Source organism: Gordonia sp. PP30 (assembly GCF_023100845.1).
Classification (GTDB): domain Bacteria; phylum Actinomycetota; class Actinomycetes; order Mycobacteriales; family Mycobacteriaceae; genus Gordonia.
In genome coordinates this window covers 4,114,972-4,343,329 of record NZ_CP095864.1, presented here as the reverse complement: position 1 = coordinate 4,343,329, position 228,358 = coordinate 4,114,972, and the positions used below count along the sequence as shown (strand labels likewise).

The window sequence follows — 228,358 nt, the reverse complement described above, 5'->3', positions numbered from 1 at the left end:
CACGAGATCGTCCTTCGCCATGGGTCCATTCTTCCTGTGGTCTTTGGCACAATGGCCGGTATGCGCTCGATCTGGAAGGGTGATCTGAGCTTTGGCCTGGTGAACGTGCCGGTCAAGGTCTACTCGGCGACCCAGAGCCATGACCGGTCGTCGCACCAGGTGGACGCGAAGGACGGCACCCGGATCCGCTATCGGCGTGTCCGCGAGGGTACCGACGTCGAGGTCGACTACAGCCAGATCGCGAACGCGTACGAGAGCGACGAGGGCCGGTCCGTCATCCTGACCAAGGACGATCTGGCCTCGCTGCCGGTCAATCGGAGCCCGGAGATCTCGATCCTGGAGTTCGTGCCGGCCGACCAGGTGGACCCCATCTACTTCGACAAGGCCTACTACCTGGAACCGGCGTCGAAGTCGCCGAAGGCCTACACGCTGCTGGCCCGCACGCTGGAGAGCACGGACCGGCTCGCCATCGCGATGTTCACCCTCCGCAGCCGCACCCGGCTGGCGGCGCTGCGGGTGATCGACGGGGTGATGACGCTGCAGACGCTGCTCTGGCCCGACGAGGTCCGCAAGCCCGACTTCGGTTTCCTCGACCAGGACGTGGAGATCCGCCCGCAGGAACTGGAGATGGCCTCGTCGCTCATCGACACCATGGCCACCGACTTCGACCCGAGCCGATTCGAGGATGTCTACGAGACCGAGCTCGCCAAGCTGATCGAGGCGAAAGCCGGTGGGGGAGAGGCATTCCCGGAGGAAGCCGAGGCACCGCCGCACGACGATGACGAGGTTGCCGATCTGTTGGCCGCGCTGCGCGCATCGGTGAAAGACCGGGCGGGCACCGCCGAAGCGGCCCCGGTCGCCGACAAGAAGCCCGCCGCGAAGAAGACGACGGCGCGCAAGTCCGCGAAGTCGGCGTGACCGCGGAACAGGCAGGAAAGGACACGATGACGCCCGACAACGCTGAGACCTACGACGTCCTGATCGTGGGAGCCGGGCTCTCCGGGATCGACGCCGCCTACCGGCTGCGGGAGCGGAACCCGGAACTGAAGTACCTCATCGTCGAGAACCGGGAACGGATCGGCGGCACCTGGGATCTGTTCCGCTATCCCGGGGTCCGCAGTGACTCCGACATCTTCACGCTCAGTTTCCCGTGGAACCCGTGGCGCGGCACCAAGACGATGGCGCGTGGCGACGAGATCCGCGAGTACCTGGAAACGACGGCGCGCGACTTCGGGATCTACCCGCACATCCGCTTCGCCACGCAGGTCACCGCGGCCGACTTCGCCACCGATACCGACCTGTGGACGGTCGACCTGCTGGCCGACGGCCAGGCGCGCACCGTCACCACCCGATTCCTCTACCTGTGCACCGGCTACTACCGGTACGACGCCGGGTACCGCCCCGATTTCGCCGGCGAGGACGACTTCACCGGGCAGATCGTGCACCCGCAGTTCTGGCCCGAGGATCTCGACTACACCGGCAAGCGGGTGGTCGTGATCGGCAGCGGTGCGACGGCGGTGACGCTGATCCCGGCGATGGCGCCCGAGGCCGCCCACGTCACCATGCTGCAGCGCTCGCCGACCTATCTGTTCCCGTATCCGTGGAGCGATCCGATGACGCGGCTCGCGCAGCGGTGCCTGCCGCGACAGTGGGCGCACGACGTGATCCGGTACCGGAACATGGTCGTCACCATGGGCCTGTTCCTGTTCTGCCGCCGCTTCCCGAACGCTTCCCGCCGGCTCATCCGGCGCCTCGCCCTGCACTATCTGCCGGACGGATACGACGTCGACACCCACTTCAAGCCCGCGTACGCGCCGTGGGATCAGCGCCTCTGCATCATCCCCGAGGGCGACTTCTACACCGAGATCGCGAACGGCGACGCGGAGGTGGTCACCGACACCATCGAGCGCTTCACGCCCACCGGTGTCGCGCTGACCTCGGGCCGGGTGCTCGACGCGGACATCGTCGTCACCGCGACCGGCCTCGATCTGATCGCGTTCGGCGGGATCGAGCTGTCGGTCGACGGCGAGGCAGTGGTCCCCGGTGAGCACTTCGGGTACCGGGCGTACATGCTGAACGACGTCCCCAACTTCGCCTGGTCGGTGGGCTACACCAATGCGTCGTGGACCCTGCGCGTCGACCTGACCAGCAAGGCGGTGGCCGACCTGATCGCGCACATGCGCGCGCAGGGCTACACCCGCGCGTACCCCGCGCTGAGCGGCCCCGAACCGGCGTCGCACGCGTTCTTCGAACTGAACTCGGGCTACATCGAACGGTCGGGCGGGCGGCTGCCGAAGGCCGGCGACCGGGCGCCGTGGCAGGTGCGGCACAACGCGATCATCGACGCCCTCGATGCCCGCCGGTACGACGTCACCGAGGAGATGGTCTTCTCGACCACCCCGGCCGACGCGGAAATGGAGAACGACCATGACATCCACGCGTGAGCGCGCCGTCGCCGAGTTCCGCAGGCGCGTCGCCGACGGCGGGGTCAGCGATCCGGCCGACCTCGACACGATCTGGGCGGCGCTGCCGACGGTGGCCGTCGACGAGATCCTCGGCGACTGGCGCGGCGGCGAGCTGCCCTCCGGCCATCCGATGGACGGGCAGCTGGAGAAGGTCCGCTGGCACGGCAAGTGGTTCCGTGGCCGGTACGACGTGGCGCCCATGGTCTGCCGCGACGATGACGGAAACCTGTTCTCGGACAGGGAGATCGGTAAGGGTGAGGCGAGCCTGTGGCCGGTGGAGTTCCGCGGTGAGGTGACCGCGTCGATGGTCTACGACGGCCAGCCGGTGATCGATCACTTCAAGCGCGTCGACGACGACACCCTGATGGGCATCATGAACGGCAAGGGCTCGCTGGTCCGCGACCGGCACTTCTACTTCTATCTGCAGCGCGACCCCGGGTCGCGGGACGGGGCGGTCGGCTAAGTGGTATCGGTCAACTTCGGGCGCGCCCGGCAGAACGAGGTCTACACCGCGGGCGTGCACGGCCGGACGCCCACGGTCCCCACGGACTTCGCCGAGCTGGAGCGTCGTGCGCGCGCCAAGATGTCCCGCCGGGGCTGGGCCTACATCGCCGGCGGCGCCGGTGAGGGGCGCACCATGGCGGCCAACCGGGCGGCGCTGGACCGGTGGGCGATCGTGCCGCGGGTGTTGCGGGATGTCAGCGAGCGCACCACCGAGATCGAGCTGTTCGGCCAGAAGCTTTCCGCCCCAGTGCTTTTCGCGCCGGTGGGCGCCGGAGCGCTGGCCCATCCGAACGCCGACGTACACATCGGGAAGGCGGCGGCCGAACTCGGCGTGCCGTACATCTTCTCCAATCAGGGCTGCGCCCCGATGGAGGAGGTCGCCGCCGCGATGGACGCCGTCGTACCGGGTGCGCCGCGCTGGTTCCAGCTCTACTGGTCCACCGATGACCGTCTCGTCGACAGCCTCATCGCCCGCGCCGAGAAGATGGGGGCGGCGGCGCTGGCCGTCACGCTCGACACCACCATGCTCGGCTGGCGGCCGCAGGATCTGAATCTCGGCTCGCTGCCCTTCGCGCGGGCCGAGGGCATCGACCAGTACACCTCCGATCCGTCGTTCTGGGAGATCGTCGCGGAGCGGCTGCGGGACGCGTCGGCGGGTGCGGTGGGCGGGCAGGAGATCTCGCTCGGCGCGATCAAGACGCTCTTCTCCATCGCCCGCAACGTGCCGGGTGATCTGCGCCGGAACCTCTCCGCGCCGGAACCGCGCGCCGCCGTCCAGACCTTCTTGGACATCTACTCGCGCCCATCGCTGAACTGGGACGACATCGCCACGCTGCGGGATAAGACCTCGCTGCCGATCGTGCTCAAGGGGATCCTCCATCCCGATGATGCCCGCCGTGCCGTCGACCTCGGCGTCGAGGGCATCATCGTGTCCAACCACGGCGGCCGGCAGGTCGACGGCTCCATCTCCTCCACCGATGCGCTGGTCGACGTCGCCGACGCGGTGGCCGGACAGGTCACCATCCTCGCCGACTCCGGCTTCTACACCGGGTCCGACGTCTTCAAGGCGCTCGCTCTCGGCGCCGATGCGGTCTGCATCGGCCGCCCGCACATGTACGGCCTGGCCCTGAACGGCGCCGCCGGGGCCCGCGATGCCGTCGCGAACATCATCGCCGAGCTCGACCTCACCCTGGGCCTGTCCGGGCATACGGACGTCGCCGGTCTGGACCGTTCGGCGCTCAAAGACCTGGGGTGAGAGGGTCTCGGAACTCCGGCGAGTTCACGGGCCGGCGTCTGATACCGGTGGAACTGGTCGTCGTGATCGGCGTCTGGGTCACCCTTGCGATGGCGGCGGCCCTGATCGGTCTGGTCTTGGGGATCGCCGCGAACGGCGTGCGATCCGGGGTGCTGATCCCGCTGTCCGTGCTCCTCCTGGGAGGTTTCGTCTGGCGCGCCCTGATCGCCGGATACCGTGCGGACCGGCGCCTCTCGGCGTGTCCGGCCCCGGCTCCGGACGAGACGGTGCTGGTCGCCGTGCGGCCGGTCGCCCGGGGTGTCGCCGCGAGCACCGGGGCCGTGGCCCTCGTGCTGCTGTGCAGCGCGCTCGTCCTCGTCCTCGTCGTCAGCGGCAGTGCCTGGCGTCTGGACGATTCGCCGCGCGGTCGGCCGGACACCGAACGTGCGACGGAGACCTACACCGTCACCCCCGAACAGGCCGACGCCATTCACCGCCGGCTGGAGTCGGGGATGCCGATCGACGACGTGTTGCCGGGATGGAGCCGGCTCGCCCGGTCGCCGCCCCGGCGTCGGCAAGCGACACCGAGGCGGCGGTGGGGACCGGGCTCGTCCTCCTCGGGCTGCTGCTCGGACTCGGTGCGTTGGCGGGGTTCTCTGCGGGCTGGCTGGTGGCCAATCGTGGCCGAGACCAGCTCTGGCTCTCGGAGGCCGGTCTCGGCTATCTCCCCGGTCGGGCCGACGACGACGGCTACCTCCCGTGGCCGGAGGTGACCGCGCTGGAGTACGTCTGCGTCCGATTCCGGGGAGTGGTGTGGCAGCACCGCTGGACGGTGCGTTCGACCACGCGACCGCCGACCACGGTCTCCATGCCGGCGGGCATCGAACCGCGGTCCGACATCGTCTTTCTCGCACTCGGCGAACTCGCGCCGCACGTCATGACGTCTGCTCCCGATTCCCCGTCCGGACCGATGCCCTCGCGGTGATCAGGCGGCGGACCCGGGTTACCGGCAAGCCTCCCGAAACGGATATTCGTTCCCGTGTGCGCCGCGCTCGGTGCTGCGTGCACCGTGTTGAGGCCGGGTCTGGCGATTATGCTGTGCGCATGACTGGTGGAACACCCCCGCAGGGCCCCTACGACAACCAGCCGGCCGGGAACCCGCCGCGGCACGGACAACCCGCCCCGGGTTCGCAGTACGGCGCGCCGGGGCAGCAGCCGTATGGCGCGCCCGCCCAGCCGCCGCGTCCGCAGCAGCCCTATGGTGCGCCGCAGCCCTACGGGAATCCGCCCCGGCCGTACGGTGTTCCGCCGCAGGCGCCGCCCGCCGGCCAGTACTCGCCCGGCCAGCAGGCGCCGCAGTATCCCGCTCCGCATCAGCCGGGACCGCCGCAGCCGGGCCCGCACCAGCAGGCTCCGCAGCCGCACTACGGTGCCGCACCGCAGCACGCTCCGGCGCCGCAGCCGGGTGGCGCGCTCGGCCCGCAGGGTCTGCTGCTGACCACCAAGTTCTTCCCGCTGGCGTGGATCCTCTACTTCATCAAGCCGAAGGTGGAGATCGACGGCCAGCAGATCCCGGCCGTCTGGGGTGACAACACCATTCCGCTGCCGCCCGGTCAGCATCACCTGCACGTGCACGTGCCGTACATCCTCCCGCCGAAGATCGGTCCCGCCGACGCCACCGTCAACGTCGCACCCGGGCAGACCGTGGGCATGGAGTACCGCGCCCCGGCGTGGACCTTCAGCAAGGGTTCGCTCGGCGAAGGCCCGCAGCAGTACAACGGCGTCGGCCTCATGATCGGGATGATGGTCGTGCCGATCGCGATCATCGTCATTCTGCTCATCATCTTGCCGCTGCTCACCATGTAGCAGTCCCGGCGCGCGTTGGGATCACCACGCGCGCAACGGTTCTGATCGATCCACCGCGGCCCCACGATGGTCGTCATGACTCGACAGATCCGTTTCAACGCGTTCGACATGAACTGCGTCGCCCACCAGTCGCCGGGGCTGTGGCGGCACCCCGACGACCAGTCGTGGGATTACAACACCCTCGACTACTGGGTGGGGCTGGCGCAGCTCCTCGAACGCGGGCGGTTCGACGGCCTGTTCATCGCCGACGTGCTCGGCACGTACGACGTCTTCGCCGGCAACGACGAGGCGGCGATCCGCCAGGGTGCCCAGATCCCGGTGAACGACCCGCTGCTGCTGGTGTCGGCGATGGCGCACGCCACCGAACACCTCGGCTTCGGCATCACCACCGGCACCGGCTTCGAGCATCCGTACCCGTTCGCGCGCCGGCTCTCCACCCTCGACCACCTGACGCGCGGCCGGATCGGCTGGAACGTGGTCACCGGATACCTGCCCGCGGCCGCGCGGAACATGGGCGACGACGCTCTGCTGGACCACGACAGCCGGTACGACCACGCCGACGAGTACCTGACCGTGCTGTACAAGCTGTGGGAGGGGTCGTGGGAGGATGACGCCGTCCGCCGTGACCGCGCCGCCGGAGTCTTCGCCGATCCGGCGAAGGTGCACCACATCGGGCATTCCGGTGAGCACTTCCGTGTCCCGGGCATCCACCTGGCCGAACCGTCACCGCAGCGCACGCCGGTGATCTATCAGGCCGGGGCGTCGCCGCGCGGGCGCCGCTTCGCCGCGGAGAACGCGGAGGCGGTCTTCGTCGCCGCGCCGACCAAGGCGATCCTGCGGGGCCTGGTCACCGCGATCCGGGAGGAACTCGTCGCCGCCGGCCGCGATCCGTACGACGCGAAGATCTACACGCTGGTCACCATCATCACCGACGACACCCCGGAGGCGGCCCGCGCGAAGGCCGAGGAGTATCGCCGCTACGCCTCCGACGAGGGCTCGCTGGTGTTCATGTCGGGGTGGATGGGCGTCGACCTGTCCGAGTATGAGCTGGACGATCCGATCGGCGACGTCGAGTCCAATGCCATCAGGTCCGCCGTCGCCGCGTTCTCGCAGGCCGACGAGAGCGGAAAGCTCTGGAGCGTCGGGGATCTCGCGAGTTGGGGCGGCATCGGCGGGATGGGGCCGGTGCTGGTCGGTTCGGGCGACGAGGTGGCGCAGACCCTCATCGACTGGGTGGAGGAGACGGACGTCGACGGCTTCAACATCGCCTACGCGGTCACGCCGGGGTCGTTCGAGGACGTCGTCGAGCATGTGGTGCCGCGGCTACAGGAACGCGGGGTGTATCCGGGCGAGTACACGCCGGGTACGTTGCGGCACAAGCTGTTCGGGCGCGGTGACCGGTTGCCCGAGGTTCATCGCGCGGCGGACGTGCGGGTCGGAGCACCCGGGTCGACGATCGACGACTCGATCCGCGATCGGGCGCTCACGGGGGCCCGCGGGTGAGCGCGGCTCGTCGTGCGCGGGCGGCCGGCGCCCGCTGAACCGGCTCAGACCAGGGGACGATCCGTCCGGCGGCGCCATTCCAGGTCGGCGAGCAGCAGGTTGAACGGGAATTCGCGTAGCGGCTTGGGCAGCACGGGGATCAATCGCCGCGCGACCGCGGCATGCGCGCGGAAGAACCGGCGCTGCGCCGGGGTGTGATCGACCCGCATCTTCTCGCGGAACTCCGGCGGCAGGAAGCCGATGGTCATGGTCTCGGAGAACCAGCGGGTCAGCATGCGGACGGGCCCCAGGGAGAAGCGCATCTCCATGATGCCGAGCAGGTACCCGCGGATGGTGTCGTCGATCTGGAGCCCGGCCACCTGCTGCTGCCAGTACTCCTCGAAGTCGGCGCGGGTGGCCGGCCACATCTCGCGCGGCATCTGCAGGGTGGTGCCCATGACCGCGCCCTGCTGGTAGGCCTCCTCGGTGATCGATGCGGGATCGCCGAAGATCCGCTGCACGTCTTCCCAGCCGCGGTACAGGCAGGCGGCCACCCACAGTTGCAGCGCCGGGTCGAAGGCGTTGTACTTCACCGGACTGTCGGCGTTCGACCGCACGTAGGCGTGGGACTTGTTCACCGCGTGGCGGTAGGCCTTGCGGATGTCGGGGGAGCCCATGGCGGCGACGGCGAGGTAGGTGAGCGTCGTCCGGGTCCGCTTGACCGGGTGCTTGAACAGGTTGCCCGACTCCACCGTGCTCTCGTACACGCCGTAGCCGACGGCCGGGAGCGACAGTTGCATGATCACGTTCGCCGGCCCGGCGAGGAGTGCGAGCCCGAGCATGGGCAGGTTGCTGACCTCGACGGCATCGAGTTCCTCGCGCCGCGAGCGCGGCATGGTCTCGGCGTCGCGGGCGAGGGCGTTCGCGCGTCCGTCGCTGACGATCTCGGCGGTCATGACGACTCCATATCTGATAACGTCCGTTGTCACTTAATATTATATGACCGAGTTAACTCCGGTCGGTGCCAGGTGTCAAGATGGACCGGTGACCTCTTCAGAATCGTCGCCGGACAAGCCCGGGACGCTGCGCGCCTATGGCGGGGAGGCCGGGGATGCGCGGGTGGCGCGGCGTCGTGCCGCGCTCATCGACGCGGCGCTGGACGTGTTCGGCGACCCCGAGGCCGCATCGATCACGGTCCGCGGAGTCTGTGCCCGGGCGGCGCTCACGCCGCGGTACTTCTACGAGAGTTTCACCGGCGTCGACCAGTTGATCGGTGCCGCCTACGACGAGGTGATCGCCCGGCTCGCAGGGGAGGCTCGGGAGGCCTTTCGGGCCGCCGAGACCCCTCGGGAACGAGTGGAAGAGGCGGTGCGCGCGCTGCTCCGGGTGATCGAGTCGGACCCGCGTGCGGGCCGGCTCCTCTTCGCGGACACGATCGGCGGTGCGGTGATCGCGGCCAAGCGGGCCGAGTCGATAACGTTCCTGGTTCAGCTGACGAGTGAATCGGCGCGGGAGGGATTCGGGATGCGGCCCGGGCCCGAGCTGACCGCCGCGGCGTATTTTCAGGTGGGCGGGCTCGGTCGGTTGCTGGGCGCGTGGTCGCAGGGCGACATCGAACTGGATCGGGAGCGGATGGTCGCCGTGTGCGTGCGGATGTTGCTGCCATGAGCACCTGGCGCGACTACGGCCCACCGGATCTGCCTGCACCGCTGGCCGCTGCTCTCGCGGCCTTTGCCGAGCACGGCTATCACGGCACGACGGTCCGGGAGATCGCCGGCCGCGCGGGTCTGTCGGTGCCCGGCCTCTACCACCATTACCCATCGAAACAGTCTCTGCTGCAAGGGCTTTCGGAACTCACGATGTCCGAGTTGCTGGATCGCAGTGAGGCCGCGCTCGCCGACGCAGGTGACGATCCGGTGGTCCGGTTCGACGCGCTGGTCGAATCGCTGTTGCGGTTCCACATGTACCGGCGGGAGCAGGCCTTCGTCGGTTCCACCGAGATCCGGAGCATGGACCCGGAGTATCGGCAGCGCTACGTCGCACATCGCGATCGGCAGCAGCGGATGCTCGACGATGCGGTGGCCGCCGGCGTCGCGGCCGGGCTGTTCACCACCGGGTATCCGGAGGATGCCGCGCGGGCGCTCGCGACGATGTGCGTCGGGGTGTCGAGCTGGTACCGGCCGTCCGGCGCGCTCGACCCGGATGAGCTCGTCGCGCGGAACCTGGTGCTCGCGCGGGATCTGGTCGGGTACGTGCCGACCGCTTGACGTCGTGCCGCGGGGATGACACGGTGGACCTACCGAGCGATCGTTCGGTAGAAGGAGGCTGAGTGGTGGCTGTCGAACTTTCCCTGGGCGATGAGGTCGCCGATCTTGTGGAGCGGACCCGGACGTTCATCGACGACGTCGTGCTCCCGATCGAGAATCGGTATGCCGGCGATGTGATGGCGGCCGGTGGCGACGATCTGCGCCGCGAGCTGAACGCTCAGGCCAAGGCGCTGGGGATCTTCGCGCCGCATGCCCCCGTCGAGTTCGGTGGTCTGGGCCTGAACATGTCGGAGCGCTCGCCGGTGTTCACCGCCGCGGGTCACTCGACGTTCGGTCCGGTCGCGCTCCATCTCGGCGCGCCCGACGAGGGCAACGTCCACATGCTCGCCCACATCGCGAGTCCGGAGCAGAAGGACCGCTACCTCGCGCCGCTCGCCCGGGGCGACATCCGCAGCGCCTTCGCCATGACCGAACCCTCGCCCGGGGCGGGCTCGGACCCGAATGCGTTGTGCACCACCGCCGTCCGCGTGCCGGGCGGATGGAAGATCAACGGCGTCAAGCGGTTCATCACCGGTGCCGACGGCGCCGGAATGTGGATCATCATGGCGCGCACCAGGGGCGAAGCCGGCGACCGCGGCGGCGCGACGATGTTTCTCGCACCCGGCGAGGCGGCGGGCATCAGCGTCGACCGATACGTCCACACCTACGACCGCGGCATGATCGGCGGTCACTGCGAGGTGACCTTCCGCGACGTCTTCGTGCCCGACGAGGACGTGCTCGGCGAGGTGGACGAGGGCTACCGATACGCGCAGGTCCGGCTCGGACCCGCGCGCATGACGCACGTGATGCGCTGGCTCGGCACCGCCGAACGCGCCCATGCGATCGCGTGCGACTACGTCGACACCCGCGAGGGCTTCGGCGGCCGGCTCGGCGACCTCGGCATGATCCAGCAGATGGTCGCCGACAACGAGATCGATCTCGCCGCCAGCCGGTCGCTGCTCACCCAGGCCTGCTGGGAACTGGACCGCGGCGAACACGCCTCGGACTCGACCTCGATCGCCAAGACCTTCGGTGCGGAGGCCTTCTCGCGAGTCCTCGACCGCAGCATTCAGATGTGCGGCGGACTCGGGGTCTCCGAGGACCTGCCGCTGGCCCGGCTGGCCAACGAGGTCCGCGCCTTCCGCATCTACGACGGGCCGTCCGAGGTGCATCGCTGGGCGCTCGCCAAGCGCGCCGTGGGACGGGCCCGCAAGCGCCGCGAGGCGGGTGGCACCGTTGCCTGACCATGCCGGACTGAAGGCTGCTGACCTGCGGAACCTGTTGTCGGCGAACGGCATCGACGTCGACGGTGAGCTGTCCATCGAGCTGATCAGCGGGGGCCGCTCCAACCTGACTTTCGCCGCCGCCGACCGCACCCGGCGCTGGGTGGTGCGCCGTCCGCCGCTGGCCGGACTGACCCCCTCCGCGCACGACATGGAGCGCGAATGGGCGGTCACCTCCGCGCTCGCCGGGACCGGCGTGCCGGTGGCCACCCCCGTCGCGATCGACCGCACCGGGGAGTTCATCGGGGCGCCGTGCACCGTCGTCGACTTCGTCGACGGCGACGTCATCCGCTCCACCGACGATCTCGCCAGGTGGTCCGACGCCGATGTCGAGGCGAACTTCGATGCGCTGGTCCGTACTCTCGCGGCCCTCCACGAGGTGGACTACGCGGAGGTCGGGCTCGCTGATTTCGGGCGTCCCGACGGCTTCGCCGCCCGCCAGGTGAGGTTGTGGACCCGGCAGTGGGGACTGGTCCAGACGCGTGAGCTGCCGGACGTCGAGCGGCTCGCTTCGCTTCTCGCCGAACGGATTCCGGACGCGGCACGGTCGACGATCGTGCACGGTGACTTCCGCGTCGACAACACCATTCTCGCGCCGGGCGACCCGTCGTCGGTGGCCGCCGTCGTCGACTGGGAACTGTCGGCGCTCGGCGATCCGCTGACCGACGTCGCGCTCATGTGCGTCTATCGCGAACCGGTGTTCTCGCGGGTCCTCGGGTTCGACGCCGCGTGGACCAGCGACCGGTACCCGTCGGCCGACGCGATGGCGCAGCGCTACGCCGAGGTGGCGGGCGTCGATCTGGGCGACTGGGGCTTCTACCTGGGGCTGGCCAACCTGAAGCTGGGCGTGATCGCCGAGGGCATCACCCATCGTGCGCTTCAGGGCGGGTCGTCGGGCGCGGCCGGTGCCGAACGCGCCGCCGAGGCCACCGCGTCGTTCATCGCGAACGGCCTTGCCGCGCTAGAGAACTGAGGGATCTGTCATGGGTGTGATCTATCTGGTCCGGCACGGTCAGGCGCCGCTGCACGCGTACTCGACGGAGCCGGCGCCGGGCAATGCTCCCGGGCTCACCGAACTCGGCTTCGAGCAGGCCCGGCGCACCGGCCTCGCCCTCGCGGGTCAGGTGCCGGCCTTCACCGCCGCCGTGAGCGGCGCGCTGCCGCGCCAGCGCGCCACCCTGGGCGCCGTGCTCGACGCCTTCGGGACCGTCCACGCGGGTGACGCGCCCGAACGCGTCGTCGATGCGGGCTGGGACGAGTACGTGATCCCGGCGCTGCCGGGCGGTCCCACACCGGATCTGTACGACAGCCCGGCGGCCTACCAGCAGTTGCTCGACGACGCGCTGCTCCGCTGGACCGAGGGCGCCGGGAGCGGAGCGAGCGGGCCGAATGGTGTCAGTGCTGCTCAATCCGACGAGACCTACGCCGAGTACCTGGCACGCACGAGCGCGGCGGCCGATCGCGCGGTGGCCCTGGCGGGTTCGGGCCAGACCGTGCTCGCCGTCTCGTCGGCCGGCACCATCACCGCGCTGATCGCCCGGCTCTGGGGCGTGCCCGCGCAGAGCTGGCCCGCCCTGGCGCGCGCGATGGTCAACGCGTCGTACAGCAAGCTCCTCGTGGGACGACGCGGCATCACGGTGGTCTCGGTCAACGAGCACGCCCACCTGTCCGCGTCCGACGTCGGCCTGGCCACCTTCCGCTGACCGGTCTGTCGCGGTTCTTGCCGGCCGTCGGGATCTGTCGCGGACACGCCGACGATTCCGGCAAGATCCGCGACGGATTTCGGCGGCGACAAGATCCGCGACGGATCGCCGGGGTGACGCGCGGGGGAGTGGAACCAGGAACGGGGTCGGCGCGTCTAAACAACATGGGACGACCGGATCTGGCGAAACTGCGGCGCCTCCTGGCGAAGCAGGACGGCGTCGTGACGCTCAAGCAGACTGCGGGGTGCGGGTTGCACCGGTCGGGGGTGGCCCGCCGGTGCGCCTCCGGGGAATGGGAGACCGTCGGGCCGGGAGTCTTTCACGCGGTGGACCACTACCTGACCCCGCACGCACGGATCCGCGCGGCGGTCTGGAGCTGCGGGAAGTGCGCCGCGCTCTGCGGCCCCGCGGCCGCGTTCTGGCGCGGCTACACCCGAAGTGCTCCGGCGACGATCCACGTCAACGTCCCGCGCGGCCGGAGCACTCGGAAGCCGCTCGCCAAGAGCCTCGGCGTGGTGCAGTTGTGGAACCGGACCCTGAAGGACGTCGACCTCTACGAGGTACGGAGCGTCGCCGTGACCTCACCGGCCATGACCGTTCTCGACTCGGCCGCCCTGCTGGGCATGGAGTTTCTCGACCGGGTGTTGCAGGCCGAGAAGGTGACCCTCGAAGACCTGGTCATCGCCGATGCGCGCTACCAGGGCCGGCGGGGCGCCGGCATCGTCGCCCCGATGCTCGACGCCGCCGCGGCCGGCGCGCGATCGCCCGCGGAACGTCGTGCCCTGGCGGTGCTGCTCGATGCGCACGACCTGCCGCCCTACGTACTGAACTATCCGGCCGCGGACCCCTACGAGGTGGACGTCGCCTTCGTCGAGCACAAGCTCGCCGTGGAGATCGACGGCTTCGCATATCACTCCGACGCGGAGGCGTTCCAGCACGACCGGACCCGCGGCAACGCGCTCACCGGAGCGGGCTGGACGGTGCTGCACTTCACCTGGGCCGACATCGTGGAACGCCCGGCGCAGACCCTCGCGATCATCCGGCACCACCTCGCCCTCGCCGAACGACGTACGGCCTGAGCGATCTGTCGCGGATCTTGCCGGCCGCCGATTTCCGTAGCGGAATGATCCGCGATTCCGGCAAGATCCGCGACGGATCTCGGCCGCGACAGAATTCGCGACGGATTCCGGCGGCGCGGACCGCGGCCGCCGACCTACCATCGAGGACATGAGCGAGACACCGGAACTGAGCCCCACCGACTGGGTGCGCGAGCAGACCGAGAAGATCATCGAGACCGGCACCACCGACTCGGTCGGGATCAACGGGATGAAGGTGGTGCTCTTCACCACGACGGGCGCGAAATCCGGGAAGAAGCGCTACGTGCCGCTGATGCGCGTCGAGGAGAACGGCAAGTACGCGATGGTCGCCTCCAAGGGCGGCGCACCGCAGCATCCGGCCTGGTATCACAACGTGAAGGCGAATCCGGCGGTGACCGTGCAGGACGGTGACGTGGTCACCGAGGGCACCGCCCGCGAACTGTCCGGCGACGAGCGTGAACACTGGTGGTCCCTCGCCGTCGCGGCCTACCCGCCGTACGCCGAATATCAGACCAAGACCGACCGGCAGATCCCGGTGTTCCTCATCGAATGAGGGGCCCGCTGCCGGGCCCCGATGTTGCCGGGACCGCCGGCTCTTGCTAGCTTGATCGACATGACCGTGCAGCCGTATGCGATCCCGGAGGTCACCTATGTGACCACCGCTCTGGGATGCCGCCTGCCGCTCGCCCGTGTCCTGTGTCGCCGTCGAATGCGCTGACCCCAGCTTCCATCCCGCTCTCGCGGGCATTCGATTCGCGCTGCGCGCACCCGTCCGGGTGTCTGCGCGCCCGGCACTCAAGGACACCTCATGACCTCCACCCTCGACCGACGCGTCACCATTCGACAGGCCCAGAATGCGACCCTCCGCCAGCGACCGCGCCCGGCGGCCCGGGTGAGCGCCCCGCACGCCGGTGTCGCCAGTCTCCAACTCTCCACCAAGGCCGCCGCGCTGGTACTGCGGACCGCCCGCGTCTCCGGACCGGTGTTCCGCGACGACACCGCCGCCCTCACCGGCCTCTCCATCTCGACCGTCAATCGCCAGGTGAGTGCGCTGCTCAAGGCCGGCCTGATCCGCGAACGCGCCGATCTGACGCCGCCCGGCGCCGTGGGCCGCCCGCGGGTGCCCTTCGAGATCAACACCGGCGACTTCCTGACCGTCGGCATCCACATCGGTTTCCGCACCACCTCGATCACCACCCACGACCTGCAGCACCGGGTGGTGGGTGCCATCAACATCCCCACCCCGCAGGCCGCGACACCCGAGCAGGTGGTCGCCGCGATCGGAGTGAGCGCACGACGCTTCGCCGACCGCTGGGTGGGTAAGCGCCTCCTCTGGGGCGGTGTCGCCATCGGTGGCCGCGTCGCCGGGAAGGGCGTCGTCGACCACCCGCGACTGGGCTGGAGCGGTGTCCGCGTGGGTGAACTGATCGCCCGGGAACTCGGTCTTCCGGTGTCGGTGGCCTCGCACGTGGAGGCCATGGCCGCCGCCGAGCTGGTGGTGAACCCGGCCGAGTCGAGCCAGAACTTCCTCTACTTCTACGCCCGCGAAATGGCCGGCATCGCGTTCAGCGTGGACGGCACCGTCCACACCCCGGCCGCCGGCCCGCCGACCATCGGGCACTTCCCGACCGGCGAGACCCGGCTGCTCGACCCGGAGAAGACCGGACGCCTGGAAGAGGCGATCGGTGACTCGGGCGTGCTGCGGGCCGCGGCGGCGGCCGGCCTGGACGTCGACTCGCTGGAGGCGTTGCGGCACGCCGCGCGCAGCGGAAACGCCGTCGCCCACGACATCCTCGCCGAGCGCGCCGAGATCCTCGGCCGCACGGTGGCGCTGATCTCGGACATCTTCAACCCGGATCACGTGATTCTCGGCGGCCAGGCGTTCACCGACTACCCCGAGGCCCTGCCGGTGGTGTCCAAGGCGCTGCGCGCCACGTCGGTGATCACCAATCGCGACGTCCGCGTGGCCCGCTCGGCGATCACCGTCCAGCAGAAGGCGGCCGGCGCCGTCGCCCTCGACGCGATCTACGCCGACCCGCTCGACGCCCTCAGCCACACCGCCTGACCGGCGGACCGGTCACAGGGTGAGGGCCTGGTCGACCGACGAGTAGGGCGCGCTCTGGCAGAAGCCGGAGACGCTCGTCTTGTTCAGCTGGATCGCGACCCCGCCGGTGTCGTCGCTGTCGCCGCCCTTGCTGCGCTTCTTCAGGAGCGCCCGGACCACGTCGTCCTGTCTGCTGCTGCTCATCTTGTTGTAGTCCTTGCAGCTGGTCTTGGTGAGGTCGTCGCTGGAGCAGCCGGTCAGCAGAAGAGCGCCGACGGCGAGCGCGGCGCAGGCGGAGACGATGCGGTGCATGCGGGGGGCCTTCGTTTCGGGAGAGAAGACGCCCCGACGGTATGCCGGAGACTGTGGTCAGCCCCGGCGATCGGGGCGGGAATCCTCCCTTCGGCCGACGGCCGTGGCCGACGACCGGCTAGAACAGCCGGGTGTCCGCGGGTTCTTCGAGGTCGAGGAGCCGGCGTTTGCGATCCAGGCCGCCGGCGTATCCGGTGAGCGAGCCGTCCGCGCCGATCACCCGGTGACACGGGATGAGGATGCCGATCGGATTGCGGCCGACGGTCTGGCCGACGCGCTGCGCTTGTCCGGGGTGGCCGAGCCGGGTGGCGATGGCGCCGTAGGTGGTCGTCGTCCCGTACGGGATCTGTCGGAGCAGGGCCCACACGCGCTCGGCGAAGTCGTCGCCGCGGGCACGCAGCGGCACGCCGAACGACTGCCGTGTGCCGTCGAAGTATTCGGCCAGTTCGGCGGCGGTGCGGGTGAACACCGGATCGGCGTGGACGTCGACGCGCGGACCGAACTCGTCGGCGGCCGGCAGCGGCCGTTGCCTGGGGAAGTACAGACCGGTCAGGTGGTCGTCCTCGGCGACGAGCGTCACCTCGCGCAGCGGTGTCTCGATCCGTGTGTACCGCAGGTCCGGCATGTCAGTCGGCGGTCCGGCGGCGGTAGGCGCGCAGGGCGAACGGAGCGAACACCAGGGTCAGGGCGACCGACCACAGCACCGTCGAGATGATCGGATGATGCAGCGGCAGGGCGCTGCCCGGACCGGCCGCCGGTCCGTTGCCCCACAGCACGCGGAGCGACTGGACCAGCGCGGAGATCGGATTCCATTCGGCGACGGCCCGCAGCCACGGCGCCATCGGCGCGGTCGGGACGAACGCGTTCGAGAGGAAGGTCAGCGGGAAGATGGTGGTGAACATGACGCCGTTCACCGACTCCACCGAACGCAGCGTGGATCCGATCAGCACGCCGAACCAGATCAGTGCGAATCCGAACAGGATCAGCAGCGCGAACCCGGCGATCGCCTCCCCGGCGGAGTTGTGGATCCGCCAGCCGATGGCCAGCCCGGTCAGCGCCATCACCACGATGCCGATCATCGAGTGCAGCACCGACGCGATCGAGCGGCCGAACAGGTACGACGTCCGCGAGATCGGCAGCGACCGGAAACGGTCGACGATGCCCTTGTCGACGTCCGCGGTGATGCCGGTCGCGACGACGAACGCGGTGAACGCGATCGTCTGGCCCATGATGCCGGGCAGCAGGTAGTCCTTGTAGCTGCCGCCACCCGGGACCGGCATCGCCGGACCGAAGACGAACGCGAACAGCACCACGAACATGATCGGCTGGACGGTGACGTCGGCCAGCATCTCCGGCATGCGCCGGGTGTGGATCAGGCTGCGCTTGACCATGATTGCGGTCTGCCGCCACAGGCTGGGCGGGGTGATGGTCACGGGTGCGGAGACGCTCACGGCTTCCTTTCGACGAGTTCGAGGGGCGGCAGATCAGGCATCGGAGGGCGACGCGTCGTCGCCGGGGTCGGTGCGATGACCGGTCAGGGTCAGGAAGACGTCGTCCAGGCTCGGCCGGGAGAGCCCGAGGTCGTCGATGGCGATCCCCGACTCGTCGAGCAGCTGGGCCACTCGCGTGAGGTCGGGCAGCCCGCCGGCCGGGATGGTCAGTGAGCGAGCCCCCTCGTCCACGAAGATCTCGATGTCGTCGGATCCGCGGAGGGCGGCCAGCGCCGGAACGAGCCGGCGGTGGGCCGAGGCGAGGTCGGCGGCGTCGGTGAGGGTGGCGACGACGCTCGCGGATCCGGCTTGATCCTTGAGCTGCAGCGGAGTGCCGTCGGCGATGATCCGGCCCTGATCGACCACGACGATCCGGTCGGCGAGCTGGTCGGCCTCCTCCAGGTACTGGGTGGTGAGGACGAGCGTGGTGCCCTGGGCGACGAGCTCGCGCAGCACGTCCCACAGTTCGTTACGACTGTGCGGGTCGAGGCCGGTGGTCGGCTCGTCGAGGAACAGGACGGGCGGTGCGCTGAGCAGGCTGACGGCGAGGTCGATGCGCCGCCGCATGCCGCCGGAGTAGTCGCGCACCACCTTGTCGCCGGCGTCGGTGAGGGAGAACTGCTCGAGGAGCTGATCGCTGCGGGCACGCAGTGCCTTGCGGCCGATGCCGTACAGGCCGCCGATCATCGCGAGATTCTCGCGGCCGGTGAGCAGCTCGTCGACGGTGGCGGCCTGGCCGGTGAGGCCCATGCTGCGCCGCACCTGGTCGGGTTGCTCGCGGACGTCGTAGCCGTTGATCCGGGCGGTGCCGGAGGTCGGGATCGACAGCGTGGTCATCATCCGGACGGTCGTGGTCTTGCCCGCGCCGTTGGGGCCGAGCATTCCGAGGACGGTCCCCGCGGGGACGGAGAAGCTGACGCCGTCGACGGCGGTGAAGTCGCCGAAGCGCTTCACCAGATCGATCGCCTCGACGGCCGCGTCGGTAGGAGTGCCGGTCATCGTGCCAGCGTAACGAGCACGTCCGACAGCGGGCCACGGGTTTATGGGGGACCGTCGCCCGGTGCCCCCACAAATGGTTGGTTTTCACTCCGACCAGGCCGGTTCGGAAGGTCGCCCAGCGTCGCCGGATCGTTGTTTCGGGAATCCCTTGACGCTGGAGGGTTTCCGTGCGACCGTAGTCGCAACCGTTTACAACCAAAAGGCTTAATTGGTTGCGTGATGAACTCATGGAAGGCCTGAACCCAGTATGAATCCTCTGAATACGGCGGTCTCGACGGACCTCGATCTGGTGCTCGACCGTGCCCGGGCGGCCGCGCGGCGGTTCCGGGACTTCGATCGCGCCCAGGTCGACCGCATCGTGCGGGCCGTCGCCGAGGCCGGCTTCCGCCACTCGCGGCAACTCGCCGAGAAGGCCGCCGCCGAGACCGGATTCGGCGTGGCCGAGGACAAGGTGATCAAGAACGAGGCGTTGTCGGCGGGGTTCGTGCGGGAGTACGGCGACCTCGATCTGGTCGGCCACCGCATCGACGCGGCGCGCAAGCTGCTGATGGTGCCCAGCCCCGCCGGGGTGGTTCTCGCGGTGACGCCGTCGACCAGTCCCGTCGCGAACCTCTACTTCAAGGTGCTGTCCTGCCTCCTGACCCGCAACGCCGTGGTCATCAGCCCGCACCCGGCCGCGGTCGCCACCAGCATCGAGGCCGCTGGACTGCTCAGCGACGCGGCCGTGGCCGCCGGCGCTCCCGACGGCGCGATCCAGATCCTGGCCGAGCCCTCGGTGCCACTGATCGAAGCGGCGATGGGCGATGCGCGCGTCGACCTGATCCTGGCCACCGGCGGCGGCGCGGTGGTCCGCGCGGCGTATCGATCGGGCACGCCGGCGATCGGCGTCGGTCCCGGCAACGCGCCGGTCGTCGTCGACGAGACCGCCGACCTGCCCGCGGCCGCCGCGGCGATCGTCGCCTCCAAGTCGTACGACAACTCCGTGCTGTGCACCGCGGAGTCGGTGCTGATCGTGGTCGAGGCGGTGGCCGACCGGCTGTTGACGGACCTGCAGAGTGACGGTGCGCATCTGTGCAGCGACGACGAGGTGCGCCGCCTGCGGAACCACCTGTACCTGGGCGGCAAGCTCAACACCTCGCTGGTCGGCCGTCCGGCGACCGTGATCGCACAGGGCGCCGGGATCTCCGTGCGGCCCGGCACCAAGGTCCTGCTGGCCCCGTTCACCGATCGCTCCGACGACGAGTCGTTCACCCACGAGAAGCTGTCGCCCGTCCTCGGGGTGCTGCGCGCCGCCGACTTCGCCGATGCGGTCGACGCCGCGCAGGCACTCGTGGAGAACGTGGGCACCGGCCACTCGGCGGTGATCCACAGCAACGACCCCCAGCGGGTGCTCGACTTCACCAGCCGGCTGCCGGTGCACCGGATCGTCGTGAACGCCGGCGGCAGCCTCGGCAACGCGGGCTTCGACACCGGCCTGGCGATGACCATGTCGATCGGCACGGGATTCCTCGGCGGCAGCTCGCTCGGCGAGAACCTGTCCCCGGAGCACCTCGTGCAGTGGAAGCGCACCGCCTACGAGACGGCGGCGCCCTTCCCGCGCTTCGACGGCCTGCGGGTCAGCCCGGCGCGGGCCGCCGGGCACGGCTCGCTCCCGGGCGACGACGCGCTGCGTGAGGAACTGCGCCGGCTGATCGCCGAGGAACTGCGTGACCTGTTCAGCGAGCGGCGCTGACACGCGGGTGCGCCCGCACAACGAACCAGAACTGACGAGAAGGAGTGGGAATCATGAGTGATGCGATCGGGATGATCGAGACGCGGGGTTTCGTGGCTGCGTTGGCGGCGGCGGATGCGATGGTGAAGGCGGCGAATGTGTCGTTGGTGGGTCGTCAGGAGGTGGGGGACGGCCTGGTGGCGGTGATCATCAATGGTGATGTGGGTGCGGTGAAGGCGGCGACCGAGGCGGGGTCGGAGGTGGCTGCGAGTGTGGGTGTGCTGGTGTCGGTGCATGTGATTCCGCGGCCGCATGGTGATCTGAACAAGCACTTCGCCGTCACCGGAACCAAGTGATGGCGACGACGCGCACCTCGTCCCCGGCCCGCAAGACGAGACCGGCCGCCGGGCAGACGGCCCCCGCCGAGGTGGCCGAGCCCGCCGCACCGGCCACCGAACTCCGCGTGTACCTGCGCATCGACGGTCTTCAGCGGCAGTTCGCCGCGACGATGGCGACCCCGACACGCGCCCGCGGCTATCCGCCGAAGGCCGGCGACCACTCGCTGATCGTCGAGGTGGCCCCGGCGCTGGCGATCCAGCGGGTCACCGACTCCGCGCTGAAGGCCACCCCCGAGGTGGAGCCCGGGCTGCTGTACGTGGAACGCCAGTACGGGATCCTCGAAGTGCACAGTCCGGACGCCGACGTCGTCGAGCGGGCGGGCGCCGCGATCCTGGCCGCGCTCGACGCGAGTCCCGAGGATCAGCTCAAGCCGAAGATCCTCTACAGCGACATCATCGAGGAGATCGGCGACCAGCACGCGGTGATCCTGAACCGGACGCGGGACGCCTCGATGCTGCTGCCCGGCTCGGCGCTCCTGGTGTACGAGATGGCGCCGGCGCTGTTCGCCGCCGTCGCGGCCAACAGCGCCGAGCGCGTGGCCCCCGACCTCACGCTGGTCGACGTGCAGATGATCGGCGCCGCCGGCCGGCTGTTCATCGCCGGTGACCTGGCGAGCGTGACGGTCGCCCGCGACGAGATCACCCGCGTTCTCCAGGAGGTCGTCGGCCGATGAGACTCCGCAGCTCCGCTGCCGTGCCGCGCGCGGCATCTCAGGGAAGGACCGCTTCATGACACCCGATCCGCACGTCGAGATCATCTCGCTGAACGCGCTCAGCGACGATCGTCTCGCCTCGCTCGATCCGGAGACCCGCGAACTGGTGGAACGCCGCCGCCGGGTGATGGGACCGGCCTATCGCCTGTTCTACGACGAGCCGCTCCGCCCGGTACGGGCCTTCGGTACCAAGATCATCGACGCCCGCGGCGACGAATACCTCGACGCCTACAACAACGTGGCCAGCGTGGGGCACAACCACCCGCACGTCGTGGCCGCGGTGCACCGGCAGTTGCAGACGATCAACACCAACACGCGTTATCTCCAACCGGACATCATCGACTACGCGGAGAACCTGGTCGCCACCCACGGCGCGGCGCTGGACAACGTGATGTTCACCTGCACCGGTTCGGAGGCGAACGACCTCGCGCTCCGGGTGGCCCGGGTGGTCAGCGGCGGGACCGGCGTGATCGTCACCGAGAACGCCTATCACGGCTGCACGCGCGACGTCGCCTCGTGGTCGCCGGCCTCGGGCACCGGCGCGATGCTCGGCCGCGACGTGCGGCTGGTCCCCGCGCCCGACACGTACCGATACGACGCCGCCCAGGTGCGCGAGCTGTTCCTGAACAGCGTGCAGACCCAGATCGACGATCTGGCGCGCCGCGGTGTCCGCCTCGCCGCGCTGGTCGTCGACAGCATCTTCTCGTCCGACGGCATCTACCCGGATCCGGGAGTGCTCGCCGCCGCCGCGGACCTGGTGCACCGGACCGGCGGCCTGATCATCAGCGACGAGGTGCAGCCGGGATTCGCGCGCACCGGTGCCGCCATGTGGGGCTACCAGCGCAGCGGCTTCACCCCGGATCTCGCGACGATGGGCAAACCGATGGGCAACGGTATGCCGGTCGCCGGAATGGTGGCGCAGAGCCGCCACCTCGATGCCTTCGCCGAAGACGTCGCCTACTTCAACACCTTCGGCGGCGAGAACGCCCCGATCGCCGCCGCCCAGGCGGTGCTCGAGGTGATCGAGGGCGAGGGCCTGATGGCCAACTCCCGGGACAAGGGCGATCAGCTGGTCGCGGGCTTCCGCACCATCCTCGACCGCGCCGGATTCGCCGCGGACGTCCGCGGTTCCGGCCTGTATGTCGGTGTCGAGCTGGTGCACGACCCGGTCGACAAGGACCCCGATGCCGCGCTGACCTCCGCCTTCGTCAACGGTCTGCGCGACCGCAAGGTGCTGACCAGCGCGGCGGGCACCTACGGCAACGTGATCAAGATCCGCCCGCCGCTGGTGTTCAGCCAGAGCGACACCGACCGACTGCTGACCGAGTTCGAGCATGTCGCCCGTGACCTGGCGGCCGGGCGTTCTTCCGGCCGGTCCGTCTCGGTCGCCGGCTGGCAGCCGCCGAACCGGGACGACCTCCGGCGGCTGATCGCCGAGGAACTCCGCGACATGATGGGAGGCAGCCGTGGCTGACCTGCGTTCGTTCATCTTCATCGACAAGCTGCAACCGCAGACGATGTGCTACCTGGGCACCTTCGTGCGCGGTTCCCTGCCGCGGGCGAACATGTCGGCCCAGATCATCGAGATCGCGCCGGGCCTGGACATCGAACCGCTCACCGACGTGGCGCTCAAGCACAGTCAGGTGCGCGCCGGCATGCTGGTGGTGGAGCGGCAGTTCGGGTACCTGGAGATCCACTCGCATTCGGCGGATTCCGTGCGGCTCGCCGCCGACGCGGTGCTCGACGAACTCGGTGCCAGCCCCTCCGACGCGCGTCCCCCGGAGGTCACCGCGTCGAAGATCATCTCCAATGTCGACGACGAGCACGCCTTCCTGGTGAACCGGAACAAGGCCGGTTCCATGCTGCTGCCGGGCGACTCGCTGTTCGTGATGGAGATGCAGCCCGCGTCGTACGCGATCCTGGCGACCAACGAAGCCGAGAAGGCCAGCCCGATCAAGGTGGTCGACTATCGGATGATGGGTGCGTCGGGCCGCGTGTACCTGGCCGGCAACGAGGACGCGGTCCGCACCGCCGCCGATGCCGCGCAGGCCGCGCTGGAGATGCGGCGATGAGCGTCGAGACGGCCGGCCTGCGCACGCTGGTACGCGAGGTGCTGCGCGAACTCCTGCCCGCCGCCGGCCTCGACCCCGTGCCGCGCGCGGTGCCGATCGCCGACGACGACCAGCTGAACGCGTTCGTGCGCGAGCTGCTGACGCTCGCCGACGACCCGGTCTCCGGTGCCCTGCTGCGGTCCGGCCGGATGCGGTTCACGCTCGCCGGCCGTGCCGCGGCCGCGCCGCGCTCACCAGGGGTGCCCGCCCAGCCGGCGGCCGCCGGGGTGGTCGAGGTCGACGACGGGGTGCTCTCCGAGCGCATCGTCCGGCAGGCGGTCACCGACGGCGCGAGCCTGGTGGTGGGGGCCGCGGTGGCCATCACGCCGCTGGCTCGGGAGGCGATCCGCCGCTCCGGCATCGAGATGGTGAGGCGGCCATGATCCGGGCGACGGTGGTCGGCCCGGTCTGGGCGACCAAACGCATCGACGGCTTTCCGGCCGGCGCGTTGCTGGAGGTGCGGCGCGACCACACCGACCAGCGGTACGTCGCGCTCGATCACTTGGGCTGCGGGCCCGGCGACCGGGTGCTGGTCGCGCTGGGCAGCGCCGTCGCGCGTTGTCTCCCCGGAGCGGTGCCCGCCGACGCGCTGGTGATCGGGATCCTGGACGACCAGGGCACCGGATGAACGACGACAACCAATCAATCAGAGACAGAACTGACGAGAAGGAGTGGGAATCATGAGTGATGCGATCGGGATGATCGAGACGCGGGGTTTCGTGGCTGCGTTGGCGGCGGCGGATGCGATGGTGAAGGCGGCGAATGTGTCGTTGGTGGGTCGTCAGGAGGTGGGGGACGGCCTGGTGGCGGTGATCATCAATGGTGATGTGGGTGCGGTGAAGGCGGCGACCGAGGCGGGTTCGGAGGTGGCTGCGAGTGTGGGTGTGCTGGTGTCGGTGCATGTGATTCCGCGTCCGCATGGTGATCTGAACAAGCACTTCGCGTTCACCGGAACCCACTGACGACGCGCATACGCCGGTGGCGTGCCGACGCCCGTCCCGACTCGTTCGGGGCGGGCGTTTCGTTGTCGCCGGGCCGGTGATTTCGGTACCGGACCCCCGGATGCGGGGTCTGAGACTTGGGCGACCAATTGCCTTAATGGTCGCGCTGCTTTGCTAGGCTGCGAATAAGGAGGATTACCGTGAGCGATGGGGGCAAGGGCACGGCGTCGACCCCGGCCGATAAGGCCGGTACCGGTACCGCTGACCTGGTGGAAGCGATTCGGGCGATCATCGCCGACCAGGGCCTGGTGCCGGGCGACAGGGTCGGTGCCGAGCGGGATCTCGCCGAGAACCTGAAGGTCAGCCGATGGGCGATCCGGCGCGCGCTGAGCGAGCTGGAAGGTCACGGCGAAGTGCTCCGGTCGCACGGCCGCAGCGGCGGGGTCTTCGTCGCCCCGGAGAAGCTGGTGCGCCGGACGCCGCTGGTCGGACTGCCGAAGTACCTGCAGCAGCAGGGCATCGAGTCGGGCACGGTGGTGTTGAGCACGCGGACGGCGCCGGCCGACGAGGACGTCGCCGCGCACCTGCGGCTGGAACCGGACTCCTGGGTGTTCTACATCGACCGGCTCCGGCTCGCGGACGGTATTCCGCTGGTGATCGAGGAAGCGGCGTTCCCCAGCGACATGTTCCCCGGGCTGCTGGACCGATCGTTGTCGGGTTCGCTCTACGAGCTGTTCGAGTCGGAGTACGACCTGCACCGGGGTGTCGCGGTCGAAGAGATCGCCGCCCGGTCGGCCAGCCGCGAGGTGGCCGGACTCCTGCAGGTGTCGGCCGGTGCGCCCCTCATCTCGATCACCCGCGTCACCGAACTCGACAACGGCAGGCCCTTCGAATACTCGAAGGAGCTGTACCGGTCCGACCGGACCACCATCACGGTGCGCAGCGGCCCCGACGGCTGCGAGACGGCCTACATCGTGTGAGGCCCGGGGCCGGTTTCCACGTCCCCTGAGGCCCTGGAGGATCGTGATTCCCGGGGTTCGGTGGTCGCCGCCGGCGGCGTGCGGCACTCCGGCCGCCGCCGCGCAGCGGAGCGCGTCCGGCGCGGCATCATCCGTTCCCGGAACGACACCGGGCGGTGTTCCGAAAGCGTCCTGCTCGCGCAGAGACTTTCGGGACACCGCCCAGTGCGCCGGGTGCTACGGGTTCGGAGCCGTCACGGGTGCGATCCGCTCCGCGGCCGGCCGGCCGAGCGGGCCCTTGGCGACCGCGAAGAACTCGTCCACGCGGGCGCGGTCCTCGTCGGTGCGTCCGGTGACGGCCGAGACGCCGAGGTACAGGACCAGGTTGACGACGAGGCCGACGATACCGCCGGTCAGCGAACTGAGCCACGGGATGTCGTCGGGGTAGATCCAGGTCAGCACCGCGGCGACGACGAAGCCGCCGACCATGCCGGCGTTGGCGCCGTACTTGTTGCCGCCCTTCCAGAAGATGCCGAGGAACAGCGGCACCGCCAGCTGCACGATGCCCTGGTAGCTGATCTGGGCGAGCAGTTGCATGCGCGGCATCCCGTGGGTCACGAAGGCCAGGAACGCGGCCAGGATCATCGCCACGACCATGCAGACCTTGGCGATGTGGGTGAGCCGGGCGTCGGTGAACTTGTACCGCACGCCGAGCAGGTCGTTGGCGACCTGCAGGCCGCTGACCTGGACCGCACCGTCGGTGTGTCCCATCGACGCGGCGAAGACGATGGTCACCGCGAGCCCGAGCAGCCAGGTGCCGCCGTACTCGTTGAGCAGGGTGAACCAGCCCGACTGCGGGTCGGCGGCGATCGCCTTGTGCCCGGCGGCGGCGATGCCCACCAGCATCAGGAGCGTGTAGAAGGTGCCGGACAGGAACACCGTCTGAACGGTGCCGGCCTTCACCGAGCGGACACCCGAAGCGGTGTAGATCCGCTGGAAGCTGGTCGGCCAGCACAGCGAACCCACCACGCCGGTGAGGATCAGGCTGAACATGTACCACGGGCCGTAGCTGCCGCCGTCGCCGGGAACGCGCAGGTACTGCTCGGAGACGTGGGTGATCTCCGAGAACGAGATCGGGCTGGAGCCGATGCCGGCGAGCATCAGGATGCAGATCAGGGCGGCGCCGCCGTAGGCGACCAGACCCTGGAAGACGTCCGTCATGATGAGGCCGCGCATACCCATCTTCACCGTCCAGAACTGACGGATCACGATGGTCAACAGGCCGATCACCAGGCAAGTCCGGACTCCCCAGTGGCCGTCGCTCGCGACCTGGAACAGGATGCCGAGGACCTGCATGCCGAGGATGATCCACGGGAACAGCGAGACCACGCCGATCGCGCTGGCGATCTGGCGGACGGACAGCGAGTCGAAGCGCTTGCCTAGCAGGTGCGGCTGCGTCTGCAGCCCGTACGCGGCGCCCCATCGCCACGCGCGGGTCGCCATGAAGTACATGAACGCGACACCCAGGGTCGAATAGGCGAGACCGTAGAAACCGAAGACGCCGTAGCCCGCGGCGAGGCCGAAGAACGCGATGAACGTCGCGCCCGGCCACCACGAGTTGATGTACGACATCGCGATGAACCACGGTCCGTAGCTGCGGTTGCCGACCGCGTACTCGCTGAAGGTCGGCTTCTCCTTCTGCTGCGTCGCGTAGAGGATGACGACGACGATCGCATAGAAGACCGCCAGCATGCCGAGCATGATGATCATCGGTTCAACTCCTCATCGAGCTCGCCCCGGGCATCCTCGTAGAAGTAGAGAACGGTCAGGGCGAAGGCCACGAGGAGGGCATCGACGATCCAGTACCAGATCGTCAGCGGCATGCCCAGGATGACGTACGAGCGCCCGCTGGAGGAGAGATACAGCGGCGGCAGGATCGCCATCGCGATGGCGATGGCGTAGATCGTGAGGAGTGTTGCTTTCACGGGCCGCGGTGGGAGTGCGGCGAGGGCCTTCTTCATGGGGTGTCACACCTTCTGTGGACGTGGATGGTCGACATCGCTGTCAGATCGACTGCGCGAGCCCGGTTCGGCAAATGGTTGGTCGATAACCGGTGAACGGTATGGTAGCGGCCGCTTCTTTGGTTGGGAAGAGTTTTCCGGATTGAAGTCGGTGTCGGGTGAGTAAAGAGCGTGTTACGCGACGAGAGTGCAGGTTGTGACCTGTTTTGGCGGCCCGGATCCGGTACGGAACGATGTTGGAAATTCCCCCTAGCGCCAGACCAAATCGGTGCTACCATTGCGACCATTAATTCCGGCGTGGCCGGACCGTAGTCGGAAGGATGAGGAAGCCGATGATCGATCTGAGCGGAAGAACGGCCGTGGTGACCGGTGGTTCCCGGGGAATAGGCCGGGCGACGGCGATGACGCTCGCCCGGGCCGGAGCGCGGGTGGTGATCGCCGATCGATCCGACTTCGCCGCCGACCCGGACACGGCCACCTGGTCGGCCATCGTCGCGGCCGGCGGCGCGGCGGAATCGCATGAACTGGACATCACCGACCCGGTCGCGGTGGATGCGCTGATCGCCGACGTCGACGGCCGGTACGGACTCGACATCCTGGTCAACAACGCGGGCGTGCTGCAGGCGGGCTCGGTGACCGAGACCTCCGATGAGGTCTGGCGCCGCCAGTTCCAGGTGAACGTCGACGGCACGTTCTACTGCATGCGCGCCGCGATCCGGGCCATGCTGGCCGCGGGCCGGAGCGGCAAGGTGGTCAACGTCGCGTCGATCAGCGGGCTCCGTGCGAACCCCGGCTTCGCCGCGTACTGCGCCGCGAAGGCCGCGATCGTGAACCTGACGCGCCAGGCGGCGATCGATTACTCGCCGATGGGCATCGGCGTGAACGCCGTCGCTCCGGGCTTCGTCGAGACCGACATGACCAGCATCTACGACGCCGACATCCGCCGGGCGCTGGAAGGACAGACCCCCAACGGCAAGTGGGCCACCGCGCAGCAGATCGCCGACACCGTCCTGTTCCTCTGCTCGGACCTGTCCGACCACATCGTCGGCGAGACCGTCGCCGTCGACGGCGGCTGGCTGATCGGCACTCCGGTGGTGATCGCATGAGCTTCACCGTGAACGCGAACACGTCGAGCGTGGACCTCCGCGCCGCCTACCGGGCCGGCGACACCACCCCCGTCGACGTGCTGGATCAGACCCTCGCCCGCGCGGACGCGGTGTCCGGGGAACTGAACTGCTTCGCCTACCTGAACACCGACGAGGCGATGCGCCAGGCGGAGGCTTCGGCGAAGCGGTGGGCGGCGGGTGCGCCGCTCAGCGATCTCGACGGCCTGCCCATCTCGATCAAGGACAGCGTCGCCTCGGTGGGCACCCCCTGGCGGCACGGCACCGCACCCAACGCGGCGCTGCCGATGTCGACCTTCGACGCGCCGCCGGCCGCACGGCTGAAGGAGGCCGGGGCGCTGATCTTCGCGAAGACGGCCATGCCCGACTTCGGCATGCTCGCCTCGGGCGTCAGTTCGCTGTACGGCATCGTGCGCAACCCCTGGAACACCTCGATGAACACCGGCGGATCGAGCGCGGGTGCGGGCGCGAGCCTGGCCGCGGGCATCGGTTCGATGTCGGTCGGCAGCGACATCGCCGGATCGGTCCGGTTGCCTGCCGCGCACTGCGGTCTGGTCGCGCTCAAGCCGACGCAGGGCCGGATTCCCCATCTGGCACCGAGCAACGTCCGCTCCGCCGGGCCGATGGCCCGCACCGTCCGTGAAGCGGCGGAGCTCTTCGCGGTCATCTCGCGCCCGGATTCCCGGGACTTCTCGAGTCTCGCTCCGGACGGCGAACCCCCGGCCGGGCCGCTCGACGACGCCGCCGTCGCTGGCCTCCGGGTCGGCGTGATGTGCGACATGGGGTACGGCTTCGCCGCGCACCCGCAGGTCGTCGCCACCGTGGAGGCCGCCGCCGAGCTGCTGGCCGCGGCCGGTGCGAAGGTCACCCGGCTGGGCCCGGTCTTCGACGACGACCCCTATCTCGCGCTCGACCGGCTGTTCGCGGTGCGCGCGCGGGCGGAATGGGCGGCCTTCGACGAGGAGGGACGCGCTCGCGTCCTGCCGGAAGTGGTCGAGTGGTGCGCGCAGGCGGATGGATTCGACGCGGTGCGGCACGAGGAGGACCAGAACTCCGTCACCCGGTCGGCCATGCGGTTCGCGGCGGCCCACGAACCGTTCGACATCGTGCTGTCGCCGGTACTGCCGGGGCTCGGGCACCGGGCGGAGATGGTCGGCCTCGACTCGCACGCGCCGCTGGGCCACTGCTCGTTCACGTGCTGGTACAACCAGTCCGGCCAGCCCGCGGCGGCGATCGGCTTCGGTATCGCGCAGGGCGTGCCCGTCGCCGTTCAGGTGGCCGGCCCCCGGTTCACCGACCAGCGGGTCCTCGCGGTGTCCGAATGGCTGGAGGCCCGGCGCAGTGCCGAGTTCGTCTGGCCGGAGCAGCCGCGCCGTGCCGCCGCGCTGTCCCCCGGCTTCTTCGCGCGGGGATACACCGAAGGAGACTACGCATGATCGCGCTCATCGACGACGATGCGCTGACGCCGCCGGCCGCGACGATGGCGAGCCCGCAGTGGTGGGGCGCCGATTCACTGCGCGCCCGCAAGCGGCTGGACGGATCGTCGACCACGGCGTTCGTCAAGACGATCACCGACGTGGCGCGCACCTACCTCGACATCGAGTCGTCGTTCGCGGTCAGCGCCGCGGTCGGTGCGCGGGGCATCGGTCCGGAGGTCTTCGACGCCGACGCGTCGTCCGGCCGGCTGGTGATGGCCGACCTGACCGAGGACTTCGCGACGGCCTCGCTGGAGGACTTCAATCACGCCGACCGGCGGGCCGCGCTGATCGCCCAGCGCCGCGCCGTCTGGGAACTGGACGTGCCGCGGGCCCGGAAAGCTACGGTGTTCGACGACGTCCGCGCCCTCCATGAGCGCAGCGTGGCCGCCGGCGCCCAGTTGCCGGCCGACCTGCCGTGGATGCTGCGGGCCCTGGCCGATGCGGAGCGGCGGATCGAGGCCACCGGGTACGACACGGTGCTGATCCACGGCGACGCGAACTGCTCCAACGTGGCGATCGACCGGGAGACCGGGCGGGTGCTCCTGCTCGACTTCGACTGGGCGGCCGTCGCCGACCCGGTACAGGACGTGGGCTCGCTGGTCCTCGAACTCGGCCTGGGCAACTGCGATGCCCGCGCGGTGTTCGAGGAGATCTGGGGCGGCTACGACGAGCGGCTGTACGCGCGGGCCAAGTGCTACGGCTTCGCCGAAGCCGTCCGCGGCGGCCTGATCGGCGCGTGGGCCGACCACTGCGACCCGGGCACGCTGGAGTATTCGAAGTTCTCGGACTGGATGTTCCTGTGGGCCCGCGTCGGACTGTCCGACCACGCGGTGGACGACTACTTGAGGAGCCTCTGATGGCGAACGGAACCAGCAATCCCGCACACGCTCAAGAGACACGCTGGCTCGGCACGGCCCGCAACGAGAGTGAGGCCGCCGTCGAGGAGTGCATCCGCGCGGTGACCGAATGGACCGGGCGCGAGGTGCGCTACTCGCCGCTGTTCGGCGGGCTGCAGAACAGCAATTGGCGAGTGGAGGTGGTCGGCGACGACGTCGTCTACTTCCTCAAGGTGCCCGGTGCCGGTACCGAGGAATACATCGACCGCGCCAACTCCCACGAGGCGGCCAAGCGGGCGGGCGAGCTCGGTATCAGCCCGAAGATCGTCCGGTTCGATCCGGCGACCGGGGTGGAGATCGTCGAGTTCCTCGAGGGATACCGCGCCTGCACCAACGCCGACATGAAGCGCTGGGACGTCGCCGAATCGGTGCTCGGCCTGCAGACCGAGTTCCACCGGATCGGTGAACTGCCGCTCACCAAGACGATCTTCGACCTCATCGACGAACACCTGGACCAGGTCGCCGAACTCGGCGTGCAACTGCCGCCGTACTCCATCCAGATGCTCCGCGAGTACGAGGCGGCGCGGGCGGCGTTCACGGCGTCCGGGCTCGACATCGTGCCGTGCCACAACGACCCGATGCCGGGCAACTTCCTGGTCGCCGACGGGAAGCCGATGAAGCTGGTCGACTTCGAGTTCGCGTCGAACAACGAGCGGGCCTACGACCTGGCGGTCACCTTCACCGAATACTTCTACGACGAGGACATGATCCTCCGCTGCGTCGAGGCGAAGTACGGGCACACCAGCCCGGAGGTGGTGGCCCGGGTCCAGGTCGCGGCCGCGCTGGCCGACCTGAAGTGGGGCATCTTCGGGTGCTTCTACCAGGAAGTGATCCGCAACTGGGACTACGACTTCTACAAGTACGGCGCGTGGAAGCTGGCGCGGGCCCGCGCCAAGATGGCGGATCCGAGGTGGGGCCGATGGCTGCAGACGCTGTGACGGCCCGGCCTGCCGCCGTGCTGTTCGACATGGACGGCACCCTGATCGAGACCGACCACCTGTACGCCGAGGTCGGCAGCCGCTTCGTGCTGGAGACCGGCGGGGAGTGGACCGACGCGCACCGGGAGGCATCGATCGGCACGTCGCTCGACGACTTCGCCGATCAGTTGCAGGCGGCGGGTGCGGTGCGGCCGAGGGAGGAACTCATCGAGCACGTCGTGTCCGGGGTCACCCAGGCGATGCGGCGCAGTCTGCCGTGGCGCGACGGTGCCCTGGAGCTGCTGACCTCGGTGGCCGCTACCGGGGTACGCATCGGCCTGGTCACGATGGCCTACCGGGAGTCGGCGCAGCTGGTGCTCGACGCGCCGGGCGCGCCCGAGTTCGACGTCGTCGTCACCGGCGACGACGTGACGAACGGGAAACCGCATCCCGAGCCGTACCTCACGGCGGCCCGCCTGCTCGGATTCGATCCGCGCGAGTGCGTGGTGCTCGAGGATTCGGAACTCGGTCTCACCGCCGCGGGTGGCGCCGGCATGGTGCGCATCGCCGTCCCGCAGGCCACCGACGTGGACGGCAGCCTGCACGAGGCGCGCTGGGCGACACTCGAGGGCCGGACCGCTGATGACGTCTTCGCCGAATGGCGGGCGCTCCGCGGATGACGCCGGCCGTGGCATCGCCGGTGTCGAGGGCGGCGACACCGGCGATGACCGCGGCCCACGCCGGGGGCGTGCCGCTCAGTCCGCGGCCTTAGCGGCCTTCCGTTCGGCGCGGGAGCGGGTCCGCGCCGCCTTCTTGGCAGCCTTCTGCTCCACCTTCTCGGCGGCGATGCGCGCCTTCTCGGCGGCCGCGGCTTCAGCGCGCGCGGCGGCCTCCGCGGCCTCTCGTTCCGCGGCGGCCAGCACGGAGGGGGCGTCCCGGTGCCGCTCCAGGACGTAGGCCTTCAGGCGGCGGTAGCCGCGCACCGAGAGCGAACTGATGTGGTGGAGGTAGAACTCGGGTTGATCGGCGAGCGCCGCCGCCAGGTTGCCGTCGACCAGCGTGGTGCCCTCGCGCGCCGCGCTCGCCAGCCGGGCGGCGATGTTGACCGGCTCGCCGAAGACGTCGCCCATCCGGGTCAGCGCCCGCCCCGATGCCAGGCCGATGCGCAGGGTGGGGAGTTCGCCGTCCGAGGTCAGGGCGTGCAGTTCGATGGCGATGTCTGCCGCCGCCGCGTGCGTGGGAGCGGTGAACATCACGGCGTCGCCGATCGACTTGATCACCTTGCCGTTGTGCGTCGTGATGATCAGGTGGGCGGCCGACTCGAAGCTCTCCAGGAGGGCTTCGAGGGCGGCCAGCCGCAGCCGCCGGGAGAGCGAGGTGTAGCCGACGATGTCGGCGAATCCGACGATCACCTCGTCGCCCTCGCCGGTGTGCGGGCCGCCGCCGCGGGCCAGGAAGCTGTCGAGGTGGCGTCGCCAGACCGCCTGCTGCAGGTGGGCGAGTGCATTGATCAGCTGGTCGGCGGTCAGGGTGACGCGCGGATCGGCGGCGAGCAGCCGGATCTGCTCGGCCTGCCATTCGGCGAGCCGCGCCGTCGCCTGCCCGATGGACCGCGCCGCGGCGACCTGCGCCGCCGGATCGATCTCCCGGTCGCTGCCGGCGAAGACGGCGAGCGCGGCGAGGTCGGCCTCGGAGAACACCGAGGCCGAGTCGGCGCGCTCGGTGTTCCGGGCGAATCCGAAGGCGCGCCACAGCCGGTCGGCGAAGTCGGAATCGACGCGCAGCTGCTCGATGATCTCCTCGCTGCTGTAGCGGTACGGCAGCTCTTCGTCTTCCATTCGACCAGTGTTTCATCCCGCACCCGCCGGTGTCAGGCCTGTAGAAGGCCTTTCACCAGGTAGGCCATCCGGGCGGCGAACTCCGGGCGCGGGGTGCTCCGGGGCATCCGCACGGCGTCGTTGACCACGGCGAGCGCCGCACGCACGGTGAGCGCGGCACACGGCCGCGACATCTCCGGGTGGACGGCCTGGAGCAGGTCGATCCAGCGGACCACGTAGCGGCGCTGCGCGGCCACGAGCTCCCCGGCGTGCGGGTTCTCCTGGAGGGCGTAACCGCTGATCAGCGCGACCAGCAGATCGGGTGTGCCGGTGATCGTCTGCACATAGGAGTCCACCAGGAGGCCGAGGAGTTCGGCCGGACGGTCGGTTCGCGCCGACGCGGCGAGGGCATCGGCCTGCAGGCGGAGGGAACTGCGCTGGCTGATCGCGACCAGGATCGCGTCTTTCGAGGCGAAATGCTTGTAGACGCTGGGACCGGTGATGCCGACGGCGGCGCCGATGTCGTCCATTCCGGTGCCCTCGTAGCCGCGGGCGGCGAACAATGCGGCGGCGGCGTCGAGGATCTCGTCGCGCCGCCCGCCCTCGCCGGGGAGGCCCGCCGGGTGCTCGGTGAGCGGCGGCGCCAGGGCCGGCCGCAACTCGAACAATCGCCAGATCAGCTGCCGCACGGCCGAATTGACCGCGGCCAGATCGGACTTCGAGGTGCGGCCGATCAGGCTGCCGGAGACCGACAGGACGGCGCCGGCGAGGTACATCGACTCCCGCTCGCTGAGTTCGGGTCGTGCCTGCGCGATGGCCGCGGCCCACCGCCGCAGCACCGAGCGGGTGCGCCGCACCACCTCGCGGTTCTGCTCGTCCGACAGGTGCTGGCCCGACCAGCGCCACAGCGCGGTCTGACCCGTGCCGGAGGTGCCGAGCGCGGTGGCCGCGGCGACGACGGCCTGCGCCGGGTCGCCGGCGGCCGCCAGCGCGGCCTCGGTCTGCGATTCGAAGGCGTCGACGGCGCACTGGGTGGCGGCGAAGAGCAGCGCCTGCTTGTCGGCGAAGTGGCGGTACACGGTGGGCGTGCTGACCCCGGCCCGCGCGGCGATGTCGGAGACCGAGACATTCGGGTAGCCGCGATCGGCGAAGAGACTGGCGGCCGCAGCGATGAGCTGGCGGCGGCGGTCCTCCGCGCGACTGCTGCGGGCGGTCTTGTCGGTCGGCATCGTGAACCGACCATAGCCGAAGCTGGAGCGAATTCCTACGGATTCACCTGTGGGTATAGCCAAGAGCGTTATTCCGCGTTAGCCTCACTGGGTAACCACCTAGGTTCGTGTGAAAGGAACACAAGTGCCTGACCAAGCATTCATCTACGACGCGGTGCGCACGCCTCGCGGCAAGCAGCGCGGAGGCGCTCTGCACAGCGTCAAGCCGATCGACCTGGTCTCCGGCCTGATCGACGCGCTCCTCGAGCGTCACCCCGATCTCGATCCGAAGGCCGTCGACGACGTGGTGCTCGGCGTGGTCTCCCCGGTCGGCGAGCAGGGCGCCGTGATCGCCCGCACCGCGGCGCTGGTCTCCGGTCTCGGTGAGACCGTTCCGGGTACCCAGGTCAACCGCTTCTGCGCGTCGGGCCTGGAGGCCGTGAACCTGGCTGCGTCCAAGGTCGCGTCCGGCTTCGACGACCTGGTGATCGCCGGTGGCGTCGAGTCGATGTCGCGCGTGCCGATGGGCAGCGACGGCGGTGCGCTCTTCATGGATCCCGCCACCGCGTACGACAACTACATCACCCCGCAGGGCATCGGTGCCGACACCATCGCCACCATCGAGGGCTTCAGCCGGGAAGACGTCGACGCCTTCGCCGCGGAGTCGCAGCGTCGTGCGGCGGCGGCCTGGGAGGCCGGCCGCTTCGACAACTCGGTGGTCCCGGTGAAGGACATCAACGGCGTCACCGTGCTGGAGAAGGACGAGCACATGCGTCCGGGCAGCACCGTCGAGAGCCTCGGCAAGCTCAAGCCCGCGTTCGAGGCGCTCGCCGCCATGGCCGGCTTCGATGACGTCATCATGCAGAAGTACCCGAGCGTGGAGAAGGTGAACCACGTCCACACCGGCGGCAACAGCTCCGGCATCGTCGACGGCGCCGGCGTCGTCCTGATCGGTTCGGAAGAGGCGGGCAAGCGCAACGGCCTCACCCCGCGCGGGCGCATCGTCGCCTTCGCCGAGGTCGGCAGCGAGCCGTCGATCATGCTCACCGGCCCGACCCCGGCCACCCAGAAGGCCCTGGACAAGGCCGGCCTGACCGTCGACGACATCGACGTCTACGAGCTGAACGAGGCCTTCGCCTCGGTCGTCATGAAGTGGGAGAAGGATCTCGGCATCCCCCACGAGAAGGTGAACGTCAACGGCGGCGCGATCGCCATGGGTCACCCGCTCGGCGCCACCGGCGCCATGATCCTGGGCACCTGCCTGGACGAGCTGGAGCGCACCGGCGGCCGCTACGGCCTGGTCACCCTCTGCATCGGCGGCGGCATGGGCGTCGCGACCATCATCGAGCGCGTCTGACGCCGCCGGACTAGAGAAGGAAAAGACTTAACCTCATGAGCGAGAACATGATCGCGTGGGAGAAGGACGCCGACGGCGTCGTCATCCTCACCATGGACGACCCGAACCAGGGCGCCAACACCATGAACCAGTTGTTCATGGATTCCATCGCTGCGACCGTCGACCGGCTCGAGGCCGAGAAGGACGATATCGCCGGCGTCGTGGTGACCTCGGCGAAGAAGACCTTCTTCGCCGGCGGCGACCTCAAGGACATGACCAGCGGGGCGCCGAAGGACAAGACTCCCGAGGAGATCGCCACCGACATCACCGCGCGCACCAACGGCATGAAGGCCGTGCTGCGCCGCCTGGAGACCCTGGGCAAGCCGGTCGTCGCCGCCATCAACGGAGCCGCGCTCGGCGGTGGCCTGGAGATCGCGCTGCACTGCCACTACCGCGTCGCCGCGGATGCCAAGGGCAGCAAGATCGGTCTTCCCGAGGTGACCCTCGGCCTGCTGCCGGGTGGCGGCGGCGTCGTGCGCACCGTGCGCCTCCTCGGCATGCAGAACGCTCTCATGGGCGTGCTGCTGCAGGGCACCCAGTTCAACCCCACCAAGGCCAAGGAGACCGGTCTGGTCGACGAGGTCGTGCCGACCGTCGACGACCTGCTCCCGGCCGCGAAGGCCTGGATCGCCGCCAACCCGGAGGCTCAGCAGCCGTTCGACGTCAAGGGCTACAAGATGCCCGGTGGCGCGCCGACCAACCCGAAGGTCGCCGCGAACCTGCCGGCCTTCCCGGCACTGCTGCGCAAGCAGATCAAGGGCACCAACATGCCGGCCCCGCGCGCCATCCTGGCCGCGGCCATCGAGGGCGCCTACGTCGACGTCGACACCGCCGACCTGGTGGAGACCCGCTACTTCGTCTCGCTGGTCACCGGCCAGGTGGCGCAGAACATGATCAAGGCGTTCTTCTTCGATCTGCAGCACATCAACGGCGGCGGCTCGCGCCCCAAGGGCTTCGACAAGTGGCAGGCCAAGAAGGTCGGCGTCATCGGCGCCGGCATGATGGGCGCGGCCATCGCGTACGTCTCGGCCAAGGCCGGCATCGAGGTCGTCCTCAAGGACATCGACATCGACGCCGCCAACCGCGGCAAGGACTACTCGGTCAAGCTCGAGGAGAAGGCCCTCTCGCGCGGCAAGACCACGCAGGAGAAGTCCGACGCGCTGCTGGCCCGCATCCACCCGACCGTCGACCCGCAGGACTTCGCGGGCGTCGATCTGGTGATTGAGGCCGCGTTCGAGTCGGTCGAGGTCAAGGAGAAGGTGTTCCAGGAGATCCAGGACATCGTCGAGCCGGACGCCGTGCTGGGTTCGAACACCTCGACCCTGCCGATCACGCTGCTGGCCGAGGGCGTCAACCGTCCCGAGGACTTCATCGGTATCCACTTCTTCTCGCCGGTCGACAAGATGCCGCTGGTCGAGATCATCTGCGGTGAGAAGACCAAGGACGAGGTGCTCGCCAAGGTCATCGACTACACCCTGCAGATCCGGAAGACCCCGATCGTCGTCAACGACAGCCGCGGCTTCTTCACCAGCCGGGTCATCGGCACCTTCATCAACGAGGCCATCGCGGCCGTCGGCGAGGGTGTGGAGCCGGCCTTCATCGAGCAGGCGGGCAGCCAGGCCGGTTACCCGGCCGCGCCGCTGCAGCTCTCGGACGAGCTGACGCTGACGCTGATGCAGAAGATCCGCAAGGCCACCAAGGAGGGCGTCGAGGCCGCCGGCGGCGAGTTCCCGGAGCACGGCTCGTACGCGGTGATCGACTGGATGGTCGAGAACGGCCGCACCGCCAAGAAGGACGGCGCCGGTTTCTACGACTACGCCGACGGCAAGCGCACCCTGCTGTGGCCGGGTCTGCGTGAGCACTTCAAGTCGGGCAGCGTCGAGATCCCGCTGATCGACATGGAAGAGCGCATGCTCTTCGCCGAGGCGCTGGAGACCGTGAAGTGCTTCGACGAGGGTGTGCTCACCTCCGTCGAGGACGCCAACATCGGCTCGATCTTCGGCATCGGTTTCCCGGCGTGGACCGGTGGCGTGATCCAGTACATCAACCAGTACGACGGCGGGGTCCCCGGCTTCGTCGCTCGCGCCAACGAGCTGGCCGAGTCGTACGGTGAGCACTTCCGCCCGCCGGCCTCGCTGGTCGCGAAGGCGGAGAACGGTGTCACCACGCTGACCAACGAGAACCTGCGCCCCGCGTAAGTCTCGCTCGGCTGAACACCCGCGGCCCCGACCGGATCCCTCCGGTCGGGGCCGCGTGTCGTTCCTGGGGACAACTCGACCGGCACTCGGACGGCCTGTGGATGGAGTGTTCGACGTCGCAGACCCGATCGGCGACCCTGAGGGTGACGGTAGGGGGGACAGATGTCAGAACACGAGAAGACGCCAGGCCGGGAGAGTGCGTGATGGCGGCGCAGGCATGGGTGGCGCTGGTCCTCGGTCTGCTGACGAGCGCCGGGGTGATCGGGACACTGTGGCAGCGTCAGCACTCGGAGCGTGTCGACCGGGAGCATCGGCTCGAGATCGAGTCCTGGGCGGAGTGGTGGCGGCGCTTTCAGTGGGCCGCCGAGCAGTCGATCTCATTGAATGGCGAAGGGCGTTTGCTCGGAATGACGATCGTGCAGAGCTTGACGACATCGCCGTTGTTGACCGGCAGTGAGCGTGGGATAGTGGAAAGTGTGCTGATGGCCAGGGGAAGGCGATGGTCACGATGACTTCACTCGAAGAGAGCGCCGCCGCCCGGGACGCGGCGGATTTCGACTTGCGCGGCCGCACCCCGGAAGAGCGGCGTATCAACGCCGAGACCTTCGTCATCAATCGGCGATTGTGGGGGAAAGAGATTCCCCAGTGGGTGATTGATGTGGCCGAGGGGCGGTTGCCCGCGTAGCTCGGCTCTGCGCCCGAAGAAGCGGCAGCGGGAGACGTGCGCGTCGGTCGCGGGTGCCGCGCGCGTATCCGGGTGACTCGTGCGCGCCCGGTGTCAGTGCGGGCCGGAGGTGAGGATCGCGTCGGGCACGAGTTTCCAGTAGCCGCCGGAATGGATCCACTCGACGTCGCGGATGGTGGTGGGAGCCGCGTCGCGCGGTGACTTCGCGGCGACGCTCGCCGTCGTCGTGTTCCCGCCCGTCATGGTCACCGGCGCCTTCACCGTGTACGAGTCCGGGGTGTAGCCGGCGAGCGAGGTGGCGGCCGCGTAGGCGCTCATCTTGGTGACGGCGGCCGGATCGTCGCCGGTGTAGACGTAACGGCCGAGTTCCCCGGCGGGGGTCTTCGGGTCGACGGCCTTCCGCAGGATCGTCTGCAACTGGGCGACGGTCGGCGTCTCGACGGCCGCCGAACCGGTCGCGGCGGAGGTGCTGGTCGACGGCGACGTGCTCGGACCGCTTTCGGTGACCGTGACCGGGGACGTTGCGGCGGGGCGGTCGTCGTGCGACCTGGTCAGGATGATCGCCAGCGCGATCGCGAGCCCGGCGATCACCAGGATGGCCGCGCCGACGAACAGCGGGGCGCGGCTGCGTCGTTTCCCGGTGGGAACGGGTTCCGCCACCGGAGTGGCCGGCGCGGACGGCTCCGGGACCGGCGGCGGCGATGCGGGCGCGGGAGCCGGGTATGGAGCGGTGAGCGGCGCGGTCGCGGCGGCGGGCGGTCGTGCGAGGGCGTGGCGCAGTTCGGCGGCGAAGGAACGGCAGTCGCGAAATCGGCCTGCCGGGTCCTTGGCGAGCGCGCGGGCGAAGACCGGGTCGAGCGCGGCCAGATCGGGGCGGCGGCTGCTTACCGGCGGCGCCGGATGATCGGCGTGGGCGCGGATCAGGGCGACCGGATTGTCACTGGTGAAGGGTGCGGCGCCGGTGAGCAACTCGTACAGCGTGCAGGCCAGGGAGTACTGGTCGGCGGCTGCCGTCGCGGGGGCGCCCTCGATCACCTCGGGGGCGCTGTAGCGCAGCGTGCCGATGAAATTCCCGGTCCCGGTCAGCGAGGTGGAGTCGGCGAGCCGGGCGATGCCGAAATCGAGGACGGTCACCGCGCCCACCCGGCCGTCGGGCCGACGGCTCATCAGGATGTTCGCCGGCTTGATGTCCCGATGTACCACGCCCTGTGCGTGGGCGTAGTCGAGGGCATCGGCCACCGCGCCGGCGACGTCGAGGACGTCGCCGGTCGACAACCGCTCCCCGGTCAGATCGGTGCCGTCGAGGTGGCGCATGGTGAACCACGGCCGCCCGCCCTCGACGCCGTACTGATACACGGTCACGATGCCGGGGTGATGCAGCGCGGCGGCGGTTCGCGCCTCCCGGGCGAAGCGTTCGGCGAAATCGCTGCTCGCGTCGCCCGCGGTGGAGATCAGCTTCAGGGCTTCGCGTCGTGCCAGACCGGGGTTCTCGACGAGGTAGACCTCGCCCATCCCGCCCCGCCCGATCGGCGCGATGACGCGGTAGCCGGCGAAGACGGCTCCGGGTTCGAGCGACACGGCGGGACTCCTCTGGTGCGGCGGGCGGACCTGTCTGACACTACCCGGCGGGGCGGCCGACTCACCGGGCCGTGATCGCCGGTGAGTGTCGTGCCAGTGCGTTACGCTGCGGATATGGCTGCCAACGAGTCCACCGGTAACGAGTCCGCCTCCACCGAGGCCGCCTCCGAGGAGGGACTGGTGGTCTCGGCGCTCGGGCTGTTCGCCCGGTCGCAGGAGCAGGCCGTCAAGGTCGCCACCGACACGCTCGGCAAGGTGCGCGCGATGGCCACCGCTGGTGTCACCTCACCGGACGTGCTGATGCAGCAGGTCGTGGAACTCAGCGGCGCGGTCACCGGGATGGCCAGCGGGGTGACCGGCCTGGCCGGAGCGGTGTCGCAGCCGATGCAGGAGTTCATCGTGCAGCAGCGCAAGCTCGCCGAGACGGTCGCCAAGTTCGCCGAGGTGCAAGCCGAACTGGCGGTGATCGTCGCCGAGTTCGCGCAGCGGCAGGCGGCCACCGTCGCGGCCGTCGAGCGGATCACCAACCCCGTCTTCGACATCGTCGGCGGCAAGCCGGACAACGCGTCCCGGAGCTGATCCGGCCGTCCGCGTGTGACGCGGCCGGTGCAACGCCCTGCAACTCTCGTGCCGGGGTCGCGCCCGGCTTACGGTCGGGCTGTTCCGGCGCCGCTCAGGGTGCCGGCCCCATCCTCCGGAGGTCCCCGCATGGCTGCCACTGATCCCACCCGCCCCCTCGGCGGCAAGGTCGCACTCGTCACCGGTGCCGCGCGCGGCATCGGCCGCGGCATCGCACTTCGCCTGGCCCGCGACGGTGCCGACGTCTGCCTGGTCGACCTCACGGCGGAGTCGGTCGCCGCGGTGCACGACGAGGTGGTCGCGCTCGGAAGCCGCGCCGCGGTCTTCGGGGCCGACGTCAGTGATCGAGACGCGGTCTTCGCGGCCGTCGACCATGCCGTCGCCGAACTCGGTGGGCTGGACATCATGGTCAACAACGCGGGTATCGCGATGGTCGAACCGCTCGCCGACGTGCGGCCCGACGAGGTCGACCGCCTGTGGCGGATCAACATCAACGGTGTGCTGTGGGGCATCCAGGCCGCTGCCGCGAAGTTCATCGAACAGGGCCGCCCCGGCAAGATCATCAACGCGTCGTCGATCGCCGGGCACGACGGGTTCCCGATGCTCGGCTGCTACAGCGCCAGCAAGTTCGCCGTGCGAGCCCTGACGCAGGCCGCCGCCCGCGAATACGGCGACAAGAAGATCACCGTCAACGCGTACTGCCCCGGCGTGGTCGGCACCGACATGTGGGTGGACATCGACCGCCGCTTCGCCGAACTGACCGGTGCCGAGATCGGCGAGACCTACGACAAGTTCGTGTCCGGCATCCTGCTCGGCCGCGCGGAGACGCCGGACGACGTCGCCGGCTACGTCAGCTACCTCGCGGGTCCGGATGCGGACTACATGACCGGTCAGGCGGGACTGATCGACGGCGGGATGCTCTTCCGCTGACCGGCATCACCGATCGGTGAACGGGCCCGACCGGCGACGCATCGTCGCCGGTCGGGCCCGCTGCCGTCTGCGGTGACGTCCTATTCCGTGGAGGCCGAGTCGGCGCGGACGGTATCGGGGTCGTTCACCGGGGTGAGAAGCGGCCGTTTGGGGGCGCGGCCGTCGCCCAGCGAACGGCCCCGGAGACGGCGGATCATCCACGGGGTCAGGTGCTGGACCGCCCAGCGGGTGTCGCGGGCATGCCGGAGCAGGCGGTGCGGATCCGGCCGCGTGTCGAGCGGTCGTCCCCAGTCCGGCGAACTCCCGGGCAGTCCCAGCGCGTGCGCGGCGCCCGCGGCGAAACGCTCGTGGCCCAGCGGTGAGGCGTGCAGCCGGTCCGGCGCCCAGGAGCGCAGATCGGTGAGCACCGGCGCCGAGTACAGGTCGACCAGCACGAACCCGTAGCGGCCGGCGAAGTCACGCATCATCTGATTGAGCGTCAGCAGCTTGTCTTCGAAGCGCCGGCCGAGCGGGATGGTGGCGGTGACGTCGGGATAGGTCGAGATCAGGACCGTCGCACCGGTGGCGGCGAGGACCCGGTAGACGGCGTCGAGGTCGTCGTGCACCTGCGCCATGTCCGAACTGCCGATCACGTCGTTCATGCCGAGCGGTGCGGTGATGAGGTCGGGCTCCAGCGCCAGGGCCGGGGCCAGCTGTTCCTCGCGGGCCTGGCGGGTGGTCTTGCCGCGCACCGCCAGATTCGCGTATCGCAGCCCGGGATTCTGCACGGCCAGCAGGGTCGCGAGCCGGTCGGCCCAGCCCCGGTATTCGTACCTCGGATCGGGGTCGCCCATCCCCTCCGTCTGGCTGTCGCCGAGGGCGACGAATCGGGAGAAATGCACGCCTCCGATGGTAGTCGTCGTGCGCGTTGGAGCAGGTCAGGACCACGTGGTGTACAAATATCAATAAATGTATAGACACAAGACGATGGATGGCATAACGTAAAGTTCGCACGTTTCACCTGGAGGAGTCGACATGACACAACAGACCACTGATCACTCGGAGGTACCCGCCCTGGAGTGGCGCGACAAGAAGCGCTATCTCTGGCTGCTCGGCCTCATCCCGCCCACCGCGGTCTTCCTCGCCGCCGGCTTCATCGCCCTGATGAACTGGGCCGGGCACCAACTCGGCTGGGGATGGCTCACCACCATCTCGCCGGTGTGGTGGTGGATCGGCCCGATCCTGCTCTACGTGCTGCTGCCGGTGCTCGACGTCTTCTTCGGTCCGGACGGGCAGAACCCGCCGGACGAGCTGATGGAGCAGCTGGAGAACGACCGCTACTACCGGTACTGCACCTACGTCTACATCCCGTTCCAGATCGCCAGCCTGATCTTCGCGGCGTACCTCTGGACGGCGAAACCGGGCGGGCGCTTCGGCGATCTGAGCTGGCTCGGCATCGACAGCGGTTCGCTGGGGCTGGTCTCCAAGATCGGTCTCGCCCTCTCCATCGGCGTGATGGGCGGCATCGGCATCAACACCGCGCACGAGCTGGGCCACAAGAAGGTCTCGCTGGAGCGCTGGCTCTCCAAGATCACCCTCGCGCAGACCTTCTACGGACACTTCTACATCGAGCACAACCGCGGCCATCACGTCCGCGTCGCCACCCCGGAGGATCCGGCTAGCTCGCGCTTCGGCGAGAACTTCTGGACCTTCCTGCCGCGCAGCGTGTTCGGCAGCCTCAAGTCGGGCTGGGAGCTGGAAGCGAACCGGATGAAGCGACTGGAGCGCCCGGTCTTCCATCCGAGCAACGACGTGCTGAACGCCTGGATCATGTCGATCGCCCTCTGGGGCGTCCTCACCGCCGTCTTCGGCTGGCAGATCCTGCCGTTCATGGTGCTGCAGGCGATCTACGGATTCTCGCTGCTGGAGACCGTCAACTACCTCGAGCACTACGGCCTGCTGCGGCAGAAGAACGCCCGCGGCCGTTACGAGCGCTGCACCCCGCAGCACAGCTGGAACTCCGACCACATCGCGACCAACATCTTCCTGTACCACCTGCAGCGGCACAGCGACCACCACGCCAACCCGACCCGGCGTTACCAGGTCCTGCGCAGCTTCGACGAGGCGCCGAACCTGCCGAGCGGCTACGCCAGCATGATCACCCTCGCCTACGTGCCGCCGGTCTGGCGCAAGGTGATGGACAAGCGCGTGATCGCCCACTACGGCGGTGACCTCACCCGGGCCAGCCTGCAGCCCGGCAAGGAGGACAAGCTCCTGGCCAAGTACGCGAGCGAGTGCGCGGCGCTGTCCGCGACGACGGCCGCGGGTCTGCGGCAGAGCAGTGCGAAGGACGAGGGCGCGGTCGCCGTGCTCGAATCGGCCGCCGCCACGGCCGAGACGCTCCACGCCTGCCCGAACTGCGGCTACACCTACCGCGCCGCCGCCGGTGCCCCGCGCGAGGGCTTCGCGCCCGGCACCGCCTGGGCCGCCATCCCCGACAACTGGCCCTGCCCGGACTGCGGGGTCCGCGAAAAGATCGACTTCATCCGGATCGGAGAATGACATGACCGCCGTGAACGACTACAAGCTCTTCCGCTGCCTGCAGTGCGGCTTCGAGTACGACGAAGCCGAGGGCTGGCCCGAGGACGGCATCGAGCCCGGCACCCGCTGGGACGACATCCCGGACGACTGGAGCTGCCCGGACTGCGGTGCCGCCAAGGCCGATTTCGAGATGGTCGAGGTCGCCCGCTCATGACCGGCACCGACGCCGGCGTGGTGATCGTCGGATCCGGAGTCGCCGGAGCGACCGCGGCGCAGACGCTGCGCGCGGACGGGTACGACGGGCCCGTGACGGTCGTCGGCGCCGAGCCCGGTCTGCCCTTCCGGCGCACCGCGCTCAGTAAGGACCTCCTCGCCGCCGATCTCAGCCCCGAGCGGATCGCCCTGCAGAAGCCCGCGTTCTGGGCCGAGAAGGACATCGAGATCCGCGGTGGCACCACGGTGGTCGACGTCGATCCGGCCGCCCGGTCGGTGCGGCTGTCCGACGGAACCGCGCTCGGCTACCGGGCCCTGATCCTGGCGACCGGCGGGCAGCCGATCCGCCCGGACTGGCTCGCCGACGACGTCCCGGCCCTCCGGACCGTGGCCGACGCCGAACGTATCCGGGGCGCGATCGTCGAGTCCGGTTCGCTGGTGGTGATCGGCGGCGGCCTGATCGGGCTGGAACTCGCGGCCTCCGCGGCCGCGGCCGGGCACCGCGTGACGGTGCTCGAGGCGGGTGACCGCCCGATGAGCCGGGTGGTGCCGCCGGTGCTCTCCGGCTTCCTGGCCGACCTGCACGCCGCCCACGGGGTGGACCTGCGTCTGCGCAGCGCGGTGGTGCGGGCCACCGCCGGGGAAGTGGAGCTCGCCGACGGGACCGTCGTGCATGGCACCGTCATCGCCGCCCTCGGCATGACGCCGGACGTCGCGCTCGCCGCGGCGGCCGGTGCCGAAGCCGGGCGCGGTGGCGTCGTCGTCGACCCGTCGCTGCGGACCGGAGTCGCGGGCGTCTACGCGGCGGGTGATCTGGCCGCCGTGCCGGATCCGCGGTCCGGCGAGCCGATGCGGTGTGAGCACTGGTTCGGGGCGCTCGACCAGGGTGCCGCCGTCGCCCGGACCGTGCTGGCGGATCTGGCCGGCACGCCCGCGCCGGTGTTCGCCGAGGTGCCGCGTGCCTGGACCGTGCAGTACGGCGTCAACGTGCAGCTGGTCGGCCGGCCCGCGGGCGAGGGTGAGGTCGCCGTCGACGGCGATCTGGCCCCTGCCGCGGACGGACGGCCGTCCGCGACGGTCCGGGTCTCCGGTCCGGAGGGCCTGCGCGGCGCGGTGACCGTCGGCCGGGCGGCAGCGGCTCGGGAACTGCGCGCGGAGATCGCCGCCGTCGCCGCGGGTGCCGCGGTATGAGTGCGCCCGTCGCCGTACCCGCCCCGGCTACGCTGGGGCGGGTGAGCGACCCGACGACGTATGCCCAGGCGAGCAAGCGGCTCCTGCGGAACTCGCTGCTCGACGGCGTGCACGACCTGCTGACCCAGCGGGACTGGTCCAAGGTGACCATGACCGACGTGGCGCGCCAGACGGGGGTCAGCAGGCAGACCGTCTACAACGAGTTCGGCTCCCGGCACGGTCTGGCGCAGTCGTACGCGCTGCGCCTGGTCGACGAGTTCACCGAGGTGATCGGTGCGGCGATCGACGAGGTCCCCGGCGACCTGGACGCGGCTCTGACCAGCGGATTCGAGCGATTCTTCGCCGCCGCCGCGCTGGACCCGATGATCGCCTCCCTGCTCTCCGGGGAACCCAACCCGGATCTGCACAAGCTGATCACCACCGAGGCGGCGCCGCTGATCGCGGCGGCCAAGGCGAATCTCGCGCGGATCATCACCCGGTCGTGGATCGGGCTGCCCGACGTCGCCGCCGATCCGCTCGCCGGTGCGCTGGCCCGCATGGCACTGAGCTACGTGGCGATGCCGCCGGAGGTGCCGGCCCCCCGGGTCGCGGAGAACCTGGCGGCGCTGTTCGCGCCGGCGATCCGCGAGGCGGCCACCACGGGGTCCGGCCTGACGTAGGGTGATCTCCGGTTTCTCCCGGTGCCGGGAGCGGAGCGAGCGGGCCGAGTCGACCCGGTTCCACACCGGCGAAACGGCCGGTGTGGAAGGAGTGCGCCTCATGTCGGACGGTGTCGTTGCGGCCGGAACTCTGCCGGCGCTGACCCGCGGCCCGTGGCAGCGCCGGATGGACGTGATCGTGGTGGTCGCGACCTTCGGTGGTCTGCTCTTCGGTTACGACACCGGAGTCCTCAACGGCGCGCTCGAGCCGATGAAGTTCGAGTTCGGGCTCTCCTCGACTACCGAGGGCCTGGTGGTGAGCAGCCTGCTCATCGGCGCCGCGCTCGGGGCGCTCAGCGGAGGCCGGCTGGCCGACGCCTTCGGGCGGCGCCGGACACTGGTCTGGCTGGCCGTCGTCTTCTTCGCCGGGACCGCGGCCAGCGTGTTCGCGCCGGGACTCGCGGTGATGCTGCCGGCGCGCTTCATCCTCGGTCTCGCGGTCGGCGGCGCCTCCGTCGTCGTGCCGATCTATCTGTCCGAGCTGGCGCCGACGGAACGGCGCGGGGCGCTCGGTGGCCGCAACGAGCTCGCGATCGTCGCCGGTCAGCTCGCCGCGTTCGCGGTCAACGCGGTGATCGCGTCGATCTGGCCGCCGGCCACCGCCGCCGACCCCGGCGGCCACTCCGGAATCTGGCGCGTGATGCTGGCGATCTGTGCGATCCCGGCGGTCTGCCTGTTCGTCGGCATGCTGCGGATGCCCGAGTCGCCGCGCTGGTACGTGCGGCAGGGCCGGTACGACGACGCTCTGGCCGTGCTCCGCCAGGTGCGCAGCGAGGAGCGGGCCCGCGCGGAGATGGCCGAGGTGGAGCGGCTCGCCGCGGACGAAGAACTCGAGCATCTCGGCGGCTGGCGCGACCTCGCGGTGCCCTGGGTGCGGCGGCTGCTGCTGGCCGCGGTGATCGTCGCGATCGGCCAGCAGGTGACCGGGGTGAACTCGGTGATGATCTACGGCACCAAACTGCTCGAGGTCGGCGGCGTCAGCGGATCGGCGGCCCCGATCGCGAACGTCTTCGTCGGTGCGGCCGGCGTGATCGGCAGCATCTTCTGTCTCTACTACCTGATCGACCGCGTCCCGCGGAAGACGCTGCTGCTGACCGGCATGTGCCTGGTGATGGTCTGCCACGCGGCGATCATCGCGGTGACCCTGCTGATGCCCGGCTCGGGCCGCGCCGAGGCGTGGACCATCCTGGTGCTGCTCGGCCTGTTCGTCCTCTGCCAGCAGACGACGATGAACGTCACCACCTGGGTGTGCCTGTCCGAGCTGTTCCCGCTCCGGCTCCGCGGCTTCGGCATGGGCGCCGCGGCGCTGGTGCTGTGGCTGGCCAACGCGGCCGTCGGCCAGGCGGTGCCCGCGCTGGTCGAGGCCGGCGGCCTGGCCACCACCTACGGCACCTTCCTGGTGTGCACCGCGGTGTTCGCGTTCCTCATGTACCGCTTCCTGCCGAACACCAGCGGCCGTTCCCTGGAGGAACTGGAGGAACGATTCGCGGCGGGCGACTTCCGTTCCTGACCCCGGTGGTCTGACTAGAACGGTGGTGGGCCGTAGAGTTCGTCGGCGTGTGCGCGTTCGCGGCGGAGGCGGGCGCGTTCGGCGCGCCGCCAGGCGTGCTTGTGTGCGGTGGCGGCTCGAAGGCCTCCACTGGGGGTGCACGCGCCCGCGCGTGGTGGGGCTGGTTCGCCGGCCGGAGCTGTCTCGGGTGGTGCTTGGGCCTGGTGGGCGCATGTCGCCGCGGTCAGATCGGGGAACAGCCACTGATTCTCCGCGCGGGTCTCGAGCGTGATGCCGTGGACGGTGATCGCGGTCCACACGGTGCCGTCGTGGTCGATCCACTGTTCGTCGATCCAGCCGTCTGCGGGGTTGGTGGCGCCGAGGTGAGTTTTCAGCAAGTGATGCCGTTTGCATTTGGGGTTGAGATTGCACAGGCAGGTGGGGCCGCCGGAAGCGGGGCAGACCTGGTTGAACTCCTGGCAATGATCCAACTCGCAGTGCCAGGCGGGCTGATCGCAGCCGGGGACGGTACAGGTGCCGAACAGTGCGCGGATGAGGACGTCCAGGGCGGCGGTGGGTCGGTAGGGATCCCCGGGCTGGGCGGTGTCGGTGAGGAACGTTGGCGGCACAGGACCCCCGCTGGTCTCGGTCGCGGCGCCCCCGTCCTGGTCCCCGGTATCGGCGCTGCCTGTCTCGGCGTCCTCGTCGTCTCCGGTAGGTGGCCGGTACTCGGCTTTCGGTGCCGCCCGGGCGCCGTCACTGTCACCGCTGTGGGCGCCGCCGTTGTCGGGGGTCGTGGTCTCGGCTGTGGTCGCCAGGGTCCGGTGGGGTGTGAGGAGTTTACCCAGGTCGAGGTCTCGGACCAGGGCATCGGGGCCGCGCGCCAGATCACGGACGTGGTCGGCGCCGATCGGACCATGCCCATCCAGGAATCCGGGCTCGTCGTCGCCGCCGGCCAGGGTGGTCTTGCGGCACACTGCGTGCACGATGATTCGCGCCTGCCGCTCGGAGATCTCCTCGGTCGACAGGGTTGCGGTGCAGGTCTCTTTGCCGGTGCAGGCACAGGTGAACGGAAGACCGCGCAGCCGGGCGATCGCCGCCGCCGACCGTAACGCCCCCTTGCTGCGGGGATCGTTGGGACAGACTCCGGCGATCATCGCCTCGACCGCCTCGTACGCCAGACGGGTCTCTTCGGCGTCGGCGGTGATGGTGATCCCACCGAGCCCGTCGGTGTAGTCCCGCCGGGTCACGTTCTTACGTCGTTGGGCTTTGTCGCGGCGTTTGCGGGAGGCCTCGCGATCGTGTTTGTCGACGATGCGGTCGGCGATCCGTTCGGCGGCCTTTTCGGAGATGTGCCCGGCCTTCGCCAACGCGTTCGCCACGTCCTGGTCGACGGTGGCGACGATCGCGGGCTCGTCGACGATGTCGGTGCGGTCGACGACCTTGGCGAACATCGCCGGGCTGATCACCGTCTGCCGCAGCAGGTCGGCGGTCCTCGGCAGGCGTTCGGCCACGGCGATCGCCATCGCGACCAGAGCGCGGGAATCCCGCCGGTTCCCGGCGAACATGGCCCCGAAGAACTCCACCGCCACCGCGTAAGGATCGAACAGGTCTTTCTGCTCGGCCCCCGCGCATACCTGGTCGTCGAGGCCGGCCAGCGCGATGTCGAGGAACTGGCCGACCGCGTATAGCTGCTGCCAATACAGGAACGCCTGCCCCCGCCATGCCGACTCGGCGTACACGCCCCAGTCATGGCACTGGGTCTGCTCATCATCGGTGTCATCGGGGGCGACCATCCCCGCCGGAGCGAAGTCGACCCCGGCCCAGCGGGTGGCGAACTCGCCGGATGCCTCGCCGATCTCCATGGTTGTCACCTCCCTCTGATCACTCATGATGTTCGAAGTATCTATGATTTATAATACATTCATATTGTGGTGTGCGCTACCGATGATATCTGTGCCGTTGTGAGACTGTATCCCCTGGTTGTGGCACCTATTTGCGATCTCTGGGAGAGCTGACTCCTACGGCGGCAATCATGGCTCCGGTCGGTGTTGGGCATCGGACTGCGAACACGCGATGTTCGACTTCGGTACGACACCAGGAGTGGTCCTTCGACTGCAGATCCGCCGACGTCGACTTCAGCGGCGACCGCATCCCGCCCGTCTCGGGTCCACTCGCCTCATATGCCGAGGACCGCAAAGCAACTCGGGAGAACTGACTAGAGTTCAAGGCAGGGATGCCACGCCGACGAGCAGGGAGGTCCGGCCGCCATGACGCTTTCGTCGCCGGACGCCGCACCCTTCGACCTGCTCACCATCGGGCGGCTCGGCGTCGACCTGTATCCGCGGGAGTCGGGTGTCGGGCTCGACGAGGTGGAGACCTTCGGCAAATCGCTGGGCGGCAGCGCCGCGAACGTCGCCGTCGCGGCGGCCCGGCACGGCCTGCGCACGGCGCTGATCTCGGCCACCGGCGACGACCCCTTCGGCCGCTATCTCCACCGGGAGCTGACCCGGCTCGGCGTGGACGACCGGTACGTCGGCACCGCCGACGGGCTGAACACCCCGATCACCTTCTGCGAGATCTTCCCGCCGGACCGCTTCCCGCTGTACTTCTATCGCGAGCCGATCGCGCCGGACCTCACGCTGACCGCCGACGGCCTCGACCGTCCGGCGATCACGGACGCGCGCATCTACTGGTCGACGGTGACCGGACTGTCCCGCGAACCGAGCCGGTCGGCGCACCACGCCGCCTGGGAGGCCCGCGGGCGCGTCCCGATGACGGTGCTCGATCTCGACTACCGGCCGATGTTCTGGCCTTCGCGCGCGGCGGCGACCGCGCAGATCGAGGCGGCCCTGGGCCTGGTGACCATCGCGATCGGCAACGAGGACGAGTGCTTCACGGCCGTCGGCGAGCGCGACCCGGACCGTGCCGCCGACGCGCTGCTGGAACGAGGACTGGACCTGGCCGTGGTGAAGCGGGGCGCCGGCGGTGTGCTGGCCAAGACCCGGTCCGAGCGAGTCGAGGCGCCGCCGTGCCGGATCGAGGTGGTGAACGGCCTCGGCGCCGGCGACGGCTTCGGCGGCGCCTTCTGCCACGGGCTACTCCAGGGCTGGGACCTGGGGCGGGTCGCGGCTTTCGCGAACGCCGCCGGTGCGCTGGTCGCGGGCCGCCGGGAATGCTCGACGGCGATGCCGACCACCGCCGAGGTGACGGCGCTGCTGGCCGGGCATCCGGGCCGACGGGTGGGCGCGCGATGACCGCGATGCGCCCGCTGGCGACGCCCGGCCCGATCACCGAGGGTGCGTTCGCTCAGCTCCGGTTGACCCGGCTGGCCGACCCCGAGGCGGTGGGCCGCGCGTTCGCCGTGCGCCGGCGCCGCCCGGTGGTGCGCGGAGACGGCCGTCTGCTGATCGTCGCCGCCGACCATCCGGCTCGCGGCGCGCTCGGTATCCGGAAGGATCCGATGGCGATGGCCGACCGGTACGACCTGCTGCAGCGCGTCGCCACCGCGCTGGCCTGCCCCGGCGTCGACGGGGTCCTCGGCACCCCGGAACTGATCGACGACCTGGCCCTGCTCGGGTTGCTCGACGACAAGATCGTCGTCGGTTCGATGAACCGCGGCGGGCTCCGGGGCGCGGCCTTCGAGATGGACGACCGCTACACCGCCTACGACATCCCGGCGATCACCCGCGACCGCCTCGACTTCGCCAAGGCCCTCGTGCGCTTCGACCTGGACGATCCGGCGACCGTCACCACCATGGAGGCCACCGCCCGCGCCGTCGACGACGCGGCCGCCGCGCAGGTCCCGATCATGCTGGAGCCGTTCCTCAGCCGCCGCGTAGACGGCGCGATCGTGAACGACCTGTCCACCGACGCGGTGATCAACTCGATCGTGATGGCGGCCGGCCTCGGCGGCAGCTCCGCCTACACCTGGCTCAAACTTCCGGTGGTCGACGACATGGCCGACGTGATGGCGTCGACCACCCTGCCGACCCTGCTCCTCGGCGGCGACCCGGCGATCGGCCCGGATGCGGTCGCGTCGTCCTGGGAGTCGGCGCTCGCCCTGCCCGGCGTGGTCGGGCTGACCGTCGGCCGCGCCCTGCTCTATCCGCACGACGGCGACGTGGCCGGGGCCGTCGCGGCGGCCGCCGAACTGGTGCACGCGGCGGTGGAGCGGTGAGGGCGGCCGTGCCGAACGCCTGGTTCCGGCCGCGCGGAACCCTCGCCCGCGACGGCTGCGCGGTCGTGGTCGACGACGCGATCGACGGCTGGACCCACACCGGCCTGCGCGTCGCGGACGTCGCCGCCGGTGCCGCCGTCGATCTGCCTGCCGGTGACGTGGAGCGCCTGGTGGTTCCGCTGGCCGGGTCGTTCGACATCGACCACGACGGTGCCGCGACATCGCTGGCCGGCCGCGCGAACGTCTTCGCCGGACCCACGGACGTCCTCTTCCTCGGTGCCGGAACCGCCGCCACGCTGCGCGGATCCGGGCGGGTGGCGATCGCGCAGGCGCGGACCACCCAGGCCAGACCCGCCGTCCACCTGGGCGCGGGCGACATCCCGGTCGAGATCCGCGGCACCGGGCGCGACACCCGGCAGGTGCACGACCTCGGCACCCCGGACGTGCTCGACGCGGCGGCGCTGATCGTCTGCGAGGTGATCACCCCGGGCGGCAACTGGTCGTCGCATCCGGCCCATAAACACGACGAATACGTGCCCGGCCACGAGTCGCAGCTGGAGGAGATCTACTACTTCGAGGCGGCGCCTGCGCGCGACCTGGGCGCGCCCGCGGACGCCGACGCCTTCGGGATGTTCGTGACGTCGTCGTCGCCCGCGGGCGAGATCGACACGCACGCCACGGTCCGCACCGGCGACGTCGCGCTGGTGCCCTACGGCTATCACGGTCCGGCGACGGCCGCGCCCGAGTACGACCTGTACTACCTCAACGTGATGGCCGGGCCCGGACCGGAACGGGTCTGGCTGATCAGCGACGACCCCGGTCAGGCCTGGGTGCGCGACACCTGGCCGGGCCAGGAGGCCGATCCGCGACTGCCCTTCACCGCGGAACGGGCGGACCGGTGATGACCACCCGCAGACTCACCGTCGCCCAGGCGCTCGTCACCTTTCTCGGCCACCAGTGGACGGTCGACGGCGACATCCGCGAGCGGACCGTCGCCGGCGTGCTCGGCATCTTCGGGCACGGCAACCTCTCGGGGATCGGGCAGGCGCTGCTGGAAGGGGAGACGATCGATCCGGGGCGGATGCCGTATCACCAGGCGCGCAACGAACAGGCCATGGTGCACCAGGCCGTCGGCTACGCCCGCATGCATCGGCGGCGCGCCACCCTCGCCGCCACCGCCTCGGTCGGCCCGGGGGCGGCGAACATGCTCACCGGGGCGGCACTGGCCACCGCGAATCGGCTCCCCGCGCTGCTGCTGGTGGCCGACACCTTCGCCACCCGCGTCGCCGACCCGGTCCTTCAACAGCTGGAACACCCGCACGACCCGGGGCTTCAGGTGGCCGATGCGTTCCGTCCGCTGTCTCGCTTCTTCGGCCGGATCGACCGGCCGCAACAGCTCTACTCGGTGGCGCTCGCCGCGCTGCGCGTGCTGACCGATCCCGCCGAGACCGGCGCGGTGACCCTGGTGCTGCCGGAGGACACCGCCACCGAGGCGCTCGATGTGCCCGTGGAATTCCTCGCCGACCGCGATTGGCACCTGCGCCGTCCACCGCCGGAACGCGGCGCGATCGCCCGGGCTGCCGCGACCCTCCGCGCGGCGCGGCGGCCGATGATCGTCGCCGGGGGCGGGGTGATCTACTCCGGCGCCACCGACGCGCTGCGGGCGTTCGCCGAGGCGACCGGCATCCCGGTGGCCACCACCCAGGCCGGCGGCGGGTCGTTGCCCGCCGGGCACCCGCTCCACCTGGGCGGCCTGGGGGCCACCGGCAGCGCGGCGGCCAACGCGATCGCCGCGACGGCCGACGTCGTCGTCGGCATCGGCACCCGCTACAGCGACTTCACCACCGCCAGCCGGTCCGCGTTCGGCGACCCCGGCGTCGTCTTCGTCAACCTCAACGTCGCCCCGTTCGACGCCGCCAAACACGGGTCGCCGCTGCCGCTGGTCGCCGACGCCCGCGAGGGCCTCGCCGCGCTCCACGAGGCCGTCGCGGACCTGCACGTTCCGGCCGGGCACACCGCGGCGATCACCGCCGCGATCGACGACTGGGCGCGGGTCGTGGACCGGGCACTGGTGCCGCGGGGTGCCGAACTGCCCGGTCAGCCGGAGATCATCGGCGCCGTGCTGGCGGCGGTCGAACCCGCCGACGTCGTCGTGGCCGCGGCCGGTTCACTGCCCGGTGACCTGCAGAAACTGTGGCGCCCGCGGGATCCGCTCGGCTATCACGTCGAGTACGGCTTCTCGTGCATGGGCTACGAGATCGCCGGTGGGCTCGGGGCTAAGCGCGGCCTGCTTGACGCCGGTGACGACCGCGACGTGATCGTGCTGGTCGGCGACGGGTCGTACCTGATGCTCAGCTCCGAGCTGGCGACCGCGGCGGCCGAGGGCATCCGGCTGATCGTCGTGCTGATCCAGAACGACGGGTTCGCTTCCATCGGCGCCCTCTCCGAATCGATCGGTTCCGGCCGGTACGGCACGCGCTATCCGGGCGTCGACCTCGTCGCCCACGCGCGCGGCTACGGGTGCGCGGTGGTCGATGTGCCACCCGGCCCCGACGTGTGCGACGAGGTGCGCGCGGCCGTCGTCGCCGCCAAGCGTCGAGAGGGGCCGACCGTCGTGCACGTCCGCAGCGATCCGCTGATCCCGGCGCCCGACGGGCACGGCTGGTGGGACGTCCCGGTCGCGGAGGTCTCGGCGCTCCCCGATACCCGGGCGGCGCGGGCCGTCTACGACGAGCAGCGCCGGCGGCAGCGGCCGCTTCTGGGCGGCACGGAAGGAGACGCCACGGAAGGAGACGCAGATGGATGACGACCCCGCCCGGGCGACGGGCCTGCGCGTCGGGACCGCGCCCGACTCGTGGGGAGTGTGGTTCGCCGACCATCCCGGCCAGATCGGCTGGGAGCGCTTCCTCGACGAGGTGGCCGCCGCGGGCTATCACTATCTCGAACTCGGGCCGTACGGCTATCTGCCGACGGACCCGTCCCGGCTGGCCGACGAACTGGGCAGTCGCGGCCTCGCGCTGTCCGGCGGCACCGTGTTCACCGCCTTCCACCGCGGCGCCGGTGAATGGCCGGACACCTGGGCGCGGGTGTCGCGGGTGGCGGCGCTCGTGCGCGCGTTGGGCGGCGGGCATCTCGTCGTGATCCCGGAACTCTGGCGCAGCGACGTGACCGGCGCGCAGCGCGAGCCGCGCACACTGGACGACGGCCAGTGGCGCGCCCTCGCCGCCGGGCACGACCGGCTCGGCCGGGCGCTCGCCGCCGAGTTCGGCATCCGGCAGCAGTTCCACTCGCACGCCGACACCCACGTCGGGACCGCCGTCGAGGTGGAACGACTGCTCGCCGAGACCGATCCGGGTGCGGTCAGCCTGTGCCTGGACACCGGCCATTTCGCCTACTACGGCGGCGACTGCCTCGACCTGCTCGCACGCCATCCCGAGCGGATCGGCTACCTGCACCTCAAACAGGTCGATCCGGTGCTGATCGAGCGGATCCGGCGCGACGACGTGCCGTTCGCCGACTGCGCCGTCGAGGTGATGGTGGAGCCGCCGAGCGGGATCCCCGACTTCGCGCCGGTGATCGACGCCGCGGCCGCGATCGACCCGGACATGTTCGCCATCGTGGAGCAGGACATGCCGGGCTGCGACCTCGACCGCCCGGCACCGATCGCCACCCGGACCCGGCGGCACATCCTCGGCTGTCACCCGCTGACCAGGACCCGCTGATCACGACCCGAAGGGGCGTCACCGACATGACCTTCACCGAACTGCGCGTCGGCGTCGTCGGCGCCGGAGCGATGGGCCGCGACCACCTGCGGCGGCTGCACCGCGTCGTCGCCGGTGCTCGCGTCACCGCGGTGATCGAACCGGACACGGCGCGGCGCGCGGCGGCCCTGGACTCCACGCCCGGCGCGGCCGGATACCCGGACCTGGCCGCGGCCCTCGCGGCCGGCGGGCTGGACGCGGTGCTGCTCGCCTCACCCGGGCCCTGGCACGAGGACGACCTGCTCCGGTGTCTGGCCGCGGGCCTCCCGGTGCTGTGCGAGAAACCGCTCTGCCCGGACGCGGCGGCGGCCCGCCGGGTGGTCGGCGCCGAACTGGCGGGTGGCCGGCGGCTGATCCAGGTCGGTTTCATGCGCCGGTTCGATCCCGAGTACGCGGCCCTGCGGGAGCTGATCGCCCGCGGCGGTGCCGGGGAACTGCTGATGCTGCACGCGGTCCACCGCAACCCCTCGGTGCCGGCCGGCTACCGGCAGTCGATGCTGATCACCGACTCGGTGGTGCACGAGTTCGACGTGCTGCCCTGGCTCGCCGGGGCCCCGGTCACCTCGATCGAGGTCCGGTACGGGCGGCGCAACCCGCACGCCCCGGAGCACCTGCGCGAGCCGATCCTGGTGCTGATCGAGCTCGCCGGCGGCGTGCTCGCGGACGTCGAGATGAGCGTGTCCGCGGGATTCGGCTACCAGGTGACCACCGAGGCGGTGCTGTCCCGCGGGGTCGCCCGGATCGGAGCCCCTGCGGGTCTGCGGGTCTGGGCCGAGGGGGCGTCGTCGATCGCCGAGCATCGCGACTACACGACCCGGTTCGCCGCCGCCTACGACCGCGAGGTGCAGGACTGGATCACCGCTGTCCGCGCGGGTGGCGCCACCGGACCGTCGGCCTGGGACGGTTACCGCGCGGCGCTGTGCTGCGAGGCGGGTGTCAGCGCCCTGGAAAGCCCCGGCCCGGTGCCCGTCGACATCCCGCCCACCCCGGACCTCTACCGCTGAGCAGAACGCAATGACCCCGGAGCAGTCGTCTGCTCCGGGGTCGATGTTTCAGGGTTTCAGGCGTCCGCGTCGCCCTTCTGCCAGGTGGACCACGGCACCGTCCAGTCGCCGTAGGTGTCCCAGACCGGAAGGGTGGGGCCCTGGGAGTGGGTGATCTCGACAACGTCGCCGAGTCCGAAGTGGTTGTAGAACCAGATCGCGTTGTCGGTGCTCAGATTGACGCAGCCGTGCGACACGTTCGACGAGCCCTGCTGGCCGACCGACCACGGTGCGGCGTGCACGTACTCGCCGTCACTGGAGATGCGTTCGTCCCACAGCACGGTCTCGTTGTAATAGCCCGGCTGGCCCGCGCAGACGCCGTAGGTGCACGAGTCCATGGTCACGGTCTGCGACTTCTCGCTGATCACGTGCGGGCCGTTGTGCGACGGCGTGTCCGGGCTGCCCAGGCTCATCGGCATCTGATTCACCTGCTGGCCGTTGTGGAAGATGGTCAGCAGCTCGGTGGCGCCGTCGGCCTTGGCGATCCAGGAGTCGTGCACGGTGTAGTCGACCGAGTAGTCCTCGGCCCCGTAGACGCCGTTGCCGAGATCGACGCCGTAGACCTCGGCATCCAGGTGGATCTTGGTGCCGGGCTTCCAGTAGTCCGGTCCCCGGTAATGGACGTTCTGGTCGTCGATCCAGTACCAGGCGCCCGGCTGATTCGGGGTGGTGGTGACCTTCAGATGCTTCTGCACCTCGGCCTTGTTGGTGACCGGCGCGGTGAACTGCACGGAGATCGGCTGACCCACGCCGATCCCGGTCTGCGCCACCATGTCCGGATCCGGGACCACGTTGGCGTACGCGGTGGAGTCCGGGGCGATCGTGTTGACCGTGAAGGTCTGGTGGACCGGCTTCTGATCGGCGTTCACCGCCGTCGCGTCGACGGTGTAGGTGGCGCCGTAGCCGAGATCCTCGGTGGTGCTCCAGCGGCGCCCGCCCGGATCGAGCTTGCCGGTCACCTGCTTGCCCGATTCGGCGGCGTTGGTGACGGTCACCTGGGTCAGGGTGCCGCCGGTCGCGTCCACGACGATCGGCGTCGTCGGGTTCAGTTTCGCGTCGTGCGGGGCCAGGGCGATGGCCGCGGGCGGCGCATCGACGTGCTTGGGGGTGCTGTTGGTGCAGGCCACGATCAGGGTCGACGCGGCCGTCAGTGCGACAGCGGACAGGGAGAGGCGGAGAAGTCTATCGCGCATCCCTCTAGTGTGGCAGCGCCGTCTGTGTCCTTGCTCAGCCGCAATCGACGGGTGGAATTCAGCCGTTTGCGGTGACTGCGGCGGTTATTCCGGTTGCCGCGGCCGTGACGGCGAAGACCGAGGGCCAGGCCCCGATCTTCTTGGCCAGGGGATGGGAGACACCGAACGCTCCCAGGTAGGTGGCGGTGAGCCCGGCGGTGACGGCGGGCCCCCGCTGCAGCCAGCTGCGACCGGCGACGGCGCCCGCCGCCGCCAGGACCACTCCGCCCAGCTCGCGGCGCCCCGAGTAGCGGGCGACGGCGTAGCCGCCGATCAGGCCGGCGGCGACAGCGGGAACGGAGGGATCGATACGCATAGGGCTCACCTTAGACGAGCGATTCCCGCCCGCCGGTTGAGCCGGCGAGGCGCCGGCCGAGTCGTGTCCTTTCGCCGGTTGAGCCGGCGAGGCGCCGGCCGAGTCGTGTCCTTTCGCCGGCTGAGCCGGCGAGGCGATAGCCGAGCCGAGTCGAAGCCACCACCTCTCGGTCGCCGGGGCATGGGAGGCGTCAGACCGTGAGCAGCACCTTGGTGGCCCGGCGCTGGTCCATCGCCCGATAGCCGTCGGCGGCCTCCTCGAGGGGGAGGGTGAGGTCGAAGACGGCGCCGGGATCGATCTCACCGGCCATGATCAGGTCGATCAGCTCGGGGAGGAAGCGGCGGACCGGAGCCGGACCGCCGGCCAGGTGCACGGTGGCCCAGAACAGAGCGCGGCCCTCGATCTCGACGCCGTGCGAGACGCCGACGAAGCCGATGTGGCCGCCGGGCCGGGTGACGCCGATGGCCTGGTCCATCGATTCCTGGGTGCCGACCGCCTCGACCGTGCTGTGCGCGCCGAGGCCGTCGGTGAGCTCCTTGATCTTCGCGATCCCGGCCGCGCCGCGCTCGGCGACGATGTCGGTCGCGCCGAATCGGCGCGCGAGCGCCTGCCGGTCCGCGTGCCGCGACATCGCGATGATGCGGTCCGCCCCCAGGCGCTTCGCGGCCAGCACGGCGAGCAGGCCGACGGCGCCGTCGCCGACCACCGCGACGGTCTTGCCGGGGCCGGCCTCCGCGGACACCGCGCCGAACCAGCCGGTGCCGAGGACGTCGGACGCGGCGAGCAGACCGGTGACCTGCTCGGGCGTCGGCGTGCCGGGCACCTTCACCAGGGTGCCGTCGGCCAGCGGCACGCGGGCGCGTTCGGCCTGCGTACCGATCGACCCCATCCCGACCATGTGGACGCAGCGCGACTGGTATCCGGCACGACAGATGTCGCAGGTGTTGTCGGAGGCGATGAACGAGCCGACGACGTAGTCGCCGACCGCCAGGGAGGTCACGTCGTCGCCGATCTGCTCGACGACGCCGACGTACTCGTGGCCCATCCGCCGGGGTTCGTTCACCGCGTCGATGCCGCGGTAGGGCCACAGATCGGAACCGCAGATGCAGGTGGCGGTCACCCGGATCACCGCATCGGTGGGTTCGACGATCCGCGGGTCGGGAACCTCCTCGGTCCGGATGTCTCCGGGGCCGTGGATGACGACTGCGCGCATGGGCGGATCTCCTTTCGCGATGGGGGTCGTGCCATTTCGACTCTAGTGTCGCGTGGCGTTAATTAGTTTCCTGTTCCGGGGTTGAGAGAATGGGTTATGGCGAATTCTCCGGCCCCGGCACTGGAATTGCGTGAGGGCGATGATGTTGAGCTTGATCGGTTGCTGCGATCGACCTCGACGCCGGCTGGCGTGGTGAGGCGGGCGCGGATCGTGGCGCTGGCCGCTGAGGGGTGGGCGAACTCGCATATCAGCGACGTCGTCGGGGTGTCGATCCCGACGGTCCGCAAGTGGCGGTACCGGTACCTGCACGACGGGATGGCCGGCTTGCTCGATGCTGATCGGCCCGGCCGGCCCCGGCGTATCGATCACGCCGACATCGTGTCGGCCACGTTGATGCCGCCTCCGAAGAAGTACGGGGTCACGCACTGGTCCTCACGGTTGCTCGCCGCCCATCTCGGGGTCGGGAACGCCACGATCGCACGCGCGTGGCGCGAGTACGGTGTGCAGCCGTGGCGGTCGGGAACCTTCAAGTTCTCCACCGACCCGGAGCTGGCCGGGAAGGTCACCGACGTCGTCGGCCTGTATCTGGAACCGCCGGAGAACGCGATCGTGCTGTGCGTCGAGGGCGTGTCAGATGGTCTGTGTAAGTCGGGAGGGTGAGTCCTGAAAGGAACTCTCACTGTGACCATCGATGATGTGACTGTGGATCAGTCACGAGAAGAGCGGCGTCGCCGCCAGAACGAGGCCACCGATGCGCTCATCGCCTCGGGTGCGCTCGATGATGTCCTTGCCAAGATCGATGGCGGCGAGCCGTTGACCGGCGAGGGCGGTCTGCTCGGGTCGCTGATGAAGGCGGCCCTGGAGCGTGGTTTGAACGCCGAGTTGAGCGATCACCTCGGGTACGAGGCCGGCGACCCGGAGGCGTCGTCGTTTCCCAACTCCCGTAACGGTTACGGCACCAAGACTGTCGCCACCGAGGTCGGGGACGTGGAGTTACGTATCCCGCGTGACCGCGACGGCTCGTTCATCCCGATGCTGGTCCGCAAGGGCCAGCGCCGTCTGGACGGTCTGGACGCGATGATCGTCTCGCTCTACGCCGGCGGGATGACGATCCGCGATATCCAGCACCATCTGGCCTCCACGATCGGCACGGACCTGTCGCACGAGACGATCTCGAAAATCACCGAAGAGGTCGCCGACGAGGTGATCAAGTGGCAGCAACGTGACCTCGAACCGCTGTACCCGGTGATGTACCTCGACGCGATCGTGGTCAAGGTCCGTGACGGCGGGCACGTGATCAACAAGTCCGCGCACCTGGCCGTCGGTGTCGACGTGGACGGTATCAAGCACGTCCTGGGGATCTGGATCGCGCAGACCGAGGGCGCCAAATTCTGGGCGTCGGTGTGCGCTGAACTCCGTAATCGCGGCGTGCAGGACGTGCTGATCGTGTGCTGTGACGGGCTGACCGGGTTCGCCGACGCGGTCGAGGCGACCTGGCCGCAGGCTACCGTGCAGACGTGCGTGGTCCACCTGATCCGGGCGTCGATGCGGTTCGTGTCCTACGGTGACCGCAAAGCCGTCGCCGCCGCCCTCAAACCGGTCTACCAGGCCTCCAGCGCCGACGCTGCTCTCCAGGCCCTGGAGGAGTTCGACGCCTCCGAACTCGGGCGCCGCTACCAGTCGACGGTGCGCAGTTTCCGCGACGCCTGGGAACGGTTCACCCCGTTCCTGGCGTTCCCGCCGGAGCTGCGCCGGGTGATCTACACGACCAACAGCATCGAATCGTTGAACTACCAGTTGCGCAAGGTCATCAAGAACCGCGGGCACTTCCCGAACGACGCAGCCGCCGTGAAGCTGCTGTGGATGGCGATCGGCAACATCGAGGACAAACGCGCCCGTGAACGCGAGAAGGAGAAAGGACTACCCGCCGATCAACGCCGAGCCCCCGGCCGACTCGTCGAAGGCCAAGTCACCACGAACTGGAAACGAGCATTGGAACAACTCTCCCTGATCTACCCCGAACGAATCAACCATCACCTCTAACCCGAACACCCGAACGACATACACAGAAAACTTGACAGGCTCTGCGTCGATGAGAAGTCGCAGATCCAGGCCCTGGACCGGACCGCGCCGATGCTGCCGATACGGCCCGGGCAGATCGAACGCCGCACTCATGACTACAAGCGGCACGGCACGACCACGTTGTTCGCCGCCCTGGACATCGCGACCGGCCAAGTGACCGGCGCAGTCAAGCCACGGCATCGTCACCAGGAGTTCCTGTCGTTCCTGCGACAGATCGACCGCACCTACCCCGGCCAGGAACTGCACCTGGTGATGGACAACTACGCCACCCACAAGAAGGCCGAAGTCCGCGACTGGCTCGTCCAGCACCCGAACATGCACGTGCACTTCACCCCGACCTCCGGATCCTGGCTCAACCTCGTCGAGGTCTGGTTCGGCATCATCGACCGGCAAGCGATCCGCCGTGGCGTATTCACCTCAGTCAAAGACCTCAACGCGAAGATCCGGGCATTCATCAGCGGCTGGAACGACCGCAAACACCCCTTCGTCTGGACCAAGACCGCCGACGACATCCTGAAGAAAGCCCAACCGAAAACTAACTAAAGACACGCGGCACTAGTGTCTGGGGTGGTGGTCTCGACTTCGCTCGACCATCATGTGGCGGGAGGCGGCCCTGGCGCGATACTAGAACGTGTTCTAGTATCGGCGGCGTGGACCTCACCTTCGACAGCACCCGCCGCGAGCTCGTCACCGACCAGGGCGTGATCCGCTATCACGAAGCCGGGGAGCAGCACGACGACGTGCTCCTGCTGCTGCACGGCAGCGGCCCCGGGGTCACCGGGTGGCGCAACTTCCGCGGGAACCTAGGCTTCTTCGCGCGCACGCATCACGTGTACATCGTCGAGTTCCCGGGTTTCGGCGTCTCCGACCCGGTCGACGGCCATCCGGTGCTGACCGCCGGTGCCGCGGTGATCCGGTTCATGGACGGCCTCGGTATCGACCGCGCCGCGATGGTCGGCAACTCGATGGGCGGCGTGGTCGGCATCAACCTCGCGATCGACCACCCCGAGCGGGTCGAGAAGCTGGTCACGATCGGCGGAGTCGGCCCCAACCTGCTCAGCCCCAGCCCCAGCGAAGGACTGCGCCTGCTGCAGGAGTTCACCGACGCGCCGGACCGGGACAAGCTGGTGCGCTGGCTGCACTCGATGGTCTACGACAGGGCGCTGGTCACCGACGAACTGATCGAGGAGCGCTGGAACGCGGCGACCGATCCGGCGGCCGCGGCGACCGCCGCGATGATGTACGGCTCGGCCGCCTTCGCGATGATGCAGCGCTACCAGGCCACGTCCGACCGGCCGCCCTACTGGGCGCGGATGCACAAAGTCGCCTGCCCGACACTGCTCACCTGGGGCAACGACGACCGGGTCAGCCCACCGGATATGGCGCTGGTGCCGCTGCGGCTGATCCCGGACGCGCAGCTGCACGTCTTCTCGCGGTGCGGCCACTGGGTGATGATCGAGGCCAAGGACGCGTTCGAGCGGACCGTCTCGGCGTTCCTGTCGTAACGGTCAGCCGTTGTGCGGGCTGGCCCGCAGGCGCGCGGTGACCACCATGCTGAACAGCCGGAACCCGAGGCCGATCAGGATCAGGTTGCAGATCATCTGGATCGACACCGCGATCCGCGCGCCCTGGGTCACCGCATCGATGTCGCCGAATCCGGTGGTCGTGAACACCGTGAGGCAGTAGTACAGCGCATCCATCCGCGTCAGATGCTGATTGAAGCTGCCCGGGTGGTAGTCGGACATCGTGAAGTAGATCGTCGAGAACGACACCAGATACAGCGTCACCAGCGCGGCGAGCATCTCCAGCGCGGCCGCGAGCGGATAGGTCGCGTGCAGAAAAGCGCGGACCTCCCAGACGCAGAAGGCGAGCAGCAGCAGCGAACCGGCCACCGACGCCGCGACGTTCCAGTCGCTGGTGTGGTTGAACGGCAGCAGGAAGTAGCCGATCACCAGCACGCACGCGGCGAACAGCGGGCGCAGCAGGGCCCGGGTCAGCCAGCCCGCGTTGACGTTGTCCAGCGCCGCCGTCTCGATCGGCCCCTGGGTCTTGATCAGCGGGGCTTCCTCGGCGGTGGTGGTCGGTTGCCGGAGCGAGAGCTTCTTCACCAGATCTGCACCCGTTCCCCGGGCGGCAGGTACAGCGCGTCGCCGGAGGTGACGCCGAAGGCGTCGTAGAACGCGTCGATGTTGCGCACCACGCCGTTGCAGCGGAACTCCGGCGGCGAGTGCGGGTCGATCGAGAGGCGGCGGATGGCCTCCTCGTCGCGGGTCTTGGTGCGCCAGATCTGGGCCCAGCTGAAGAAGACGCGCTGCGGGCCGGTCAGGCCGTCGATCACGGGCGGGGCTTCGGCATCGGCCCCGGCGAGGGCATAGGCGACCAGCGCGATGGACAGACCGCCCAGGTCGCCGATGTTCTCGCCGAGGGTGAACTCGCCGTTCACCGTGTACTGGGAGTCCAGGCCGGTCGGCGTGTACCGCGCGTACTGGGCGGCCAGCGCCGAGGTCCGCTTGCCGAACTCGGTGCGGTCGTCGTCGGTCCACCAGTCCACCAGGTTGCCGTCGCCGTCGTACTTGGCGCCCTGATCGTCGAAGCCGTGCCCGATCTCGTGGCCGATCACCGCGCCGATCCCGCCGTAATTGGCGGCGTCGTCGGCCTCGGCGTCGAAGAACGGCGGCTGCAGGATCGCGGCCGGGAAGACGATCTCGTTCATGCCGGGGTTGTAGTACGCGTTGACCGTCTGCGGGGTCATGAACCATTCGTCGCGGTCCACCGGGCGCCCGATCTTGGCGAGTTCGCGGTCGGTCTCGTAGGCGGCGGCCCGGGCGACGTTGCCGAGCAGGTCCGCCGGATCGACGGTCAGTGCGCCGTAGTCGCGCCGGGTCGCCGGGTAGCCGATCTTGGGGGTGAACTTGTCCAGCTTGGCCAGCGCCTTCTCCCGGGTCGCCGGCGTCATCCAGGCCAGTTCGCTGATGTTGCGGCGGTAGGCCTCGAGCAGATTGTCGATCAGCCGGTCCATCCGGGCCTTCGCCGCGGGCGGGAAGTGCTTCTCGACGTACAGTTCGCCGACCGCGAAGCCCATCGCGTCCTCGACGAAGCCCACGCCGCGCTTCCAGCGTTCGCGGTTCTCGGGGGCCCCGGACAGCGTGGTCCCGTAGAACGCGAAGTTCTCATCGACGAATTCGGCCGACAGGTACGGCGCCGCGCTGCGGAGCAGCCGCCAGCGCAGCCAGGTCTTGACGTCGTCGAGCGGCCGCTGCGCCAGCACCTGGGCGGCGCCGGTCACGAACGACGGCTGGCCCACCACCACTTCGGTGAAGGCGGCCGTCGCGGCATCGCCGGCGAGCGCCGTGATCCAGGCGCCGAGGTCGAACCCGGCGGCCGCCGCGGCGAACTCGTCGCGCGTCATCAGGTTGTAGGTGGCCTCGGCGTCGCGCCGACGGACAACGTCCCAGTGGTGGGCGGCCAGCTCGGTCTCCAGAGCCAGCACGGTGGCGGCCTCGGCGGCGGCATCCGCGCGGCCGGCCAGGGCGAACATCCGCTCCACGTGCGCCAGGTAGGCGTCCCGGGTGGCGGCGTGCTTGTCCTCCCGGTAGTACGACTCGTCGGGCAGTCCGAGGCCGCTCTGGGTGATGTGCACCAGGTACCGGTCGGAGTTCTTCGAATCGGTGTCGACGTAGTACCCGAACAGGCCGCCGACGCCCCCGCGCTGAAAGACGCCCAGTGCGTAGGTCAGGCCGGCCATGTCGGTGATCGCGTCGATCGCGGCCAGGCCGCCGGCGATCGGGGAGGCGCCGAGTTCCTCGATGCGCTCGGTGTCCATGAACGACGTGTAGAGCGCGCCGATCTTGGCCGCGTCCGACCCGGGCGCACCCTCGGCCTGGGCCGCCTCGACGATGTCCCGGACGTGCGCCTCGGCGTTGTCGCGCAGCACGTGGAAGGCGCCGTCGATGCTGCGATCGGCGGGAATCACGTGCTCGGCGAGCCAGCGCCCGTTCACGTGGGTGAAGAGGTCGTCACCGACGGACACGGAGTCGTCGACCCATTGCAGGTCCAGGCCGGAGGTCTTGGGAGTGTCGTTCGTCACGCGTCCATAGTGCCTGATCGGCGACGTTGCGCTGCGGCTACTCCCCGAGTGCGGCGTCCATCGCCCAGATCAGCACCTGCGCATCGGTGCGGGCGCCGATGACGGTGCCGCCGAATCCGGTCGCCCGCAGGGTGTCGCCGGTGCTCAGCGGGGTGTGGTCGACGGTGACCGCGCCGTCCGCGACGAACAGGTGGGTGAATCGGGAGTCCGGGATTCGCGCGGTCCGCCCGGCGGCCAGCTGCGCCACCCACAGCGTGGCGGCGGAGTGGCCGATGCGGATGGCCGAGTCGAGCCGCCGGTCCCCGGAGGCCAGGGGGATCAGTCCGCCCGCCGCGAGTTCGGTGGAGACGTCGCACTGCTGGTAGCTCGGGTCGGCGCCCGGCCGATCGGGTTTGAGCCACATCTGCAGGTAGTGCACCGGTTCGGCCGCGGTCGCTCGGGAGCCGGGCGGGCCGGGGTCGTTGCGTTCCGAGTGCAGGATGCCGGTGCCCGCGCTCATCCGCTGGGCGAGCCCGGGATGGATGAGGCCGCTGTGTCCCTGTGAGTCCTGATGGACCAGTGTTCCGGACAGCACCCAGGTGACGATCTCGGTCTCGGCGTGCGGATGTGTATCGAATCCCGTTCCCGGAGCGATGATCTCGTCGTTGTGGACCAGCAGAACGCCGTGGTGCGTATCGTCCGGGTCGTAGTGGTCGCCGAAGGAGAAGCCGTGCCGGGAGGTCAGCCACTCGGTGGTGGTGACGGCGCGGTCGGCGGCGCGAACGAGGCGGGGGGACATGGGTCCATTATCGACGGAGACCGGATCGTGACCAGTTAGACGCCGGACCGTGAACGGACTGACTGGCCCTACAGATGTGATTAGAGTGAAAATTGTGACTATGAGTCTGTGGTCGCGACGATCGGCGATGGCGCTGTTCGTCAGCGTCGTCTGCGTGCTGTCCCTGGCCGCGTGCGGCGGTGAGGACGACTCCGAACCCGCCAAGGCCGCCCGCGCCTTCGCGAAGGCGTTCTCCAGCCAAGAGGTGCAGGCCACCTCGGACATGACCACCTCGCCGTCGCAAGCGGCCGACTCGCTGAGCGGCACCTTCGCCGGGATGCACGCGCGGACCGTCGACGCCCACGTTCTCGACACCGTCGAATACAGCGACGGCACCGGGTCGTTCACCATGCGCACCACCTGGCGCTGGGCCGACGACCGCGAGTTCTCCACCAAGACCAGCGGCAGCCTGCGCCGGCTCTCCACCGGGTGGAAGGTGCAGTGGGAATCCGGGCTGCTGCACACCGGGATGCCGGTCGGCGGCCGCCTGCAGATGATCCGGACCGACGCGACCCCGGCGCCGACGGTGCGCAGCGCGTCGGGCAAGGCCTTCATGCAGATGCAGCCGGTCAACGAGATCGTCATCAACCCCGCCGCGACGCGGAACCTGCAGCGATCGGTGAACTCGCTCGCCGATGCGCTCAAGCCGATCGCGCCGCTGATCACCGCGCAGGTGATCAACGACAAGATCGCCGCCGCGCAGGGCGGCGAGACGGTGGCGGTGACGCTGCGCGACCCGGACATGAAGGTGCTGGCCTTCGACCCCGAACGCATCGCCGGGGTCACCGTCCGCAAGACCGGCATGCTCGTGATGTCCGACCGGCGGCTGTCGACACCGCTCTCGACCGGACTCACCAACTACTGGCAGGCGATCCGCGATGCGACCTCCGGCTGGCAGGTGCAGCAGGCCGCGCCGGGTGCGGCGCCGGTCAAGCTGGCCGGCGAGCAGGGCCGCGCCGGACCCGACATCATGACCACGATCAACCAGAACGAGCAGCTCACCCTGGGTGACGCCGCCGTCGAGGTGGCCCAGCCCGCGACCATCATGACCCTGGATGCGCGCTCGGGCGCCATCCTGGCCATGGCGCAGAACGACGCGGCCGCGGACAAGCGGGTCCTGGCCGACGTCGCGTACCCGACCGGCAGCACCCTCGATCCGGTCTTCGGCGCCCTCGATGCGACGCAGAAGTCCAAGTCGGCGGCCACCGAGCAGCTCAACCGCCTGGGTTTGGGGATCACCGTCACGGTGCCGGGCGTCGTCGCGCCCCGGGACGAGTCCCGGCCGACCGTGTCGGCGGCGTCGTTCCGCCCGCAGGACTTCACCGCCACCATGCTCAACATGGGAACGCTCGGCGTCTCGGTGGCCCGCTCGATCGCCGGCACCGGCGAATCGGTGCCGCCGTTCCTGATCAAGGGCACGCCGACCAAGGTGACCGGCGGCAAGCTGGGCGCGATGGACGCCGACACCGCGCGGCGGATCGCCGCAGCGATGGTGACGACCGCCAAGACCGGCGACGCCAGCGACCTGACCGGGGCGCCCGGTCTGCGCGCCCTGGTCGGCACCAACGGGCCGCAGGGGCCCGGCTGGTTCGTCGGCATCTCGGGCGGCAAGGTGCTGGTCGTCTACTGCGAGGGCGCCAAGTCGGGCACGGCCGCCCTGCAGGTGGCGCAGAAGTACTACCGCATCGACAACTGAGCCGCATCGACGACTGAGCCGGGACCCGGCCTGCTGTCCGGTGGTGGCTCAGCGACCGCCGAACAGCAGGCTTCTCAGGAGCCGACTCGTCCGGACCGGGCGCGCAGCGTGATCGCGACGGCCAGTCGCCAGCCGAGCAGCAGCACCGCGGTGGAGATGGTCGCGACGATGAGGAACGAGGTCGCCGTGCCCTGGCTGGACGAGGCCCGCAGCAGCATGCCGAGCACGACGGTCGACACCCAGATCACCACGCCGTCCGGGAAGATCCGCATCGGGCGCCAGGTCGCGATCACGTCGCGCTTGCCGCCGTCCTGGACCCAGTTGATCAGAAAGCCGAGTGCCCAGCCGATCACCGCGCCGACCAGGAACGGCCACAGGGTGCGGGAGAAGCCGGCGATGGTGAACGCCTCGTCGTGGCTGCCCCGGCCGATCGCCACGAAGGCGACGATCGCGGCGAGATCGGTGATAGCGGTCAGAACGAGGGACTTGTCCCAGGCGCGGGTTGCTGCGGTGCTCACTGGGTCCACGCTACTGCGGCGGCCGCCTCAGGCGCTCTCGGGCCCGGCGCCCAAGTCGTCTTCCTCACGGGCCATCTCGTGCTGGATGTCGTCGCGGGACTTGATCTCGGCGCGGTATCGGATGGCGATCACCACCCAGCCGATCGCGGAGACCAGCACATAGCTGACGATGCGGTAGAGGATCACCGCGAGAAACGCGTCGGCGGTCGACATCCCGGCCTGCACCAGGGCGGGGACGAGGACGGCTTCGACGACCCCGATGCCGCCCGGCAGCAGCGGGATCGCGCTGCCGACGGCCTTGCTCGCCGCGTAGGCGACCATCAGGCCGGCGAAGCCCGGGTGCGCGTTGAGGGCGTAGCAGGCCAGTGCCAGGCAGGCGACGTCGGCGACCCAGTTGAACAGGCTCCAGCCGAACGCTTTGGCACCGTCGCGCTTGTTCAGGTGGACCGCGCGCAGCTGAGCCAGAATGCGGTGCAGCCGGGCCACGCCGTGATCGTCGGGCTTGTCGCGCATGTGATTGACCCAGCCGAGAATGCGGACGCCGAGACCCTCCAGAATCTCCGGCCGCGACGCGATGTACTGCATCACCACCACGAAGGCGATGAACACGGCGACGCTGAAGAAGACGGAGAACGCGCTGGTCTTGGCGCCCGCGAGCAGAGCTCCGCCCAGGCCGAGGACCGCCAGGCCCGCACCGGCGAGCAGACCCGACATCACCAGCTGCCACGAGGCGACCACCGGGGACGCGCCCCACTTGCGGCTCTCCCGGTAGATGAACGCCGGCGCGAACACCTGGCCGCCCGGCATGGTCTGCGAGATCGAGTTGGACGCCAGGATCACCGCGAGCGACTCGCGCTGGCGGACCCGGACATGGGCCGACCGCATCAGGACGCGCTGCACCTGCGCGTAGCTGTCCATCGACAGCATGGCGGCGACAATGCACGCGGCCACCCACCACCAGCGGATGTCGCTCAGCCGGCTGCCCGGGTGTCCTTCGTGCCAGGTCGGCGCGATGTGCGGCCAGGCGATCCAGGCCTCGACCCCCAGGATCACCACGATCAGGATCGGGGTGCCGATGCGGAGCCAGCGCTTCCAGTTCCAAGTGCGCTTGGCCGGTGCCTCCTGGCCGTCGGCGTCTCCGGTCTCGTCGGCCATGCTCAGCACCCTAGTGTCGCGTGTCGAAAATTGTCGAATGGCTGCCGCGGCATACCGTCGATGAATTTTCGACACACGACACTTGTGTCACAGGAACGCCTGGCACCAACCGCTCAGTCGCCGTCGGTGTCCTGACCGCGACTGCGGCGCAGCAGATCCTGCACGCTGATCTGGTCGTTCCGGTCGGCGCGCCGCTCCCGCGACGTGGTCTCGGCCGGGTGCCCGTACTGCGGCGGCATGGTCGGCGGACCCGCGGGCACGGTGCCCGGGTAGGGGCCGGACTGCGGCCGCGGCGTCACCGGCGGCTGCGGGGCGGCCGGCTGCGGACCGGACGGCGGCTGGGTGGCCGACGGGGCCGGCTGCGGCCGGGCGGGCTGGACCGGGGGTGCGGCCGGGCGCTGGGGGCGCGGTCGCGGCGCGACGGGCCGCTGCGCGGTCGGCTGCTGGGTCGCCGGCTGCTGAGCACCGGCCGGTCCCTGCGGCCGCGGGGCCGGATGGGGCTGACCGGGCTGCGTGGCGGGCCTGCGCTGCGGACCGGTCGGCGGCTGCGGCCGCGGACGCAGATCGCGGTTGTCCAGCCGGACCCCGCCCGCGCCGAGGCGCCACGAACCGGTGTCCGGTCCGGCGCCGCCGCGGGCCGCCGCGCCGGTGTCCGACGCGCGCGGAGCGTCGACCAGATCCTCCAGGTGCCCTTCGGCCAGCGGATGCTCGCCCGACATCGGGTTCGCGGGATGGGCGATCGACGGCCCGGACGGCGGTGCCGCCTCGTCGGCGTCGTCGGCCGGGGACGCCGCGACGACGTCGGGTTCGGCGTCGTGGTCCTTCCGGCCGCGGCGGGCCAGGGCGCGCAGTCCACGCGGCTCGGCCTGCCCGGCGGCGGGACGATCGGCCCGCGGCTGCGCCCGCAACTGGGTGGTCTCGGCCTGGGCGACGGCCACCACGCCCCCGGCGCTGGTGCTGCCGGCGGCGACCACCGCCACCTCCTTCGAGGCCGGGTCGTCTTCCAGGATCGTCTCGCCGAGGCCGATCTTGCGCTGCAGCTTGAGCATCCAGCGCGGGGCCCACCAGCAGTCGTCACCCAGCAGCTTCATCACCGACGGCACCAGCAGCATGCGGATGACGGTGGCGTCGAGGATCAGCGCGGCGATCATGCCGAAGGCGATGTACTTCATCATCACGATGTTCGACAGGCCGAACGCGCCGGTCACCACCACCAGGATGGCGGCGGCCGCGGTGATGATGCGGCCGGTCAGGGCGGTGCCGACGCGGATCGCCTCGGTGGTCGACGCCCCCTGCTGTCTGGCCTCGACCATGCGGGAGAGCAGGAATATCTCGTAGTCGGTGGAGAGGCCGTAGACGATCGCGATGATCAGCACCAGGACGGCCGCGAACAACGGGCCCGGGGTGTAGTTCAGCAGCGTCGCGCCGTGCCCGTCGATGAACATCCAGGTCAGGATGCCCAGCGTCGAACCGAGGCCGAGTGCCGACATCAGCGCGGCCTTGATCGGCAGGATGATCGAGCCGAACGCCAGGAACATCAACAGACCGGTCACCAGGACCAGCAGGATCGCCATGTACGGCAGGAGCCGCATCAGCGAGTCGATCGAGTCCTGGGTCAGCGCGGGCATACCCGCGACGTAGACGCGCAGACCCTGGTTGTTGATCGACCGCAGCTCGTGGATCGCTTCGGCGGCGGTGGTGCGATCGGCCAGACCGGCCGACATCTGCTGCACCGCGTAGCCGCTGTCCGGGTTGTTGTAGTACGACCCCTGCAGACCGCCGCCGTCGGTGGTCGGCGAGAACTTCTTGGTGAAACCGGGGACCTTGTTCGCCTCGTCGGCGATGGCCTGGATCTTGGCCGTCGCCTGTTCGTCATCCGGGTTGTAGACGACGACCAGCTTGATCTCCTCGGTGCGCTCGGCCGGGAAGTACTTGTCGAAGTGCTCCTGCGCGACGCGGTGCGGGTCGTTCGGCGGGAGGTACGCCTCGCTCATACCGCCGAAGGCGATGTTGCCGAACGGGATGATCAGCGCGAGCAGCAGCAGGACGGTGGGGATCGCGGTCTGCAGCGGGTGCTGCATCACCCAGCCGGAGAGACGTCCCCAGAAGCCGTTCTCGATCTCCTCGCGGGTCTTGGTGCGGTTGAGGGCGGGCACGCTCAGCGCGTCGATTCGGCGTCCCAGGATGCCCAGGATGGCCGGCAGCACGGTGACCGACAGCAGTGCGGCCAGGGCCACCGACGCGATCGCGCCGTAGGCGACCGACTTGAGGAACGGCTGCGGGAACATCAGCAGGCAGGCGAGCGCGGCCACGATGATGGTGGCCGAGAACGCGATGGTCTGGCCCGCCGTCATCACCGATCTTCGGACCGCGGCTTCGACGGTGTAGCCCTCGGCGATCTCCTCGCGGAACCGGCTCACCATGAACAGGCCGTAGTCGATGGCGATGCCCAGGCCGATCAGCGTGACCACCGACTGGGCGAACACGTTCAGCTCGGTGATCTGGGCCAGGATCGTCATGATGCCGAGCGATCCGGCGATGGTGAGACCGCCGATCAGGACCGGCAGCACGGCGGCCACGATGCCGCCGAAGACGAACAGCAGCATCACCGCGACCACCGGCAGCGCGATCAACTCGGCGCGGTGGATGTCCTGTTCCATGCCGTGACTCATCGCGCCGGCGATCGGCTGCAGGCCGGCCAGCTCGAAGGTGGTGCCCGGCATGTCGTACTTCTCGGACAGGTTGTCGAAGAAGGGTTCGATGGTCTTGTAGTTGTTGAGGATCGTGGTGTCGTCGTTGCCGACGATGCCGATCGAGATGAAACCGACGTTCTCTTTGAGGTTCCACATCCGGTCGCGCTTGAGCTGCTGCGCGGTGGCGCCGGCGCCGGTGCCGTCCGGGAAGGGATCGAGCAGGCCGGCCTTGGAGGTGTCGCTCGGATCGTCCGGGCTCTCGCGGCTGATGATCTTCGGGTACTTGGCGACCAGGTCGTCGACGATCTTCTCGACCTTCGCGCCGAACGCGGGATCGCTGATCGCGGTGCCCTTCGGCGGCGTGATGACCAGCAGCGCGTCGGATTTGTGGTCGCGGCCGAGGGACTGGTCGGCGATCACCGAACCGGTCACCGATTCGGAGGTCGGGTCGAACCAGCCGCTCTGCGAGAGGTACTTCGGCAGCGCCAGACCGTAGATGCCGAGGCCGCCCATCAGCACGATCAATACGGCGATGACGGTGTAGCGCATCCGGTACACGAATGAGCCGATGGATCCGAACACGCCGGTTCCTTCCTTCTCGCGGACAAAACCCCGTCGGGCATTCTTGCAGGCGAGCCTGAGAAAAGCCCTTGTGGGACTACTTGAGCAGAGCGCTGAGCGGCCGGAACGGGGTGAGCCAGGCGCCGTCGTCGGGCAGGGCGTCGAGGCTGATCCGCGGTAGCGGTTCCCGGAAGACGGCCGGGATGTCCTCGAGATCGATGAACTCGAGTTCGGTCGACGTCGTCGCCCACGCCGCGTGCTCGCGGAACCCGATGACGGTGACCGGCACGCCCTGCCGGGCCAGCTCGAGCAGCGGTTCCCGGAACGCCTGCCCGTCGGCGGAGGCCACGAAGACCCCGGCCAGGCCGGTGGTGTGCTCGCGCAGCGCGATGTGGTCGAGCATGTCCTGGTCGACGTCGCTGTCGTCGCTGATCTTCGGCTTGGCGAAGACCGCGAAACCGACGTTGCGCAGGGCGTCCACCCACGGGCGCACCACTTCGGCGCTGCCCGGGACGATGTTGGTGAAGACGGTGGCCTCGGGCTCGACCGGCTCCTCACTGGTCTCCGCCAGGTCGGCGGTGCGGCCCAGGAGCCAGCGGCCGAGGGCGTCGAACCGGGGCCGATGCGCGGCGGTCGGCCGGCCGCCGAGGATTCCGCCGAGACCCATGTCCATGTTCGGGGCGTCCCAGACCAGAAGGACGCGCCGGGCCGGGCTGGTGCCGGTGAGGGTGGGGCTCAGGTCGGCCGTGGGCGTCATGCCGGATCCTCCTGGGTGTCGTCGGCGGCCGGCTTGTCGCGCGGCACGGGCTTGACGTAGACGAACTCGTTGACCTCGCGGCCCTCGCGCTCGGCGCGGCCCTCGAACTTGGTGGTGGGCCGCTCCAGCAGGATGGGGCTGTCGTACGTCAGCGGGATCACGTGCGGGCGAGACGGATCCTGGGTGGCCAGGAGTTCGGCGATCCACTGCGCGTAGTCGGCGTGATCGGTCGCGATGTGCAGGATGCCGCCCGGCTTGAGGCGGTCGGCGATCAGTTCGATGGTGCCCGACTGCAGGAAGCGGCGCTTGTGATGGCGCGATTTGGGCCACGGATCCGGGAAGAAGACGCGGACACCGTCGAGCGAGTCGGGCCCGACCAGCTCGGTCAGCACCACGGTCGCGTCGCCGCGGATCATCCGGACGTTCGTCAGGCCGCCGCGGTCGATCAGGCCGAGCAACTGGGCCAGGCCGGGCTGGTACACCTCGACGGCGACGACGTCGGCGTCCGGCTCCTCGGCGGCCATCGCCGCGGTGGAGATGCCGGTACCGCTGCCGACCTCGATGATCAGCGGTGCGCGGCGGCCGAACCATTCCCCGGCGTCGAGAGGCGGCTCGTCGGCGCGGTCCGGGCCGGTACGCAGATCGCGACCGAGGACGGGCCACAGCGTCTCCCAGTTGCGCTGCTGTCCGGCGGTCAGGCTGCCGCGCCGGAAGCGGAAGCTGGTGACGCGCGGGTACAGGCGGGAGCGGTCGCTGTCGGGGGCGCCGGGCGCGGCGGCGTCGGTGTTCACCGCTCCATCGTGGCGCATTCTGCGCCATTAGCCATATCCGACACCCGAACCGGCGGGGCGCGTAGCGTCGTCAAGGGGCGTCCGGCACGGCCGGACGGGCTGACTCGGGGGAGGTTGGCATGACCGAAACGACGGCCGATGAGCTGGAACGACGCCGGCGCGCACCGCTGACCGCGGTGGTGACCGGCCATCCCGGCGGCGGACGGGACACCGTCGCGCTGGGCCTGCGGACCGAGTTCGGGGTGTGGGCGGCGGCCGGCGATGATCCCGGCGCCGATCTGGTGGTGCATGTGCTCGGCGCGGTCGCGCGGGACTGCGACCGGGAGCTTCTCGCCGGGGAACGACGGCCGTGCGTGGTGGTCGCCGGGAAGGCGGACCTGCGCCGTGATCCCCAGCGTGCCCGGGAACTCGCTGAGGCGGCCGCCGTCGCCCTGGGCCGCCCGGTCTATCCGGTGTCCGGGCTCCTCGCGGCGGCCCGGATCGACGACGGCCTGGCCGCGGCGCTGTGCCGGTGGGCCGGCGCAGGTGAACGGGTCCCGGTGCCCGCGGTGGCCTTCCCGGATGCGGCCCGCGATGCCGCCGACCGAGCGCTGCGGGACCGCGCGCTCCGCGAACTCGGCCCGGCCGGCCTGGCGTGCGCGCTGGCCGCCGCCGCGCGCTCGCCGCGGCTCGGCCCCGATGCGATGACGGGGCAGGCGATGACGGCGGCGGTGCGGGCGCGCAGCGGTTTCGCGGCGCTGGTCGGACCGATCCGGGCCTGCGCGCCGGGCATCGCGGCCGCCCGGGAACGACGCCACCGGGCCGAGTCGACGGTGCTGGCGGCCCGCGGCCCCGGCCGGGACGCCGTCGAAGCGCGGCTGGCGATGCGTGGAGTGCCGCGATGAGCGGCGCGGACGTCGTGACGGTGGCCGGGCTCGCCGGTGCCGAACCGGCGGAGCTGGCCGTTCTCCTGCCCGGGACCGGGCCGCCGGTCGCGCTGCTGGCCCTGGACCTGACGACGACGGCCGGTGCCGCCGAACGTGCGCTGCTCGCCGGCCTGCGGGCGCCCGAGCCGGGCGGGCCGGCGCGCGAGGTGGCGCTCGTCGGTGTCGGTGCCGGTCTCGATCCGGACTGGCCGCGCCGGCTCGCGGCGGCCCGGAACGCGCTGGATCCGCGGCACCGGCTGCCGGTCTTCGCGGTCTCGCTGGAGGCCGCGCGCGCCGGCGACCGGGACGGATCCGGGCTGACGGCGCTGGCCGCCTGGTGTGCGGACCCGGACCCGGCCGAGGCCGCTGAACCGGCGGAGACCGCCGAGCCGTCGGCGACCCCCAGGCCGCCGGACCCCGCGCCGTCGCCCGCCGGCGCCGAGCGCGCCCGCGCCCGGTTGCGCGCCGAGCGCCTGGCCGGGGCCCGGACCGGACTGGCCGCCGTGCGCACGCAGGCCGCCGCCGACATCCGCGCCGGTGCCCTGGAGGTGACCAGGCTCGCCGATGCCGCGTGCGAGCGGCTGGGCCGGGGCGGTGCCGATCCGTACCGGGCGTGGCTGGCCGGGACGCTAACGGAGTACCGGGATCGCCTCGACGCCGAGGTACGCGGCGGCGTCGACCACGTCCGGGCCGCCGCGCTGGCCGGGGTGCGGGTGCCGGAGCCGTCGCCGTCGCCGTCGGGGACCGCGGACGTCGTCGTGCCCGATGCCCCCGCCCGGCGGCTGTCTCCGGAGGATCTGGTGGTCCTGGCGCTGGGCGGATCCGCCGGTCTGGGGCTCGGCCGGGTCACCGTCGCCCCGCTGGTGCGGTGGGCCGGACTGGGTGCGCCGGGCACCGTACTGACGGTGCTCGTGGGGCTGGCGATCGCCGCCGGGGTGGTCGCCGTCCGGCGGCAGGCGGCCACGCGGTCCGCCGCACGACGCTCCACCGCGGAGGCCGTCGCCGCGGTCCGCGGCGGTCTGGAACACGCCGTCGCCGGTCTGATCGGGGCGGCCGAAGCTGAACTCACCCGCGAGTCGTGGAACCGAACGGCCCGCTGGTGCGTCCAACCTTCTAGAAACGAAGGAGTGGGCCATGAACGACTGGATTGATCTGACGGGTGAGGAATCTCTCAACGACAGTGGTCAGGGCGCTGCGGGCGGGTCCGGCGGGCACCCGCTCGACGACCACCTGTGGCTGTTCGACGGGAGCTCGGCCTGGGATCTGGGGCCGGCGCAGCTCGATGCCGACGCGGACGGCGTCGCCGATTCGCTGACCAGGGGGACCGCCGCGCATCTGACCGTCTACACCGACACCGATCTGGACGGCCGGGTGGACCGGATCACCGAACTGGATCCGTCCGGGCACTGCGCGGTGAGCGATCTGGATCCGGCCACCGGGGTATGGCAGCCGACACAGCTGGGACGCTTCGGCTGACGCCTCACCGGGCACGCGGGTCCCATCGGGGACGGGGCATGTGTCCGGTTGGTGCCTCCCGGCGGTATCATGTTGGCGACCGTGCAGGCGTGGTGAACTGCGCGGAGTCAGCAATACGAGGAGAGACACTCAATGACCGCTGCGACCATTCCCGGCCTGGAAGCCGGTAGCGCGCCCACGAATCACGCCGGCCTGTTGGCCTGGGTCGCGGAGGTCGCCGAGCTCACGCAGCCCGACCGGGTGGTCTGGGTCGCCGGGACCGACGAGGAGTGGGATCGCCTGACCGCTCAGCTGGTCGAGGCCGGCACCATGGTCAAGCTGAACGACGAGAAGAAGCCGAACTCGTTCCTGGCTCTCTCCGACCCCGCCGACGTCGCCCGCGTCGAGTCGCGCACCTTCATCTGCAGCAAGACCGAAGAGGACGCCGGCCCGACCAACAACTGGGTGGATCCGGCCGAGATGCGCGCCACCATGACCGAGCTGTACCGCGGCTGCATGCGCGGGCGCACCATGTACGTGATCCCGTTCTGCATGGGCCCGCTCGGCGCCGACGACCCCAAGCTGGGCGTCGAGGTGACCGACTCGGAGTACGTGGTGCTCTCGATGATGGTGATGACTCGCGTCGGCACCCCGGTGCTCGACCTGCTGGGCGACGACGGTTTCTTCGTGCAGGCCCTGCACTCGGTGGGCGCTCCGCTGGAGCCCGGCCAGGAGGACGTGCCGTGGCCGTGCAACCCGGACAAGTACATCGTCCAGTTCCCGGAGGACCGGGTGATCTGGTCGTACGGATCGGGCTACGGCGGTAACGCGCTGCTCGGCAAGAAGTGCTACGCGCTGCGGATCGCCTCGGCGATGGCCCACGACGAGGGCTGGCTGGCCGAGCACATGCTGATCCTTAAGCTGATCAGCCCGGAGGACAAGGTCTACTACATCGCCGCCGCGTTCCCGTCGGCCTGCGGTAAGACCAACCTCGCCATGATCCAGCCGACGCTGCCGGGCTGGCGCGCCGAGACCGTCGGCGACGACATCGCCTGGATGCGTTTCGGTGAGGACGGCCGCCTGTACGCGGTGAACCCGGAGTTCGGCTTCTTCGGCGTCGCCCCCGGCACCAGCAACGACTCCAACCCGACCGCGATGAAGACCATCGAGGCCGGCAACACCCTGTACACCAACGTCGCCCGCACCGACGACGGCGATGTCTGGTGGGAGGGCATGGGCGAGCCCCCGGCCCATCTCATCGACTGGCTCGGCAACGACTGGACCCCGGAGTCCGGCACCAAGGCGGCGCATCCGAACTCGCGCTACTGCACCCCGCTGAGCCAGTGCCCGACGCTGGCCCCGGAGTGGGACGACCCGCAGGGTGTGCCGATCTCGGCGATCCTGTTCGGCGGCCGCCGCAAGACCACCGTCCCGCTGGTCACCCAGGCCCGCGACTGGGAGCACGCCGTCTTCATGGGCTCCACCGTCGGCTCCGAGCAGACCGCCGCCGCCGAGGGCACCGTGGGCGCCGTCCGCCGCGACCCGATGGCCATGCTGCCGTTCCTCGGCTACCACGTCGGCGACTACTTCCAGCACTGGTTGAACGTCGGGCAGCGCGAGGGCGTGCAACTCCCCGCCGTGTTCTACGTGAACTGGTTCCGCCGCGGCGACGACGGCCGCTTCCTGTGGCCGGGCTTCGGCGAGAACAGCCGCGTCCTGAAGTGGATGGTCGACCGCATCGAGGGCAAGGTCGAGGGCATCGAGACCCCGATCGGCATCGTCGCCGCCCCGGGTGAGATCGACGTGACCGGTCTGGACGTCTCCGAGCAGGACCTGAACGAGGCCCTTGCGGTGAACGTCGACGAGTGGAAGGCCGAGGTCCCCACCATCGAGGAGTGGTACGAGTTCGTCGGCGATCGGCTGCCGGCCGGTCTGCAGTCCGAGCTCGACGCCCTGGTCACCCGCCTCGACGAGGCCGATAAGGCCTAAACCACGATTCGACGTCGCCCCGGTCTCCCGCTTCCAGCGGTGACCGGGGCGTCGTCGTCTGGGGGCATCCAGCCCGTCTCGCGAGCTCGGGCGAGTGCGGATCCGGTGCCGGGCACCCGAGCGTCTCAGGCGGACGTAGCCGACATGGCCGGGGTCGTATCGTCGGAGTGGTGCCCGCCGTCCTCGGCGTAGTCGCCGTAGAGGTACTTCTTCGGCGTGTACCGCATGCCGGCGTGGTAGACGACGAAGCCGAGGCCTGCACCGATGAACCAGGTGAAGCTGGCCGCGTAGGCGGTGCCCCAGATGACGACCGAGATCGGCGGGATCGAGGCGATGACAACCGCGATCACGGCCACCGGATTCCAGCCCTTGCGATACGCGTAGCGGCCCTCGGGCTTGAGGGTGAACAGATCGTCGACGACGATCTTCTGCTTCTTCACCAGATAGAAGTCGGCGATCAGGATGCCGAACAGCGGACCGATCACGGCGCCCAGCGTGTCCATCGTGTAGTGGATGGCGGTCGGACTGTTGAACAGGTTCCACGGCGTGATCAGCACCGAGCCGACCGCGGCGATCATGCCGCCGACCCGCCAGGTGATCTTGGTCGGCGCCACGTTGGAGAAGTCGAAGGCGGGCGACACGAAGTTGGCGACGATGTTGATGCCGATGGTGGCGATCGCGAACGTCAGCACGCCGAGGACTGCGGCGGTGGTGTTGTCGATCTTGTCGACGATGTGCACCGGGTCGGTGATGATCTTGCCGCTGTCGTCCTTGCCGATCACGGTGGCGCCGGCCGACACCGTGGCGACGACCAGCACCGAAAAGAACAGGAAATTCACCGGCAGGCCCCAGAAGTTGCCCTTCTTGACCTCGCTGAAGGTCTTGCCGTAGCGCGAGAAGTCACCGAAATTCAGCATCGGCCCGGAGAAGTACGAGACGACCAGGGCAAACGCGGAGATCATCATGGTGATCGACGACCAGCCGCTCAACTCGGAGCCTTCGGAGAGGTCGAAGTGCACGTTGCTCCAGCCTGCCCGGTAGATCAGGTAGCCGGCCAGCAGCACCATCACGACATAGACTGCGGGCCCGCAGAAGTCGATGAATCGGCGGATGGTGTCCATGCCGTTCCAGAAGACCGCCGCCTGCAATACCCACATGATGGCGAAGCCCGCCCAGCCCAGCGGCGAGAGCCCGAGGAACGAGTGGGTGCCGGAATCGCCGTACTCGGCGAGCGACGGCCAGAACTTGATGGCCAGCAGGCCGAATGCCGTTGAGGCGAGGTAGGTCTGGATGCCGTACCAGACCACCGCGATCATGCCGCGGATGATGGCAGGTACGTTGGCGCCCTTCACTCCGAAGCAGATACGGGTGGTGACGGGATAGGGGACGCCGGCCTGCTGCGATGGCTTCGCGACCAGGTTGGCCAGGAAGTTCACCGCGACGATGCCGAGCACCAGCACGATGAGTACCTGCCACGCGGCGATCCCGAGCGCGAACAGGCTGCCGGCGAAGACGTAGCCGCCCACACTGTGGATGTCGGACATCCAGAACGCGAAGATGTTGTACCAGGTCCACGTCTGCTTCTTCAGAGGCGCGAGGTCTTCGTTGGTCAGTGACGGCGCGTAGCCGGGCTTGATCACGCTCTCGCCCGCGGCGTGTTTGGCTATCTCCGGTATCGGAAACTCTTGGATTTCCGCGTTGGTCATGGGTATTCCTCTGGTCGGTGGTAGCCATCGTCGGCGGTGGGTTCGCCAAACATAGGAACCACGCGTTTCCCGGATATTTCCCGGCAGTTGCCAACGCGGACGGTTCTGGTAACCCTCGGTTAAGGCCGCCGTGGATATCCGGACCGCGGACCGCCCGGTTACGGGCCGTTTTGGGGGTGGTCCCCCATTGGCGCGACATACCGGCATCTGGAACCGTGGTGACCATGACGCAATCTCCAGAGGTTTCCCGGGCAACCGTCGCCGCCAGTGCCGAGCACGTGAGGAAGATCTACGGATCGGGCGATACCGTCGTCAACGCACTCAACGACATCTCGATCGCCTTCGGCGCAGGCCAGTTCACCGCCATCATGGGGCCCTCCGGGTCCGGCAAATCGACCCTGATGCACTGCCTGGCGGGGCTCGACGACGCCAGCTCGGGCACCGTCCGGATCGGCGACGTCACGCTGGCGGGACTCTCCGACAACGAGATGACCCGGCTGCGCCGCGACCGGATCGGTTTCGTCTTCCAGGCGTTCAACCTGGTTCCGACGCTGACCGCGCACGAGAACATCACGCTGCCGCTCGACATCGCCGGGCGCGAGGTGGACCAGCAGTGGTTCGACACCGTCGTCGACCGGCTCGGCCTGCGGGACCGGCTGACACACCGCCCGAGCGAGCTGTCCGGCGGACAACAGCAGCGCGTCGCGTGCGCCCGCGCACTGGTCGGCCGGCCCGACATCATCTTCGGCGACGAACCGACCGGCAACCTGGATTCGCGCTCGTCCAGCGAGGTGCTCGACATCCTCCGCGCCGCCGTCGACGAGTTCGGGCAGACCGTGGTGATCGTGACCCACGACCCGCGCGCGGCGTCGTACGCCGACCGCGTGGTCTTCCTGGCCGACGGCCGGCTGGTGCACGAACTGCTCAAGCCGACCGCCGACGACGTCTTCGCGGTGATGCGCGGTCTGGGCGAGGAGCACTGACCATGGCCTCCTCCGTCATGCGGAAGGTTTCGCTGAGAAGCCTTGCCGCACACAAACTCCGACTGGTCCTCACGGTGTTCTCGGTGGTGCTGGGCACCACCTTCGTGGCCGCCGCGATGATCTTCACGGCGTCGGTCCAGGGCGCCTTCAACAACATCTTCGACAACGTCGCGCGCGGCGTCGCCGCCGAGGTGACCGCCACCGACGCGCAGTCGCCGGGAGTCCCGGTCACCGTCGTCGACGAGCTCAAGGCCAAGAAGGACCAACTCGGCATCGACCGGATCCAGGTGGCCTACGGCGGCTCGGTGACGCTCGCCAAGAAGGACGGCTCCGGTCTGCAGACCGGCGGTGCGCCCAGCGTCGGCTCGGCCTATGTGCCGCCGGACCAGGCGGTCGACTCGGCGGGGATGAAGCTGGTGGCCGGCCGCGCGCCGCAGGCCGAGGGCGAAGTGGTGATCAACAGCTCGGCCGCCGACAAGGCCGGGCTGAAGGTCGGCGACAAGACCGTCGTCGCCCTCGGCGCAGGCACCGCCCGGCCGCTCGAGGTCACCGTCGTGGGCCTGGTCGACATGCCCGCCGCGACCGGCGGCTACGTGAACGTGCAGTTCTGGGAGCCGCAGGCACAGGACCTGTTCTCCGACGGCGAGTACGTCGCGTCCGTCGACATGTCGGCGGTGAAGGGCGTGAGCGACACCACGCTGCGGGATCGGGTGAACGCCCTGGTCAACCCGAAGGACCCGGAGCATCCGAAGGCCGAGCCGGTCTTCAAGGTCCGCACCGGCGAGCAGGTCCGGCAGGACCAGAAGGATGCCGTCGGCACCTTCCTGAACGTCTTCCGCTATGTGCTGCTGGCCTTCGCCGCCATCGGTCTGATCGTGGGCACGTTCATCATCTACAACACCTTCTCGATGATCGTCGCCCAGCGGAACCGGGAACTCGCGCTGCTCCGTGCCATCGGCGCCAGCCGCAAGGACATCTGGCGGTCGGTGCTGCTGGAGGCCTTCGTGGTGGGCGTCATCGGCGGTGCGATCGGCCTCGGCGCCGGTATCGGTATCGCCGCGCTGCTGCAACTGCTCACGTCGTCGTCCGGCGTACCGTCGAACGGTCTGCAGATCGGAGTGTCCGCGATCCTGGCGGCCATCTTCGTCGGCATCGTGGTGACCATGGCGAGTGCCCTGTTCCCGGCGCTGCGTGCGTCGCGGATCCCGCCGGTCGAGGCCATGCGGATGAGTGCCGCCGAGCCCGGTGCGGGTTCGCTGCGGAAACGGACGACGGTCGGCGTGGGCTTCGCGGCGGTGGGCATCGTGGCGCTGATCCTCGGGATCGTGTTCCACGGGGTCGCGGCGCTGCTGCTGATCGGCGCGGCGGCGTTGCTGCTGATCATCGCCGTCGTGCTCGGTGCCCCGGCGCTGTCGCAGCCCGTGGTGGGCGGGATCGGCCGGGTGTTGCAGATCCCGTTCGGCACGGTCGGCAAACTCGCCCGCACCAACGCGATCCGCAATCCCCGGCGCAGCGCGGCGACGGCGTTCGCGCTCACCATCGGCCTGATCCTGGTCGTGATCATCGGCACCATCGGGGCGTCGTTCAAGTCGACGATCGACGCGAGCATCGACAAGAGCCTGTCCGCCGACTTCGTGGTCCGTAACGCGAGCGGTGAGGGCATGTCCGCGGCCGTCGGCGAGGCGGTCCGCAAGGACGTCACCGACGCGAAGACCATCGTCGCCTTCGACATGACCTTCGCCAAGCTGAACGACAAGCAGACCGTGCTCGCCACCGCGATCGGCGGGCCGCTGAGCGACGTGCTCAGGGTGGACACGGTCAAGGGGTCGGAAGACGTCGGCGGTCATGACCTCGCGATCAGCGAGTCGGCCGCGAAGAAGTACCACTGGAAGCTCGGCAGCCCCGTCACGTTCACGTCGACCACCGGCCAGGACGTCGGGGTGACGGTGACCGGGATCTACCAGGACAACCAGGCGCTGGGCGACTGGCGCATCGGTAACGACGCGTTCGACCAGCTCACCCCCGACCAATCCCAGCGCCGGACCGTGACGGTGCTGGTGCGCGGGAAGAGCGGTTCTTCGATGAGCGCTCTCCGGAAGCAGATCGAGGACTCGGTCAAGCCCTTCCTCACCCCGCAGGTGCAGGATCGGCAGGAGTTCAAGAACGCCTTCTCGTCGCTCATCGACAGCATGATGGCGACCCTGTACGCGCTGCTCGGCCTGGCCCTGGTGGTCGCGGTCCTGGGCATCATCAACACCCTGGCACTGTCGGTGGTGGAGCGCAGGCAGGAGATCGGCATGCTCCGGGCGATCGGTACGAGTCGCGCCCAGCTGCGCCGCACCATCTACCTGGAGTCGACGTACATCGCGGTGTTCGGTGCGCTCCTCGGCGTGGTGCTGGGTCTGGCCATCGGCCTGCCGCTGGTGCACGCGCTGAAACACTGGGGCATCGATTCGCTGAGCGTGCCGTGGTCGTTGATCGTGATCACCCTGGTCGGTTCGGCCGTCGTCGGTGTGATCGCCGCGCTCTGGCCGGCGATCTCCGCGGCGCGGACCAAACCGCTGGAGGCGATCACCGAGTGACGGCCCGGTAAGTTGGGGAAATGACCGATCCCAGCGAGCAGCGCCCGCCGACGCGGCGGATGGATCCGATCGATCCGTCCGCCGCGTTCGGCGCGTATGAGGCGCCGAACTACCGCGAACCCGAGCCGTACGCCGGCACCGCCGCCGGGCCGGCCGCGCCGCCACCGCGGAAGCCGGGCTCCGGCCGCACCATCATGCTGTCGCTGATCGCTCTGCTCGCCCTGGTGATCCTGGTGATTGCCGGGATACTGGTCTTCCGCAGCACCCGGTCGTCCGGCGACGGCTCGGCGGCCGCGTCGGCCAGCTCCTCCGCGGACACCACGGTCTCGGAGGAATCGACGACGACGTCGACCAGCACCTCCACCTCCACCAGCGCGCCGACCCGCTCGACCGCCGCACCGGGCGCGGTGACCTACCAGTTCACCGGCAACGGGAACCTGATCGGCATCCGGTACACCACCTCGTCCGGTGAGCAGCTGGTGGCGGCGGCCGGTGCGCCCTGGTCGGTGCGCACCACCGTCTCCGGCGGCAGCGCCGAACTGAGCGCGATCGTGGTCGGCGGCAAGGTGACCTGCGTGATCATGCACGGCGAGGACGAACTGTACTCGGCCACCAGCACCGGCGGCCCCATCTCGTGCAGCGCATCGGTGCCGACCGACTGATTCGGCGGGTCAGCGTTTGCGCAGCACCAGGACCAGGTTGGTGGCGGCGACCTCGCGGAGCACGGGCACCTTCGCCACCGGCCACGCCCAGTGCGGCAGATAGCGCGGGAACGCGGCCTCCAGGCGGGCGTCGTGCACGGTGCGGGCCCAGGTCAGGCCGGCCCGCGCGGTGATCGGGAACAGCGAGACGCCGTAGAGGTTCTTCGGGATCCGGCGGTGGCGGCGGGCGTACATGCGGGCCGCCCGCTGGCCGCCGAGGTAGTGCGTCAGGCCCATCTCGTGGCCGCCGAAGGGACCCCACCACAGCGTGTAGCTGAGGACGACGGTGCCGCCGGGGCGGGTGACGCGGACCAGTTCGTCGGCCATCGCCCACGGGGTCGGGGTGTGCTCGGCGACGTTCGACGAATAGGCGACGTCCACCGAAGCGGTGCGCAGCGGCAGGTGCTCGCCCTGTGCGCGCACGCAGGTGCGATGGTCGATCCCGGCGGCATGCATCTCGCCCGCGTCCGGCTCCACGGAGAGATAGTCGGCGCCGCGCCGGGTGAAGGCGTCGGCGAAGAAGCCGGGCCCGCCGCCGACGTCGAGCACCGACTGCCGCGCCAGCGGCACCGGATGCAGGGCGGCCACCATGTCGGCGGTGTCCTCGGCGAGCGCCGAGTAGAAGCGGTCCGGCGCGGTCTGCTCGTAGCCGAACTCGTGCAGCAGGCGTCGGGCACGCGACCACGTGGCGTGGCGGGCGAAGGCGTCGGCGGGCACGACTGCCACTCTCGCATATCCTCGATCCGGTGAGCGTTCCGACCGTCGAGGTGCTGCTGCTGTGCTGGCGCGACACCGACCACCCGCAGGGCGGCGGCAGTGAACGCTACCTGGAACGCGTCGGTGCCGAACTGGCCCGGCGCGGCCTGCGGGTGACCCTGCTGACCGCGCGCTACCCGGGTTCGGCCCGCCGCGAATACCGGGACGGTGTGCAGGTGATCCGGGCGGGCGGCCGCCTCACGGTGTACCCGCGGACCTTCGCGACGCTGGTGGCGGCGCGCGTCGGCCGTGGCCGGCTGCGCGGACGGCGCCCCGACGTGGTGGTCGACACGCAGAACGGGGTGCCCTTCTTCGCCGCTCTCACCGGCCTCGCGCCGACCGTGCTGCTGGTGCATCACTGCCATCGGGAGCAATGGCCGGTCGCCGGGCCGGTGCTGGCGCGGATCGGCTGGTGGATCGAGTCGTGGCTGTCGCCGCGGGTGCACCGGAACACCCGCTATGTGACGGTCTCCGGACCGTCGGCCGCCGAGCTGGTGACGCTCGGGGTCGCCGCGGAGAACATCGCGGTCGTCCGCAACGGCCTCGACCCCCTGCCCGGCGGAGTCGGCGCGACCTCATGCTGGTCGAGCGGAGTCGAGACCACCCGACCGGACGAGCACGCCTTCTCGAATCCGGAGCCGCGCCTCGTCGTCCTGTCCCGGCTCGTCCCGCACAAGCAGGTGGAGCACGCCCTCGCCGCGGTCGCCGGTCTGCGGGACCGGGGGATCGTCGTGCACCTCGACGTCGTCGGCGGCGGATGGTGGGCACAGGCGCTGACCGAGGAGGCCGCACGCCTGGGCATCGACGGACAGGTCACCTTCCACGGCCACGTCGACGAACGCCGCAAGCACCAGCTGCTCGCCGCCGCCGACCTGCACCTGATGCCCTCGCGCAAGGAGGGCTGGGGCCTGGCGGTGATCGAGGCGGCGCAGCACGGGGTGCCGACCATCGGCTACCGGGCGTCGTCCGGGCTGACCGATTCGATCGTCGACGGGAGCACCGGCCTGCTGGTCGACGACGCCGTCGGGCTCACCGAGGCCGCCGCCGCGCTGCTGGCCGACCGGGACCGGCTCACCGCGCTGGGTGAGGCCGCCCGCGAGCGATCCCGCCGGTACTCGTGGGAACTGACCGCCGACGGTTTCGCCGCGGTGTTCGCCGAGCTACTGGCCTTAGGCCGCGATGTTCCGTCGCCGCCGCCACACGCCCGCCACGACACCGACGACGAGGCAGCCGAGCCAGACGGCGTGCGCGGCCAGTGAGGCCGCGACGGCCGCCGGTGCCGGGCTCGGCCACCGCGTGGCACCGTCGATCCGGTAGACGGTCAACCGGTCGCCGCGCAGCGGTCGTTCCCGCGCGGGTAGCGGGGCGGCGTCGTGTGGGCCGGGCCGGGTGTCGTGTTCGATGACCACCCAGCCCACGCCGAGCCGGGCCAGTCGCCGCGGATCGAGTTCGCCGCCGACGGCGTCGAGCACCTGCCGGGTCCGGGCGGGCGGGGCGTCGACGGTGGTGCCGTCGACCACGAGGCCGTTTCCGATGACGACCGGGGCGTCGAGCATCCGCGGCAGCGGGGAGAGCGACGGGGCGTTGTTCCAGGGATAGTCGCGCATCGGTGACGCCGGGAGCACCACCACCGCGCGGTCGCTGCGGCCGATGAGCGCGGTGACCTTCGCGTAGTCGGCCGGGTAGTGGATCGGCCGGAGTGCGCCGCCGACACCCCATGCCAGGTCGGGGAGCGGTCCGACGACCAGCAGCGCGATCGCGGCGACCGCGAATCCGGTCGGGACCCAGCGCCGCAGCGCGGTGGCCGCGGCGGCCGCGGCGAGAGTGACGAACGGGACGGCGAGCGCGAGATACTTCTGGGTGTCGCGGAGCAGGCCGGCGCCGGGCACGTGCGCCAGCAGCGCGTCGACCACGTGCAGTCCCGGTCCGGTCGCCGCGAGGGTCACCAGCACGACCGCCGAGAGCGCCAGGGCGGCAAGGGCTTTCGCGGTGGACGGAACCTCGGCGCGCTGCCGCCACAGCCAGAATGCGCCGCCCGCGACCACCACCAGCAGGCACGCGGTCGCCGCGGCGGCCCATCCGGAGGTCCGGCTGCCCGGTACCGCGCCGGCGTTCCAGATTCCGCCCAGACCGAGCGCCGAGCCGAAGGTGCCGAGGCCGGGTTCGGCCCGCGCCGCGAACTCCCGGGCGCCGCCGACCCCGGTGGCCGAGCCCGGGCCGAGCGCACTGGTGACCAGCCACGGAAGCGCTGTCACCAGCCAGAGCGCCGCGGTTCCGGCGACCGCGCGCGGTCCCCGTCCGGCGGTCGCCACCGCGAGCACACCCACGATCAGTGCGAGCACCGATCCCGTCGGGGTCAGACCGGCGACGGCGAACAGACCGGCGAGCACCGCCCACCGTCGCCATCCCCGGCGGCCGTCGTCCCCGGCGGCGCAGACGATCCAGCCGAGCGCGGCGTATCCGGTGAGCAGACTCCAGTGGCCTTGCAGAAGACGTTCCGCCACAAAGGGATTCCAGATCCCGGCGACCGCCGCGGCCACGGCGCCGGCCGTTCCGGCGCCGGGCACCAGACGGACCGCGAGGCGCCCGTAGCCGATGCCGGCCGCCAGCAGGCTGAGGGCGATGATCGCCGCGACCAGGAAGCCGCCGTCGAACACGGTGGTCGCGAGTGCGAGCGCCCCGTCCTGGGGGACGGCGCGCGGCGGCGCGTCGCCGATCCCGAACGCCGCGGCCGTCGGCGTCACGCGGGGGACGGCGACCGCATCCCGGTGCAGCAGGTAGCCGCCGAAGAGCGGCCAGCAGATGACGGCGGTCGCCGCGGCGCTGACGGCCCAGAGCGCGGCGCGGGTGGAGCGCGGCGCCGACGGCGGGCGGTGATCTCGACCGACCCGCTTCTCCGTCGAGTCCTCGATCATCATGGCGAGTTCCGCGCGGTCATCGTGGACGGTTCCGCATGATCATCGAGAACCCGCAGCACCGTCGAAGGCTCAGTAGTGGAAGGTGTCGCTCGGCGGCGGGCGGTGATCGGGCTCGTCGAAGTCGCTCGGCACGATCTCGTAGGCGCGGGCCAGGTCCAGGATCTTGGTGGCGCGGGCGATACGCGGCAGGTCGGAGCCGTTGCGGATCTCGCCGCCCGCGGCCTCGAACTCGGCGAAGAACTCACGCGCCCAGCTGATCTCCTCCTGCGACGGGGAGAGGCCCTCGTTGACCGCGGCGCACTGGTCGGGGGTCAGGCAGATCTTGCCGGTCATGCCGAATTCGGCGCTGACCGCGGTGGCCTCGCTCAGTTTCAGTCCGGTGGACCCGACCGTCGGGCCGTCGATCGCCGACGGCAGATTCGCGGCCTTGGCGGCGATCGTGAAGCGCGACCGCGCGTAGGCCAGCGTCATCGGGTGCTCGCCGAAACCGGTGTCGCGCCGGAAGTCGCCGATGCCGAAGGCCAGCCGGAACGTGCCCTTGGCCGCGGCGATCTCGGTGATGCGTTCCAGGCCGCGGGCCGTCTCGACCAGGGCCACGATCGGCACGTTCGGGAGGCGTCGTGCCGTTTCGGTGACGTGATCCACCGACTCGACCATCGCGAGCATCACGCCGCCGATCGAGGTCTTGGCCAGGGCCTCGAGATCCGCCGCCCACCAGGGGGTGCCGAAACCGTTGATCCGCACCCAATCCGAGTGGCCGTCGTTCATCCAGCGGACCACGTTGGCCCGGGCGGAGTCCTTGTCCTTCGGCGCGACGGCGTCCTCGATGTCGAAGACCACGATGTCCGCCCGCGAGCGGGCCGCCGCCTCGAAGCGCTCGGCCTGCGCCCCGTTCACCAGGAGCCAACTGCGCGCCAGCACCGGATCGATGCGCGATCCGACGACGTCGGCGTGGTCGGTCTCGGTGAAGGGTTCGGTGTCGTACATCGAGTCGGCTGCCTGCTGTCTTTCGGTGCGAATGCTTGATCTAGCAGTCTATACGGGGCGGCGCCGGCCGATGGGTGCGCGGTGCGCGCGAGGGTTCAGGGCAGACTTGACGGCATGGCAGACGTCGTCGATCGGGGGGAACCCTTCGACGAAGCTCAGGAACCGCCCTTCGACGGGGCTCAGGAACCGCCCTTCGACGGGGCTCAGGAACAGCGCGCGGCGACGGTACGGTCGCTGGGGGTCGTGACGGCGGGGTCGCTGCTGGCGAATCTGCTGGCCTATCTGGTGCAGTTGCCGGCGAGCCGGGTCCTCGGGCCGTCGGCCTACGGCGAGTTCGCGGTGCTGCTGTCCGCGATGCTCGTGCTGTCGGTGCCCGCGCTCGCGCTGCAGAGCGTGGTGGCGCGGGAGGTGGTGCGCGGCCGGCCGGCCGCCGTCTTGTGGCGGCTGATCGCCCTGGTGACCGCGGTCGTCGCCGTCGCCTCGGTGGGCGGCGGTTTCGCCATGATGGGGATCGCCCACACCGGTGCCGCCCCGGCTTTCGCGGCGATGGCCGGGGCCGCGCCGCTCGCGGTGATCGCCGGCGGGCAGGGGCTGGTGCAGGGCGCCGGACGATTCGGGGTGCTCGGGGCCCTGCTGGCCACGGTCGGCGTGCTGCGCAGCGTGCCGGTGATCGTCGCGGTCCGCGCGGGTGGGGGAGCGGCCGTCGCACTGGCCGCCGGTACCGCCGGAACGGTGGTCGCGGCGGTCCTGGTGGGGATCCTCGCGGGCGGACCACGGGGGGCCCGGCGCGGCGCCGCCGAAGGTGAGCGTGACACCGTCGTATCCGTTGGTCGGCGACCAACGGATACGACGGTTTCACGGCGGCCCGGACTGGGTGGCGCGGTCCTCTCGGCGTCGGGTGTCCAGTTCGTCATCATCGTCGCGGTCTCGATCGACCTGCTGCTGTCCCGCAGCGTCCTCAGCGCGCACGAGGCCGGCCTCTACGCGCTCGGTGCGGTCGCCACCAAGGCGGCGTTCTGGTTGCCGCAGGCGGTGGGGGTCGTGGTCTATCCGCGCCTGGCCGATCCGGTCCGGTCCGCGTGGGCGCTGCGATCGGCGGCCCGGGTTCTCGCCGCGATCGGGGCGGTCCTCACCGCCGGTGCGGCGGTCGCCGGACCGCTGGTGCCGGTGATCGTGTCCGCCGACTATCGGCCGGTGGCCGGACTGCTCTGGCTGTTCGCCTACACCGGGGCCGCACTCGCCGTGCTGCAATTGCTGCTGCTGGCCGCCATCGCCGCCGACCGGGCTCGCGGCGGGGTCCCCGCGTCGCTGGTGATCGTCGCCGAGGTCGTGGTGATCGTGACCGTGGCGCACTCGGTGTTCTCGCTGGCGCTGATCGCCGCGGTGAGCGCCACCGCGGCCGTCGCGGTCACCGGTCTGTGGATCGCTCTGTCTCGTCCGGATCGCTGATCGGGCCGGACTCCGGCTCGAAACCTCCGGCGCCGGCCTCGCGCGACCGCCGCCGCAGCAGCCACCAGCCGGTCCCGAGTAGAACCACCCCCGCGACGCCGCCGGTGATCGGCACCGCGCGCGTCACGACGGTCACCGGCCGGCCGCGACGCGTGGCCTCCCGGGCGGCGTCGCGCACGGTCTGCGGGTCGGAGGCCAGTGTGGTCTCGATGTTGGTCAGCCCGTAGCCCGCCAGCTCCGGGCTCCGCGCGGTCACGTCGGCGGCGAAGCGGTAGGTCTCATGGATCTGTGCCCGTTCGGACAGGATCACGCCGGTGGCCCGATCGACGTACAGGTCCCGGGTGGCCCGGTGGTGCAGCGTCGCGACCAGTTCCTCGGTCGGCGAGACCCCGGGGAACGTGCCGAACCAGGCCGCCGGCTTCCGGATCACCGCGCGCGGTTCCTGAGCGGAGCCGAAGGGTGGATCCTGCTGCGCCACCGCGAGATCGGTGTCCGGGACGTCGATCACGAAATGCGTCGCCTGCCGGCCGTCGACGGTCTCGGTGCCGACCGCGCGCATCGGGAGTGTGCGCCGGGTGGACGGATCGAAGTACTGCGCACCGCCGGTGCGGAAGCCGAAGGGCAGCACGTAGGTGTAGCCGCGGCGGTCGGGCACCGGGACCGCGGGGCGCTGGTCGGAGTACTGGATCTCCGAGGATCCGGTCGGGGCGGCGGTGGCGCGATCGAGGGTCACCCGGTCGACCGTCGCGTTGATGGTGGCCTCGGCGCACGCCTGCTTCGGCGTCACCTCGCGACCGTCGATCAGGTAGTGCTCCACGCCCAGTGCGGTCCCGGCCTGCAAGGTGACCACGCGGGCGTTCGCCGGCCGGACCGCCAGGATCCGGCGGTGCTGCTGGACGGCGCCCGCCACCACGCGGGCACGCGGAGCGTCGAGCGAACAGCGGTCCAGCAGTTGCGTGCCGTCGGAGCCGTCGGCGACCCACGTCTGATCGATGTCGAGCGGGACCTTGCGGAGCGTGTCCCCGAGGAGCGGTCCGACGGCGACGGCGACGGCGATCAGCAGCGCGCCGAAGAAGATCGCGGTGGGGCCGAGCAGGTCGCGCGTGGACAGGCGCGGTCGCTGGTCGGGCATGAGCCGAGCCTACTGGGCGCTACCCTGGCCCCAGCATGACGACCACGAACACGACCGATCCGGGGGCCCCGGACTACCGGCGCTACTTTCCGCAGCTGGAAGGGATGCGCGCGCTCGCCGCGCTCGGGGTGATGACCACGCACGTGGCGTTCCAGACCCGGGCGATCCAGTGGCCGGTGCTGGGGCCGATCCTGGGCCGGCTCGACCTCGCGGTGGCCCTGTTCTTCGCGCTGTCCGGATTCCTGCTGTGGCGCCGGTACGCCGCGGCCGCACGACATCCGGAGATCGCCGAGCCGCGGGTCGCGGCGTATCTGCGGCATCGCTTCGTGCGGATCTGGCCCGCCTACGCGGTCGCCGTGGTCGCCGTCTTCACGCTGCTCCCGCAGGCGCGGGGCGCGTCGGCGACGGTGTGGCTGGCGAACCTGACGCTCACCCAGGTCTTCGTGCCGCTGACCCTGGCACCCGGACTCACCCAGATGTGGAGCCTGTCCGTCGAAGTGGCCTTCTACCTGCTGCTTCCGGTGATCGGCTATGCGCTGATCGCCGTGCGCGGCGATCGCGCCCGGTGGCGTATCCCGATTCTCGCCGGGCTCGGCCTGCTCAGCCTCGGCTGGGCCTGGGTGGTGGGTGCGCTGTCGCTGCCCGCCGGCGTCGAGGGCAAGAACTGGGTCTTCGGGCACCTGCCCTGGTTCCTGGCCGGCCTGATCCTCGCCGAACTGACGGCCACCGTCGAGCTGTCGCGCCCGTCACCGCTGGTCCGGCGGGTCACGACGCTCTCGGCGAACCGCCCGTTGATGCTGGTCGTGGCGGTGGTGGCGTACGGCCTCGCCTGCACTCCGCTCGGCGGCCCGGTCGGCCTCGGCGACCTCTCGAATCGGCAGTACGTCGGCAAGATCGTCTTCGGCGCGGTGGCCGCCTACGCGGTGCTGGCGCCGCTGGTCTGCTCGGCCGGCCCGTTCCGGCTGCTCGACTCCGGACCGATGACGGCGATGGGCCGCTGGTCGTACGGCATCTTCATCTGGCACCTGGCGGCGCTGACCTGTGTCTTCGGGCTGTTCGGCATCACCGCCTTCGACGGCCACTTCGCCACCGTGTGGATCCTGACCGCGGTGCTGACCGTCGGGGTATCCGCCGCCAGCTACGCCTTCATCGAGGACCCGTGCCGCCGGTGGCTGGTGAACTGGGAGCGCCGCCGCTCGCCGTCGCCGCCCCGCCCGGTCCCGATCCCCGACTGAGCGATCCCGGCCGCCGCGCCACCGCCCGGATTCCATCCCACCACCTCGAATCCGTTCCGCCACTCGCAATGAAGCGTGTGCGGGAACGGAAAGCGTATGGGGAACCGAAGGCGTGGGGGGGGACGGAATGCGGATCAGGGGTACGCGAAGCAGAGGCCGCCGGAGCCGTAGCCCTGGGTCACCCGGACCTTGGTGAGCGTGGAACGCTGACCGTTCTGCACGGCGTAGATCGTCCGGAGGCCCTGGCGCTTGGGCCACCAGGTGACCGCGGCGTTGCCGCCCTGGGCCATCGCGCGGCCGATGAAGAGCGGCTTGTAGCCCGGGCCCTTCCAGTCGTAGAAGCTGACCATGCCGGACGCGTTGACCGGGACGGTCATGCTGTACGAGCAGCCGACACCGTGGTTGATCGAGAAGAAACCGATCCCCGGATCCACCTTCCCCTGCGGTGCGGCGTGCGCCGGGGCGGCGGCCAGCGTCAGGGCGGCAGCGGCGGTACATCCGGCCAGGACGGCGGCCTTGACTCGCGACATCGGTGTTCCCCTCGGCTCAGACAGCATGTCGCTACGCATTCTGCCCTGTCGGGGCCGTCAACGACAGCGAATCTACTCACGCGGCGGCACGACGGTCCCGGCCACCAGCACGGTCAGGGCGAGCAGTGCGGCCGCCTGCGGGAGGGCGTCGTACCCGGTGTACGGCGTCCCCGAGTTCCAGGGGCCCGCCGCCAGAGCGACGGTGGCGACGGACATGGCGGCGAAGACGGTCGTGACGCGGGCGGCGCGGTGGTTCCTGAGCGGAGTCGAAGGGCCCAGCCGGGCCGTGGCCAGGCCACCGAGCGCGGCGATCCCGAGCCCCCACCAGCCGGTGAGCAGCCAGGCGGCGGCGAGTCCGGCGAGGGCTGCGCAGGCTCTGGGTGCTGCGCGGTCGAAGGACACGTGGTCGAAGAATCGACGTGGTCTCGTCCCTGCGGGTCGAGGCGCTGGCCGAGGCCGGGTCGGGGCCGATCCTCTCGAGATTCGACGCCGGGGCCAGAACGCCGCGACGAACAGCACGACCAGCAAGATCAACCCGACCAGCAACGACCACCGATACGGTGTGTCGGCGTCGTAGGTGAGGACGACGGTGCCGGCGGCGCCCGCCGGGATCACCCAGCCCTGCTGCCAGCCGTCGACCACGACCGGGGTGAGGGTCTGGCCGCCGAGCCGCGCGGTCCAGCCCGGGTTGGTGCTCTCCGGCACCGACAGCAGGCGCGCGGCGGTGCCGGGCGTGACGGTGAGGGTGCGGTGGGTGGCGCGCCATTCGCCGACCGGCGGGGCGGTGGCCGGCACGATCGCGGCGGGGGTGCCCGCGGCGAGGTCGACGGACTCGACGGAGAACGCGCGGCCCGGGTTGACGGCGATCTCCTGGCGGCCCGCGCCGAGGTCGATCGGCGGGCCGGGGCACGGCTCGGCGACGACCGGCCGGCCGGCGGCCAGATCGCCCGCGGCGGTGTGGACCTGCAGCCGGATCAGGCGGCCGGCCGCGGTGAGTCCGAGCCCGAGCGGCCCGGACGGGTCGGTGTCGCAGCCGATCACGACCGGCCGCGCCGGATCGAAGGCGCGGGCGGGCGGCGCGCCGATCACCTGGACCTCACTGATCCCGGCCGGTGCCGGGGTGGTGAACCCGAGGTCGTTGGTGTCCAGCAGATCCGCGGTCTTGACGACGGTGATCGCCACCGTGTCGGTCCGGGCGGGCGTCAGCCGCACCGTGCCCTGGTCGTCGACCTTCGCCTTCTGCGGGCCGGTGCCGAGGTCGACGCTCACCTCGGTGGGTCGCGCCGGATAGCCGTCCGCGGTCCGCAGCCGCAGCCCGGACACCTCCGCGGGAGCGGGCAGATGCACGGTCAGCGTGGGCTTCTTACTCTTGCGATCGGTCGGTTCGGGCGCGATCCAGGTGGTGTCCGGATCGCCGTCGACGGCCGCCGCGGCGCTGCCGCGCACATCGGTCACCGACGACGGCCCCTCGGCGCGGAGCGCACCTGGCTCGTCGAGCAGCCCGCCCAGCTCGGCCCCCGGGACCGGCCGCAACACCACGGTCGGGGTGACGGCGACCGGCCGTGGCACCCAGAGCGACCGCGTGAACAGGCCGGGGGTCTCCGAATCCAGACCGAGGGCGGCCGCGCAGCGGACGCGCCCGGCGGCGCCGTCGTGGAACTCGGTGACGCACGCCGAACGCCCGGTGAGTTCGGGGCCCAGGACCCAGCCCCGGACGTTCCCGGTCGTCTCGGGGAGCAGCACCTGCTGCCGGATCGCGATCGGCGCGTCGGTGTACGCGTTGGACAGGGCGACGCCGGCGAGGGCGAACTGGTTACCCGCGGTGCCGTCGGCGGTCTCGATCGCCCGGATCTGCACGTGGCGGGTCGGCCCGGACGGCGCGAGGATCCGGACCGGTTCGCCCGGCTTCACCCCCTGTGCCACGGCGCTACCGGCATCGGTGGTGACCAGGAGGGAGGTCACGTCAGGGCCGATCGCCCTGGCCGTCGTCACCGTCACCGCCAGGTTCGACACCGGCTCGGTGAAGTCGATCTGCAACCATCGTCCGACGGCGGAGTCGAGGCCGCGGCTGACCCAGGCGGTGCGCGGGTCGGCGTCGAACGCGGCGGCGGTCGACGTGGCCGGGGCCGTCTGTCCGGGCTGGGTGGCGTCGGCGGCCGAACCGCTGGAGGTGACCCGCACGCGGCTGGGCTGCCCGTCGAGCAGCCATTGCGCGACCACCGGCGGCTGCCCGGCCACCGGATAGTCGGCGGCGGCGTTCTTGGTGAGCCGTGCGTCGCCGGGGGACCGGATGGCCGACGAGTGGTCGTCGACCCGGCCGAAATCGGTCTCCCGGAGCACCGGGGTGTCGGTGATGATCGGACCGGGGCCGTCGCCCAGACCGGCGGCGCGGGCGTCGGCGGTCAGCAGGCTCGGCCCGAGGGGCGGTAGTCCGCGGCGGGCGCGGGCGTCGTTCACGGCGAGCAGCGCTTCGGCGCCGCCGGTGACGCGCGGCACGTCGTCCAGGGGCGTCAGGCGGGGCCCGGTGCCGGTCGCGCCGTCGACCCGGTAGATGGTGACCGCGGGCAGCGCGGGCCGCAGCCCGTTGTCGACGACGAAACCGTCCGCGGCCGGCGGCGCGGTGGGCGGCCCGAAGGTCTTGACCGGCGTGATGCCCGGCGACTCCGCGAGCGCCTGCGCCACCAGCAACGGGCGGGCCGACCGCGACGACGACGGGTCCAGATCGGCTCGCAGCACCAGGTACCCGACCCCCTGCTCGGCCAGGGTCGGCGCGAGTCCGGCCGAGCCGCGGCCGTTCGCCAGCGAGCGCTGCACCGAATCGAGTGCGCGAATGGCCCCGGGCGGGGTCAGCGGGATCGCATCGCGCACCGCCCACGGGGTCCTCGCCAGCGGTTGCAGCGGCTCGTCGTGCGTGGAACCCCACAGCTGATCGGCGAACGGCGCACCGGGCACCAGCAGCGCACGCGGCGGCGCCGGGTCGCCGTGCGACTGATCGGCGAGCCAGTCGGCGGTCTCCCGCCAGTACGACGGGATCGCCCGGTAGCTCCCGGCCCCGGCGATGCCGCCGGTCCAGGCGAGGGTGCCCGTGCCGATCGCCGCGACCACGACCACCAGCGCGGCGGCGAGGCCGCGCTGTGCCGCGGCCGAGCCGTTCACGGCGCGCCACGAGGCGGCGCCGACCGGAATCCGGACGCGGGCCAGCAGGTGCGCGATACCGAGGGCCAGGGGGATCCGCAGCAGTGGATCGAACTTGTGCAGATTGCGCAGCGGTGCGCCCGCGCCGTCCAGGAAGTCCCGGTACGCCGCCGCGAGCGGTGAGCCGAGGGCGCCCGGATAGCCCAGACACATCAGGACCAGCCCGGCCACCAGGATCGCGACCAGCCGCCGCCGGAACGGCATCCGCGACATGGCGAGCCCGGCCAGCCCGGCCGCCGCCAGCAGCCCGGTCGCCAGCACCGCCGCGGGCTGCGAGACCAGGACCGCCCCGGCCGCGCGCTCGTCGGACACGAACGGCGTCCACGAACTGGTGCCGCGCAGCACCTCGGTGAGCGAGGTCCACTCGGTGGTGACCCGGGACGACTCGATGAAGTCGAGGAACGGCGGCGAGAGCCGGGACATCAGCAGCAGCGGCACCAGCCACCACAGGCAGGCCAGCGCCAGGCCGAGCCCCCACCACGCGCCGAACCGCAGCCGACGGCCCAGGTCGGAGTCGCGCTGGAGCAGCCCGAACAGCCACCATGCCGCGGCGACCCCGGCCGCCGCGGCCGTCGCCACCGCGTTCACCGCGCCCATCAGTGCCACCGCGCACGCCGAACGCAGCGCGTTCTGCCAGAGCGGACGCGTGTCGGCGGCGTCGAGTGCCCGCACCATCGGCACCAGCACCCAGGGCGCCAGCATGAAGGGCAGGGTCTCCGACGAGATGCTGCCCAGCGTCGTCAGCACCCGCGGCGAGGTCGCGAAGATCGCCGCCGCCAGCAGCCGCGACGGGTACGACCCGACGCGCAACGCCTCGGCCAGTCGTACCAGCCCGGCGAAACCCACGGTCAGTAGCAGCGCCCACCACAGCCGCTGGGTCACCCAGCCGGGCAGCCCGGCCAGGTCGCCGAGCGCGAAGAAGAGGCCGTGCGGGAAGAAATAGCCGTAGGCCTGATTCTGGATCTGGCCCATCGGGGCGTCCGGCGACCACAGGTGCAGCGCCCGCGAGAGGAAGCCGAACGGATCGGCCGTCAAATCGAGTTTGGTGTCCGGCGCGATCCGCCCCGGAGCCTGCGCAAAGGAGACTACGAGCGCCACCAGAGCGGCGAGAGCGAGGTCGCGGCGGGTGAGCAACCGGTCGCGCGGCGGTCCGTCGGCCACGTCGGTACCGGCGGGCGCGGGCTCAGTTGTTGTCGTCGGACGCCCCACCGCGGGTGCCGTACTGGACGGAACCCTGCAGGAAACCGTCGTTGGCGTTGAAGCTGTTCACATCCGTGGAGGGCTTGTTCTCCGCCGCTAGGGAGCCCCCCAGAAAGACGGCGCCGACGCCGACGATGACCCCGGCCACCGCGGCCACGGCCCCATAGATCAATCGGTCACGCATGGGCACCAAGCTACCATTCGCCCATGAGGAAAACCCCCAGCTACTCCTCCCGCCGGGCCGCCGGGCGCCGGCGCGCGGTGGTTCCCGCGCTGGCACTTGCGACCTGCGTCACGGTCGTCGCCGCCTGCACGACGCACGGCGAGCCGGTGGCCGCCGAACCGTCCGGGACGACCGCGACCTCGTCGACGACGACCTCGGCGGCGGCTGGCTCCGGGGTGGTGCCGCCGCCCTGCGGGGCGCCGGAACTGGCGAAGATGTCGCTGCGGCAGAAGCTGGCGCAGCGCCTGGTGGTCGGCGTGACCGGATCCGCGGACGCGCGCCAGGTGATCAAGACGGAGAAGATCGGCGGCATCTTCATCGGCAGCTGGACCGACATGTCCATCCTGAGCAGCGGGGACGCCGCGACGATCGCGAAGTCGTCGAGCATTCCGGTGATGGTGACCGTCGATCAGGAGGGTGGCCGGGTGTCCCGGCTGAAGTCGCTCGGCATCGATCTGCCATCGGCGCGGTCGGTCGCGGCGAGCGGTGCGTCGGCGCGGCAGGTCCGTGCGCAGGCCAAGGCGGCCGGCGAGAAGATGGCGAAGCTCGGCATCACCGTCGACTTCGCGCCGGTCGTCGACGTGTCGGACGAGAGCGACGACGAGGTGATCGGCGATCGGTCGTACTCGAACGACCCGGCCGTCGTCACCGAGTACGCCGGCGCGTTCGCCCGCGGGCTGCAAGACGCCGGGATCATGCCGGTCTACAAGCACTTCCCCGGCCACGGACACGGCTCGGGCGACTCGCACACCGGCGTCGTGAAGACCCCGCCGCTGTCTGAACTGGTCGAATCCGACCTGGTGCCGTACCGGACGCTGCTGCGGGATCCGGGCGACGCCGGAGTGATGGTGGGGCACCTCATCGTGCCCGGACTCACCGGGCCGGAGACTCCCGCCAGTATCAGCCCGAAGGCGATCGGCATGCTCCGCACCGGCAAGGGATACGACGGTCCGGCGTTCGACGGCGTGGTGTTCTCCGACGACCTGTCCGGGATGAAGGCCATCAGCGACAAGTATCCGATCGACCGGGCCGTGCTCAAGGCGTTCCAGGCCGGATCGGACATCGGGCTGTGGCTGAGTACCGACAAGGTCTCGGCCGTCCTCGATACGCTCGAGGCCGCGGTGAAATCCGGTAACCTGAACGCCGCGCGCGTCGATGATTCCGTCGTGCGGATTCTGCGGGCCAAGGGCGTCGTCCACTGCTGATCACCGAGCGATCGTTCGGGTGCGTGACCGCGGCACCTTACCAAATGGTAAGTTGAGGATCATGCCCGGAACCAAGCGGCTGCCGAGGGCGGTGCGCGAACAGCAGATGCTCGACGCCGCCATCGCGGAGTTCGCCGAGTCGGGATTCACCGAGACCTCGATGGACTCCATCGCGGCGCGTGCGCAGATCTCCAAGCCGATGCTGTACCTGTATTACGGGTCCAAGGACGAGCTGTTCACCGCGTGCATCACGCGGGAGTCGGGCCGGTTCATCGAGGTGATGAGCGCGGGCTTCGACCCCGCGATGCGGCAGCGCGATCAGGCCCGCGTCCTGGTCCGCGAGTTCCTCAAGTACGTGCACCAGAACGCACAGTCGTGGCGGGTGCTGTACCGGGTGGCCAGCGGCACCGCCGGCTTCTCGGTGGTGGTGCAGGAGGCGCGGGCGCAGATCACCGAGATGATCACCGAACTGATCCGCCGCGGCACCACCGTCGAGGGTGCGTCGGACATCGACTTCGAGCTGACCGCCGTCGCGCTGGTCGGCGCGGCCGAGGCCGTCGCCGATCGCGTCTCCGAGGGCGATGTCTCCATCGACACCGCGACCGACCTGCTGCTGGGCATCACCTGGCGCGGTCTCCGCGGCGCCGGCACCGGCGAGGTCTGACCCGCAGCATCCGACAAGCGCGTGCCGCGGGGAGAGCCCCGCGACACGCGCTTGTCGGATCGCCGCCCGCGGACTAGCCGCGCGGCGTCAGGGTGCCCGTCAGGTGCGGGTACCCCTTCTTGCGGTTGAGGATCGAGACCTCGAAGCCGTCGTCGGTGCGCTTCGTGTAGAGGTTCACCTTGGCCGGCAGCAGGATCGGCTTGCCGAACCGCACCGAGTAGACGACGGCGTCCGGAAGCTGCGCCTCCAGGTTGGCGATCGCCGCGGCGGAACTCCACATGCCGTGCGCGATGGCCCGGCTGAACCCGAACAGCTTGGCCGAGAGATCGGCCATGTGGATCGGGTTCCGGTCGCCCGAGGCGGCCGCGTACCGGCGGATCAGGCCCAGATCCACGCTCAGCACCCGGTCGGGCGACGGCGGGGTGGTGTCCTTCGGCGCGGGGCCGCGCTCGGCGTCGGACAGGCTGGTGCGCTGCTGCTTCAGGAACGTACCGGTCTGCACGGCCACCAGCTCGCGGCCGACGTAGAACTCGCTGATGACGTCGATCAGCATGCCCTTGCGGTGCTCGCGGAGGTTCTCCGCGTGCGTCGCGATGGTCAGCGGCTCGTCGACGCCGATCTGCCGCAGCCGCTCGATCCGGTTCTCCGCGTGGACCGCGCCGACCGCCGCGAACGGGAAGTCGTCGGCGACCATGACCTCCATGGCCAGCGGGAACTGCAACACGAACAGGTAGGTCAGCGGCAGCTGTGCGCCGTACTGCAGACCCGTGGTGCGGCAGTACTCGCGCAGCCGGTCACGGTCGACGCGGATGTTCTCCACCCGGTAGACGGTGTCGGGCACCGTCGCGTCCGGGGCGACCCGCGAGGGCTTGCCGAAGACCGGCAGCAGGGCGCCGACGGCCTTCGGATACTGCGTCGCCGCCGACGGGACCTGCGACAGGGTGACGGTCTTGCTCATCAGGCACCCAGCAGGCTCTGGCCGCAGACGCGCACGACGTTACCGGTGACCGCATTGCTGGCCGGGCTGGCGAAGTAGGCGACGGTCTCGGCGACGTCGACCGTCTGGCCGCCCTGCTGCAGAGCGTTCATCCGGCGGCCGACCTCGCGGGTGGCCAGCGGGATCGCGGCGGTCATCGCCGTCTCGATGAAGCCCGGGGCCACGGCGTTGATCGTGATGCCCTCCTTGGCGAGGATGGGCGCGTAGGCGTCGACCAGGCCGATGACGCCGGCCTTGGAGGCGCCGTAATTGGTCTGGCCGCGGTTGCCCGCGATACCGGCGATCGACGACACGTCGACCACGGCGCCGCCGCTGCGCAGCGCCTTGCGGGCCACCAGCTCGTTGACCAGGGTCTGCGGGGCGATCAGGTTGACGGCCATCACCGAGTTCCAGCGGCCGGCGTCCATGTTGGCGAGCAGCTTGTCGCGGGTGATGCCTGCGTTGTTGACGATGATGTCCAGACCGCCGTGGCGGGCCAGGACGTGCTCGGCGATCTTCTCGCCGGCGTCGGCTGCGGTGACGTCGAGGGGCAGGGCGGTGCCGCCGACCTTGTTGGCGGTCTCGCTCAGGGCCTCACCGGCGGCCGGGATGTCGGCGGCGATCACGTGAGCGCCGTCGCGGGCCAGGACCTCGGCGATGGTGGCGCCGATACCGCGGGCGGCACCGGTGACCAGCGCGACCTTGCCGGCCAGCGGCTTGTCCCAGTTCTCCACGCCGGCGCCGTTCTGGGCGTCGACGCGGATCACCTGGGCGTCGACGTAGGCCGACTTGCCCGACAGCAGGAAGCGCAGCGTCGACTCCAGGCCGCTCAGGCCGGTCTCGGCCTTCGGGTGGACGTAGACCAGCTGGGCGGTGGCGCCGTCGCGCAGTTCCTTGGCGATCGAGCGGGTGAAGCCCTCCAGCGCGCGCTGGGCCACCTGCTCGTCGGGCGAGGCGGCCAGCTCCGGCGTGGTGCCGAGGACGACGACGCGCGCCGAGTTGCCCAGCGAACGCATGATCGGGGTGAAGAACTCGAAGAGCTGCTCCAGCTCGGCGGCGCAGCTGATGCCGGTCGCGTCGAACACGGCGGCACCGAGCTTGTCGGCGCTGCGGCCGTCGGTGTTGTTGACGACGAGGTCGTACTCGCCGGCCGCGCTCAGCAGCTCGCGCACCGGCTCGACCAGACGGCCGAAGCCGCCCAGCAGGACCGGGCCGCCCAGCGGAGGCTGCGACGGCGAGTAGCGGCGCAGCTTCGGCGGCTGCGGCAGGCCCACCTTGCTGGCGAGGAAGGCGCCCGGGCCCGAGTTGACGAAGGATGAATACAGATCATTGCTGCCGGCCACGACAGTCTCCTTTACAGGTGAGGTCAGGTTGCGCTCGTCGTCGAACACCGTGGTAACCACGACGTTGTGATGATCTTCGCAGGTACCGGGGTCGACAACGAACTTACTCCTTAGTAAGAATAGTCACAGACGGTGGCCGAGTCGATACGCTCGACCTGGCCGAAGGCAAACCGCCGCCGAGAACATCGCCAGAACCAGGAGCATTCCCGTGGCCTCGTATACCCCCCGCAAGCCGGAGACCAAGCAGACCCGTCCGGTCGCCATCCTCGGCGGCAATCGCATTCCGTTCGCCCGTCAGGACCGCGCCTACGCCAAGGCCAGCAACCAGGACATGTTCACCGCCGCGCTACAGGGCCTGGTCAGCCGCTTCCACCTGCAGGGCGAGCAGCTCGGCATGGTGGTCGGCGGTGCGGTGCTCAAGCACTCGCGCGACTTCAACCTGGTCCGCGAGTGCGTGCTCGGCACCTCACTCTCCCCGTACACCCCGGCGTTCGACGTCCAGCAGGCCTGCGGCACCGGCCTGCAGGCCATCAACTCGGTGGCCGACGGCATCGCGCGCGGCCGCTACGAGGTCGGCATCGGCGGCGGCACCGACACCACGTCCGACGCCCCGATCGGCGTCTCCGAGGACATGCGCCGCCAGATGCTCGAGGTGAACCGCGCCCGCACCACCCCGGACCGCATCAAGGCCGCCCTGGCGCTCGTCACCAAGCTCGGCATCGAGATCCCGCAGAACGGAGAGCCGCGCACCGGCCTGTCGATGGGCGAGCACGCCGCCATCACCGCCAAGGAGTTCGGCGTCTCCCGCGCCGACCAGGACGCCCTCGCCGCCGCCAGCCACCAGAACATGGCGAAGGCCTACGACGACGGCTTCTTCGACGATCTCATCACGCCCTTCCTGGGCCTGACCCGCGACGAGAACCTGCGCGGCGACAGCTCGGTGGAGAAGCTGGCCAAGCTCAAGCCGGTCTTCGGCGTCTCGCTGGGCGATGCCACCATGACCGCAGGCAACTCGACGCCGCTGACCGACGGCGCGTCGGCCGTGCTGCTCTCGTCCGACGAGTGGGCCGCCGAGAAGAGTCTCCCGGTGCAGGCCTACCTGGTCGACACCGAGACCGCCGCCGTCGACTACGTCAACGGCCCCGACGGCCTGCTGATGGCGCCGACCTACGCGGTCCCGCGTCTGCTCGAGCGCAACGGCCTCACCCTGCAGGACTTCGACTTCTACGAGATCCACGAGGCCTTCGCGTCCGTCGTGCTCTCCACCCTGGCGGCCTGGGAGTCGGCGGAGTACTGCAGCGAGCGCCTCGGCCTCGACAAGCCGCTCGGCGGGATCGACCGCAGCAAGCTGAACGTCAAGGGCTCCTCGCTCGCCGCGGGCCACCCGTTCGCCGCCACCGGCGGCCGGATCATCGCGCACACCGCGAAGCTGATCAAGGAGAACGGCGGCGGTCGTGCGCTGATCTCGATCTGCGCCGCCGGCGGCCAGGGCGTCACCGCCATCGTCGAGGGATAATCGGCGAAACGAGAGTCCCTCCGCCGGGCGGCGGAGGGACTCTCCTCATGCCGGGGGACGGTCAGGATCCGAAAGCGCCGGCGGTGGCGCTGCTGAACTGTGTCCGGAGATCGTTGAGCGGATTCCGGGGCGAGTACAGGTGCACGACGTTGCTCTTCTGGCCGCCGCACTCGAGGGTGAGCCGGTAGTCGCCCGCCTTGGCGAACAGCGCCGCGTTGCCGACGACGACCGAGTCCTTCGGGCCGTGCGCGTCTTCGATGAGGTCGCCGTTGACGTAGAAGTCACAGGTCTTCGCCGGGGTGCCGTCCCAGGTGATGCTCCAGGTCTTGGTCCCGGAGAGGCCGACGGTCAGGCTCGGTGGGGTCGCCGCGGCGGCGGGGCCGGCCGCGACGACGGCGGTGGTGGTCGCGGCGGCGATCGCGGTGGCGGCGGCCAGCGCCGTTCGGGCGACGGTGCGGCGGGTGACGGTGTTCGGGACTCGCATGATCTTTCCTCGGGTGAAGGGTGCGGCCCGGTGCGGACCGGCCCGTCCAGTGGACCGCGACCGCGGCGCATCCGGTCGAGTAGAGCGCTACTCGAATCTCAGAATCGGTCAGGGCGTCACCGCCGTCATCGGGGTGAGTCGGGGCGGACGAGAGTCTCCTCGCCGAGCGCCGGCCAGGGGACCGTTGTCTGCGGAGCGCCGATCAGGATCCGAATGCTCCGCCGGTGGCGTTGCTGAACTGCGTGCGGAGATCGTTGAGCGGATTCCGGGGCGCGTACAGGTGCCCGACGTTGCTCTTCTGACCATCGCAGTCGACGGTGAGCCGGTAGTCGCCCGCCTTGGAGAACACGTACGGCGGCCCGACGACGAACGATGCCTTCGCGGGCGTCGAGTCTTGGAAGAGGCCGCCGTTGACGTAGAAGTCGCAGGTCTTCGCCGGGGTGCCGTCCCAGGTGAGCAGCCAGCCCTGGGGCCCGGAGAGGTCGACGGTCAGGGTCGGTGGGGTGGCTGCGGCGGCGGGGCCGGCCGCGATGGCGGCGGTGGTGGTCGCGGCGGCGAGCGCGGTGGCGGCGGCCAGTGCCGCCCGGGCGGCGGCACGGCGGGTATGGGTATTCAGGACTCGCATGATCTCTCCTCGGGGAAGGTGCGGGCCCGTGCGGACCGACGCATCCAGTGGACCGTGACCGCGGTGAATCCGGTCGAGTAGGGCGCTACCCGAATTCCCGGACCGTTCCGCCGGGGGCCCGCGCCGACGAGGTCGTCGATGGTCGATCAGCGGGTTGACCTGGGGGAACGCAGAGTTTCAGAAACTCTTTGAGCGATGTGTAACGCTCCGACCGGGTCCGGCGACATACGAGATAGCTCCGGCTGAACTGCCTGACCCCCGACCCGGCAGTTCAGCCGGAGTTCTCGTTTCTGCCGTTTTTCGAGACTCCACCTAAGATCGACGACGTTGTGACTCATTCCGATATGCGGCGCGGCGGGCGCCGGACCTCAGTACGCGTGTGGTGGATCCGCGGTGCGCTCGCGGTGCTGCTGCTGGCCGGACTCGCGCTGGCCGCCGATCTGGTGGCCGGACACGGTAAGACCGCGCGCGGCGCGCAGATCGCCGAGTTCTCGATGGGGAATCTCAGTCCGGATCAGGCGCGTGCCGCGCTGGTGAAGCTGTCGGGCGCTGCGCAGGCGCCGGTCGTGGTGCGGACGGATTCCGGGCAGGCCGCCCTCGACCCGGCCGCGCTCGGCCTCACCTTCGACGCCGACGCCACCCTGAGCCGGCTGCTCCACCAGCCGGCGAACCCGTGGTCACGACTCACCGCGCTGTTCGGGGCGCGCCACCAGGTGGCCCCGGTGGTCCACCTCGACGACGACGCCTTCGGCGAGGAGCTCGACGCCCACCGCAAGAGCCTGGAACGCGCGGCCGTGGAGGGCGGCGTCCACTTCGACGGTACGACGCCCGTCGCAGACCTGCCGTCGTCCGGTCTGCGTATCGACCGCGCCGCGGCCAAGCGGAAGATCCAGCGGGAATGGCTGACCGGCGGTCCGATCACCCTCGCGATGGAACCCTTCGATCCGACGGTCTCGGCGTCGACCGTGCAGCAGACGATGGACGGTCCGGCGCGGCGGGTCACCGCGTCCGCGGTGCGTCTGACCGGCCGCGGCGCGACGGTGACGGCGAGCCCCACCCAACTCGGGGCGCTCGTCACCTTCGAGCCGGACGGCCGGGGTGGGCTGGCCCCCGCGATCAGCCAGCGCGGCCTCAAGAGTGTGCTCGGGACGGATCTCAAACGCGCCGAGTCCGCGCCGGTCGACGCGACCTTCCGCATCTCCGGCGGTGCGCCGCGGGTCGTGCCGTCGACCGACGGCGCCAAGGTCGACGCCCCGGCCACCGCCGCCGCGCTCGCCCGGGCCTCCGTCGGCGACGACCGCCGGGCCGACATCGTCTTCACCACGGTCAAGCCCGCGCTCACCACCGCGCGGGCCCGCGGTCTCGGGGTGAAAGAGGTGGTCTCCGAGTTCACCACCGGCGGCTTCTCCGGGCCCTCCGGCGAGAACATCCGGCTGGTCGCCGAGAAGGTGAACGGCGCCGTCGTGCTGCCCGGACAGACGTTCTCGCTGAACGGCTACACCGGGCCGCGCGGCACCGCGCAGGGTTACGTGACCTCGACGATCATCGACCACGGCCACGCCGCGAAGGCCGTCGGCGGCGGGATCTCGCAGTTCGCGACCACGCTGTACAACGCGTCGTACTTCGCCGGACTGGAAGACGTCACGCACACCGAGCACGCGTACTACATCTCGCGGTATCCGGAGGCGCGGGAGGCGACCGTCTTCGAGGGACTGATCGACCTGGCGTTCAAGAACACCACCAAGCATGGGATCTACATCGAGACGGCCTGGTCGCCGTCGTCGGTGACGGTGCGGCTGTGGAGCACCAAACAGTACGACGTCGAGTCGATCACCGGACCCCGCACCGATCCGACCAGCCCGCAGGAGGTGCAGCTCCCGGCCGGCGACGACTGCATCCCGAGCGGCGGTGCCCCCGGGTTCACCGCGTCGAACACCCGGGTGATCCGGGATGCGCGCAGCGGCCGGGAGATCTCCCGGCACACCCGGACCGTCCGGTACGCGCCGGAGCCCATCGTCCGCTGCCGCTGAACCGGTGGCGGACGGGACCACCGACCAAGCACTCGCTTGTGTCCGGCATCACAGCGCCCCGTCGCCGGTGCCTGTGGTGCGCGTCACCGCGCGGGCGATAGGCTCGGCCGCATGGACATCAATGGAGCAAGTGCAATCGTCACCGGTGGAGCCTCGGGCATCGGCGCCGCCACCGCCCGCCAGCTCGCCGCCCGCGGCGCCAAGGTCGTCATCGCCGATCTGAAGGCCGACGACGGTGAGGCCCTCGCCACCGAGATCGGCGGCGCGTTCGTGCCGGTCGACGTCACGAACACGGACCAGATCATCACGGCCATCGAGAAGGCCGTCGAGCTCGGGCCGCTGAAGGCGGTCGTGAACTCGGCCGGTGTCGGCTGGGCACAGCGCACGGTCGGGCGCGACGGCGAGTTCTCCTCGGCGCACGACCTGGACCTGTACAAGAAGGTCATCTCCATCAACCTGATCGGCACCTTCGACGTCACCCGCCTGGCCGCCACCGCGATGAGCCGCAACGAGCCGGGGCCGGACAACGATCGCGGCGCCATCGTGAACCTCGCGTCGGTCGCCGCCTTCGACGGCCAGATCGGCCAGGCCGCGTACTCGTCGTCCAAGGGCGGCGTGGTCGGCATGACCCTCCCGGTCGCCCGCGATCTGTCGGCCATCGGCGTGCGCCTGAACACCGTCGCCCCCGGCCTGATCGACACCCCGATCTACGGCAGCGGCCCCGAGTCGGAGGCGTTCAAGGCCAAGCTCGGCGAGTCCGTCCTGTTCCCGAAGCGCCTGGGCGTGCCCGACGAGCTCGCCTCGATGGTCGTCGAGCTGCTCACCAACTCGTACATGAACGCCGAGGTGGTCCGCGTCGACGGCGGCATCCGGATGCCTCCGAAGTAGCCTTCGGCCCACGCGACAGGCAACATCCCGCGGCAGCCGCGTCCCTCCCGGGGACGCGGCTGCCGCGTTGTCGGTCACCCCCGGGCCGGCCCGCGGGCAGCGCAGCCGAGGAGCGCACCGCTCCGGTGCACGCAAACCACCTCGCCGGGCACCTCGAAGTCGTCCCGGCCGGAAGACGCGGCGGGTGCGCAGATCGTCGCGGAAGCGGGAACTGTGACCGCATGTGCGACAGTCTGCGAATCCGCCCTGCGGGGCGGCAACCGGCTGCGGAGACCGGCCTCACGAAATAGGCTTCGGGCCATGCGGAATCTCGTGCTGTCGGTGATCGGCGACGACCGGCCCGGCCTGGTCTCGGCACTCTCGGAGGCGATCGCCCGCAGCGGCGGAAACTGGGAGCGGAGCCAACTCGCGCAGCTGGCGGGCAAATTCGCCGGGATCGTCGCGGTGGCGGTCCCCGCCGAACGCGCCGAGGGACTGATCGCCGCCGTCACCGGACTGGACGGACTCCTCGAGGTCCAGGTGCATTCGGTCGACTCCGCGGCGGCGCCGACCGCGGAGTGGACGGCGCTGACCATCGACGTCCTCGGCAACGACCGGCCCGGCATCGTGCAGGAACTGTCGACGGCGCTGAGCCGCAGCGGCGTCTCGATCGAGAAGCTCACCACCGGCACGCGGCAGGCGCCGATGGCCGGCGGCATGCTCTTCGAGGCGCAACTGCACGTCATGGTGCCGCCGACGGCCGAGGCGGCCACGATCCGCGCCGATCTGGAGAAGATCGCCGAGGAACTGCTCGTCGACCTCGATGTCGATGAAGTCTGACCGGACCGTGACGTGGCGAGAGCCGATCGCCGCGCCGGGGAATCATTCGCGCTGATCGGGGGATTCCGGGCCGAGGATGCCCGAAGGCTACGTCACAGTCGGGCCGGTCGTCGGCGGTAGTCGCTCGGGTCGAGCGGCAGACCGACCAGAATCCGCGCCATCAGGTATCCCGAGGTGCGCGGAATGCGCCGGCCGTCGTCACCGGTCGCGCTGCCCAGCCGCGGATAGTCGGCGTGCGCGTGCGCGCCCTCGCGGGCGATCCCGTCGGGCGTGGTCCGCGGACCGACGTCGAGCTGCCGAAGCGAGGTCTCGGTCGGCCGCGGCCCGTTGAAGCCGAGACGCAGGCCGTGGAAGTTCCGGGTCTGGAAGTACCGGATGTAGTCGCGGTCGCCCTCCATCACGTAGCCGTGACCGTCGGCCAGCCCCAGCTGACTCTCGCTGCCGGCCATGAAACCGGGCGAGCCGTAGAAGACGGCGTCGGCGATCGGATGGCCGGGTTCCCGCAGCGCCATGCCCTGGGTCAGCGACCCGTAGGAGTGGCCGAACGCCACGAAATGCGGTGCCGGATCGGTCGAGGTGACCGCGAGCCCCCGGTAGAAGCGCGCGAGGTCTTTGGCGCCGCGCCGTGCACGACCCCGCGCTGCGGCCTCCCCGAACCGGAAGTACTCGGCGAACGGGCGGGTGTTGTCCTTGTCCGGCGGCTCGTAGCCCAGCCACGAGATCGTCGCGATCGACGGCTCCGGTTCGCCGGGGTGCGCGTCGCGCAGCTGGCGCCGTGCCTCCCGGGTCATGTCCTGCCCCTCGTTGAGCATCCCCACCATGCTGCCGCGGATCGAGGTGTCCATGCCGGGGACCAGGATCGCGACGTGGTGGGCGGTGGTCGGATCGCCGTTGGTGACGACGGCCTTGCCCTGTTCGCCGGTCCGCATGTCCATCATCAGCAGCATCTGCCCGTCCGGATGCTCCGGGGACCACGGATTCCGCAGCACGTGCTGCAACATCTTGACGTCGTCGATCTTGCGCCGCACCTGCTCGCGTTCGGCGTCCTCGTTGGTGAACAGCCCGCGGGTCCGGTGTTTGGCGATCTGCGCGAAGAGCTGAGCCTGCCGGGCCTGGAGCCGGATCAGCTCGGGCCCCAGCCGCAGCAGATTCACCCGGTGGCGCACCTGCGGTGGGATGCCATCGGTGTTCCCGACCCACTCGGGCCGCGCGTGCAGCAGCTCTTCCCGGGCCTGCGGACTCAGCGCGGTCCAGTAGTCGTGCACGACGCCGGGCGACGCCGACGCATCCGGGGGCGGCGGCAGATAGGCGGGTGCCTCGGCGGTGGCGGCATGCTCGGCGGTGAGGATCACCGGGAGTTCTTCGACACGGGCGCGGCGATCGCCGAGCAGTCCGAGGAGCGCGGCGCCCAGGCAGCCGAGCGCCACGGCCGCGGCGAACCAGGGGAAGATCGCGGCGGTGCCGTACCGGCTGGCGAGGGCGCCCGCGACCACCGTCGGCACACCCATCGCGAGGTAGCCGAGCAGGTAGTACGCGCTCATCACCTGGCCACGCGCGTGCGCCGGCGCGACCTCGCTCAGGTAGCGCAGCGAGCCGCCGAACGCGAGGCCGAAGACTGCGCCGAGGACGAGGGCATCGATCAGCACGGCGACCGTCGAGCCGCTGTGCACGGCGGCCACCGCGAACCCGAGGGCCACCACCATGCCGAGGTCGCCCGCGATCGCGGTGGCGCGCGGAGCGAACCGGCCGCCGATCCACTGTGACGCCGAGGCCGCCCCGGCCATCATGGAGATCACCACGCCCGCGAAGATCGCCGAATGGTGGCCGGTCGTGTGCTGGGTGAGCGCCGGATACAGGCTCAGGTACACACCGAGCACCGACCACGACGTGAGGATGCCGATCCCGGCGAACCAGAACTCGGCGCGGATCTCGTGCGGGATGGAGGGCCGCTGCAGCCGGACCCGCCCGCCGGTGCGCGCGCTGTGCGGCTCGACCAGGGCGATGACGGCGACCAGCAGCACCGCGACGATCACCGCCACGATCGCGTAGGGGATCCGCAGCGGGTACGACGCCCACTGCGCCGCGCACGCCGCGCCGAGCACGGTGATCGCGATGCCCGCGTTGAGCGACGCCCCGCTGACCGCGCCGTTCCGCGCACCGTCGTGCGGACGGACGTCGAGCAACGCGGCGCCGGCGACGACGATCGTCGCGCCGATCGCGGCGCCGTGGATCAGGCGGGCGATCAGGAGCTCCCAGACCTGCGTGGCGGCCAGGAAGATGCCGAGCCCCACCAGGATCATCACCAGCGCCGTGATCAGCACCGGTTTGCGTCCAACCGCGTCGGAGATCGGCCCGACGGTGAGCGCCGCGGCCAGCGCCCCGGCCGCGTAGACGGCGAAGATCACGGTCGTGGTGAGCGGGCTGAAATGCCACTCCTGCGCGTAGATCGGGTACAGCGGCGAGGGCAGCGCGGACGTGCCGAGGGCCAGCGCGAGGAGCGCGAGCAGCAGGGCGAACGACCAGGACTGCGGATGGTCGTGCCGCGGCCGGGCGTCCGCGGCTTCTCCTGTCATGGAGTCGAGGGTAGACGAGCCGCCCGAGCGATCGTTCAGCGGATTTCGGTCGGCCGGGCCCGGGCGTCAGCCGGCCGTGAGAACCACCTTCAGGGCCTTGGTCTCGGCGGCGTTCGCGAACACCTCGTAGGCGTCGAGGATCTGATCGAGCGCGAAGCGGTGACTGATGAAGACGTCGGGGTCGAGCTGGCGGGAGGCGACCATCTTCAGCAGGGTGCCGAGGGTGTTGGTGTTGACCAGACCCATCGAGATGTCGATGTTCGAGATCCACAGATCCTGCAGGTCGAGCTGCACGGGCTCGCCGTGGACACCGACGTTGGCGACGGTGCCCGCCGGGCGGACCAGGTCGACGCACATCTGCCAGGTCGCCGGGATGCCGACCGCCTCGATCGCGACGTCCACGCCCAGGCCGTCGGTCATGGCCAGGACCTGCTCCTTCCAGTCCGCATCGGAGGAGACGACGCCGTCGGTGGCGCCGAACTTCGCGGCCTCGGCCACGCGGTTCGCATCGATGTCGATCGCGATGATCCGGCTCGGGCCGTAGAGCCGCGCGGTGGCGATCGCGGCCAGCCCGACCGGTCCGGTGCCGACGACGGCGACGACGTCGCCGGCCTTCACGTGGCCGTACTGCACGCCGATCTCGTGGCCGGTCGGCAGGATGTCGGAGAGGATGACGCCCTGCTCGGGGCTGACGGTCGCGGGCAGTTTGTACACCGAGTTCTCGGCGAACGGTACGCGCACGTATTCGGCTTGGGTGCCGTCGATCAGGTGGCCGAAGATCCAGCCGATGCCGGGTGCGCCCTCGGGGGCCTGGCAATGCGAGTAGACGCCCTCCTTGCAGTAGCCGCACTTTCCGCAGGCGCTGACGCAGGCGAGGATCACCTGGTCGCCGACGGCCAGGGTGGTGACCGCGCCGCCGATCTCGGTGATGGTGCCGACACCCTCGTGGCCGAGGATCCGGCCGGGCGTCACGGCGGGGACGTCGCCCTTGAGGATGTGCAGGTCGGTGCCGCAGATGGTGGTGGCGTCCATCTTCACGATGACGTCGGTCGGCTGCAGGATCGTGGGATCGGGGACGTCGTCCCACGACTTGCGGCCGGGACCGTGGTAGACGAGTGCTTTCATGCTCTGCTCCTTATGGGTCGTCTACCGGCGACGCTAGAGAGCGGGGCCCGGGTTACGCGGCGGTACGCGCGGAGGCGGGACCAAGGACACTGGGTGCGGCCGTGAGATGCGGCGAACCCCGCCGGGAGTACCGGCGGGGTTCGCGGTGGCTCGGGTCCCCTTCGACGTAGCTCAGGGAGCAGCGAGATGTAGCTCAGGGAGCGAGACGTAGCTCAGGGAGCGAGACGTAGCTCAGAGAAGCGAGACGCGGCTCGGGGAGCGAGGCGTCAGAAGGCGGCCTCGTCGAGCTCCATCAGATCGTTGTCGACGTTCTCGACGATCCCGCGGACCGCGGTGAGCAGCGGCAGCATGTTCTTCGCGAAGAAGGTCGCGGTGGCGACCTTGCCCTCGTAGAACGGCTTGTCGGCGTCCGAGGCGCCGGCGTCGAGGGCGGCCAGGGCGACCTCGGCCTGACGCAGCAGCAGCCAGCCGATCACCAGGTCACCGACGGCCATCAGGAAGCGGACCGAGCCGGTGCCGACCTTGTACAGCTGCTTCGGGTCCTCCTGGGCGCCCATCAGCCAGCCGGTGAGGGTGGCGGCCATGCCCTGGACGTCCTCGAGGGCCGTCTTGAGCAGCGCGTAGTCGGCCGACAGGCGCTCGTCCGCGGCGGCCTCGATGGTGGCGTTGATCTGGCCGGCGACGTGGGCCAGGGCCTGGCCCTTGTCGCGGATGATCTTGCGGAAGAAGAAGTCCTGCGCCTGGATGGCGGTGGTGCCCTCGTACAGCGAGTCGATCTTCGAGTCGCGGATGTACTGCTCCAGCGGGTAGTCCTGCAGGAAGCCGGAGCCGCCCAGGGTCTGCAGCGACTCGGTGAGCTTCTCGTAGGCGCGCTCGGAGCCGACGCCCTTGACGATCGGCAGCAGCAGGTCGTTCACCTTGTGCGCCATCTCGGCGTCGGCGCCGGAGACGATCTGCGCGGCGACGGGATCCTGGTGCGAGGCGGTGTACAGGTACACGGCGCGCAGGCCCTCGGCGTAGGCCTTCTGGGTCAGCAGGGCGCGGCGCACGTCCGGGTGGTGGGTGATGGTGACGCGCGGGGCGGCCTTGTCCATCATCTGGGTCAGGTCGGCACCCTGCACGCGCTGCTTGGCGTAGTCGAGCGCGTTGAGGTAGCCGGTCGAGAGGGTCGAGATGGCCTTGGTGCCGACCATCATGCGGGCGTGCTCGATGACGTCGAACATCTGGGCGATGCCGGAGTGCACCTCGCCGACCAGCCAGCCTACGGCGGGGACGCCGTGCTGACCGAAGGTGACCTCGCAGGTGGCGGAGGCCTTGATGCCCATCTTGTGCTCGACGTTGGTGACGAACGCACCGTTACGCTCGCCCAGCTCGCCGGTCTCGTGGTCGAAGTGGAACTTCGGCACGAAGAAGAGCGACAGGCCCTTGGTGCCCGGTCCGGCGCCCTCGGGGCGCGCGAGGACCAGGTGGAAGATGTTCTCGGTCATGTCCTGGTCGGCCGAGGTGATGAAGCGCTTCACGCCCTCGATGTGCCAGGTGCCGTCTTCCTGCTTGACGGCCTTGGTGGTGCCCGCGCCCACGTCGGAGCCGGCGTCCGGCTCGGTGAGGACCATGGTGGCGCCCCAGCCGCGCTCGGAACAGATGGCGGCCCACTTCTTCTGCTCGTCGGTGCCGTTGTTGTAGAAGATGCCGGCGAAGCCGGAGCCGGCGGCGTACATGAAGACCGGCGGGTTGGCGCCGAGGATCATCTCGCCGAGCGCCCAGTACAGCGAACGCGGGGCGGGCAGGCCGCCGAGATCCTCCGGGATGCCGACCTTGTCCCAGCCGGCGTCGATGAAGGCGTTGTACGACTTCTTGAAGCCCTCCGGGATGGTGACCGAGTGGTCGGCCGGGTCGAAGACCGGCGGGTTGCGGTCGGTGTCGGCGAAGGACTCCGCGATGGGGCCTTCGGCCAGCGTCTTGACCTCGCGGATCATGTCGACGGCGGTCTCGTGGTCGAGGTCACCGAACTCGCCGGACTCGAGCACCTTGTCGAGCTCGTACATCTCGAACAGGTTGAAGTGCAGGTCGCGAACGTTGGACTTGTAGTGGCCCATCAGTCTTCCTTTATCTCAGGTTCTTGGAGTGAGCTGACCCAGCAAGTTACTTGCCGGTAACACTGGACAGAATACTGGGTCCCAGCGAAAGGGACAACCTGGTGAAATGTGTCTCCGCTTACAATTGCAAGCACGAGCTCGACGCGCCGGATGTCGCCTCTTCGCATGCCTCTGACCTGCGGCGACCCCCGGTGCCATGACCGCTATCGGCCGGTGAGGTAGGCGAGGTCGGCCGGGATACCGTCGGCCGGGGTCTCCAGGATTCCTGGAGCGTCGGCACGGGCCATCAGCTCGACCAGAACGCCGGCGTCGATGTGCCCCGACTCGAGGTTCGCGTGCCGGTCGCGGCCCGAGTCGAACTCGTCGCGCGAGTTGTTCAGATGCACCAGGTCGATGCGGCCCGTGATGGCCCGGATGCGCTCGACCAGTCCGACCAGATCCTCGCCGCCGGCCCAGGCGTGGCAGGTGTCCAGACAGAAGCCGGCCTGCTCGAAGTCGCCCACCGCATCCCAGAGCCGCTCGATCGATTCCAGGGTGCGGGCCATCGCGTGGTCGCCGCCCGCGGTGTTCTCGATCAGGATCGGCACGCCGAATCCGCCCTTGTCCTGCTGACGCTCGAAGAGCTTGCGCCAATTCGCGAAGCCCTCGGCCGCGTCCTCCCCGTCGCGCAGATGTCCCCCGTGCACGACCAGCCCGATCGCCCCGAGCTCGGCGGCCGCGGCGGCCTGCTGCTCGACGGCCTTCCGCGACGGCATCCGCAGCCGATTGTTCAGGCTGGCCACGTTGATCTGATAGCTGGAATGGACGACGACGTCGATGTCGGAGTTCCGGATCTGCTCTGCGAACGGGTGCGGCTCCGGCTTGTTCCACTTCTGCGGATCGGTCACGAACATCTGGAAGATGTCGATCCCCAACTCCTCCGCGGTGGCCACCGGATTCGCGTCCTCTCGCAGATGCGCCCCGACTCGCAGCCCTGTCCGATCTCCCATGCCACCAACGATAGGACAGTCCACCGACAGCGGGTCCGATCCGCCGCGAGAGCCGGATTTGCGCTGGCCGACGCGCGGGCCGCTGGTTCGGAGTGGGTGCCGTCGCACTAGGCTGGCGGGAATGAACGGCCCGTCCCCGGACCGGCCGCGACCGCAGGAGCAACACGACGTGACTGAGCAGAACCCGGCCTCGACCGTCGGTGACGCCGATTCTGACTCGAGTACCGGCGACGTCATCGAAGTCGATCAGGCCCGCGGCGCCGAGGCCGCAGAGGCGGCCGAGACCGCCCGGACCGATGGCGCCGACCAGGACTTTCGCACCGAAGGGGACTCCGGCGCAGAGCAGGGCGCCGAACGGGACTCCGGTGACCGACCCGATCCGGCGACCCCGGCCGACGGGGAGAACGAACTCGTCATCGTCGACGAGAAGGGGCACGACCTCAAGTGGGTCCGCCGCGGCCTGCTGCTGATCTGGGCCGCCGCGGTGGTCTGGGAGGTCCAGGCGCACGGTCTGGCGATCGACCGCACCCGGCTGATCCTCTACCTGGCCTTCGGCATGGTGGCGGCGACCGTCGGACGACGCCGGGCGGTCACCGTGCTGATCGACTGGCTGCCGTTCGTGCTGATCCTGATGCTGTACGACTGGACGCGCGACGTCGCCGTGTGGCTGAACATGCCGACCCAGTGGACGCTGGCGCCGGACGTCGACCACTGGCTGTTCGGGGTCAACCCGACCGCCTGGCTGCAGTCCGAACTGAAGCAGTCGAAGCCGCCGTGGTGGGAGGTGCTCGTCAGCCTCGTCTACATGTCGTACTTCATCATTCCGTACGCGACGGCGGCGGTCCTCTGGATCCGCAACCGGGCCACCTGGCGCCGATTCGCGGTGTGCTTCATCGCCACCAGCTTCATCGGTCTGATCGGCTACACCCTGGTGCCGGCGGCGCCACCGTGGGCGGCCAGCATGTGCACCCACGAGCAGGTGGCCGAGCATCCGCACGACCCGCCCTGCATGTTCAAGAACGAGCGCGTGGAGGGCAATCTGCTCGGTGATGTCAACCCGAAGCATGAGGGGGCGGCCGACCACGTGGAACGCATCTCCTGGCGTGGGTGGAGCGTGCTGGGACTGGGCACCGCGGGCACACTGATCAAGACCGGCCAGAGCAAAGCCAACCTGGTGGCGGCGATCCCGTCGCTGCACGCCGGGCTGACGATGATGCTCGCCCTGTTCATGTGGCCGCGCGCCAAGGCGCTCGGCCGAACACTCTTCCTCGGCTATGCCCTTGCGATGGCCTTCGCGCTCGTCTACACGGCCGAGCACTACGTCTTCGACATCCTGCTCGGCTGGCTCCTCGCCGCCTGCGTGGTCGGCACCGTCACCTGGGTCGACAAACGCTACATTCAGCCGCGGAACCGCCGCCAGGCGGAGGAGAAGGAGGCCGAGCGCGAACAGGCGGTCGCCGCCGCGGTGGCCGGGGCTCCGGCGACCGGGTAGAAGTGAAGCCATGACCGTTTCGACCGCTTTCTCTCGCCGCCTCGTCCTCGCCGCCACGATCCTGGCCGCCGTCGGCCTGCTCGCCGCGTGCGGGTCGGGCGACGACGCCGCCGGGCACGACGATCACGCCGCCCACAGCCATGCGCACGGCGCGAGCGACGTGCCGACGTCGGTGTCCGCGCAGGTCAATTCGGCGGACGTCGAGTTCGCCACCATGATGATTCCGCACCACCAGCAGGCGATCGAGATGGCCGACCTGGTGCCCTCGCGCACCCAGAACGCCTGGCTCCGCGGCTTCGCGCAGCAGGTCAAGGCCGCGCAGCAGCCGGAGATCGACCAGCTGACGCAGGCGCTGAAGTCCTGGGGGAAGCCCGTTCCGGACAGCCACGCCGAACATCAGATGGACGGGATGATGACTCCCGCGCAGATGGCCGACCTGGAGGCCTCCTCCGGGGCGGACTTCGACCGGAAGTGGATCACCATGATGATCGCCCACCACGAGGGCGCCGTCGCCATGGCGGAGGTGGAACTCGCCAAGGGTGAGAACCCGCAGCTGCGCACCATGGCGCAGCACATCATCGACTCCCAGCAGGCCGAGATCACCGAGATGCGCGCGCACCTCGACAAGTAGGTCTCAGGCCTGGGGTGTCCAGCCCGGTGGCCGCACATCGGTGGAGAAGTCGATGAACGCCCGGCTGTTCTCCACCGCGGTCACCAGCCCGGTTCCGAACCGCCCGCGGGCGTCGTACAGGGTGGCCGTGCCGACCGAGATGCCGTCCGACTCGTCGTGCCCGTCGGCCTCCACGCCGATCCGCGGTCCCTCTGGCAGGCGGGACAGCGCGACGGTCAGGTCACAGTTGATGAAGCCGATGCCGCCCTCGCCCCAGTTGGTCATCAGGCTCGTCGACTCCGCGGTGATCACCGCGCGCTGAAACGGGGTCAGCGCGATGTCCGGGGCCACCGGAATCGGCTCCGACCAGAGGCGGTGCCGATGTGCGTGCTGCTGGTCGGCGAGGGACCGGCCCCAGCCGTCGGGGCCGCCGAACCGCGGCGCCGCGTCGTCGGCGGGAACGTCGGGCGGGAAGAAGGTGCGCGCCGATTCCGGCGGCGACCAGCGCGCCCCCGGCGGATTGGTGCTCTCCTTCAGGAAGACGGTGACGCCCTGGGCCACCAGGGTCTGCTCGGCGCCGTCGTCCTGCTGGATCCGGAAGGTGATCACCCGAATCCGGCCGCCGGCCCGCTGCACCTCGGTGGTGACCGTCGTCGGCAGGGCGCGGGCGGATTTGAACAGTTCGACGGTGAAGCGGGCGGGCCGCCATCCGGGCGCGCTGTGCTCGGATTCGACGGCGCAGGCGGCGACGGCACAGAGTGCCGGGCCGTTGAGGGCGTCGGGTCCCCATCGGCTGTGCGCCACCGCGGTCGGCAGAAAGCGGCCCCGGTCGTCTCGGGTGAAGAAGGTGCTCGCGCTCACGGTCGTGACGCTACGCTGTGCAGGTGATCAACCAAGAACTTCGTCCCTCGCTGCCCGCGGAGGCCGTCAACGCGGTCCGCGCCGGCATCGTCTTCTCCTCGATCGTCGGCATCGTGCTCGGCGTCCTGATCATGGTCTGGCCGGGGGTCACGGTGTTCATCGCCGGCCTCCTGTTCGGCATCGCGCTGGTCAGCGCGGGACTGTTCCGCCTCTTCTTCACCTTCGCCGCCACCGGCGTCACCTTCGGCATGCGGATGCTGATGCTGGTGATGGGTGTTCTGATGGTCGCCTGCGGCGTGATCGCCATCATCAGCCCGGAGAACGCCTGGTGGATGCTCGCCATCTTCATCGGTGTCGGCTGGATCTTCGGTGGCTTCCAGGACATCTTCGGTGCGCGCACCGGTACCTCGATGGCGCCGCGCTGGCTGGTCGTGGTCGGCGGTGTGATCTCGGTGCTCGCCGGCATCGTCATGCTGATCTTCTCGCCCGGCGTCACCCTGCCGACCATCATGTGGGTGCTCGGCCTGATGCTGATCATCGTCAGCATCGTGAGCCTGGTGTCGCTGCCGGCGAAGATCAAGATCGACGCGTAGCCCTGCCTACTGGACCGGCGCCCCATCGAAATCGGTCGATGGGGCGCCGTCCGTCAGGCGGCCCTGCAGGTCGCGGAACGCGCCGGCGAGTTCGGTGGTGTGGGCCAGCGTCAGCCCGGCCAGCGGATCGACGACGACGCGCCGCGTGTGCACCGCCGCCGCGCCCAGCAGGCGCCGCGCGGCCGGCAGGTCCACGTCCCAGAGCGCGTCGGCCGTCCGCACGTAGAGCGTGGCGGCGCTGGATACGGCGTCGAGCTGGACCATCGCCCACGCCCAGTGCTTGGCGACGTCGACGGTGTCGGCCTCACCGGGCCCGTGTGTGCGGACGTACTTCGCGTGGAGTTCGCTGCACAGCAGATCGGTGTCCTGCCAGAGGGCGAGGTGCCGCATGCACCGCACACTGTCGTGCAGGGCGCGCAGGTATTTCACCGAATAGGGGCCCTCGCGCCGTCCCCTGACCTCCCGGAGCACCGAGAAGTCGGCGAGCGCGTGTGCGTACTCGCCGGCCGCGTACATCTCGCGGGCCTGGGCTTCCAGCTCGTCGAGCATGACTCCAGGGTGCCCCGCCGGGCGGCCCGGGGGAGTGCCCTCCGGGAATTTGAGACGGATCGACCCATCGGTCTCGCCGGTATCGGCGAGTACCGCGGTGGTGTTGGATCGAAGACGTGGAGAAGAACGCCGACCTCAGCCGCTGGGCCCTGCTGAGCATCGCGGTGGCGATCGTGACGATCGCGCTCAAGACCGGTGCCTGGCTGCTGACCGGATCGGTGGGGCTGCTGTCCGACGCCGCCGAGTCGGTGGTGAACCTGGTCGCGGCGGTCGTCGCCTTCATCGCGCTGCGGGTCGCCGCGCGGCCCGCCGACGACGACCACAACTTCGGCCACGCCAAGAGCGAATACTTCTCGGCCGTGATCGAGGGCGTGATGATCGTGATCGCGGCCGTGGTGATCATCGTGACCGCCGTCGACCGGCTGCTGCACCCGGCCCAGCTCGAATCGCTCGGCATCGGTCTGCTGATCTCGGTGGTCGCCGCCGTCCTCAACGGGGTGACGGCGCTCGCCCTGCTGCGCGCCGGCCGCACGCACCGGTCCATCACCCTGGAGGCCGACGGCCGACACCTGATGACCGACGTGTGGACCACCGCCGGGGTGATCGTCGGAGTCGGGCTCGTCGCCCTCACCGGCTGGCTGCCGCTCGACGCGCTCGTCGCGATCGGGGTCGCGATCAACATCGTGGTCGTCGGGTTCCGGCTCATCCGGCGGTCCACGGCCGGCCTGATGGATGTCGCGCTCGACTCCGGCGATCTCGCCGCCATCACGGGGGTGCTCGGCCGGTTCCGCGACGGTGACGCGGCGATCGGCGCCGGTCCCGGCGAGATCGAGTTCCACGACCTGCGGACCCGGCACTCCGGGCGGCTCCGGTTCGCGCAGCTGCACATGCTGGTGCCCGGCCAGTGGCGGGTACAGCGCGCGCACGACGCCGCCGAGGACGTGGAAGCGGCGCTGCGGGACGTCGTGCCCGGCCTGGTAGTGACCATCCACACCGAACCCATCGAGGATCCGCGGGCATACGAAGCCTGGCGCCGATAGGCTGGAGGCATGAGCGATCCGGACGACGAAGTGGACCAGCGCGAGGACTACGAGACCGACCAGCTGCAGCCCGAGGACACGCTGGAAGCCATGGAGTTGTCCGATGTCCTCGACCGCGGGTACTCGCCGCCGGACCACCGGCCGGCCGAGCACCCCGAGCACGAGGATCTGGACGAGCGGCTGGCCGACGAGGAGCCGGACGTCTTCGCCGCCGAGGACGAGGCGGAGCGCGACCCGGACTTCCCGTCGAACGACGAGGTCGGCGACCGCCGCGCCGGACGCCTGGTGGCTCCGGACGAGGGCAGCCTCCCGGACGTGGACGCGCAGCTGCTCGCCACCGATGCGGGCGTCGACGGGGCCGGGGCCTCCGCCGAAGAGGCCGCGATGCACGTGATCGACTCCCAGTAGGTCATGGATTCGGAAAAACTGGTCGACGTCGGCGTCAACCTGATCTCGAGTTTCGGAGCGCGGGCGCTGAGCCTGACGTCGGTGGCACGACAGGCCGGCGTCGCGCGCGCCACCGCCTATCGCATGTTCGGCGGCCGGGACGCGCTGGTCGCCGCGATCGTGCAGCGCGAGCTCACGCTGATGCGCGAGAAGGTGGTCGAGTGGGGCGCCGATGAGCCCGACGTGGGGGCGCGCGTGCACAAGCGCGTCGTCGAATCGCTGCGCTACATCCGTGAGCACGAGGCCCTGCAGTACGTGCTCACCCATGAGCCGGAGGAGATCGTCGGAGCGCTGGTGACCGCGCGATCCGACACCGAACCGTCGCTCATCGAGATGATCGTGGAGGCCACTCTCCCCGAGCTCGAGGACGACGAGGCCGCGGCGCTGTACCCCAACGCGCGCGCCGGCGTGGAGTTCATGGTGCGCACCGTCTACTCGTGCATGCTGGTGCCGCAGAGCGCGTTGAGCGACAGGGAGATCGCGGACCTCGTGGTTCGCGCCATCGTTCGCCGATGAGTCACGCCGCCCCGATACGCTGAGCGGTATGACTGGCAACGGGACACGGTCCGCGCGCGGGATCTACATCGCCTCGGCCGAGGGGGACACCGGAAAATCGACCGTCGCGCTGGGCGTGCTGGTCCAGCTGGCCGCCACCGGGGGACGCGTCGGCGTGTTCCGGCCGATCTCGCGGGGCGGGGTGGGCGAGCGCGATTACATCCTCGATCTGCTCATCGAGTACACCACCGTCGACGTCTCCTACGAGGACTGCGTCGGCGTCACCTACGACGACGTCCACGCCGACCCGGACGCGGCGATCGCCGAGATCGTCTCCCGCTACCACGCGATGGCGAAGTACTGCGACAACGTGGTGATCGTCGGATCGGACTACACCGACGTCGCCTCGCCCTCGGAGCTCAGCTACAACGCGCGGATCGCGGCGAACCTGGCGGCGCCGGTGCTGCTGGTGGTGAAGGCGCTGGATCGCACGCCCGCCGAGGTCGTGTCGATCATCGAGCTGCTGGTCGCCGACATCCGCGCCTCGCACGCCGCCGTCGCCGGGGTGGTGGCCAACCGGGCCGACGAGCACCAGCTCGCCGAGGTCCACGCCGCGATCGAGGACACCGGCTGCCGCGCGTGGGCCGTGCCGGAGGAGCCGCTGCTAATGGCGCCGACGATGGCCGAACTGGCCGAGGCCCTCGATGCCACGCTGTACAGCGGCGACCCCGACCTGCTCGACCGGGAGGCCATCGGCGTGATGGTCGGCGGCATGACGGTCGAGCACATCCTGGAGCGGCTCAGCGAGTCGATGGCGGTGATCGCCCCCGCGGACCGCTCGGACGTGCTGCTCTCGCTGGTGAACGCCAACGCGGCGCAGGGCTTCCCGCGGCTCGCGGGCATCATCCTGAACGGTGGGCTCCGGCCGCACCCGATGATCGACGCGCTCGTCAAGGGCCTGCGGCCGACGCTCCCGATCCTGCAGTGCGACCACGGCACGTACGAGACGGCGCGGATCGCGTCGACCACGCGCGGGCGGATGGCCGCCGGTTCGGTGCGGAAGATCGACGCCGCGCTCGCGCTCGCCGAGCGGTACCTGACGGCGTCGCCGGAACTGCTCTCGGAACTGAACCTGCATGTCTCGGACGTGGTGACGCCGCAGATGTTCGAGTACCAGCTGCTGGCCCAGGCCAAGTCCGACCCGCAGCACATCGTGCTGCCCGAGGGCAACGACGACCGCATCCTGCGCGCCTGCGACCGGCTTCTGCGGCGCGGCGTCGCCCGGCTGACCCTGCTCGGGAACGCCGACGCGGTCCGCCGCCGCGCCGACGAGCTGGGCGTGGACCTCACCGAGGTCGACGTGCTCGACCCGCAGACGTCGCCGCTGGTCGACGAGTTCGCCGCGGCCTACGCGCAGCTCCGCAAGCACAAGGGCGTGACGCTCGACCGGGCCATGGAGGTGGTGCGCGACGAGTCGTACTTCGGCACCATGATGCTGCACACCGGCATGGTCGACGGCATGGTCTCCGGCGCGGTGCACACCACCGCGCAGACCATCCGGCCGGCGTTCGAGATCATCAAGACGCAGCCGGGGGTGTCCACGGTGTCGTCGGTGTTCTTCATGTGTCTGGCCGACAAGGTGCTCACCTATGGCGACTGCGCCGTGGTGCCCGACCCGACGGCCGAGGAACTGGCCGACATCGCGATCTCGTCGGCGGCCACCGCGGAGGCCTTCGGGATCGAGCCGCGGGTCGCGATGCTGTCGTACTCGACGGGCGGCTCGGGCTCCGGCGCCGACGTCGACAAGGTGCGCACCGCCACCGAACTGGTCCGCGAGCGCGCCCCGGAGCTGCTGGTCGAGGGGCCGATCCAGTACGACGCCGCCATCGAGCCGTCCGTCGCGAGCACTAAGATGCCGAACTCGCTGGTAGCCGGCAAGGCAACGGTGCTGATCTTCCCGGACCTGAACACCGGCAACAACACCTACAAGGCGGTGCAGCGCAGCGCGAGCGCCATCGCCATCGGCCCGGTGCTGCAGGGGCTCAACAAACCGATGAACGACCTCTCCCGCGGCGCCCTGGTCTCCGACATCGTCAACACCGTCGCCATCACCGCCATCCAGGCCCAGAATCTCAAACACCCCGCCCCCGCCGACTGAGGTTCCAGCGGAGATGCGCAGGCATGTCGAGACCCGCGCCGTTCGACGCCCCCAGCCACGACCGTGTCGAAGCCAAGCCGTTAGCAGAGAGCAGAGAACATGACCGCACCCAAGGTCGACATCGCCCCCGGCGCCGTACTGGTGATCAACGCGGGCTCGTCGTCGCTCAAGTACCAGTTGACCGACCCGCACACCGAGCAGGTCTACGCCGACGGCCTGGCCGAGCGGATCGGCGAGCCCATCGGCTCGGCGATCACGCACGAGGCGAACGGCCGTCGGCGTGAGATCGAGGTCGCGCTGCCCGACCACGCGGCGGCGATCGCCACGGTCGCCGAACTGCTCCGCGAGGACGGCATCTTCCTGCGCGAATCAGAGCTGGCGGCGGTCGGCCATCGCGTGGTCCACGGCGGCCGGACCTTCCATGCCCCGACCGTCATCGATGACGAGGTCTGTGCCGAGATCGAACGCATCGCGCCACTCGCTCCGCTGCACAACCCGCCCAATCTGGTGGGTATCGAGGTGGTATCGGCTCTGCTACCGGACGTGCCTGCGGTCGGGATCTTCGACACCGCGTTCTTTCACGACCTGCCCGCCGACGCGGCGACCTACGCGCTCGACGCCGAGGTGGCGCAGAAGTACGCGATCCGCCGGTACGGCTTCCACGGCACCAGCCACCAGTACGTGTCGCGCCGGGCGGCGGAGTTCCTGGGGCGTGACTACGGCGACGTGAATCAGATCGTGCTGCACCTGGGCAACGGTGCGTCGGCGTCGGCGATCCGGGGCGGCCGCCCGATCGACACGTCGATGGGCATGACCCCGCTGGAGGGCCTGGTGATGGGCACCCGCACCGGCGACATCGACCCCGGCATCGCCTTCCAGCTCGCCCGCGTCGGCGGCATGAGCATCGACGAGATCGACCATCTCTACAACAAGAGGTCCGGGCTGAAGGGACTGTCCGGCGACAACGACTTCCGCGCCATCCTGGAGCGCGTCGACGCCGGCGACGAGGCCGCCGCTCTCGCCTACCAGGTCTATCTGCACCGGCTGCGCCACTATCTCGGCGCCTACATGATCGAGCTCGGCCGGGTAGACGCTGTTGTCTTCACCGCCGGTGTCGGCGAGAACGCCGCTTCCGTCCGCGCGGATGCCCTGGCGCGCTTGGAGATGTACGGCATCGAGATCGATCCGGACCGCAACGAGGTGCGCTCGCCCGAGCCGCGCCGGATATCGACGGATGCGTCCGCCGTGGCCGTCCTGGTGGTCCCGACCAACGAGGAACTGGAGATCGCGCACCAGGCCGCCGCGGTGGTCGCCGGCGCCTGACCCAGCGATCTCGCCGGCCACCCCCGAATACTGCGTCACGAGGGACGATTCCCCTCGTGGTCCGATATTCGGGGGTGGCCGACGCGGCTCGGCGGACGGCACGGGTGGCCAGGGTGTTCGCTCGACCCGCCTGTTCACGTGGGTGTGCGAGCGCACCCGCGTGGCCTGCTCTCCGGGAATCGGGCGGATGTCTCCGAGCCGGACCGGGTGGCCGAGGCCGGGGGCTGATCGACAGGGGCGGCGTCAGGCGTCGTACAGCCGGAGGAGCAGGCGCAGGACCTTGATCGCCATCGCCTTGTCCAGGGGTTCGTTGCCGTTCCCACACTTCGGCGACTGGATGCACGACGGGCAGCCGAATCGGCACGCGCACGACTCGACCGCGTCGGCAGTGGCCGTGATCCACGCGCCGAACGCCTCGTAGCCGCGCTCGGCGAAGCCCGCGCCACCCGGAAAACCGTCGTACACGAACACGGTCGGAAGGCCGGTCCCCGGATGGAGGTTGGTGGAGAGGCCGCCGATGTCCCAGCGGTCGCAGGTGGCGACCAGGCCGAGCATGCCGATGGCGGCGTGCTCGGCGGCGTGCAGCGCACCGGGGAACTTGTCGGGCGCGATCCCGGCGGCGATCAGCGTCTCGGGCTCGATCGTGTACATCACCGCGCGGGTCGGCAGGGTCTCCTCGGGCAGGTCGAGCGGCACCGAATCGAGGATCTCTCCGGAGAGCGCTTTGCGCAGGTAGCCGACCACCTGATCGGTCACCACCACCTCGGTGAAGGCGACGGTCAGCGGCCCGAAGGTCCGGGCGTCGAGGGTGCGGATCACCTCCACCTCGCTGACCTCGCGGACCGAGGTGGTCCAGTCCGGTTCCTCCGGGTGTGCCAAGGCGAGGCACTCGTCGAGGTCGAGTTCGTCGACCACGAAGCTCTCGCCCTGGTGCAGGTAGACGGCACCGGGATGCACGCTCTGCTTGGCGCGGGCCGAGTCGACGGTCCCGAGCAGCCGCGACGTCGTCGAGTCGACGATGAGCACCTGGCCGCCGATACCGCCGCGGATGTCGATCTCGGACCACGGGTCCAATCCGGGGGCCGGATACCAACCGGCCTTGCGGCGCCGGAGCAGGCCCTGCCGGGTGAGGTCGTCCACGGCCTCGTGCGCGTCGAACGCGGTGACGTCGGCCTCGGTGAGCGGTGATTCCGCCGCGGCGCACAGCAGGTGCGGGCCCAGGATGTAGGGGTTGGACGGGTCGGTGACGGTCGCCTCGACGGGCCGGTCGAGGAGGGCTTCGGGATGGTGCACGAGATAGGTGTCGAGCGGGTCGTCGCGGGCGACCAGCACCACCAGCGAGCCTTCGCCGCGGCGCCCGGCACGACCGGCCTGCTGCCAGAACGAGGCGACCGTGCCCGGGTATCCGGCGACGACCACCGCGTCGAGGCCGCTGATGTCCACGCCGAGTTCGAGGGCGTTGGTGGTGGCGACGCCGAGCAGCTCGCCGTCGGCGAGGGCGCGCTCGAGGCGGCGGCGGTCGTCGGCCAGGTACCCGGCGCGGTAGGCGGCCACCCGCTGGGTCAGGGCCGGTGCGGATTCGGCGAGCAGTTGCTGGGCGCGTAGCGCGGTGATCTCCGCGCCCCGGCGGCTGCGGACGAAGCACAGGGTGCGTGCGCCCTCGATCACGAAGTCGGCGAGTAGCCGGGCGGCCTCGGCGCCGGCCGGCCGGCGGACCGGGGCGTCGTTCTCGCCGCGGTGCGCATCGTCGGTGAAGCCGGGTTCCCAGAGGGCGACGGTGCGCTCCCCGTGCGGGGAGGAGTCGCCGGTCACGGCCACGACCTCGTCGTTGATCAGCCGGGAGAGGGCCTGCGCGGGATTGGCGACGGTGGCGCTGGCACCGATCACGACGGGGTCCGCGCCGTACATGCGCGCCAGGCGAAGGGTGCGTTGCAGGACCAGTGCCGTGTGCGAGCCGAAGACACCCCGGTAGTGGTGACATTCGTCGACGACGATGTAGCTCAGCCGCGCGAAGAACTGACGCCACTTGGCATGGGTGGAATTGATCCCGAGGTGAAGCATGTCCGGGTTGGTGAAGATCCAGCGGGAGTGCAGGCGCGCCCACTGGCGGAGTTCCTGCTCGGTGTCACCGTCGTACATGCACGGCTGCAGATGGCTGTAGGCTGGCCGGCCCGCGATGAGCTGGGAGACGGTGCGCAGCTGATCCGTTCCGAGGGCTTTGGTGGGGGAGAGGTAGAGCGCGGTGGCGAGCGGGTCGTCGGCGAGGCGGCTGAGGATCGGGAGCTGGTAGGCGAGCGACTTGCCCGACGCGGTGCCCGTGCAGATGCACACGTCGCGGCCGGCCACCGCGTGGTCGGCCGCCTCGATCTGATGCCGCCACGGCCGGGCGATCCCGCGCTCGGTGAAGGTCTCCCGCACCTGCGCCGGCACCCATTCCGGCCAGTCGGCGAACTGCGCGGTCCGCGTGGGGATCACCGCGGTGTGGGTGAGGGGACTCTCGGACTCCGGGTCCTCGCCGGCGAGGGTGCGTTGCAGCAGTTCGGTGCCGTAGGTGGCCTGCTCCATTCCGTCCCTTCCGGTCGTCGTGCCCGATGTTCCATCGTAGTCGCGGGCGGGTGGTGCGCCTCGTCGCCGTTTCCGCACCGCGCGGCGTTCTCGTCGGTGCGGCCGGTCGTGCTTAGCTGGACCGGCCGGGCCGCGGCGACGAGTGCGCGTGACCCGGTTCGTCGGCAGGGAGGCAGAAGATGGCACTGGGCACCGTGAAGTGGTTCAACTCGGAGAAGGGCTACGGCTTCATCGCGCCGGACGACGGCAACCGCGACGTCTTCGTCGATTACACCGAGATCGCCGGCGAGGGCTTCCGGACGCTCGCCGAGGATCAGCGCGTCGAATACGAACTCGGGCAGAGCGATCGTGGGCTGCAGGCGATGGGTGTCCACCCCGCCTGACCCGCGCGCCGGCTGAGAGAAGTCCAGACCCTGCCCGCCGGCCGAGCCGTACCATGCTGATTGAGGTCGCCCACCCCCGCCGTTGTCCCGACTGCGCCGCCCGTTCCGCCGCTGGCCAATACGCTTCTGAATCGCTGCTGGTCGACAGTGATCGACTACCGCCGAACCGAATAGCTACGCCACAGTACGATCAGACGTTGCGCCTGTCGGCCCGAATCGGCGTCCTGCCCGCCGTAGAGTCGTGAGGGTGAGCCAGTTGTCGTTGTTCTCCGCCGAGACGGAGGACCCTGCGATCGTCGACCTCGCCGGACTCCTTGCGGCACAAGGGCAGTCGACGCATATGGCCTTCGGCGCGCGGGTGTCGGTGGTGGTCGCCGCGCGGTGGCGGGCCCAGGCCATCTGCGACGACATCCGTGCCACGGGCCTCGAAGCGGAGATCACCGAATCCGAGGAGGGTTCGCCGATGGCGCGCACGGAGGCCAACCCCCGGCTCACCGCACTGCACCGGCGCTGGTCGGCGGGCGCGGTGAAGACCGTCCCGGAAGCGTGGGCGCCGTCGCCGCGGGCATTACGCCTCTGGGTTCTCGCGTCGGGCCACCCGGAGGGTGCGCACTACGTCCTCGGCCTCGACCCGCATGCTCCCGACACTCACGGTCCGCTGGCGACGGCCCTCATGCGGGTGGGTATCGCGCCGACCCTGGTCGGCTCGGGCGGCCAGCATCCGGCGCTCCGGGTGACGGGCCGCAAGCGCCGGACCCGGCTGCTGGAGACCGTCGGCGGTCCGCCCCCGGTGGCCGAGGCCTACGCCTCCTGGCCCACCCCCTAGTCGCCGCGTGACCGCCGGGGACCGTGCAGGCTTCTCCGGGGAGGAGCGCCCCGCGGTGCGAACCAACGGGTCGCGGGCCGGTACGGAATCACCCTCGAGTCAGTGAACCCGGGTGTGTTCCCGCGTCGATCGATCGTTGCGCGGGTGCCTGATCCCGGCCGTTGTACGCGGTCCTCGGTGGCCTCAGCGGGCCGACTCGGCGAAGCGGCGATGTGCAGAAGACGCTATATATAAGGTACAACGGCAACGAGCAGCGATTCATCAGAGCGAAGGGCACCCGTGGCCGCCACCGACACCGATTCTCCCGCCGTCCGGCGACTCGTCATCGTCGAGTCCCCGACCAAGGCCCGCAAGATCGCCGGCTACCTCGGCGGGAACTACATCGTGGAATCCTCGCGCGGACACATCCGTGACCTGCCGCGCGGTGCGGCCGATGTGCCGGCCAAGTACAAGGGGCAGCCGTGGGCGCGCCTCGGGGTCAACGTCGACGACCGCTTCGAGCCGCTCTACGTGGTGTCCGCGGACAAGAAGTCGACGGTCACCGAGCTGAAGTCCCTGCTCAAGCAGGTGGACGAGCTCTACCTCGCCACGGACGGTGACCGCGAGGGGGAGGCCATCGCCTGGCACCTCCTGGAGACACTGAAGCCGAAGATCCCGGTGAAGCGGATGGTCTTCCACGAGATCACCGAGCCCGCGATCCGTGCCGCCGCGGAGAACCCGCGCGACCTCGACATCGACCTGGTCGACGCCCAGGAAACCCGCCGCATCCTCGACCGCCTCTACGGCTACGAGGTCTCGCCGGTGCTGTGGAAGAAGGTCATGCCGAAGCTGTCGGCGGGCCGTGTGCAGTCGGTGGCGACGCGCATCATCGTCGACCGCGAGCGCGAGCGGATGGCCTTCGTCTCCGCCGACTACTGGGACATCGCCGCCACCATGGACGCCGGAGCCGAGGCGTCGCCGCGCACCTTCGGCTCGCGACTGCTGTCGGTGAACGACGCCCGCGTCGCCACCGGTCGCGATTTCGGCCCGGACGGCAAGCTCCGCAAGAACGACGTCGTAGTGCTCGATGAATCGGGTGCGAACGCGCTGGTCGCCGGCCTGCAGAACGCGCAGCTCACCGTCACCTCGGTGGAGGAGAAGCCGTACACGCGCCGTCCGTACGCGCCGTTCATGACGTCGACGCTGCAGCAGGAGGCCGGCCGCAAGCTGCGCTTCTCGTCGGACCGCACCATGCGCACCGCGCAGCGGCTGTATGAGAACGGCTACATCACCTACATGCGTACCGACTCGACCACGCTGAGCGAGTCGGCCATCAACGCCGCGCGCAATCAGGCGCGGGAGCTGTACGGACCGGAGTTCGTGCACGCGACGCCGCGGCAGTACAACCGCAAGGTCAAGAACGCGCAGGAAGCACACGAGGCGATCCGCCCCGCCGGAGACACCTTCAAGACGCCCGGGCAGCTCGCCTCGGCGCTGAACACCGACGAGTTCCGGCTGTACGAGCTGATCTGGCAGCGGACCGTCGCCTCCCAGATGGCCGACGCCAAGGGCACCACCATGACTCTCCGGATCGGCGGCACCGCCGCGACTGGTGAGCGGGTGGTCTTCGCGTCGTCCGGCCGCACCATCACCTTCCCGGGCTTCCTGTCCGCGTACGTCGAGGGCGTCGAGGAGCAGACCGACACCAAGGCCGATGACGCCGAGAACCGTCTCCCGAATCTGCGCGAGGGGCAGGCGCTCACCGCGTCGTCGCTCACCGCCGACGGGCACACCACCAACCCGCCCGCCCGCTACACCGAGGCCTCGCTGGTCAAGGTGTTGGAGGATCTCGGGATCGGGCGGCCGTCGACGTACGCGTCGATCATCGGCACCATCCAGGACCGCGGCTACGTGGTGAAGAAGGGCAACGCTCTGGTGCCGTCGTGGGTGGCGTTCGCCGTGGTCGGCCTGTTGGAGAGCTATTTCAACAGCCTCGTCGACTACGACTTCACCGCGGCCCTCGAGGACGACCTCGACCAGATCGCGAACGGCTCCGCCGACCGCACCCGCTGGCTCAGCGAGTTCTACTTCGGCGCCGAGGACCAGGGCGCGGCCGACGACGACGGTTCCGCGCACGAGATCGCCAACCTCGGCGGGCTGAAGAAGCTGGTCGGCGTGAACCTGGAGGGCATCGACGCCCGCGAGGTGAACTCGATCAAGCTGCTCGACGACGAGCAGGGGCGGCCGATCTTCGTCCGCGTCGGCCGCTACGGCCCCTACCTGGAGCGCAATGTCGCCGGTCCGGACGCGGAGCCGGACCTGCAGCGTGCGAATCTGCCCGCCGACATGACGCCCGACGAGCTCACCCTGGAGGTGGCCGAGAAGCTCTTCTCGACCCCGCAGGAGGGGCGCGTGCTCGGTGTCGACCCGGTCACCGGCCACGAGATCGTCGCCAAGGAGGGCCGTTTCGGCCCGTACGTGACCGAGATCCTGCCGTCCGACGACGATGGGGACGGCGGCGAGGTCGCTCCGGCGACCATCCCGCAGGGCCCGACCCCGCGCGGCGGCGGATCGCTGCTGCCCGGCGCTGCCGGCGAGGAGGTGGTGGCCCTCGACGAGGTCGCCACGGCCGGTTCGGTCGTGACCAAGGCGCCGGCCAAGAAGGCGGCGAAGAAGGTCGCTAAGAAGGCGGCTCCGAAGCCACGGACCGGGTCGTTGCTGCGCACCATGGACATTTCGACGGTGACCCTCGAGGACGCGCTGAAGCTGCTGTCGCTTCCGCGCGTGGTCGGCGTCGACCCGGCCAGCGGCGAGGAGATCACTGCGCAGAACGGCCGATACGGGCCGTACCTGAAGAAGGGGAGCGACTCACGGTCGCTGGCCACCGAGGAACAGCTCTTCACGGTGACCCTCGAGGAGGCGCTCAAGCTGTACGCCGAGCCGAAGCGGCGCGGTCGTGCCGCGGCCGCTCCGCCGCTGCGCGAACTGGGTGAGGACTCGGCCAGCGGACAGCCGATGGTGATCAAGGACGGCCGCTTCGGCCCGTACGTCACCGACGGCGAGACCAACGCCAGCCTCCGGAAGGGTGACGAGGTCGCCACCATCACCCCGGAGCGGGCGATGGAACTGCTAGCGGAGCGTCGTGCGCGGGGCCCGGCCAAGAAGGCCGCGAAGAAGACCACCAAGAAGGCGGCAGCCAAGAAGGCCCCGGCGAAGAAGACGGCGGCGAAGAAGACGGCGGCGAAGAAGACGGCGGCGAAGAAGACGGCGGCGAAGAAGACCGCGGCCAAGACGAGCGCGGCCAAGAAGTCGACGGCGGCGAAGAAGACCACGACGGCCACGAAGACGACCGCTGCGAAGACCACGACGGCGGCCAAGAAGACGGCCGCGAAGAAGACCACGGCGGCCAAGAAGGCGCCGGCGACGAAACCAGCGGACTGAGCCGATCGTACTGACACGTATGGCGCACGCCGACCTCTATATGGCGTCCGTCTGCCCTATACGGGTCAGTACGATCCGTCCTGGTCCTGGTCCTGGTCCTGGTCCTGGTCCTGGTCCTGGTCCTGGTCCTGGTCCTGATCTTGGTGGGGGTCCTGGTCGGGGTCGGCCTCGGTCGTGTGTGCGGCGGCCGGCTTCCGCAGGTGATCGCCTCGCCGCACGACCGCGAGGATGGCGGCCTCACTGGTGGCCCACGTGTGTACGACTTGCCGGTACGCGAGCCGCATCGTGAGGTGGCCGAGGCGGTGCGCTTCCACGTCGCGTTCCCGGTCGCGATGAAATTGCTCCGAGGAAGCGTGGTACCCCTCGCCGTCCACCTCGATGATCAGGCACTTGCCGGCGAGGAGGTCGACCCGGCCGATACCGGGGATCTCCACTTGGGTCGCGACAGCGATGCCGTGCCGCTTCAGCCGAAGTCTCGCCATCGTCTCGGTGCCGGCTTCGGCGGTGTCGCAGCGATCCAGCAGCGCCTGTGTCCGCTTCGGCGTGCGGCGCAGGAGGTACTCGATCTCGTCGCGGCTCATCAGGCCCAGGTTCAGAATGGAGTCCATCACCACCACGATCGACTCCGCGTCGAGACACCGGACGGCGTGTGCCAGCGCGGTCGGCACGTCATCGACGGAGCCGTGCTCAGGGAGCGGGCGGCCGTGACGTGTGCACAGGTCTTTGACTCCGGCACGATGGACGCTTTGACGTGCTCGCTTGTGCACCTTGTGAAATCCCTCCGGGATCCACACACCGTGGAGCCGCAGCGCCGAGACGCAGCTGCAGACGCCTCCGGTGGTCACCGCCTCGACCACCACCGGGTCCGCGGTCTCCGCGGCGTACCAGCCGTGACGCAGGAATCTGAGTCGTCCGGATGCCACCGCCGCATTGAGTTCGGGGAAGGTCATGCCGGCGCCGCGTAGGGCCGACCAGCGCACGACTCCGTGGTGGGCGGCCAGGATGGACTCGATCTCCATGCGTTCGAGTCTGTGCAGGTCAGGGCGTACTGGGGAGAGGGTGCTAGGCAGGACTGTGGATAGCGGCGGTTGTCCACAGGTGGCCGGTGTCGGCTCTTGTGCTCGATCGTACTGACCCGTATAAGGGGTGCCGATCTCTATCCGGAGGTCGCTTGCACGATACGGGTCAGTACGATCAGTCCTCGTCGGCCGCCACCTCGGCGATCACGTCGGGGGCGGTCTCGACCAGATTCGGCCGCGCGAGCAGGGTCTCGATACCGCGTCCGCGGAGTTCGATGCCCTCGCCGATCTGCCAGTGCTCGGCCTCGGCATCGCTGGCGAGGAAGACCGCGCGAGCCGAGCCGAGCACGCGGGTCGGCTCGTCCTTGGCCAGTTCGGTCAGCCGGGCCGCCTCGTTCACCGGGTCGCCGATCACCGTGTACTCCAGGCGCTGCTGGGCGCCGATGTGGCCGGCGACGGCCTTGCCCGCGGAGACGCCGATGCCCATGTCCACATCGCCCAGCCTGCGGGCCAGCTCGACCCGTAGCTCACGGCCCGCTGCCAGCGCCGCACCGGCGAAGTCGGCCTGATCCAGCGGGGCGCCGAAGACCGCCAGCGCGGCGTCGCCCTGGAACTTGTTGACGAAGCCGCCGTGCCGGCCGACCACCTCGACCACGATCTGGAAGAACTCGTTGAGCAGCTCCACCACCTCGCGCGGCGGGCGGTTCACCGCGAGCCGCGTGGACCCGACGATGTCGACGAAGAGCACCCCGACGTAGCGTTCCTCGCCGCCGAGTTCGGTACCGCTCTCGATGGCCCGACGGGCCACGTCCTCGCCCACGTAGCGGCCGAACAGATTGCGGAGCTCCTGCCGTTCGCGCAGGTCGTCGACCATCTCGTTGAAGCCGGCCTGCAAGAGGCCGAGGTCGTTGCCGTCGTAGATCTTCACGGCGACGTTCAGGTTGCCGGCCCGCACCTGCCGCAGCGCGGTGCGTATCTGTTTGATCGGGTCGGTGATGGACCGGACCAGCCGGCTGATCGCGAGCAGGCCGAACACGATGGAGGCGACGGCCATCCACAGGATCGGCCGCTCGAGGTCCTGGGCGGAGGCGTCGATGGTGCCTACGCGCTGCAACACGATCAGCACGACGATGACGGACATCGGTACCGCGACGCTGACGGTCCAGAACGCCGCGATGCGCACCGCGACACCGGGCGCTTTCGCGGTCTCCGGATCATTGGCCATCGCCGCGACGGTGATGGGCCGCAGCACCTTCTCGGACTGCATGAAGCTCAGCACCGCGGTGACCAGCGCGCCGATCAGGCTGGCGAGGCCCACCAGGATCGCGTTCTTCCCGGAGCTGCGGAGATTCAGCATGGCCAGGAGGACGCCGCCGAACATCCACAAGCCCAGGTTCACCGCGGTCAGCAGGCTGGGCAGGCGCAGAGCGCGCCGCCGGGCCGCTTCGTCGTCGAGCCTGGACCGGCGCCGATGCCAGATGAGCACCGGCATCGACAACTGGATGGAGGCCCAGGCGCCGACGGTGATCGCCACGACCAGATACACCAGGAAGTAGAGCTGATTCTGCGCGTTGATCTCGCCCAGCGAGATGGAGTCGGCGTCGGGCATGCCGAAGCGGAGGAACGCGAAAGTGAAGAGTGCGCCGATCAGGTTGGCGCGCAGCATGTCCAGGGCGAGGATCGGCCACGGCGTGTGCGAGAGCCAGCGCAGGGTATGTCCTGCACTCGCCAGGCGCGACCGATGCTTCACCACAAGACAACGGTACCGGGGTGCTTGCAGTAGTTAAACGCATCACCGTGAGTCCGGCTGTCTGAACAGGGCCTTACTCTGGTCCCTGTGACCAATGTCTTCGACGGGCTGATCGGCCAGGAAGCGCTGGCCGCGGAGCTGGCGACCGCGGCCCGGGCGGCCCGCGGTGTGGCGGCCGAGCTGGACCACACCGACGCCGGCGCGGTCTCGATGTTCGGTGACGCCGAGCTGCCCGCCCCGAACTCGTCGGTGATGACGCACGCGTGGCTGTTCACCGGGCCGCCGGGGAGCGGTCGATCGGTCGCGGCGACGAGCTTCGCCGCGGCGTTGCAGTGTACCGACTCCGAGCGTGTCGGCTGCGGCGAATGCCGGGCGTGTACGACGGTCATGGGCGGCACGCACGGCGACGTCCGGCACATCGTGCCGGAGGGCCTGAGCATCGCGGTGAGCCAGATCCGGGAGATCGTGAAGCTGGCCGCACGCCGTCCGACGACGGGCCGCTGGCAGATCGTGATCGTGGAGGACGCGGACCGGCTCACCGAACACGGCGCGAACGCGCTGCTCAAAGCGGTCGAGGAGCCGCCGGAGCGCACGCTGTTCCTGCTCTGCGCACCGTCGGTGTCGCCCGAGGACATCTCGGTGACCATCCGTTCCCGGTGCCGGCACGTGGCGCTGACGGCGCCGCCGGTCGGCGCGATCGCCGAGGTGCTGATCCGCCGGGACGGCATCGACCCGGAGCGGGCGGCCTGGGCCGCCGGTGTCGCGGGCGGGCACATCGGCCGTGCACGACGACTCGCCACCGACGAGCTGGCCCGCAGCCAGCGCGAACAGGCGCTCGCCCTGGCCCGCGCCGCGGTCCGCGAGGGCGAGATGTACGCGGCGGGCGAGCTGCTGGTGTCCTCGGCGAAGACCGTCGCCGACGAGATCGCCGCCGAACTGAACGAGCCGGAGACGGCCGAGCTGATGACCGCGCTCGGCGCGGGCGGCACCGGCAAGGGCACCGCCCGGCCGCCCCGCGGGACGGCCGGCGCGATCAAGGAACTGGAGAAGCGGCAGAAGGTCCGGCACACGCGGATCATGCGTGACACCCTCGACCGCGCGCTGGTCGACCTGGCGGCGCTCTTCCGCGACGCGCTCGCGCTGTCGATGGGCGCCTCGGTGGCGATGATGCATCCGGACCGGGCGGGTGACCTGTCCGGGCCGATCGCGTCGTTCGCGGCCCCGGAGAATCTGCTGCGCGCGCTGGAGGCGGTGCTGGACTGCCGCGATGCGCTGGAGAAGAACGTCAAACCGCGGTTCGCGGTCGACGCCATGATGGTGCAGCTCAGCCGGGAACTCTCCCGGCGCTCACGTCCGGCCTGAGCGACCGGGCTCGCGGCGCCCCGGCGCGGGGCGCCGGGTGTCAGTCGGTGGTCTCGCCGGAGTCGTCGCCCTCGGACTCCTGGTGTTCGGCCAGCAGATCGTCGCCGCCCGCACCTTCGAGCACGGTCAGTTCGTTGTCGATCGCCGCCGAGACGGCATGCGCCGCTTCGGTGATCTTGTTGGTGAAGTCAGACATACCGCAGACTCTATCGCTAGGTCCGGCGACGACGGTGCGGCGCTGGTGAGAAGGTCGATCGCGCCGTGCGCCCGCGTATGGCGCGCCGCCGGCGCCGACGACTACGCCGCATGCGGAACGTCCGGCCGGTGAGCGTGCGCGGCACGACCTGTTCCCCTCGCCGCGGGGTGTCTCGGCATTCACGTGTCCGGTGACGCCCACTCTGTTAAGTTTGAACCCGAAGCCAAGTTCAATTTCCGAGGCTCGCGGGTGACGCAAAAGGGGGTGCCGGTGGAGATAGCAGGACGCGTTGCCATCGTCACGGGCGGCGGCGGCGGGATCGGGGCCGCGATCGCCGGTGCCCTCGTGGATCGAGGTGCGAAGGTCGTCGTGACCGATATCGCGGCCACCGCGGCACGGGGCGTCGCCGACATGCTGAATCGGAGGGTGGCCGGCTCCGCAGCCGCGCTGGCCGGGGATGCGTCGAGCGTGGAACACATCGAGACGGCGATCGAACTGGCGGAGCAGCGCTTCGGTCCGGTGGCCCTCTACTTCGCCAACGCGGGCATCGCGGGCGGCCCGGGGCTGGAGGCGAGCGACGACCAATGGGACGCCGCGCTGGACATCAACCTGCTGGCCCATGTCCGGGCCGCCCGGCGGCTGGTGCCCGAGTGGGTGTCGCGGGGCGAGGGCTACTTCATCGCCACCGCTTCCGCCGCCGGGCTGCTCACCCAACTCGGTTCGGCCACGTACTCGGTGACCAAACACGCTGCGGTGGGCTTTGCCGAGTGGCTCGCCGTGACGTATGGCGACTGCGGCGTGCGGGTCAGTTGCCTGTGTCCGATGGGTGTCGATACGAAGCTTCTTCGTCCCGATCACATCGATGACGAGTCCGCGCTGCTCATGCAGCGGGCGGTCGAGTCCGCCGGTGACGTGCTGACACCCGAGCGGGTCGCCGACGACGTGATGTCCGGGCTGGAGAGCGAGACCTTCCTTATTCTGCCGCACCCGGAAGTGCTCGGGATGTACCGGCACAAGGGGAGCGACTACGACCGTTGGCTGCGCGGCATGCGTCGCGTGCAGCAGGGGTTGACCAGCCCCGATGACGACTGATCAATGACGCGTGACCGACACTGTGGTGAGGAGACGACGATGACCACGACCCTGTTCGAGCCTTCCGAGCGTGCCCAGGAGTACCGGGTTCGGCTGCTGGACTTCATGCAGACCCGGATCTACCCCAACGAGGCGGTGTACGAGGAACAGATGCGCGCCAGTGCCGACCCGCACGCCAGCCCGCAGATACTGCTCGACCTCAAGGCCGAAGCAAAGGCGGCAGGCCTGTGGAATCTCTTTCACCCTCACCCGGACTGGGGACCGGGACTGAGCAATCTGGAGTACGCGCACCTGGCCGAGATCATGGGCCGAGTGGTGTGGGCGCCGGAGGTCTTCAATTGCAATGCTCCCGACACCGGGAACATCGAAGTACTCACTCTGTTCGGTACCGATGAGCACAAGGAGCGCTACCTGCAGCCGCTGCTCGACGGCGAGATCGCTTCCGCCTTCGCGATGACCGAACCCGCCGCGGCCAGTTCCGATGCGACCAATATCGAGTTGCGCATGGAGCGCGACGGCGACGAATACGTGCTCAACGGCCGCAAGTGGTTCGCCTCCAATGCGGTTCGCCCGGACTGCACAGTCCTCATCGTGATGGGCAAGACCGATCCGAGCGCGCCGACCCATCGCCAGCAGTCGATGATGGTGGTACCCGCCGATGCGCCCGGCCTCACCATCGTGCGCAATCTCCCGGTCTTCGGCTACGTCGACCGCGAGAGTCACGGGGAACTGGTCTTCGAGAACGTTCGGGTGCCGGCCGGCGACGTACTCAAGGGCGAGGGGGAGGGCTTTGCGATCGCTCAGGCGCGGCTGGGGCCTGGGCGCATCCACCACTGCATGCGCACCATCGGAATGGCCGAGCGGGCGCTCGAGTTGATGTGTGCGCGCGCCGCCGGGCGAGTCACCTTCGGTGCGCTCTTGGCCGATCGCGCCAACATCCAGGACTGGATCGCTGAAGCGCGGATCGAGATCGAGATGGTGCGCCTGCTGACGCTCAAGGCCGCTTACATGATGGACACCGTCGGCAACAAGGCCGCCGCGACGGAGATCGCCGCGATCAAGGTCGCCGCCCCGAACGTGGCCTTGAAGATCATCGACCGGGCCATCCAGGTGCACGGCGGCGCGGGTGTCACCGATGACTTCCCGCTCGCGATGGCCTATGCCCACATCCGGACGCTGCGCCTCGCCGATGGCCCCGATGAGGTGCACAAGCGTGCGATCGCCCGTCGCGAACTCCGCCCCTACCGCGACGCGGCCAGCATTCCGGAGACCGTCGCGGGCGTGTCCGACGACGCGCTGAGCGCCCGGTACTGACCGGCCGCCGAATGAGTGATCACGACCGGGAACCGCGGGCGACAACTGAGATTCCCGGCGTCGACCCCAACGCGCTACGCGGCTGGCTCGCCGGCTTGGGCATCGAGCCGGCCGGCGCCCTGACCGCGCGGCGCGTGGGGACGGGTCAGTCCAATCTCACCTATCTGCTGGCGGACGCCGCCGGCGGGCGATGGGTGATCCGACGGCCGCCGCTCGGTGACCTGCTGGCGTCGGCACACGACGTCGCCCGCGAGGCCCGTATCCTCACCGCTCTCGCCGGCACGGACGTTCCGGTCCCTCGCGTCTGGGGGGTATGCACCGATCCAGCGGTCAGTGCCGTGCCGCTGGTGGTGATGGACTACGTCGACGCGGAGGTGCTCGACAATCTACCGGCCGCCGAGGCGATGACCGCCCGGGCCCGGGAGGCCGTCGGAACATCGATGCTCGACACGCTGGCCGATATCCACGGCCTCGATCTCGACCGGATCGGTCTGGCCGATCTGGCGAGCCACCGTTCGTATGCCCAGCGTCAGCTGCGCCGGTGGAGCGCGCAGTGGGAGAAGTCCAAGACGCGCGAGATCGTCGCCCTGGACGACCTCACGCGCAGGCTGTCCGCGGACATTCCGGAGCAGAAGGAAGTCCGTCTGGTGCACGGTGACTTCCACATCCGCAATGTGATGGTCGATCCGGCGGCTGGTCGCGTACGGGCCGTGCTGGATTGGGAGCTGTCCACGCTCGGCGATCCGCTCGCCGACATCGGCAGCACGCTCGCCTATTGGCCGGCCCCCGGCGAGGCCCCGCTGTCGGCGGCGCCGGTGGAGCTGCTCGAGGGATTTCCCGATCGTGACCAGCTGGCCGCCGGATACCTGGCGCGGACCGGACGGGACGCTCGTGCGCTCCGCTATTGGCATGCGCTCGGACTCTGGAAGATTGCGATCATCGCCGAGGGCGTCGTGCGACGGGCGAAGGACAACCCGAAGAATCGTGCCCGCGCGGGCGTGCCCACCACCGAGGTGGTCGACGCCCTGGTGGGCAAGGCGACCGAGGTGGCCGATCTCGCCGGTGTGTGAGCGATGACCCGGCGTGGTCCCGCTCGACGGGGCGCCGGGTCGCCTGCCCGCGGGGCGTGCTGGGATGATCGACGCATGCAGCAGGCTGGAGAGGCGACAAAGAAGACGCTCACGCCACGCGGTGAGCGCACGCGCGCGGCGCTCGTCGCCGCGGCCCGCACCGTGTTCGAGCGTGACGGGTTTCAGAACTCCCGGCTGACGGACATCACCGCCGAGGCCTCGTGCTCGACGGGCACCTTCTACACGTACTTCCAGAGCAAGGAAGAGATCCTCGATGCGGTCTTCGAGATGGCGCACGAGGACATGCTGCACCCCGGGTTTCCCCATGTCGATGCCGACGATGATCCGGTGGTGGTCTTGGAAGCGGCCAACCGGGCCTACTTCGAGGCGTATCGGCGTAACGCGAAGCTCCGTTTGGTACTCGAGCAGGTCTCCGGGATCAGCCCCGAGTTCCGCGATAAGCGCCGCGCCCGCGGCCGGGTCTTCGCCGAGCGGAACGCCCGGCAGATCGAGCGACTGCAGGAGCGGGGCCTCGCCGATCCGGATGTCGATCCGGACCGGGCCGCGCGAGCGCTGTCCGGGATGGTCTCCCGGATGGCGTACAACGCCTTCGCGCTCGGCGACGAAGCAGAGATCGATGAATTGGTCGAGACCGCGACCCTGCTGTGGGCCAATGCGATCAAACTGGCGAGCCCGGTCACTCGAGCGGAGTGACCGGGCTCGTCGGGGACGCGTCCGACGGAGGTCTACCGGGCCGGCGCCGACAGCCCGTCGGTGTTGATCGCTCGTTTAAGGATCTTGCCGGTGGCGCCCTTGGGCAGTTCGTCGACGAACGAGATCAATCGGGGAACCTTGTAGGCGCTCAGTCGCTCCTTGCACCAGGAGCGCAGGGAATCGTGGTCGAGGGCGTCCGGGCTGCGCAGGGCGACGACGGCCGCGATCTCCTCCCCGTAGTGGTCGTCGGGTACGCCGATCACCGCGGCCTCGACGATGTCGGGATGACCGTAGAGAATCTCCTCCACTTCGCGGGGGTAGACGTTGTACCCGCCACGGATGATCAGGTCCTTCTTCCGGTCGACGATTCGGATGTCACCGTCCTCGTCGATCGTGCCCAGGTCGCCGGTGGCCAACCAACCGTCGACCAGTGCCTCCGCGGTGGCTTCCGGGCGATTCCAGTAGCCCTTCATCACCGACGGGCCGGCGAGGAAGATCTCGCCCACGGTTCCCGGGGGTAGCGACCGGCCCTCGGGGTCGCGCGCCTGCGCGCGGAACCCGGGCAGCGCACGTCCGACCGCACCCACTTTCAGCGGGGCGCTGAGATCCCTGAACGTTGCCGTGCCGGCCGTCTCGGTGAGTCCGTAGCCCTCGAGGATGGTGGCGCCGAACTGCTCCTCGAAGGCGCGGATCACCTCGCCGGGAAGCGAGGCACCGCCGGAGCAGGCCAGCCGGAGGTCTGCGAAGTCTTCGGGAACGTAGTCGCCGCTGATCTGCAGCATCGCGTTCCACATGGTCGGCACGCCGCATGCGATGGTGATCTTCTCGTCACGGAGCCGATTCATGAACTCGCCCGGGGTGAACGGACTCAGCAGCGAAAGCGTGCCGCTCCATGTGAGCGCATCGTGCATCACGACCAGTTGGCCGAAGCAGTGAAAGAGCGGGAGCGCGGTGGCCCAGCGTTCATGCTCCCCGACGCGCAGGGCGTCCCGGAAGGCCACCGGCACCGCGTTGACATTGCCGACCGTGAGTTGAGCGCCCTTGGGTTTGCCGGTCGTGCCCGAGGTGTACAGCACCACTGCGGTGTCTTCATCGGCGAGCTCGACGTACTCGCTCACCGCGCCAGCCTCGGCGGAGACGGACTCGTACGGCAGCACGGTGCGGAAGGGCAGACCGCGCTCGCGGGCCACGAACTCCGCCGCGTCGAGGCAGTCCTCCCAGGCCACGATCAACGACGTCCCCGAGTCCTCGACGACGTAGTCGATCTCGTGCGTCGTCGACATCACGTTCATGGTGATCACGGTGGCGCCCAGGGCGTGCAGCGCGTAGTAGGTGATTGCGAACTCGGGAATCGATGGGGCGATCAGCAGGACGCGGTCACCGCGCTCGACGCCGAGTTCGGCGAAGTCGGCGGCGCCGACGGCGATCCGCCTGCGCAACTCGCGATAGGTCAGGGTGCGGTCTCCGCTGCGCACGGCGATCCGGTCGGGAACCGACTCGGCGTTTCGCCAGAGTGCGGCTACGGGATTCGACATCGGTGAGTTCTCCCGTCACTCGAAGTAGGCGCGCGGGACGTCCACCAGCATCGTGGTGATCTGCTCCTCGGTGACTCCGCGTTCACGCAGTGCGGGCAGGACGTCTTCGCTGATATGGCGGAAATTCCATTTGGGCACGGCCTGGCGCTTGGCCTCGGGGGCGAACCAGTCGATGAAGCAGGACGCGTCGTGCGCCAGGGCTATCCGGTCGGCGTAGCCGCGCTCGGCGAGTTGGACGATGGTGTTGATCCGATCTTCGAAGGGCAGCAACACGTCGAGGCCGAAGCGGTCCATACCGAGAACGGAGCCGGCGTCGGCGATCTTCATCAAGTAGTCCAGGTCGGTCGAGTCGCCGGAGTGGCCGATGACGACCTTGCGTAGATCGACGCCCTCTTCCTTGAGCACACGCTGGGCCACCAGTCCGGACTGGGTGTGCGGATTGGTGTGCACGGTGATCGGTGCTCCGGTCTGCACCGAGGTCTGGCCGACGGCGCGCATGACACGCTCCACGCCCGGAGTGAGTCCGGGCTCTTCGATGGCGCACTTGAGGAAGGACGCGCGGACACCGGTGTCGGCGATTCCCTCGGTGAGGTCGCGGACGAACAGCGTCACCAGCGGCTCCGGGCAGTCGAACAGGAGGCCCGGCCCGGTGTAGTGGAACTGGAAGGGAATGTCGTTGTAGGTGTACAGCCCCGTCGCCACGACGATGTTCAGCTCGGTCTGTGCGGCGATGCGCTGGATCCGGGGGAGATAGCGGCCGAGACCGAGCACGGTGGGGTCGAGAATGGTGTCGATGCCCAGGCCCTTGAGCTCGTTCAGGTCCCGCACGGCGTCGGCGACCTTCTCGTCCTCATTCCAATCGTCCTGGTAGTTTTCGCGGTGTTCCTCGCCGAGCACGAAGATGTGCTCGTGGACGAGTACTTTCCCCAGGTCGGCGGAGTCGATGGCGCCTGTGACGGTCTGCACGGTACTCATGGGTTGCCCTTCGTACGGGCGGCGGTGATGCCGCGTTTTCGCAACCGGACGATCGGCTCAGCCGGTGAGCGCGATTCGAGACTCGGTTCATAGGAGTCATCGAACGTGATGGGTATCACCTCCGGTTGCCCTATTCTGCTCTTAATATGAATCTGAAGTCAAGCTCACTTAAGCGATGGGGAGACGACGGATCGGTGGGCAGCCGCCGACGAGAAGGGTGTGCGGGCAATGGTGCAGACGAACAGCGGCGCCGGAGGCGACGAGATCGGCCGGCGAGCCGCCGTGGACCCGGCCGACCTCGCCGCCGAACCGCTCTGCGACCACGGCCGCACGGCGGTTCTGGTGGACTTCGGGGGAGTGGTCACGACGAGTGTGTTCGACGCTTTCCGGCAGTTCGGGCGCGAGCTCGGCGACGCCGACCTGCCGCTGCAGCTGCTGTCCGGCGATGACCGGTCACGGTCGCTCCTGGCCGAGCACGAGAGCGGCCGCATCGGCGCCGACGAGTTCGATGCCGGCTTCGCCGCGCGATTGCGGGCGCACGGACTGAACGCCGAGGCTCAGGGCCTGTCCGCCCGGATGCAATCGGGGCTCCGTGCCGACGCCGAGACCGAGGCCATGCTGCATCGGTTGCGTGCGGCGGGGACGCCGGTGGCGCTGGTGTCCAATGCCTTCGGTCGTGACACCTACCGGGGGTTCGATCTCGATGCGTTGGCGGACGTCGTCGTCATCTCCTCGGAGGTCGGTATCCGCAAGCCGTCCCGGGAGATCTACCGGATCGCCTGTGAACGGCTGGACGTCGCGCCGCGCAGCGCCGTGATGATCGACGACCTGCGACAGAACCTCGAGGGTGCCGCACGTCTGGGGATCGCCGGGCTGCTGCACCGCGACGGTGCGCGGACCGCCCGCGAATTGAGTGACCGCTTCCGATTGCCTGCGCTGCCCTAGCGTCGCACCGCGGCGTGCCGGCCGGGCCGGGTGACCTGCCTCGGGCAGGTTGCGGCGCCCGCTTTGCATGGTCGGCGGGGTACTAAGGTACTGGCATGTCCTCGGATATCGATGGAGAGATCGAGGCCCCTGCCCTCTTTGATTCCGGGAAGCTGGGAGCGACTCCGCAGACCGCGCGTGGGGAGCGCACCCGGTCGGCGCTGATCGCCTCCGCCCGCCGGGTCTTCGAACGGGACGGCTTCGTCGATTCCCGTCTCGTCGACATCGTCGCCGAGGCGAACTGCTCGATCGGTAGCTTCTACACCTGGTTCGAGGGCAAGGACGAGGTCTTCGCGGCCGTCCTGTGCGAGGCGCAGAGTGACATGTTGCATCCGGGCACCGGCCGGATCTCCGAGACCGACGATCCGGTCGCCATCATCGCGGCCAGCAATCGCGCGTATTTCGAGGCCTACCGCCGCAACGCGCGGCTGAACGACCTCTTGCAGCAGGTGGCCGCCGTCGACCCGCGGTTCCGTGCGCTGCGCATCGCCCGAAGCAGGGCTTTCGTCACGCGCAATGCGCGGGCGATCGCCGATCTGCAATCGCGCGGACTCGCCGATCGCCGCGTCGACGCTGCGATGGCTGCGAAGGCGTTGTCGGGGATGATCTCGCGGTTGGCCTACGACACCTACGTCATCGACGTCGACGAGGACGGCAGGCCGCCGAGTGCGACCGATCGGCTGGTAGAGACGGCCACGCGGATGTGGACCAATGCGCTCGGCCTGACCAGTCCGGAGCTGCGCGGCGATTGAGATCGTCGCCGACGTCCACCCGGCGGCCCGCGTCCCACGAACAATAAGTTGAGTTCAGATTCAAGTTGTGGGAGGGTGACGTCGACGTCACTTCGAGAGCAGGGGAATCGCCATGAGCTGGACATCAACGGAGGTTCGCCTCGCGCGGCGTCCAGTTGGGCTGCCCGACGACGGGACCTGGGATATCGCCACCGTCGAGGTTCCGGAGCCGGGGCCGGGCGAGTTCGTCGTGCGGACCGCACTGGTGTCCCTCGACCCCGCCATGCGGGGATGGCTGAACGACGCCCGCTCGTATGTGCCGCCGGTCGAGCTCGGGGCGGTCATGCGGGCCAATGGCGCCGGCGAGGTCGTCGCCTCGCGCCATGACGACTTCGCCGTCGGGGAGATGGTCAGTGGAATGTTCGGGGTCCGCGAATACGCGCTGTCCGACGGTGTCGGTGTGGTGCGGCTCGACCTCGATGTCGCCTCCCCGGAGACGTGGCTCGGCGCCCTCGGAATGGCCGGTATGACCGCCTACTTCGGCCTCGAGGACGTGGCCCGGGCCCGGCCGGGCGAGACCGTCGTGGTGTCGGCGGCGGCGGGCGCGGTGGGCAGCACGGTCGTGCAACTCGCGGCGGCGAAGGGATGTCGCGTGATCGGGGTCGCCGGTGGGCCCGACAAGCTCGCCTGGCTGCGGGACATCGGCTGCGACGAGACGATCGACCGTCATGGCGGCGACCTGTCGCGCAGGCTTCGCGCGGTCGCGCCCGAGGGCGTCGACGTGTACTTCGACAATGTCGGCGGCGAACTCCTCGAAGCGGTCTTGGCCAATCTCGCGCTGGGCGCGCGCATCGCCATCTGTGGTGCGATCTCCACCTACAACGCCGAGACGGTGCCTGCCGGACCGCGCCGCTACATGTCGTTGCTGATCTCTCGGGCCGCCATGGCGGGCTTCCTCGTGACCGACTACCAAGACCGCTACGGCGAGGCGGTGGCGGCCATCGGGGCGCTGATCGCGCAGGGGCGGTTCGTCACCGCGGAGACGGTTCTCGACGGTGGCGTCGCGGAGTTCCCGCGAGCCCTGCTCGGCCTCTTCGAAGGGATCAACACCGGAAAGCTGCTGCTGCGTTGCTAGCTTCGCCCGGCGACTGATACCCGTCTCGCCCGTCCGCCTCCCCACTAGTGATTGCCGCCTCCGAAAGGATCACCTCGTGCACGCCATCCAGATCACCTCCCTTGACGGCCCCGAAGCCGTGGAATTCGTTGAGGTTCCAGAACCGGCGGAGCCCGGCTTGGTGACCATCGCGGTGGCGGCGGCGGGTGTCGCCTTCCCGGAGCTGTTGCAGACGCGCGGTCTGTACCAGGTCACACCGGAGTTGCCGTTCGTGCCCGGGGCCGAGGTGGCCGGGATCGTCGAAAGCGCGCCGGAGGGGAGCGGCTTCGCCCCCGGTGATCGGGTGGCCGCACTCTCCCTTCTCGGCGGATTCGCTGAGAAGGTGCAGGCTCAGCCGCAGCTGACTTTCGCACTGCCCGACGAGGTCTCCTTCGATCAGGCCGCCGCGTTCATCTTCAACTACGCGACGTGTTACTTCGCGCTCATCGAGCGCGGCCATCTCGCCGAAGGCGAATCGGTGCTCGTTCACGGTGCGGCGGGCGGTATCGGCACCGCGGCGATTCAGGTTGCCAAGGCATTCGGTGCCGGACGGGTCGTCGGGGTGGTCTCATCCGAGGAGAAGGCCGCGGTCGCCCTCGCCGCCGGAGCCGACGACGTGGTACTCGCGGACGGCTTCCGCGGGCGTGTCGGCGGCAAGGTCGACATCGTCGTCGACCCGGTAGGCGGTGACCGATTCACCGATTCGCTGCGCACGCTCGCCGAGCACGGTCGGCTCCTGGTCATCGGCTTCACTGCGGGTGAGATTCCCACGGTCAAGGTGAATCGGCTGCTGTTGAACAACATCTCCGTGATCGGTGTGGGGTGGGGCGCCTATGCCCTCTCGCGGCCCGGTCATATCCGGGGTGAGTGGGATGCCATGCTGCCGCACCTGCGCAGCGGGGCCCTGAGCCCGATGGTGGGAGCCCGGTACCGACTTTCCGAGGCCGCACAGGCACTCCTCGCGCTGGAGGGGCGGCGGGTACAGGGAAAGGTGATCCTGGTCCCGTGAGCCTGCTCGATCGAGTCGCCGCGACGCCCGGTTCCCCGCGCGTGCGGGGGCGGGTGGCGCGGGGCGGGCGTGGACTCAGCTGCTGAACAGCCCGATCGACTCCGCCACGAGAATCGGCTTCGCGATGCCCTCGGCCTCGACGGTGAGTTCGGTGGTCACCTTGACCCCGCCCGGGGTGGCTTGCTCCACCTTGGTCAGACGGGCCCGTAGGCGGATGCGGGAGTCGACCGGGAGCGGGTGCACGAAGCGCACCTTGTCGTAGCCGTAGTTCAGTGAGTGGGCGAAACCGTCGAATGCCATGAGTTCTTCGAGGAAGGCCGGGGTGCGCGAGAGGCTGTACAGGCCGTGGGCGATCGTCGAGCCGAAGGCGCTGGTGGCCGCGCGTTCGGGATCGACGTGAATCCACTGATGGTCGCCCGTGAGGTCGGCGAATGCCGTGATCCTCGCCTGATCGACAAGGTGCCATCGCGTCGGACCCAGTTCGACGCCGAGCAGGTCGATGAGGTCCTGGGGTGTGGTGGGCCGGTACGGCTTCGGTGTCACGAGTGGCTCCTCGAAGGTGATCGTCGGTTCACCTGGCATCGTAGTTGAAACTGAACACGGATTCAACTACGACCGATTGGACGACACCCCGAGAACTCGGGTCCGCGGCCGGCAGGCCGTCGGCCGCCGACCACGGAGCGATCCTCCCGCATCTCCGGTGCGTGCTCCGGTTACAGAACCGCTCTCCTAGGGATTCACGGGGAGAGCGGTTCTCTGAGTGAGGGCGCTGCGTGGTCGGCTCGGTGGCCTGCGGTTGCGGTGGGGTGAGGTTCAGCCCGTGACCGGCTCAACCGGGGTGATGTCGCTCGGCCCCGACGAGCGGCTGGAGCCGATCACCACTCGTCGAGAGTGGTGTATCCGTCTTGGACGGCGCGGGCGAAAAGCGCGGCCTTGCGTTTGGCCGGGCGGCCGACGGCGGCGTACTTGGCGCGGATCCGGATGATGTGAGTGCTCACCGTCGCCGGGCTGATGAACAGTTCGCGCGCCGCGTCCTCCTTGGACTCGGCGCGCAGCCACGTGAGCAGGACCTCGATCTCGCGCTGCGAGAGGTTGGGGCGGCGGGATCCGGTGTCCGCGGCCGAACGCGGGCGAGGGACATGCCGTGGCCGCGTCGGATCGGCGGCATCGACGAGATCGTCGGGCGCGGGGCCATGGTCGTCGACAAGCATCGCCGGACTCCTCTGACGGGGCTGCTTCGAAGCGGTTTCGAAGGGGTACGGTCATCGTGTCGCTCGGACTGAGCCGGGCGCGCGTCGAAACGTCGTCGAACCGCAAGTCGATACGCTTGTCGATACGACGACCTGGGGAAACGCAAGTGGGGAAGCGACGATGACGACGCTGGGACCGGACTCGGTCTACGGTCGCGAGGACCTCGGAAAGGCCCTCACCGAGCTGCGGCTCGCCAACGATCTGAGTGTTCGCGAGGTGGCCGCGGAGGCCGACGCGCTGGTCGGCACGGTGGCCGGCTGGTTCGCCGGGCAGCACGCGCCGACCCGGGCGAGCCGGGAGATGTTCGAGAGGGTCTTGACCGTCTGCGGCGTCGTCGATCCGGCCGGCCGCGAGGAGTGGTGGGCCGCGGTGGAACGGACCGGCCGGCGCGGTGGACGACGTCGCCAGCGCGCCGCGTCGCCCTACCGCGGATTCGATCCCTTCACCCCCGACGACAGCGCGCGGTACTTCGGCCGCGACGAGGTGATCGCCCGGGCGGTGGCGCTGGTTCGCCGGCGGAGCGAGGCCCCGGTGGATCCGGCCCCGGGCGATCCCGGTGCGGTGCTGCGCCGGGCGGTGGTCGTGGTGGGGACGTCCGGGGCGGGCAAGTCGTCGCTGGTGCAGGCCGGCCTGTTGGCGCAGACGCGCGAGGGCGGCGCGCTCGCCGGCATGCCCGCGGTACTGATGACTCCCGGGGACCGTCCGGTGGCCGCGCTCGACGTCGCCCTGGACCGGCTGGCGGCCGCTGCCGATGCCGCGAGCGGTCCCGCGCTGCTGGTGATCGACCAGTACGAGGAACTGTGGACGCAGAGCACCGGCGCGGACCGCGCCGCGTTCGCCGAGCGGCTCGGCGAACGACTCGCCGGCCGCTCGGTGGTGCCGGTGCTCGCCCTGCGCGCCGACTTCTACTCCCAGGCGTCCGAGGTGCCCGGGCTGGCAGAGGCCTTCGCCGAAGCGCAGGTCGTGGTTCCCCGGATGACCGAGGAGCAACTGCGGGAGGTGATCGTGCGTCCGGCCGAGACCGTCGGTGCGACGGTCGACGACGAGTTGGTGCAGCTGCTGCTCAGCGACCTGGCGGCGCCGGGCTCGGGCGGCCGCGTCGACGCCGAGGTGCTGCCGCTCCTGTCGCACGCGTTGCGGGCCACCTGGGAGCAGTCCGACGGACGACGCCTCACTGTGGCCGACTACGTCAAGACCGGCCGGATCGACGGCGCCGTCGAGCAGACCGCGGAGGAGGTGTACGGCGAACTCGATTCGGGCGAGCAGACGATCGCGCGCGACCTGCTGCTCGCCATGGTGAACGTCGACGAGGACACCGTCACCCGCCGCACCCTGCACCTCGACGAGGTGACCGGCGAACCGATCCACCGGGTGCTGGAGGCCTTCGCCGATGCGCGCCTGCTGACGTTGAGCGCCACCTCGGTCCAGGTGACGCACGAGGCGCTGCTGACCGCGTGGCCCCGGCTGACCGGGTGGCTCGACGCGGACCGCGAGCGGCTGCTGCTGCAGCGCCGACTGCGCGCGCTCAGCGAACCCTGGGACGCCGACGGGCGGCCCGACGACCTGCTGCCCGGTCGTGCGCGGCTCGAGCTTTTCGCGCCGCTGGAGGCGGGCGCCGAATCGGGCGTCGCCGATCGGACGAGCCGGGAGTTCCTCCGCGCCGGACACCAGAAGGTGGCGCAGAAGGACGCGGCCGAGCGCCGCCGAACCCGCCAGCTGCGGCGATTCGCCTGGTCGGCGGCGATCTTCGGACTGGTCGCCGTGCTGGCGGCCGTCCTCGCCGTCATCGCCGGCGCGAGCGCGGTGCACGACCGGAACGACGCCGAGCGTTCCCGCAACGAGACCCTGAGCCGACAGCTCGCGATCCAGGCGAACCAGTTGCGTGACCGCGATCCGCTGCTGGCCGCGCAGCTCGCGATGGTCGCCTATCGGACGGCCCCCACCATCGAGGCGCAGTCGACGCTGATCGACACCATGGCGATCGGGGTGCCGACGCGGTTCACCGGCGCGGGCGGGTCGTTGCTGCTGTCGCGGGCCGGTTCGCTGATGGTCGCGGCGAGCAGCAGCGGCCAGGTCCGGCTGTTCCGTCTCGCCGACGACGGGATCGCCGGGCAGATCGGCGAGTTCCGCGCGGCCGACGGCACCGAGGAGCACCTGGGCGGGGTCGCGCTGACCCCCGACGGTCAGACGCTGCTGCTCGGCGGCCACAGCCTGATCCAGGTGTGGGATGTCGCCGATCCCGCGCATCCGCGCAGGACCGGCGCGGTGCCGGACGTGCACGGCGACGCGAATGCGCTCACCACCAGCCCGAACGGGGAGTACCTGGCGGCCGCCGAGCTCGGCGCCGGATTGCAGGTGTGGCGCCGCGGCGGCGCCTCGGCCGGGAACGCCGACTGGCGGCCGGTCGCGGTCCCGGGCGATCCGGGCACCGTGTCAGGCGCGGTCGAGTTCACCCCGGACGGTCGCGGGCTCGCGTCGAGCACCGTCAACCAGCGGGTCGACCTGTGGGCCGTCGACGGCGACAGCCTGCGGCCGACCGGGCGGATCGATCTCGGCTGGCGTGACAATCAGCTGGCCCAGGGACTGGCCTACAGCCCGGACGGCAAGACGCTGTACGCGGCGCTGCGCAGCCGCACCATCGGCGTCTGGGACGTCGCCGATCCGGCCGCGCCGAAGCGGCTGCCCGACCTGGAAGGCCACACCAGCTACGTCTCGGCCCTCGACATGGGTGCCGACGGCGACACCCTGGTCAGCGCGGGTGCGGACAACACCGTTCAGGTGTATCGCCTCGACCGGCCCGGTGGTGCGCCGCGGATCCTGCCGGTCGCCGCGAACTCGTCGTCGGCGTTGCTGGTCGGCGACCACGTGGTCTCCGCGAGCGATGACGGCCGCATCCAGGACTGGCCGCCCGTGACGAACCGGACCGTCGTCGGTCCCAAGACCGTGTTTCAGATCCCGTACAGCGCGCGGAGCCGCCGGCTGCTGGCCGCCGACACCGAGATCGACGGCCGTCTGACGCAGTGGCGGGTGGACGACGGCGCGTTGCACAGTGGCGGCCCGGTGCTGTTGCCGCCCGCCGGGGCGGTGTTCTCCGGCGCGGTGGTCGTGACTCCGGACGGGGACACGGCGACCCTCGGCTCGGTGTCCGGCACCGTCTACTTCGCCGACTACAGCGATCCCGCGCGGCCGCATCTGCTCGGTAGCGTCCTGGCGGGCACGGGACTGAACGAGACGGTGGACTACAGCGCGGCCTCGCATCTGGCGGTGACCGGCGGTACCGATCAGCGTGCCCTCACCGTGGTGGACGCCGCCGATCTGACGGCGCCGCGCGTGGCCGGGACCTTCGATTCGGGTAGCGGGGTCTGGTGGGTGTCGCTCAGTCCGGACGGGCGACGCGCCGCCGTCGCCACCAACTCCGGGCAGGTACGACTGCTCGATCTGAGCGATCCCGCGCACCCGCGCGCGTACCCGAATCCGCTGGACTTCAACGGTTCCGCGCTGGCCGTGCGGTTCTCCGCCGACGGAAAGCGGATCGTCGCGACGTCCGAGGACAAGTCGGTGGCCGTCGCCGACGTGTCCGATCCGGATCATCCGCGGACCGTCGCGGTGATGACCGGTCCGGCCGGGCAGCTCTACAGCGCGGCCTTCTCCCCGGACGGCAAGCGGATCGTTGCCGGGGGCGGCAACTCGGAGATCTGGGTCTGGTCGCTCACCGGCCACGGCGCGCGCGAGGACGTGGTGCTGCATTCGTACCCGGGCACCGTGTTCGACGTGCGGTTCCTGACCGGCGGCGAGATCGTCGCCGCGGGCCAGGGCGGGCTGATCATGTCGTGGCAGATCGACTCCGGTGACCTGGTCGGCGCGGCCTGCGCCCGTCCGGGCGACCGCATCAGCCGGGCCGAATGGGGCACCTACCTGCCGGGTGTGCCGTACCAGCAGCCCTGCTGACGGGCGCGGCCGAGCGGTCTCGTCGGTCACCCCCGAATGTCGGGCTACGGCGGGAATCGTCCCTCGTGACCCGGTATTCGGGGATGGCCGACGCGGCCCGACGTGTGGAAGGGCTCACCGGCGATGTCCATGTGGTGCCTGTGCGGCCCGCTCTCGATGGCGGTATCGCAGCAGTTTCACGGCGAACACAGACTTCGACGGTGTCGGGTGGCCGGCTCAGAAGAGCGTGAGGGCGGGCTCCCGGGGCGTGACCTCGGTGTCGTTCGGGTCCGGGGCGGGCGCGGGTTCGGGCCGGGCCAGACCGTGGCGGGCGACGAGCGGCGCCATCTTCTCACGCAGGCGGGCCGAATACTCCGGGCGGACGTAGCCGCCGCGGGCGTACAGGGAGCGGTAGCGGCGGACCAGTGCGGGATGGTGCTCGGCGAGCCACTCCAGGAAGACGCCCTGCGTCGCGCCGCGCAGGTGCAGCGGAAACGCGGTGATGCGGGCGGCGCCGGCGTCGGCCAGCGCGGCGAGGAGTGCGTCGAGCTGCGAGGAGTCGTCGGTGAGGTAGGGGACCACCGGGGCCACCATGACGTGCGGCGCCAGGCCGGCGTCGGCGAGCGCGGCGATCAGGTCGAGCCGGGCGCGCGGGGAGGGCGCGCCCGGATCGAGTTGCTTGCGCAGGTCGTCGTCGAGCATGGCCAGCGAGACGCCGACGCTGACATCGACCGAGCCGCGTGCCGCGCGGAGCAGCGGGAGGTCGCGGCGCAGCAGGGTGCCTTTGGTGAGGATCGACATGCCGGTGCCCGACTCGGCCAGTGCGCGGATCACGCCGGGCATCAGCCGGTAGCGGCCCTCGGCGCGCTGGTAGGGGTCGGTGTTGGTGCCGAGGGCGACGGTCTCCCGCTTCCACGACTTGCGGCGTAATTCCTTGCGGAGCACCGCGGCGACGTTGAGTTTCACGACGATCTGCGAATCGAAGTCGTGCCCGGGGTTCAGGTCGAGGTATTCGTGGGTCGGGCGGGCAAAGCAGTATCGGCAGGCGTGGGTGCAGCCGCGCATGGTGTTGACCGTGTAGGTGAACGGCAGCTGCACGCCCTCGGGGATCTTGTTCAGCGCGCTCTTCGCGAGCACCTCGTGGAAGGTGATGCCCTCGAACTCGGGGGTCTGCACGGTGCGGACCAGCCCGGCCCGGTCCAGGCCGGGCAGTCCGCCGTCGTCGGCATCCGCCGCCTGACTCGACCACCGCATGATTCAATACGAACATGCGTTCGAGTCTTCGTCAAGGCGGCGTGGTCAGTGCCGGAGAAAGACGACGTAGATCACGGCGGCCACGGCGACGATGGCGATGTTCACGGCCAGGCGGGCCAGAGGTCGGCCCGACCGCGGAGAAACAGCACGTCGACGCCCACGACCAGCACGATCATCCCGATCACATAGAGGATGGCGATCGGCTTGGCGCTCATCTTCTGACCCTACCGTGACGTAGGGCGGGCCGGGAGGCCGCCGGAAGTGTCGAGAATCTTGAACAGATGCGGACCGCCGATACGCGTAATTTCCGGGGAATGAAACTACGTGTAACGGCCGTCGCGGTGGTTCTGATGGCATCGGCACTGCCGGAACGGCACGCTACGGGTCCTGCCGAATGCACAGGCGGGCACCACTGCTCTCGGCCCGATGCCGGAGTCGGCGACGCTCTCGCCCAGCGGTAAGGCGCTCCGGACGCTCGGCCAGGGCGCGGCGACGGGGACGCTGCGTCACGACAAATCGGTCTACGTCGACACCGGGCCCCTGGTGTCCGACGGCAACATCATCACCAGGGTGTCCGGCTGCCGACCCCGCGTTTCGGGTCAGGTCTCGTCGGCCTGATCATCGAGCCGTCGTGCACGGCGACGCTGTTCCTCCGCTCGTTCGCGGGCCTTGCGGCGGAACTCGGCGTCGTCGTGCGCGCGCACGGCCGCTTGATACTCGGGCCGCTCATACTCGGGGAAGCCGGTCGTCCGGGGCGGGGGCGTGGCCGCGGCACCCTCCGGGCGCCCGACCAGCAGCCACATGATGGAGCCGACCAGCGGCAGCAGGATCACGATCACCAGCCAGATCACCTTCGGCAGGTGCCGGACCCGGTATTCGTCGGCGACGATCACATCGACCAGGGCGATCACCCAGATCGCCAGCACGATCAGGCCGAGATACGGCACGACGACCTCCCGAGACGGACATTCCGGATAGTTCGTCTTACTCTAGCGCGGAGACCATCGGGTCGTGGCCGGCCCCGTCGGTGACCGGACGCGAGTGGAGAAGGAATGTCGTCTGCGATCGCCCGGACAGACGACAAAGGCCGTGACATCAGAGGATGTCACGGCCTTCGTCGTGGAGCCGCCTGGGGGAATCGAACCCCCGACCTATTCATTACGAGTGAATCGCTCTGCCGACTGAGCTAAGGCGGCGTGCCGCGCGAGACGACAGCGCTCACGATCGTACCGAGCGGGTCGGGCGTGAGGCAAAACGGGGTCAGGCGGTGACGCCTTCGGCTCGGGCGGCGTCGGCGACGGCGGCGGCCACCGCGGGCGCCACCCGCGGGTCCAGGGCGCTCGGGACGATGTAGTCCGCCGTGAGGTCGTCGCCCACGACACCCAGGATCGCCTCGGCGGCGGCCAGCTTCATGCCCTCGGTGATCCGCCGGGCGCCGGCGTCGAGCGCCCCGGCGAAGACGCCGGGGAAGGCGAGGACGTTGTTGATCTGGTTCGGGAAGTCGCTGCGCCCGGTGGCGACGATCGCGGCGTGCTGGGCGGCGACGTCGGGGTGGATCTCCGGGTCGGGATTGGACATGGCGAAGACGATCGCCTCGTCGGCCATGGCGGCGACGGCGGCTTCGGGGACGGTGCCCGCCGAGACACCGATGAAGACGTCGGCGCCGGTCAGCGCCTCGGTGATGCCGCCGCGGAGACCGCGCGGATTGCTCCAGCTCGCCAGGTCGGTCTTGAACTCGTTCAGGTCGGTCCGGTCGGTGCCGATGATCCCCTTGGAGTCCAGGACGACGATGTCGCCGATCCCGGCCGCGCGCAGGATCTTGGCGCAGGCGACCCCCGCGGCGCCGGCGCCGGAGATCACCACACGCAGGCCGTCGAGGTCGCGTCCGAGATGCCGGGCCGCGGCCTTGAGGGCGGCCAGCACGACGATCGCGGTGCCGTGCTGGTCGTCGTGCATCACCGGGCAGTCGAGCGCTTCGATCAGCCGCCGCTCGATCTCGAAGCAGCGGGGTGCGGAGATGTCTTCCAGATTCACCGCGCCGAAACTCGGCCGCAGGCGGACGATCGTCTCGACGATCTCGTCCGGATCGGTGGTGTCCAGCACGATCGGGATCGAGTTGAGGCCCGCGAACGTGCGGAACAGGGCCGACTTGCCCTCCATGACGGGGAGGGAGGCGCGCGGGCCGATGTCGCCGAGTCCGAGGACGGCGGTGCCGTCGGAGACCACGGCCACCAGGCGATCGGTCCAGGTGTACTCGTCGACCAGCCGCGGCCCGGTGGCGATGGCGCGCGAGACCTGCGCGACCCCCGGGGTGTAGGCGATCGAGAGGTCGCGCTGGGTGTCGATCGGAGCGCGCAGTTCGACGGAGAGCTTGCCGCCGACGTGGGCGGCGAAGATCTCGTCGTCGGTGATGGGGGTGGCGATGCTGGTGTCTGGCGTGGTGGTCACGGTCGCTCCTTCGCGTGGGCGGCGTATCGGCGGCCTGCGTCGCACCGTCGCGCCGGTGTGGGGTGGTTCGATTCTGCACCCCTATGGTGACGGCGCTCACCGTGGCCGGGTATTCGGTGGACCCCGGACGCACCCGGAGAGTAGAAATACATCTTGTGTCTATGACGTATTCGGCGGCCGATCGGGTGTACGGCGAGGTCAAGGAGCTCATCCTGACCTGCTCGTTGCCCGGCGGCGAATTGATCAGCGAGGGCGAGATCGCCGAACGCTTTCAGGTCAGTCGCACCCCGGTGCGGGAGGCGTTCCTGCGCCTGGCCGCGGAGGGCTGGATGCGGCTGTACCCCAAGCGCGGCGCGCTGGTGGTGCCGGTCGGCGAGCGCGAGTCGCGGGAGGTCCTGGAAGCGCGGCTGCTGATCGAGGGCCACGCGGTGCGCGGTGTCGTCGAGCGGCCCGAGGCGATCGCGGCGCTCGTCGAACAGTTGCGCGCCAATCTCGCCGAGCATCGCGGGGCGCGGGGCGACGAGTTCGCCCGCATCGACACTGAGTTCCACCAGTTGATCGTCGCCGCCGGCCGCAACAGCCTGCTGCGCGACTTCTACGACTCCCTCGGCGAACGACGGCGCCGGATGACCGCGGCCAGCCTGCACCGTGATGAGGGCGTCACCGCCCGGATCCACGACGACCACGCCGCCCTCGCCGCCGCGATCGCGGCAGGCGACGCCGCGCGGTTCGACGATCTGCTGGCCACGCATCTGACCGAGGTCCACGAGGTTCCGGGGGTCGCCCGATGAGCGCCGCGACGCGGTACGGCTGGCCCGGCGTCAGCCTCGCCGTCTTCACCGCCGCCTGGGGAGGCAACGAGTTCACGCCGCTGGTGGTGATGTACCGCGCCCACTCGCACCTGTCCGCGGTGGTGGTCGACGCGCTGCTGTTCACCTACGTGCTGGGCATCGTGCCGGCACTGCTGATCGGCGGGCCGCTCTCCGACCGGCTCGGCCGGCGCCCGCTGATGCTGCCGTCGCCGATCCTCGCCGCGATCGGATCGGCGCTGCTCGCCGCCGGGGCGCATTCGGTGGCGCTGCTGGCGGCCGGCCGGGTATTCAGCGGGATCGCGCTCGGTCTGGCGATGGCGGTCGGCGGCAGCTGGATCAAGGAACTCTCCGACGCCGCCGGCGCCTCGGTGACCGCCGGGGCACGACGCGCCGCGCTCAGCCTCACCGCCGGTTTCGGGCTGGGTGCCGGCGTGGCGGCGCTGCTCGCGCAGTGGGGGCCGTGGCCCGACCAGCTCGCCTACCTGGTGAACATCGCGCTCGCCGTGGTCTCCTTCGGGCTGCTCCTGCGGACCCCGGAGACCCGTCCCGGCACGCACGACGGCCGCCTGCTCGACGATCTCAAGATCCCGTCGGCCCGCCGGCTCCGCTTCTGGCTGCGCGTGGCGCCGACGGCGCCCTGGGTGTTCGGCACGTGTGCCGTCGCCTACGCGGTGATCCCCGCGCTCCTCACCCCGAAGACCGGTGGCTGGGAGATCGTCTTCGCGGGTGTCTGCTGCGTGGTCGGTCTCACCGCGGGCTTCGGTGTCCAGACGTTCGGCCGGCGGATCGACCGTCCGGGATCATCGCGCGCCCTGGTGACGGCGATGGGCCTGGTCGTGGCCGGGATGCTGCTGGCGGCGTACACCGCGCACGTGCTGACCGTGCCGGTCGCGATCCTGGCCGCGGCGGTCCTCGGCGCCGGCTACGGCATGGCGCTCATCTCCGGGCTGCTGGAGGTCCAGCGGATCGCCGGGCCCGACGACCTCGCCGGTCTCACCGCGGTCTTCTACGGGCTCACCTATCTGGGCTTCGCCAGCCCGGCGATCCTCGCCTGGATACACGAGCACTTCGGCATCGGGTATCCGGCGATGCTGATCTTCGGGGCGGCGGTGGCCGTCGTCGGGATGGCGGTCGTGGCGGGGTACCGGCCGTCCGGCGGGGTCGCCGACCGGCACCGCGAGGAGGACGTCGTCCTCGCGCGGGAGGGCGTCGCGAAATAGGGGCCCGGCGGGGCGACTCGCTGCGGGATCGGCATGGCTCTTCGGCCGTCGGCTGAGGTGCGACGAGCCCCCGGGCGAGGAGCCTCGAAGCCGAGCTAAGGGCGGCGCGGCTCACCTGCGGCCGTGGCTCAGCCGTCGGGTGGCCCCCGGATCGGCGTGTCGCGGGCCCTGTTGCGTGTCGAGTGTCATGCGGAACCCGCGACACGAAGAACGACCCGAGACAGCCCCGGCACGGGGAGCACACGCCGCCCGGCTCTGCCCAGCAGGCCGCTCAGTCGGGGTAGCCGTTCGGATTCGACGACTGCCAGCGCCACGAGTCGGCGCACATGTCGTCGACCGTCCGGGTGGTGCGCCAGCCGAGTTCGGCATTGGCCTTCGACGGGTCCGCCCAGTTCGCGGCCTGGTCGCCGGGACGGCGCGGCGCGATCTGGTACGGGATCTCCCGGCCGCTGGCGCGGGCGAAGGCGTCGACCAGTTGCAGCACCGAAACGCCTTGTCCGGTACCGAGATTCCACACCGACCACGGGTCGTCGATCACGCCGAGCCGGTCGAGCGCGGCGATGTGCCCGGCGGCGAGGTCTTCGACGTGGATGTAGTCGCGGACCCCGGTGCCGTCGACCGTGTCGTAGTCGTCGCCGAACACCGACAGCTTCTCGCGCCGACCGACCGCCACCTGCGTGATGAACGGCATCAGATTGTTCGGGAAGCCGCTCGGGTCCTCCCCGATCCGGCCGCTGGCGTGCGCGCCGACCGGGTTGAAGTAGCGCAGCACCGCGATCCGCCAGCTCGGGTCCGAGGCGGCGAGATCACTCAGGATCTGCTCGATCATCACCTTGGTCCAGCCGTACGGGTTGGTGGCCGAGGTCGGCATGTCCTCGGTGCGTTCCAGCACCGGATTCTCGCCGTACACCGTCGCCGAGGACGAGAACACGAACTTCCGCACCCCGTGCGCACCCATCGCGCGCAGGACCGACAGGGTGCTGTCCAGGTTGTTCTCGTAGTAGTCGAGGGGTTGCGCCACCGACTCGCCGACGGCCTTGAACCCGGCGAAGTGGATCACCGCGTCGACCGGCTCCGCGTCCAGCAGCGCCGCGGTCGCGGCGCGGTCGGTCAGATCCACGCGGTGCACCGGGATCGACTGCCCGGCAAGCGATTCCAGCCGCGGTACCACCGAAGGCTTGGCGTTGCTGAAGTCGTCGGCGATCACCACCTCGTGGCCGGCGCCGAGCAGTTGCAGCACCGTGTGCGAGCCGATGTAGCCCGCGCCGCCGGTCACCAGTACACGCATGTGTTCTCCCGTCGAATGAGTCAGTTCAGGACGCGCTGCGTCGTCGCGTACGACGCTTCGACGCCGGCCTTCACCGGCTCCCACCAGTCGCGATGGTTCCGGTACCAGTCGATGGTCGCCGCCAGACCCGCGTCGAAGTCGGTGTAGCGCGGCGACCAGCCGAGTTCGGTCCGCAGCCGGGTCGAGTCGATGGCGTAGCGGCGGTCGTGCCCGGGGCGGTCGGTGACGAAGTCGAACGCGTCCGCCGGCTGCCCGAGCTGCCGCAGGATCGTCTCGACCACCGTCCGGTTGTCCACCTCGCCGTCGGCGCCGATCAGATAGGTCTCGCCGAGTTCGCCCCGCTCGATGATGGTCCAGACGGCGTCGTTGTGATCGTCGACGTGGATCCAGTCGCGCACGTTGCGGCCGTCGCCGTAGACCTTCGGCCGGATCCCGGTCAGCACGTTGGTGATCTGCCGCGGAATCAGCTTCTCCACGTGCTGATACGGCCCGTAGTTGTTGGAGCAGTTGGAGATCGTCGCGTGTACCCCGAAGCTCCGCACCCAGGCCCGCACCAGCAGGTCGCTGCCGGCCTTGGTGGAGCTGTACGGGCTCGACGGGTTGTACGCCGTCTCCTCGGTGAAGCGCGCGGGATCGTCGAGCGCCAGGTCGCCGTACACCTCGTCGGTGCTGATGTGGTGCAGCCGGGTGTCGTGCCGTCGTACCGATTCCAGCAGCGTGTAGGTGCCGACGAGGTTGGTGGTCACGAACGACGACGGATCGCGCAGCGAATTGTCGTTGTGCGACTCGGCGGCGAAGTTCACCACCAGATCCGACTCGGCGACCAGCGGATCGACGACGGCCGCGTCGCCGATGTCACCGCGCACCACCGTGACCCGGCCGGCGACCGGTTCCAGGGTGTGCGGGTTGGCGGCGTAGGTGAACTTGTCGAGCACGGTGATCTGCACGTCGGGCCGGGTCTCGAGGGTGCGCAGCACGAAATTCGCGCCGATGAAGCCGGCGCCGCCGGTCACGAGCACCCGCATGTAAGGCTCCCCTTGGTTGACGATTCGCTCCTGCCGACTCTACCGATAGGGTGAACGCATGCGCGGAATCATCCTGGCCGGCGGCACCGGAACGCGCCTGCATCCGATCACGCAGGGCGTCAGCAAGCAGCTGGTCCCCGTGTACGACAAGCCGATGATTTACTACCCGCTCTCCACGCTGATGCTGGCCGGGATCCGCGACATCCTGGTGATCACCACTCCGCGCGACCGCGCCGCCTTCGAATACCTCCTGGGTGACGGTTCCCGCTTCGGGATCACGCTGAGCTACGCCGTGCAGTCGGAGCCGAACGGCCTCGCGCAGGCGTTCGTCATCGGCGCCGAGCACATCGGCGACGACTCGGTCGCGCTCATCCTGGGCGACAACATCTTCTACGGCCCAGGACTCGGCAGTCAGCTGACGGGCTTCGGTGACGTCGACGGCGGCGCGATCTTCGCCTACCGGGTGGCCGATCCGGGGGCGTACGGCGTCGTTGAGTTCGATGACGCCGGCCGGGCGATCTCGCTCGAGGAGAAGCCCGCCTCGCCGAAGTCGGGATACGCGGTCCCGGGTCTCTACTTCTATTCCAGCGACGTGGTCGACATCGCCCGCGAGCTCGCGCCGTCGGCGCGCGGCGAGTACGAGATCACCGACATCAACGCTGAATACCTGCGTCAGGACCGGCTCGCCGTCACGGTGCTGCGCCGCGGCACCGCCTGGCTCGACACCGGCACCTTCGACTCGCTCCTCGACGCCGGGAACTTCGTGCGGACCGTCGAACAGCGGCAGGGCCTCAAGATCGCGGTGCCCGAGGAGATCGCGTGGCGGCTCGGCTACCTGTCCGACGACGAGCTGCGCGCCCGGGCGGGGGAACTCACCAAGTCGGGCTACGGGCGGTACCTGCTCGACGTGATCGACCGCGGTCCGGAACTGTAGCTGTAGGGTCCCCTGACGTGGCCGTGTCGCGCATGTGGCGGTCGGGCGAGGCATGTGGCCGTCGAGCGAAGGCCTATGACGGTCGAGCGAAGTCGAGACCAACGAAGGGAACACGGTGCAGGTACGAGAGCTGAGTATCGAGGGCGCGTGGGAGTTCACCCCGACCGTCTACGAGGACGACCGCGGCCTCTTCCTGGAGAGCTTCAAGGCGGAGGTCGTCGCCGAGACGATCGGCCACGACCTCACCCTCGCGCAGGTCAACACCTCGGTCTCCGCCGCCGGGGTGATCCGCGGGATCCACTTCGCGGACGTCCCGCCCGGCCAGGCCAAGTACGTGACCTGCACGGCCGGCGCGGTGCTCGACGTGATCGTCGACCTGCGCGCCGGGTCGCCCACCTTCGGCCTGCACGACGCGGTACTGCTCGACGACGCCGACCGCAAGGCCGTGTACCTGTCCGAGGGGCTCGGCCACGCGTTCTGCTCGATGCAGGACGGCTCGGTGGTCACCTACCTCTGCTCCACCGGCTACAACCCCGGTGGCGAGCACGGGATCCATCCGCTCGACGCCGAACTCGGTATCGGCTGGCCGACGGTCGGCCGCGACGGCACCCCGCTGGCCTTCGTGCTGTCGGAGAAGGACGCCGCCGCACCCTCGCTGTCCGGCGCGCTCGCCTCCGGGCTGCTCCCGGAATTCGGTGCTGTCGTGGAGTACCGCGGGTCGTTGGCCCGCTGATTCGACCGGGCCGCAGCGCTGATGAGGGCGCCGAGCGACGCCTGACCCGGACGGGCCGCGACAGATCGCCGCGTCCTCGTCGGCCATCCCCGAATATCGGGTCACGAGGGGAATGGTCCCTCGTGACCCGTCATCTGGGTGTGGCCGACGAGGCTACTTCCCGAGGACCTTCGACAGCAGGCCACGCAGGCCGGAGGAGGAGCGGAAACGGGGGCACGAACCGTCCGAGCAGAGCGAGCAGTCGGTGCCGTCTCGGTAATGTGCGTGGGCTGCGCGGTCGTGACCGCAGACGCACAGAGCACTGGCCATGCCACGAGACTACTCGGCGGTAGCGCCGCCGGGGCCTTCTCTCCGGTCAACCGGAGAGAGCGGGTGATATGCCCGTTCGCGGGGCGCCGGCCGGTCGCCCAGACCGATGAATCTCGGCTTCCCAGCAGTGGTTTCAGGGGATGACGTCAGTAGCGTTTGCGTTCTGGAACGCCGTGCCCGACACGGTGGGAACGACGGAGGAGGCGCACGTGAGATCGATTGTGACGAGGACTCTGGGGGCGGCGGCGCTGGCGGCAGCGGCGATCGGCTTGGCCGCGTGCGGGTCGTCTGGCTCCGGAGACGGTAGCGGGCACGGTGGCGGAGAACACCAGAGTCAGCCGATGCGGTCGAAGGATGGTTGTCTGTTGCCCGATCCGCACTTGTCTTATCGTGAAGTGAATGCAGCGCTTCGTGGCGAGCAGGGGATGACCTCCCGCCCGGCTCCGTCCGGCAGCAGCGGTGACCCAGAAATGGACGAGCTCGATGCGGGGACCGCGAGGCTGTGGAGTGAGATTCCGGAGGGCGGAACGGTGAAGGCCGTCGAGTACATGTGCCCGATGATTGTCGAGGCTTCGCGGGCGGACGCCGAATCTGGTGAATTGGTCAACGAGCCCTACCTGTGGTTGCTTTCCTACTCCTTTCCTGCCTGTGTGGCCACCGATGCCGAGATCGGGCACTTCGTGAGTTCGGATCCGTCGGTCGCCGCGAACTATCGGAGCACCTACCAGGCGGGTAAGAACAAGACGGCGGAGCAGGTTGGAGCCACGAGTTCGGCGACCGTGGCAGCGGGCAAGTATCTCTGTCCGCAGAACTTCGGATGATAGGTGTGTCCGCGGCCTTCGCCTACTGGTGACTGGTCCCGGTCGGCCGGACCGCGTACACCACACGGTGCGCCACGTCGCCGGGCGGGCCGTCCATCGCGAGGCCGTACCGGTCGGCGAGGGCACCGAAGAACGTGTCGTCCGGGTCGGGGTCGATGCGCTCGAGGACGCCGTGCACTTCGAGGTAGCGGTAGGGCTGGTCGGGGTCGTTCACGGAGAACGCGACCTCGGGGTGGGCGGTCACGTTCTTGTACTTCTGCCGGACGGTGGTGTTGGTGAAGTAGACGAGCTCGCCGTCCCAGGAGAACCACATGGGGTTCACCTGTGGCGTGCCGTCGGGCCGGATGGTCGCGAGGTGGGCGTAGAGGGGGCGTTCCAGCAGATCGCGGTGGGAATCGGGGATCACGGACACGGGCTTCGATTTCCGAGGGTGGGGAGTCATTCGCGGCCTGCGGAGATCCACGCCGGGTCGGCGACGATGTTGCGCCCGCCGACGACCAGTCCGGCGACCTCGTCGAGCGCGGTGACCGCTTCGTCGTCGAGCACCAGGTCGACGGCGGCCGCGTTCTCGGCGACGCGGGACACCGAGCGGGTGCCGGGGATGGGGACCACCGGCACCACGGCGCGACGCCCGGCGGCGTACAGCCAGGCCAGGGCCACTTGCGCGTTGGTGGCGCCGACGCGGCGCGCGACTCCGGACACCACCTCGACCACGCGCTGATTGGCGTCCCAGTTGTCGCCGGTGCGGGCGGTGGCGCCGCGGAAGTCGGACGCGATCTGCTCGCGAGTCAGGGTTCCGGTGAGAAAGCCCCGGCCCAGCGGGGAGTAGGGGACGAAGCCGACGCCGAGTTCGGCGCACGCCGGCACGACCCGCCGCTCCACGTCGCGCGACCACAGACTCCACTCGCTCTGCACCGCGGCGATCGGGGCGACGGCGCACGCGGCGCGCAGTTCGTCCGCGGTCACCTCGGACAGTCCCAGATGGCGGACCTTGCCCGCGGCCACCATCTCGGCCATCGCGCCGACGGTCTCCTCGATCGGGACGTCGGGATCCCGGCGATGCATGTACCAGAGGTCGATGACCTCGGTGTTCAGTCGTCGCAGCGACGCATCGCAGGCGGCCCGGACGTACTCGGCGTCGCCGCGCGTCCGCTTCCCGGCACCGAGGCCCCGGCCGGCCGTCGGCGGCGCTGCGTCCGGTGATCCCGAACTTGGTGGCGAGCACCACCTCGTCGCGGCGGTCCGCGAGAAGCCGGGCGACCAGCCGCTCGTTGGTGCCCGCCGGACCATCGGTGCCGGGGAGAGGTTCGCCGTAGACGTCGGCGGTGTCGATCAGCGTGATCCCGGCGTCGACCGCGGCGTTCAGGACGGCGAGTGCGGTGTCGCCGTCGGTCCCGCCGTAGACGTGCGTGACGGCCATCGCGCCGAAGCCCAGCGCGGAGGTGACCAGGCCGTCGCCCAGTTCGGTGGTGTGCATATCGGTTGCTCCTGTCGGTATCGGTCAGTCGTCGGTGCGACGCTGCTCGGTGAGTTCGTCGGGGTCGGTGATCGGTCGCTCGGCGCAGTCCAGGCCGGCGTCGATCAGCCGCGAGTAGTGGGCGATCTTGGCGTCGACGGCCTCGAGATCCCCGATCAGCTCGCGGATCCGGGACTCGATCTCCTCCCGGTGGTCGGCGAGCAGCCGCATCCGGCGGCCGTGGGTGCGGGATCCCTGACCGACCATCGTCACGAAGTCGCGCATCTGGGCGACCGGCATTCCGGTGCGGCGCAGCCGGACCAGAAGGTCGATCATCGCGACGGTGGCGTCGTCGTAGCGCCGCACTCCGGCGGAGGTGCGCGGGACGGCGGGGATCAGGCCTTCGGACTCGTACCAGCGCAGGGTGTCGCGGGAGAGGCCGGTGCGCGCGGAGACGTCGGAGATGGTGAGGCCGGTGTCGTCGTGGGGCATGCTGCCACGCTAGGACCTGGAGTGCACTCCAGCGCAAGGCGGGATCGTACTGACCCGTATAGGGGCCGCCGACCGCAATAGGAGGTCGGCCGCTCCTATACGGGTCAGTACGCTCGGGCGGAGAGTGTGGTCTCGACTTCGCTCGACCATCATGGCTTCGCTCGACCGGCTTGCGTTCCGCTCGGTAGGTCAGGGTTCGGGGAAGGGCGGGAGTTCGGGGACGAACAGCCAGTCGCGCCAGAAGTCGTTGAGCGACTCCCCGATGTAGGTGCCGGCCAGGGCGATGAAGTCCTCGGTGATCACCGCGCGGTAGCGGTACTTGTCGGTCCAGCGGCGCAGCAGCTGGAAGAACGCGCTGTCGCCGAGCCGCAGCCGGAGGGCGTGCAGGGTGATGGCGCCGCGCTTGTACACCCAGTCGTCGAACATCAGCTTGGGGCCGGGATCGGCGAGCGGCACTTTGACCGGGTTCGCGGCGAGCTTGGCGTAGTAGTAGCGCGCCCATTCGTCGGCCGACTTGCCGCCGCTGCGCTGGCTCCACAGCCACTCGGCGTAGCAGGCGAAGCCCTCGTTGAGCCAGATGTCGCGCCAGCGTCCGAGGGTCACCGAATTGCCGAACCACTGGTGCGCCAGCTCGTGCGCGATCAGCCGCTCATGCGTCAACGATCCGTCGCAATGATTGGCCCCGAACGTCGAAAAGCTCTGCGCCTCGAGCGGAATGTCCAGATCCTCGTCGACCACGACCGCCGTGTACAGCGGAAACGGGTACGGCCCGAACAACTCGCTGAACACGTCCATCATGGCGACCTGGTTGCGGAAGCTCGCGTCGAACTGCCGGGTCAGCCGCCGCGGTGCGAGCGCGTAGACCGGCACCGGGGCGCCGGCCAGCTGCCGGTGCTCGTACTCGCCGATCTGGAGGGTGGCGAGGTAGGTCGCCATCGGCTCCACCTGCTCGTACACCCAGGTGGTCTGCGCCGCCGCCCGCTTCTTGGAGATCAGGACACCGTTGGCGAGCGCGTAGTACGGACTGTCGGTGGTCAGTGTGATCTGGAAGGGTGCCTTGGCCTCGGGATGGTCGTCGCACGGGAACCACGTCGGCGCGCCGTTGGGCTGGTTGGCGGTCAGCGCGCCGTTCTCCAGTTCCTCCCAGCCGACCTCGCCCCACGGCGAGCGCAGCGGACGCGGGGTGCCGGCGTAGCGCACGACCACGGTCAGCGCACCGCCCGGCGGAATCGCCGCGGCGGGGGTGATCGCCAGTTTCCCGCCGCGATGGCTGTACCGCGACTGCTTGCCGTTCACCGTCACCCGCTCGACGCGCATGCCGCCGGCCAGATCGAGGGTGAACCGGCTGAGCTGCTGGTACGACGTCGCCGTGACCGTCGCGGTGCCGCGCAGCCGGTTGGGAGCGACGCGATAGTCGAGCGTGAGGTCGTACCGGGAGACGCGGTACCCCAGGTTCCCGTTGTTCGGCAGATACGGATCGAGCTCGTGAGAGGTGCCGCTGAGGGTGGGGGTGTGCGAGAAGCCCTTGAGCCTCTTGTTCGGCACCTGTCCTCATCTCTGTTCGCCGGGAAGTAAGTCGGTGCTCACCCTACCGGGGGTCGTGACGGGCCGCTTGCCGATGGCGCTGACCGCAGGCGTGGCGTAGCAATCCGGCATTCGCGGTGAACGTCGCTGGACTCGCCAGTCGGTCGCCGAACGGCCGCGGCGGACCGGCGCAGCGACGTCACGCCTGCGGTCAGCCGGGCGATTGCTCGCCGGGCCGGCGTTGCGGGGAGGGGTGCTCGGTCGGACTCCGCGGTCCACGGGTGCCGGACGGCCGGAACGACCTGTGCCGGGATCGGCGTGGAGGTCAGTCGTGCGGCCAGGGGGCGATCGGGTTGCCCTGCCAGCGGGTGTGCGCGGGCACGTGGTCGCCGCGCATCACCAGTGAGCCGGGGCCGACGGTGGACGCCGCGCCGAGCTGCGAGGCGGGCAGCGCCACGCAGTGCGGGCCGAGCGTGGACCCGGCTTCCAGGCGCACCGAGTCGATGGCCATCACCCGGTCGTGGAACAGATGCGTCTGCACCACGCAGCCGCGCTGCACGTTGGCGCCGTCGCCGACCTCCACCAGATCGGCCTCGGGCAGCCAGTACGACTCGCACCACACGCCGCGGCCGATCTTCGCGCCGAGTGCGCGCAGCCACAGGTTGATCACCGGCGTGCCCGCGGCGGCGTTGGCGAACCACGGCGCGGCCACGGTCTCGACGAACGCGTCCGACAGCTCGTTGCGCCAGATGAACGAACTCCACAGCGGGTGCTCACCGGCCCGGACGCGGCCGATCACCAGCCACTTCGCGCAGGCCGCGACGACGCCGGCCACCCCGCCCGCGACCAGCAGGATCAGCCCGCTCACCACGGTGGCCACCGCCGCGTTCGACGACGACGCCGCCGCCTGCAGCGCGGCCAGCACCCCGACCCCGATCAGGAACGACACCCACACCGCGATCAGGCGCAGCGTCTCCACCACCGAGCGCGCCACCTTCAGCCGCAGCGGCGGTGCGAAGGTGCGCGAGGTGTCGGCCTCCCCGGCCGTGCGGCGCAGCCGCTGCGGCGGGCTGCCCAGCCAGCTCGACCCGGACTTCGCCTTCTCCGGCGCGGCCGACAGCACCGCGACCAGACCGCCCTTGGGCACCTTGCGGTCGGGGGCGACCATCCCGGAATTACCGAGGAACGCCCGCTTGCCGACCCGTGCCTCGCCGATCCGCATCCAGCCGCCGCCGAGTTCGTACGACGCCATCAGGGTGTCGTCGGCGAGGAACGAGTCGTCGCCGACCACGGTGAACTTGGGGACCACCAGCGCGGTGGAGATCTCGGTGCCCTTGCCGATCCGTGCCCCCAGCGCCCGGAACCACACCGGGGTCAGCAGACTGGCGTACAGCGGGAACAGATAGGTGCGCGCTGAATCCATCACCCGTTCGGTGAGCCACACCTGCCAGCCCACGCGGCTGCGCACCGGATACGACCCCGGCTTCAGCCCGAGCGATGCCAGGCGCACGACGATCAGCGTGAGCAGTGCGAACACCGCCAGTGCCGCGAGCACCCCGAGCGGGCTCAGCGCGAGGGCCCGCAACAGTGCCGCGCCGAGCGAGTCGGCCGACAGCGCCCAGCAGAAGGTGACGACCAGCCCGGCGGCCAGCGAGACCAGCGGGATCCCGGCGATCAGCAGCGCACTGCCCGCGTAGATCGGGACCCAGTGCCGCCGCGACGCCGGGCGCTGCGCCGGCCACGACTTGCGCGCCTTGCCGAGTTTGCCCGCGGGCGAGCCGCCCCAGCGCTGCCGGGCCTTGACCTTGCCGATCACCGTGGATCCGGGGTCGACGATCGCATCCCGCCCGACGACGCTGCCGGGCAGCAGCGTGGACCGGGAGCCGACGGTCGCGCCCGGCTTGACCTCGACGGTGCCCAGGTGGAGGACGTCGCCGTCGAGCCACCAGCCGGACAGGTCCACTTCCGGTTCGATCGCCGCGCCGTCGCCGACGCGGAGCAGTCCGGTGACCGGTGGCAGCGAATGCAGGTCGACGCCGCGGCCGATCCGGGCACCCAGGGCACGCGCGAGCGTCGGGATCCACGGCGCGCCGGACATGTTGTGCGCGCCGCTGGCCACCATCAGTCGCTCGGCGGTCCACAGCCGGACGTGGACGCTGCCGCCCCGCGGGTGGTCGCCCGGAGTCACGCCGCGCAGCAGCAGCCGGGCCCCGCCCGCGGCGATCAGCAGCCGGCCGAACGGCGTGACGAAGATCAGGAACGCGACCAGCAGCACCCACCAGTCGACGTGCACCAGCCAGCTCGCGCGATAGCCGAGCGCATCGGCGACGGCGCGGCCGGCGTTGTTGGCGACGCCGAGCCAGGTCATCCAGGCGAAGCCGGTGAGGGTGGCCAGCGGGATCGCGGCGAGGGCCTGCGCCAGTCCGGTCGACGCAGGCATCGGCACGACGTCCCGTTCGGCGACCGCCTCCGACGGTGCCAGCGAGTCGAGGAGTTCGGCGAGGGAACCGAGCCGCGGGTGGTCGTACAGGTCGGCGACGGTCACCTCGGGGTGGCGGCTGCGCAGCGCGCTGACCAGCTGGGCCGCGGACAGCGAGCCGCCGCCCTCGGTGAAGAAGTCGGCGTCGGCGCTGGTCACTTCGGTGCCGAGGATCGCGGTCCACTGTTCGGCGAGCCAGGCCTGCGTGGGGGTGAGGTCTTCGGCCGCGGCCGAGTCGGCGCCGCCCGCACCGGGCACCGGCCACGGCAGCGCGTCGCGGTCCACCTTGCCGGAGGTGCGGGTGGGGAGTTCGTCGAGCAGGACCAGCCGCGGAACCATGGCGGCGGGGAGTTCCTCGCGCAGCCGCATCTGGGCGGCGGTGAGGTCGAATGCGGAGTCGGTCGACGCCAGGTAGCCGACCAGCAACGACGTGCCCGCGGCGTTCTTGCGCACCGCGCACGCGCCGCCGCTCACGCCGGGCAGGTTCTGCAGCGCGTTGTCGATCTCGCCGAGCTCGATGCGGCGCCCGCCGATCTTCACCTGGTCGTCGGCGCGGCCCACGAACAGCAGCCCGGCCGGATCGAGCCGGACCACGTCACCGGACCGGTAGGCGCGCTCCCAGCCGAGCGACGGCAGCGGCGCGTACTTCTCGGCATCCTTGGCCGGGTCCAGATAGCGGGCCAGGCCGACGCCGCCGATCACCAGCTCGCCGGTCTCGCCGACCTCGACGGGCTCGCCCTGGGCGTCGACCACCACCAGGTCCCAGCCGATCAGCGGCAGGCCGATCCGCACCGGTTCGCCGGCGCGGAGTTGCGCGGCGGAGGCGACGACGGTCGCCTCCGTGGGGCCGTAGGTGTTCCAGACCTCGCGGTCGCCGGTGGCCAGCCGGTCGGCCAGTTCCGGCGGGCAGGCCTCGCCGCCGAAGATCAGCAGCCGCACCGCTTCGAGCGCTTCGGCCGGCCACAACGCCGCCAGCGTCGGGACGGTGGAGACGACGTTGACGTCGCGCATCACCAGCCACGGTCCCAGGTCCATGCCGCTGCGCACCAGGGCGCGCGGCGCGGGCACCAGGCAGGCGCCGTTGCGCCAGGCCAGCCACATCTCCTCGCACGACGCATCGAAGGCGACGGACAGTCCGGCGAGTACCCGGTCGCCCGGACCGAGCGGCGCATCCTGCAGGAACAGCGCGGCTTCGGCGTCGACGAAGGCCGCGGCGTTGCGATGGGTCACCGCGACGCCCTTCGGGGTGCCGGTGGACCCGGAGGTGAAGATGATCCAGGCGTCGTCGTCGACGGTGACCGGCGACGACGCGAGTTCGGCGGCGTCACCGGACGCGCGATGCCGGCCGCCGCGCGCATGCAGGCCGTCGGCGTCGAGCAGAGCGTCGATCTCGGCCTCGCCGAAGACCAGATCGGCGCGCTCATCGGGGTCGTCGGCGTCGACCGGGACGTACGCGGCGCCCGCCCAGAGGGTGGCCAGGATGGCGATGTACAGATCGCGGTGCCCGGACGGCATCCGGATCCCGACACGGTCGCCGCGGCCGACGCCGGACTCGCCGAGGCGGCCGGCGACGCGGCGGATCACCGCGATCAGCTCGGAGTAGGTGAGGATCTGCTCTCCGTCGTCGATCGCGGGCGCATCCGGATGCGCGAGGGCGGTCGCGAGCAGGACGTCGACGAGCGTGCGCGGCGGCGTCGCCTGCCCGGCGCGCAGAAACTCCACGGGTATCGGCACAGCGTTGATTGTGCACGAGCATGTCGGGTTTCGTGCGGTCCCCCGGGTGCGCGTCGATGGTTGATGACGCCTGGGTTGCGCAGGGCTGAACGGTGCGCATCTCCGGTGGTGTGCGGCGGTGCGAAGTCCGGACCTTCGGCCCCGTCGAGGGGGCACGATCCGGGCGTACATTGCAGGGATGACGACGGAGTCGGCGGCGGTTCATCCGCTGCGCGCGGGTCTGATGATCGGCGCATTGGGCGTGGTGTTCGGCGATCTGGGAACCAGTCCCATCTACACGCTCCAGACGCTGTTCGACCCGCGCGATCCCCACCCGATCGCCCCGTCCCGGGAGAACGTCGAGGGCGTGGTCTCGCTGATCTTCTGGTCGGTGATGGTCATCGTCACGGTCACCTACGTGCTGCTGGCGATGCGGGCCGACAACGACGGCGAGGGCGGCATCCTGGCGCTGATGACGCTGCTGCGCCGCTGGTCGAGCGGTATCCGGCCGCGTGTGATGGCCGTGCTGGTGGCGCTCGGCGTCCTCGGGGCGGCGCTGTTCCTCGGCGACAGCATGATCACCCCGGCGATCTCGGTGCTGTCGGCGGTCGAGGGCGTCAAGGTGGTGGATCCCGGGCTGCGGGAACTGGTGGTGCCGCTGACCGCGCTGATCGTGTTCGTGCTGTTCCTGGTGCAGCGATTCGGCAGCGGCCGGGTGGGGGCGGTGTTCGGTCCGGTGATGGCGGTCTGGTTCGCCGCGATCGCGGTGCTCGGTGTCCGCGGGATCCTGGTGGAACCGGGGATCGTCGCCGCGCTGTCGCCGTCGTACGCGATCGGCTTCGCCGCCGGTCATCCGGGAGTGGCGTTCTTCGCGCTCGCCGCGGTGGTGCTGGCGGTGACCGGCGCGGAAGCGCTCTACGCCGACATGGGGCACTTCGGCCGGCCGTCGATCTCGATGTCGTGGGCGGTGTTCGTCGCCCCGGCGCTGACGCTGTGCTACCTCGGCCAGGGCGCGCTGATCCTGCACGACCCGCGCGATGCCTCGGCGCCCTTCTTCCTGCTCAGCCCCGACTGGGCGCGTATCCCGCTGGTGGTGCTGACCACCTTCGCCACCGTGATCGCCGCGCAGGCGGTGATCTCCGGGGCCTTCTCGGTCGCCGCGCAGGCCGCGCAACTCGGCTACATGCCGCGGCTGCGGGTGGTGCACACCTCCGACCGCACCTACGGCCAGATCTACGTGCCGTGGCTCAACTGGCTGCTGATGGTCTCGGTGATCACCCTGATCTTCGCGTTCCGGCGGTCGGCGGCGCTGGCCTACGCCTACGGAATGGCGGTCACCGGCACCATCGCGATCACCACGCTGCTGTTCTTCGTCGTCGCCCGGCACCGGTGGAGACTGTCGTGGTGGCTGTTGCTGCCCGCCGCGATCCCGCTGCTCACCGTCGACGTGCTGTTCTTCGCGGCCAACTGCACCAAGGTGCTGCACGGCGCGTGGCTGCCGGTGGTGATCGCCGTGACGGTGTTCGTCATCATGACCACCTGGGACCGCGGCCGCCGGCTGGTCGCCGACCGCCGCAGCGAGATGGAGGGGTCGCTCACCGGCTTCCTCGACAAGCTGTGCCGCGGTAAGGAGATCGCCGTCGTCGACGGCACCGCCGTCTTCCTCAACCGCGACCTCGACTCGGCGCCGCTGGCGTTCCGGGCGAACGTCGCCCACAACCGGGTCCGGCACTCCCGCGTGCTGATCGCCACCGTCGAGGTGGCCACCGTGCCGCGGATCGCCGAGGCCGACCGCATCCGGATGCGGGAACTGGGCACCGAGGCCCGGGGGATCCGGGGTGCGCAGATCCGCTTCGGCTACGCCGAGCCGCCGGACGTGCCCGCCGCCCTCGCACTCCTCGGGCCGGAGCAGACGGGACCGATCGACACCGACGACGTCACCTACTTCCTGTCCACCGCGGAACTGGAATACAGCACCGAGCCGGGCATGGCGGGCTGGCGCAAGCGGCTGTTCATCGCCACCTCGCACGTGAAATCGGATGTGAGCGACCACTTCCGGCTGCCCCGTGAACGGGTGGTCGTGCTGGGTTCCCGGATTCCGGTCTAGCCGCCGGGCGAGTCGTATGGTGGTGCCATGAGTGAGCTCAAGACCACCGAACAACTCTTCGGCATCGACCGACTGCTCGACGACGACGAGCGCGCCATCGCCAAGACGGTCGCCGATTTCGGCGCCAAGCGGCTGCGCCCGCACGTGGCGCAGTGGTTCGAGGACGGTGCCCTCCCGGTGCGCGAGCTGGCCGTCGAACTCGGTGAACTCGGCCTGTTCGGCATGCACCTGGAGGGCTACGGCTGCGCCGGGACGTCGGCCACCGCGTACGGCCTGGCCTGTCTGGAAGCCGAGGCCGTCGACAGTGGTTTGCGCAGCTTCGTCTCCGTGCAGGGGTCGCTGTCGATGTTCGCGATCCACCGCTGGGGCAGCGAGGAGCAGAAGCAGGAGTGGCTGCCGCGGATGGCCGCGGGCGAGGCGCTCGGCTGCTTCGGGCTCACCGAGCCGGACTTCGGCTCCAACCCGGCGGGCATGCGCACGCACGCCCGGCGCGACGGCGACGACTGGATTCTGAACGGCTCCAAGATGTGGATCACCAACGCGCCGGTCGCCGACGTCGCGGTGGTCTGGGCGCGCACCGAGGAGGAGGCCGGTTCACGCGGGATCCGCGGTTTCGTCATCCCCACCGACACCCCCGGATTCAGCGCCCCGGAGATCAAGCACAAGATGTCGTTGCGGGCCTCGGTGACCGGGGAGATCGCGCTCGACGACGTCCGGCTCCCCGCCTCGGCGCTGCTGCCCGAGGCCCGCGGCCTGCGCGGTCCGCTCAGCTGCCTGAACGAGGCGCGCTTCGGCATCGTCTTCGGCGCGGTCGGCGCCGCCCGCGACTGCCTGGAGACGGCGATCGACTACGCCGCCACCCGCGAGGTCTTCGAGAAACCGCTGTCCGGGTACCAGCTGACGCAGGCGAAGATCGCCGACATGTCGGTGGAACTCGGCAAGGCGTACCTGCTGGCGATCCAGCTCGGCCGGATCAAGGACGCCGGGCACGACGGCGGTACCCCGATCGCGCCGGAACAGGTCAGTCTCGGCAAGCTCAACAACGTGCGTGAGGCCATCGCGATCGCCCGGAAGTGCCGGACCATCCTGGGCGCCAACGGGATCACCCTCGAATACCCGGTGATCCGGCACGCCAACAACCTGGAATCGGTGCTCACCTACGAGGGCACCAGCGAGATGCATCAGCTGATGATCGCCAAGGCCCTCACCGGCCAGGACGCCTTCCGCTGACGAGCTGTTCGACGATCCTCGAGCCACCCGATTCCGTGTCGCCGATCCCCGAGCCGCCGACGACGCAGGAGCGTCACGACGATCCCTGATCCGCCTAGACGCAGGCGCGTCACGACGATCCCTGAGCCGCCGACGAAGGAGGCGTGTCGAAGGGACGACCCCCATACCGAAGGAGCACACCCGATGACAGCGCAACTCAAACTCGGACTCAAGGCCTCGGCGGAGCAGTTCGCTCCGCGCGAGCTGGTGGAGGTCGGCGTGGCCGCCGAGGAATTCGGCCTCGACTCGGTGACCGTGAGCGACCACTTCCAGCCCTGGCGGCACGACGGCGGCCACGCCCCGTTCTCCCTCGCCTGGCTCACCGCGGTCGGTGAGCGCACCGAGCGCGTCCAGCTCGGCACCTCGGTGCTCACGCCGACCTTCCGCTACAACCCGGCGGTGATCGCGCAGGCCTTCGCGACCCTCGGCTGCCTGTACCCCGGACGCGTGATGCTGGGCGTCGGCACCGGCGAGGCGCTCAACGAGTACGCCACCGGCTTCACCGGCGACTGGCCCGAATTCAAGGAGCGGTTCGCCCGCCTGCGCGAAGCCGTGCGGCTGATGCGGGAACTGTGGACCACCGGCGCCGGGAGCGAAGCGAGCGGGCCGAATGGCCGCAGCGCTGTTGATTTCGACGGCGAGTACTACCGCACGCAGGGCGCCTACATGTACGACGTGCCCACCGAACCGATCCCGGTGTACATCGCCGCCGGTGGCCCGGTGGTGGCGCGCTACGCCGGTCGCGCCGGGGACGGATTCATCTGCACCTCGGGCAAGGGGATGGATCTCTACACCGAGAAGCTGATCCCGGCGGTGCGGGAGGGCGCGGCGAAGGCCGAGCGGAACTTCGCCGACATCGACCGGATGATCGAGATCAAGATCTCCTACGACCCCGATCCGGAGCGGGCGCTGGAGAACACCCGATTCTGGGCGCCGCTTTCACTGACCCCGGAACAGAAGCACTCGGTCAACTCCTCGGTGGAGATGGAACGCCTCGCCGACCAGCTGCCGATCGAGCAGGTCGCCAAGCGCTGGATCGTCGCCTCCACGCCCGACGACGCCATCGCGCAGATCAAGCCGTACATCGACGCCGGTCTCAACCACCTGGTGTTCCACAATCCGGGGGCCGATCAGCGCCGCTTCCTGGAGGCGTTCACCGCCGAGGTGGTGCCCGGCCTGCGAGAACTGGCCGTCGTCACGGACTGACCGACGCGCGCACCGGTCCACGCCCCAGCCAGCGGCTGAGCCCGCTACCAGCCGGCTGAGCCCGTCGAGCCCGCTACCAGCCGGCTGAGCCCGTCGAGCCCGCCACCAGCCGGCTGAGCCGGTCGAGCCCCGCAGGGGCGAGATCGTGTCGAAGCCAAGTACCTGGCTGGGTGGTTGCTTCGACAAGCGCCTCGCCCCTGTGGGGCTCGGCGCTGCTCAGCCGGCTAACAGTGGGCCGGTTGGTGGTGTTCGGTCGGTTGCGTCTGCCGCTAGCTGTACTTCCCCGTGAGGTTGTGAACGCGGGCTGAGGGGACGAGGCCACCGATCCCGGTGTGGGGTCGGTGGTGATTGTAGTAGTGCAGCCAGAGCTGGTAGGCCGCTGCGCGGTCGGCTTCGCTGGTGTACGGGGCGGCGTAGGCCCATTCGGCGGCCAGGGTCCGGTTGAATCGTTCGACCTTGCCGTTGGTCTGGGGCCGGTAGGGGCGGGTCCACTTGTGTTTGACGTGCGCGCCCAACGCGGCGTTGAAGGCTTTGGAGCGGTAGCAGGAACCGTTGTCGGTCATCACCGCAGTCACCGTGACCCCGGTCCCGGCGAAGAACGCGTTGGCGCGTTGCCAGAACCCGGCGGCGGTCTCCTTACGTTCATCGTCGAGGATCTCCGAGTAGGCGATCCTGGAGTAGTCGTCGACGGCGTGGTGCAGGTACCGGTAGCCGCGTGACCCGGGTGCCCCACCGCGGGTGGCCTGATCGCGGGCCCGGCCGGCGTTCTTGTCCTGGGCCGAGCCGCGGCCGTGGGCTCTCCACCCACCACCATCAGGGATTCTTCCCTGTTTCTTGATGTCGACATGGACCAGCCGCCCGGGTCTGTCGACCTCGTATCGCACCGGTGCTGACCGCCGGACCCGGAGCCCGGTGGCCTGATCGAGATGGGTCAGCAGCGGCATGTTGTAGCGGGCCAGGACACGACCGACAGTCGAGCGCGGCACCTTCAGGTGGCAGGCGATGCGGTGTGGCCCCCACCGGCGGGTGCAGCGCAGTGAGACAATCCGTCGTTCGGTGCGGCGATCGAGTCGGCGGGGACTGGTCCGGGGCCGGGAACTGCGGTCGATGAGGTCGTGTCCGGCCCGGTACCTATCAGCCCAGCGTTTGGCCGTGGCCGGTGAACACTGGAACCGTTCGGCCGCCCGCCGCAGTGACCAGCCGTCCTCGACGACCAGCACCGCCAAGCGTCGGCGTCCCTCCGGAGTCAATGGTGCGTTAGCGTGGATCACGAAGACCTCCGTGGCTTGGAGTGAGTGTGGTAGCCCACATCCTGCCCGGAGGTCTTCGCTTCACCTCAGATGTTCACAACGTGTCGGGGAAGTACAGCTAGCCGGCTGAGCCGGTCGAGCCCCGCGGGGGCGAGATCGTGTCGACCCTTCGACCGCGTGTCGTCGCAGGCTCCGCCACGCGAGCTCAGGACCCGCCAAGCACCAGTCCGGGGCGGTGGCTTGGACGAGCGCCTCGCCCTGCTCAGCCGTCGTGGGGCAGACGCCCCGGGTGGGGCGTCTGCCGCTGCTCAGCCGACGGGGCTACTGACAGACGGGGCTGCCGCCGTCGGTGACGGTGCAGGTCACCGTGGGGCCGGGGACCTGCACCTGACTGGTCACCGTGACCCGCCTCGTGACCGTCTCGGTCTCGGTGCGGACCTGCGTCTCCCGCTCGGTGTGGGTCGCGGTGGCGGTCTCGCGCTCGGTCTGTGTCGCGGTCTTGGTATCGGTGCGGGTCACCGGGACGCCCTCGGTCTCCGAGGTCTCGGTGACGGTGGTGGTCACCGGGGCGGCCTTGGCGCCGCGCCCCTGCTGGCCGAACAGGAAGAAGCCGAGGACCACCAGGACGGCGGCGGCGACGGCGAGCGCCGCGATGAGCTGCCAGCGCCGGGTGGCGGCGTCGGCGCGCCGGGTCAGTGCGACGACGGCGGTGGCCTGGTCGTCCGGATACCCGGCGGGCGGCGCGGACGCATAGCCGACGGTCTGGTCGGTGTAGGGCGGGTACGCGGGAGGCTGGGTGGACGGCGCAGCCGGTGGCTGACCCTCGGTGGGCTGACCTTCGATCGGCTGATCGGGCGGCTGCGGCGTGCTCAACTGATTTGCTCCTCACGCGACCGGCCGGGAACGCCGGGATCGCTGTCGGGAATTCAGGTTACCGGGGCGGCCGTCGAGGTCAATCCGCTCATCGTGGCGCCGGAGCCCGGTGGACGATCCGGCCGAACGCGCATTTTGTGCCAGACGACGTCGTATATGTGCCAAGGTTTCGGCGTGACGGTACCGCCCGGTGGCGCGTTCCGCCCGGCGAAATCCACAAAACCACTGCTCGAGGGCATGAATGACGGACCGGTCGGCGGTGGTGGGTCGAATCGGTAGGAGTCGCCTGCGACCGATAACGTCTGATTCATGGAACGATCCGGGCCCGCGACGCGACATCTCCGTCGGCGCGGGGACGGCTCGCTGCAATCGTGACGATGTTCTAACCCCAATCAATTCCATGCGTAGCTGGAATGGGAGACAATCGCCACGAGGTGCCGATCGGAGGTGCCCAGGAGAAAGCCGAGGTGACGACGTCTGATGTCGATCGATCCCACCGGGAAGTTCGGTCCCGCCGGTGAGCCGGAGTCGCCGACCGAGGTACTCGCCGTCGAGGCGGACTACCACGCCGGAACCGCTCCCCACGGAATGCCCCGTGACGTGATTCTGGTCGCGGACGGGATCGGCGTCGATGCGTCGTGGGGGCACGTCTACGGCCCCGTCGACCTGACGGTGCGGCGCGGCGGAGTCACCGTGCTGGTCGGCTCCGGCGGCCGCGGTCGCACCGCGTTGCTGCTCACCCTCGCCGGCCGGATGAAACCGACATCCGGCTCGCTCACCGCGTTCGGCCGAACCAACAGGGCGCAGAAGCTGTTCGACGATGCCGCGCTCGGCTTCATCGACGAGGTCGACGGCATCGGTCAGACCATCCGGGTCCGGGACGTCGTCACCGAGCAACTGCGCTGGGGTGCGCCCTGGTACAAGTTCGTGGGCGTCGCCAAGGAAGACGACCTGGAACGGTTGTGCCGTCCGGTCTTCGGGCCGCTCACGCTGCCGTCGCTCGATGCCTACGTCGAGGAACTGCCCGAGCTGACCGCCGCGCTGTTCCGGGTGGCGATGGCCAACACCGAGAAGCCGCCGCTGCTGGTGGTCGGCGGCATCGACAACCTCAACCGGGTCGCCAGTTCCGGGCTCTTCCTGGAACGACTCGCCGATCTGGGCCGTGAGCAGACCGTCATCACCGCCGATGTGAACGGCGTGCAGCCGATTCCCGGGGTCACCGACGTGATCCGGGTGCACAACCTGACCGACAACGAATTCGTGCGTCTTGAACAAGGGGACCGAGTCCAGTGAAGATGCTTGCCGCCTTCTCCCCGGGCAGCGATTTCAAACGCTACTACCGCGGCCGCATGCCGCGGCTCGCGTTGCTGGTCATCATGGTGATGCCGCTGATGTACGGCGCGCTGTACCTGTGGGCGTTCTGGAACCCGTTCAACGAGGTCAACCGGATGCCGGTGGCCGTCGTGAATCTGGACAAGGGTGCCGAGGTGAACGGTCAGCGGCTGGACGCCGGAAAGCAGGTGATCGACGGCCTCGTCGCCTCCAAACAGCTCGACCTGCACATCGTCTCCGAGGACGAGGCCACCAACGGCCTCTACGAGGGCAAGTACTACTTCAGCATCACCCTGCCCGCGAACTTCAGCGAGTCGCTGGCCTCGCCGATGAGTGGCAACGCCAAATCGGCCGACCTGATCTTCACCTACAACGACGCCAACAACTACCTGTCCACGGTGATCGGTCAGGATGCGGCGGCGCAGGTGGTGAATCAAGTGGGTGCGCAGGTCGGCGCGCAGACCTTCGGCATCGTCTTCCAGCAGGCCGGGCCGATGCTGGGCAAGATCACCGAGGCCGCCGACGGCGCCGGTGAGCTCGCGACCGGCCTGAAGCAGGCCAAGGGCGGCGCCGACGAGCTGAACGCGGGCGTGCAGGAACTGGCCGGTGGCGTCATGTCCGCCACCGACCCGCTGCTGGCCGCGGCGCAGGAACAGCAGAGCACGGGGCCGAGCGCCGCCGAACTGAAGGCCAAGGCCGACCGCCTCGGCCGCACCGCCGACACCATCGACAAGCGGCTCGGCCAGGCGTCCACCGCGCAGTCGCAGGCGTACGACGCCGTGGTCGCGCTCAGCGGCCAGCTGAAGAACAGCTCGGATCCGAATGTGCGCGCCCTCGCGCCCGCGCTGGAACCGGTCAAGAACGTCCTCTATTCGGAGGGACTGGGCCCGAACGCGCAGAACGACCTCACCGAACTCAAATCGGATTCGGCGCTGCTGGCCGCGCAGCTGAATAATCCGTCGAGTCCGCTGCGGAAACTGCTGGCGCTGATCGAGTCGGGCAATCTGGTGAACGACATCGAGCAGGTGCGTTCGGCGGTGACGCAGCTCAGTGACGGCACCGATCAACTGGCCTCCGGTCTCGGGCAGCTCAGCACGGGCGCCGACCAATTGGCCGCCGGGCTGAAACAGGGCGCGGATGCGATTCCGCACTGGTCCAAGAAGCAGCAGGAACAGCTCGCGCAGGTGCTGGGGAATCCGGTGCAGCTCAAGGAGCGCTACGAGAACCGGGCGGCCACCTTCGGCACCGGCTTCGCGCCGTTCTTCTTCGGGCTGGCGCTCTTCGTCGGCAGCATCATCGCGTGGATGCTGTTCACCCCGCTGCAGGCGCGGCCGATCGCGCACGGGCTGAACTCGTTCCGGGTCGTGCTCGCATCGTTCGCGCCGACCCTGGCGGTCGGTGCGGTACAGGCGGCGATCCTGTACGTGGTCACCGTGTTCGCGGTCGGGCTGCGTCCGCTGTCGCCGTGGGCCACGTTCTTCTTCATGGTGCTGATGGTGGCGGTGTTCATGGCCCTGATCCAGATGCTCAACGCGGTCTTCGGATCCTCGGTCGGCCGCGTCGTCACCCTGGCATTGTTGATGCTCATGCTGACCTCGGCGGGCGGAATCTATCCGGTGCAGACGACGGCGAAACCATTCCAATGGATGCATCCGTTCGATCCGATGACGTACACGGTGAACGGTCTGCGCATTCTGATCTCCGGCGGAAACTCGACGCACCTGTGGATCTCCGTCGGGGTGCTACTCGGTCTCACGCTGGTCTTCCTGGCGATCTCGACCTGGGCCGCACATCGTAATCGCCAATACAACATGGAACGTCTCTATCCGCCGGTGGAAGTGTGATCTCCCGGCTCCTCCATCCGTCCGCCCCGCGCCGATCAGGCGCCCGACTCCAGGCAATACCCATCACCCGAAAATGGAGAAGTAATGACTGATCTGGACAACGATCGCATCGACGTCCCGGTGTTCGCACAGGGCGGACTGGCGACGACTCTGCCGCGCAACGAGATCGCCGACGGGATGCTGCCCGCCGAGGCCGCGTACCAGCTGGTGCACGACCAGGCGATGCTCGACGGCAACGCCCGCCTGAACCTGGCGACCTTCGTCACGACCTACATGGACAAGGAAGCCAAGCTCCTGTACATGCAGACCGTCGACAAGAACATGATCGACAAGGACGAGTACCCGGCGACGGCGGCCATCGAGGATCGCTGCTGGCGGATGCTCGCCAACCTGTGGCACGTCCCGGATCCGACCGACACCATCGGCACCTCGACCATCGGTTCGTCGGAGGCCTGCATGCTCGGCGGCCTCGCGCTGAAGCGCCACTGGCAGGAGGCCCGCAAGGCCGCGGGCAAGTCGATCGAGAAGCCGAACATCGTGCTCTCGACCGCGGTCCAGGTGTGCTGGGAGAAGTTCTGCAACTACTTCGAGGTGGAGCCGCACTGGGTGCCGGTCACCGAGGATCACCTGTACCTCGATGGGCACGACCTGGAGAAGTACGTCGACGAGAACACCATCGGCGTGGTCGCCATCATGGGTCAGACCTACACCGGTGCGTACGAGCCGGTGAAGGAGATCGCCGCCAAGCTCGACCAGATTCAGAAGGACACCGGCTTCGACGTGAAGATCCACGTCGACGGTGCGTCGGGCGCGATGATCGCCCCGTTCTGCCAGCCGGAGATCGAGTGGGACTTCCGCGTCGACCGCGTGGTCTCGATCAGCACCTCGGGCCATAAGTTCGGCCTGGTGTACCCGGGTGTTGGCTGGATCGCCTGGCGGAACAATGAGCGCCTGCCCGACAGCATGGTGTTCCACTGCGCCTACCTCGGTGGCGACATGCCCACGCTGGCGCTCAACTTCTCGCGCCCGGGCGCGCAGGTGCTGCTGCAGTACTACCAGTTCCTGCGTCTGGGCAAGGAAGGCTACCGCGCCGTCCAGCAGAACTCGCTCGACGTCGCGCAGTACCTGTCGTCCGCGATCGAGGCCATGGGCCCGTTCGAGCTGGTGACCCGCGGTGACACCATCCCGGTGTTCGCCTGGCGCCTGAAGAAGGACGCCAGCCCGAACTGGACCCTGTACGACCTGCAGGATCGTCTCCGGATGAAGGGCTGGCAGGTGCCGGCCTACCCGCTCGCCGACGACCTGGCCGACGTGACGCTGCAGCGCATCGTCGTCCGCAACGGCCTGAGCCGTGATCTGGCGACCAAGCTGCTGGCGGACATCGAGACCGAGGTGAAGTTCCTGGAGCAGCTCGACGGCCCGATGCCGCACGAGGAGCACCAGGGCGGCTTCCACCACTGACCCATCGGTCGAGGGGGAGGGTGACGCGTTCGCGTCGCCCTCCCTTTCGGTGGTCGGTGTGTGACGCCCGCGGGCGCGGAGAGACGGAAGACCGGGGTGGCGGTGCCTCGGGGGTGACGGGAAGGACCTTCTGACATGTCGGATGTTCAGCAGCACGAATCGCGGGTGGGTAACCGGATTCTGACACCGACGCTGGCCAAGCAGTGCTGGCTGTTCATGATCGGCGCCGCGCTGTTCGCGCTCGGCGCGGCACCCGGGTTCCAGTCGGCCTTCGGGAGCAACGGCGCGAACGCGGCCAACCTCAGCTACTTCATCGGTGCGTGGTTCTTCACCGCCGGTGCGCTGATCCAGCTGGTGCTCAGCGGTCCGATGATGGTCAAGGTGTCCTATGAGCCGGGCCAGATGTTCCGGTCCGAGTGGCTCGCGGCCTCGACGCAGTTCTTCGGCACCCTGTTGTTCAACGTCAGTACGACGTCCGCGCTGATGGCGCACACCGTGAAGGGCGAGCAGCACCTGGTCTGGAACCCGGACGCCGGCGGGTCGGTCGCCTTCCTCCTGAGCGGCGGCTTCGTGCTGCTCGCCCTCTGGCGCGCCGGGCATCCGTTCTGGTCGCCGCGCCTGCCGGACTTCTGGTCCGGGCACGTGAATCTGTGGGGCTGCATCGCCTTCGGTGTCGCGGCGGCCGGAGCCTTCGTTGACAACACCGGCGGCACGCTCGACGCGGCGCTCGCCAATTGGGGTACGTTCATCGGCGGCCTCTGCTTCCTGGTCTCGTCCGCGATCTCTCTGCCGGGCTGGCGCTGGAACCGGAGGTGAGTGCGCAGTCGCCGGGCAGACAGCGGCGTTCAGGAGCCGCCGATGAGGCCCGCGCCGATGGCGGCCGGGTGATTCCCGAACGTGTCATGACGTCGTGGATGCGGCGGTTGAGCGTGATCGCGGGCTCCGCGGTGGGTGATCCGGACATCCATCTGTTCGGGAGGGAAGCGATCGCGCTGCTGGATATCGACCTCAGCGATCGGGCGCCGTCGGTGTCCTCGGAATTCGAAGTGGCCGTATACACGCGGGAATTGAGGATACTGACGTCGGCGTTCGCCTCGCTGCGCAGCGCGGACACGCTCACCAGAAGGAAGAACGCCGGGGTTCAGCGATCCGACGACCTGGTAGTCGCGACACTCATGGAGCCCGGCAGTCTCCAGTTGGAGAGGAACGGCCGGCTGGTGCACTATCGGCGCGGCGAACTTCTCATCGGCAGTGACACGGACGAGTACCTGAGGCTGGCCGACAGCGCAGTGGCGGCGGTCGGTGTACTGATTCCGCGCCGCCTGCTCGGAAAGCGCCCGCGGGTCCTCAAACGGGCGGCGCAGCCCTATATCTCCAGCAGTCTGCTCGCCCGGTCGACGGCCGCGTTCCTCACCGAATTCGCCGTACCGCTCGCGACAGGGGTCATCGCGGAGCCGTCGGTGGAGACCGAGCAGGCCGTGCTCGACCTAGTGGTCTCGGCGCTCTGTGAGATGCCGGGCCGGGGTGTGAAGCTCACCGACAATCCGGTGTTCGTCCGCGAGGCCGTCGCCGATCTGATCGAGCGCTACTACGCCGAGCCGGATTTCGGGGTCGAGGTGCTCGCCGACGCGCTGCATCTGTCCCGTCGGCAGGTGTATCGCTATTTCGAGGACACCGGCCAGTCGCTGGCCGCCCGTATCGCCGATCGCCGGTTGCAGGCCGCGGTCGATCTCCTCGAAACGCAACCGCAGATGTCGGTCAGCGCGCTCGCCCGGCAGAGCGGGTTCGCCTCGGAGGCCACCTTCCGCAGCCGGTTCCGGGCCGGGCTGGGCTACGGTCCGACGGAGGCGCGGGCGCGGGTGCTCAACGGGGAGTCGCTGCCCACAATCGGCCCAGCGGACTGACCGGTCCGTGCCCGGCGCCGAGCGGATAGGCGGCGCGCAGGCATTGCGTCACCCAGTCCTTCCCGAACGCGACGGCCTCGGGGACGTTCCGTCCATGGGCGAGCGCCGCCGCGGTCGCCGCGGCGAGGGTGTCGCCGGCGCCGTGGTCGTGGGCGGTCGGCACGCGCGGGGCGTCGAGGCGTGAGAACCGCGCGCCGTCGAAGAGCAGGTCCGGGCTGCGGTCGCTGCCCCGCAGATGACCGCCCTTGACCAGCGCCCAGCGTGCGCCGAGCCGGTGCAGTTCCCGGGCCGCCGCCTGCTGGGAGGCGTCGTCGACCACGTCGATGCCGGTCAGAATCCGCACCTCGTCGAGGTTCGGGGTGACCAGCGTGGCGCGCGGAAAGAGCAGTTCGACGAGGGTGGCGCGGGCGTCGTCGGCGAGCAGCGGGTCGCCGTGCATCGAGGCGCAGACCGGGTCCACGACCAGCGGGATCGGTCCGGCCCCGCCGATGCCCGCGGTGTCGAAGGCCTCGGCGACCGCCGCGATGATCGGCGACGACGCCAGCATCCCGGTCTTGACCGCACCGACCCCGATGTCGGCGGTGACCGACGCGATCTGCGCGGCGACGATCTCCGGCACGACCTCCTGCACCCCGGTGACCCCGAGCGAATTCTGCACGGTGACCGCGGTGAGCGCGACGCAGCCGTGCACACCGGCGAGCGCGAAGGTGCGCAGGTCGGCTTCGATTCCGGCGCCGCCGCCGGAGTCCGAACCGGCGACGGTCAGCACGCGCACCGGCGTCGTGCCCGGCGGCGGCAGCGGGAGCGGCGCCGGTGTCACACCGCCTCCACCGGCAGATAGATCTCGCTGCCGGAACGGCGGAACTCGTCCGACTTGGCGGCCATGTCCGCGGCGATCCGGCGGTCGATGTCCTCCTGCGTGACCAGACCGTTCTCCTCCGCGTATGTGCGCACATCGGCGGAGATCCGCATGGAGCAGAACTTGGGGCCGCACATCGAGCAGAAGTGCGCCGTCTTCGCGGGCTCGGCGGGCAGCGTCTCGTCGTGATACTCGCGGGCGGTGTCCGGGTCGAGCGCGAGGTTGAACTGGTCGGTCCAGCGGAACTCGAAGCGTGCCTTGGACAGGGCGTCGTCGCGCTCCTGCGCCCGGGGGTGGCCCTTGGCCAGGTCGGCGGAGTGCGCGGCGATCTTGTAGGTGATCACGCCGACCTTGACGTCGTCCCGGTCGGGTAGCCCGAGGTGCTCCTTCGGGGTGACGTAGCAGAGCATGGCGGTGCCGGCCTGCGCGATCATCGCGGCGCCGATCGCCGAGGTGATGTGGTCGTAGGCGGGCGCGATGTCGGTGGCGAGCGGGCCGAGCGTGTAGAAGGGCGCCTCCTCGCAGAGCTCCTCCTCGAGCCGGACGTTCTCGACGATCTTGTGCATCGGGACGTGGCCGGGGCCCTCGATCATCACCTGCACGCCGTGGCTCTTGGCGATCTTCGTTAGCTCGCCCAGGGTCCGGAGTTCGGCGAACTGCGCCTCGTCGTTCGCGTCGGCGATCGATCCGGGGCGCAGGCCGTCGCCCAGGGAGAAGGTGATGTCGTAGCGGGCGAAGATCTCGCAGAGCTCGTCGAAGTGCGTGTACAGGAAGCTCTCGGTGTGGTGGGCGAGGCACCACGCGGCCATGATCGAGCCGCCGCGGGAGACGATCCCGGTGACCCGGCGCGCGGTGAGCGGCACGTAACGCAGCAGCACCCCGGCGTGCACGGTCATGTAGTCGACGCCCTGCTCGGCCTGCTCGATGACGGTGTCGCGGTAGATCTCCCAGGTCAGCGCGGCGGGATCGCCCTTGACCTTCTCCAGCGCCTGGTACATCGGCACGGTGCCGACCGGAACCGGGGAGTTCCGCATGATCCACTCGCGGGTGACGTGGATGTCCTTGCCGGTGCTCAGATCCATGATGGTGTCGGCGCCCCAGCGAGTGGCCCAGACCATCTTCTCCACCTCCTCGGCGATGGAGGAGGTGACGGCCGAGTTGCCGATGTTCGCGTTGACCTTCACCGCGAAGGCCTTGCCGATGATCATCGGCTCGGACTCCGGGTGCCGGTGGTTGGCCGGGATCACCGCGCGGCCCTCCGCGACCTCGCGGCGGACCAGCTCGGGGTCGCAGCCCTCGCGGGCGGCGATGAAGGCCATCTCGTCGGTGACGATGCCCGCGCGCGCCCAGGCCAGCTGGGTCGACGCGGTGTGGCCGCGCTCGGTGGGGACGGGCCCGGGCCGGTGCCACTGCGCGCGGGCCGGCTCCAGACCCGCCTCGAGATCGATCTCGGCGGCGTCGTCGGTGTACGGGCCCGAGGTGTCGTACAGGTCGAGGTGGTCGCCGTTGGTGAGGTGCACCCGGCGCGACGGAACGCGCAGGTGGCCGACGGTCTGGTACTGCTTGGTGCTGCCCTCGATGGGGCCGCGGGTGACGGTGGATGCAGAGACAGCGGTGCTCAAGGCAGACTCCCTACGCCGGCATTACCCGGACAGGTTCGTGCGGTCGGCGACCGCCCGTCGCCCTCTCAGCCCTCGGTTCGCGAGAGCCCCCGTGTGTGATGTGTGCGCGCGTATCGGCGCACTGCCGAGACTACGCGAACGACTTCCCGGCTTTCCAGTACGCCATGGACTTCACGCCCTTGCGGCCGAGCTGGAAGTCGTTGCGGAGGATTCCGGTGACCGCCCGGGTGCTCTTGCTGTCCAGCGCCACCCAGCCGCGGTGGCCGGATGCGTCGAACGCCGCCGCGCGGACGGCGTCGACCAGCGCGGCGCCGTCGTTCTCCCGGCGGATCCAGGTGAGCGTGTCGTGTTCGCTCACGTGGACGTCGAGGTCGCGGTCGTCGTCGTGCTGGTATTCGAACCAGATGGTCGCCGGGGCGCTCGACCCGGCGGCGTCGCGGGCGTCGAGCAGCGAGTTGATCGCCGGGAGCGACGCGGTGTCGCCGGCGATCAGCCAGCCGGCGGGTTCCGGGTCGAGGGAGAAGTCGCTGCCCATCACCGTCACCTGGAGGGTGTCGCCGGGCTGGGCGCCGCGCGCCCAGCGCGCGGCGGTGCCGTCGTGGATGGCGAATTCGATGTCGAAGGTGTCGGTGTCCGGGTCGGGATCGATCAGGGTGTAGCCGCGCTGGTGCAGCGCGCCGTGATCCTCGAACCAGAGACGGATCCACATGGTCGGGTGCTTGGGCATCTTGGCCAGCAGTCCGCCGCCGGTGAAGCCCAGTCGAGCCTGTCAAGTTTTCTGTGTATGTCGTTCGGGTGTTCGGGTTAGAGGTGATGGTTGATTCGTTCGGGGTAGATCAGGGAGAGTTGTTCCAATGCTCGTTTCCAGTTCGTGGTGACTTGGCCTTCGACGAGTCGGCCGGGGGCTCGGCGTTGATCGGCGGGTAGTCCTTTCTCCTTCTCGCGTTCACGGGCGCGTTTGTCCTCGATGTTGCCGATCGCCATCCACAGCAGCTTCACGGCGGCTGCGTCGTTCGGGAAGTGCCCGCGGTTCTTGATGACCTTGCGCAACTGGTAGTTCAACGATTCGATGCTGTTGGTCGTGTAGATCACCCGGCGCAGCTCCGGCGGGAACGCCAGGAACGGGGTGAACCGTTCCCAGGCGTCGCGGAAACTGCGCACCGTCGACTGGTAGCGGCGCCCGAGTTCGGAGGCGTCGAACTCCTCCAGGGCCTGGAGAGCAGCGTCGGCGCTGGAGGCCTGGTAGACCGGTTTGAGGGCGGCGGCGACGGCTTTGCGGTCACCGTAGGACACGAACCGCATCGACGCCCGGATCAGGTGGACCACGCACGTCTGCACGGTAGCCTGCGGCCAGGTCGCCTCGACCGCGTCGGCGAACCCGGTCAGCCCGTCACAGCACACGATCAGCACGTCCTGCACGCCGCGATTACGGAGTTCAGCGCACACCGACGCCCAGAATTTGGCGCCCTCGGTCTGCGCGATCCAGATCCCCAGGACGTGCTTGATACCGTCCACGTCGACACCGACGGCCAGGTGCGCGGACTTGTTGATCACGTGCCCGCCGTCACGGACCTTGACCACGATCGCGTCGAGGTACATCACCGGGTACAGCGGTTCGAGGTCACGTTGCTGCCACTTGATCACCTCGTCGGCGACCTCTTCGGTGATTTTCGAGATCGTCTCGTGCGACAGGTCCGTGCCGATCGTGGAGGCCAGATGGTGCTGGATATCGCGGATCGTCATCCCGCCGGCGTAGAGCGAGACGATCATCGCGTCCAGACCGTCCAGACGGCGCTGGCCCTTGCGGACCAGCATCGGGATGAACGAGCCGTCGCGGTCACGCGGGATACGTAACTCCACGTCCCCGACCTCGGTGGCGACAGTCTTGGTGCCGTAACCGTTACGGGAGTTGGGAAACGACGACGCCTCCGGGTCGCCGGCCTCGTACCCGAGGTGATCGCTCAACTCGGCGTTCAAACCACGCTCCAGGGCCGCCTTCATCAGCGACCCGAGCAGACCGCCCTCGCCGGTCAACGGCTCGCCGCCATCGATCTTGGCAAGGACATCATCGAGCGCACCCGAGGCGATGAGCGCATCGGTGGCCTCGTTCTGGCGGCGACGCCGCTCTTCTCGTGACTGATCCACAGTCACATCATCGATGGTCACAGTGAGAGTTCCTTTCAGGACTCACCCTCCCGACTTACACAGACCATCTGACACGCCCGCCCAGTCGGAGGTAGTGGTCGGTGACGGTCTCGGTGCGCGTGACGATGATCTCGAAGTCGTCCGCGCCCATCAGCTTCATCACCGCGCCCTGCCAGCCGCGGCCGGGTGTCTTGGTCTGCGTCGCCATGTCGGCTCCCTCCGTGTCTCTAATAGATCGTGGCCGGCGAGTGAGTCGGTTGAGGGATGCTGGTACCGGCCTGGCCGGGTGTGGCTACTCCGTGTCTTGCCGTCTGGCTTTGGTGCTGGGCTGGCTGGGTTTCGACTTGTCCACCCGGCGGGGCCGGTGCCGGTCGCCCTCTGCGGCGATGACTGAATAGAAGCCCGTCCAGCGTGACTCCTTAGAGACCTGTCTCGCCGCAGCCGTTTGCGGTTGACCGGCACCGACCGATAGCGGACGACCCGTCCCTGTCGAAAGTGCTGGACATGAGTCAAGGGAGGTCCGCTGTGACCAGTAGGGACTGCTGCACGGATAGGTGACATCTGATCTGGCTTGCCTGGGAGGGTGGGCCTGGAAGGATGGCCATCGTGCCCAAGCCCTACCCGTCCGAGTTTCGTGACGACGTGGTTCGCGTCGCTCAGAACCGTGAACCTGGAGTGACGATCGAGCAGATCGCGAAAGACTTCGGGGTCCATCCGATGACGTTGCAGAAGTGGTTGCGTCGAGCCGAGATCGATGAGGGCGCCAGGCCGGGTCAGTCTCGGACCGAGTCCGCGGAGATCCGTGAGCTGCGCAGACGGAACCGGCTCCTCGAGCAGGAGAACGAGGTGCTGCGCCGTGCGGCGGCGTATCTGTCGCAGGCGAATCTGCCGGGAAAAGGCTCTACCCGCTCGTGACCGAGCTCGCCGCCGCAGGGGTTCCTGTGACGGTGACGTGTCGGGTATTGAAGCTCTCCCGCCAGCCCTACTACCGGTGGCTGGCCAACCCCATCACCCCGAGCGAGGTGGTGCAGGCCTATCGCGCGAACGCTCTGTTCGACGCCCACCGGGACGACCCTGAGTTCGGGCACCGGCTCCTGGCCGACGAGGCCCGCGGCAACGGCGAGGCGATGGCGGACCGGACTGCGTGGCGTATCGCCTCGACGAACGGCTGGTTCAGCGCGTTCGGCAAACCCAAGCGCAGCAAGGCTCGCAAGCCCGGCCCGCCCGTGCACGACGACCTCTGCGCCGTCGTCGACGAGCACGGCCGGACACGGCACGTGTTCGCCGCGGACGCACCGAACCAGCTGTGGCTGACCGACATCACCGAGCACCCGACCGCGGAGGGCAAGCTGTACCTCTGCGCGATCAAGGACGCGTTCAGTGGCCGGATCGTCGGGTACTCGATCGACTCTCGGATGAGGTCCCGATTGGCCGTCCGAGCGCTCGAGAACGCCGTCGCGATGCGCGGCGATGTCGCCGGCTGTGTGGTGCATTCGGACAGGGGGTCTCAATTCCGAAGCCGCAAATTCCGGCGCGCTTTGACCCGTCATCGCATGGTCGGAAGCATGGGAAGAGTCGGCTCCAGCGGAGACAACGCCGCTATGGAAAGCTTCTTCGCGCTGCTGCAGAAGAACGTCCTCGACCGCCGCTCCTGGACCACCCGAGAACAGCTGCGCACCGCGATCGTCACCTGGATCGAGCGGACCTACCACCGCCGCCGCCGGCAAGCCCGCCTCGGCCGTTTGACGCCCATCGAATTCGAGACCATCATGACCAACAGCGTCGCTCTCGCAGCGTGACTACAACCTGTCACCTAAACGTGCAGCAGTCCCCGCGATCGTGCGGACCCTGGGCCTGGTGGCAGACACCGGCAAGAAGCTGACAATGACCCAGATCCGAGCCATCGCCGACGGCGGCCTCACCGGCTCCGGGCACTCAGCGATCGCCGTGGCAGCGGCCACCGATCTGGCCGACGAGATCATCGAATGCCACAAGGCCCTGGCGGCCAACGAGCGGCGTCTGCGCGCTGTCGTGGCCTCCTGGCGGCCCGAGCTGCTCGCCGTCGTCGGCGTCGGGCCAGTAACGGCCGCCCGCATCCTGACGGTCTGGTCGCACCCGGGCCGGTTCGCCAGCCAGGCCCACTTCGCCTCGATCGCCGGAGCCAGTCCCGTACCGATCGGCAGCGGCCAATCACTGGCGTGGCGACTGAACTACGGCGGCGACCGACAACTCAATTCCGCCCTGCACACCATCGCCCTGACCCGCAAACGTCACGATCAACGCACCAAGGACTACATCACCAAACGCACCACCGACGGCAAGACCCCACGCGCGATCGATCGACTCCTCAAACGCTACATCGCCCGCGAGATCTTCAAACTCCTCGAACACGGCCCCACACACGCAATCAGCGGCACCCACGACCACCAGCTCCCCGCTGCCGCTTGACAACGAACATAGAAGCGTCGAAACGACCCCCGGCCTACGACGACTCCCTCCGCGATCCGACGACGAAGCTGCCCACGATGCACTCGGCGAGCTCGTCGCGACCGGTGGCGTCGGCGAAGGCGGCGGTGTCGCCGTAGCCCTGGGCGACGCCACCGAGACCCATCGCGGTCGCGGCCAGGTACAGCGTCTGGGTCAGGACGCCGACGTGTTTGAGGATCACCGCGTAGGGCATCGACTCATAGGTCCACATCAGGCGGCCGGTGCGGGCGGCGAGTGCGAGCAGCACCTGCGGCTGCTTCTGGTCGGCGAGGGTGTACGCCGCGGGCGCGAGCAGCCGCTGGACGGCGTCGTCGTCGAACCCGGCGACCGGTTCCAGGGCGTGCGCGAACGAGTCGTAGTGGTACATGCCCGGCGCGATGCCGTCGACGTTGCGGATCACCGGATACACCTCGAGCTCGTACAGCGACCCGCCGGACGGATACGGCCGCGACGGGAGCTCCTCGGGCACCGGCCGGTCGGGGCCGACGGTACGGACCGACCGGGTGCGCGCGCAGCGGTACAACAGTTCGCCGAGCTGCGCGGCGGTGAGCGGGTGGTCGTCGTCGAAGCTGCGGGTGGAGACACGGTCGTCGATCACCGCGGCCAGCGGCGGGTCGTTCCGGTAGCGGTCGTGCAGGTCCGGTGCGGGCAGCGGCAGCGGGGCACCCGGGTACGGTTCCGGCCGCGCGGGGAGCGGTTCGAAGCGTCCGTCGGCCCATTTGGTGGGCCCGAAGTCGCCCCACGCGGTGCCGCGGTCTCCGACGGTGCTGCGGCGGTGAAACCACAGCTCGTGAGGCCGCCAGCCCGCCGTGGACAGGGCCACGTCTTCCTCGGCCGGCTCGCCGACGGCGTGACCGGTCCAGCGCAGATCGGTCCACAGGCGCGCGGTGAGGGCGTCGTCACCGGAGGCGAGACCCGTCACGATCGCGATGGCGCGCGGTCCGGTCAGCACCACGTCGCACCAGGCGCGCGGGTTCTCCGCGACCAGCCGGTCGCCGTCGCGGCGCAACACGGTGAACTTCGACAGCGCGGAACTCCCCGGGGCGGTGGGCGCCGGGCGCGGTCCGGGGGCGGCGCGGAACGGCCGGATCGAGTACTCGCCGGGGACGTCGACGGTGAGCACGCCGCTGCTCAGCAGCCGGTCGAGGAGTTCGGCTACGTCGCCGGGCGGCTCGGTGTCGAAGCGGACCGGTCCGCGCCCGAGCGCCTTGAGCGCCGCGCCCTGCTTCCCGGTCAGGCCGGTGAGGCGTTCTCCCGACGGCAGGAGGGTGGCGGTCCCGGGTGAGCCGAGCACCGCGCTCGCGGGTGGCTGCCACGCGTAGACGACGCACTCCGCGTCGGTGAGGCTGGACGTCATACGACTAGATTAGTCGAGCCTTACCTAAGGCCCCGAGTGCGCGGGGTCTGGGTTGCGGCGGACGGCTCGGCGCGCGACCTCGCCCGCCACTGAGCCGGTGGTCTCCGCGCGCCGGCTGAGCCGGTCGAGCCCGCCAGGGGCGAGAGCCTGAGCGGCCTGGGACTGTCACTTCTGTTGGTCGGCGACCAACAGATACGACGGTCTGAGAACCGTGCAGCCGAGCGTGGGCCGACCCTGCGATGCCTCAGTCGCCGAAGCCCGGCGACGAAACGTCCAGGACCAGCGGGGCGTGGTCGCTCGCACCGGCGGCGGCGCGCGCATCCGTGTCGATGAAGGCGTCGAAGATCCGGTCGTCGAGCGCGGGGGAGCAGAGGGCGAAGTCGATGCGCATGCCCTCGTTCTTGGCGAAGCGGCCCGCCGTGTAGTCCCAGAAGGTGTACACGCCGGGACCGGGGGCGAACGGCGCGGCGCTGTCGACGAATCCGGCGGCACCGAACCGGGCGAACGCGGCCCGCTCGGTGGGGGTCACGTGGGTGCGTCCGGCGAAGTACTCGGGATCCCACACGTCGTCGTCGGTGGGTGCGACGTTCCAGTCGCCGGCCAGCACCACCTGGGCGGCCGGGTCGTGCCCGAGTTCCAGGCCGGTCACCCCGGAGAGGGCGTCGAGCCAGGAGAGCTTGTAGGGGAAGTGCGGGTCGTCGAGTGCGCGGCCGTTCGGCACGTACAGGCTCCACACCCGGATCCCGCCGCAGGTCGCCGAGATCGCGCGGGCCTCCGGTGCCGCGCCGGGCCGTGGCACGGGCTGGCCGTCGAAACCGCGGTGGACGTCGCTCAGGCCGACCCGGGACGCGATCGCCACGCCGTTGTAGCCGCCCTCACCGTGCAGGGCGACGTCGTAGCCCTCGGCGAGGAAGCTCATCACCGGGAACTGGTCGTCGTGGCACTTGGTCTCCTGCAGCGCGAGCACGTCGATCGCGTGCCGCGTCATCCACGCGACCACCTGCTCGCTGCGGGCGCGGATGGAATTCACGTTCCAGGTGGCGATGCGCATCAGCGATCCCCCGGGGCGTCCGGCTCGGCGGGATGGGTGAGAAGCACCGTCGGCGTCCCGGCCGCGGTCCACCGCCGGCGCACGGCGCCGAGCCGGTCCGGCGTGGTCCGCAGCACCAGCGCGTACTCGAGTGCTGCGGGACGGTCCGCGTTGTCGGCGTACGGCGTGCGGTAGCTGTCACGGTACTGCGGCTGCGACTGCGCGAACCAGGTGAAGACCCGGTCCGGCGCGTCGGCCAGCAGTTGCTCCGCGTGCTCGACGACGGTCAGGAAACCGCCCGGCACCGAACCGGTGGCGGTGACCAGCGGCGCCGGGTGCCCGTCCAGGTCGGTCATGCAGTCGTTGAAGGCGTCCATGCCCCAGCCGAAATACCCGGGGAAGTCCCACGCTTCGGCGAACTCGCCGAACAGGCCGTCGGTGGTGCGCATCAGGGCGCCGTCGAGCCGTCGCACCACCAGCCGATGCTGGACGTCGATCGACGGGGTGACCGGCGCCGTGGTCACCGCGACGGCCGGGCCGCCGGTGCGGGTGGCGTGCAGGAAGCGGTTCAGCGTGGTGCTCATGCCGACGGTCCCCGGATCTTGATGAAGGTGCGGTAATGGTCGAGCGTGTACCAGGCCGAGCCGTCGTCGGCGGTGATGATCCGCTCGGCGTCGCGGCCGCGTCCGGGCTGCTTGGCGTTGACGTCCCACTCGGTGAAGCGCAGGCGCTGCCCATGAGCGCCGGTCGCGGGCAGCCGGCCCTCGAAGTTGCCGAAGTTGGTCCCGCCCTTGGTGCCCGGGGTCGCCTCGTCGGGCCAGCGGCCGGCGTCGATCAGGGCGAGAGTGCGGGTCACGCGCGCCGGGACCTGCGCCGACGGGGTGGCGGTCCGGCTCGTCGGCTTCGGCGTCTTGCCGGGCGTGCTCTTCTTCGGCGCCGTCGTGTTCGGCGCCTTGCTCGACGCCCCGGTGCCCGCGACGGAACTGGTCGACGTCGCGACGGCCTGCTTGGCCGCGCCGTCCCCGCCCGATTCGCTCAGCCACACCGCCGCCACGACGATGGCGATCAGCACGACGAGACCCGCGACGGACGTCAGCAGGCGTCGTCGCCGGTCGGGCGGGTTCGGGGTGCGCACGGGATCAGTCATGTTCGGGTCCACCGTAGGCGACCGGCCGGACCGGGCTACAGCTCGAGTACCTGAAAAGTGTGGTGCAGGCCGTATCCGCGGGCTCGCCACGACCGCCGCGCGTCCCGGTCGTCGCCCGGCACCTCGACGGCGGCACCGGCGTCGTCGACCAGCACCTCGTATTCGGTGCCGGGCCGCGGGGCGATCTCGGCGGTCCGCAGCAGTCGCTCGGGCACCACGACGCGCGCGCTCAGGCCGCGCCGGGTGTACCAGTTGCGTACCCGGCCGACGTCGGCGGCGCGGGCCTCGCGGCCCAGGGGCACCGCGGTGTTCGCGCGCAGTGCCGTCGACCCCGGATCGGCCGAGACCGTCCAGCCGTCGAACTCGTCACGTTCGGCGGCCGGTGCCGCCTCGGTGAGGACGCGTTCGACGTCCCGGATCGCCGAATTGCGCACGACCCGCCGGGACAACTGCCGGATCGACGTGATCGCCGCGCGGGGCAGCCGCTCGACCGTTCCGTCGCGCTCGACCAGCAGCGCATCCGCCGTCTCGTCGACCAGGATCCCGGTCAGATCCGACAACGACGGCGACCGCTCGAGTGCCGGGTTCGGTGCCGGCCGCCAGTCTCCCGGGCCGCCCTCGCCCAGGCGATAGCGGACGACGATGCGGTCACCGGCGAGCGGATCCATCGCTCAGTCGTCGTGCCCGAACGGGTCGGCGACCGTTCCGGGCAGCCACGTGAGACCGGGAACACCCCAGCCGTTGCGCTTGATGGCCTTCTTCGCGGCGCGCGCGTTGCGGCCGATCAGCACGTCGACGTACAGGAAGCCGTCGAGGTGGCCGGTCTCGTGCTGGAGCATCCGGGCGAAGAATCCGTTGCCCTCGATCTCGACGGGATCGCCGTTGCGGTCGACGCCGGTGACCTTGGCCCAGTCGGCGCGGCCGGTGGGGAAACCCTCGCCCGGGACCGACAGGCAGCCCTCGTCGTTGCTGTCCGGATCGGGCATGGTCTCCGGGATCTCCGACGTCGTCAGCACCGGGTTGATCACCTCGCCGCGGCGGCGGACCGGCCCGTCGGGGCAGTCGTAGACGAACATGCGCAGGTCGCGGCCGACCTGGTTCGCGGCCAGGCCGACGCCGTTGGCCGCGTCCATCGTCTCGTACATGTCGTCGAGCAGGGCCACGATCTCGGCGGACGGCTTGCCGTCGGCGTCGAGCTCCACCGGCGTGGTCGGGTGGTGCAGGACGGGCTCGCCGTAGATGCAGATGGGGAGAATCGCCATGAATATGGACTGTACTGGGCGCCGCACCGGTGCGTCCCCGCGCCGGGGCCGGGCGGGCGTGATTAGATACTCAGCGAACCACACCGCCGTCATTCGCCCGTCCGGGCGTCCGGCCCGCGCGGCGTGGAAACACACTCACCAGGGCAGAAAGGGGAGGCGAACCGGTGTCGAACGGCGCAGCCGCAGAGCAGCAGTCGTCGCAGCCCGATCCGCATGAGGTCGGCGCCGACGGGCTCACCCGCCGCGAGCACGACATCCTCGGCTTCGAACGCCAGTGGTGGAAGTACTCCGGCTCCAAAGAAGACGCCATCAAGGAGCTCTTCGGGCTGTCGGCCACCCGCTACTACCAGGTGCTCAACGCCCTGGTCGACCGGCCCGAGGCGCTCGCCGCGGATCCGATGCTGGTCAAGCGGCTCCGTCGGCTGCGGGCCTCCCGGCAGAAGGCACGGGCCGCCCGGCGCCTCGGTTTCGAGATCACCTGAGGTCTTTCGGCCTCACCCGAGCGTGTTTCCCTTGTCCGCCCGAGCCTCTTGAAACGATGGCCGGGTCCCGTGGGTTAAGGTTGCCGTGATGAAAGCTGACCGCGAAACCAATCGTCTGCCGCTGCGCGCCGGCGCCATGCTGCTGCTGGCCGTCGCCGTGGTGTTCATCGCCCTGGGCTGGCATTCCGCGGCATCGAGCGGCAAGGAATCCGGCAAGGACAAGCTCGAGCAGGCCGGCCAGAGCGTCGCGAGCACCGAGCAGGCCTCCGGTACGACGACCGCGCCGGCCAGCACGAAGCCGTCCGACACGACGTCGACCCAGGCGGCCGACGTGCCGAAGGTCTGCGTCTTGAACGCCGGCACCATCAAGGGCCGTGCGAAGGAAGTGTCCGACAAGCTCGAGGCCGCCGGTTTCACCATCGGCACCGCGCCGGACAACCTCAGCACCAGTAGCGTCAACGAGAACACCGTCTTCTATGGCGACGGCGAGGAATCCGCCGCCAAGAAGGTCGCCGACGCGGTCCCGGGCGGTGCCTCCACCGACGCGCGCCCCGTCAACTTCACCCGCTGCGAAGGCGAACTCGTCGTCATCGTCGTTGATCCGCAGTAGCCGTACCCAGCCCCTCCCACTCAGCCTCAGCCCGAAGGAGCCGACATGACCGCCCGCCAGACTCACGGTGTCACGACCCCGCGTGCCCTCGCCGCGCTCGCCGCGACCGGCCTGGCCGCGGTCGCGCTGACGGCCTGCACGCCGGACGAGCACGCGACCGATGCCAAGGGCACCACGCCCGCCGTGGTCACCGGCAACCAGGTGATCCCGGGCGATCTGATCAACGCCGACGACATCCCGGCGTCGCCGGGCTCGGCCGTCGGCACCGTCTCGCTGTCGGACTCCTCGGGCAACAGCGTCGGCGCCGCCAGCTTCGTGCCGGCCGGTTCGCAGGCCAAGGTCAACCTCCGGGTGACCGGCATGAAGAAGGGCCAGCACAAGGTGGAGGTCCGCTCCGGCGGCACCTGCGACGCCAAGGACTCCTACTCGGGCACCGGCAACGCGATCGCGGGCGGCTCGCTGCCGGGTCTCTCCGTCGGCGACGACGGCACCGGCTCGGTGACCCAGACCGTGAGCGTGACGGTCGCGGACCTGAACGACAAGACCATGGTCGTGGTGGACGGCGGCACGCCGATCGCCTGCGGCGTGATCACGGCGAACTGACGCGGCGCGGCGTCGTCGAGCAGAACGGGCCGTCCCGTGAGTGCCGCTTCGCCCATCGAACCGATCGAGTTCCGGCCGTCGCCGGAGCCGACCCTCGGTGTCGAATGGGAACTCGCGCTGGTCGACCGCGAGACGCGTGACCTGGTCAACGCCGCGGATCCGCTGTTCGAGCTGATCGCCCGGCGCGGTCTGGAGCGCAGTCCGCGGATCCACCGGGAACTGCTGCGCAACACCGTGGAGCTGGTCACCGGCATCTGCCACACCGTCGGTGAGGCGATGGACGACCTCGGCGCGACTCTCGAGGAGGTTCGCGCGCTGACCGGCGAACTCGGGATCGACCTGTACGGCGCGGGTACGCACCCGTTCGCGGAATGGTCCACGCAGCAGCTCACCGAGGGGCACCGCTACGCGGAACTGATCGAGCGCACCCAGTGGTGGGGCCGCCAGATGCTGATCTGGGGCGTCCACGTCCACGTCGGGATCGACCGCCGCGACAAGGTCTTCCCGATCCTGACCAGCCTGCTGCAGTACTACCCGCACCTGCTGGCGCTGTCCTGCTCGTCGCCCATGTGGGCCGGGCAGGAGACCGGTTACGCCAGCAACCGCGCCATGATGTTCCAGCAGCTGCCGACCGCGGGCCTGCCGTTCCAGTTCCAGGAGTGGTCCGAGTTCGAGTCCTTCGTGCACGACCAGAAGACCACCGGGATCATCGATCACCTCAACGAGATCCGCTGGGACATCCGGCCGTCGCCGCACCTGGGCACCATCGAGGTGCGGGTCTGCGACGGGGTGTCCAATCGCCGTGAACTCGCCGGTCTGGTGGCGCTGACCCACTGCCTGGTGGTGGACCTTTCGCGCCGGATCGACGCGGGCGAGTCGTTGCCGCAGATGGCGCCCTGGCTGGTCCAGGAGAACAAGTGGCGGGCCGCCCGTTACGGCCTGGACGCGATCATCATTCAGAACGCGGCGTGCGACGAGCGCCTGGTCACCGACGACCTGCGCGACCTGCTCGAACGCCTCGCCCCGGTCGCCGACTCCCTCGGCTGTGCCGCCGAACTGGCCTCGGTGTCCGACATCGTCGAACGCGGTGCCAGCTACCAGCGGCAGCACGTGGTGCACGAGGCGACGGGGTCGCTGCGCGACGTGGTGGCCTCGGTCGTCGCCGAACTCGATTAGGGCCTGTCGCCCGAACCGACTAAATCCATGCTCGATCGTCGATTCGAGGTACAGGATCGGGGTCGGCAAGCAGTAGAGTTCCCCGAATGAGTGAGCGTCAGGTGAGCAGGATCCGTCGTGCGACACGCATCGTGGTCGGGACCCCGCTACTGATTGCGGTGACCGCGATGGCGGTGGGCTGCAGCAGCGGATCCGGCTCCGACGGCACCGGATCTCCGGCGAACCAGCATCCCGCGGTGACGCAGAACGGCCCGGTCGTGTTGCTCGACGGGCAGACCCAGACGGTCTACCAGAAGAAGTACGAGCATTCGACAACCGGCTGTGACGTGAAGGACGGTGAGCGGCAGATCGATTGGCTCGGGTACAACGGGGCAGGCGCCACCGACGGCGCGAGCGTCTCGGTCACGTTGTCGAACAGCGATGACACGGTCGTGTACGTGGGCGTGAAAGCCGATTCGGGCGGCACGTACATCGCCGGTTCCAGGCTTTCGTCCACCGATCCGCTGCCGAAGGATCTGACCGTCACCCGGGCCGGTGACCGCTTCGTGATCGAAGGAACGGTGCAGAGTGCCGTCGATCCGGGGAGCCGCCGCCATGCGCGCGTCGAGATCGCCTGCGACGACCACTGAAGACGAGCGTGAAGGTCCGTCGGCGGTGACCTCGTAGAGGTCGCGGATCCCAGGTCTTCGGGAGGGGATCAGGTCAGGGGCTCGGACGGGGTTTTCGGGTCGCGGCGCTGGACGCAGAGCTGCGATTCGTCGAGCAACTGCTCGCCGCCGCGCTGCTCGCGGTACACCAGCCGGCCGACGCGCTGGGCGATCACCGGCGCGGTGATCAGCGCGAACAGTCCGGTCAGGATCAGCATGCCGCTGTCGGCGTGGCCGGACATCTCGATCAGGGTGCCGATGAGCACCAGGATCATGCCGAAGGTCTGCGGTTTGGTGGCCGCGTGCATCCGCGAGAGGGTGTCCGGGAAGCGCGCCATGCCGAGCGCCGCGGTGAGGGCGAGGAGGCTGCCGGTCAGGATGAAGGCGGCAGCGACGATGTCACGGATCATTCGTCGTCCCTCACTCGGAAACGGGCCACCGAGATCGACCCGATGAAGCTGACGAGCGACAACGCCACGATGGCCGGGACGATGGTGGTGTCGCCGGTCGCGGCCACCCACACCGCCAGGCTGCAGATCACCATGGCGACCAGGGTGTCGATGCCGACCAGGCGGTCGAGGGTGGTGGGGCCGCGCAGCGACCGGAACAGGGTGAGCACGATCGCGACCGACAGCATGGCGCCGCTGATCGCCCAGACGACGTTCACTCCGGATCACCGTCCTTCCGGTGCTTGCGGTCGGCCTCCCCGGCGGCGACGCGCTGGCGGTCGGCGAACGGGACGTGGTGGTAGTCGTCGTCGATGCCGTGGTACGGGCTCGGATGCCATTCGCTGTCGCGCTCGAAGGTCTTGATGAACTGCCGCTCCACGTAGGCCATCTGCTTGCGGAAGTTGTCGACCTGACTCTGCTTGCGGACGTCGAAGACGTGCACATACAGCATGCGGTGAATGTGGTCGATCTCCACCACCATGGTGCCCGGGACCAGGTTGAGGTAGTCGACGGCCAGGGTGAGCACCAGGTCGGACTTGATCGCGATGTGTACGCGCACCACGCAGCCGAGCGGCGGCGGACCCGGCCGGATCGCGGCCCAGGCCACCTGCGCGGACGACACGAAGAAGTTCCAGACCAGGCTCGCCAGCAGGTGCAGCGCGGCGATCGGGTGGATGCGGCCCTCGACCGGCACCCGCGGGAGCGGCAGCACGATCATGATGATCGCGCCGATCACCGCGCCCGTCACGATGTTTCCCCAGGTCGGGTCGCCCCACAGCAGCACCCAGACGAAGGTCAGCCACGCCAGGCCCCACAACCGGACACCGAATTCGCGGAGGTCGGCGCCGGCCCACTTCGGCATGTGCAGGTGATTCGACAGCCACACGATCGCGGTGGTCAGCGGCCACGCGAAATAGACGACGGCCGACCGCCACAGCATGCCGAAGAACGCCGGGATCGGGCGTTTGCCGACCGGCTTCGGGTGCGGGCGGTCCGGGTACGGAGTGTTCACGACGGCCTAATCCCCTCCCAGCACGGCGCCGATGTACACCTGGCGGTCGAGCACGTTCTCCGCGGCGCGATCGGTGAAGCCGAAGATCGGCCCGGCCCACAGGGTGAGACAGAGTCCGACGGCCACCAGCGCCGCGGTCGGCAGCACCATGGTGGCGGGCATCCGGCCGACGTCCTCGCGCTCGGCGAGAGTGACGTCGGTGCTCTCCAGGACCAGCGCGGACGGGGTGCTGTCGGCGCGGTCGCCGTCGGGGGCGTCGGCCCGCGGCCGCCAGAACGCCTTGGTCCAGACGCGCGCGACCACGTACAGGGTCAGCAGGCTGGTGATCACGCTGCCGGCCACCAGCATCCAGGCCAGCACCGAACCGTCGGCCACACCGCCCTCCAGCAGCGCGACCTTCCCGATGAACCCGGAGAACGGCGGGATCCCGCCGAGGTTCAGCGCCGGGATCAGGAACAGCGCGGCGAGCACCGGGCTGGCGATCAGGCCGCCCAGCCGCCGCAACGACGACGATCCGGCCTGCCGCTCGATCAGGCCCACCACCAGGAACAGGGTGGTCTGCACCAGAATGTGGTGCGCGACGTAGTAGATGGCCGCCGACATCGAGATCTCCGACCCGACCGCGATACCGAAGATCATGTAGCCGATATGGCTGACCAGCGTGAACGACAGCAACCGTTTGATGTCCGACTGCGCGATCGCACCCAGGATGCCGACCAGCATGGTCGCCAGACCGGCCACCATCAGCAGATTGTTCATGCTCCCGCCCGGGAACAGCAGGGTGTCGGCGCGGATGATGGCGTACACGCCGACCTTGGTCAGCAGGCCGGCGAACACGGCGGTGACCGGTGCCGGGGCGGTCGGATACGAGTCGGGCAGCCACGTCGACAGCGGGAACACCGCGGCCTTGATCCCGAAGGCCACCAGCAGGACCGCGAACAGCGCGTTGCGCACACCGGACGGGACGGGATCGGCGGCGTCGTTCAGCCGGACCGACATCTCGGCCAGGTTCAGCGTCCCGGTGGTCGCGTAGGCGAACGCGATGCCGGCCAGGAAGATGAGCGACGACACCATCGAGACCATGATGTACGACGCCCCCGCGCGCACCCGGTCGGCGCTCGCCCCCAGCGTGAGCAGCACGAAGCTGGCGGCGAGGAGCACCTCGAACGACACGTACAGGTTGAACAGGTCGCCGGCCAGGAAGGCGTTGCACACGCCCGCGGTCAGGATCAGGTACGACGGCAGGAAGATCGACACCGGCTGCTGGGTGGTGCCGTCACGGATACCCTGGCCGATCGCGTAGAAGACGACGCACAGCAGCACCGTCGTCGAGATGACCAGCATCAGGGCGGCGAGCCGGTCGACCACGAGCGTGATGCCGAGCGGGCCGTTCGGGTAGCCCTTGCCGCCCCAGCCGCCGATCCGCACGGCGAAGGTGCCGTGCACGTTGGTCAGGTACAGCATCATCGCCGACGCGATCAGCGATGCGCTGATGGCGCCGACGGTCACCGCGCGCTGGAAGCGGGGATGTCGTCCGCGCAGCAGAGTCAGCGCCGCGCCGAGCAGCGGCACCAGCGTCGGCATGGCGATCAGGACGGGGATCCAGGACGGCTGGGGGATCATCGGGGCTCCCCCTCGGTGGTCTCGTCGTCCCCGGTCTCGTCGTCGGAGGGCATCTCGTCGGGACTGGATTCGGGCAGGTGATCGATGACGGCGGCGTCCTCGGGCATCAGGTCGGTTTCGATGACGCCCTGGTGGAGCGCGGCGAACTCCTCCGGGGTGAGCGGGTTGCCGCGGTCGTCGAAGAGGTCGCCGGCCACGGTGTCCGCGCCGGTCGTGGGGTCGTCGCTGCGGTCGCGGTCGCCCATGTCCTTGAGGGTGCCCTTCAGCAGCTTCACGTCCTCGGTGTCGTCTTCCACGTCGTCGTCGCGGCGGTTGATCAGGAACAGCCGGTAGGTGAGCGCGAGCACGAAAGCGGCCACACCCATGGTGATGACGATCGCGGTGAGCACCATGCCCTGCGCGAGCGGATCGGCCTGGGTGTCGGCGCCCTTGGAGGAGGCACCGCGGATCGGCGGGACCCCCGGCGGGCCCGCGAGGGTGATGATCAGGATGTTGATGCCGTTGCCGACCAGCATCAGGCCCAGCAGCATCCGGACCAGGCTGCGTTCCATCAGCAGGTACACGCCCGCCGCGCCGAGTACGCCGGCGACGATCAGCAGTCCGAGGTTCATCGCGCCGCCTCCTCGGTCGCCGGGGCCGCGGCCACCGGGGTGCCGGCGTCCGGGGCGTCGGGCAGATCCAGGCGGGCGCCGAGGCTGCGGAGCACGTCGAGCACCAGGCCGACGACGATCAGGTACACGCCGACGTCGAAGAACATCGCGGTCACCAGGTGCACGTCGCCGAAGATCGGCAGGTGCAGGTCGATCACCGCGGAGCTGAGGGCCGGGGCGCCGAGCGCCAGCGAGGTGACGGCGGTGGTCGCCGAGACCAGCAGGCCCGCGCCGAGGATGGTGCCGGCTTCGACGGGCAGCGCCTCACCGAGCTCGTAGCGGCCGCCCGCCAGGTAGCGGAGCACCAGCGCCAGGCCCATCACCAGGCCGCCGGCGAAACCGCCGCCGGGGGCGTTGTGCCCGGCGAAGAAGAAGTACATCGACAGCACCACGAGGGTCGGGAAGACCAGCCGCGTGGTGGCTTCCAGGACCATCGAGCGGTGCGCGGGATTGCCGAGCTCGCTGCCGCGGAGCCAGGTGGTCCGGTCCGGGATCACATCGTCGTCGTCGAGCCCGGCCTCGCTGCGCAGCACATCGGTGATGCGCGGCGCGGCGCCGAACCGGCGGCTCCGGAAGACCATGGAGGCCACTCCGGTGGCCGCGACGATCAGCACCGAGACCTCACCGAGCGTGTCCCAGGCGCGGATGTCGACCAGCAGCACGTTCACCGTGTTGCCGCCGTGGCCGAACTTGTAGGCGGCCTCGGCGAGGTCGACGGCGAGCGGCGTGGTGGACCGGGCGGCCGCGGCGAAGACGCCGATCAGCACCAGGGCGGCGCCGAAGGCCACCGCGATCAGGGCGCGCAGGGCGCGGAAGCCGGTCTTGTGACGCGGTTGCGGCTCGGATGCCAGCTTGCGCAACACCAGCACGAAGATCACCAGGGTCAGGCTCTCCACCAGGAACTGGGTGAGCGCTAGGTCGGGGGCGCCATACATCGCGAACAGCGCGCCGCACGCGTACCCGGTGATGCCGACGGTCAGCGCACCGGCCAGGCGGTTGCGCAGCAGGGTGGCCGCGGCCGCGGCGGTCACGATGACGACGGCCACCACGATCTGCTCGGGATTGTCGAACCCGGTCAGGTGCAGCGACGGCCGCGCGCCGAGGAACAGCACCACGACCGGCAGCAGCACCGCGGTCGAGAGGATCACGCCCTGGGTGATCGGCAGGCTGCCGCGCTGGGTGTTCCGGGTGACCCACAGCGACAACCGGTCGGCGGCCCGCAGGATCGCGTCGTAGGCGTGGTCGGCGTTGAGCTTCGGCGGATGGTCGAACAGCTGGTCGCGGATCCGCCGCAGCACCAGGAACAGCACCGGCCCGGCCGCGTAGACCACCAGCGTCAGGATCACCGGCAGCCCGAAACCGTGCCACATCGCGAGATGTTCGATCGGGTGGCCGTGGGCGGGCAGCTCGTGCGCGTACGGCTCCAGGTGGTGGCCGATCCACGGCGCGATGAACGCGGCGACCACGCCGAAGCAGGCCAGCAGGATCGGCGGGACCAGGAACATCACGGTCGGCGGGTGCAACTGGGCGACGGCGCGCGTCGGCAGGCTGCGCACCTTGCGGCCGAAGGCGCCCCACAGGAACCGTGCGGTGTAGGCGAAGGTGATGATCGCGCCCACGACCACCGCGAGGTCGACGACGTGTGCCAGCCACGGCCGGTAGGCGCCGGTGTCCCAGAGCGCGGCGAATGCACCCTCCTTGCCGACGAAACCCAGGGTGAACGGCAGGCCGGCCATGCTGGCGCCGGCCACGGCGGCGGTCACCGCGAGCACCGGGAGGCGATGTCCGAGGCGGGCCAGCCGCCGGATGTCGCGGGTGCCGGTGGAGTGGTCGATCACGCCGACGACCATGAACAGGCTCGCCTTGAACAGCGCGTGCGCGATCACCATCGCGAGCCCGGCCATCGCGACGTTCGCGTCGCCCACGCCCACCAGCACCATCATCAGGCCGAGCTGGGAGACGGTGCCGAAGGCGAGGATCAGTTTCAGGTCGAGTTCGCGGAGGCTGCGCCAACCGCCCAGGATCATGGTCAGCAGACCGAGTCCGACGACGATCACCTGCCAGCTGACCTGCGTGTGGAATGCCGGGGCGAGTCGTGCGACGAGGTAGATGCCGGCCTTCACCATCGCCGCGGCGTGCAGGTAGGCGCTGACCGGGGTGGGCGCGGCCATGGCGCCGGGCAACCAGAAGTGGAACGGGACGATGGCCGATTTGGTCAGTGCGCCGACCAGGATCAGCGCTACCGCGATCGCCGAGTAGGCGCCGCCCGGCGGGTGCGCGAGGACTTCCGACAGCAGGTAGCCGCTGCGCTCGCCGAGCATGATGATGCCGACCAGCATGGCCAGGCCGCCGAAGGTCGTGACCAGCAACGCCTGGGTGGCGGCGCGGCGGGACGTCGCGCGGACGGCGTTGAAGCCGACCAGCATGAACGACAGCACCGTCGTCGCTTCCCAGAAGACGTACAGCACCAGCATGTTGTCGCTGCACACCAGGCCGAACATGGCCGCGGCGAAGGCCACCAGCTCGCCGCCGAAGACCTCGACGCGGCGCCGCATCTTCTCGAAGTAGTTGGCGCAGTACACCAGCACCAGCGCGCCGACGCCGAGGATCAGCGTGGAGAGCACCGCGGCGAGGGTGTCGAACCGCAGCACGATGTTCATGTGCAGGCTGGGCACCCAGTTGATGGTCTGGGTCTCCGGATGACCGCCCTCGGGCCAGTTCAGCAGGACCCAGATCAGGCCGCCGAGCGGCATCAGGGCCAGGACGTAGAAGCCGCGGGCCCCCAGGGCTCGCATGATGGGCGGCGCGGCCAGCGCACCGATGCCCAGCGCGAGCAGGACCTGGATCAAGAGCCACTCCGTCTCATCGGGGTTCGGGCGGGGTGTCAGAGGGCGGTGTTGCGGTGATTACTTTACCGTTCAGGGCATGGCGTCTTTGCGGAGAGTCCTGATGGCGGTCGTGCTGGTCCTGGTGGCACTGGCCGGGATCACCGCGTGCGGGCACGACGACAAGCCCGCTCACCAGGGCGTACCGCTCCCGAAGGACTTCCCGTCGAAGCAGGTTCCGCTGGTCGACGGGGTGGTGCAGAGCGCCACCAAGATCGACGATGTGTGGGAGGTGAAGGTCCAGGCGCCGGCCACCGAGGGCAACGCCTTCGACAAGGCGTCGAGCCTGCTGACCGACGACGGCTACGTCGAGTCGAGTCGTACCCAGACGTCCAGCGAGGTCTCGGTGCTCTACTCGAAGGAGGCCGACGGCAAGACGTACTGGGTGACGGTCGGCATCTCCGCCGCCGCCCAGGGCAAGGCGAGTCTGATCATGTACTCGGTGACCCGGCTCTAGGGGAGCCGGGCCGAATGCAGCCGGCTGAGCCGATCGAGAATGCGGCCGGCTGAGCCGAAATGCAGCTGGCTGAGCCGATCGAGCTCGCAAGGGCGAGATCGTGTCGAAGTCAAACCCAGAACAAGCGGACGTTCTTGCAGTGAGACGGAACGTCGTTCACAGCGACCTGACAGGAACGCGGGGCACAGTGGTTTCCGACGTGCCGGACGATCGGTGCATACCCGAATACGAGAAGGACCAGCCGAATGACGACTCCCGAGAACCCCGGGCCCACCGACTCCGAGTCGACGGCGGCCCAGTCCGCCGACGCCCAGCCCACCGAGGCGTTGCCGACCGAGCCCGAGTCCGCGGTGACCGAGCCGGTGGCCGCGTCCACCACGCCCGTCGCCACCACGCCTGTCGCCGCCGCGCCGGCGCCTGCCGCGGCGGAGAAGCCGGACAACACCAAGCGGAACTGGATCATCGGCGGCGCGGTCGCCGCGGGCGTCGCTCTGTTCCTCATCGGGTTCGGCGCGGGCTACATCACCGGCGACCAGGTCGGTGATCACGGCGGCGACAAGCACGGCCGGCACATGATGATCGAGCGCGGTGAGCGCGGGGAGTTCGGCGGTCAGGGCCGGTGGCGGAACCCCGGCGACATGCCGCGCGGGCAGTTCCCGGGCGGCCCCTACGGCCGCGGCGGCGGACAGTACCCGGGACAGACGGAGACCCCGGGCCAGACCGAGACCCCCGGCCAGACCCCCGCGCCCGGACAGACCCAGGCCCCGAGCCAGTCCAGCTGACGGCCCGGCGGGACGGCTCCGACGCGGCGCGGCTTGCGGCCGGCGGAGCCTGTCTGGCGCGTCGGCGGCCGCCGGTTCTCGAGATCGATCGTCGTAGCAGCGGCTCGTCGCACTGGCAGCGCTCGCGAGTGCTGCCGATGCGCGCGGCCGCTGCTACGACGTGTGCTCGTCCCGGCGCGGCGCCGCGACCGGGCGGCGCAGGCCGAGCCGCGCCGATGACTTGCGGACCGGAATCACCCGGCGGCGGGTTCCCGCGGCGACCTCGGCGCGGCGGTCGTCGCGCCGTTGCAGGCGGCGATCGCGGGCCGCGACATCCCAGTACTCCGGCCGGGACGACACCCAGCGCTGCATCCGCCAGGCGAACGGGATGTGGAGCAGATAGGCGCCGACCAGCACGATCATCAGCACGTACGGGAAGGTGAACAGCAGCGCGGCGGCCGCGGCCACCAGGATCAGCGCCGGGGCCACCACCCGGGCGCGGAGCTTGGCGGACTTGAAGCTGAGCGTCGGCACGCGGCTGACCGCGAGCAGCCCGACGAAGACCAGCCAGCAGCCGACGGCGACCGGGCCACACCACCAACCGTCGCCGAACTGTTCGCGCAGGCCGACCGGCAGCAGCACCATCAGTGCGGCGGCCGGCGCGGGCACGCCGACGAAGAAGTCCTTGGTGTAGGCGGGGGCATCGTCGTCGTCGAGCAGCGTGTTGAAGCGGGCGAGCCGCAGCACGATCGCCGAGCAGTAGATGAGCACAAGCGCCCACGACACGCTCCGGGCGACGTCGGACGTGCCGTTCAGAAGGATCGCGTACACCATGATCGCGGGTACGACGCCGAAGTTGATGGCGTCGGCGAGCGAGTCGAGTTCGGCGCCGATCTTGCTGCTCGCGTCCATCATGCGGGCCACGCGGCCGTCGAGTCCGTCGAGCACGGCAGCGCTGACCAGCAGAATCAGGGCCAAATCGACTCGATGGGCGTTGGCGAAACGCATCGCGGTGAGGCCCGCGCAGATCGCCAGGATGGTCATGGCGGACGGCACCAGCAGGGCGCCGGAACGGACCGAGCGCTGCCGCGCCGACGACCGGCGGGTCGCGCCGCGGCCGGCGATCCGCCGCCGGCCGCGTCCGGTGCCGTCTGGGAGGGTCATCGCGGCAACTTCGCGAGGACGGTTTCCGCCCCGATGGTGTGCTGACCTACGGCGACCTTCGCGGCGGTACCCGCCGGGAAGTACACGTCGACCCGGGAACCGAACCGGATCAGGCCGTAGGTCTCGCCGAGTGTCACCGTGTCGCCGGGTGCGGCGTCGCACACGATGCGCCGTGCGATCAGGCCGGCGATCTGCACCACCCCCAGCCGCTCGCCCTCCCCGGTGCGCAGCCGCAGGCAGGTCCGCTCGTTGCGATCGCTGGCCTCCGGGAGGTCCGCGGACAGGAACTCGCCGGGCGTGTGCTGCACGGATTCGACGAGGCCGGAGATCGGGATCCGCTGAACGTGCACGTCGAACACCGACAGGAAGGTGCTGATCCGGGGCAGCGGCTCGTCGCCGAGACCGAGTTCGGCGGGCGGAACGGCGGTGTCGACCAGCGCGACGGTGCCGTCGGCGGGTGCCACCACGGCCCCCGGTGTGGTCGGCGGCACCCGCGACGGGTGGCGGAAGAAGAACGCGCTGGCCCCCGCCAGGGCCAGTGCCGGGCGGGCGATCCACGGGCGTTTGCGGCCCAGCAGGGCGACCGCCGATGCGCCGGCCACGAAGGGCAGACCGCCGGGGTGGATCGGCGGCACCGTCTCACCGATCAGGTCGAGCAGGTGCGCCGGCCCGGTGCGGTCACCGGGCTGTGCGGGGCGTCGTGCCACGTCGGGCTCAGTTCTCGACGGCGCGCTTGACCTTGCCGAGGGTCTCGCGCATGCCCGTCTGCAGTTCGGCCTCGAAGCCGTCGTTCCCGCCGAACGCCTTGTCGACCAGGAAGCCCGACAGCGCGGTGGTCTTGCCGTCGGCCGCCTTGCGCGACTCGGTCAGGGTGACGCCGCCTTCGCGCTCGGTGATCGTGTAGCTCCACACCGTGCGGTTCTCGGTGATCTTCCAGCCGATCGCCTTGTTCGGCTCGAAGATGACGACCTTCGCGGAGGTCGGCCAGAACAGCGGGCCGCGGCGGTTCAGGTTGAACGTCCGGGTCCCGGCCTTCACCGGGCCGCCGAGGACGAGCATCTTCTTGCACTGCGGGCTCCACTCGCCCATGCGGGCCAGGTCGGAGACGACGGCCCAGACCTGCTCGGGGGTGCCGTCGATGTCGATGGACTCTTCGATGAGTTCTGCGGGCATTTCCGGTGCTCCTCGTGTCGGTCCCGCAACCGGCGGCGGGATCTCGTGAGAATGACCCTATTCGACGCCGGTCGTGGCGGGGAACAGGCCCGGGTCCGGGGGCAGCGTTAGCGGGATCGATGTGGCCGGGGGGCGGGTGAGCACATTGCGTTCCGGTGCGGTCTTCGCCGGGCACACGACTCGGCCGACTGGACCGTCTCCGCCCCGTACGACTCATCGGTCACCTTCGCCGCGGCCGGCCCGGCGACCTTCCCGGGCCCGGGCCGCATGACCTGACGCGGTTCGGCGCGGGGTGCCGCACGACGACGGCACCCTGACGGTCCACGATCCAGATATGCACGCGTGATCCGTCACAGCGCCGTCGTCATGCAGCGCGATCCCGCCGGCTGACCCGCCTGGGCCCTGGGGGCGATGGGCGGGTCGAAACCACGCCCGCCGTACCGCCACCCGACCTCGGCCTTGACGGTATTGCGCGCGATTCCGGGGGGTGACTTCGACACGGTCTCGCCCTGGCGGGCTCGACCGGCTCAGCCGGCTGTGTGTGGGCGGCTCAGCCGATGGTGGGGGGTCAGCCGACCATCACCATCGGCCAGTCGCGCAGCCGCGACGACAGGATCGACAGGTGCGAGTCGGCGTCACCCAGGGTGTGGCCGATCGCGGTGAGGCGGCTGACGTAGTGGGCCACCGGGTATTCGGCGGTCATGCCGATACCGCCGTGCATCTGGATGGCCTCCTGGCCGACCAGCCGGCCCGACCGGCAGATCTGCAGCTTGGTGCGGGAGGCGGTGATCTCGTCGGCGCTGTCCTCGGCGAGTGCCGCGGTCAGGTACGCGCTCATGCTCGACGCCAGTTCCAGCGCCACGTACATGTCGGCGGCGCGGTGCGTGAGCGCCTGGAACGCGGCCAGCGGGACGCCGAACTGCTTGCGCTGCTTCAGGTATTCGGTGGTCAGGTTCAGCGACTTGGTCATCGCCCCGACCGCCTCGGCGCACAGCGCGTTCTGCTGCGCGACCTGCACCCCGGAGATCAGGGCGGAAGCGTCACCGGACGGCAGCGGGGTGGCGGCCGCACCGGTGAAGGTCACCTGCGCGCCGCGGCGGTCGTCGTGCGTCCGGTAGCCGATGCGCGCCACGCCCGCCTGATCGGCCTCCACCAGGTACAGGCCGACCGTGCCGTCGGCGTCGCGCGCGGACACCACGAACACGTCCGCGCAGTCCCCGGCGGCGACCAGCGTCTTGGTCCCGTCGATCACTCCGCCTGCAAATGCGGTACCGACCGCGTACGACGGCCAGCGGTCACCCTGCTCGTGATGCGCGAAGGCGGCGAGTCGTTCGCCGCTCGCCAGCGCGCCCAGCACGGCGCTCTTGGTCTCGCCGTCGGCGTCGGAGCGCTCGACCAGCAGCCCGGGCACGACGACGCCGTCGAGGAAGGGCTCCGGCGCCAGCGCGGCACCGAACTCGCCCATCACCACGGCCAGTTCCTCGGGGCCGGCGCCCATGCCGTCGTACTGCTCGTCGAAGACCAGCCCCAGGATGCCGATCTCGGCGAGTGAGCTCCACACGTCGCGGCTCCAGCCCAGCGGGGTGTCGGTGACGGCGCGCAGCGTCTCGATGTCGTAGGTGCGGGTCAGCAGCTCGCGCACGGTGTCGCGGAGCATGACCTGCTCGTCGGAGAGCGTGAATTCCATGATGTTTCCCTGCCTACAGACCGAGGACGGCCTTGTCGATGATCTGCCGCTGCACCTCGGACGACCCGCCGTAGATGGTGACCTTGCGGTAGTTGAGGTACGTGGGCGCGGTGTGGGCCGCCCAGTCGGGGCTCAGCAGACCCGCCAGCGCCTCCTGCCCGCTGAGTTCGTCTCGCCCGCTGGGCTCGTCCCGCCCGTTGAGCTCCGTCGAAACGTGATCGTCGATCGGCGCGACGGGCAGCGAGTCGGCCCCGGCCAGGTCGTTGAGCAGTTCGAGTGCTTCCTGCTGCAACTGCGAGCCGCGGAGCTTCAGCACCGACGACGCCGGGTTCGGCTTGCCGTCCGACGACGCCGCGACGACGCGCAGCTGCACCATCTCCAGCGCCAGCAGGTCGTTCTCCAGGCCGGCGAGGCGGGCCGCGAACAGCGGATCGTCGAGCATCACGCCGCCGCCGGCCGCGGGGATCTCGGCGGCCAGCCGCTTGGCGCGGGCCAGCTTGGTCTTGGTCCAGCCGACCCGGGCGATTCCGGAGCGCTCGTTCCCGAGCAGGAACTTCGCGATGGTCCAGCCCTGGTTCTCCTCGCCGATCAGGTTCTCGGCGGGCACGCGGACGTCGTTGAAGAAGACCTCGTTGACCTCGTAGCTGCCGTCGATCAGCTTGATCGGGCGCAGTTCGACGCCGGGGGTGTCCATCGGGAAGACGATGAAGCTGATGCCGGCCTGCTTCTTCACGTCCGGATCGGTGCGGACCAGGCAGAAGATCCAGTCGGCGAACTGGCCGAGCGTGGTCCAGGTCTTCTGGCCGTTGATCACGTATTCGTCGCCGTCGCGGACCGCGCGGGTCTTGAGCGAGGCCAGGTCGCTGCCGGCCTCGGGCTCGGAGAAGCCCTGGCACCACCAGATGTCCAGGTTCGCGGTCTTCGGCAGGAACTTCTCCTTCTGTTCCTGGCTGCCGAAGTGCGCGATCACCGGGCCGACCATGCCGGCGTTGAACGGCAGCAGGTCGGGCACGAAGTTGAGTGCCATCTCCTCGCGCCAGATGTGGTGCTGCACCGGCGTCCAGTCCTGGCCGCCCCACTCGGCGGGCCAGTGCGGCACGGCGTAGCCGGCCTTGTTCAGCGCCCGGGTGGTGGTGACCACGTCGTCGGGGTAGTTCGGCTCGCCGGCCTCGTTGCGGCGGCGGACGTCCTCGGGGATCGCGGTGGTGAAGTAGTCCCGGAGTTCGGCGCGGAACGCCTCCTCCTCTGGTGTGTAGTGCAGCTGCATGCCTTTCTGTCTACAGCATGGCGCCGGACCGATGTCCGGGATGCCCCTGGCGCGGCACCCGAGGGGGGGAAAGCATCCAGAGATCTGGAAACGAGATATTGTCAGATCACATGAAACGTGTTCACGCCTTCACCGACGACGTCCTGGGCGACCTGGACGCGGTCGGCGTCGCCCGCGCCGTCGAGGCCGGCGAGTTCAGCGCGCGCGAGGCGACGGACGCCGCGGTCGACCGGATCGACCGGGTGAACCCGCAGCTGGCGGCGGTCGCCTACGACGATCGGGAACGTGCGCGGGTGCGTGCGGCCGAGAACGGATTCTCCGGTGCGTTCGCCGGGGTGCCGACGTTGATCAAGAACAACACCGACTACGCCGGCCTGCCGACGCGGCAGGGCAGCGCCGCCGTCGCCGACCGTCCGGCGGCGGCCAATGAGCCGTTCACCGAGGAGTTCCTCGGCGCCGGGGTGAACGTCGTGGGCGCGTCGACGATGCCGGCCTTCGGGCTCACCGCCACCACCGAGTTCGCCGACCGCGAGCCCACCCGCAACCCGTGGGACACCGACTACTCGTGCGGCGCGAGTTCGGGCGGTGCGGCCGCGCTGGTCGCGGCCGGCGCGGTACCGATCGCCCACGCCAACGACGGCGGCGGCTCGATCCGCATTCCCGCGGCCGCGTGCGGTCTGGTCGGCCTCAAGCCGACGCGCGGCCGGACCGCGGGCTCGCCGGCTTCGGCGAAGGCCCCCATCGACCTGGTCTGCAACGGCATCGTGTCGCGCTCGGTGCGCGACACCGCGTACTTCCTGGCCGATCTGGAACGACAGCGCCGACTCGACACCCTCGATCCGGTCGGCCTGGTCGAAGGGCCGAGCACCGCGCGGCTGCGCGTCGCGCTGATGGCCGAGCCGATCACCGGTGTCCCGCTCGACGCGGACACCCGCCGGGCGGTCGACGACGTCGTCGCCCTGCTCACCGGCCTCGGCCACCACGTCGAGGAGGCGCCGCTGCCGGTGGACCCGTCGTTCGTCGGGCAGTTCACCGACTACTGGGGGACGCTGGCGCTCTCCTTCGACCGCTTCGGCGGCCAGGTGGTCGGACCCGGATTCGACCGGAACCGGCTCGATCCGTTCACCAAGGGGCTCGCCCGGATGGCGCTGCGACGCTTCTACCGGATCCCGGCGTCGATCGTCGGTCTGCGGCGGGCCGTCGCGAAGTTCCGGAACGCGTTCGGGTCGTACGACGTGATCCTGACCCCGACCCTCGGACACACCACCCCGGAGATCGGCTACCTGGATCCGGCCGGCCGGTTCGACGAGGTCTTCGAGCGGCTCATCCAGTACGTGGCCTTCACCCCCGCCGACAACGCGTGCGGCACCCCGGCGATCTCGCTGCCGCTCGGGCAGGCGTCGAACGGTCTGCCGATCGGTATCCACTTCTCCGCCGATCGCGGCGCCGAGCGGACGCTGCTGTCGCTGGCCTTCGAGTTGGAGGCCGCCGCGCCGTTCGCGCGGATCCAGGACGCCTGACTCGGGCGCGTTTCGACGCGGCCTCGCCTGGCGACTCGTCCGGCTCAACGGGCGGTGGGCGCGACGCACTGAGCGGGCGCCCCATATGGCTGCGTGTCGCGGGTCCTCTTCCGTGTCGAGGGCTGTGGAGGACACGCGACACGAAAATGGACCCGCGACACGGACGGCGGCGGCTACACGGGCGACGGCGAGACGGACGACGGCGAGACGGACGACGGCCCGGCGATTCTGGTGAACCGCCGGGCCGTCGTTCCGCCGTCGGGCCGGGTCAGTGCGCGTGCGCCTTCTCGGCGCCGACACCGGTGAGCGAGCGGACCTCCATCTCCGCACGCCGGGCCACGTCGGGCTTCTCCCGCGAGGTCAGCGTGCCGATGATGCCGAGCAGGAACGCCGCCGGGATCGACACCAGGCCGGGGTTGGCCAGCGGGAACCAGGCGAAGTCCATATCGGGGAGCATCGACGTCGGCTTGCCGGAGACGGCCGGGCTGAACACGATCAGCACCAGCGTGATCGCCAGGCCGCCGTACATGCTGAACAGCGCGCCGCGGGTGTTGAAGCGGCGCCAGAACAGCGAGTAGAGGATGGTCGGCAGGTTGGCCGAGGCGGCGACCGCGAAGGCCAGCGCCACCAGGAACGCGATGTTCTGGTCCTTGGCGAGGATGCCCAGCACGATGCCGATCACGCCGAGCACGACGACGGTGATCCGCGAGACCCGGACCTGCTCCTCCTCGGAGGCGCCGTTCTTCTTGATCACGCTGGCGTAGATGTCGTGCGCGAACGACGCCGACGCGGTGATCGCCAGGCCCGCCACCACGGCCAGGATGGTCGCGAACGCCACGCCCGCGATCAGGCCGAGCAGGATCTCGCCGCCCAGTTCCAGGGCCAGAAGCGGGGCCGCCGAGTTCACGCCGCCGGGTGCGGCGAGGATCTTCTCCGGGCCGACCAGCGCCGCGGCGCCGTAGCCGAGGACCAGGGTGAACAGGTAGAAGGCGCCGATCAGGCCGATCGCCCAGACCACCGACTTGCGGGCTTCCTTGGCGGTGGGGACCGTGTAGAAGCGCATCAGCACGTGCGGCAGGCCGGCGGTGCCGAGCACCAGCGCCATACCGAGCGAGATCATGTTGACCTTCGAGGTCAGCGTGCCGCCGTACTGGGCGCCCGGAGCCAGCACGTTGTGCGGCTCGCCGTTGGCCGAGGTCAGCATGGACTGGCCCTTCGCGGTCAGCCCGCCGCCGTGGACGGCGTTGTTCACCGCGTCCTGCGCCATGCCCAGCAGATGGGAGAAGTTGAACATGACGTCCTTCTGCAGCAGCACCCACAGCGTCATCACGATGACGCCGGTGATCAGCAGGACGGCCTTGATGATCTGCACCCAGGTGGTGCCCTTCATGCCGCCGATCAGCACGTAGGTGATCATCAGGATGCCGACCACGGTGATCACCACGGCCTGGCCGAGGTCGCTCTTGACGTTGAGCAGCAGCGCGACCAGGGCGCCGGCGCCGGCCATCTGGGCCAGCAGGTAGAAGATCGACACGGTCAGCGTGTTGATCGATGCCGCCAGCCGGACCGGACGCTGCTTGAGCCGGAAGCTGAGGACGTCGGCCATGGTGAACTTGCCGGTGTTGCGCAGCAACTCGGCGACCAGCAGCAGCGCCACCAGCCAGGCCACCAGGAAGCCGATCGAGTACAGGAAGCCGTCGTACCCGTAGATCGCGATGGCCCCGGCGATGCCGAGGAAGCTCGCGGCCGAGAGGTAGTCGCCGGCGATGGCGATGCCGTTCTGGGTCCCGGAGAAGCCGCCGTTGCCGGTGAAGAACTCCGATGCGCTGGACGTGCCGGCGTTGCTGACCTTGATCACCACGAGCAGCGTGATCACCACGAAGCCCACGAAGATCATGATGTTGAGGGTCGAGTTGCCGGTGTCGACGTCGGCGGCGCTGGTGAGGATGGTGTTCACGACTGTGCTCCCTGTACCGCGGTGTCCTTGGTGCCGGCCTCGATCGCCGCGGCCTCCCGGGCGTAGGTGCCGTCGGCGAAGCCGTCACGCACCACCTGCGCCTGGGGGTCGAGGCGGTGATTGGCGAAGTAGATGTACGCGCCGGTGATCCCGAAGGTGGTGACGAACTGCAGCAGGCCGAAGATCAGGCCGACGTTGATGTTGCCCCACACCCGGGTGCCCATGAAGCCCGTCGCGAACACGCCCATCACCAGGTACAGCGCGTACCAGGACAGGAAGAACACGGTCATCGGGAAAACGAAGCGCCGCAGGGTGCGGCGCAACCGCTGGAACTCCGGACTCTGCTGGGCGGCGATGAACTCCTCCGCCGGTGGTGCCGACGACTGCGGCGGGTGCTCTTGCGCGGTAGACACTGCGACCTCCTTGCTGAAATGCCGCATCTGCGGCCTTGACGGCAAGACTTGCCGAGAGCTGGCTCACGTCCAAGGTGAATTGTGACCGGAGCGACGAGCACGGTGGACCCTGCGATGAGCGGTCACCGGGCTCCGGTGAACGGTGACGCCGGTCACCGGAGCGAAACGGCGCCGGGCGGGGTCCGCGCGTGCCCCGAGGCCGGTGGCTGACCCGCAATCCGTCCGCCACCCGCAGTCCGCTGGGCCACCTGGAGCCCGTTCGTCCACCGGGAATAGAGCGTGTGGCTCGGCGGAGATCGAGTGGTGGAACCCGGGATCAGGCCCGGCGCAGGAGCAGTTCGAGGTCGGTGGCGCAACGGGCGAGAAAGGCGTCGATCTCCTCGCTACGGTAGCCGGTCCGGCCGAACGACGACGGGGCGAACCGGGCCTCGGTGACCGCCGCGGGGGTCAGCCAGGCCACCGCCGGATCGGCGGGATCGCGGAATCTGGCGGCGACCGCGTCCAGAAAGGTGTCGACCTGGGCCCGGTCGTACCCGCGGCCACCGAATCGCGCTGTGGAGAAGGTGGCGCCGACGATCTCCTCCGAGGTGAGCCGGGAGCCCGGCCGTGCGACGGGCGACCCCGCGGTGACCGCACCGCCCGTGAGCCGGGCGAGCTGAACGGCGCACAGTTCGAGTAACGCGTCCACCTCACCCTCGTGATAGCCGCGCATGCCGATCGGCGGACGGGCGAAGGTGCGCGCCCGCACCGCCGCGGGTGTCAGCCAGCCCAGCGCGGGGTCCGCCGGATTCGCGAATTTCGCTTCGAGCGCGTCCAGGAACTCGTCGACGTCATCCTCCCCGTAGCCGCGGCGCCCCATCGGCGGCTTCGAGAAGGCGGCGGTGCGGATGTGGTCGGCGGTGAACTGGGCGTCGTGGGGCACGGGTCGATTGTGGCCGATCGGGAACGGTCGTCCACGCGGCCCGGCCGATCGTTAGGTCGTGTTGCGAAGATCCCTTTGCGGGCCTCGCAGAAGACGTTCGCACCACGACCTAGGTGTTTCCGCAGGTCGGCATCGAAGAAAATTCTGGACCAGAATCTTCTTTGAGTCTCTGAGCTGCGACGATGCGAATTCTGCGGGCAGACGGTGCCGGTTCCGCTCATACCGTGATCGGCGGGCGCCGGGAAGGGCCCGAACACGATTCACCGGATACGGGAGTAGGGACGAGAAGTGCGGGAACTGACCGAAACGAGACGAGTGGTGCCGGTCGTCGCGGTGCTGGGGACGATCCTGGCCGTCGTGCTCCTCGCGATCGTGGTGACCTCCCCGGCCGGGGCGGAGACGCCGGCCGAACGCTGCAAGCGCGAAACGGCGGCCTACAACAGCGCCTGGAAGAACGCCTGGTTGCAGGCCAACCCGGGCAAGAGTCCCGGCGACGCACCGCCGCCGCCGGTGCCCTACACGTGCCACGGCGACGACGGGCCGCCGCCCACCCTGGACACCACCCCGCCGGAGACCTCGCCGCCGGTCACGTCGAGTGCCTCCCCGGAACCGTCGGCGCCGAGCACCGCCGAAAGTCCCGCGACGACCACGCCGGCGCCGACCTCGAGCCGTCTGCTCGAGCACCCCGGACCCGGCCAGCCGACCATCGACGCGGGCGGGAAGAGGACGGCCGCGCTGCGCGACGGGTTCAAGGTCGACGCGGCGGACGACGGCAACGACGGCAACGGCGGGATCACCTCGGACTCGAGTTCGTACCCCGACAAGCTGTCCGGGATCACGATCTACGCGAACGCGTGGGCGTGCGCCCTGTACTGGAAGCACTGCAGCTTCGCCACGTCCGCCAAGACCTACCGCGACGGCCAGCGCTTCGCGGTCAACATGATCAGGAACATCGCGACCGCGAAGACCCACGGGATCAGCGCATCGGTGGAGATCAGCGGGGGCAAGGGCAACGGCGGCACCGTCGGGCTCACGGCACAGGGGTCTGACAAGAATGTCAAGACGCTGACCTGGGAGAACACCAAGAGCTACATCTCGGACGTGGCGGGAACCGCCGACTGCGGCATGTTCTCCACCTACTTCAGCGTCACCTCCGAGGGCTGGTTCGAACACGACGGCGCGAAAGGTTACGTGAGTGCCGGTGTCCGGAACTAGAACGCGCGGACCGCTCGCGGCGCTGGCAGCCGTCGTCCTCGCCGGTGCCCTCGTGCTCTCCGCCTGCGGGGACTCCGGCTCCGCGCGGCGCGCCGACCCGTGGGACGGGCTCGCCGCCGCGTACCCGAGTCTGGCCGGGGGAGACGGCCTCGTCGTCCCGTCGATGGAATCCGACACGTCGCCCGAGGCGACGCTGTATCAGACCGCGTACGGGCGGGCCGCGCTCCGGAACGCGGGGCGCGACCTGCCGCCGGTCGCCCCGGCGAAGCTGATGTGGACGCTTGACCGGGAGGCGGCGACGGACCCGATCTGGTCGGGTTTCCAGGTCTGCCTGGCGTCGCCGGACACCGGCACCGCGGCGCTGCTCAGCGAGGCCGGGAAGAAGCTGCACGTCGACCTGCCGGCGCTGGCCGCCGCCTCGGTCGGCGCGCGCGACTCGGACGCGGGATACAGCGCCCAGGTGCTGGCGTGCCTGGGGCCGGACGTGCTCGCACCGCACCGCGCGGCGGTGGAGTGGCTCGCCGCCGATCCCGCCGTCACGAGTTACCAGCGGTACCTCGCCGTCCAGGCGCTCGCCGGAACGGGGACCGCGGTGCCGGTCGACGGCCGGTCGTTGCCGGAACTGCCCGCGCGGGTCGACTGCGGCGATCCGGCGTCGGCCTCGAATTGGATGGCGGTGCACCAGCTGCATCGCCTCGCCGACCCCGGCTTCTCTCACCCCGGCCCGCTCGTCGACTGCGCCGCCGGGCTCGCCGGCCGCCTCAACGCGCAGTCGGCGCTCGCGGCCGCGGTGGTCGCCGATCGCCGGCCGGCCGAGCTCCAGAAACTCTCCGCCCCGGTGATCGATCCGCTCGCCCAGCAGATGACCGCCGACGGCCTGCTGGTGGCGCCGCCGCCGGGCGGCTTGCGGTGGACCTTCTCGTACGCCGCGGCCCTGAAGCGGGGCGGCGCCCGGATCCCGGCCGCGCTGACCGCGGTGGTGGCGGACCAGATCTCCGCCGCGAACACGGCGCACCCGGACGGGGCCCGGAACGCGCTGCTCGCCGGGCTGTGCGCGGTGGACGACGGCCTGGCGTGTCCTGCGTCCGTCGTCGACTCGGGCCGTGCCTGGGTCGCCGACATCGACTTCGCGGACCTCGACGTCAACGTGTACACGTGGATCGAGACGCTCGACCTCGCACGAGTGCTGGGCATCACCCCGAAGTCACGGCCGTCGGCGGAGGCCGCCGGCGCCTTCGCCGGGCGGTATTCGACGGAGCTGAAGCAGGCGCCGGGGCTGATCGAGGCGCTCATCACCGCCGCCGCCGGGGCGGGCATGACCGACGTCGTCCGGAGTCTGGCACCGCTGACCGATCCCCGGCGAACCTTCACCGACGGGCTGGCCGGCCGGTCGCTGACCGCGGCCGGCAGTGCCTACACCGCGGCGAAAGCGCTCGGCATCGATACCGCGGGCTGGCTCGACGGCCTGCCCGCCGCGCTGAAGGGGTTCGCCGTCAACGACGTCACCGGCTATCCCTACAGCGACACGTCCGGGTCGCCGGTGGCGAACTCGAGCGCGAGTATCGCGGCGGCCACGCTGAGCGCCGCGGCGAACGGCTGAGGCAGGGCGGTCAGTCGCCGACGGGCGTGCGTTCCAGACCCAGGCCGAAGCGCTCCGGGACGTGCATGCGGGCGAAGACCGTCGCGACATCGCCGCGCAGGGTGCGGCGGGTGGCGAGGGAGACGACGATCATCGTGCCGAACGAGAGGGGCACGGTGACGGCGGCGGGGAAGGTGACCACGGCCGCCGCCCAGCCGTCGCCGGATACCCGGAACGCGCCGGCCAGCACCGCGGCGACCGAGGTCGCCGAGCCGACGGCGAGGCCGGTGACGGCCCCGGCCGCGGTGAGGCCGCGCCACCAGATGCCGAGCACCAGCAGCGGGCACAGGGTGGCGGCCGAGACGGCGAACACCAGGCCCACCGAGCGGGACAGCTCGAGGGTGCCTGCGGCGAGCGCCAGCCCGATCGGCACCAGGCCGCCGAGCAGCGCGCAGATCCGGAAGCTGCGGACCCCGGGCCGCAGCAGATCGGTCGACACCACGCCCGCGATGCTGATCAGCAGGCCCGACGACGTCGCGAGGAACGCGGCGATCGCGCCCGCGGCGACCAGGGCGACCAGCAGTTGCCCCGCCAGACCTCTGACGATCGCCGACGGCACCAGCAGGACCACGGCGTCGGCGGTGCCGGTGGCGAGCACCTGCGGGACGTAGACGCGGGCCAGCACGCCGAGCACCGTCGGGAACAGGTAGAACCCGGCCAGCAGGGCGATCACGGTCAGCGCCGTCCGGCGCGCGGCGGTGCCCGACCGGTTGGTGTAGAAGCGGACCAGCACGTGCGGAAGGCCCAGGGCGCCGAGGAAGGTCGCCAGCATCAGCGACAGCACCTGGTACAGCGGGTGGCCGCCGCCGAGGCCGCCGCCGGACCGCCGCCACTGCGCGCCGGTCTGCGGCGCGTCGGACACCACCGGGGTCGCCGCGCCGGCCGCCAGCCGCAGGGTGGAGTCGTGGCCGACGACGACGGTTCCGGCGGGCAGCGGAGCGTCGCGGACCCGGCGGCCGTCGACGGTCCCGGTCGCGGTGACCCCGGCCGGATCGGTGACGGTCACCGAGACCTGCGTCGGGATCCGCACTGTGGTCTCGGCGACGACCCGGGCCGGCAGCGGGTCGCCGAGATCGGCCGGCTCCTGCGCGAAGTGGATGATCGCGACCAGGGCGGGGACGGCGATCGCGGTCAGTTTGAGCCAGTACTGCAGACCCTGCGCGAAAGTCACCGAGCGCATACCGCCGCTCACCACGTTGGCCACCAGGGCCGCCCCGACCAGGACCACGCCCACCCAGCCGGGCAGGCCCAGCAGAATGTTCAGGGTGAGCCCGGCGCCCTGCAGCTGCGGGATCAGGTAGAGGACGCAGACCGCGGCCACCACCAGCATCGAGGCGCGTCGTGCGCGGCGCGAGCCGAGCCGGAACTCGGCGAAGTCGGGCACCGTGTACGCGCCGGAACGACGCAGCGGCGCGGCCACGAACAGCAGCAGCGCCAGGTAGCCGGCGGTGAAGCCGATCGGATACCAGAGTGCGTCGGCGCCGTACTTGGCGACCAGTCCGGCCACGCCCAGAAACGACGCGGCCGACAGGTACTCGCCGGCGATCGCGGCGGCGTTCCAGCGTGCGCCGATACTGCGCGAGGCCACCAGGAAGTCCGATGTGGAGCGGGCGCCGCGGCCGCCGTACGCGCCGAGCGCCACCGTGCCGAAGGCCGCCAGGGCGACCGCCGCGACGATCAGGAGCGAGCCGGTGCCGACGGTCACGGGCCGCGTTCCTCGTCGTCCATGAGTGCGATGAAGTCCCGTTCGGCCTGTTCGGCCAGCCGGATGTAGAGACGGCCCGCGAGATACAGGATCGGGTACGGCGCGAGCGCGAGGACGATCCAGTTGACGCCGATGCCGAAGACGGTGGCCGAGGCGAAGTCGTCGACGGTGAAGCCGATCAGCGGAATCGCCAGGAACAGGGCCGCGACACCCAGCCCGATCCGCAGTGCCAGCCCGAGTTGCGCGCGGACCAGTCCACGTACCAGATGTTCGCCCACCTCGGTCTGTTCGGCGACCTCGGCGCGGGTGCGCACCGGCCGGGCGCCACGCCGTTGCGAGAGCACCACGCGTTCGCGCCGCGGCGCATCGGGAGTCACGACTACGACCGGCCGGAACGGAAGGACCGCAACGGATCTCGCACCAGGCGGTCCTTGAGTTCCCGGACCTGCCTGCGGCTCACCGGCAGTTCCACCTCCGGCGCCGCGCCGTGTGCGCGGACCATCACCCGGGTGCCCGAACCCGCCGAGCGCAGGCCGCTCACCCGCGGCAGCGCCACCAGATACGACCGATGGACCCGTGCGAAACCGGCGCCGGCCCACTGCGTCTCGAGGGTGGAGAGGGTGACGCGCACCAGGTATTCGCCGGTGTCGGTGTGCAGCCGGGCGTAGTCGCCGACCGCCTCCACCCAGGAGACCGAGTCCCGGGAGATCAGGGAGGTGACGCCGCCGCGTTCCACCGGGATCACCTCACCGGCCATCGGTGCGGGTTCCTCGGTGGGGGCGGCCTCCGCGCCGGATTCGGGAGCCTCGACCGGCGCCGGGCGGACCGCGAGCACCCGCTCGATTGCCTGCGAGAGGCGTTCGGCGCGAAGGGGTTTCAGCAGATAGTCGACGGCCCCGATGTCGAAGGCCTGCACCGCGCGGTCGTCGTGCGCGGTGACGAACACCAGGGCGGGCGGGGAGGCGTACCGGGCCAGCACCGCCGCCAGCTCCATGCCGCTCAGTCCGGGCATCGAGATGTCGAGGAACGCGGCGTCGACCGGCCGCTCGGCGAGCAGGCGCAGCGCCTGGGTGGCATCGGAGGCGGTCACCACCTCGGAGACGGCGTCGTGCGACTCCAGGAGAAAGGTGAGCTCGTCGAGGGCCGGGGCCTCGTCGTCGACGGCCAGGACCGAGAGACCGGTCATCGTGGGCGTCCTTCCCCGGGAGTGTCGGCACGGATACCGGCCGCGAACTTCGGCACTCGCATGCTGACCTTGGTGCCCGCGCCGATGCCGGTATCGACGATCAAACCGTAGTCGTTGCCGAAGGCCGAGCGCAGTCGTTGATCCACATTCGTCAGCCCCACGTGCGCGCCGTCGCTCTCGTCGCCGATCCGGTCCGACGGCGCCAGCGCGTCGATCGCACCGCTGCGCAGCAGCTCCGGATCCATGCCGACGCCGTCGTCCTCGACGCTGATCTCGCAGTCGGTGCCCAGCCCGCGCGCGGCGAGGGTGATGGTGCCGTCGCGGCGCCCGGCCAGCCCGTGCCGGACGGCGTTCTCCACCAGCGGTTGCAGCGCCAGGAACGGCACCACCACCGACAGCACCTCGGGATCGACGTGCAGGCGCACGTTGAGGCCGTCGCCGAAGCGGGCGCGTTCGAGGGTGAGGTAGCGGTCGATGTTGCGCAGTTCGTCGGCGAGCGTCGTGTACTGGCCGGCGGCGCGGAACGAGTAGCGGGTGAAATCGGCGAAGTCGAGGATCAGTTCGCGGGCCCGGACCGGATCGGTGCGCACGAACGACGCGATGGTGCCGAGGGCGTTGTAGATGAAGTGCGGGTCGATCTGCGCGCGCAGGGCCAGGACCTCCGCGCGATCCAGTCGTGCCCGGGAGGCATCGAGCTCGGCGAGTTGCAGCTGGGTGGCCGCGTAGTTGGCGACCTCCGTGAGCGCGCCGATCTGTCCCGGCCCCGGCGGATGCGTCGTCGCGACCACCAGGACCCCGGCGCTGATGTCGTCGGTGAGCAGCGGCGCGGCGATCAGCTGGCGCACCGGTCCGCCCGGTCCGCCCGGGTCGTCGGACAGCGCGCGGCGCCGATCGGCCAGGGCCTGCGCGGCCAGCGCGGTAGCGGCCTGCACCACCCGCGGCGGCCAGATGTCGGGTTCGCCGTCACGGCCGAGGAGGACGCCGTCGTCGCCGAAGAGTGCGACGCCCGCGGCGCCGGTGAGCGCGCGGAGCGGCCCCGCCGCGCGGGTCGCCGATTCGGCGGTGAGCCCGTCCCGCAGCGGGTGGGCGGCGAGCGCCGCGGCGGCCAGCGTGTCGTGCACGGCGCGCTCGTGCGGGGTGGCCACCACGCGGCGGGTGCGCAGCGCGTAGACGAACAGCACCGCGGCCAGCGCGCCGCCGAGCACCACGATCGCGATCAATTCTCCGGACATGTCGTCTGCCGAATCTACTGGTTCACCGGGGCGTGCGGGCGTGTTCACCGCCGGGTTCGCCGCCCGTCAGCCGTCGCTGGTGCCATGGACGCATGGACTACTTGCTGACTCTGGGCGTCATGGTGGTGCCGGTGATCTTCTCGCTGTTCGACGGTGACGGCCAGCGTGTCGCGGATGCGTGAATAGTGACCGCTTCCGCGACGGTCTGCCGATCCGTCGTCTGTTCGTACGACACGACCGGCCGGCCTCTACCATGCCGCGCATGACGAGGCCATGTCTCCTAAGTCTCTTTCCGGGCCTCGGCGGCCCGCTGAACGCCTGGCGGCGTTGTCGTCGGTCGGCATAGCGCCGCTATGCCTCCCTCCTCCGCCTTGCCAGCCGCCCAGCGGATCCACCGATGCCTACGGAGAAGACTTAGGAGACACGGCCTAGAACTCTCTCCATGCTCGCCGGCACCGCCGTTCTCGGCGGGCTCCTGTCGCTCGCTCCGGTGTCGCCGGCCGCCGCCGCGCCGGTCGCGTACAAGAACTGCACCGCCCTCCACAAGAGCTTCCCGCACGGCGTGGCCCGGCCGGGCGCGCGGGACAAGGTGAGCGGCCGATCGAAGCCGGTGACCACCTTCCGCGTGAACAAGGCCGTGTACGACCTCTGGTGCCCGGCTCGACCGTGACAAGGACGGGATCGCCTGCGAGAAGAAGTGAACGACGACCGATGACGAAGGGGACCGCCAGGCCGGCGGTCCCCTTTCTTCGTCTGACTGCACGGTGGTGGCCCCGCCTTCGCGGGTCCGGAGCGCGCGTTGGCTGAACTCGCGGCGGCACGCCGTCGAGGGGCGACCGGAAGAGGGCGGGTCAAACCCGCCGTGGGCCGAATTGCCGATTCCGGAATAGGGTTTTGACCTGCGGTGATAGGGCGATTTGCGCGGTCTGGGCGCAACTGTGGGACGGATGTCCGCGTCTCCCTATCGTTCTGTGGACATCCCGTCGCAGAGCCGTGAGGAACCCCGGAGACATGAACGCACCGCGCCCCGACAAGCCGTTGCATTTCGCAGCTTTCGTCATGAACACGACCAGCCACATCGTGCAGGGGACCTGGCGCCGGCCCTCGGCACGACAGGCCGATTTCAACAGCCTCGATCACTGGGTGAATCTCGCCAGGACCCTGGAGCGGGGCAAGTTCGACGCGATCTTCTTCGCCGACGTCGTGGGCCTGTACGCGCCCTACCGCGGCGACGAGCGCAAGTACTTCGAGGCCGGGCTGCAGGTTCCCAGCAACGACCCGAGCGTGCTGGCCAGCGCTCTCGCGTACGCCACCGAGCACCTGGGCATCGCGTTCACCGCCAGCATCCTGCAGGAGCACCCGTTCAACTTCGCGCGGCGGATCTCCACGCTCGATCACGCGACGCAGGGACGGATCGCCTGGAACATCGTGACCAACTATCTGCCCAATGCGAGCCGCAACTTCGGGCTGGACGGCCTCACCGCGCACGACGAGCGCTACGCGTGGGCCGACGAGTACGTCGACGTCACCTACAAGCTCTGGGAGGGCAGCTGGGACGAGGATGCCCTGGTCCAGGACCGGGAGCGGGGGATCCACGCCGACTACGACAAGGTGCACCGCATCGATCACGTCGGCCCGCGGTACCGCGTCGAGGGACCGCACCTGGTGAGCCCGAGTCCGCAGCGCACCCCGCTGCTCTTCCAGGCCGGGGCCTCCGAGGCCGGCCGCACGTTCGCCGCGAAGAACGCCGAGGCGGTCTTCGTGCAGTCGCCGAATCCGGCCGCCGCACTGCGGGACACCACCGACATCCGGGAGCGGGCCGTGGCGGTGGGCCGTCGCGCCGACGACCTGAAGTTCTTCCAGGGCCTGTACGTGGTGCCGGCGTCGACCGAGGCCGAGGCCGAGCGCAAGGCCGCCGAACTCGACGAATGGATCGACTACGACGCCCAGCTGTCGCATCTGTCCGGGGCGCTCGGCATCGACTTCGGGCACGAGGACCTCGACACCCCGGTCGGCGAGATCCAGACCGAAGGCGTGCAGTCGATCGTCGGGTGGATCCGGGGCGTGGTCACCGATCGTCCCGCCACGTTGCGCGACGTCGCCCACTACACGGCGACCAGCCTGCGGATCGTCGGCACGCCGGAGCAGATCGCGGACGGCCTGGCGAACTGGCGGGCGCACGGCGTCGACGGCATCAACCTGGTGAACTACGAGATCCCGACGTCGTACGAGGAGTTCGTCGACCACGTGATCCCGGTCTTGCAGGACCGCGGCCTGGCGCAGCGCGAGTACCGTGAGGGGTCGTTGCGGCAGAAGCTGTTCGGCGCGGGTGACCGCCTTCCCGAGCGTCATCAGGCGGCCCGGTACCGCGGCGCGTTCGGCGCGGCACCGGAGACGGCCGCCGAGCTCGCCGAGGCGGGCGTCTGATGGGTGCGCCCGAGACTCCCCGGCCGCCCAAGCGGCTCATCCTCAACCTGTTCGAGATGAACTGCGTCAGCCACATCACGCACGGTCTGTGGCGGCTGCCCGGGAACCGGCGCGAGAACGTCAACGACATCGAGTACTGGACGGGGCTGGCCCGACTGCTCGAAGACGGCGGTTTCGACGCGGTGTTCCTAGCCGACGTGCTGGGCACCTACGACGTGTTCCGCGGTTCGGCGGAGACCGCGATCGTGCGGG

204 protein-coding genes, 1 tRNA gene, 4 pseudogenes and 1 riboswitch (2 of these 210 running past the window's edge) are annotated in these 228,358 nt (G+C 70.0%); of the genes and pseudogenes, 117 read left to right on the top strand and 92 right to left on the bottom strand.

Annotated elements, in window-relative coordinates; translation table 11 throughout:
* On the bottom strand, positions 1-21 hold the start of the coding sequence (gene ligD, locus MYK68_RS20100) for a non-homologous end-joining DNA ligase (RefSeq protein WP_247865489.1). Its footprint begins 1,926 nt before the window's first position; only the first 21 of its 1,947 coding nucleotides appear in the window; the start codon lies at positions 19-21; its stop codon lies beyond the left edge, outside the window.
* A 39-nt stretch (positions 22-60) separates the two neighbouring features.
* On the opposite strand from ligD, the gene ku reads away from it, so the two are divergent.
* The 7 genes from ku to MYK68_RS20065 all read left to right on the top strand — a co-directional run bounded on the left by ku (position 61) and on the right by MYK68_RS20065 (position 7,572).
* Positions 61-918: a non-homologous end joining protein Ku gene (ku, locus tag MYK68_RS20095; protein ID WP_247865488.1), complete on the top strand. Its 858-nt coding sequence runs from the start codon at positions 61-63 to the stop codon at positions 916-918.
* A gap of 26 nt (positions 919-944) precedes the next feature.
* Positions 945-2,444, top strand: a complete 1,500-nt coding sequence (locus MYK68_RS20090; RefSeq protein ID WP_247865487.1) for a flavin-containing monooxygenase — start codon at positions 945-947, stop codon at positions 2,442-2,444.
* Complete coding sequence (locus tag MYK68_RS20085; protein WP_247865486.1) at positions 2,428-2,928, top strand: DUF4334 domain-containing protein; 501 nt, start codon at positions 2,428-2,430, stop codon at positions 2,926-2,928. The genes MYK68_RS20090 and MYK68_RS20085 overlap by 17 nt, the downstream gene beginning before the upstream one ends.
* Positions 2,929-4,224, top strand: a complete 1,296-nt coding sequence (locus MYK68_RS20080) for an alpha-hydroxy-acid oxidizing protein (protein WP_247865485.1) — start codon at positions 2,929-2,931, stop codon at positions 4,222-4,224.
* Positions 4,225-4,741: 517 nt separating this feature from the next.
* The gene (locus MYK68_RS20075; RefSeq protein WP_247865484.1) at positions 4,742-5,188 is read left to right on the top strand and encodes a hypothetical protein; all 447 of its coding nucleotides are present in this window, start codon (positions 4,742-4,744) and stop codon (positions 5,186-5,188) included.
* A 119-nt stretch (positions 5,189-5,307) separates the two neighbouring features.
* Entirely contained in the window at positions 5,308-6,069 is a 762-nt protein-coding gene (locus MYK68_RS20070; protein WP_247865483.1) for a hypothetical protein, read from the top strand.
* A 75-nt stretch (positions 6,070-6,144) separates the two neighbouring features.
* Complete coding sequence (locus MYK68_RS20065; protein WP_247865482.1) at positions 6,145-7,572, top strand: LLM class flavin-dependent oxidoreductase; 1,428 nt, start codon at positions 6,145-6,147, stop codon at positions 7,570-7,572.
* Between the two features lie 44 nt (positions 7,573-7,616).
* Here the strand turns inward: MYK68_RS20065 and MYK68_RS20060 are convergent, their stop codons facing one another.
* The gene (locus tag MYK68_RS20060; protein ID WP_247865481.1) at positions 7,617-8,507 is read right to left on the bottom strand and encodes an oxygenase MpaB family protein; all 891 of its coding nucleotides are present in this window, start codon (positions 8,505-8,507) and stop codon (positions 7,617-7,619) included.
* An 88-nt stretch (positions 8,508-8,595) separates the two neighbouring features.
* Here MYK68_RS20060 and MYK68_RS20055 point away from each other — a divergent pair, with 88 nt between their 5' ends.
* From MYK68_RS20055 to MYK68_RS20020, 8 genes are all read left to right on the top strand, one after another.
* A complete protein-coding gene (locus MYK68_RS20055) occupies positions 8,596-9,219 on the top strand; it encodes a TetR/AcrR family transcriptional regulator (protein WP_247865480.1) in 624 nt (207 codons plus the stop codon).
* Positions 9,216-9,818, top strand: coding sequence for a TetR/AcrR family transcriptional regulator (locus MYK68_RS20050; RefSeq protein WP_247865479.1), 603 nt, complete (start codon positions 9,216-9,218; stop codon positions 9,816-9,818). The genes MYK68_RS20055 and MYK68_RS20050 overlap by 4 nt, the downstream gene beginning before the upstream one ends.
* Positions 9,819-9,883: 65 nt before the next feature.
* Positions 9,884-11,101, top strand: coding sequence for an acyl-CoA dehydrogenase family protein (locus tag MYK68_RS20045; protein ID WP_247865478.1), 1,218 nt, complete (start codon positions 9,884-9,886; stop codon positions 11,099-11,101).
* Entirely contained in the window at positions 11,094-12,113 is a 1,020-nt protein-coding gene (locus MYK68_RS20040) for a phosphotransferase family protein (RefSeq protein WP_247865477.1), read from the top strand. Before MYK68_RS20045 ends, MYK68_RS20040 begins: the two co-directional genes overlap by 8 nt.
* A gap of 10 nt (positions 12,114-12,123) precedes the next feature.
* Positions 12,124-12,843 (top strand): histidine phosphatase family protein, encoded by a 720-nt coding sequence (locus MYK68_RS20035; RefSeq protein WP_247865476.1) that lies wholly within the window; start codon positions 12,124-12,126, stop codon positions 12,841-12,843.
* A gap of 164 nt (positions 12,844-13,007) precedes the next feature.
* Positions 13,008-13,922 (top strand): type IV toxin-antitoxin system AbiEi family antitoxin domain-containing protein, encoded by a 915-nt coding sequence (locus tag MYK68_RS20030; RefSeq protein ID WP_247865475.1) that lies wholly within the window; start codon positions 13,008-13,010, stop codon positions 13,920-13,922.
* A 148-nt stretch (positions 13,923-14,070) separates the two neighbouring features.
* Positions 14,071-14,493, top strand: a complete 423-nt coding sequence (locus tag MYK68_RS20025) for a nitroreductase family deazaflavin-dependent oxidoreductase (protein WP_247865474.1) — start codon at positions 14,071-14,073, stop codon at positions 14,491-14,493.
* Positions 14,494-14,748: 255 nt separating this feature from the next.
* The gene (locus tag MYK68_RS20020) at positions 14,749-16,005 is read left to right on the top strand and encodes an ROK family transcriptional regulator (RefSeq protein ID WP_247865473.1); all 1,257 of its coding nucleotides are present in this window, start codon (positions 14,749-14,751) and stop codon (positions 16,003-16,005) included.
* A 12-nt stretch (positions 16,006-16,017) separates the two neighbouring features.
* Here the strand turns inward: MYK68_RS20020 and MYK68_RS20015 are convergent, their stop codons facing one another.
* The 4 genes from MYK68_RS20015 to MYK68_RS20000 form a co-directional block, all read right to left on the bottom strand.
* Positions 16,018-16,296, bottom strand: a complete 279-nt coding sequence (locus tag MYK68_RS20015) for a hypothetical protein (protein ID WP_247865472.1) — start codon at positions 16,294-16,296, stop codon at positions 16,018-16,020.
* Positions 16,297-16,414: 118 nt separating this feature from the next.
* Entirely contained in the window at positions 16,415-16,921 is a 507-nt protein-coding gene (locus MYK68_RS20010; RefSeq protein WP_247865471.1) for a methylated-DNA--[protein]-cysteine S-methyltransferase, read from the bottom strand.
* Position 16,922: 1 nt separating this feature from the next.
* The gene (locus MYK68_RS20005; RefSeq protein ID WP_247868124.1) at positions 16,923-17,687 is read right to left on the bottom strand and encodes an ABC transporter permease; all 765 of its coding nucleotides are present in this window, start codon (positions 17,685-17,687) and stop codon (positions 16,923-16,925) included.
* Between the two features lie 93 nt (positions 17,688-17,780).
* Positions 17,781-18,785, bottom strand: a complete 1,005-nt coding sequence (locus tag MYK68_RS20000) for an ATP-binding cassette domain-containing protein (RefSeq protein WP_247865470.1) — start codon at positions 18,783-18,785, stop codon at positions 17,781-17,783.
* Between the two features lie 247 nt (positions 18,786-19,032).
* On the opposite strand from MYK68_RS20000, the gene MYK68_RS19995 reads away from it, so the two are divergent.
* The 9 genes from MYK68_RS19995 (at position 19,033) to MYK68_RS19955 (ending at position 25,639) form a co-directional block, all read left to right on the top strand.
* Positions 19,033-20,517, top strand: a complete 1,485-nt coding sequence (locus tag MYK68_RS19995; protein ID WP_247865469.1) for an aldehyde dehydrogenase family protein — start codon at positions 19,033-19,035, stop codon at positions 20,515-20,517.
* A gap of 50 nt (positions 20,518-20,567) precedes the next feature.
* A complete protein-coding gene (locus MYK68_RS19990) occupies positions 20,568-20,852 on the top strand; it encodes a BMC domain-containing protein (RefSeq protein WP_247868123.1) in 285 nt (94 codons plus the stop codon).
* Positions 20,852-21,568 (top strand): microcompartment protein, encoded by a 717-nt coding sequence (locus MYK68_RS19985; protein ID WP_247865468.1) that lies wholly within the window; start codon positions 20,852-20,854, stop codon positions 21,566-21,568. The genes MYK68_RS19990 and MYK68_RS19985 overlap by 1 nt, the downstream gene beginning before the upstream one ends.
* Before the next feature lie 166 nt (positions 21,569-21,734).
* A complete protein-coding gene (locus MYK68_RS19980) occupies positions 21,735-23,081 on the top strand; it encodes an aspartate aminotransferase family protein (RefSeq protein ID WP_502798340.1) in 1,347 nt (448 codons plus the stop codon).
* Positions 23,074-23,679 (top strand): BMC domain-containing protein, encoded by a 606-nt coding sequence (locus MYK68_RS19975; RefSeq protein WP_247865466.1) that lies wholly within the window; start codon positions 23,074-23,076, stop codon positions 23,677-23,679. Before MYK68_RS19980 ends, MYK68_RS19975 begins: the two co-directional genes overlap by 8 nt.
* Positions 23,676-24,101, top strand: a complete 426-nt coding sequence (locus MYK68_RS19970) for a hypothetical protein (protein ID WP_247865465.1) — start codon at positions 23,676-23,678, stop codon at positions 24,099-24,101. Before MYK68_RS19975 ends, MYK68_RS19970 begins: the two co-directional genes overlap by 4 nt.
* Positions 24,098-24,346: a EutN/CcmL family microcompartment protein gene (locus tag MYK68_RS19965; RefSeq protein ID WP_247865464.1), complete on the top strand. Its 249-nt coding sequence runs from the start codon at positions 24,098-24,100 to the stop codon at positions 24,344-24,346. The genes MYK68_RS19970 and MYK68_RS19965 overlap by 4 nt, the downstream gene beginning before the upstream one ends.
* A gap of 49 nt (positions 24,347-24,395) precedes the next feature.
* Positions 24,396-24,680, top strand: coding sequence for a BMC domain-containing protein (locus MYK68_RS19960; RefSeq protein ID WP_247868122.1), 285 nt, complete (start codon positions 24,396-24,398; stop codon positions 24,678-24,680).
* Between the two features lie 179 nt (positions 24,681-24,859).
* Entirely contained in the window at positions 24,860-25,639 is a 780-nt protein-coding gene (locus MYK68_RS19955) for a GntR family transcriptional regulator (RefSeq protein WP_247865463.1), read from the top strand.
* A 216-nt stretch (positions 25,640-25,855) separates the two neighbouring features.
* On the opposite strand, the gene MYK68_RS19950 is transcribed toward MYK68_RS19955, so the two are convergent.
* Positions 25,856-27,388 (bottom strand): sodium:solute symporter family protein, encoded by a 1,533-nt coding sequence (locus tag MYK68_RS19950; protein ID WP_247865462.1) that lies wholly within the window; start codon positions 27,386-27,388, stop codon positions 25,856-25,858.
* Positions 27,385-27,639 carry a hypothetical protein gene (locus tag MYK68_RS19945; RefSeq protein WP_247865461.1) on the bottom strand — a complete coding sequence of 85 codons (255 nt, stop codon included), beginning with the start codon at positions 27,637-27,639 and terminating at the stop codon, positions 27,385-27,387. The genes MYK68_RS19950 and MYK68_RS19945 overlap by 4 nt, the downstream gene beginning before the upstream one ends.
* Positions 27,640-27,971: 332 nt before the next feature.
* Here MYK68_RS19945 and MYK68_RS19940 point away from each other — a divergent pair, with 332 nt between their 5' ends.
* From MYK68_RS19940 to MYK68_RS19920, 5 genes are read left to right on the top strand one after another with little or no spacing between them, the layout of a single operon-like run.
* The gene (locus tag MYK68_RS19940; RefSeq protein ID WP_247865460.1) at positions 27,972-28,745 is read left to right on the top strand and encodes an SDR family NAD(P)-dependent oxidoreductase; all 774 of its coding nucleotides are present in this window, start codon (positions 27,972-27,974) and stop codon (positions 28,743-28,745) included.
* Positions 28,742-30,199, top strand: coding sequence for an amidase family protein (locus tag MYK68_RS19935; protein ID WP_247865459.1), 1,458 nt, complete (start codon positions 28,742-28,744; stop codon positions 30,197-30,199). Before MYK68_RS19940 ends, MYK68_RS19935 begins: the two co-directional genes overlap by 4 nt.
* Positions 30,196-31,098 (top strand): phosphotransferase, encoded by a 903-nt coding sequence (locus MYK68_RS19930; protein ID WP_247865458.1) that lies wholly within the window; start codon positions 30,196-30,198, stop codon positions 31,096-31,098. Before MYK68_RS19935 ends, MYK68_RS19930 begins: the two co-directional genes overlap by 4 nt.
* The gene (locus tag MYK68_RS19925; protein ID WP_247865457.1) at positions 31,098-32,075 is read left to right on the top strand and encodes a choline/ethanolamine kinase family protein; all 978 of its coding nucleotides are present in this window, start codon (positions 31,098-31,100) and stop codon (positions 32,073-32,075) included. The genes MYK68_RS19930 and MYK68_RS19925 overlap by 1 nt, the downstream gene beginning before the upstream one ends.
* Complete coding sequence (locus MYK68_RS19920) at positions 32,057-32,734, top strand: HAD family hydrolase (RefSeq protein ID WP_247865456.1); 678 nt, start codon at positions 32,057-32,059, stop codon at positions 32,732-32,734. Before MYK68_RS19925 ends, MYK68_RS19920 begins: the two co-directional genes overlap by 19 nt.
* A gap of 75 nt (positions 32,735-32,809) precedes the next feature.
* Here MYK68_RS19920 and MYK68_RS19915 read toward each other — a convergent pair whose 3' ends face one another.
* Together MYK68_RS19915 and MYK68_RS19910 are read right to left on the bottom strand one after the other, a co-directional pair.
* Complete coding sequence (locus tag MYK68_RS19915) at positions 32,810-33,892, bottom strand: adenylate/guanylate cyclase domain-containing protein (protein WP_247865455.1); 1,083 nt, start codon at positions 33,890-33,892, stop codon at positions 32,810-32,812.
* Positions 33,893-33,924: 32 nt separating this feature from the next.
* On the bottom strand, positions 33,925-35,100 hold the full coding sequence (locus MYK68_RS19910; protein WP_247865454.1) for a TetR/AcrR family transcriptional regulator: 1,176 nt from the start codon (positions 35,098-35,100) through the stop codon (positions 33,925-33,927).
* A 124-nt stretch (positions 35,101-35,224) separates the two neighbouring features.
* On the opposite strand from MYK68_RS19910, the gene MYK68_RS19905 reads away from it, so the two are divergent.
* The 4 genes from MYK68_RS19905 to MYK68_RS19890 all read left to right on the top strand — a co-directional run bounded on the left by MYK68_RS19905 (position 35,225) and on the right by MYK68_RS19890 (position 39,358).
* Positions 35,225-36,436 carry an acetyl-CoA C-acetyltransferase gene (locus MYK68_RS19905; RefSeq protein ID WP_247865453.1) on the top strand — a complete coding sequence of 404 codons (1,212 nt, stop codon included), beginning with the start codon at positions 35,225-35,227 and terminating at the stop codon, positions 36,434-36,436.
* Between the two features lie 35 nt (positions 36,437-36,471).
* Positions 36,472-38,673: a 3-hydroxyacyl-CoA dehydrogenase NAD-binding domain-containing protein gene (locus MYK68_RS19900; RefSeq protein ID WP_247865452.1), complete on the top strand. Its 2,202-nt coding sequence runs from the start codon at positions 36,472-36,474 to the stop codon at positions 38,671-38,673.
* A gap of 200 nt (positions 38,674-38,873) precedes the next feature.
* Positions 38,874-39,185 (top strand): hypothetical protein, encoded by a 312-nt coding sequence (locus MYK68_RS19895; protein ID WP_247865451.1) that lies wholly within the window; start codon positions 38,874-38,876, stop codon positions 39,183-39,185.
* Positions 39,182-39,358 carry a hypothetical protein gene (locus MYK68_RS19890; RefSeq protein ID WP_247865450.1) on the top strand — a complete coding sequence of 59 codons (177 nt, stop codon included), beginning with the start codon at positions 39,182-39,184 and terminating at the stop codon, positions 39,356-39,358. Before MYK68_RS19895 ends, MYK68_RS19890 begins: the two co-directional genes overlap by 4 nt.
* A gap of 93 nt (positions 39,359-39,451) precedes the next feature.
* Here the strand turns inward: MYK68_RS19890 and MYK68_RS19885 are convergent, their stop codons facing one another.
* Positions 39,452-40,936: a serine/threonine-protein kinase gene (locus tag MYK68_RS19885; protein ID WP_247865449.1), complete on the bottom strand. Its 1,485-nt coding sequence runs from the start codon at positions 40,934-40,936 to the stop codon at positions 39,452-39,454.
* Positions 40,937-41,050: 114 nt separating this feature from the next.
* Here MYK68_RS19885 and MYK68_RS19880 point away from each other — a divergent pair, with 114 nt between their 5' ends.
* Entirely contained in the window at positions 41,051-41,515 is a 465-nt protein-coding gene (locus MYK68_RS19880) for a hypothetical protein (protein WP_247865448.1), read from the top strand.
* Between the two features lie 129 nt (positions 41,516-41,644).
* A complete protein-coding gene (locus MYK68_RS19875; RefSeq protein WP_247865447.1) occupies positions 41,645-42,445 on the top strand; it encodes an acetoin reductase in 801 nt (266 codons plus the stop codon).
* A gap of 80 nt (positions 42,446-42,525) precedes the next feature.
* Here the strand turns inward: MYK68_RS19875 and MYK68_RS19870 are convergent, their stop codons facing one another.
* Positions 42,526-43,326 carry an SGNH/GDSL hydrolase family protein gene (locus MYK68_RS19870; RefSeq protein ID WP_247865446.1) on the bottom strand — a complete coding sequence of 267 codons (801 nt, stop codon included), beginning with the start codon at positions 43,324-43,326 and terminating at the stop codon, positions 42,526-42,528.
* Between the two features lie 133 nt (positions 43,327-43,459).
* Between MYK68_RS19870 and MYK68_RS19865 the strand changes: the two genes are divergently transcribed.
* The 5 genes from MYK68_RS19865 (at position 43,460) to MYK68_RS19845 (ending at position 48,577) form a co-directional block, all read left to right on the top strand.
* Complete coding sequence (locus tag MYK68_RS19865; RefSeq protein WP_247865445.1) at positions 43,460-44,986, top strand: fatty acid desaturase; 1,527 nt, start codon at positions 43,460-43,462, stop codon at positions 44,984-44,986.
* 10 nt (positions 44,987-44,996) lie between these two features.
* Complete coding sequence (locus tag MYK68_RS19860) at positions 44,997-45,179, top strand: rubredoxin (protein ID WP_247868121.1); 183 nt, start codon at positions 44,997-44,999, stop codon at positions 45,177-45,179.
* Positions 45,176-46,369, top strand: a complete 1,194-nt coding sequence (locus MYK68_RS19855; RefSeq protein ID WP_247865444.1) for an NAD(P)/FAD-dependent oxidoreductase — start codon at positions 45,176-45,178, stop codon at positions 46,367-46,369. Before MYK68_RS19860 ends, MYK68_RS19855 begins: the two co-directional genes overlap by 4 nt.
* Positions 46,366-47,028, top strand: a complete 663-nt coding sequence (locus MYK68_RS19850) for a TetR/AcrR family transcriptional regulator (protein WP_247865443.1) — start codon at positions 46,366-46,368, stop codon at positions 47,026-47,028. Before MYK68_RS19855 ends, MYK68_RS19850 begins: the two co-directional genes overlap by 4 nt.
* A 100-nt stretch (positions 47,029-47,128) precedes the next feature.
* Positions 47,129-48,577, top strand: coding sequence for a sugar porter family MFS transporter (locus tag MYK68_RS19845; protein ID WP_247865442.1), 1,449 nt, complete (start codon positions 47,129-47,131; stop codon positions 48,575-48,577).
* Positions 48,578-48,591: 14 nt separating this feature from the next.
* On the opposite strand, the gene MYK68_RS19840 is transcribed toward MYK68_RS19845, so the two are convergent.
* Positions 48,592-50,448 (bottom strand): HNH endonuclease signature motif containing protein, encoded by a 1,857-nt coding sequence (locus MYK68_RS19840; protein WP_247865441.1) that lies wholly within the window; start codon positions 50,446-50,448, stop codon positions 48,592-48,594.
* Between the two features lie 378 nt (positions 50,449-50,826).
* Here MYK68_RS19840 and iolC point away from each other — a divergent pair, with 378 nt between their 5' ends.
* Genes iolC through MYK68_RS19810 form a run of 6 tightly spaced genes read left to right on the top strand, consistent with a single transcriptional unit; the run spans position 50,827 to position 57,501 of the window.
* A complete protein-coding gene (iolC, locus tag MYK68_RS19835; RefSeq protein WP_247865440.1) occupies positions 50,827-51,813 on the top strand; it encodes a 5-dehydro-2-deoxygluconokinase in 987 nt (328 codons plus the stop codon).
* Positions 51,810-52,736, top strand: coding sequence for a Cgl0159 family (beta/alpha)8-fold protein (locus MYK68_RS19830; RefSeq protein WP_247865439.1), 927 nt, complete (start codon positions 51,810-51,812; stop codon positions 52,734-52,736). The genes iolC and MYK68_RS19830 overlap by 4 nt, the downstream gene beginning before the upstream one ends.
* Before the next feature lie 8 nt (positions 52,737-52,744).
* Positions 52,745-53,638, top strand: a complete 894-nt coding sequence (iolB, locus tag MYK68_RS19825) for a 5-deoxy-glucuronate isomerase (protein WP_247865438.1) — start codon at positions 52,745-52,747, stop codon at positions 53,636-53,638.
* Positions 53,635-55,542, top strand: a complete 1,908-nt coding sequence (gene iolD / locus MYK68_RS19820) for a 3D-(3,5/4)-trihydroxycyclohexane-1,2-dione acylhydrolase (decyclizing) (protein WP_247865437.1) — start codon at positions 53,635-53,637, stop codon at positions 55,540-55,542. The genes iolB and iolD overlap by 4 nt, the downstream gene beginning before the upstream one ends.
* On the top strand, positions 55,535-56,458 hold the full coding sequence (locus MYK68_RS19815; protein WP_247865436.1) for a sugar phosphate isomerase/epimerase family protein: 924 nt from the start codon (positions 55,535-55,537) through the stop codon (positions 56,456-56,458). The genes iolD and MYK68_RS19815 overlap by 8 nt, the downstream gene beginning before the upstream one ends.
* A 26-nt stretch (positions 56,459-56,484) precedes the next feature.
* Entirely contained in the window at positions 56,485-57,501 is a 1,017-nt protein-coding gene (locus tag MYK68_RS19810; protein ID WP_247865435.1) for a Gfo/Idh/MocA family protein, read from the top strand.
* Positions 57,502-57,557: 56 nt separating this feature from the next.
* On the opposite strand, the gene MYK68_RS19805 is transcribed toward MYK68_RS19810, so the two are convergent.
* The 3 genes from MYK68_RS19805 to MYK68_RS19795 all read right to left on the bottom strand — a co-directional run bounded on the left by MYK68_RS19805 (position 57,558) and on the right by MYK68_RS19795 (position 60,301).
* On the bottom strand, positions 57,558-58,733 hold the full coding sequence (locus MYK68_RS19805) for a L,D-transpeptidase (RefSeq protein ID WP_247865434.1): 1,176 nt from the start codon (positions 58,731-58,733) through the stop codon (positions 57,558-57,560).
* A gap of 58 nt (positions 58,734-58,791) precedes the next feature.
* The gene (locus MYK68_RS19800) at positions 58,792-59,088 is read right to left on the bottom strand and encodes a hypothetical protein (protein ID WP_247865433.1); all 297 of its coding nucleotides are present in this window, start codon (positions 59,086-59,088) and stop codon (positions 58,792-58,794) included.
* Positions 59,089-59,278: 190 nt separating this feature from the next.
* A complete protein-coding gene (locus tag MYK68_RS19795) occupies positions 59,279-60,301 on the bottom strand; it encodes a zinc-dependent alcohol dehydrogenase family protein (protein ID WP_247865432.1) in 1,023 nt (340 codons plus the stop codon).
* 96 nt (positions 60,302-60,397) lie between these two features.
* Between MYK68_RS19795 and MYK68_RS19790 the strand changes: the two genes are divergently transcribed.
* The 4 genes and pseudogenes from MYK68_RS19790 to MYK68_RS19775 all read left to right on the top strand — a co-directional run bounded on the left by MYK68_RS19790 (position 60,398) and on the right by MYK68_RS19775 (position 63,888).
* Positions 60,398-60,961, top strand: a complete 564-nt coding sequence (locus MYK68_RS19790) for a helix-turn-helix domain-containing protein (protein WP_502798277.1) — start codon at positions 60,398-60,400, stop codon at positions 60,959-60,961.
* Positions 60,962-61,003: 42 nt separating this feature from the next.
* Entirely contained in the window at positions 61,004-62,344 is a 1,341-nt protein-coding gene (locus tag MYK68_RS19785) for an IS256 family transposase (protein ID WP_247867961.1), read from the top strand.
* A gap of 39 nt (positions 62,345-62,383) precedes the next feature.
* A pseudogene (locus MYK68_RS19780) lies at positions 62,384-62,926 on the top strand (IS630 family transposase); the annotation flags it as partial.
* A gap of 107 nt (positions 62,927-63,033) precedes the next feature.
* Positions 63,034-63,888 carry an alpha/beta fold hydrolase gene (locus MYK68_RS19775; protein ID WP_247865431.1) on the top strand — a complete coding sequence of 285 codons (855 nt, stop codon included), beginning with the start codon at positions 63,034-63,036 and terminating at the stop codon, positions 63,886-63,888.
* Between the two features lie 3 nt (positions 63,889-63,891).
* On the opposite strand, the gene MYK68_RS19770 is transcribed toward MYK68_RS19775, so the two are convergent.
* From MYK68_RS19770 to MYK68_RS19760, 3 genes are read right to left on the bottom strand one after another with little or no spacing between them, the layout of a single operon-like run.
* A complete protein-coding gene (locus MYK68_RS19770; protein ID WP_247865430.1) occupies positions 63,892-64,491 on the bottom strand; it encodes a potassium channel family protein in 600 nt (199 codons plus the stop codon).
* A complete protein-coding gene (locus tag MYK68_RS19765; RefSeq protein WP_283255255.1) occupies positions 64,488-66,470 on the bottom strand; it encodes a M13 family metallopeptidase in 1,983 nt (660 codons plus the stop codon). Before MYK68_RS19765 ends, MYK68_RS19770 begins: the two co-directional genes overlap by 4 nt.
* Positions 66,471-66,507: 37 nt before the next feature.
* Entirely contained in the window at positions 66,508-67,248 is a 741-nt protein-coding gene (locus tag MYK68_RS19760) for a pirin family protein (protein WP_247865429.1), read from the bottom strand.
* 100 nt (positions 67,249-67,348) lie between these two features.
* Between MYK68_RS19760 and MYK68_RS19755 the strand changes: the two genes are divergently transcribed.
* Entirely contained in the window at positions 67,349-68,983 is a 1,635-nt protein-coding gene (locus MYK68_RS19755; protein WP_247865428.1) for an NTF2-like N-terminal transpeptidase domain-containing protein, read from the top strand.
* 74 nt (positions 68,984-69,057) lie between these two features.
* Here the strand turns inward: MYK68_RS19755 and MYK68_RS19750 are convergent, their stop codons facing one another.
* The 5 genes from MYK68_RS19750 to trmB form a co-directional block, all read right to left on the bottom strand.
* Positions 69,058-69,501 (bottom strand): DUF3054 domain-containing protein, encoded by a 444-nt coding sequence (locus tag MYK68_RS19750; RefSeq protein ID WP_247865427.1) that lies wholly within the window; start codon positions 69,499-69,501, stop codon positions 69,058-69,060.
* Positions 69,502-69,528: 27 nt separating this feature from the next.
* The gene (locus MYK68_RS19745) at positions 69,529-70,656 is read right to left on the bottom strand and encodes a lysylphosphatidylglycerol synthase transmembrane domain-containing protein (protein WP_247865426.1); all 1,128 of its coding nucleotides are present in this window, start codon (positions 70,654-70,656) and stop codon (positions 69,529-69,531) included.
* A gap of 113 nt (positions 70,657-70,769) precedes the next feature.
* On the bottom strand, positions 70,770-73,931 hold the full coding sequence (locus MYK68_RS19740; RefSeq protein ID WP_247865425.1) for an MMPL family transporter: 3,162 nt from the start codon (positions 73,929-73,931) through the stop codon (positions 70,770-70,772).
* A 76-nt stretch (positions 73,932-74,007) separates the two neighbouring features.
* Positions 74,008-74,667 carry an NYN domain-containing protein gene (locus tag MYK68_RS19735; protein WP_247865424.1) on the bottom strand — a complete coding sequence of 220 codons (660 nt, stop codon included), beginning with the start codon at positions 74,665-74,667 and terminating at the stop codon, positions 74,008-74,010.
* Entirely contained in the window at positions 74,664-75,476 is an 813-nt protein-coding gene (trmB, locus tag MYK68_RS19730) for a tRNA (guanosine(46)-N7)-methyltransferase TrmB (RefSeq protein WP_247865423.1), read from the bottom strand. Before trmB ends, MYK68_RS19735 begins: the two co-directional genes overlap by 4 nt.
* 101 nt (positions 75,477-75,577) lie before the next feature.
* On the opposite strand from trmB, the gene MYK68_RS19725 reads away from it, so the two are divergent.
* The 4 genes from MYK68_RS19725 (at position 75,578) to MYK68_RS19710 (ending at position 79,807) form a co-directional block, all read left to right on the top strand.
* A complete protein-coding gene (locus MYK68_RS19725) occupies positions 75,578-76,342 on the top strand; it encodes a hypothetical protein (protein WP_247865422.1) in 765 nt (254 codons plus the stop codon).
* Complete coding sequence (locus MYK68_RS19720) at positions 76,339-77,514, top strand: hypothetical protein (RefSeq protein ID WP_247865421.1); 1,176 nt, start codon at positions 76,339-76,341, stop codon at positions 77,512-77,514. Before MYK68_RS19725 ends, MYK68_RS19720 begins: the two co-directional genes overlap by 4 nt.
* Positions 77,498-77,839: a DUF6802 family protein gene (locus MYK68_RS19715; protein WP_247865420.1), complete on the top strand. Its 342-nt coding sequence runs from the start codon at positions 77,498-77,500 to the stop codon at positions 77,837-77,839. The genes MYK68_RS19720 and MYK68_RS19715 overlap by 17 nt, the downstream gene beginning before the upstream one ends.
* 132 nt (positions 77,840-77,971) lie before the next feature.
* Positions 77,972-79,807, top strand: coding sequence for a phosphoenolpyruvate carboxykinase (GTP) (locus MYK68_RS19710; RefSeq protein WP_247865419.1), 1,836 nt, complete (start codon positions 77,972-77,974; stop codon positions 79,805-79,807).
* Between the two features lie 125 nt (positions 79,808-79,932).
* Here MYK68_RS19710 and MYK68_RS19705 read toward each other — a convergent pair whose 3' ends face one another.
* Entirely contained in the window at positions 79,933-81,513 is a 1,581-nt protein-coding gene (locus tag MYK68_RS19705) for an NCS1 family nucleobase:cation symporter-1 (RefSeq protein ID WP_247865418.1), read from the bottom strand.
* 224 nt (positions 81,514-81,737) lie between these two features.
* Here MYK68_RS19705 and MYK68_RS19700 point away from each other — a divergent pair, with 224 nt between their 5' ends.
* Genes MYK68_RS19700 through MYK68_RS19690 form a run of 3 tightly spaced genes read left to right on the top strand, consistent with a single transcriptional unit; the run spans position 81,738 to position 85,740 of the window.
* Positions 81,738-82,496 carry an ABC transporter ATP-binding protein gene (locus tag MYK68_RS19700; protein ID WP_247865417.1) on the top strand — a complete coding sequence of 253 codons (759 nt, stop codon included), beginning with the start codon at positions 81,738-81,740 and terminating at the stop codon, positions 82,494-82,496.
* 2 nt (positions 82,497-82,498) lie between these two features.
* Positions 82,499-85,078 carry an ABC transporter permease gene (locus MYK68_RS19695; RefSeq protein WP_247865416.1) on the top strand — a complete coding sequence of 860 codons (2,580 nt, stop codon included), beginning with the start codon at positions 82,499-82,501 and terminating at the stop codon, positions 85,076-85,078.
* A gap of 20 nt (positions 85,079-85,098) precedes the next feature.
* Positions 85,099-85,740: a hypothetical protein gene (locus tag MYK68_RS19690; RefSeq protein WP_247865415.1), complete on the top strand. Its 642-nt coding sequence runs from the start codon at positions 85,099-85,101 to the stop codon at positions 85,738-85,740.
* A gap of 9 nt (positions 85,741-85,749) precedes the next feature.
* On the opposite strand, the gene MYK68_RS19685 is transcribed toward MYK68_RS19690, so the two are convergent.
* Complete coding sequence (locus tag MYK68_RS19685; protein ID WP_247868119.1) at positions 85,750-86,496, bottom strand: class I SAM-dependent methyltransferase; 747 nt, start codon at positions 86,494-86,496, stop codon at positions 85,750-85,752.
* Positions 86,497-86,525: 29 nt separating this feature from the next.
* Between MYK68_RS19685 and MYK68_RS19680 the strand changes: the two genes are divergently transcribed.
* Positions 86,526-87,794, top strand: a complete 1,269-nt coding sequence (locus MYK68_RS19680) for a glycosyltransferase family 4 protein (protein WP_247865414.1) — start codon at positions 86,526-86,528, stop codon at positions 87,792-87,794.
* Here the strand turns inward: MYK68_RS19680 and MYK68_RS19675 are convergent.
* Both MYK68_RS19675 and MYK68_RS19670 read right to left on the bottom strand, forming a co-directional pair.
* On the bottom strand, positions 87,705-89,453 hold the full coding sequence (locus MYK68_RS19675; protein WP_247865413.1) for an MmpA family trehalose lipid delivery protein: 1,749 nt from the start codon (positions 89,451-89,453) through the stop codon (positions 87,705-87,707). The two genes, MYK68_RS19680 and MYK68_RS19675, sit on opposite strands and share 90 nt — an antisense overlap.
* 69 nt (positions 89,454-89,522) lie before the next feature.
* Positions 89,523-90,440, bottom strand: a complete 918-nt coding sequence (locus MYK68_RS19670; protein ID WP_247865412.1) for an HpcH/HpaI aldolase/citrate lyase family protein — start codon at positions 90,438-90,440, stop codon at positions 89,523-89,525.
* 114 nt (positions 90,441-90,554) lie between these two features.
* Here MYK68_RS19670 and MYK68_RS19665 point away from each other — a divergent pair, with 114 nt between their 5' ends.
* Positions 90,555-91,889 (top strand): polysaccharide biosynthesis protein, encoded by a 1,335-nt coding sequence (locus MYK68_RS19665; RefSeq protein ID WP_247865411.1) that lies wholly within the window; start codon positions 90,555-90,557, stop codon positions 91,887-91,889.
* Here the strand turns inward: MYK68_RS19665 and pgfA are convergent.
* Positions 91,849-93,021, bottom strand: a complete 1,173-nt coding sequence (gene pgfA / locus MYK68_RS19660) for a cell envelope lipid trafficking protein PgfA (protein ID WP_247865410.1) — start codon at positions 93,019-93,021, stop codon at positions 91,849-91,851. The two genes, MYK68_RS19665 and pgfA, sit on opposite strands and share 41 nt — an antisense overlap.
* Positions 93,022-93,056: 35 nt before the next feature.
* Here pgfA and MYK68_RS19655 point away from each other — a divergent pair, with 35 nt between their 5' ends.
* Positions 93,057-94,256, top strand: coding sequence for an acyltransferase family protein (locus MYK68_RS19655; protein ID WP_247865409.1), 1,200 nt, complete (start codon positions 93,057-93,059; stop codon positions 94,254-94,256).
* Between the two features lie 134 nt (positions 94,257-94,390).
* Here the strand turns inward: MYK68_RS19655 and MYK68_RS19650 are convergent, their stop codons facing one another.
* The 3 genes from MYK68_RS19650 to MYK68_RS19640 form a co-directional block, all read right to left on the bottom strand.
* The gene (locus MYK68_RS19650) at positions 94,391-94,786 is read right to left on the bottom strand and encodes a hypothetical protein (RefSeq protein WP_247865408.1); all 396 of its coding nucleotides are present in this window, start codon (positions 94,784-94,786) and stop codon (positions 94,391-94,393) included.
* A 72-nt stretch (positions 94,787-94,858) separates the two neighbouring features.
* Positions 94,859-99,142 carry an alpha-(1->3)-arabinofuranosyltransferase gene (locus tag MYK68_RS19645; protein ID WP_247865407.1) on the bottom strand — a complete coding sequence of 1,428 codons (4,284 nt, stop codon included), beginning with the start codon at positions 99,140-99,142 and terminating at the stop codon, positions 94,859-94,861.
* Positions 99,143-99,164: 22 nt separating this feature from the next.
* Positions 99,165-99,365, bottom strand: coding sequence for a DUF2613 family protein (locus MYK68_RS19640; protein ID WP_247865406.1), 201 nt, complete (start codon positions 99,363-99,365; stop codon positions 99,165-99,167).
* A 23-nt stretch (positions 99,366-99,388) separates the two neighbouring features.
* Between MYK68_RS19640 and MYK68_RS19635 the strand changes: the two genes are divergently transcribed.
* Positions 99,389-100,609, top strand: coding sequence for a glycoside hydrolase family 3 N-terminal domain-containing protein (locus MYK68_RS19635; RefSeq protein WP_247865405.1), 1,221 nt, complete (start codon positions 99,389-99,391; stop codon positions 100,607-100,609).
* Positions 100,610-100,667: 58 nt separating this feature from the next.
* A complete protein-coding gene (locus tag MYK68_RS19630; RefSeq protein ID WP_247868118.1) occupies positions 100,668-101,273 on the top strand; it encodes a TetR/AcrR family transcriptional regulator in 606 nt (201 codons plus the stop codon).
* Positions 101,274-101,346: 73 nt separating this feature from the next.
* Here the strand turns inward: MYK68_RS19630 and MYK68_RS19625 are convergent, their stop codons facing one another.
* Together MYK68_RS19625 and MYK68_RS19620 are read right to left on the bottom strand one after the other, a co-directional pair.
* On the bottom strand, positions 101,347-102,231 hold the full coding sequence (locus MYK68_RS19625; protein WP_247865404.1) for a MaoC/PaaZ C-terminal domain-containing protein: 885 nt from the start codon (positions 102,229-102,231) through the stop codon (positions 101,347-101,349).
* Positions 102,231-103,592, bottom strand: a complete 1,362-nt coding sequence (locus MYK68_RS19620) for a 3-oxoacyl-ACP reductase (RefSeq protein WP_247865403.1) — start codon at positions 103,590-103,592, stop codon at positions 102,231-102,233. The genes MYK68_RS19625 and MYK68_RS19620 overlap by 1 nt, the downstream gene beginning before the upstream one ends.
* A gap of 208 nt (positions 103,593-103,800) precedes the next feature.
* On the opposite strand from MYK68_RS19620, the gene MYK68_RS19615 reads away from it, so the two are divergent.
* The gene (locus MYK68_RS19615; RefSeq protein ID WP_247865402.1) at positions 103,801-105,108 is read left to right on the top strand and encodes an acetyl-CoA C-acetyltransferase; all 1,308 of its coding nucleotides are present in this window, start codon (positions 103,801-103,803) and stop codon (positions 105,106-105,108) included.
* Positions 105,109-105,169: 61 nt separating this feature from the next.
* Here MYK68_RS19615 and MYK68_RS19610 read toward each other — a convergent pair whose 3' ends face one another.
* Positions 105,170-105,592, bottom strand: a complete 423-nt coding sequence (locus MYK68_RS19610; protein WP_247865401.1) for a hypothetical protein — start codon at positions 105,590-105,592, stop codon at positions 105,170-105,172.
* Positions 105,593-105,794: 202 nt separating this feature from the next.
* On the bottom strand, positions 105,795-106,217 hold the full coding sequence (locus MYK68_RS19605; RefSeq protein ID WP_247865400.1) for a hypothetical protein: 423 nt from the start codon (positions 106,215-106,217) through the stop codon (positions 105,795-105,797).
* Positions 106,218-106,561: 344 nt separating this feature from the next.
* On the opposite strand from MYK68_RS19605, the gene MYK68_RS19600 reads away from it, so the two are divergent.
* The 3 genes from MYK68_RS19600 to MYK68_RS19590 all read left to right on the top strand — a co-directional run bounded on the left by MYK68_RS19600 (position 106,562) and on the right by MYK68_RS19590 (position 109,954).
* Positions 106,562-108,247, top strand: a complete 1,686-nt coding sequence (locus tag MYK68_RS19600) for a VanW family protein (protein ID WP_247868117.1) — start codon at positions 106,562-106,564, stop codon at positions 108,245-108,247.
* A 111-nt stretch (positions 108,248-108,358) separates the two neighbouring features.
* Positions 108,359-109,135: an SDR family NAD(P)-dependent oxidoreductase gene (locus tag MYK68_RS19595; RefSeq protein WP_247865399.1), complete on the top strand. Its 777-nt coding sequence runs from the start codon at positions 108,359-108,361 to the stop codon at positions 109,133-109,135.
* A 300-nt stretch (positions 109,136-109,435) separates the two neighbouring features.
* Positions 109,436-109,954: a glycine cleavage system transcriptional repressor gene (locus tag MYK68_RS19590; protein WP_247865398.1), complete on the top strand. Its 519-nt coding sequence runs from the start codon at positions 109,436-109,438 to the stop codon at positions 109,952-109,954.
* Positions 109,955-110,046: 92 nt separating this feature from the next.
* On the opposite strand, the gene MYK68_RS20855 is transcribed toward MYK68_RS19590, so the two are convergent.
* The 4 genes from MYK68_RS20855 to MYK68_RS19565 all read right to left on the bottom strand — a co-directional run bounded on the left by MYK68_RS20855 (position 110,047) and on the right by MYK68_RS19565 (position 116,719).
* Positions 110,047-112,527: an MFS transporter gene (locus tag MYK68_RS20855; RefSeq protein ID WP_349306146.1), complete on the bottom strand. Its 2,481-nt coding sequence runs from the start codon at positions 112,525-112,527 to the stop codon at positions 110,047-110,049.
* A 66-nt stretch (positions 112,528-112,593) separates the two neighbouring features.
* Positions 112,594-113,652, bottom strand: coding sequence for a zinc-dependent alcohol dehydrogenase family protein (locus MYK68_RS19575; protein WP_247865397.1), 1,059 nt, complete (start codon positions 113,650-113,652; stop codon positions 112,594-112,596).
* Positions 113,653-113,918: 266 nt separating this feature from the next.
* The gene (locus MYK68_RS19570) at positions 113,919-115,748 is read right to left on the bottom strand and encodes an acyl-CoA dehydrogenase (RefSeq protein WP_247865396.1); all 1,830 of its coding nucleotides are present in this window, start codon (positions 115,746-115,748) and stop codon (positions 113,919-113,921) included.
* 203 nt (positions 115,749-115,951) lie between these two features.
* Positions 115,952-116,719: a deoxyribonuclease IV gene (locus MYK68_RS19565; protein ID WP_247868115.1), complete on the bottom strand. Its 768-nt coding sequence runs from the start codon at positions 116,717-116,719 to the stop codon at positions 115,952-115,954.
* 187 nt (positions 116,720-116,906) lie between these two features.
* Here MYK68_RS19565 and MYK68_RS19560 point away from each other — a divergent pair, with 187 nt between their 5' ends.
* Positions 116,907-118,229 (top strand): phosphatase PAP2 family protein, encoded by a 1,323-nt coding sequence (locus MYK68_RS19560; protein ID WP_502798274.1) that lies wholly within the window; start codon positions 116,907-116,909, stop codon positions 118,227-118,229.
* A gap of 10 nt (positions 118,230-118,239) precedes the next feature.
* Positions 118,240-118,860: a DUF305 domain-containing protein gene (locus MYK68_RS19555; protein ID WP_247865395.1), complete on the top strand. Its 621-nt coding sequence runs from the start codon at positions 118,240-118,242 to the stop codon at positions 118,858-118,860.
* Positions 118,861-118,863: 3 nt separating this feature from the next.
* Here the strand turns inward: MYK68_RS19555 and MYK68_RS19550 are convergent, their stop codons facing one another.
* Entirely contained in the window at positions 118,864-119,700 is an 837-nt protein-coding gene (locus MYK68_RS19550) for an acyl-CoA thioesterase domain-containing protein (RefSeq protein ID WP_247865394.1), read from the bottom strand.
* A 23-nt stretch (positions 119,701-119,723) separates the two neighbouring features.
* Here MYK68_RS19550 and MYK68_RS19545 point away from each other — a divergent pair, with 23 nt between their 5' ends.
* Positions 119,724-120,293 carry an HdeD family acid-resistance protein gene (locus tag MYK68_RS19545; RefSeq protein ID WP_247865393.1) on the top strand — a complete coding sequence of 190 codons (570 nt, stop codon included), beginning with the start codon at positions 119,724-119,726 and terminating at the stop codon, positions 120,291-120,293.
* 6 nt (positions 120,294-120,299) lie between these two features.
* Here MYK68_RS19545 and MYK68_RS19540 read toward each other — a convergent pair whose 3' ends face one another.
* Positions 120,300-120,842 (bottom strand): hypothetical protein, encoded by a 543-nt coding sequence (locus MYK68_RS19540; RefSeq protein WP_247865392.1) that lies wholly within the window; start codon positions 120,840-120,842, stop codon positions 120,300-120,302.
* Positions 120,843-120,958: 116 nt separating this feature from the next.
* Here MYK68_RS19540 and MYK68_RS19535 point away from each other — a divergent pair, with 116 nt between their 5' ends.
* The 5 genes from MYK68_RS19535 to MYK68_RS19515 all read left to right on the top strand — a co-directional run bounded on the left by MYK68_RS19535 (position 120,959) and on the right by MYK68_RS19515 (position 126,305).
* Positions 120,959-121,882 carry a cation diffusion facilitator family transporter gene (locus MYK68_RS19535; protein ID WP_247865391.1) on the top strand — a complete coding sequence of 308 codons (924 nt, stop codon included), beginning with the start codon at positions 120,959-120,961 and terminating at the stop codon, positions 121,880-121,882.
* Between the two features lie 9 nt (positions 121,883-121,891).
* Positions 121,892-122,290, top strand: coding sequence for a DUF5709 domain-containing protein (locus tag MYK68_RS19530; protein ID WP_247865390.1), 399 nt, complete (start codon positions 121,892-121,894; stop codon positions 122,288-122,290).
* Positions 122,291-122,293: 3 nt separating this feature from the next.
* Positions 122,294-122,845 carry a TetR/AcrR family transcriptional regulator gene (locus MYK68_RS19525; RefSeq protein WP_247865389.1) on the top strand — a complete coding sequence of 184 codons (552 nt, stop codon included), beginning with the start codon at positions 122,294-122,296 and terminating at the stop codon, positions 122,843-122,845.
* A gap of 28 nt (positions 122,846-122,873) precedes the next feature.
* Complete coding sequence (gene pta, locus MYK68_RS19520; protein ID WP_247865388.1) at positions 122,874-124,982, top strand: phosphate acetyltransferase; 2,109 nt, start codon at positions 122,874-122,876, stop codon at positions 124,980-124,982.
* A 99-nt stretch (positions 124,983-125,081) separates the two neighbouring features.
* A complete protein-coding gene (locus MYK68_RS19515; RefSeq protein WP_247865387.1) occupies positions 125,082-126,305 on the top strand; it encodes an acetate kinase in 1,224 nt (407 codons plus the stop codon).
* A gap of 243 nt (positions 126,306-126,548) precedes the next feature.
* On the opposite strand, the gene MYK68_RS19510 is transcribed toward MYK68_RS19515, so the two are convergent.
* Positions 126,549-128,870, bottom strand: a complete 2,322-nt coding sequence (locus tag MYK68_RS19510; protein WP_247865386.1) for a DEAD/DEAH box helicase — start codon at positions 128,868-128,870, stop codon at positions 126,549-126,551.
* 179 nt (positions 128,871-129,049) lie between these two features.
* Between MYK68_RS19510 and MYK68_RS19505 the strand changes: the two genes are divergently transcribed.
* The 3 genes from MYK68_RS19505 (at position 129,050) to topA (ending at position 133,499) form a co-directional block, all read left to right on the top strand.
* A complete protein-coding gene (locus tag MYK68_RS19505; RefSeq protein ID WP_247865385.1) occupies positions 129,050-129,253 on the top strand; it encodes a cold-shock protein in 204 nt (67 codons plus the stop codon).
* Positions 129,254-129,500: 247 nt separating this feature from the next.
* Positions 129,501-130,079 carry a hypothetical protein gene (locus MYK68_RS19500; protein WP_247865384.1) on the top strand — a complete coding sequence of 193 codons (579 nt, stop codon included), beginning with the start codon at positions 129,501-129,503 and terminating at the stop codon, positions 130,077-130,079.
* 279 nt (positions 130,080-130,358) lie between these two features.
* Positions 130,359-133,499, top strand: coding sequence for a type I DNA topoisomerase (gene topA, locus MYK68_RS19495; RefSeq protein ID WP_247865383.1), 3,141 nt, complete (start codon positions 130,359-130,361; stop codon positions 133,497-133,499).
* Positions 133,500-133,564: 65 nt separating this feature from the next.
* Here topA and MYK68_RS19490 read toward each other — a convergent pair whose 3' ends face one another.
* Both MYK68_RS19490 and MYK68_RS19485 read right to left on the bottom strand, forming a co-directional pair.
* Complete coding sequence (locus MYK68_RS19490; RefSeq protein ID WP_247865382.1) at positions 133,565-134,518, bottom strand: type IV toxin-antitoxin system AbiEi family antitoxin domain-containing protein; 954 nt, start codon at positions 134,516-134,518, stop codon at positions 133,565-133,567.
* A gap of 175 nt (positions 134,519-134,693) precedes the next feature.
* Positions 134,694-136,271 carry an adenylate/guanylate cyclase domain-containing protein gene (locus tag MYK68_RS19485; RefSeq protein WP_247865381.1) on the bottom strand — a complete coding sequence of 526 codons (1,578 nt, stop codon included), beginning with the start codon at positions 136,269-136,271 and terminating at the stop codon, positions 134,694-134,696.
* 84 nt (positions 136,272-136,355) lie between these two features.
* Here MYK68_RS19485 and MYK68_RS19480 point away from each other — a divergent pair, with 84 nt between their 5' ends.
* On the top strand, positions 136,356-137,630 hold the full coding sequence (locus MYK68_RS19480; protein ID WP_247865380.1) for a DNA polymerase III subunit delta': 1,275 nt from the start codon (positions 136,356-136,358) through the stop codon (positions 137,628-137,630).
* Positions 137,631-137,670: 40 nt separating this feature from the next.
* Here the strand turns inward: MYK68_RS19480 and MYK68_RS19475 are convergent, their stop codons facing one another.
* Complete coding sequence (locus tag MYK68_RS19475) at positions 137,671-137,826, bottom strand: hypothetical protein (protein ID WP_247865379.1); 156 nt, start codon at positions 137,824-137,826, stop codon at positions 137,671-137,673.
* 270 nt (positions 137,827-138,096) lie between these two features.
* On the opposite strand from MYK68_RS19475, the gene MYK68_RS19470 reads away from it, so the two are divergent.
* The 4 genes from MYK68_RS19470 (at position 138,097) to MYK68_RS19455 (ending at position 142,016) form a co-directional block, all read left to right on the top strand.
* Complete coding sequence (locus MYK68_RS19470) at positions 138,097-138,918, top strand: SDR family oxidoreductase (RefSeq protein ID WP_247868113.1); 822 nt, start codon at positions 138,097-138,099, stop codon at positions 138,916-138,918.
* 39 nt (positions 138,919-138,957) lie between these two features.
* The gene (locus MYK68_RS19465) at positions 138,958-140,232 is read left to right on the top strand and encodes an acyl-CoA dehydrogenase family protein (protein ID WP_247865378.1); all 1,275 of its coding nucleotides are present in this window, start codon (positions 138,958-138,960) and stop codon (positions 140,230-140,232) included.
* Between the two features lie 11 nt (positions 140,233-140,243).
* Positions 140,244-141,302, top strand: coding sequence for a phosphotransferase family protein (locus tag MYK68_RS19460; protein WP_247865377.1), 1,059 nt, complete (start codon positions 140,244-140,246; stop codon positions 141,300-141,302).
* A gap of 75 nt (positions 141,303-141,377) precedes the next feature.
* Positions 141,378-142,016 carry a TetR/AcrR family transcriptional regulator gene (locus tag MYK68_RS19455; RefSeq protein ID WP_247865376.1) on the top strand — a complete coding sequence of 213 codons (639 nt, stop codon included), beginning with the start codon at positions 141,378-141,380 and terminating at the stop codon, positions 142,014-142,016.
* Positions 142,017-142,048: 32 nt separating this feature from the next.
* On the opposite strand, the gene MYK68_RS19450 is transcribed toward MYK68_RS19455, so the two are convergent.
* Both MYK68_RS19450 and MYK68_RS19445 read right to left on the bottom strand, forming a co-directional pair.
* The gene (locus MYK68_RS19450) at positions 142,049-143,551 is read right to left on the bottom strand and encodes an AMP-binding protein (protein WP_247865375.1); all 1,503 of its coding nucleotides are present in this window, start codon (positions 143,549-143,551) and stop codon (positions 142,049-142,051) included.
* A gap of 15 nt (positions 143,552-143,566) precedes the next feature.
* A complete protein-coding gene (locus MYK68_RS19445; RefSeq protein ID WP_247865374.1) occupies positions 143,567-144,526 on the bottom strand; it encodes a phosphotriesterase family protein in 960 nt (319 codons plus the stop codon).
* A gap of 228 nt (positions 144,527-144,754) precedes the next feature.
* On the opposite strand from MYK68_RS19445, the gene MYK68_RS19440 reads away from it, so the two are divergent.
* The 4 genes from MYK68_RS19440 to MYK68_RS19425 all read left to right on the top strand — a co-directional run bounded on the left by MYK68_RS19440 (position 144,755) and on the right by MYK68_RS19425 (position 148,403).
* Positions 144,755-145,471, top strand: coding sequence for an HAD family hydrolase (locus MYK68_RS19440; RefSeq protein WP_247865373.1), 717 nt, complete (start codon positions 144,755-144,757; stop codon positions 145,469-145,471).
* A 95-nt stretch (positions 145,472-145,566) separates the two neighbouring features.
* Positions 145,567-146,262 (top strand): TetR/AcrR family transcriptional regulator, encoded by a 696-nt coding sequence (locus MYK68_RS19435; RefSeq protein ID WP_247865372.1) that lies wholly within the window; start codon positions 145,567-145,569, stop codon positions 146,260-146,262.
* 112 nt (positions 146,263-146,374) lie between these two features.
* Positions 146,375-147,376: an NADP-dependent oxidoreductase gene (locus MYK68_RS19430; RefSeq protein WP_247865371.1), complete on the top strand. Its 1,002-nt coding sequence runs from the start codon at positions 146,375-146,377 to the stop codon at positions 147,374-147,376.
* A gap of 76 nt (positions 147,377-147,452) precedes the next feature.
* Entirely contained in the window at positions 147,453-148,403 is a 951-nt protein-coding gene (locus tag MYK68_RS19425) for an NADPH:quinone oxidoreductase family protein (protein ID WP_247865370.1), read from the top strand.
* Positions 148,404-148,478: 75 nt separating this feature from the next.
* Here the strand turns inward: MYK68_RS19425 and MYK68_RS19420 are convergent, their stop codons facing one another.
* Positions 148,479-148,946 (bottom strand): MaoC family dehydratase, encoded by a 468-nt coding sequence (locus tag MYK68_RS19420; RefSeq protein ID WP_247865369.1) that lies wholly within the window; start codon positions 148,944-148,946, stop codon positions 148,479-148,481.
* 332 nt (positions 148,947-149,278) lie between these two features.
* On the bottom strand, positions 149,279-149,614 hold the full coding sequence (locus MYK68_RS19415) for a LuxR C-terminal-related transcriptional regulator (RefSeq protein ID WP_247865368.1): 336 nt from the start codon (positions 149,612-149,614) through the stop codon (positions 149,279-149,281).
* Between the two features lie 160 nt (positions 149,615-149,774).
* Between MYK68_RS19415 and MYK68_RS19410 the strand changes: the two genes are divergently transcribed.
* Positions 149,775-153,602, top strand: a complete 3,828-nt coding sequence (locus MYK68_RS19410) for an nSTAND1 domain-containing NTPase (protein WP_247865367.1) — start codon at positions 149,775-149,777, stop codon at positions 153,600-153,602.
* Between the two features lie 216 nt (positions 153,603-153,818).
* Here the strand turns inward: MYK68_RS19410 and MYK68_RS19405 are convergent, their stop codons facing one another.
* The gene (locus MYK68_RS19405) at positions 153,819-154,835 is read right to left on the bottom strand and encodes an Rv2578c family radical SAM protein (protein WP_247865366.1); all 1,017 of its coding nucleotides are present in this window, start codon (positions 154,833-154,835) and stop codon (positions 153,819-153,821) included.
* 426 nt (positions 154,836-155,261) lie between these two features.
* Here MYK68_RS19405 and MYK68_RS19400 point away from each other — a divergent pair, with 426 nt between their 5' ends.
* Positions 155,262-155,453 (top strand): hypothetical protein, encoded by a 192-nt coding sequence (locus tag MYK68_RS19400; RefSeq protein ID WP_247865365.1) that lies wholly within the window; start codon positions 155,262-155,264, stop codon positions 155,451-155,453.
* Here MYK68_RS19400 and MYK68_RS19395 read toward each other — a convergent pair.
* The 3 genes from MYK68_RS19395 to MYK68_RS19385 all read right to left on the bottom strand — a co-directional run bounded on the left by MYK68_RS19395 (position 155,435) and on the right by MYK68_RS19385 (position 157,283).
* A complete protein-coding gene (locus tag MYK68_RS19395) occupies positions 155,435-155,782 on the bottom strand; it encodes a PLD nuclease N-terminal domain-containing protein (protein ID WP_247865364.1) in 348 nt (115 codons plus the stop codon). The genes MYK68_RS19400 and MYK68_RS19395 overlap by 19 nt on opposite strands.
* Positions 155,783-155,955: 173 nt before the next feature.
* A tRNA-Thr gene (locus MYK68_RS19390) sits at positions 155,956-156,031 on the bottom strand.
* A gap of 64 nt (positions 156,032-156,095) precedes the next feature.
* The gene (locus MYK68_RS19385; RefSeq protein WP_247865363.1) at positions 156,096-157,283 is read right to left on the bottom strand and encodes an NAD(P)-dependent malic enzyme; all 1,188 of its coding nucleotides are present in this window, start codon (positions 157,281-157,283) and stop codon (positions 156,096-156,098) included.
* Positions 157,284-157,444: 161 nt separating this feature from the next.
* Between MYK68_RS19385 and MYK68_RS19380 the strand changes: the two genes are divergently transcribed.
* On the top strand, positions 157,445-158,074 hold the full coding sequence (locus MYK68_RS19380) for a GntR family transcriptional regulator (protein WP_247865362.1): 630 nt from the start codon (positions 157,445-157,447) through the stop codon (positions 158,072-158,074).
* Positions 158,071-159,315, top strand: a complete 1,245-nt coding sequence (locus MYK68_RS19375; protein WP_247865361.1) for an MFS transporter — start codon at positions 158,071-158,073, stop codon at positions 159,313-159,315. The genes MYK68_RS19380 and MYK68_RS19375 overlap by 4 nt, the downstream gene beginning before the upstream one ends.
* Before the next feature lie 271 nt (positions 159,316-159,586).
* Here the strand turns inward: MYK68_RS19375 and galE are convergent, their stop codons facing one another.
* Positions 159,587-160,603 carry a UDP-glucose 4-epimerase GalE gene (gene galE, locus MYK68_RS19370; RefSeq protein WP_247865360.1) on the bottom strand — a complete coding sequence of 339 codons (1,017 nt, stop codon included), beginning with the start codon at positions 160,601-160,603 and terminating at the stop codon, positions 159,587-159,589.
* A 20-nt stretch (positions 160,604-160,623) separates the two neighbouring features.
* Positions 160,624-161,628, bottom strand: coding sequence for a dTDP-glucose 4,6-dehydratase (rfbB, locus tag MYK68_RS19365; protein ID WP_247865359.1), 1,005 nt, complete (start codon positions 161,626-161,628; stop codon positions 160,624-160,626).
* A 58-nt stretch (positions 161,629-161,686) separates the two neighbouring features.
* Here rfbB and rfbA point away from each other — a divergent pair, with 58 nt between their 5' ends.
* The 3 genes from rfbA (at position 161,687) to MYK68_RS19350 (ending at position 164,425) form a co-directional block, all read left to right on the top strand.
* Complete coding sequence (gene rfbA, locus MYK68_RS19360; protein ID WP_247865358.1) at positions 161,687-162,562, top strand: glucose-1-phosphate thymidylyltransferase RfbA; 876 nt, start codon at positions 161,687-161,689, stop codon at positions 162,560-162,562.
* 115 nt (positions 162,563-162,677) lie between these two features.
* Positions 162,678-163,295, top strand: coding sequence for a dTDP-4-dehydrorhamnose 3,5-epimerase family protein (locus MYK68_RS19355; protein WP_247865357.1), 618 nt, complete (start codon positions 162,678-162,680; stop codon positions 163,293-163,295).
* A gap of 650 nt (positions 163,296-163,945) precedes the next feature.
* Positions 163,946-164,425, top strand: a complete 480-nt coding sequence (locus MYK68_RS19350; protein WP_247865356.1) for a hypothetical protein — start codon at positions 163,946-163,948, stop codon at positions 164,423-164,425.
* Positions 164,426-164,447: 22 nt separating this feature from the next.
* On the opposite strand, the gene MYK68_RS19345 is transcribed toward MYK68_RS19350, so the two are convergent.
* The 5 genes and pseudogenes from MYK68_RS19345 to MYK68_RS19325 all read right to left on the bottom strand — a co-directional run bounded on the left by MYK68_RS19345 (position 164,448) and on the right by MYK68_RS19325 (position 172,110).
* Entirely contained in the window at positions 164,448-164,837 is a 390-nt protein-coding gene (locus tag MYK68_RS19345) for a PPOX class F420-dependent oxidoreductase (RefSeq protein WP_247865355.1), read from the bottom strand.
* Positions 164,838-164,863: 26 nt separating this feature from the next.
* Positions 164,864-165,902: pseudogene (locus MYK68_RS19340) on the bottom strand (aldo/keto reductase).
* 24 nt (positions 165,903-165,926) lie between these two features.
* Positions 165,927-166,373: a MerR family transcriptional regulator gene (locus MYK68_RS19335; RefSeq protein ID WP_247865354.1), complete on the bottom strand. Its 447-nt coding sequence runs from the start codon at positions 166,371-166,373 to the stop codon at positions 165,927-165,929.
* Between the two features lie 189 nt (positions 166,374-166,562).
* The gene (locus tag MYK68_RS19330) at positions 166,563-167,918 is read right to left on the bottom strand and encodes a M1 family metallopeptidase (RefSeq protein ID WP_247865353.1); all 1,356 of its coding nucleotides are present in this window, start codon (positions 167,916-167,918) and stop codon (positions 166,563-166,565) included.
* Between the two features lie 304 nt (positions 167,919-168,222).
* Positions 168,223-172,110 carry a Pls/PosA family non-ribosomal peptide synthetase gene (locus tag MYK68_RS19325; protein WP_247865352.1) on the bottom strand — a complete coding sequence of 1,296 codons (3,888 nt, stop codon included), beginning with the start codon at positions 172,108-172,110 and terminating at the stop codon, positions 168,223-168,225.
* A 178-nt stretch (positions 172,111-172,288) separates the two neighbouring features.
* Between MYK68_RS19325 and MYK68_RS19320 the strand changes: the two genes are divergently transcribed.
* From MYK68_RS19320 to fgd, 3 genes are all read left to right on the top strand, one after another.
* Entirely contained in the window at positions 172,289-174,196 is a 1,908-nt protein-coding gene (locus tag MYK68_RS19320) for a potassium transporter Kup (RefSeq protein WP_247865351.1), read from the top strand.
* Positions 174,197-174,223: 27 nt separating this feature from the next.
* Positions 174,224-175,426 carry an acyl-CoA dehydrogenase family protein gene (locus tag MYK68_RS19315; protein WP_247865350.1) on the top strand — a complete coding sequence of 401 codons (1,203 nt, stop codon included), beginning with the start codon at positions 174,224-174,226 and terminating at the stop codon, positions 175,424-175,426.
* A gap of 183 nt (positions 175,427-175,609) precedes the next feature.
* Entirely contained in the window at positions 175,610-176,671 is a 1,062-nt protein-coding gene (gene fgd / locus MYK68_RS19310) for a glucose-6-phosphate dehydrogenase (coenzyme-F420) (RefSeq protein ID WP_247865349.1), read from the top strand.
* Positions 176,672-176,940: 269 nt separating this feature from the next.
* Here fgd and MYK68_RS19305 read toward each other — a convergent pair whose 3' ends face one another.
* Together MYK68_RS19305 and MYK68_RS19300 are read right to left on the bottom strand one after the other, a co-directional pair.
* Complete coding sequence (locus MYK68_RS19305; RefSeq protein WP_247865348.1) at positions 176,941-177,942, bottom strand: IS481 family transposase; 1,002 nt, start codon at positions 177,940-177,942, stop codon at positions 176,941-176,943.
* Positions 177,943-178,242: 300 nt separating this feature from the next.
* Entirely contained in the window at positions 178,243-178,794 is a 552-nt protein-coding gene (locus tag MYK68_RS19300) for a hypothetical protein (protein ID WP_247865347.1), read from the bottom strand.
* Between the two features lie 588 nt (positions 178,795-179,382).
* On the opposite strand from MYK68_RS19300, the gene MYK68_RS19295 reads away from it, so the two are divergent.
* The 5 genes from MYK68_RS19295 to MYK68_RS19275 all read left to right on the top strand — a co-directional run bounded on the left by MYK68_RS19295 (position 179,383) and on the right by MYK68_RS19275 (position 185,335).
* Positions 179,383-180,087 (top strand): ATP-binding cassette domain-containing protein, encoded by a 705-nt coding sequence (locus tag MYK68_RS19295; protein WP_247868112.1) that lies wholly within the window; start codon positions 179,383-179,385, stop codon positions 180,085-180,087.
* A 2-nt stretch (positions 180,088-180,089) separates the two neighbouring features.
* Positions 180,090-181,970, top strand: coding sequence for a YhgE/Pip domain-containing protein (locus tag MYK68_RS19290; protein WP_247868111.1), 1,881 nt, complete (start codon positions 180,090-180,092; stop codon positions 181,968-181,970).
* Between the two features lie 84 nt (positions 181,971-182,054).
* Positions 182,055-183,431 (top strand): glutamate decarboxylase, encoded by a 1,377-nt coding sequence (gad, locus tag MYK68_RS19285; protein WP_247865346.1) that lies wholly within the window; start codon positions 182,055-182,057, stop codon positions 183,429-183,431.
* A gap of 135 nt (positions 183,432-183,566) precedes the next feature.
* Positions 183,567-184,247, top strand: coding sequence for a hypothetical protein (locus tag MYK68_RS19280; protein WP_247865345.1), 681 nt, complete (start codon positions 183,567-183,569; stop codon positions 184,245-184,247).
* Positions 184,248-184,333: 86 nt separating this feature from the next.
* Entirely contained in the window at positions 184,334-185,335 is a 1,002-nt protein-coding gene (locus MYK68_RS19275) for a helix-turn-helix transcriptional regulator (protein ID WP_247865344.1), read from the top strand.
* Here MYK68_RS19275 and thiD read toward each other — a convergent pair.
* The 5 genes and pseudogenes from thiD to MYK68_RS19250 form a co-directional block, all read right to left on the bottom strand.
* Positions 185,295-186,155 (bottom strand): bifunctional hydroxymethylpyrimidine kinase/phosphomethylpyrimidine kinase, encoded by an 861-nt coding sequence (gene thiD, locus MYK68_RS19270; RefSeq protein ID WP_247865343.1) that lies wholly within the window; start codon positions 186,153-186,155, stop codon positions 185,295-185,297. The genes MYK68_RS19275 and thiD overlap by 41 nt on opposite strands.
* On the bottom strand, positions 186,152-187,816 hold the full coding sequence (gene thiC / locus MYK68_RS19265) for a phosphomethylpyrimidine synthase ThiC (protein ID WP_247865342.1): 1,665 nt from the start codon (positions 187,814-187,816) through the stop codon (positions 186,152-186,154). The genes thiD and thiC overlap by 4 nt, the downstream gene beginning before the upstream one ends.
* Positions 187,807-187,919: riboswitch (TPP riboswitch) on the bottom strand. It overlaps the preceding gene by 10 nt.
* A 27-nt stretch (positions 187,920-187,946) precedes the next feature.
* Positions 187,947-188,579 (bottom strand): annotated as a pseudogene (locus MYK68_RS19260) (siderophore-interacting protein); the annotation flags it as partial.
* Positions 188,580-188,620: 41 nt separating this feature from the next.
* Entirely contained in the window at positions 188,621-189,961 is a 1,341-nt protein-coding gene (locus MYK68_RS19255; RefSeq protein ID WP_247867961.1) for an IS256 family transposase, read from the bottom strand.
* Between the two features lie 82 nt (positions 189,962-190,043).
* Positions 190,044-190,169 (bottom strand): annotated as a pseudogene (locus MYK68_RS19250) (siderophore-interacting protein); the annotation flags it as partial.
* A 398-nt stretch (positions 190,170-190,567) separates the two neighbouring features.
* Between MYK68_RS19250 and MYK68_RS19245 the strand changes: the two are divergent.
* Both MYK68_RS19245 and MYK68_RS19240 read left to right on the top strand, forming a co-directional pair.
* Positions 190,568-191,760, top strand: a protein-coding gene (locus MYK68_RS19245; RefSeq protein ID WP_247865341.1) for an IS3 family transposase whose coding sequence is annotated in 2 segments (ribosomal slippage) — positions 190,568-190,852 and positions 190,855-191,760 — 1,191 coding nt in all. Because the reading frame shifts where the segments join, the coding sequence is not laid out codon by codon here.
* Between the two features lie 85 nt (positions 191,761-191,845).
* Positions 191,846-192,409, top strand: coding sequence for a transposase (locus MYK68_RS19240; protein ID WP_247865340.1), 564 nt, complete (start codon positions 191,846-191,848; stop codon positions 192,407-192,409).
* A 34-nt stretch (positions 192,410-192,443) separates the two neighbouring features.
* On the opposite strand, the gene MYK68_RS19235 is transcribed toward MYK68_RS19240, so the two are convergent.
* The 6 genes from MYK68_RS19235 to MYK68_RS19210 form a co-directional block, all read right to left on the bottom strand.
* Positions 192,444-193,805 (bottom strand): SagB family peptide dehydrogenase, encoded by a 1,362-nt coding sequence (locus MYK68_RS19235; RefSeq protein ID WP_247865339.1) that lies wholly within the window; start codon positions 193,803-193,805, stop codon positions 192,444-192,446.
* Positions 193,806-194,049: 244 nt separating this feature from the next.
* A complete protein-coding gene (locus tag MYK68_RS19230) occupies positions 194,050-194,856 on the bottom strand; it encodes an exodeoxyribonuclease III (RefSeq protein WP_247865338.1) in 807 nt (268 codons plus the stop codon).
* Complete coding sequence (locus MYK68_RS19225) at positions 194,856-195,419, bottom strand: barstar family protein (RefSeq protein WP_247865337.1); 564 nt, start codon at positions 195,417-195,419, stop codon at positions 194,856-194,858. Before MYK68_RS19225 ends, MYK68_RS19230 begins: the two co-directional genes overlap by 1 nt.
* Positions 195,416-195,982, bottom strand: a complete 567-nt coding sequence (locus MYK68_RS19220) for a guanyl-specific ribonuclease (protein WP_247865336.1) — start codon at positions 195,980-195,982, stop codon at positions 195,416-195,418. Before MYK68_RS19220 ends, MYK68_RS19225 begins: the two co-directional genes overlap by 4 nt.
* 35 nt (positions 195,983-196,017) lie before the next feature.
* Complete coding sequence (locus tag MYK68_RS19215) at positions 196,018-196,650, bottom strand: GNAT family N-acetyltransferase, cg3035/Rv0428c family (RefSeq protein ID WP_247865335.1); 633 nt, start codon at positions 196,648-196,650, stop codon at positions 196,018-196,020.
* A 3-nt stretch (positions 196,651-196,653) separates the two neighbouring features.
* Positions 196,654-197,244 (bottom strand): peptide deformylase, encoded by a 591-nt coding sequence (locus MYK68_RS19210; protein WP_247865334.1) that lies wholly within the window; start codon positions 197,242-197,244, stop codon positions 196,654-196,656.
* Positions 197,245-197,408: 164 nt separating this feature from the next.
* Here MYK68_RS19210 and napA point away from each other — a divergent pair, with 164 nt between their 5' ends.
* The 5 genes from napA to MYK68_RS19185 all read left to right on the top strand — a co-directional run bounded on the left by napA (position 197,409) and on the right by MYK68_RS19185 (position 200,744).
* Positions 197,409-197,726 carry a nucleoid-associated protein NapA gene (gene napA, locus MYK68_RS19205; protein WP_247865333.1) on the top strand — a complete coding sequence of 106 codons (318 nt, stop codon included), beginning with the start codon at positions 197,409-197,411 and terminating at the stop codon, positions 197,724-197,726.
* Positions 197,727-197,814: 88 nt separating this feature from the next.
* Positions 197,815-198,336, top strand: a complete 522-nt coding sequence (locus tag MYK68_RS19200) for a LytR C-terminal domain-containing protein (RefSeq protein ID WP_247865332.1) — start codon at positions 197,815-197,817, stop codon at positions 198,334-198,336.
* 45 nt (positions 198,337-198,381) lie between these two features.
* Positions 198,382-198,939, top strand: a complete 558-nt coding sequence (locus tag MYK68_RS19195; RefSeq protein ID WP_247865331.1) for a superoxide dismutase family protein — start codon at positions 198,382-198,384, stop codon at positions 198,937-198,939.
* 36 nt (positions 198,940-198,975) lie between these two features.
* On the top strand, positions 198,976-200,115 hold the full coding sequence (locus MYK68_RS19190; protein ID WP_247865330.1) for a glutamate--cysteine ligase: 1,140 nt from the start codon (positions 198,976-198,978) through the stop codon (positions 200,113-200,115).
* A gap of 86 nt (positions 200,116-200,201) precedes the next feature.
* Positions 200,202-200,744, top strand: a complete 543-nt coding sequence (locus MYK68_RS19185) for a lipoprotein LpqH (protein WP_247865329.1) — start codon at positions 200,202-200,204, stop codon at positions 200,742-200,744.
* Between the two features lie 68 nt (positions 200,745-200,812).
* Here MYK68_RS19185 and mnhG read toward each other — a convergent pair whose 3' ends face one another.
* Genes mnhG through MYK68_RS19155 form a run of 6 tightly spaced genes read right to left on the bottom strand, consistent with a single transcriptional unit; the run spans position 200,813 to position 207,345 of the window.
* Complete coding sequence (mnhG, locus tag MYK68_RS19180; protein ID WP_247865328.1) at positions 200,813-201,172, bottom strand: monovalent cation/H(+) antiporter subunit G; 360 nt, start codon at positions 201,170-201,172, stop codon at positions 200,813-200,815.
* Positions 201,169-201,429, bottom strand: coding sequence for a monovalent cation/H+ antiporter complex subunit F (locus MYK68_RS19175; RefSeq protein WP_247865327.1), 261 nt, complete (start codon positions 201,427-201,429; stop codon positions 201,169-201,171). Before MYK68_RS19175 ends, mnhG begins: the two co-directional genes overlap by 4 nt.
* Complete coding sequence (locus MYK68_RS19170) at positions 201,426-202,223, bottom strand: Na+/H+ antiporter subunit E (protein ID WP_371307273.1); 798 nt, start codon at positions 202,221-202,223, stop codon at positions 201,426-201,428. Before MYK68_RS19170 ends, MYK68_RS19175 begins: the two co-directional genes overlap by 4 nt.
* A gap of 6 nt (positions 202,224-202,229) precedes the next feature.
* Positions 202,230-203,846: a Na+/H+ antiporter subunit D gene (locus tag MYK68_RS19165; RefSeq protein ID WP_247865326.1), complete on the bottom strand. Its 1,617-nt coding sequence runs from the start codon at positions 203,844-203,846 to the stop codon at positions 202,230-202,232.
* Positions 203,843-204,457: a Na(+)/H(+) antiporter subunit C gene (locus MYK68_RS19160; RefSeq protein WP_247865325.1), complete on the bottom strand. Its 615-nt coding sequence runs from the start codon at positions 204,455-204,457 to the stop codon at positions 203,843-203,845. Before MYK68_RS19160 ends, MYK68_RS19165 begins: the two co-directional genes overlap by 4 nt.
* Positions 204,454-207,345 (bottom strand): Na+/H+ antiporter subunit A, encoded by a 2,892-nt coding sequence (locus MYK68_RS19155; protein WP_247865324.1) that lies wholly within the window; start codon positions 207,343-207,345, stop codon positions 204,454-204,456. Before MYK68_RS19155 ends, MYK68_RS19160 begins: the two co-directional genes overlap by 4 nt.
* 76 nt (positions 207,346-207,421) lie before the next feature.
* Here MYK68_RS19155 and MYK68_RS19150 point away from each other — a divergent pair, with 76 nt between their 5' ends.
* Both MYK68_RS19150 and MYK68_RS19145 read left to right on the top strand, forming a co-directional pair.
* Positions 207,422-207,838: a hypothetical protein gene (locus MYK68_RS19150; protein ID WP_247865323.1), complete on the top strand. Its 417-nt coding sequence runs from the start codon at positions 207,422-207,424 to the stop codon at positions 207,836-207,838.
* Positions 207,839-208,083: 245 nt separating this feature from the next.
* Entirely contained in the window at positions 208,084-208,620 is a 537-nt protein-coding gene (locus MYK68_RS19145) for a hypothetical protein (protein ID WP_247865322.1), read from the top strand.
* Between the two features lie 153 nt (positions 208,621-208,773).
* On the opposite strand, the gene MYK68_RS19140 is transcribed toward MYK68_RS19145, so the two are convergent.
* The 5 genes from MYK68_RS19140 to MYK68_RS19120 form a co-directional block, all read right to left on the bottom strand.
* Positions 208,774-209,763 carry a CDP-alcohol phosphatidyltransferase family protein gene (locus MYK68_RS19140; RefSeq protein ID WP_247865321.1) on the bottom strand — a complete coding sequence of 330 codons (990 nt, stop codon included), beginning with the start codon at positions 209,761-209,763 and terminating at the stop codon, positions 208,774-208,776.
* Complete coding sequence (locus MYK68_RS19135; protein ID WP_247865320.1) at positions 209,760-210,470, bottom strand: phosphatidylserine decarboxylase; 711 nt, start codon at positions 210,468-210,470, stop codon at positions 209,760-209,762. Before MYK68_RS19135 ends, MYK68_RS19140 begins: the two co-directional genes overlap by 4 nt.
* A gap of 7 nt (positions 210,471-210,477) precedes the next feature.
* Positions 210,478-210,936: an SRPBCC family protein gene (locus MYK68_RS19130; protein ID WP_247865319.1), complete on the bottom strand. Its 459-nt coding sequence runs from the start codon at positions 210,934-210,936 to the stop codon at positions 210,478-210,480.
* A 568-nt stretch (positions 210,937-211,504) separates the two neighbouring features.
* The gene (locus tag MYK68_RS19125) at positions 211,505-212,623 is read right to left on the bottom strand and encodes an acyl-CoA dehydrogenase family protein (RefSeq protein ID WP_247865318.1); all 1,119 of its coding nucleotides are present in this window, start codon (positions 212,621-212,623) and stop codon (positions 211,505-211,507) included.
* Between the two features lie 13 nt (positions 212,624-212,636).
* A complete protein-coding gene (locus MYK68_RS19120; protein ID WP_247865317.1) occupies positions 212,637-213,890 on the bottom strand; it encodes an acyl-CoA dehydrogenase family protein in 1,254 nt (417 codons plus the stop codon).
* Positions 213,891-214,000: 110 nt separating this feature from the next.
* Between MYK68_RS19120 and MYK68_RS19115 the strand changes: the two genes are divergently transcribed.
* The gene (locus tag MYK68_RS19115) at positions 214,001-215,410 is read left to right on the top strand and encodes an amidase (RefSeq protein ID WP_247865316.1); all 1,410 of its coding nucleotides are present in this window, start codon (positions 214,001-214,003) and stop codon (positions 215,408-215,410) included.
* Between the two features lie 268 nt (positions 215,411-215,678).
* Here MYK68_RS19115 and MYK68_RS19110 read toward each other — a convergent pair whose 3' ends face one another.
* The 3 genes from MYK68_RS19110 to MYK68_RS19100 form a co-directional block, all read right to left on the bottom strand.
* Entirely contained in the window at positions 215,679-217,307 is a 1,629-nt protein-coding gene (locus tag MYK68_RS19110; RefSeq protein ID WP_247868109.1) for a monocarboxylic acid transporter, read from the bottom strand.
* A 56-nt stretch (positions 217,308-217,363) separates the two neighbouring features.
* Positions 217,364-217,807: a DUF485 domain-containing protein gene (locus MYK68_RS19105; protein ID WP_502798272.1), complete on the bottom strand. Its 444-nt coding sequence runs from the start codon at positions 217,805-217,807 to the stop codon at positions 217,364-217,366.
* A gap of 289 nt (positions 217,808-218,096) precedes the next feature.
* On the bottom strand, positions 218,097-218,702 hold the full coding sequence (locus MYK68_RS19100) for a DivIVA domain-containing protein (RefSeq protein ID WP_247865314.1): 606 nt from the start codon (positions 218,700-218,702) through the stop codon (positions 218,097-218,099).
* 288 nt (positions 218,703-218,990) lie between these two features.
* Here MYK68_RS19100 and MYK68_RS19095 point away from each other — a divergent pair, with 288 nt between their 5' ends.
* On the top strand, positions 218,991-219,917 hold the full coding sequence (locus MYK68_RS19095) for a hypothetical protein (RefSeq protein WP_247865313.1): 927 nt from the start codon (positions 218,991-218,993) through the stop codon (positions 219,915-219,917).
* Entirely contained in the window at positions 219,898-221,517 is a 1,620-nt protein-coding gene (locus MYK68_RS19090; RefSeq protein WP_247865312.1) for a hypothetical protein, read from the top strand. The genes MYK68_RS19095 and MYK68_RS19090 overlap by 20 nt, the downstream gene beginning before the upstream one ends.
* A gap of 10 nt (positions 221,518-221,527) precedes the next feature.
* Here MYK68_RS19090 and MYK68_RS19085 read toward each other — a convergent pair whose 3' ends face one another.
* From MYK68_RS19085 to MYK68_RS19070, 4 genes are read right to left on the bottom strand one after another with little or no spacing between them, the layout of a single operon-like run.
* Positions 221,528-223,261 (bottom strand): sodium/solute symporter, encoded by a 1,734-nt coding sequence (locus tag MYK68_RS19085; RefSeq protein WP_247865311.1) that lies wholly within the window; start codon positions 223,259-223,261, stop codon positions 221,528-221,530.
* On the bottom strand, positions 223,258-223,638 hold the full coding sequence (locus MYK68_RS19080) for a hypothetical protein (RefSeq protein WP_247865310.1): 381 nt from the start codon (positions 223,636-223,638) through the stop codon (positions 223,258-223,260). Before MYK68_RS19080 ends, MYK68_RS19085 begins: the two co-directional genes overlap by 4 nt.
* A gap of 2 nt (positions 223,639-223,640) precedes the next feature.
* The gene (locus tag MYK68_RS19075) at positions 223,641-224,447 is read right to left on the bottom strand and encodes a LytR/AlgR family response regulator transcription factor (protein WP_247865309.1); all 807 of its coding nucleotides are present in this window, start codon (positions 224,445-224,447) and stop codon (positions 223,641-223,643) included.
* Positions 224,444-225,679 (bottom strand): sensor histidine kinase, encoded by a 1,236-nt coding sequence (locus MYK68_RS19070; protein ID WP_247865308.1) that lies wholly within the window; start codon positions 225,677-225,679, stop codon positions 224,444-224,446. The genes MYK68_RS19075 and MYK68_RS19070 overlap by 4 nt, the downstream gene beginning before the upstream one ends.
* Before the next feature lie 442 nt (positions 225,680-226,121).
* Here MYK68_RS19070 and MYK68_RS19065 point away from each other — a divergent pair, with 442 nt between their 5' ends.
* The 3 genes from MYK68_RS19065 to MYK68_RS19055 all read left to right on the top strand — a co-directional run.
* Positions 226,122-226,349, top strand: coding sequence for a calcium-binding protein (locus tag MYK68_RS19065; protein WP_349306145.1), 228 nt, complete (start codon positions 226,122-226,124; stop codon positions 226,347-226,349).
* 341 nt (positions 226,350-226,690) lie between these two features.
* Entirely contained in the window at positions 226,691-228,106 is a 1,416-nt protein-coding gene (locus MYK68_RS19060; protein ID WP_247865307.1) for an LLM class flavin-dependent oxidoreductase, read from the top strand.
* On the top strand, positions 228,106-228,358 hold the 5' portion of the coding sequence (locus MYK68_RS19055) for an NtaA/DmoA family FMN-dependent monooxygenase (protein ID WP_247865306.1). It continues 1,169 nt past the right edge of the window; the window shows 253 of its 1,422 coding nt (coding positions 1-253); its start codon is at positions 228,106-228,108; its stop codon lies off the right edge, out of view. The genes MYK68_RS19060 and MYK68_RS19055 overlap by 1 nt, the downstream gene beginning before the upstream one ends.

What these genes read in the sequence shown, in the direction of transcription:
- MYK68_RS20025 (WP_247865474.1), top strand. Translation starts at nt 14,071, where the DNA reads ATGAGCGAGACACCGGAACTGAGCCCCACCGACTGGGTGCGCGAGCAG.
- MYK68_RS19120 (WP_247865317.1), bottom strand. Translation starts at nt 213,890, where the DNA reads ATGCAGCTGCACTACACACCAGAGGAGGAGGCGTTCCGCGCCGAACTC.
- MYK68_RS19695 (WP_247865416.1), top strand. Translation starts at nt 82,499, where the DNA reads ATGGCCTCCTCCGTCATGCGGAAGGTTTCGCTGAGAAGCCTTGCCGCA.
- rfbA (WP_247865358.1), top strand. Translation starts at nt 161,687, where the DNA reads ATGCGCGGAATCATCCTGGCCGGCGGCACCGGAACGCGCCTGCATCCG.
- MYK68_RS19935 (WP_247865459.1), top strand. Translation starts at nt 28,742, where the DNA reads ATGAGCTTCACCGTGAACGCGAACACGTCGAGCGTGGACCTCCGCGCC.
- MYK68_RS19805 (WP_247865434.1), bottom strand. Translation starts at nt 58,733, where the DNA reads ATGCGCGATAGACTTCTCCGCCTCTCCCTGTCCGCTGTCGCACTGACG.
- galE (WP_247865360.1), bottom strand. Translation starts at nt 160,603, where the DNA reads ATGCGTGTACTGGTGACCGGCGGCGCGGGCTACATCGGCTCGCACACG.
- MYK68_RS20005 (WP_247868124.1), bottom strand. Translation starts at nt 17,687, where the DNA reads ATGGTCAAGCGCAGCCTGATCCACACCCGGCGCATGCCGGAGATGCTG.
- MYK68_RS19715 (WP_247865420.1), top strand. Translation starts at nt 77,498, where the DNA reads ATGAACGACTGGATTGATCTGACGGGTGAGGAATCTCTCAACGACAGT.
- MYK68_RS19380 (WP_247865362.1), top strand. Translation starts at nt 157,445, where the DNA reads ATGACGTATTCGGCGGCCGATCGGGTGTACGGCGAGGTCAAGGAGCTC.
- MYK68_RS19605 (WP_247865400.1), bottom strand. Translation starts at nt 106,217, where the DNA reads ATGCGAGTCCTGAATACCCATACCCGCCGTGCCGCCGCCCGGGCGGCA.
- MYK68_RS19980 (WP_502798340.1), top strand. Translation starts at nt 21,735, where the DNA reads ATGGGACCGGCCTATCGCCTGTTCTACGACGAGCCGCTCCGCCCGGTA.
- MYK68_RS19440 (WP_247865373.1), top strand. Translation starts at nt 144,755, where the DNA reads ATGGTGCAGACGAACAGCGGCGCCGGAGGCGACGAGATCGGCCGGCGA.
- MYK68_RS19220 (WP_247865336.1), bottom strand. Translation starts at nt 195,982, where the DNA reads ATGACTGATCCCGTGCGCACCCCGAACCCGCCCGACCGGCGACGACGC.
- MYK68_RS19525 (WP_247865389.1), top strand. Translation starts at nt 122,294, where the DNA reads ATGGATTCGGAAAAACTGGTCGACGTCGGCGTCAACCTGATCTCGAGT.
- MYK68_RS19505 (WP_247865385.1), top strand. Translation starts at nt 129,050, where the DNA reads ATGGCACTGGGCACCGTGAAGTGGTTCAACTCGGAGAAGGGCTACGGC.
- MYK68_RS19665 (WP_247865411.1), top strand. Translation starts at nt 90,555, where the DNA reads ATGGCAGACGTCGTCGATCGGGGGGAACCCTTCGACGAAGCTCAGGAA.
- pta (WP_247865388.1), top strand. Translation starts at nt 122,874, where the DNA reads ATGACTGGCAACGGGACACGGTCCGCGCGCGGGATCTACATCGCCTCG.
- MYK68_RS19075 (WP_247865309.1), bottom strand. Translation starts at nt 224,447, where the DNA reads ATGACCGGTCTCTCGGTCCTGGCCGTCGACGACGAGGCCCCGGCCCTC.
- MYK68_RS19450 (WP_247865375.1), bottom strand. Translation starts at nt 143,551, where the DNA reads ATGTCGAATCCCGTAGCCGCACTCTGGCGAAACGCCGAGTCGGTTCCC.
- MYK68_RS20085 (WP_247865486.1), top strand. Translation starts at nt 2,428, where the DNA reads ATGACATCCACGCGTGAGCGCGCCGTCGCCGAGTTCCGCAGGCGCGTC.
- MYK68_RS19295 (WP_247868112.1), top strand. Translation starts at nt 179,383, where the DNA reads ATGCCCCGTGACGTGATTCTGGTCGCGGACGGGATCGGCGTCGATGCG.
- MYK68_RS19405 (WP_247865366.1), bottom strand. Translation starts at nt 154,835, where the DNA reads ATGCGGTGGTCGAGTCAGGCGGCGGATGCCGACGACGGCGGACTGCCC.
- MYK68_RS19965 (WP_247865464.1), top strand. Translation starts at nt 24,098, where the DNA reads ATGATCCGGGCGACGGTGGTCGGCCCGGTCTGGGCGACCAAACGCATC.
- MYK68_RS19675 (WP_247865413.1), bottom strand. Translation starts at nt 89,453, where the DNA reads ATGATGATCGAGGACTCGACGGAGAAGCGGGTCGGTCGAGATCACCGC.
- iolC (WP_247865440.1), top strand. Translation starts at nt 50,827, where the DNA reads ATGACGCTTTCGTCGCCGGACGCCGCACCCTTCGACCTGCTCACCATC.
- MYK68_RS19185 (WP_247865329.1), top strand. Translation starts at nt 200,202, where the DNA reads ATGAGTGAGCGTCAGGTGAGCAGGATCCGTCGTGCGACACGCATCGTG.
- MYK68_RS19745 (WP_247865426.1), bottom strand. Translation starts at nt 70,656, where the DNA reads ATGGCCGACGAGACCGGAGACGCCGACGGCCAGGAGGCACCGGCCAAG.
- MYK68_RS19845 (WP_247865442.1), top strand. Translation starts at nt 47,129, where the DNA reads ATGTCGGACGGTGTCGTTGCGGCCGGAACTCTGCCGGCGCTGACCCGC.
- MYK68_RS19650 (WP_247865408.1), bottom strand. Translation starts at nt 94,786, where the DNA reads ATGTCGCGAGTCAAGGCCGCCGTCCTGGCCGGATGTACCGCCGCTGCC.
- MYK68_RS19165 (WP_247865326.1), bottom strand. Translation starts at nt 203,846, where the DNA reads ATGATCCCCCAGCCGTCCTGGATCCCCGTCCTGATCGCCATGCCGACG.
- MYK68_RS19065 (WP_349306145.1), top strand. Translation starts at nt 226,122, where the DNA reads ATGCTCGCCGGCACCGCCGTTCTCGGCGGGCTCCTGTCGCTCGCTCCG.
- MYK68_RS19215 (WP_247865335.1), bottom strand. Translation starts at nt 196,650, where the DNA reads ATGGATCCGCTCGCCGGTGACCGCATCGTCGTCCGCTATCGCCTGGGC.
- MYK68_RS19130 (WP_247865319.1), bottom strand. Translation starts at nt 210,936, where the DNA reads ATGCCCGCAGAACTCATCGAAGAGTCCATCGACATCGACGGCACCCCC.
- MYK68_RS19530 (WP_247865390.1), top strand. Translation starts at nt 121,892, where the DNA reads ATGAGCGATCCGGACGACGAAGTGGACCAGCGCGAGGACTACGAGACC.
- MYK68_RS19150 (WP_247865323.1), top strand. Translation starts at nt 207,422, where the DNA reads ATGGCGTCTTTGCGGAGAGTCCTGATGGCGGTCGTGCTGGTCCTGGTG.
- MYK68_RS19280 (WP_247865345.1), top strand. Translation starts at nt 183,567, where the DNA reads ATGTCGGATGTTCAGCAGCACGAATCGCGGGTGGGTAACCGGATTCTG.
- MYK68_RS19415 (WP_247865368.1), bottom strand. Translation starts at nt 149,614, where the DNA reads ATGCTTGTCGACGACCATGGCCCCGCGCCCGACGATCTCGTCGATGCC.
- MYK68_RS19195 (WP_247865331.1), top strand. Translation starts at nt 198,382, where the DNA reads ATGACCGCCCGCCAGACTCACGGTGTCACGACCCCGCGTGCCCTCGCC.
- MYK68_RS19490 (WP_247865382.1), bottom strand. Translation starts at nt 134,518, where the DNA reads ATGGAGATCGAGTCCATCCTGGCCGCCCACCACGGAGTCGTGCGCTGG.
- MYK68_RS20855 (WP_349306146.1), bottom strand. Translation starts at nt 112,527, where the DNA reads ATGACAGGAGAAGCCGCGGACGCCCGGCCGCGGCACGACCATCCGCAG.
- MYK68_RS19400 (WP_247865365.1), top strand. Translation starts at nt 155,262, where the DNA reads ATGCCGGAGTCGGCGACGCTCTCGCCCAGCGGTAAGGCGCTCCGGACG.
- MYK68_RS19235 (WP_247865339.1), bottom strand. Translation starts at nt 193,805, where the DNA reads ATGACGTCCAGCCTCACCGACGCGGAGTGCGTCGTCTACGCGTGGCAG.
- MYK68_RS19710 (WP_247865419.1), top strand. Translation starts at nt 77,972, where the DNA reads ATGACCGCTGCGACCATTCCCGGCCTGGAAGCCGGTAGCGCGCCCACG.
- MYK68_RS19925 (WP_247865457.1), top strand. Translation starts at nt 31,098, where the DNA reads ATGGCGAACGGAACCAGCAATCCCGCACACGCTCAAGAGACACGCTGG.
- MYK68_RS19435 (WP_247865372.1), top strand. Translation starts at nt 145,567, where the DNA reads ATGTCCTCGGATATCGATGGAGAGATCGAGGCCCCTGCCCTCTTTGAT.
- MYK68_RS19830 (WP_247865439.1), top strand. Translation starts at nt 51,810, where the DNA reads ATGACCGCGATGCGCCCGCTGGCGACGCCCGGCCCGATCACCGAGGGT.
- MYK68_RS19570 (WP_247865396.1), bottom strand. Translation starts at nt 115,748, where the DNA reads ATGGGCCACTACAAGTCCAACGTTCGCGACCTGCACTTCAACCTGTTC.
- MYK68_RS19725 (WP_247865422.1), top strand. Translation starts at nt 75,578, where the DNA reads ATGACCGAAACGACGGCCGATGAGCTGGAACGACGCCGGCGCGCACCG.
- MYK68_RS19320 (WP_247865351.1), top strand. Translation starts at nt 172,289, where the DNA reads ATGACGACGGAGTCGGCGGCGGTTCATCCGCTGCGCGCGGGTCTGATG.
- MYK68_RS19595 (WP_247865399.1), top strand. Translation starts at nt 108,359, where the DNA reads ATGGACATCAATGGAGCAAGTGCAATCGTCACCGGTGGAGCCTCGGGC.
- MYK68_RS19465 (WP_247865378.1), top strand. Translation starts at nt 138,958, where the DNA reads ATGACCACGACCCTGTTCGAGCCTTCCGAGCGTGCCCAGGAGTACCGG.
- MYK68_RS19755 (WP_247865428.1), top strand. Translation starts at nt 67,349, where the DNA reads ATGAGTCTGTGGTCGCGACGATCGGCGATGGCGCTGTTCGTCAGCGTC.
- MYK68_RS19115 (WP_247865316.1), top strand. Translation starts at nt 214,001, where the DNA reads ATGAAACGTGTTCACGCCTTCACCGACGACGTCCTGGGCGACCTGGAC.
- MYK68_RS19225 (WP_247865337.1), bottom strand. Translation starts at nt 195,419, where the DNA reads ATGAGCACCACGCTGAACCGCTTCCTGCACGCCACCCGCACCGGCGGC.
- MYK68_RS20020 (WP_247865473.1), top strand. Translation starts at nt 14,749, where the DNA reads ATGACCTCCACCCTCGACCGACGCGTCACCATTCGACAGGCCCAGAAT.
- MYK68_RS19700 (WP_247865417.1), top strand. Translation starts at nt 81,738, where the DNA reads ATGACGCAATCTCCAGAGGTTTCCCGGGCAACCGTCGCCGCCAGTGCC.
- MYK68_RS19430 (WP_247865371.1), top strand. Translation starts at nt 146,375, where the DNA reads ATGAGCTGGACATCAACGGAGGTTCGCCTCGCGCGGCGTCCAGTTGGG.
- MYK68_RS20075 (WP_247865484.1), top strand. Translation starts at nt 4,742, where the DNA reads ATGGAGCCGGCTCGCCCGGTCGCCGCCCCGGCGTCGGCAAGCGACACC.
- MYK68_RS19445 (WP_247865374.1), bottom strand. Translation starts at nt 144,526, where the DNA reads ATGAGTACCGTGCAGACCGTCACAGGCGCCATCGACTCCGCCGACCTG.
- MYK68_RS19455 (WP_247865376.1), top strand. Translation starts at nt 141,378, where the DNA reads ATGCAGCAGGCTGGAGAGGCGACAAAGAAGACGCTCACGCCACGCGGT.
- MYK68_RS19900 (WP_247865452.1), top strand. Translation starts at nt 36,472, where the DNA reads ATGAGCGAGAACATGATCGCGTGGGAGAAGGACGCCGACGGCGTCGTC.
- MYK68_RS19880 (WP_247865448.1), top strand. Translation starts at nt 41,051, where the DNA reads ATGGCTGCCAACGAGTCCACCGGTAACGAGTCCGCCTCCACCGAGGCC.
- trmB (WP_247865423.1), bottom strand. Translation starts at nt 75,476, where the DNA reads ATGCGCCACGATGGAGCGGTGAACACCGACGCCGCCGCGCCCGGCGCC.
- MYK68_RS19800 (WP_247865433.1), bottom strand. Translation starts at nt 59,088, where the DNA reads ATGCGTATCGATCCCTCCGTTCCCGCTGTCGCCGCCGGCCTGATCGGC.
- MYK68_RS19105 (WP_502798272.1), bottom strand. Translation starts at nt 217,807, where the DNA reads ATGCGGCATTTCAGCAAGGAGGTCGCAGTGTCTACCGCGCAAGAGCAC.
- MYK68_RS19240 (WP_247865340.1), top strand. Translation starts at nt 191,846, where the DNA reads ATGACCCAGATCCGAGCCATCGCCGACGGCGGCCTCACCGGCTCCGGG.
- MYK68_RS19275 (WP_247865344.1), top strand. Translation starts at nt 184,334, where the DNA reads ATGACGTCGTGGATGCGGCGGTTGAGCGTGATCGCGGGCTCCGCGGTG.
- MYK68_RS19575 (WP_247865397.1), bottom strand. Translation starts at nt 113,652, where the DNA reads ATGAAAGCACTCGTCTACCACGGTCCCGGCCGCAAGTCGTGGGACGAC.
- MYK68_RS19460 (WP_247865377.1), top strand. Translation starts at nt 140,244, where the DNA reads ATGAGTGATCACGACCGGGAACCGCGGGCGACAACTGAGATTCCCGGC.
- fgd (WP_247865349.1), top strand. Translation starts at nt 175,610, where the DNA reads ATGACAGCGCAACTCAAACTCGGACTCAAGGCCTCGGCGGAGCAGTTC.
- MYK68_RS19540 (WP_247865392.1), bottom strand. Translation starts at nt 120,842, where the DNA reads ATGCTCGACGAGCTGGAAGCCCAGGCCCGCGAGATGTACGCGGCCGGC.
- MYK68_RS19510 (WP_247865386.1), bottom strand. Translation starts at nt 128,870, where the DNA reads ATGGAGCAGGCCACCTACGGCACCGAACTGCTGCAACGCACCCTCGCC.
- MYK68_RS19060 (WP_247865307.1), top strand. Translation starts at nt 226,691, where the DNA reads ATGAACGCACCGCGCCCCGACAAGCCGTTGCATTTCGCAGCTTTCGTC.
- MYK68_RS19610 (WP_247865401.1), bottom strand. Translation starts at nt 105,592, where the DNA reads ATGCGAGTCCCGAACACCGTCACCCGCCGCACCGTCGCCCGAACGGCG.
- MYK68_RS19160 (WP_247865325.1), bottom strand. Translation starts at nt 204,457, where the DNA reads ATGAACCTCGGACTGCTGATCGTCGCCGGCGTACTCGGCGCGGCGGGC.
- MYK68_RS20060 (WP_247865481.1), bottom strand. Translation starts at nt 8,507, where the DNA reads ATGACCGCCGAGATCGTCAGCGACGGACGCGCGAACGCCCTCGCCCGC.
- MYK68_RS19350 (WP_247865356.1), top strand. Translation starts at nt 163,946, where the DNA reads ATGCGGTCGAAGGATGGTTGTCTGTTGCCCGATCCGCACTTGTCTTAT.
- MYK68_RS19940 (WP_247865460.1), top strand. Translation starts at nt 27,972, where the DNA reads ATGATCGATCTGAGCGGAAGAACGGCCGTGGTGACCGGTGGTTCCCGG.
- ku (WP_247865488.1), top strand. Translation starts at nt 61, where the DNA reads ATGCGCTCGATCTGGAAGGGTGATCTGAGCTTTGGCCTGGTGAACGTG.
- MYK68_RS19410 (WP_247865367.1), top strand. Translation starts at nt 149,775, where the DNA reads ATGACGACGCTGGGACCGGACTCGGTCTACGGTCGCGAGGACCTCGGA.
- MYK68_RS19720 (WP_247865421.1), top strand. Translation starts at nt 76,339, where the DNA reads ATGAGCGGCGCGGACGTCGTGACGGTGGCCGGGCTCGCCGGTGCCGAA.
- MYK68_RS19200 (WP_247865332.1), top strand. Translation starts at nt 197,815, where the DNA reads ATGAAAGCTGACCGCGAAACCAATCGTCTGCCGCTGCGCGCCGGCGCC.
- MYK68_RS19875 (WP_247865447.1), top strand. Translation starts at nt 41,645, where the DNA reads ATGGCTGCCACTGATCCCACCCGCCCCCTCGGCGGCAAGGTCGCACTC.
- MYK68_RS19590 (WP_247865398.1), top strand. Translation starts at nt 109,436, where the DNA reads ATGCGGAATCTCGTGCTGTCGGTGATCGGCGACGACCGGCCCGGCCTG.
- rfbB (WP_247865359.1), bottom strand. Translation starts at nt 161,628, where the DNA reads ATGCGGGTGCTCGTGACCGGCGGCGCCGGCTTCATCGGCGCGAATTTC.
- MYK68_RS19670 (WP_247865412.1), bottom strand. Translation starts at nt 90,440, where the DNA reads ATGTACGACACCGAACCCTTCACCGAGACCGACCACGCCGACGTCGTC.
- pgfA (WP_247865410.1), bottom strand. Translation starts at nt 93,021, where the DNA reads ATGCCCGACCAGCGACCGCGCCTGTCCACGCGCGACCTGCTCGGCCCC.
- MYK68_RS19375 (WP_247865361.1), top strand. Translation starts at nt 158,071, where the DNA reads ATGAGCGCCGCGACGCGGTACGGCTGGCCCGGCGTCAGCCTCGCCGTC.
- MYK68_RS19815 (WP_247865436.1), top strand. Translation starts at nt 55,535, where the DNA reads ATGGATGACGACCCCGCCCGGGCGACGGGCCTGCGCGTCGGGACCGCG.
- MYK68_RS19945 (WP_247865461.1), bottom strand. Translation starts at nt 27,639, where the DNA reads ATGAAGAAGGCCCTCGCCGCACTCCCACCGCGGCCCGTGAAAGCAACA.
- MYK68_RS19865 (WP_247865445.1), top strand. Translation starts at nt 43,460, where the DNA reads ATGACACAACAGACCACTGATCACTCGGAGGTACCCGCCCTGGAGTGG.
- MYK68_RS20030 (WP_247865475.1), top strand. Translation starts at nt 13,008, where the DNA reads ATGGGACGACCGGATCTGGCGAAACTGCGGCGCCTCCTGGCGAAGCAG.
- MYK68_RS19515 (WP_247865387.1), top strand. Translation starts at nt 125,082, where the DNA reads ATGACCGCACCCAAGGTCGACATCGCCCCCGGCGCCGTACTGGTGATC.
- MYK68_RS19810 (WP_247865435.1), top strand. Translation starts at nt 56,485, where the DNA reads ATGACCTTCACCGAACTGCGCGTCGGCGTCGTCGGCGCCGGAGCGATG.
- MYK68_RS19995 (WP_247865469.1), top strand. Translation starts at nt 19,033, where the DNA reads ATGAATCCTCTGAATACGGCGGTCTCGACGGACCTCGATCTGGTGCTC.
- MYK68_RS20050 (WP_247865479.1), top strand. Translation starts at nt 9,216, where the DNA reads ATGAGCACCTGGCGCGACTACGGCCCACCGGATCTGCCTGCACCGCTG.
- MYK68_RS19930 (WP_247865458.1), top strand. Translation starts at nt 30,196, where the DNA reads ATGATCGCGCTCATCGACGACGATGCGCTGACGCCGCCGGCCGCGACG.
- MYK68_RS19795 (WP_247865432.1), bottom strand. Translation starts at nt 60,301, where the DNA reads ATGCGCGCAGTCGTCATCCACGGCCCCGGAGACATCCGGACCGAGGAG.
- MYK68_RS19290 (WP_247868111.1), top strand. Translation starts at nt 180,090, where the DNA reads ATGCTTGCCGCCTTCTCCCCGGGCAGCGATTTCAAACGCTACTACCGC.
- MYK68_RS19840 (WP_247865441.1), bottom strand. Translation starts at nt 50,448, where the DNA reads ATGAGTGATCAGAGGGAGGTGACAACCATGGAGATCGGCGAGGCATCC.
- MYK68_RS19125 (WP_247865318.1), bottom strand. Translation starts at nt 212,623, where the DNA reads ATGGAATTCACGCTCTCCGACGAGCAGGTCATGCTCCGCGACACCGTG.
- MYK68_RS19735 (WP_247865424.1), bottom strand. Translation starts at nt 74,667, where the DNA reads ATGACGCCCACGGCCGACCTGAGCCCCACCCTCACCGGCACCAGCCCG.
- MYK68_RS19950 (WP_247865462.1), bottom strand. Translation starts at nt 27,388, where the DNA reads ATGATCATCATGCTCGGCATGCTGGCGGTCTTCTATGCGATCGTCGTC.
- MYK68_RS19920 (WP_247865456.1), top strand. Translation starts at nt 32,057, where the DNA reads ATGGCTGCAGACGCTGTGACGGCCCGGCCTGCCGCCGTGCTGTTCGAC.
- MYK68_RS20070 (WP_247865483.1), top strand. Translation starts at nt 5,308, where the DNA reads ATGACTGGTGGAACACCCCCGCAGGGCCCCTACGACAACCAGCCGGCC.
- MYK68_RS19635 (WP_247865405.1), top strand. Translation starts at nt 99,389, where the DNA reads ATGAGGAAAACCCCCAGCTACTCCTCCCGCCGGGCCGCCGGGCGCCGG.
- MYK68_RS19230 (WP_247865338.1), bottom strand. Translation starts at nt 194,856, where the DNA reads ATGCGCATCGCCACCTGGAACGTGAATTCCATCCGCGCCCGCAGCGAG.
- MYK68_RS19855 (WP_247865444.1), top strand. Translation starts at nt 45,176, where the DNA reads ATGACCGGCACCGACGCCGGCGTGGTGATCGTCGGATCCGGAGTCGCC.
- MYK68_RS20010 (WP_247865471.1), bottom strand. Translation starts at nt 16,921, where the DNA reads ATGCCGGACCTGCGGTACACACGGATCGAGACACCGCTGCGCGAGGTG.
- MYK68_RS19790 (WP_502798277.1), top strand. Translation starts at nt 60,398, where the DNA reads ATGGCGAATTCTCCGGCCCCGGCACTGGAATTGCGTGAGGGCGATGAT.
- MYK68_RS19985 (WP_247865468.1), top strand. Translation starts at nt 20,852, where the DNA reads ATGGCGACGACGCGCACCTCGTCCCCGGCCCGCAAGACGAGACCGGCC.
- MYK68_RS19690 (WP_247865415.1), top strand. Translation starts at nt 85,099, where the DNA reads ATGACCGATCCCAGCGAGCAGCGCCCGCCGACGCGGCGGATGGATCCG.
- MYK68_RS19475 (WP_247865379.1), bottom strand. Translation starts at nt 137,826, where the DNA reads ATGTCTGACTTCACCAACAAGATCACCGAAGCGGCGCATGCCGTCTCG.
- MYK68_RS20065 (WP_247865482.1), top strand. Translation starts at nt 6,145, where the DNA reads ATGACTCGACAGATCCGTTTCAACGCGTTCGACATGAACTGCGTCGCC.
- MYK68_RS19110 (WP_247868109.1), bottom strand. Translation starts at nt 217,307, where the DNA reads ATGATCTTCGTGGGCTTCGTGGTGATCACGCTGCTCGTGGTGATCAAG.
- MYK68_RS19850 (WP_247865443.1), top strand. Translation starts at nt 46,366, where the DNA reads ATGAGTGCGCCCGTCGCCGTACCCGCCCCGGCTACGCTGGGGCGGGTG.
- MYK68_RS19655 (WP_247865409.1), top strand. Translation starts at nt 93,057, where the DNA reads ATGACGACCACGAACACGACCGATCCGGGGGCCCCGGACTACCGGCGC.
- MYK68_RS19070 (WP_247865308.1), bottom strand. Translation starts at nt 225,679, where the DNA reads ATGTCCGGAGAATTGATCGCGATCGTGGTGCTCGGCGGCGCGCTGGCC.
- MYK68_RS19890 (WP_247865450.1), top strand. Translation starts at nt 39,182, where the DNA reads ATGACTTCACTCGAAGAGAGCGCCGCCGCCCGGGACGCGGCGGATTTC.
- MYK68_RS19970 (WP_247865465.1), top strand. Translation starts at nt 23,676, where the DNA reads ATGAGCGTCGAGACGGCCGGCCTGCGCACGCTGGTACGCGAGGTGCTG.
- MYK68_RS19915 (WP_247865455.1), bottom strand. Translation starts at nt 33,892, where the DNA reads ATGGAAGACGAAGAGCTGCCGTACCGCTACAGCAGCGAGGAGATCATC.
- MYK68_RS19910 (WP_247865454.1), bottom strand. Translation starts at nt 35,100, where the DNA reads ATGCCGACCGACAAGACCGCCCGCAGCAGTCGCGCGGAGGACCGCCGC.
- MYK68_RS20000 (WP_247865470.1), bottom strand. Translation starts at nt 18,785, where the DNA reads ATGACCGGCACTCCTACCGACGCGGCCGTCGAGGCGATCGATCTGGTG.
- MYK68_RS19640 (WP_247865406.1), bottom strand. Translation starts at nt 99,365, where the DNA reads ATGCGTGACCGATTGATCTATGGGGCCGTGGCCGCGGTGGCCGGGGTC.
- MYK68_RS19145 (WP_247865322.1), top strand. Translation starts at nt 208,084, where the DNA reads ATGACGACTCCCGAGAACCCCGGGCCCACCGACTCCGAGTCGACGGCG.
- MYK68_RS19625 (WP_247865404.1), bottom strand. Translation starts at nt 102,231, where the DNA reads ATGAGCAAGACCGTCACCCTGTCGCAGGTCCCGTCGGCGGCGACGCAG.
- MYK68_RS20015 (WP_247865472.1), bottom strand. Translation starts at nt 16,296, where the DNA reads ATGCACCGCATCGTCTCCGCCTGCGCCGCGCTCGCCGTCGGCGCTCTT.
- MYK68_RS20090 (WP_247865487.1), top strand. Translation starts at nt 945, where the DNA reads ATGACGCCCGACAACGCTGAGACCTACGACGTCCTGATCGTGGGAGCC.
- gad (WP_247865346.1), top strand. Translation starts at nt 182,055, where the DNA reads ATGACTGATCTGGACAACGATCGCATCGACGTCCCGGTGTTCGCACAG.
- MYK68_RS19315 (WP_247865350.1), top strand. Translation starts at nt 174,224, where the DNA reads ATGAGTGAGCTCAAGACCACCGAACAACTCTTCGGCATCGACCGACTG.
- MYK68_RS19555 (WP_247865395.1), top strand. Translation starts at nt 118,240, where the DNA reads ATGACCGTTTCGACCGCTTTCTCTCGCCGCCTCGTCCTCGCCGCCACG.
- MYK68_RS19705 (WP_247865418.1), bottom strand. Translation starts at nt 81,513, where the DNA reads ATGACCAACGCGGAAATCCAAGAGTTTCCGATACCGGAGATAGCCAAA.
- MYK68_RS19600 (WP_247868117.1), top strand. Translation starts at nt 106,562, where the DNA reads ATGCGGCGCGGCGGGCGCCGGACCTCAGTACGCGTGTGGTGGATCCGC.
- MYK68_RS20035 (WP_247865476.1), top strand. Translation starts at nt 12,124, where the DNA reads ATGGGTGTGATCTATCTGGTCCGGCACGGTCAGGCGCCGCTGCACGCG.
- MYK68_RS19760 (WP_247865429.1), bottom strand. Translation starts at nt 67,248, where the DNA reads ATGTCCCCCCGCCTCGTTCGCGCCGCCGACCGCGCCGTCACCACCACC.
- MYK68_RS19210 (WP_247865334.1), bottom strand. Translation starts at nt 197,244, where the DNA reads ATGGCGATTCTCCCCATCTGCATCTACGGCGAGCCCGTCCTGCACCAC.
- MYK68_RS19335 (WP_247865354.1), bottom strand. Translation starts at nt 166,373, where the DNA reads ATGCCCCACGACGACACCGGCCTCACCATCTCCGACGTCTCCGCGCGC.
- MYK68_RS19140 (WP_247865321.1), bottom strand. Translation starts at nt 209,763, where the DNA reads ATGACCCTCCCAGACGGCACCGGACGCGGCCGGCGGCGGATCGCCGGC.
- mnhG (WP_247865328.1), bottom strand. Translation starts at nt 201,172, where the DNA reads ATGATCCGTGACATCGTCGCTGCCGCCTTCATCCTGACCGGCAGCCTC.